General features: G+C 29.8%; 194 protein-coding genes and 7 tRNA genes (2 of these 201 running past the window's edge). 95 read left to right on the top strand and 106 right to left on the bottom strand.

Annotated features, from left to right (window positions below; all coding sequences use genetic code 11):
- The 17 genes from GOY08_RS13570 to GOY08_RS13490 form a co-directional block, all read right to left on the bottom strand.
- Positions 1-938, bottom strand: partial view of a HEAT repeat domain-containing protein gene (locus tag GOY08_RS13570; RefSeq protein ID WP_158999457.1) — the 5' portion only. The gene continues 841 nt to the left of window position 1, outside the view; 938 of the gene's 1779 nt are visible here — the first part of the coding sequence; its start codon is at positions 936-938; its stop codon lies off the left edge, out of view.
- A 22-nt stretch (positions 939-960) separates the two neighbouring features.
- Complete coding sequence (locus GOY08_RS13565) at positions 961-2601, bottom strand: hypothetical protein (protein WP_158999456.1); 1641 nt, start codon at positions 2599-2601, stop codon at positions 961-963.
- On the bottom strand, positions 2598-3737 hold the full coding sequence (locus GOY08_RS13560) for a hypothetical protein (protein WP_158999455.1): 1140 nt from the start codon (positions 3735-3737) through the stop codon (positions 2598-2600). Before GOY08_RS13560 ends, GOY08_RS13565 begins: the two co-directional genes overlap by 4 nt.
- On the bottom strand, positions 3737-4540 hold the full coding sequence (locus GOY08_RS13555) for a hypothetical protein (protein ID WP_158999454.1): 804 nt from the start codon (positions 4538-4540) through the stop codon (positions 3737-3739). The genes GOY08_RS13560 and GOY08_RS13555 overlap by 1 nt, the downstream gene beginning before the upstream one ends.
- Positions 4541-4546: 6 nt before the next feature.
- Positions 4547-5122, bottom strand: coding sequence for a hypothetical protein (locus GOY08_RS13550; protein WP_158999453.1), 576 nt, complete (start codon positions 5120-5122; stop codon positions 4547-4549).
- 225 nt (positions 5123-5347) lie between these two features.
- Complete coding sequence (locus GOY08_RS13545; protein WP_158999452.1) at positions 5348-6757, bottom strand: hypothetical protein; 1410 nt, start codon at positions 6755-6757, stop codon at positions 5348-5350.
- A gap of 201 nt (positions 6758-6958) precedes the next feature.
- On the bottom strand, positions 6959-7408 hold the full coding sequence (locus tag GOY08_RS13540) for an NUDIX domain-containing protein (protein ID WP_158999451.1): 450 nt from the start codon (positions 7406-7408) through the stop codon (positions 6959-6961).
- A 1-nt stretch (position 7409) separates the two neighbouring features.
- Positions 7410-8621 (bottom strand): tetraacyldisaccharide 4'-kinase, encoded by a 1212-nt coding sequence (locus GOY08_RS13535; protein WP_158999450.1) that lies wholly within the window; start codon positions 8619-8621, stop codon positions 7410-7412.
- Entirely contained in the window at positions 8614-10353 is a 1740-nt protein-coding gene (locus tag GOY08_RS13530) for an ATP-binding cassette domain-containing protein (protein WP_158999449.1), read from the bottom strand. Before GOY08_RS13530 ends, GOY08_RS13535 begins: the two co-directional genes overlap by 8 nt.
- Positions 10353-11582, bottom strand: a complete 1230-nt coding sequence (gene lpxB / locus GOY08_RS13525) for a lipid-A-disaccharide synthase (RefSeq protein WP_158999448.1) — start codon at positions 11580-11582, stop codon at positions 10353-10355. The genes GOY08_RS13530 and lpxB overlap by 1 nt, the downstream gene beginning before the upstream one ends.
- A gap of 3 nt (positions 11583-11585) precedes the next feature.
- A complete protein-coding gene (lpxA, locus tag GOY08_RS13520; RefSeq protein ID WP_158999447.1) occupies positions 11586-12407 on the bottom strand; it encodes an acyl-ACP--UDP-N-acetylglucosamine O-acyltransferase in 822 nt (273 codons plus the stop codon).
- An 11-nt stretch (positions 12408-12418) separates the two neighbouring features.
- On the bottom strand, positions 12419-12886 hold the full coding sequence (fabZ, locus tag GOY08_RS13515; protein WP_158999446.1) for a 3-hydroxyacyl-ACP dehydratase FabZ: 468 nt from the start codon (positions 12884-12886) through the stop codon (positions 12419-12421).
- 25 nt (positions 12887-12911) lie between these two features.
- On the bottom strand, positions 12912-13916 hold the full coding sequence (gene lpxD / locus GOY08_RS13510; protein ID WP_158999445.1) for a UDP-3-O-(3-hydroxymyristoyl)glucosamine N-acyltransferase: 1005 nt from the start codon (positions 13914-13916) through the stop codon (positions 12912-12914).
- Positions 13913-14518 (bottom strand): OmpH family outer membrane protein, encoded by a 606-nt coding sequence (locus GOY08_RS13505; RefSeq protein ID WP_158999444.1) that lies wholly within the window; start codon positions 14516-14518, stop codon positions 13913-13915. The genes lpxD and GOY08_RS13505 overlap by 4 nt, the downstream gene beginning before the upstream one ends.
- Before the next feature lie 36 nt (positions 14519-14554).
- Positions 14555-16966, bottom strand: coding sequence for an outer membrane protein assembly factor BamA (gene bamA / locus GOY08_RS13500; RefSeq protein ID WP_158999443.1), 2412 nt, complete (start codon positions 16964-16966; stop codon positions 14555-14557).
- Positions 16967-17079: 113 nt separating this feature from the next.
- A complete protein-coding gene (locus GOY08_RS13495; RefSeq protein WP_158999442.1) occupies positions 17080-17769 on the bottom strand; it encodes an ABC transporter ATP-binding protein in 690 nt (229 codons plus the stop codon).
- Between the two features lie 12 nt (positions 17770-17781).
- Positions 17782-19071: an ABC transporter permease gene (locus GOY08_RS13490; protein WP_158999441.1), complete on the bottom strand. Its 1290-nt coding sequence runs from the start codon at positions 19069-19071 to the stop codon at positions 17782-17784.
- 201 nt (positions 19072-19272) lie between these two features.
- Here GOY08_RS13490 and GOY08_RS13485 point away from each other — a divergent pair, with 201 nt between their 5' ends.
- The 7 genes from GOY08_RS13485 to GOY08_RS13455 all read left to right on the top strand — a co-directional run bounded on the left by GOY08_RS13485 (position 19273) and on the right by GOY08_RS13455 (position 26754).
- Positions 19273-20487, top strand: a complete 1215-nt coding sequence (locus tag GOY08_RS13485; RefSeq protein ID WP_158999440.1) for a KamA family radical SAM protein — start codon at positions 19273-19275, stop codon at positions 20485-20487.
- Between the two features lie 133 nt (positions 20488-20620).
- Positions 20621-22231 carry an aldehyde dehydrogenase family protein gene (locus tag GOY08_RS13480; RefSeq protein WP_158999439.1) on the top strand — a complete coding sequence of 537 codons (1611 nt, stop codon included), beginning with the start codon at positions 20621-20623 and terminating at the stop codon, positions 22229-22231.
- A gap of 214 nt (positions 22232-22445) precedes the next feature.
- Positions 22446-24488: a hypothetical protein gene (locus GOY08_RS13475; protein WP_158999438.1), complete on the top strand. Its 2043-nt coding sequence runs from the start codon at positions 22446-22448 to the stop codon at positions 24486-24488.
- 124 nt (positions 24489-24612) lie between these two features.
- The gene (locus GOY08_RS13470) at positions 24613-24774 is read left to right on the top strand and encodes a hypothetical protein (RefSeq protein WP_158999437.1); all 162 of its coding nucleotides are present in this window, start codon (positions 24613-24615) and stop codon (positions 24772-24774) included.
- A gap of 27 nt (positions 24775-24801) precedes the next feature.
- Entirely contained in the window at positions 24802-24900 is a 99-nt protein-coding gene (locus GOY08_RS15765) for an SH3 domain-containing protein (protein WP_158999493.1), read from the top strand.
- Between the two features lie 12 nt (positions 24901-24912).
- The gene (locus GOY08_RS13460) at positions 24913-25125 is read left to right on the top strand and encodes a hypothetical protein (protein WP_158999436.1); all 213 of its coding nucleotides are present in this window, start codon (positions 24913-24915) and stop codon (positions 25123-25125) included.
- A gap of 498 nt (positions 25126-25623) precedes the next feature.
- Positions 25624-26754, top strand: a complete 1131-nt coding sequence (locus GOY08_RS13455) for an outer membrane protein assembly factor BamB family protein (protein ID WP_158999435.1) — start codon at positions 25624-25626, stop codon at positions 26752-26754.
- Here GOY08_RS13455 and GOY08_RS13450 read toward each other — a convergent pair.
- Both GOY08_RS13450 and GOY08_RS13445 read right to left on the bottom strand, forming a co-directional pair.
- On the bottom strand, positions 26737-27480 hold the full coding sequence (locus GOY08_RS13450) for an RNA methyltransferase (RefSeq protein WP_158999434.1): 744 nt from the start codon (positions 27478-27480) through the stop codon (positions 26737-26739). The genes GOY08_RS13455 and GOY08_RS13450 overlap by 18 nt on opposite strands.
- A gap of 3 nt (positions 27481-27483) precedes the next feature.
- The gene (locus tag GOY08_RS13445; protein WP_158999433.1) at positions 27484-28851 is read right to left on the bottom strand and encodes a CCA tRNA nucleotidyltransferase; all 1368 of its coding nucleotides are present in this window, start codon (positions 28849-28851) and stop codon (positions 27484-27486) included.
- Between the two features lie 138 nt (positions 28852-28989).
- Here GOY08_RS13445 and der point away from each other — a divergent pair, with 138 nt between their 5' ends.
- The 4 genes from der to GOY08_RS13425 all read left to right on the top strand — a co-directional run bounded on the left by der (position 28990) and on the right by GOY08_RS13425 (position 32914).
- Entirely contained in the window at positions 28990-30495 is a 1506-nt protein-coding gene (gene der / locus GOY08_RS13440) for a ribosome biogenesis GTPase Der (RefSeq protein WP_158999432.1), read from the top strand.
- Between the two features lie 2 nt (positions 30496-30497).
- Positions 30498-31883 carry an RsmB/NOP family class I SAM-dependent RNA methyltransferase gene (locus tag GOY08_RS13435; protein ID WP_158999431.1) on the top strand — a complete coding sequence of 462 codons (1386 nt, stop codon included), beginning with the start codon at positions 30498-30500 and terminating at the stop codon, positions 31881-31883.
- Positions 31884-31973: 90 nt separating this feature from the next.
- Entirely contained in the window at positions 31974-32465 is a 492-nt protein-coding gene (locus GOY08_RS13430; RefSeq protein WP_158999430.1) for a Panacea domain-containing protein, read from the top strand.
- Positions 32462-32914: a hypothetical protein gene (locus GOY08_RS13425; protein WP_158999429.1), complete on the top strand. Its 453-nt coding sequence runs from the start codon at positions 32462-32464 to the stop codon at positions 32912-32914. The genes GOY08_RS13430 and GOY08_RS13425 overlap by 4 nt, the downstream gene beginning before the upstream one ends.
- 46 nt (positions 32915-32960) lie before the next feature.
- Here GOY08_RS13425 and fabG read toward each other — a convergent pair whose 3' ends face one another.
- The gene (fabG, locus tag GOY08_RS13420) at positions 32961-33779 is read right to left on the bottom strand and encodes a 3-oxoacyl-[acyl-carrier-protein] reductase (protein ID WP_158999428.1); all 819 of its coding nucleotides are present in this window, start codon (positions 33777-33779) and stop codon (positions 32961-32963) included.
- Positions 33780-33908: 129 nt separating this feature from the next.
- Here fabG and GOY08_RS13415 point away from each other — a divergent pair.
- From GOY08_RS13415 to GOY08_RS13400, 4 genes are all read left to right on the top strand, one after another.
- Positions 33909-33995, top strand: a tRNA-Leu gene (locus tag GOY08_RS13415).
- A 105-nt stretch (positions 33996-34100) separates the two neighbouring features.
- Positions 34101-34562 carry a hypothetical protein gene (locus GOY08_RS13410; RefSeq protein WP_158999427.1) on the top strand — a complete coding sequence of 154 codons (462 nt, stop codon included), beginning with the start codon at positions 34101-34103 and terminating at the stop codon, positions 34560-34562.
- A gap of 624 nt (positions 34563-35186) precedes the next feature.
- Positions 35187-36257 (top strand): phosphatase domain-containing protein, encoded by a 1071-nt coding sequence (locus GOY08_RS13405; RefSeq protein WP_158999426.1) that lies wholly within the window; start codon positions 35187-35189, stop codon positions 36255-36257.
- Between the two features lie 177 nt (positions 36258-36434).
- Positions 36435-37199, top strand: a complete 765-nt coding sequence (locus GOY08_RS13400; protein ID WP_158999425.1) for a tyrosine-protein phosphatase — start codon at positions 36435-36437, stop codon at positions 37197-37199.
- Here the strand turns inward: GOY08_RS13400 and GOY08_RS13395 are convergent.
- Positions 37194-37973, bottom strand: coding sequence for an SDR family oxidoreductase (locus tag GOY08_RS13395; RefSeq protein ID WP_158999424.1), 780 nt, complete (start codon positions 37971-37973; stop codon positions 37194-37196). The genes GOY08_RS13400 and GOY08_RS13395 overlap by 6 nt on opposite strands.
- 260 nt (positions 37974-38233) lie before the next feature.
- Here GOY08_RS13395 and trxB point away from each other — a divergent pair, with 260 nt between their 5' ends.
- On the top strand, positions 38234-39157 hold the full coding sequence (trxB, locus tag GOY08_RS13390; protein WP_158999423.1) for a thioredoxin-disulfide reductase: 924 nt from the start codon (positions 38234-38236) through the stop codon (positions 39155-39157).
- A gap of 1 nt (position 39158) precedes the next feature.
- On the opposite strand, the gene GOY08_RS13385 is transcribed toward trxB, so the two are convergent.
- From GOY08_RS13385 to GOY08_RS13375, 3 genes are all read right to left on the bottom strand, one after another.
- The gene (locus GOY08_RS13385) at positions 39159-41051 is read right to left on the bottom strand and encodes a S8 family serine peptidase (RefSeq protein ID WP_158999422.1); all 1893 of its coding nucleotides are present in this window, start codon (positions 41049-41051) and stop codon (positions 39159-39161) included.
- 14 nt (positions 41052-41065) lie between these two features.
- A complete protein-coding gene (locus GOY08_RS13380) occupies positions 41066-41776 on the bottom strand; it encodes a hypothetical protein (protein ID WP_158999421.1) in 711 nt (236 codons plus the stop codon).
- 73 nt (positions 41777-41849) lie between these two features.
- The gene (locus tag GOY08_RS13375; RefSeq protein ID WP_158999420.1) at positions 41850-42338 is read right to left on the bottom strand and encodes a hypothetical protein; all 489 of its coding nucleotides are present in this window, start codon (positions 42336-42338) and stop codon (positions 41850-41852) included.
- A gap of 213 nt (positions 42339-42551) precedes the next feature.
- Here GOY08_RS13375 and GOY08_RS13370 point away from each other — a divergent pair, with 213 nt between their 5' ends.
- From GOY08_RS13370 to GOY08_RS13320, 11 genes are all read left to right on the top strand, one after another.
- Positions 42552-43223, top strand: a complete 672-nt coding sequence (locus GOY08_RS13370) for a ribosome maturation factor RimP (RefSeq protein ID WP_158999419.1) — start codon at positions 42552-42554, stop codon at positions 43221-43223.
- Positions 43224-43281: 58 nt separating this feature from the next.
- Positions 43282-44904, top strand: coding sequence for a transcription termination factor NusA (nusA, locus tag GOY08_RS13365; RefSeq protein WP_158999418.1), 1623 nt, complete (start codon positions 43282-43284; stop codon positions 44902-44904).
- The gene (locus tag GOY08_RS13360) at positions 44873-45379 is read left to right on the top strand and encodes a hypothetical protein (protein WP_158999417.1); all 507 of its coding nucleotides are present in this window, start codon (positions 44873-44875) and stop codon (positions 45377-45379) included. The genes nusA and GOY08_RS13360 overlap by 32 nt, the downstream gene beginning before the upstream one ends.
- Before the next feature lie 74 nt (positions 45380-45453).
- On the top strand, positions 45454-48768 hold the full coding sequence (gene infB, locus GOY08_RS13355; protein ID WP_158999416.1) for a translation initiation factor IF-2: 3315 nt from the start codon (positions 45454-45456) through the stop codon (positions 48766-48768).
- Positions 48769-48788: 20 nt separating this feature from the next.
- Positions 48789-49205 carry a 30S ribosome-binding factor RbfA gene (rbfA, locus tag GOY08_RS13350; RefSeq protein ID WP_158999415.1) on the top strand — a complete coding sequence of 139 codons (417 nt, stop codon included), beginning with the start codon at positions 48789-48791 and terminating at the stop codon, positions 49203-49205.
- Between the two features lie 20 nt (positions 49206-49225).
- Positions 49226-50200: a tRNA pseudouridine(55) synthase TruB gene (truB, locus tag GOY08_RS13345; RefSeq protein ID WP_158999414.1), complete on the top strand. Its 975-nt coding sequence runs from the start codon at positions 49226-49228 to the stop codon at positions 50198-50200.
- A 127-nt stretch (positions 50201-50327) separates the two neighbouring features.
- Positions 50328-50897 (top strand): hypothetical protein, encoded by a 570-nt coding sequence (locus GOY08_RS13340; RefSeq protein ID WP_158999413.1) that lies wholly within the window; start codon positions 50328-50330, stop codon positions 50895-50897.
- A gap of 207 nt (positions 50898-51104) precedes the next feature.
- Positions 51105-51635 (top strand): metal-dependent hydrolase, encoded by a 531-nt coding sequence (locus GOY08_RS13335; protein ID WP_158999412.1) that lies wholly within the window; start codon positions 51105-51107, stop codon positions 51633-51635.
- 55 nt (positions 51636-51690) lie between these two features.
- Complete coding sequence (locus tag GOY08_RS13330; protein WP_158999411.1) at positions 51691-53205, top strand: serine hydrolase domain-containing protein; 1515 nt, start codon at positions 51691-51693, stop codon at positions 53203-53205.
- Positions 53206-54389: 1184 nt separating this feature from the next.
- Complete coding sequence (locus GOY08_RS13325; protein WP_158999410.1) at positions 54390-55631, top strand: YcaO-like family protein; 1242 nt, start codon at positions 54390-54392, stop codon at positions 55629-55631.
- Positions 55632-55806: 175 nt separating this feature from the next.
- Positions 55807-56001, top strand: coding sequence for a hypothetical protein (locus GOY08_RS13320; RefSeq protein ID WP_158999409.1), 195 nt, complete (start codon positions 55807-55809; stop codon positions 55999-56001).
- A 150-nt stretch (positions 56002-56151) separates the two neighbouring features.
- On the opposite strand, the gene GOY08_RS13315 is transcribed toward GOY08_RS13320, so the two are convergent.
- The 3 genes from GOY08_RS13315 to GOY08_RS13305 all read right to left on the bottom strand — a co-directional run bounded on the left by GOY08_RS13315 (position 56152) and on the right by GOY08_RS13305 (position 58952).
- The gene (locus GOY08_RS13315) at positions 56152-57015 is read right to left on the bottom strand and encodes a leucine-rich repeat domain-containing protein (protein WP_158999408.1); all 864 of its coding nucleotides are present in this window, start codon (positions 57013-57015) and stop codon (positions 56152-56154) included.
- 261 nt (positions 57016-57276) lie between these two features.
- A complete protein-coding gene (locus tag GOY08_RS13310) occupies positions 57277-58071 on the bottom strand; it encodes a hypothetical protein (protein ID WP_158999407.1) in 795 nt (264 codons plus the stop codon).
- 314 nt (positions 58072-58385) lie between these two features.
- Entirely contained in the window at positions 58386-58952 is a 567-nt protein-coding gene (locus GOY08_RS13305; RefSeq protein WP_158999406.1) for a GIN domain-containing protein, read from the bottom strand.
- 278 nt (positions 58953-59230) lie between these two features.
- On the opposite strand from GOY08_RS13305, the gene rpmE reads away from it, so the two are divergent.
- The 3 genes from rpmE (at position 59231) to prmC (ending at position 61625) form a co-directional block, all read left to right on the top strand.
- Positions 59231-59452, top strand: a complete 222-nt coding sequence (gene rpmE, locus GOY08_RS13300; RefSeq protein WP_158999405.1) for a 50S ribosomal protein L31 — start codon at positions 59231-59233, stop codon at positions 59450-59452.
- A 138-nt stretch (positions 59453-59590) separates the two neighbouring features.
- Complete coding sequence (gene prfA, locus GOY08_RS13295; protein ID WP_158999404.1) at positions 59591-60664, top strand: peptide chain release factor 1; 1074 nt, start codon at positions 59591-59593, stop codon at positions 60662-60664.
- Positions 60665-60668: 4 nt separating this feature from the next.
- Positions 60669-61625, top strand: a complete 957-nt coding sequence (gene prmC, locus GOY08_RS13290; protein ID WP_158999403.1) for a peptide chain release factor N(5)-glutamine methyltransferase — start codon at positions 60669-60671, stop codon at positions 61623-61625.
- 6 nt (positions 61626-61631) lie between these two features.
- Here the strand turns inward: prmC and GOY08_RS13285 are convergent, their stop codons facing one another.
- The 4 genes from GOY08_RS13285 to GOY08_RS13270 form a co-directional block, all read right to left on the bottom strand.
- A complete protein-coding gene (locus GOY08_RS13285; protein ID WP_158999402.1) occupies positions 61632-62063 on the bottom strand; it encodes a hypothetical protein in 432 nt (143 codons plus the stop codon).
- 88 nt (positions 62064-62151) lie between these two features.
- Positions 62152-63279, bottom strand: coding sequence for a histidine decarboxylase (locus GOY08_RS13280; protein WP_158999401.1), 1128 nt, complete (start codon positions 63277-63279; stop codon positions 62152-62154).
- A gap of 146 nt (positions 63280-63425) precedes the next feature.
- A complete protein-coding gene (locus GOY08_RS13275) occupies positions 63426-64088 on the bottom strand; it encodes a lipoate--protein ligase family protein (RefSeq protein WP_158999400.1) in 663 nt (220 codons plus the stop codon).
- Between the two features lie 7 nt (positions 64089-64095).
- Positions 64096-64767 carry an HAD family hydrolase gene (locus GOY08_RS13270; protein WP_158999399.1) on the bottom strand — a complete coding sequence of 224 codons (672 nt, stop codon included), beginning with the start codon at positions 64765-64767 and terminating at the stop codon, positions 64096-64098.
- A 331-nt stretch (positions 64768-65098) separates the two neighbouring features.
- Between GOY08_RS13270 and fabF the strand changes: the two genes are divergently transcribed.
- Positions 65099-66340: a beta-ketoacyl-ACP synthase II gene (fabF, locus tag GOY08_RS13265; RefSeq protein ID WP_158999398.1), complete on the top strand. Its 1242-nt coding sequence runs from the start codon at positions 65099-65101 to the stop codon at positions 66338-66340.
- Between the two features lie 127 nt (positions 66341-66467).
- Positions 66468-67235, top strand: coding sequence for a substrate-binding periplasmic protein (locus GOY08_RS13260; RefSeq protein ID WP_158999397.1), 768 nt, complete (start codon positions 66468-66470; stop codon positions 67233-67235).
- On the opposite strand, the gene GOY08_RS13255 is transcribed toward GOY08_RS13260, so the two are convergent.
- Positions 67216-67929 (bottom strand): YjjG family noncanonical pyrimidine nucleotidase, encoded by a 714-nt coding sequence (locus GOY08_RS13255; protein ID WP_158999396.1) that lies wholly within the window; start codon positions 67927-67929, stop codon positions 67216-67218. The two genes, GOY08_RS13260 and GOY08_RS13255, sit on opposite strands and share 20 nt — an antisense overlap.
- Positions 67930-68009: 80 nt before the next feature.
- Here GOY08_RS13255 and GOY08_RS13250 point away from each other — a divergent pair, with 80 nt between their 5' ends.
- A complete protein-coding gene (locus GOY08_RS13250) occupies positions 68010-69338 on the top strand; it encodes a putative Na+/H+ antiporter (RefSeq protein ID WP_202914065.1) in 1329 nt (442 codons plus the stop codon).
- Positions 69339-69429: 91 nt separating this feature from the next.
- Here GOY08_RS13250 and GOY08_RS13245 read toward each other — a convergent pair whose 3' ends face one another.
- The 16 genes from GOY08_RS13245 to GOY08_RS13170 form a co-directional block, all read right to left on the bottom strand.
- Positions 69430-70806: a fused response regulator/phosphatase gene (locus tag GOY08_RS13245; protein ID WP_158999395.1), complete on the bottom strand. Its 1377-nt coding sequence runs from the start codon at positions 70804-70806 to the stop codon at positions 69430-69432.
- Positions 70803-71837, bottom strand: coding sequence for a chemotaxis-specific protein-glutamate methyltransferase CheB (cheB, locus tag GOY08_RS13240; protein WP_158999394.1), 1035 nt, complete (start codon positions 71835-71837; stop codon positions 70803-70805). Before cheB ends, GOY08_RS13245 begins: the two co-directional genes overlap by 4 nt.
- The gene (locus GOY08_RS13235; protein ID WP_158999393.1) at positions 71830-74241 is read right to left on the bottom strand and encodes a hybrid sensor histidine kinase/response regulator; all 2412 of its coding nucleotides are present in this window, start codon (positions 74239-74241) and stop codon (positions 71830-71832) included. Before GOY08_RS13235 ends, cheB begins: the two co-directional genes overlap by 8 nt.
- A gap of 2 nt (positions 74242-74243) precedes the next feature.
- Entirely contained in the window at positions 74244-76088 is a 1845-nt protein-coding gene (locus tag GOY08_RS13230) for a methyl-accepting chemotaxis protein (protein WP_158999392.1), read from the bottom strand.
- A gap of 16 nt (positions 76089-76104) precedes the next feature.
- Positions 76105-76611, bottom strand: a complete 507-nt coding sequence (locus GOY08_RS13225; RefSeq protein WP_158999391.1) for a chemotaxis protein CheW — start codon at positions 76609-76611, stop codon at positions 76105-76107.
- Complete coding sequence (locus GOY08_RS13220; protein ID WP_158999390.1) at positions 76604-77974, bottom strand: CheR family methyltransferase; 1371 nt, start codon at positions 77972-77974, stop codon at positions 76604-76606. The genes GOY08_RS13225 and GOY08_RS13220 overlap by 8 nt, the downstream gene beginning before the upstream one ends.
- Before the next feature lie 23 nt (positions 77975-77997).
- Positions 77998-78411 (bottom strand): chemotaxis protein CheW, encoded by a 414-nt coding sequence (locus GOY08_RS13215; protein WP_158999389.1) that lies wholly within the window; start codon positions 78409-78411, stop codon positions 77998-78000.
- A 186-nt stretch (positions 78412-78597) separates the two neighbouring features.
- Positions 78598-79029, bottom strand: a complete 432-nt coding sequence (locus tag GOY08_RS13210) for a hypothetical protein (RefSeq protein WP_158999388.1) — start codon at positions 79027-79029, stop codon at positions 78598-78600.
- 361 nt (positions 79030-79390) lie between these two features.
- A complete protein-coding gene (betA, locus tag GOY08_RS13205; RefSeq protein ID WP_158999387.1) occupies positions 79391-81094 on the bottom strand; it encodes a choline dehydrogenase in 1704 nt (567 codons plus the stop codon).
- Positions 81075-82148 carry an aromatic ring-hydroxylating oxygenase subunit alpha gene (locus GOY08_RS13200; RefSeq protein WP_158999386.1) on the bottom strand — a complete coding sequence of 358 codons (1074 nt, stop codon included), beginning with the start codon at positions 82146-82148 and terminating at the stop codon, positions 81075-81077. The genes betA and GOY08_RS13200 overlap by 20 nt, the downstream gene beginning before the upstream one ends.
- Positions 82149-82157: 9 nt before the next feature.
- Positions 82158-83018 carry an ATP-binding cassette domain-containing protein gene (locus GOY08_RS13195; RefSeq protein WP_158999385.1) on the bottom strand — a complete coding sequence of 287 codons (861 nt, stop codon included), beginning with the start codon at positions 83016-83018 and terminating at the stop codon, positions 82158-82160.
- A complete protein-coding gene (locus tag GOY08_RS13190) occupies positions 83015-83854 on the bottom strand; it encodes an ABC transporter permease (protein WP_158999384.1) in 840 nt (279 codons plus the stop codon). The genes GOY08_RS13195 and GOY08_RS13190 overlap by 4 nt, the downstream gene beginning before the upstream one ends.
- A gap of 19 nt (positions 83855-83873) precedes the next feature.
- Positions 83874-84818, bottom strand: coding sequence for a choline ABC transporter substrate-binding protein (gene choX, locus GOY08_RS13185; RefSeq protein ID WP_158999383.1), 945 nt, complete (start codon positions 84816-84818; stop codon positions 83874-83876).
- A gap of 295 nt (positions 84819-85113) precedes the next feature.
- Entirely contained in the window at positions 85114-85968 is an 855-nt protein-coding gene (locus GOY08_RS13180) for an ABC transporter permease (protein WP_158999382.1), read from the bottom strand.
- Positions 85965-86885 (bottom strand): ABC transporter permease, encoded by a 921-nt coding sequence (locus tag GOY08_RS13175; protein ID WP_158999381.1) that lies wholly within the window; start codon positions 86883-86885, stop codon positions 85965-85967. Before GOY08_RS13175 ends, GOY08_RS13180 begins: the two co-directional genes overlap by 4 nt.
- 9 nt (positions 86886-86894) lie before the next feature.
- Positions 86895-88466 (bottom strand): ABC transporter substrate-binding protein, encoded by a 1572-nt coding sequence (locus GOY08_RS13170; protein WP_158999380.1) that lies wholly within the window; start codon positions 88464-88466, stop codon positions 86895-86897.
- Between the two features lie 200 nt (positions 88467-88666).
- On the opposite strand from GOY08_RS13170, the gene rpoZ reads away from it, so the two are divergent.
- The 5 genes from rpoZ (at position 88667) to GOY08_RS13145 (ending at position 94578) form a co-directional block, all read left to right on the top strand.
- Positions 88667-88894: a DNA-directed RNA polymerase subunit omega gene (gene rpoZ / locus GOY08_RS13165; protein WP_158999379.1), complete on the top strand. Its 228-nt coding sequence runs from the start codon at positions 88667-88669 to the stop codon at positions 88892-88894.
- A gap of 109 nt (positions 88895-89003) precedes the next feature.
- Complete coding sequence (gene metG / locus GOY08_RS13160) at positions 89004-91007, top strand: methionine--tRNA ligase (protein ID WP_158999378.1); 2004 nt, start codon at positions 89004-89006, stop codon at positions 91005-91007.
- A 32-nt stretch (positions 91008-91039) separates the two neighbouring features.
- A complete protein-coding gene (locus GOY08_RS13155) occupies positions 91040-91891 on the top strand; it encodes a Cof-type HAD-IIB family hydrolase (protein WP_158999377.1) in 852 nt (283 codons plus the stop codon).
- A 2-nt stretch (positions 91892-91893) separates the two neighbouring features.
- Entirely contained in the window at positions 91894-92793 is a 900-nt protein-coding gene (locus tag GOY08_RS13150; protein WP_158999376.1) for a class I SAM-dependent methyltransferase, read from the top strand.
- A 27-nt stretch (positions 92794-92820) separates the two neighbouring features.
- Positions 92821-94578, top strand: a complete 1758-nt coding sequence (locus tag GOY08_RS13145) for a proline--tRNA ligase (RefSeq protein ID WP_158999375.1) — start codon at positions 92821-92823, stop codon at positions 94576-94578.
- A gap of 93 nt (positions 94579-94671) precedes the next feature.
- On the opposite strand, the gene GOY08_RS13140 is transcribed toward GOY08_RS13145, so the two are convergent.
- Positions 94672-95034 (bottom strand): nuclear transport factor 2 family protein, encoded by a 363-nt coding sequence (locus tag GOY08_RS13140; RefSeq protein ID WP_158999374.1) that lies wholly within the window; start codon positions 95032-95034, stop codon positions 94672-94674.
- A gap of 217 nt (positions 95035-95251) precedes the next feature.
- Here GOY08_RS13140 and GOY08_RS13135 point away from each other — a divergent pair, with 217 nt between their 5' ends.
- Positions 95252-95530, top strand: a complete 279-nt coding sequence (locus tag GOY08_RS13135) for a hypothetical protein (protein WP_158999373.1) — start codon at positions 95252-95254, stop codon at positions 95528-95530.
- 91 nt (positions 95531-95621) lie between these two features.
- On the opposite strand, the gene GOY08_RS13130 is transcribed toward GOY08_RS13135, so the two are convergent.
- From GOY08_RS13130 to GOY08_RS13115, 4 genes are all read right to left on the bottom strand, one after another.
- A complete protein-coding gene (locus tag GOY08_RS13130) occupies positions 95622-96029 on the bottom strand; it encodes a lectin (RefSeq protein ID WP_158999372.1) in 408 nt (135 codons plus the stop codon).
- 113 nt (positions 96030-96142) lie between these two features.
- Positions 96143-96478, bottom strand: a complete 336-nt coding sequence (locus tag GOY08_RS13125) for a hypothetical protein (protein ID WP_158999371.1) — start codon at positions 96476-96478, stop codon at positions 96143-96145.
- Between the two features lie 85 nt (positions 96479-96563).
- Positions 96564-97424: an F-box protein gene (locus tag GOY08_RS13120; RefSeq protein ID WP_158999370.1), complete on the bottom strand. Its 861-nt coding sequence runs from the start codon at positions 97422-97424 to the stop codon at positions 96564-96566.
- Between the two features lie 15 nt (positions 97425-97439).
- Positions 97440-98270 carry an F-box protein gene (locus tag GOY08_RS13115; RefSeq protein ID WP_158999369.1) on the bottom strand — a complete coding sequence of 277 codons (831 nt, stop codon included), beginning with the start codon at positions 98268-98270 and terminating at the stop codon, positions 97440-97442.
- A 432-nt stretch (positions 98271-98702) separates the two neighbouring features.
- Here GOY08_RS13115 and GOY08_RS13110 point away from each other — a divergent pair, with 432 nt between their 5' ends.
- Entirely contained in the window at positions 98703-99197 is a 495-nt protein-coding gene (locus GOY08_RS13110) for a hypothetical protein (protein ID WP_158999368.1), read from the top strand.
- Here GOY08_RS13110 and GOY08_RS13105 read toward each other — a convergent pair.
- From GOY08_RS13105 to GOY08_RS13090, 4 genes are all read right to left on the bottom strand, one after another.
- Positions 99188-100279, bottom strand: a complete 1092-nt coding sequence (locus tag GOY08_RS13105) for an ABC transporter substrate-binding protein (RefSeq protein WP_158999367.1) — start codon at positions 100277-100279, stop codon at positions 99188-99190. The genes GOY08_RS13110 and GOY08_RS13105 overlap by 10 nt on opposite strands.
- Before the next feature lie 87 nt (positions 100280-100366).
- Positions 100367-100909: a tRNA (adenosine(37)-N6)-threonylcarbamoyltransferase complex ATPase subunit type 1 TsaE gene (gene tsaE, locus GOY08_RS13100; RefSeq protein ID WP_158999366.1), complete on the bottom strand. Its 543-nt coding sequence runs from the start codon at positions 100907-100909 to the stop codon at positions 100367-100369.
- A 6-nt stretch (positions 100910-100915) separates the two neighbouring features.
- A complete protein-coding gene (locus tag GOY08_RS13095) occupies positions 100916-102055 on the bottom strand; it encodes a UDP-N-acetylglucosamine--N-acetylmuramyl-(pentapeptide) pyrophosphoryl-undecaprenol N-acetylglucosamine transferase (protein WP_158999365.1) in 1140 nt (379 codons plus the stop codon).
- A 25-nt stretch (positions 102056-102080) separates the two neighbouring features.
- Positions 102081-103256, bottom strand: a complete 1176-nt coding sequence (locus GOY08_RS13090) for a homogentisate 1,2-dioxygenase (protein ID WP_158999364.1) — start codon at positions 103254-103256, stop codon at positions 102081-102083.
- 148 nt (positions 103257-103404) lie between these two features.
- Between GOY08_RS13090 and GOY08_RS13085 the strand changes: the two genes are divergently transcribed.
- Complete coding sequence (locus GOY08_RS13085; RefSeq protein ID WP_158999363.1) at positions 103405-104382, top strand: ATP-grasp domain-containing protein; 978 nt, start codon at positions 103405-103407, stop codon at positions 104380-104382.
- A gap of 62 nt (positions 104383-104444) precedes the next feature.
- A complete protein-coding gene (locus GOY08_RS13080; protein WP_158999362.1) occupies positions 104445-105185 on the top strand; it encodes a hypothetical protein in 741 nt (246 codons plus the stop codon).
- Here GOY08_RS13080 and GOY08_RS13075 read toward each other — a convergent pair.
- Entirely contained in the window at positions 105160-105471 is a 312-nt protein-coding gene (locus GOY08_RS13075) for a hypothetical protein (protein WP_158999361.1), read from the bottom strand. The genes GOY08_RS13080 and GOY08_RS13075 overlap by 26 nt on opposite strands.
- A 156-nt stretch (positions 105472-105627) precedes the next feature.
- Between GOY08_RS13075 and GOY08_RS13070 the strand changes: the two genes are divergently transcribed.
- Complete coding sequence (locus tag GOY08_RS13070; RefSeq protein ID WP_158999360.1) at positions 105628-106155, top strand: MgtC/SapB family protein; 528 nt, start codon at positions 105628-105630, stop codon at positions 106153-106155.
- Positions 106156-106192: 37 nt separating this feature from the next.
- On the opposite strand, the gene pdxY is transcribed toward GOY08_RS13070, so the two are convergent.
- The gene (pdxY, locus tag GOY08_RS13065) at positions 106193-107056 is read right to left on the bottom strand and encodes a pyridoxal kinase PdxY (protein ID WP_158999359.1); all 864 of its coding nucleotides are present in this window, start codon (positions 107054-107056) and stop codon (positions 106193-106195) included.
- Positions 107057-107217: 161 nt separating this feature from the next.
- Between pdxY and GOY08_RS13060 the strand changes: the two genes are divergently transcribed.
- The 5 genes from GOY08_RS13060 to aguB all read left to right on the top strand — a co-directional run bounded on the left by GOY08_RS13060 (position 107218) and on the right by aguB (position 111227).
- A complete protein-coding gene (locus tag GOY08_RS13060; RefSeq protein ID WP_202914064.1) occupies positions 107218-107547 on the top strand; it encodes an HU family DNA-binding protein in 330 nt (109 codons plus the stop codon).
- 223 nt (positions 107548-107770) lie between these two features.
- Entirely contained in the window at positions 107771-108787 is a 1017-nt protein-coding gene (locus GOY08_RS13055; protein ID WP_158999357.1) for a type 1 periplasmic-binding domain-containing protein, read from the top strand.
- 70 nt (positions 108788-108857) lie between these two features.
- On the top strand, positions 108858-109205 hold the full coding sequence (locus tag GOY08_RS13050; protein WP_158999356.1) for a hypothetical protein: 348 nt from the start codon (positions 108858-108860) through the stop codon (positions 109203-109205).
- Positions 109206-109313: 108 nt separating this feature from the next.
- Positions 109314-110360 (top strand): agmatine deiminase family protein, encoded by a 1047-nt coding sequence (locus GOY08_RS13045; RefSeq protein WP_202914063.1) that lies wholly within the window; start codon positions 109314-109316, stop codon positions 110358-110360.
- Between the two features lie 3 nt (positions 110361-110363).
- The gene (gene aguB / locus GOY08_RS13040; RefSeq protein ID WP_158999355.1) at positions 110364-111227 is read left to right on the top strand and encodes an N-carbamoylputrescine amidase; all 864 of its coding nucleotides are present in this window, start codon (positions 110364-110366) and stop codon (positions 111225-111227) included.
- Here the strand turns inward: aguB and GOY08_RS13035 are convergent.
- The 5 genes from GOY08_RS13035 to GOY08_RS13015 form a co-directional block, all read right to left on the bottom strand.
- Positions 111213-111995, bottom strand: a complete 783-nt coding sequence (locus GOY08_RS13035) for an RsmE family RNA methyltransferase (RefSeq protein ID WP_158999354.1) — start codon at positions 111993-111995, stop codon at positions 111213-111215. The two genes, aguB and GOY08_RS13035, sit on opposite strands and share 15 nt — an antisense overlap.
- A 16-nt stretch (positions 111996-112011) precedes the next feature.
- Positions 112012-112494, bottom strand: a complete 483-nt coding sequence (locus tag GOY08_RS13030) for a hypothetical protein (RefSeq protein WP_158999353.1) — start codon at positions 112492-112494, stop codon at positions 112012-112014.
- On the bottom strand, positions 112491-113261 hold the full coding sequence (locus GOY08_RS13025; RefSeq protein WP_158999352.1) for a hypothetical protein: 771 nt from the start codon (positions 113259-113261) through the stop codon (positions 112491-112493). Before GOY08_RS13025 ends, GOY08_RS13030 begins: the two co-directional genes overlap by 4 nt.
- Positions 113212-113898 (bottom strand): hypothetical protein, encoded by a 687-nt coding sequence (locus GOY08_RS13020; protein WP_158999351.1) that lies wholly within the window; start codon positions 113896-113898, stop codon positions 113212-113214. The genes GOY08_RS13025 and GOY08_RS13020 overlap by 50 nt, the downstream gene beginning before the upstream one ends.
- 121 nt (positions 113899-114019) lie before the next feature.
- The gene (locus GOY08_RS13015; RefSeq protein WP_158999350.1) at positions 114020-115420 is read right to left on the bottom strand and encodes a hypothetical protein; all 1401 of its coding nucleotides are present in this window, start codon (positions 115418-115420) and stop codon (positions 114020-114022) included.
- Positions 115421-115556: 136 nt separating this feature from the next.
- Between GOY08_RS13015 and GOY08_RS13010 the strand changes: the two genes are divergently transcribed.
- The 4 genes from GOY08_RS13010 to GOY08_RS12995 all read left to right on the top strand — a co-directional run bounded on the left by GOY08_RS13010 (position 115557) and on the right by GOY08_RS12995 (position 119339).
- The gene (locus tag GOY08_RS13010; protein WP_158999349.1) at positions 115557-117203 is read left to right on the top strand and encodes a peptide chain release factor 3; all 1647 of its coding nucleotides are present in this window, start codon (positions 115557-115559) and stop codon (positions 117201-117203) included.
- A 90-nt stretch (positions 117204-117293) separates the two neighbouring features.
- A complete protein-coding gene (locus GOY08_RS13005) occupies positions 117294-117638 on the top strand; it encodes a hypothetical protein (protein WP_158999348.1) in 345 nt (114 codons plus the stop codon).
- Between the two features lie 90 nt (positions 117639-117728).
- Positions 117729-117805: transfer RNA gene (locus GOY08_RS13000), tRNA-Asp, on the top strand.
- A 106-nt stretch (positions 117806-117911) separates the two neighbouring features.
- Positions 117912-119339: an FAD-binding oxidoreductase gene (locus GOY08_RS12995; protein WP_158999347.1), complete on the top strand. Its 1428-nt coding sequence runs from the start codon at positions 117912-117914 to the stop codon at positions 119337-119339.
- Between the two features lie 148 nt (positions 119340-119487).
- Here the strand turns inward: GOY08_RS12995 and GOY08_RS12990 are convergent, their stop codons facing one another.
- From GOY08_RS12990 to GOY08_RS12950, 9 genes are all read right to left on the bottom strand, one after another.
- The gene (locus tag GOY08_RS12990; RefSeq protein ID WP_158999346.1) at positions 119488-120660 is read right to left on the bottom strand and encodes a M13-type metalloendopeptidase; all 1173 of its coding nucleotides are present in this window, start codon (positions 120658-120660) and stop codon (positions 119488-119490) included.
- Positions 120661-120996: 336 nt separating this feature from the next.
- Positions 120997-122028 (bottom strand): hypothetical protein, encoded by a 1032-nt coding sequence (locus GOY08_RS12985; protein WP_158999345.1) that lies wholly within the window; start codon positions 122026-122028, stop codon positions 120997-120999.
- A 13-nt stretch (positions 122029-122041) separates the two neighbouring features.
- Positions 122042-123742 carry a hypothetical protein gene (locus GOY08_RS12980; RefSeq protein ID WP_158999344.1) on the bottom strand — a complete coding sequence of 567 codons (1701 nt, stop codon included), beginning with the start codon at positions 123740-123742 and terminating at the stop codon, positions 122042-122044.
- A gap of 165 nt (positions 123743-123907) precedes the next feature.
- On the bottom strand, positions 123908-124471 hold the full coding sequence (locus GOY08_RS12975) for a hypothetical protein (RefSeq protein ID WP_158999343.1): 564 nt from the start codon (positions 124469-124471) through the stop codon (positions 123908-123910).
- A gap of 49 nt (positions 124472-124520) precedes the next feature.
- Positions 124521-125114 (bottom strand): hypothetical protein, encoded by a 594-nt coding sequence (locus GOY08_RS12970; protein ID WP_158999342.1) that lies wholly within the window; start codon positions 125112-125114, stop codon positions 124521-124523.
- Positions 125115-125141: 27 nt separating this feature from the next.
- On the bottom strand, positions 125142-125687 hold the full coding sequence (locus tag GOY08_RS12965) for a pentapeptide repeat-containing protein (protein ID WP_158999341.1): 546 nt from the start codon (positions 125685-125687) through the stop codon (positions 125142-125144).
- A 135-nt stretch (positions 125688-125822) separates the two neighbouring features.
- Positions 125823-126830, bottom strand: a complete 1008-nt coding sequence (locus GOY08_RS12960) for a hypothetical protein (protein WP_158999340.1) — start codon at positions 126828-126830, stop codon at positions 125823-125825.
- Positions 126831-127178: 348 nt separating this feature from the next.
- Entirely contained in the window at positions 127179-128444 is a 1266-nt protein-coding gene (gene fahA / locus GOY08_RS12955) for a fumarylacetoacetase (protein WP_158999339.1), read from the bottom strand.
- Complete coding sequence (locus tag GOY08_RS12950; protein ID WP_158999338.1) at positions 128437-129417, bottom strand: hypothetical protein; 981 nt, start codon at positions 129415-129417, stop codon at positions 128437-128439. Before GOY08_RS12950 ends, fahA begins: the two co-directional genes overlap by 8 nt.
- Positions 129418-129517: 100 nt before the next feature.
- On the opposite strand from GOY08_RS12950, the gene GOY08_RS12945 reads away from it, so the two are divergent.
- Positions 129518-131389, top strand: a complete 1872-nt coding sequence (locus GOY08_RS12945) for a cation:proton antiporter domain-containing protein (protein WP_158999337.1) — start codon at positions 129518-129520, stop codon at positions 131387-131389.
- Here GOY08_RS12945 and GOY08_RS12940 read toward each other — a convergent pair.
- Both GOY08_RS12940 and GOY08_RS12935 read right to left on the bottom strand, forming a co-directional pair.
- A complete protein-coding gene (locus GOY08_RS12940; protein ID WP_158999336.1) occupies positions 131386-132864 on the bottom strand; it encodes a nicotinate phosphoribosyltransferase in 1479 nt (492 codons plus the stop codon). The two genes, GOY08_RS12945 and GOY08_RS12940, sit on opposite strands and share 4 nt — an antisense overlap.
- A gap of 50 nt (positions 132865-132914) precedes the next feature.
- Positions 132915-134318, bottom strand: coding sequence for a hypothetical protein (locus tag GOY08_RS12935; RefSeq protein WP_158999335.1), 1404 nt, complete (start codon positions 134316-134318; stop codon positions 132915-132917).
- Between the two features lie 564 nt (positions 134319-134882).
- Here GOY08_RS12935 and GOY08_RS12930 point away from each other — a divergent pair.
- The 5 genes from GOY08_RS12930 (at position 134883) to GOY08_RS12910 (ending at position 140136) form a co-directional block, all read left to right on the top strand.
- Positions 134883-136022, top strand: a complete 1140-nt coding sequence (locus GOY08_RS12930; protein WP_158999334.1) for an NUDIX hydrolase — start codon at positions 134883-134885, stop codon at positions 136020-136022.
- Positions 136023-136223: 201 nt separating this feature from the next.
- Complete coding sequence (locus tag GOY08_RS12925) at positions 136224-136859, top strand: hypothetical protein (protein ID WP_158999333.1); 636 nt, start codon at positions 136224-136226, stop codon at positions 136857-136859.
- A 111-nt stretch (positions 136860-136970) separates the two neighbouring features.
- A complete protein-coding gene (locus tag GOY08_RS12920; RefSeq protein WP_158999332.1) occupies positions 136971-137945 on the top strand; it encodes a 3'-5' exonuclease family protein in 975 nt (324 codons plus the stop codon).
- 151 nt (positions 137946-138096) lie between these two features.
- Positions 138097-139248 carry a citrate/2-methylcitrate synthase gene (locus GOY08_RS12915; protein ID WP_158999331.1) on the top strand — a complete coding sequence of 384 codons (1152 nt, stop codon included), beginning with the start codon at positions 138097-138099 and terminating at the stop codon, positions 139246-139248.
- Positions 139249-139323: 75 nt separating this feature from the next.
- Positions 139324-140136 (top strand): ATP-binding cassette domain-containing protein, encoded by an 813-nt coding sequence (locus GOY08_RS12910; protein ID WP_158999330.1) that lies wholly within the window; start codon positions 139324-139326, stop codon positions 140134-140136.
- 39 nt (positions 140137-140175) lie between these two features.
- Here GOY08_RS12910 and GOY08_RS12905 read toward each other — a convergent pair whose 3' ends face one another.
- Both GOY08_RS12905 and GOY08_RS12900 read right to left on the bottom strand, forming a co-directional pair.
- A complete protein-coding gene (locus tag GOY08_RS12905) occupies positions 140176-141309 on the bottom strand; it encodes an ABC transporter substrate-binding protein (RefSeq protein WP_158999329.1) in 1134 nt (377 codons plus the stop codon).
- Positions 141310-141459: 150 nt separating this feature from the next.
- Positions 141460-143403: a hypothetical protein gene (locus tag GOY08_RS12900; protein ID WP_158999328.1), complete on the bottom strand. Its 1944-nt coding sequence runs from the start codon at positions 143401-143403 to the stop codon at positions 141460-141462.
- 498 nt (positions 143404-143901) lie between these two features.
- Between GOY08_RS12900 and GOY08_RS12895 the strand changes: the two genes are divergently transcribed.
- On the top strand, positions 143902-145071 hold the full coding sequence (locus GOY08_RS12895) for a hypothetical protein (protein ID WP_158999327.1): 1170 nt from the start codon (positions 143902-143904) through the stop codon (positions 145069-145071).
- Positions 145072-145104: 33 nt separating this feature from the next.
- Here GOY08_RS12895 and GOY08_RS12890 read toward each other — a convergent pair whose 3' ends face one another.
- The 6 genes from GOY08_RS12890 to GOY08_RS12865 form a co-directional block, all read right to left on the bottom strand.
- On the bottom strand, positions 145105-147720 hold the full coding sequence (locus GOY08_RS12890) for a hypothetical protein (protein ID WP_158999326.1): 2616 nt from the start codon (positions 147718-147720) through the stop codon (positions 145105-145107).
- A gap of 276 nt (positions 147721-147996) precedes the next feature.
- On the bottom strand, positions 147997-149094 hold the full coding sequence (gene serC, locus GOY08_RS12885) for a 3-phosphoserine/phosphohydroxythreonine transaminase (RefSeq protein WP_158999325.1): 1098 nt from the start codon (positions 149092-149094) through the stop codon (positions 147997-147999).
- 141 nt (positions 149095-149235) lie between these two features.
- Positions 149236-150009 (bottom strand): ABC-2 family transporter protein, encoded by a 774-nt coding sequence (locus tag GOY08_RS12880; RefSeq protein ID WP_158999324.1) that lies wholly within the window; start codon positions 150007-150009, stop codon positions 149236-149238.
- Positions 150010-150810: an ABC-2 family transporter protein gene (locus GOY08_RS12875; protein ID WP_158999323.1), complete on the bottom strand. Its 801-nt coding sequence runs from the start codon at positions 150808-150810 to the stop codon at positions 150010-150012.
- A complete protein-coding gene (locus GOY08_RS12870) occupies positions 150788-151825 on the bottom strand; it encodes an ATP-binding cassette domain-containing protein (RefSeq protein ID WP_158999322.1) in 1038 nt (345 codons plus the stop codon). Before GOY08_RS12870 ends, GOY08_RS12875 begins: the two co-directional genes overlap by 23 nt.
- Before the next feature lie 178 nt (positions 151826-152003).
- Positions 152004-152576, bottom strand: coding sequence for a hypothetical protein (locus tag GOY08_RS12865; protein WP_158999321.1), 573 nt, complete (start codon positions 152574-152576; stop codon positions 152004-152006).
- A 216-nt stretch (positions 152577-152792) separates the two neighbouring features.
- On the opposite strand from GOY08_RS12865, the gene GOY08_RS12860 reads away from it, so the two are divergent.
- The 5 genes from GOY08_RS12860 to hflX all read left to right on the top strand — a co-directional run bounded on the left by GOY08_RS12860 (position 152793) and on the right by hflX (position 154587).
- A tRNA-Thr gene (locus GOY08_RS12860) sits at positions 152793-152868 on the top strand.
- A 7-nt stretch (positions 152869-152875) separates the two neighbouring features.
- A tRNA-Tyr gene (locus GOY08_RS12855) sits at positions 152876-152961 on the top strand.
- 21 nt (positions 152962-152982) lie between these two features.
- Positions 152983-153059 (top strand) — tRNA-Gly (locus GOY08_RS12850).
- A gap of 51 nt (positions 153060-153110) precedes the next feature.
- Positions 153111-153185: transfer RNA gene (locus GOY08_RS12845), tRNA-Thr, on the top strand.
- A 19-nt stretch (positions 153186-153204) separates the two neighbouring features.
- On the top strand, positions 153205-154587 hold the full coding sequence (gene hflX / locus GOY08_RS12840) for a GTPase HflX (RefSeq protein WP_158999320.1): 1383 nt from the start codon (positions 153205-153207) through the stop codon (positions 154585-154587).
- 773 nt (positions 154588-155360) lie between these two features.
- Here the strand turns inward: hflX and GOY08_RS12835 are convergent.
- Positions 155361-155993 carry a glutathione S-transferase family protein gene (locus GOY08_RS12835; RefSeq protein WP_158999319.1) on the bottom strand — a complete coding sequence of 211 codons (633 nt, stop codon included), beginning with the start codon at positions 155991-155993 and terminating at the stop codon, positions 155361-155363.
- 65 nt (positions 155994-156058) lie between these two features.
- Here GOY08_RS12835 and rsmA point away from each other — a divergent pair, with 65 nt between their 5' ends.
- Complete coding sequence (gene rsmA, locus GOY08_RS12830) at positions 156059-156946, top strand: 16S rRNA (adenine(1518)-N(6)/adenine(1519)-N(6))-dimethyltransferase RsmA (RefSeq protein ID WP_158999318.1); 888 nt, start codon at positions 156059-156061, stop codon at positions 156944-156946.
- Positions 156947-156963: 17 nt separating this feature from the next.
- On the opposite strand, the gene GOY08_RS12825 is transcribed toward rsmA, so the two are convergent.
- Positions 156964-157263 (bottom strand): CBS domain-containing protein, encoded by a 300-nt coding sequence (locus GOY08_RS12825; RefSeq protein ID WP_158999317.1) that lies wholly within the window; start codon positions 157261-157263, stop codon positions 156964-156966.
- Between the two features lie 467 nt (positions 157264-157730).
- Here GOY08_RS12825 and GOY08_RS12820 point away from each other — a divergent pair, with 467 nt between their 5' ends.
- From GOY08_RS12820 to GOY08_RS12775, 10 genes are all read left to right on the top strand, one after another.
- Positions 157731-158396 carry a succinate dehydrogenase cytochrome b subunit gene (locus GOY08_RS12820; RefSeq protein ID WP_158999316.1) on the top strand — a complete coding sequence of 222 codons (666 nt, stop codon included), beginning with the start codon at positions 157731-157733 and terminating at the stop codon, positions 158394-158396.
- A 6-nt stretch (positions 158397-158402) separates the two neighbouring features.
- The gene (locus tag GOY08_RS12815; RefSeq protein WP_158999315.1) at positions 158403-160322 is read left to right on the top strand and encodes a fumarate reductase/succinate dehydrogenase flavoprotein subunit; all 1920 of its coding nucleotides are present in this window, start codon (positions 158403-158405) and stop codon (positions 160320-160322) included.
- Between the two features lie 20 nt (positions 160323-160342).
- Positions 160343-161164, top strand: a complete 822-nt coding sequence (locus GOY08_RS12810) for a succinate dehydrogenase/fumarate reductase iron-sulfur subunit (protein WP_202914062.1) — start codon at positions 160343-160345, stop codon at positions 161162-161164.
- Positions 161165-161326: 162 nt separating this feature from the next.
- On the top strand, positions 161327-162751 hold the full coding sequence (locus tag GOY08_RS12805; RefSeq protein ID WP_158999314.1) for a S41 family peptidase: 1425 nt from the start codon (positions 161327-161329) through the stop codon (positions 162749-162751).
- A 73-nt stretch (positions 162752-162824) separates the two neighbouring features.
- The gene (locus GOY08_RS12800; protein ID WP_158999313.1) at positions 162825-163913 is read left to right on the top strand and encodes an FAD-dependent oxidoreductase; all 1089 of its coding nucleotides are present in this window, start codon (positions 162825-162827) and stop codon (positions 163911-163913) included.
- A 51-nt stretch (positions 163914-163964) separates the two neighbouring features.
- Positions 163965-164738, top strand: coding sequence for a hypothetical protein (locus tag GOY08_RS12795; RefSeq protein ID WP_158999312.1), 774 nt, complete (start codon positions 163965-163967; stop codon positions 164736-164738).
- A gap of 135 nt (positions 164739-164873) precedes the next feature.
- Entirely contained in the window at positions 164874-166040 is a 1167-nt protein-coding gene (locus tag GOY08_RS12790; protein ID WP_158999311.1) for an MFS transporter, read from the top strand.
- Positions 166037-166504, top strand: a complete 468-nt coding sequence (locus GOY08_RS12785; RefSeq protein WP_158999310.1) for an NUDIX domain-containing protein — start codon at positions 166037-166039, stop codon at positions 166502-166504. The genes GOY08_RS12790 and GOY08_RS12785 overlap by 4 nt, the downstream gene beginning before the upstream one ends.
- A 41-nt stretch (positions 166505-166545) precedes the next feature.
- Positions 166546-166896 carry a hypothetical protein gene (locus GOY08_RS12780; protein ID WP_158999309.1) on the top strand — a complete coding sequence of 117 codons (351 nt, stop codon included), beginning with the start codon at positions 166546-166548 and terminating at the stop codon, positions 166894-166896.
- A 21-nt stretch (positions 166897-166917) separates the two neighbouring features.
- Complete coding sequence (locus GOY08_RS12775) at positions 166918-167463, top strand: hypothetical protein (protein ID WP_158999308.1); 546 nt, start codon at positions 166918-166920, stop codon at positions 167461-167463.
- Between the two features lies 1 nt (position 167464).
- Here GOY08_RS12775 and GOY08_RS12770 read toward each other — a convergent pair whose 3' ends face one another.
- The 5 genes from GOY08_RS12770 to udk all read right to left on the bottom strand — a co-directional run bounded on the left by GOY08_RS12770 (position 167465) and on the right by udk (position 174199).
- Positions 167465-169246 carry an ATP-binding protein gene (locus tag GOY08_RS12770; RefSeq protein ID WP_158999307.1) on the bottom strand — a complete coding sequence of 594 codons (1782 nt, stop codon included), beginning with the start codon at positions 169244-169246 and terminating at the stop codon, positions 167465-167467.
- A complete protein-coding gene (locus tag GOY08_RS12765; RefSeq protein WP_158999306.1) occupies positions 169222-170910 on the bottom strand; it encodes an ABC transporter substrate-binding protein in 1689 nt (562 codons plus the stop codon). The genes GOY08_RS12770 and GOY08_RS12765 overlap by 25 nt, the downstream gene beginning before the upstream one ends.
- 160 nt (positions 170911-171070) lie before the next feature.
- Entirely contained in the window at positions 171071-172681 is a 1611-nt protein-coding gene (locus GOY08_RS12760) for an ABC transporter substrate-binding protein (protein WP_158999305.1), read from the bottom strand.
- Between the two features lie 286 nt (positions 172682-172967).
- Positions 172968-173207: a hypothetical protein gene (locus GOY08_RS12755; RefSeq protein WP_158999304.1), complete on the bottom strand. Its 240-nt coding sequence runs from the start codon at positions 173205-173207 to the stop codon at positions 172968-172970.
- Between the two features lie 281 nt (positions 173208-173488).
- Positions 173489-174199, bottom strand: coding sequence for a uridine kinase (udk, locus tag GOY08_RS12750; protein WP_158999303.1), 711 nt, complete (start codon positions 174197-174199; stop codon positions 173489-173491).
- 162 nt (positions 174200-174361) lie between these two features.
- Between udk and GOY08_RS12745 the strand changes: the two genes are divergently transcribed.
- Genes GOY08_RS12745 through GOY08_RS12695 form a run of 11 tightly spaced genes read left to right on the top strand, consistent with a single transcriptional unit; the run spans position 174362 to position 187451 of the window.
- Positions 174362-174853: a cobalamin B12-binding domain-containing protein gene (locus GOY08_RS12745; RefSeq protein WP_158999302.1), complete on the top strand. Its 492-nt coding sequence runs from the start codon at positions 174362-174364 to the stop codon at positions 174851-174853.
- 5 nt (positions 174854-174858) lie between these two features.
- Positions 174859-176415: an acyl-CoA carboxylase subunit beta gene (locus tag GOY08_RS12740; protein WP_235899679.1), complete on the top strand. Its 1557-nt coding sequence runs from the start codon at positions 174859-174861 to the stop codon at positions 176413-176415.
- A 31-nt stretch (positions 176416-176446) separates the two neighbouring features.
- Entirely contained in the window at positions 176447-177991 is a 1545-nt protein-coding gene (gene accC / locus GOY08_RS12735) for an acetyl-CoA carboxylase biotin carboxylase subunit (RefSeq protein WP_158999301.1), read from the top strand.
- Between the two features lie 18 nt (positions 177992-178009).
- The gene (locus tag GOY08_RS12730) at positions 178010-178573 is read left to right on the top strand and encodes an acetyl-CoA carboxylase biotin carboxyl carrier protein subunit (RefSeq protein WP_158999300.1); all 564 of its coding nucleotides are present in this window, start codon (positions 178010-178012) and stop codon (positions 178571-178573) included.
- Positions 178574-178577: 4 nt separating this feature from the next.
- A complete protein-coding gene (meaB, locus tag GOY08_RS12725) occupies positions 178578-179576 on the top strand; it encodes a methylmalonyl Co-A mutase-associated GTPase MeaB (RefSeq protein WP_158999299.1) in 999 nt (332 codons plus the stop codon).
- A gap of 9 nt (positions 179577-179585) precedes the next feature.
- Complete coding sequence (gene mce, locus GOY08_RS12720; protein ID WP_158999298.1) at positions 179586-179999, top strand: methylmalonyl-CoA epimerase; 414 nt, start codon at positions 179586-179588, stop codon at positions 179997-179999.
- Positions 180000-180033: 34 nt separating this feature from the next.
- Positions 180034-180792, top strand: coding sequence for an outer membrane protein assembly factor BamD (gene bamD / locus GOY08_RS12715; protein ID WP_158999297.1), 759 nt, complete (start codon positions 180034-180036; stop codon positions 180790-180792).
- A 31-nt stretch (positions 180793-180823) separates the two neighbouring features.
- Entirely contained in the window at positions 180824-182047 is a 1224-nt protein-coding gene (sbcD, locus tag GOY08_RS12710; RefSeq protein WP_158999296.1) for an exonuclease subunit SbcD, read from the top strand.
- Positions 182048-182070: 23 nt separating this feature from the next.
- A complete protein-coding gene (locus GOY08_RS12705; RefSeq protein WP_158999295.1) occupies positions 182071-185616 on the top strand; it encodes an AAA family ATPase in 3546 nt (1181 codons plus the stop codon).
- A 12-nt stretch (positions 185617-185628) separates the two neighbouring features.
- On the top strand, positions 185629-186450 hold the full coding sequence (locus tag GOY08_RS12700) for an ABC transporter permease (RefSeq protein ID WP_158999294.1): 822 nt from the start codon (positions 185629-185631) through the stop codon (positions 186448-186450).
- 2 nt (positions 186451-186452) lie between these two features.
- Positions 186453-187451, top strand: coding sequence for an ABC transporter ATP-binding protein (locus tag GOY08_RS12695; RefSeq protein WP_158999293.1), 999 nt, complete (start codon positions 186453-186455; stop codon positions 187449-187451).
- Positions 187452-187455: 4 nt separating this feature from the next.
- On the opposite strand, the gene GOY08_RS12690 is transcribed toward GOY08_RS12695, so the two are convergent.
- From GOY08_RS12690 to tmpT, 4 genes are all read right to left on the bottom strand, one after another.
- A complete protein-coding gene (locus GOY08_RS12690) occupies positions 187456-188934 on the bottom strand; it encodes a hypothetical protein (RefSeq protein ID WP_158999292.1) in 1479 nt (492 codons plus the stop codon).
- Positions 188935-188938: 4 nt separating this feature from the next.
- Complete coding sequence (locus GOY08_RS12685; RefSeq protein ID WP_158999291.1) at positions 188939-190351, bottom strand: M16 family metallopeptidase; 1413 nt, start codon at positions 190349-190351, stop codon at positions 188939-188941.
- Positions 190352-190556: 205 nt separating this feature from the next.
- The gene (locus GOY08_RS12680) at positions 190557-191576 is read right to left on the bottom strand and encodes a hypothetical protein (RefSeq protein ID WP_158999290.1); all 1020 of its coding nucleotides are present in this window, start codon (positions 191574-191576) and stop codon (positions 190557-190559) included.
- Between the two features lie 323 nt (positions 191577-191899).
- Positions 191900-192541, bottom strand: a complete 642-nt coding sequence (tmpT, locus tag GOY08_RS12675; protein WP_158999289.1) for a thiopurine S-methyltransferase — start codon at positions 192539-192541, stop codon at positions 191900-191902.
- Positions 192542-192861: 320 nt separating this feature from the next.
- Between tmpT and GOY08_RS12670 the strand changes: the two genes are divergently transcribed.
- The 3 genes from GOY08_RS12670 to GOY08_RS12660 all read left to right on the top strand — a co-directional run bounded on the left by GOY08_RS12670 (position 192862) and on the right by GOY08_RS12660 (position 194762).
- Positions 192862-194019: a catalase family protein gene (locus GOY08_RS12670; RefSeq protein ID WP_158999288.1), complete on the top strand. Its 1158-nt coding sequence runs from the start codon at positions 192862-192864 to the stop codon at positions 194017-194019.
- Between the two features lie 105 nt (positions 194020-194124).
- A complete protein-coding gene (locus GOY08_RS12665) occupies positions 194125-194616 on the top strand; it encodes a hypothetical protein (RefSeq protein WP_158999287.1) in 492 nt (163 codons plus the stop codon).
- 69 nt (positions 194617-194685) lie between these two features.
- A tRNA-Asp gene (locus GOY08_RS12660) sits at positions 194686-194762 on the top strand.
- Between the two features lie 58 nt (positions 194763-194820).
- On the opposite strand, the gene GOY08_RS12655 is transcribed toward GOY08_RS12660, so the two are convergent.
- From GOY08_RS12655 to GOY08_RS12645, 3 genes are all read right to left on the bottom strand, one after another.
- Positions 194821-196548, bottom strand: a complete 1728-nt coding sequence (locus GOY08_RS12655) for a hypothetical protein (RefSeq protein ID WP_158999286.1) — start codon at positions 196546-196548, stop codon at positions 194821-194823.
- Positions 196549-196991: 443 nt separating this feature from the next.
- Positions 196992-197405, bottom strand: coding sequence for a hypothetical protein (locus tag GOY08_RS12650; protein ID WP_158999285.1), 414 nt, complete (start codon positions 197403-197405; stop codon positions 196992-196994).
- Positions 197406-197601: 196 nt separating this feature from the next.
- Positions 197602-198804: a 3-oxoacyl-[acyl-carrier-protein] synthase III C-terminal domain-containing protein gene (locus tag GOY08_RS12645; protein ID WP_158999284.1), complete on the bottom strand. Its 1203-nt coding sequence runs from the start codon at positions 198802-198804 to the stop codon at positions 197602-197604.
- 175 nt (positions 198805-198979) lie between these two features.
- Between GOY08_RS12645 and GOY08_RS12640 the strand changes: the two genes are divergently transcribed.
- The 4 genes from GOY08_RS12640 (at position 198980) to GOY08_RS12625 (ending at position 203495) form a co-directional block, all read left to right on the top strand.
- The gene (locus GOY08_RS12640) at positions 198980-199240 is read left to right on the top strand and encodes a heavy-metal-associated domain-containing protein (protein WP_158999283.1); all 261 of its coding nucleotides are present in this window, start codon (positions 198980-198982) and stop codon (positions 199238-199240) included.
- A 22-nt stretch (positions 199241-199262) separates the two neighbouring features.
- Positions 199263-201479 (top strand): heavy metal translocating P-type ATPase, encoded by a 2217-nt coding sequence (locus GOY08_RS12635; protein ID WP_158999282.1) that lies wholly within the window; start codon positions 199263-199265, stop codon positions 201477-201479.
- 29 nt (positions 201480-201508) lie between these two features.
- Positions 201509-201910, top strand: coding sequence for a Cu(I)-responsive transcriptional regulator (gene cueR / locus GOY08_RS12630; RefSeq protein WP_158999281.1), 402 nt, complete (start codon positions 201509-201511; stop codon positions 201908-201910).
- A gap of 511 nt (positions 201911-202421) precedes the next feature.
- A complete protein-coding gene (locus tag GOY08_RS12625; protein WP_158999280.1) occupies positions 202422-203495 on the top strand; it encodes a SagB/ThcOx family dehydrogenase in 1074 nt (357 codons plus the stop codon).
- Positions 203496-203591: 96 nt separating this feature from the next.
- Here GOY08_RS12625 and GOY08_RS12620 read toward each other — a convergent pair whose 3' ends face one another.
- Genes GOY08_RS12620 through GOY08_RS12610 form a run of 3 tightly spaced genes read right to left on the bottom strand, consistent with a single transcriptional unit; the run spans position 203592 to position 206637 of the window.
- On the bottom strand, positions 203592-203987 hold the full coding sequence (locus GOY08_RS12620) for a hypothetical protein (protein ID WP_158999279.1): 396 nt from the start codon (positions 203985-203987) through the stop codon (positions 203592-203594).
- Entirely contained in the window at positions 203962-204990 is a 1029-nt protein-coding gene (locus GOY08_RS12615) for a hypothetical protein (protein ID WP_158999278.1), read from the bottom strand. Before GOY08_RS12615 ends, GOY08_RS12620 begins: the two co-directional genes overlap by 26 nt.
- 24 nt (positions 204991-205014) lie before the next feature.
- Positions 205015-206637 carry a Do family serine endopeptidase gene (locus tag GOY08_RS12610; RefSeq protein WP_158999277.1) on the bottom strand — a complete coding sequence of 541 codons (1623 nt, stop codon included), beginning with the start codon at positions 206635-206637 and terminating at the stop codon, positions 205015-205017.
- A gap of 411 nt (positions 206638-207048) precedes the next feature.
- Between GOY08_RS12610 and GOY08_RS12605 the strand changes: the two genes are divergently transcribed.
- The gene (locus GOY08_RS12605; RefSeq protein ID WP_158999276.1) at positions 207049-207423 is read left to right on the top strand and encodes a hypothetical protein; all 375 of its coding nucleotides are present in this window, start codon (positions 207049-207051) and stop codon (positions 207421-207423) included.
- 9 nt (positions 207424-207432) lie between these two features.
- Here GOY08_RS12605 and GOY08_RS12600 read toward each other — a convergent pair whose 3' ends face one another.
- The 5 genes from GOY08_RS12600 to GOY08_RS12580 all read right to left on the bottom strand — a co-directional run bounded on the left by GOY08_RS12600 (position 207433) and on the right by GOY08_RS12580 (position 223818).
- On the bottom strand, positions 207433-208710 hold the full coding sequence (locus GOY08_RS12600; RefSeq protein WP_158999275.1) for an MFS transporter: 1278 nt from the start codon (positions 208708-208710) through the stop codon (positions 207433-207435).
- An 81-nt stretch (positions 208711-208791) separates the two neighbouring features.
- On the bottom strand, positions 208792-214155 hold the full coding sequence (locus GOY08_RS12595) for a DEAD/DEAH box helicase (RefSeq protein ID WP_158999274.1): 5364 nt from the start codon (positions 214153-214155) through the stop codon (positions 208792-208794).
- Entirely contained in the window at positions 214155-216401 is a 2247-nt protein-coding gene (locus GOY08_RS12590; protein ID WP_158999273.1) for a UvrD-helicase domain-containing protein, read from the bottom strand. The genes GOY08_RS12595 and GOY08_RS12590 overlap by 1 nt, the downstream gene beginning before the upstream one ends.
- Entirely contained in the window at positions 216398-220654 is a 4257-nt protein-coding gene (locus GOY08_RS12585; protein ID WP_158999272.1) for a DNA methyltransferase, read from the bottom strand. The genes GOY08_RS12590 and GOY08_RS12585 overlap by 4 nt, the downstream gene beginning before the upstream one ends.
- Positions 220654-223818, bottom strand: a complete 3165-nt coding sequence (locus tag GOY08_RS12580) for a helicase-related protein (RefSeq protein ID WP_158999271.1) — start codon at positions 223816-223818, stop codon at positions 220654-220656. Before GOY08_RS12580 ends, GOY08_RS12585 begins: the two co-directional genes overlap by 1 nt.
- 515 nt (positions 223819-224333) lie before the next feature.
- Here GOY08_RS12580 and GOY08_RS12575 point away from each other — a divergent pair.
- Entirely contained in the window at positions 224334-230456 is a 6123-nt protein-coding gene (locus tag GOY08_RS12575; protein ID WP_158999270.1) for a TcdA/TcdB pore-forming domain-containing protein, read from the top strand.
- Here GOY08_RS12575 and GOY08_RS12570 read toward each other — a convergent pair.
- Positions 230453-230686, bottom strand: the 3' end of a protein-coding gene (locus GOY08_RS12570) for an NAD(P)-dependent alcohol dehydrogenase (protein WP_158999269.1). 711 nt of this gene lie beyond the right edge of the window; only the last 234 of its 945 coding nucleotides appear in the window; its start codon lies off the right edge, out of view — the gene reads right to left on this strand; the stop codon is at positions 230453-230455. The genes GOY08_RS12575 and GOY08_RS12570 overlap by 4 nt on opposite strands.

Below are 230686 nucleotides of genomic sequence, written 5' to 3'. Positions count from 1 at the left end.
TATTCAGTCTCATTTTCTTTTTTAATTTCATTATAGCTTTTTATAAATGAAGAAAAATCTTTATATTTAAAATTTTCAAATAATACTTTCTTTTTCAATCTTTCATTAATTTCATTTCCTTTTAAATCATTTGTAACAAATTCTTTTAAAATACTCTCTTCAATTTTTGAGTTTGACATTTTATGAAGGAGTTTTTTTTCAAAAGTAGTTTTTTCTTCAGCAATAATTTTATTATTTAAATAAGTTTTTGCTTTTTTAAGCATGAAGATTTTTGTGCTTAAATTTCTTTTATTTAAAGTAAAGTATGTTATAGAATCAGATGAATATTTTTTTTCAACATTTTTATTGTTTTCTATGACAAAAGAATTTTTACCAGGTAAATCATCTATAAATTTTCTTTCTAATACCCCTGAATGGAGAAAGTTATAAGAATATTTACTTTTTCCTTCAAATCCATCAAGATCGTTTTCCCATTTTTTTCCTGAATTTATATAATTTTTGAAATTTGGAAAAGAATTTTTTATAAATTCTTTATATAAATTTAAGACTAATGGATCAATTTTTTTGTTACTTTTAATTTCTAATAATTCACCCATATTAGAAATTATAATATTTACTATTGCGGTGTTTACTGGCATTAATTCTGACTTTATGATTGCAGAATTTGAATTAATTTTAATTTTTGAGAAATCTAATACAATATTTAATTTATCATCTGAATTAATACATAATTCAGAGATTTCTCCGGATATTTCAATATTTATATTTTCTTGATTTTTATTAAATTGAGAAAAATTGGTTTCATTTAAACTTTTATAATTTACAAAATATGTTGTTCTTTCATTTGGTATACAGCTAATTAATTTTTTATCTTCAGAAAAAAAAGATATTTTGTTATAAATTGCTATTCCTAAAAAAAAACTACAGTCAGTAAGCAAAGATAAACTATTTTTTTCATTTTTAATCCTTTTCTATCCATTTTGCTAAAATATTGTAGTAATCATGAAATGATTGGTTTATAATATCATTATTTTTTTGAATTAACGATTCTGATTTTATTAAATTTAAATTATTTTCACTGTGTAAGTCATTTGCGATTGAGTTCATAGTCTCTGAAATTCTATTTAGAACTTGGAATTCAAGATTATTAATTTTTTCTTCACGCTTTAATTTTGCATCTATTGCAAGTTGTTCTTGGACATCCTCAACACTCAAATCTCCTTTTGCAGAAAATCCAGTGGGAGTAAGTTTTGCTGAATAATCAAAAATTGTTGCATTTACTTGGTAGCCATTATAGCTCCAAAGACTTGTTGACCATTCTTTGCGTTCAACAAATCCTTTCCAGAACTTCCAAGAAGGTAAATAGGCGTATACAAAGAGTCTAATATCGCCTTGTAATGCATTTAATTGAGTTGTGCCTTGTAATTCCAGTTTTAAAGCTGGCACATCATTAAACTCTACAAAACCTCCTGCAGTAACACGAGTGTCTATTCCTACAAGTAACAAACGGCCAACAACTCCTGCTCCAGCAACATAAATATCTACAGCTGCAGAAGCGTATGCATCAATTCCAGCGTAGTGTTGAAGATAGGATTGTACTTGCAAAGGTACTAATTCTACTCCCCAACGCATAATATTTTGTCCGCGAATTCCTGCTGCTAGTCTGACAGGAATTGGGCCAACTGTAAATCGTGTACTAACTTCATGCTGAATTGGTGTATCAAAAAGTGTTTTTTCTTCTTTATAACCTAATTTACCAATATCTTGATCAATAGCAAAAAGTGTTTTCCCAAATATGTTAGCTGTAACCTTAAGCTTTCCATTTTGATTTCCTGGAGAGTTAGTAGCTGCTTTGGCACTTGCTATGTTTCCTTCCCAAACTCCAAGAACTGCTGCATTTAATCCAGCATTTGCTTCACTACTTACTTCTATTTTACTTGCAGCCACTTTATATCCTGCAAAACCATTTACAAAAAATTTAGATTTTTGACCTTTTTCAAAGGACCAAGTTTTTTCTTTTTTAAAACTTTTTAACTCTACTGGTTTGAAAGTTGGAGGACGTGGTACATCAAAAGGTGGAATTTGTGTAAGATAATCGTCTATTTTTCTATCATTCGCAATTCTTATTAAGTCTTGCATTGATGGTGTAAAAGCTTGATAGTTTTTTAAGGCTATTGTTACTTTTTTTAACCAATCTGAATAACTAGGCATTGAATTTTCTGGAGAAAAATTCATACTTTTATCAATTGCTTCTTTTTGTTTCTCTAAAAGACTAAGACAAATATCTAATTGGCTTAAATTATACTTACCATCTGCATCTCGCAAGGAATATCCCCACTGATTCAAAGAATATTCCATGCCATTTATTTGATTAAAAAATTCAATTGCTTTAATTTTTGAAATGTTTCCATTTCTATCTGACACTTGAACTTCATCATTAGGGGCAAGTACTTTTCCAGTATCAGGATCTAGCAGTGGAAAAGGTTTATAAGCTAGAGGTGCTTTTTTGTTTTCAATTAGATTTTCGTTACAAGGAAATGAAAAAATTTTATTTTGCAAAAAAAGATTTAAAAACAGTATAAATAAAAGTATATTTTTCATTTTTTGTAATCCTCATAAACTTGTTCTAATAAATCTTCAATGTATTCAAGTTTATTTTCTGGTAATTCTGCTAAGGTATTTAAATCTATTGAGTTAATAATATTAAGCTTTTGGCAAGCAATAGTATTATTTTTATTTTTGCAATCTATATTTATATTAGAACTGACTAATTCATAGTAATTTTTTATAAATTCATAATTTTTAATATTTAATTGAGTTAAATTTTTAAAATGATTTTCAATTGCATTGCATAAATTAATTGTTCTTTCTCTAATAGGATTAAGATATTTTTTATCAATAGGGCTTTTTTCAAGTGATGATATTTGACTTGAACATTCTTCTCTACTCTTATTCAGCAAGTTTTTAGCTTTAAAATACTGCATATTTAAAACTAAACTATCCATTTTTTGTTCTAGTTGTAAAATATGTGACAAAGTTTGATCCGAAAGTTTTGAAGCCTCAAGCATAGTTTGAAATTCTGAAATAGCACTTTGTAATGGAATTTTAATATTAGCAATTAGTTCAGTTTTTAGTTTAGCTAAAGATGCTCTTCTTGTTAAATCAATTATTTCATTTATTTTTGGAATTTTATCATTATGAATTAAAGAATATTTTTCTAGAATTTGAATAGTTCTGAATTTTACTTTTTCTACTTCTTCTAAAATTTGTTTATATTCACTAAGTTTAGTTGAATTAAACTCTGGCATTTTTTTTATAATTAGTCTAACTTCGTTAGCTTTATTGTCGATAATTGAACAACTTAGTTTTAATGATTCACCTTGATCTATCTGTTTTTGTAAAAAAATTTTTACACTATTTTGGACAATATTAGTATTTTCTTTATCATGTAAATCAATGCTTGATAGCAAAGTTGACCAATCATTAATCCAATTTCCTAATTGTTGAGTACAGTTTTTAAATTGGTAATCTAAACCTTTACTTCCAAAAATTAAATTATCTCTAATATAAATTATTCGCCCGTAGTATTCTGATAGATTATCAATTTCAGAGAGTTTATTAAGAGCTTCTTTTTCTCTCCTATCTAATTGAATATTATCTGGTTCTGATTCGGGGAAAATAGTTGAAGTTGTAGTGAATGAAATTATTGATAAAAGTATTAAGTTTATTTTTTTCATCATTTCTCCAAAGACTGTGGTAACTTCATTTTTATTTCATTTATTATTTTTATTAAATCTGCATCTATTTTTATCTTCCAATATGAACTTAATTCAATAAGTTTATTTCCTTCATTAATTAAATCTAAAATTTTATTTTGATAATAGATAATTAAACTATCTTTTGTGGACTGCTCTATTTGTATTAAGGTGGGTCTGTTTTGTAAAGAATTTTCTATAGATGTTAACAATAATTTTAATTGCAAATTTTGTGGATAAAGATTTGAAATTTTTTTCACTTGGTCATAAAATAAAGTAAGCTTGTTTTTATCCCAAGTATTAATTTCTATTAAATTTTTTGCAAGTTGATAAGACTCAGAATATATCCTTAATATTTGAATTATATTTTTTGCTTCTTGATTCCAGTTAGAAATTGTTTGAATTGAAGGTGTTTGTTCTGATTGCAGAATACTTAACTCGCAATTTTTATTTAATATTTTTGCGTATAATTTTTCAGGATTTAAAACTTTCAAAGATGCTCTAGCTTGAAATGTTGAAACTAGTTTTTGAACATTTTGACTTCTCTGCATGGGATAGAAGCCATTTTCAGTAATAATACCTACTTGAAAATCATGTCCTTCACAATCAAACTTATAACTCGTAGAGAAATCCATTTGAAATTTTAAATTTTCACCAATAATAAAATCATCTATGTGGCAACCTGTTTTATAAAGTTCATCATATTCACAAATCAGTAAATTTTTTGCTAATGCATGAGAAATTATATTAAAATTTATTAGGAAAATTATTACTAATTTTTTCATAAAAATTTACATCCTTGCTTCAATTGTTATCGTTCTAATTCCTAATTCTAATTTTGGAATAACACTTGAAATACAGAATTTCATTTTTCCAGAAACAGTGTCTCTTGAATTAAAAATGAAAGGAAATTGAATGAAATCATTTGCAACTGTTTTTGCTTCAATATATGAGTTCATGTCTCTATAATAAAGAACTCGCATATCACTAAGTGCTGAAAGAAATATGTTGCTTTCTTGGAGAATAATATTATTGTTTGAGGAAATGTTTTTTAACGTAAAAATATTTGTATTGTAGTAATCACTCAGTTTTTCAATCCATATTAAAGCTTTTGCTTTAAATTCAATTTGTCCTGTTAATTGTGCGTTAGTAGGGATAAATATCGGTAAAGTACTCAAGATGCAATTGTTTGAGCCTGCTCCACTTGGATAATACCAATAGTCGCCTTGAATTGATCCTGTAGTATAATTAAAATCTGATTTATCAAAAATAAACCTTGTAAAGTTATCAAATGTATTAATTGTTATTGCATTTGATTTAGAGAGAAGTAAAAATCCAGCAAAAAATATAATAATAATTTTTTTCATAATTTCTCCAAGTTAATTTTTATTAATAATAAATTATTTTCCTCCTAACTTTTGTTTAAATTAATTTATTAAAAATTAAGTATTCTGATTGAAAATTGAACTTACTAAAGAATTATTGAATGATAAATAGTCATTAATTTGACTTTATTCTTTATAAATTTAGGTATTAATTATGCTTAATTTTAAAAAAATATAAATTAAAATTTCTGTTTTTTTTATAATATTTTAATTTAAAAATCCTAATTTATAAATAGAAAATTGTTTATGGAGAGCTGGGTCTAAAACCAAGTAATTTTTGATATCAGATGGAATTTTTTCTCCTCTAAGCTTTTTGAAATGTTCAAACATATCATCAGCTGTTTTTATATTTAAATTTTTTAGCTTTTCATTTAAAAAGAAAGATACTGCAATTGGTGTGGAAAATGAACTTGCGACATCGGCTCCAACTGGTTTTGATGTGCCTACATTAAATGTTGAAAATTCGACTACACCAGGAGCATATAGAAAGGGTCTTATTGTTTCAACAGCAATGTTAATATAAACGTCTGTACATTGTTCCGAATTTTTATTTTTGCCTGAGACAATATTACTATTTCTTTCATTAAGTCCATAATCTGGTATGCTGGCATTCAATGAATTCACTACACCAACACGAATTCTGTTTTGTAATAGTTTGCAATCAGAATAATATCTTTCATCAATCCGATTAATATATTCATTAGCATTAACATTTGCTTGGAAAAGAATTACATCATTACTATGAACAATGTTTACCAGAAAATCTTCATAATAGATTTTATTAATTTCTTTCATAAAATCATCAGATAAATTGCAATTTAATTTACTTAAAGAATCATGAGATATTCCTTCAGATAAAGAAATAAAATTTATATGAAAGTCTTTGGCTATTTCTATTATTTTACCACTTTTTTTTATAAAGTAATTATTTAGATTTGATTTTTTTTCTTCATCACTCGCTTTATTATCACAAACTATTTTTTCAAAATTGCTTGGTTTTTTATGAATCAAAACAAATTGTGCTTGGGGTGAATTATTGGCTATGAAGTTAAAAATGCTTGTTGAATGACCCGAAGACTCATCAATAAATTGTTTTTGAGAAAGTTCACTAGCAAAACTATTATTAAATTCATCTTGATTAGTATTTAACTTTTCTGCAGGTATGAACCCATATTTTTCATTGTTGAGAATATCTGTAAGAATTTGATTAGCAGCTAAGGGAATTTCAATTTTCCTATTGTCTTCAATTATTTTCCCTCTAAAATCTTCTATATAATTGGCTAAAACTCTACTACGGTATCTAGTGTAAGCAGCTAAAGCCATGGCACTATCATCGATAATTAAAACTCGATACCCTTCACTACTAGCATTTTCTTTTGCTTTTCCAGCAGAAATTATCACCTTTTGTTTACAATATTCGCCATCTGATTTGCAGCTCTCTTGAAATTTACTTATAATATTATGTATATCTCGATTTACAGGTTTTTGATTATTTATGCTTATAGGTAAAATGATATCATTGCTTTGCTCATCACTTGATTTTAAGCTACAAGAAATAACAATTAAATTAATTATAAAAATGCGCTGAAAATTTAGAAAAATTATTTTAACTTTCATAAGCTCACCTTTTCTTATAATTTTAAATATTAAACTATAAAATTATTTATTTTACAATGATAAATTGCGGTTTTTCTAATTTATCATTGTAAGATTTATTTTACTTTTAGAAAAAGTGATTAATCTTTGATTGAATTTTAATACAGGATATTTTAACTAAATTTTCATCATTTTAAAGGAATTCAGACAAACTAAAATAAATTAACTCACTATACCGATTTCACGACAAAAGTCATAGAAACTTGGTTTTTTCCATTCTGAGTAATTACTTAAAAATTGTTCAATTGTGAATAAATCAACTTTTTGAAATTCACCAACTGATTTTTCTAAATGTATACATTTTACATCTTTAATTTCTATTAAAAACCAAAGCTGTTCTTGACCAATATTGCCTTCAAAACGTGCTTTTTTTAAGATATGTTTTGGAAAAAAATATCTTCTCCAAAATTTTGACCTGTAAATAATTTTAAAATCTTTTTCTTCTATGCCTAATTCTTCTTTAGTTTCCCGAATTATTGCTGCAATTGGGGAATGGTCAGAATTTTCAATACCACCTTGAACATTTTGCCATTTATTATGATCTGAACGAAAACAAGCTAAATATTTATCATGGCATTTAATTAGAGCGGCTACATTTTTTCTGAACATCATGTTACCTTTTAAATTTAATTAGTTTAGTTAATATGTCTTCTTTTTCAAAATTAAGATTATAAAAAGAAACATCAATCGAACATAATATCGTCATTTTATTTTTAATTGCAAAGACAAAATCAAGATGTTGACACCAGCGAAAATAATCTTTCAAAGTTAAAACTAGAACTTCTGAGTTATTAATAAAATCAATAGCCTTTTTTGACAAACTTCCATGATCCCCTAATGAATAATGGTGAAAATTTTTATGAGGAAAAAATTGCTTTATTTCTTGAACAAAGCGTTCTGGATTAGCAATACCAGTGACAATTGAGATATTATTAGAAGAACTATTTATATTTTTTAAATCAATTTGATTCAATGAATTATTTCCAATAATTTCATAAAAAATAGTTTCAGAACAAGTAATAATATCTGATCTATTATTATTTAAATTAAAAGTATGAATACAATTTTTTACTATTCTAGTATATTCATTTAAATTACCAAAAGAAGTTCGTGACCACAATCTAAAATCAAAACTTGCTAGTAAATTTTCAAAATTTCTTTTTCCAAAACCTTCCCTATAAGGACCAATAGGAATTGTAAAAAGAGGACTTTGTAATAAGAGATTTGGATCCCATGCGCAAATATTAATATCTCTTGGACATTTAAAGTGTTGAAGACCATCATCAAGAAGTAAAACATAATTTGTAGTTTTATCATCCAAATTATGTTTTTGTTGGCAAAAATATTTTAAAGATTCGAGGCGATTAGGATTTTGTAAGATATAAAATTTTTGGTTACTTTTACAATGTAAAAGTAACTTTTCAAAATGCTCTCTATTCTCATCAGAAAGATAATTTTTATTAAGGTGTTGTTTATTATCAACGTAAACAGTTTTGATATTATCTCCAATACCTCTTGAAGCAATTGCCACTACATAATTTCTATTCATAAATAATTCGGCTATTTTTTGCACTATAGGAGATTTTCCAGTTCCTCCAAGTAAGATATTTCCAATACAAATGATTTGAATATCATTTTTTTTTGAATGTATATCAATATCATTTATTTTAAGATATCCATTTCTTCTTCGTCTTTTAGCTTCTAAATAAATTATAAAAGAAATGAAAAATAGTATTGGCAAAAACAACTTAACAATAATATTTTTTTGATTTAGAGGTTGATTTAATTGTCTCCTTAATTTTTGAGTAAAGGAGTCATTAAACATTGGTGAGAATCTCCATTGGATGTCCATGTCGAGCAATACTACCGTTTTCAAATATATAACAGTAATCAAAATCTTTAACTTCATGTACAGCATGGGAAACAGCAACAACTGTGTTTTCAGAATCCTTCTTTTTCCAGTTTTGAATTGCTTTCCAAAATAATTCAGCTGATTTTGCATCTAGATTAGCAGTTGGCTCATCAAGTAGAACGAGTTTGGGATTAGGAAAAAGGGTTCTAGCTAAAGCGACTCTTGCTTTTTCACCTCCTGATAGGCCATCACCAAGGTAACCTAAGTTTTTATCTAAAAATAATTTTGCTCCTGAATCAGAATAAGAAAGCATAAGAGCTATGATTAAATCTTTTGCTTTTTCATCAGCTATATGCTCAGGAAAAGAGGTTTCAGCATAAATAATATTTTCTTTAATTGTCCCACGAAAAATATATGGTGATTGTGAAGTCAGAAGAAAATCTGGAGTAATTTTAATATCACCACTAGTTGGTACTATTAGACCTGCTAGCGTTCTTAAGAATGTTGTCTTTCCAGCCCCACTTTCACCAATAAATGCTACTTTTTTTCCTTTTGGAATAGTTAAAGAGCAATTTTTTAAAATTACTTTGCCTGATTCCGTTGTATAAGAAATATTACTTGCAATTATTGCATCAGTTGAAGAAGTTGGAAGAGGTAAAGGTTTTGTTAATTTAGAATTAGAAAAATTACCTAAAAATGATTTCACTCTTTGTAAAACTACCCTTATTTCACTGAAAAAAGTGATAGATGCAGTTATATTTTTAATATATTTAAACGAAAATGCTAAAAGAATTAGCATAGATGAGTAAGTACTTGCTTGAAAATCACCTGTGTAATTTACTCTCCAGGCAAAAATAATACCAAGTAAAAATGTAGCAAAAAACTCCATAGCGGGAGTAAAAAATGTTCTTACAAATAAACTTTTTTTCATTATGAGATAATTTTTTAGATTTGTTACTTCAAAATCTTCTTTTTCTCTTTTATGGCTTCTTAAAGCATTTATAGTTAGCAAACCATTTTGACTAGAAAGAATTCTGGTTGAAATGGCAATTTGATGTTTTTGGCTTTCACGTGTGTAAAAATTTATTTTTTTAGCGACACTTTTAAGAAGAAGTCCTAGGGGAATAAAAATGCAGCAGCCAATAATAAACGTTTGCCATGAAATCATAAGCATTGTTACTATGATTCCTAAAAGTACAAAACAATCACGAAATGAACTAATTGTACCTTTACTAATTGCAGCCTGAAGTAAAGTTGTATCTTGCATAAGTTGATTAGCAATAAAATCGGGATCTTTTTGATCTAACTTATTTCCAGGTGATGATAAAAAACCTTTTAACATTTCTTCACGTAAAGAATGTGCTACTTTATGTCCTGCCCTTTCAGTCAAATAATTACTCATAAAACCACTAATTAATTTAATTAATGATAAAAAAACAATAAGAATAGGAATGATAAAAATTAAATCTTTTTTATCTAGAGTCTGACTAAATTGGAAGTAGTTTTTAAGTTGTCCCGGTATTAAATTTATAACGGGAATTCTTGGAGTTGTATAAAAAACAAGTTGCAAAAGAATTGCTACAGAAAGAGCTAGTGTTACTTCAGATAAAGAATAAATTGGCAACCAAGGAGATCCCAATAAGATATCTTTTTTACCGGAGTTCCAAACAATTTTTACAAATGAACCTTGATGATCTTTTTTCATTATCTTATCCGATGTTCATGATGCAACTTAAATTTGAGTTCACTGTTAACATTATATTTTTCTATGCAATCAAGTATTGCAATGGCGGCGTTTTGTGCAGCATTTGGTGGAAAAGTTTTTCGCACTTTTTCCAGTCCTTGTAAAATATTTTTAGCATATTGCTCATCATTAAAAACTTTTAAAGCATGACTTACTAAGTTTTCTGTTGTTGCGTTCTCTTGCAGGTATTCAGGAATAATTTCTTTATTTTCTGATAAGTTAACAAGAGAAACATATTTAACCTTTATTACTTTTTTAGCAACATAAGCTGTTAAAGGTGCAAGCTTATAAAAAACGCTCATAGGTGTGTTAAAAAAAGCAGTTTCTAAGGTAGCAGTCCCAGAACAAACCCATGCATAACTTGATCTAGCCATGACATCATAAGCATTGCCTACACCAAATGTAATATTATCATTAATCCATTGTTGATTAAAACCAAATTTTTGTGCAGTATTATAAACAATACTTTTTACAAAATTAGGATTTAGGGTCGGAGCAATTGGAAGATCTCCAGTTACTTTAGGTTCGATTTTTTTGAGTTCAATAAATGATTCTACTAGCAATGGCAATAAAGTTTTAATTTCACTTTTTCTACTACCAGGCAATATTCCTATCCGAAAGGGTATTTTTTTAACCTGATGTTCCTTTAAATAATGATCAACATTATCCTTTAATGGATTGCCAACAAAAACGGTATTTACTTTATTGTCATTAAAAAAGTTTGTTTCAAAAGGTAATATACTTGTTACTAAATGTGTATATTCTCTGAGTATTTCAGTTCGCTTTTTTCCATGCGACCATGCTTTAGGTGGAATATGATAAATAACAGTTATACCTAATGCATAAATATCTTGGAGAAGTTTTAAATTAAATCCAGGATAATCAATTAAAATTACAGCAATAGGTTTTCTGACAATAATTTCTTTTAGTATTTTTTTATATGCATTCGAAATTAGAGAATAATGTGAAATGATTTCTGTTAGACCAAATACAGCTAAATCTTCAACCTTAACGATATCTTCAACGCCAAGGTTGCGCATATGTGGTCCAGCGGATCCCCAGAAGTGAAAACGGGTTAAATTTTTTTTTGCAGATTCTGCATTTAGAGCTTCAATTAAAAGTGAAGCTTGAATGTCACCGCTTGCTTCACCAGCAACGACACAAATTCCACCTTTTTGGATATAACTCATTTTTTACTCTTCGTTATTTAGTTCATTTGCATTTTGACTTGGATGGGAGATTCCTCTTTTTGCATTTTTAATAAAGGTAATAAATTTTTCCACTTCAGGGAATTTAATTAAATCACCTATATCCATATAAGCAGCTTCAAGAGTTGGGTGACCTTTCAAAAACATTATTTTATAAGCATTTTTTACAGCTGTTCTAGCTTCGGGTGAGATATTGCGTCTTTTCATTCCTTCAACATTTAAGCCTCTTAAAATAGCTCTATTGCCTTCAGATACACAATAAGGCGGAATATCTTTTACTGTAGCTGAACCTCCGCCAAGCATTGCCATATCCCCAATATGAACAAATTGGTGAATTGCGCACAGTCCTCCAATGATTGCCATATTATCAATAGTAACGTGTCCAGCAATTTGTACTGCATTTGCAATTACATTTAGGTCACCAATAATGCAGTCATGTGCGACGTGCGAATAAGCCATAAATAAGTTTTGACTACCAATTGTAGTTTTTCCACCACCTTGAACTGTTCCTGGCTGTAAAGTAACACATTCACGAATGATATTTCTACTACCAACTATGAGTTCTGTTGGTTCTCCCTTGTATTTTAAATCTTGAGGGCGATTTCCTACAGAAGCAAAACTAAAGACTTCATTTTCTTCACCAAGAAATGTGTGTCCTGTAACAACAGCATGTCCATGAATTTTTGAATTTCTACCAATTTTTACATGCGGACCGATTAAAGCATAGGGACCTATAGTAACACCTGAATCAATTTCCGCACCTTGTTCAATAATTGCTGTTGGATGAATTTGTACTGAAGTTGTCATTTTTATAAGTCCTATTTATGTGGAGAAATTGCCATTGATAAAGAGCATTCAGCAGCTACTTCATCATTAATATAAGCTTTTCCTTTGAGCCATAAAAACGAACCGCGCATTTTGTCTACAAAGACTTCATATTTTACGCGATTACCTGGTGTTCCTGGTTTACGGAATCTAACATCATCTATGGAAGATAGAAATCCAATATTACTTTCAACAATGCCCATTTCTTTGCGAGTGATAAGTCCAAGAACCGCTCCTGATTGAGCTATTGCCTCTAAATAATAAACTCCAGGATAAATAGGATTCTCGGGAAAATGTCCTCTAAATACAGGTTCATCTTTTGTTAATATCTTACTTGTTATTATGTTTTTACCTAAATTTATTTCATGCACACAATCAATTAGAAGCAATGGATCTCTGTGAGGAATTACTTTTTTAATGTCGTCCATACTCATAGCAATTTTATCAAATATATTATCCATTATTTTTACTTCTCCTATAATCAGTCTATTTTTTGCTTGCTTGTTTAACAAGTCTATTCACAAATGCTATGGTTGTTGCATGTTCTTTGTAAGTTCTTGCAGGTGATCCTCCCCAGATTTCTCCACTAGGAACATTTTTTGAAACTCCTGCTTGAGCGGTTAAGGTTGCTTTGTCACCAATCTTTAAATGCCCAGCAACTCCAACTTGTCCAGCCATGACAACTCTATTTCCAACTTCAGTTGAGCCTGCTATACCAGTTTGAGCTGCAATGAAACAAAACTCTCCTACCACTACGTTATGCGCAATCATGACTAAATTATCAATTTTTGTTTGGCGACCTATTTTAGTGTCTGCCATAGCGCCTCTATCTATAGCGGCATTTGCTCCAATTTCAACATCATCAGCAATTTGAACCCCGCCAATTTGTGGGATTTTTATATTTTCTTTTTCTGTTGGGGCAAAACCAAAACCATCTCCACCTATAACGCAGCCTGGATTTAAAATACATCTATCTCCCAAATGACAACCTTCTCTAACAACTGAATTTGGGTAAAGGATACAATCCTTTCCAATTGAGCTAGCAGCGCCTACAAAACAACCAGAATAAATAACGGTGTTTTCGCCAATTTGAGCATTAGGCCCGATAAATGCAAAAGGAAAAATAGTTGCTGTTGGATGTATTTCAGCAGTTTCATCAATACAAGCTTGATTGGATTTTCCTGCAAAAGGATGGATAGGTTTAAAAAAATGTTGAGAAATTTTTGCAAGAGTTGCATGTGGATTGCTACTAACAATAAGAACACTTTTTGTTTTATTTAATAAATTTTCAGCGTCTTTTTTGGAACAAATAATAGCTCCAGCTTTTGTAGTTAAAGCCTCATCAAAATATTTTTCATTGATTAAGAAAGAAATATGTTCTGGTGATGCCAAATTGAGTGGAGCAACTCCAATAAACTTTTGCTCTTTATGTAAGGGATTTATTTCGCAATTTGTTTTTTCTATAATTTCTTCAATTGAGAGGAAACTCATTTTTTAGCCTCTTTCTTGTCTTTTGCCTCTTTAGTTTTGTGAACAGCATTGTACTTTTCAATCGTTTTTTGAGTGATGTCTTTTACTTCATCAGCATCTAGAAGGACACCAGCTCCACTATCAAAAGCAAGCGTACAGTTTTCAGCTTTTCTTGTATCTCTCACAATATTTATTAATTTTTGATAGATTTCTTGAGTTGCTGCTATTTCTTTTTGTCTTGCATTTTGTTCAAAATTCATTTGTGCTTTTTGATATTCTTGAAGTTTTCCTTGGAATTGTTTTTGAAGTTTATCTTTATCTTCTGCGCCAAGAACAGCTTCTTGAGCTTTATATTTTTCTTCAAGACCTTTTAATTCATTTTGTTTTACTCTCAAAGCCTCACGATCTTTGTCAATATCTACTTGAATTTTTTGTCTTGCAGCTTCACCTTCATTGGTTTTCAAAATAGCTGCTTGTACATTTACGACACAAATTTTTAACTTTCCAGCTGCTGAAGAAGCTGCTGCTTTGGATTCGTTAGCCATAGAAGCTTGCGAAGAAAGACTTTGCATTAAAAGAGTCGTTGTTACCAATACTAATATATTTTTAAATTTTATAACCATTTTTAAAATCCTCCATTTTTTTCTTGAAACATATTATTACATATTATTAAAGCTGTCAGACCCAATTGAGAAAATAAAGTGTGCTTGCCCTAATTTTCCATTTTGTTCTACTGGGAAAGCCCATTCAAACCTAAATGGGGCAATAGGTGTAGTCCAACGGAAACCGAAACCTACGTCATACTTTATTTTGTCTGCCGAGAAACTATCATAATCATCTAATACAGTTCCCGCTTCTGCAAAAGCCACAAACCTGAGCCCTGCTTGCGGAATAACAGGAATAAAATACTCGACTGTTGAGTAGAAGCTTCTGTTACCACCTGAATCTAAATTAACAGTTTGACCTGTTAAATTTGAGAGTGTTATTGATTCTGTAGGAGATATGGTTTCTCCAGCATTTGAATAGCCTTTCATATAATATGCGTTACCCAGTTTTAATCTTTCCCATAATGGAACTGGTTCATCTTCATAAATTTGATAAACAAAACGCGGTTGAAAAGCTAGTCTAAAATTTGTCCTGAAATTATCTGAGAAATTTACAGGAATATATCCTGATAATAGAGCTGAACTCGTACCAAAAGAATATTGACCAAAGTAGCCCTTAAATGCGATAGCATTCGTACCAGACAAAAAGATTCCTGAAGTTGGATTGAGATAGTTATCTGTTGCATCATAAGTAAGATTTTGAATTACTTTTTCAGTTGATCCTGAAGCATTAAATTTCCCAGTTAATGGGGAAGTAGGGTCTGTTGTAGTATTGGCTAAAGAATAGCCTAGGTTAAATCTAAGATTTTCAATTATTTCTCGTCCAACAGTTAATGTTCCTGAAATAACATTTTGTGTTATATAGATTTTATTTATTGCTGAGCTGGAAGTTAATGAAGAAACATTGTGGGAGTAATTTCCACCAATATTATAACTCCAGGGACTATCATAAATACTTGGGTTTCCAAAGTTTAGTCCTATAGCATAATTGAATTGACTGCTATCTTGTTGATTAGGGCTAATTTGTCCATTAACACCTATATTATAAGCCTTTCCAAGTAAGTTGGGCTCTTGGTATTGAAGCTGGCCAAAAAAAGAAATTCCTGAACCCGACATATCTGGTGATGCACCTAGTGATGCTGAGATTTTTCCAGTGGGTTTTTCCTTGATTATAATTTTTAAGTCCATAGCATGATTTTGTTCATCAGGCTCTTGAACTATTTGAACAGTCTCAAAAAATCCTAATCGTTCAATATTTTGTTTACTTTTTTCTAATTTAGTTGCACCAAATAATTCGCCTTCAGTTACTTTTAAAGCTCTTCTGATGACGTTATCTCTTGTTTTTACATTTCCTTCAACATTAAATTTTCTAAAATAGGCTTTTTCACCTTTAGTAATGTTGTAAGTAATATCGTAAATTCTTTTCACACGGTCTATATTAAAAGTAGGATAAACATAGGCAAAAGCGTAACCTTTGTCACCATAAATTACTTTTAGATTTTTCATGTCATTATTAAATTTAGATATTCTGTATATTTTACCTTCTTTTAAAGATAATTGTTCTTTTATTTCTTCTTCGGTTAAAATTAAATCACCAGTAATTGTTATTTTACCAATGTTAAAACGTTCACCTTCTTCAATAAAAAAAGATACTGCAATATCTTTTCTATTTCTGTCTAATTTAGAAATAGGAGAAGCAACTGTTGCTTCAGCATAACCGTTGTCTCTGTAATAATATGTTAAGTTTTGTTGATCAGCTGCAATAAATTCATCTTTATAAAGACCAGCTCCTGTAATAATTGATAACCAAGAGTATGGTCTTGTTGCCATAAATCCTTGTAACTCTGAATCATTAAAATATTCATTTCCTAGGATATCAACTTTTCTAACTTGAATTGGTCTATTTTCTTTTACCTGAAACACAACATTGACAGAACCTTGTTCTGTAAGTTCTAAGCTGTATGTAGGTTTTGATAAATAGTAGCCTTTTTCAGTATAAGCTTGTTCAATTGTGCGTAAGTCTTGTGATAATTTTTTTTCATCAACTATAGTATATTTTTTTGTAAGAATTTTTTCTTTCAAAGATGATGCAGAAACTACATCAAAACCTTCATAAATAATATCATTTACAGTTGGCTTTTCGACTACAGATACAATTAATTCGTTATTTGTTCCCTTATCAAATTTTACATCTTGAAAATAACTGCTGCCAAAAATATTTTTTATATCTGTAGCAACAATAGTAGGTGATAATTTTGTTCCCTCTTTTATTGCCATTAAATTTAAAATGGCTTCATTAGTAACTGTCTTATTCCCTTTAATGACTATTTTTGTAACCGTTTGGCTCCATTGAGCTGAAACGGGAGCCGCTGGTTGAGCATGAGAATTCATGGCAAGAAGACTAGCCATGCTAAATAAGCTGTAAACTGCTTTATTCTTTGAAAAGTGTATTTTAAAACCTGGCATTTTGGAATTACTCACATAAGCATAGCTGAAAAAGTTATCAACAAATTTGCACTATTCACCATTTGAAGGATTTTGGCAAATATCTGTTCCCATGAGATGATTTAAGATATCTTTTAAGATTGACTTTTATCATCAGAAAGAACGATACCGTCTCTAAGCCTGATTCTTCTTGGCAAAGAATCAGCGAACTCGTTATTATGTGTTACCACTAAAATTGTAGAGTGATATTTTTTGTTGATTTCTTTGAATAAATCATGAATTAAATAGGCATTTTTAGAATCCAAATTTCCTGAGGGTTCATCAGCTAACACAAGAACGGGATCGTTAATTAATGCTCTGGCTATAGCAACTCTTTGTTGTTCTCCACCACTTAGTTGACTGGGATAATGTTTTATTCTTTTTGTTAAACCTACAGTTTCTAATAAGTTTTCAGCCTTCTCTTTTACAATTTTATTTTTATATCCAGCAATAAGTCCTGGCATCATAACATTTTCTAAAGAATTAAACTCAGGTAGAAGATTGTTATGTTGAAATATAAATCCAATGTGTAAATTTCGAAATGAGCTAACAAGTTTATCATTCTTATTAAAAGGGTTTTTGTTATCAACAAATATTTCACCGCTGGAAGGAGAATCTAGGGTTCCTAATATATGAAGGAGTGTGCTTTTACCAGATCCACTTTCCCCAGTGACAGCTACAATTTCGCCTTTATTTATTGTAAAATTAACACCGTTTAAAGCATTAATTTCTTGTTCACCAAGTTGATATACTTTCTTTAATTGTTTTACTTCTACTGCTAGCACATTTTCTCCAATTTAATTTCTAACTGATAATATTTCAATTATATCTAGATTTTTAACCTCAATTGCTGGCCATACTGCAGCTAACATTGCTAAAAAAATACTTCCTAGAGAGATAAAAATAAGATCAAAATAATTCACTAGAATAGGTAAAGGTTTAGATGAATATGAATGTGTTATAAATGGAATTTGATAATTGTGAATAAGATATAAACATATTCCACCGAAAATAAGTCCTATTATAACACCAGTAAGACCAATAATAAATCCTTGCCACAAAAGTAGTTTACTAAGATCTAGTTGTTCAAAACCCATACTTCTAAGAATTGCAAATTCGCTTGATTTTCTTCGCACTGAAAGCAATAAAGAAATGGAAATACTGAAGCACCCTACTAAAATAATCATGCTCATTACAAAGCTCATTCCCCATTTTTCTAAGGTTAGAACCTTTAAAAAAGCACTATTTGATTCTGTCCAAGGAATAGCATGTAATCCTAACGAATTTAATTTTTCATCTAATTTTACGGCGAATTTTTCAGCATCTAATGGGTTTTTTATTTTTATTTGAATCCCTTTCCAAGTATTTGGAGTCTGGAAAAAAATATTTGCAACATCAATTGATGAAAAAATAATTTTCTGATTTAAAGCTAAATTCTTAAGATTTATATTTGCTCCTACAACAACAGGGAATTGTACTGGTGAAAGACCTCCAGGGCCATCATCTGGTTGAGTTGAGACAAGTGTTAAACTATCACCGACATTAAGACCTAATTGATTCATCAAATCATAGCTTAAAATGACAGTGGGAAAATCAGCAGATTTATAAATATTTTGTGCTTTAAGCTTTTTGTTAAGAATATCTAGACTACTATTTTTTGATAAGTATTTTTCAATACCAAGAGTAAGAGGTGCTTTTTCAGGGGATATTCCTTCTAATCTTGCCATTTGTCCCTTATTGCCCGCCTGGATAATTACATCACCACTTTGATAGGGCGCAGTAGAAAGAATATCAGTAGAAAAAGATTCTATCTTAGAAAGCAGCAGAGGATCTATTGGAATGAGATCATTTTTGTTTTTTGAAACAATTTCTATATGTGCATTTAAATTGAAAAGATTGCTTTTAATATCTTTGACAAATCCTCCCATCACGCTTAAAACTACTGTAAAAGCAAAAACTCCAATTGCAACACCAGTAACAGGTAATAATACGCCTATCGAAGAAGCATTTTTCTTAGTTCTGCTAGCCCAAGAAGAAAAAAGGTAGCGATATAAAAGAAATCGAATTGCTTTAGCTTTTGTTTGCATTTATGAGTCCCAATTCAAAACTTGAGTCATGGCTCTGAGAGTTTCACTAAATAAAAAAGTCACAATAATTGTTTACAAGGATAAGTAATTGTGTACAAGAAGGTGGGGATAAAAATAGAAAATATTTTATTTACTGTTTATTGCCTAACGATATTATTAAATTTGTAAGTAATTGTAAATAGAAATAAAGAAAGAATCAATATGTCGTTTGTTTATCCAAATCAGTTGCATATAAGAACTGCATTTAATAAAAAATTAGTAACACAATCGGGTGCAAAATTATTTGGTGTACCTGAAGAAACGTTCTCTAATTGGCGTTGGCAAATGAAATATCAAATTCAATCTGGCGAAGATTTCCCTGGGATTATTCATTTTTCTTCTGAAGAAAAAAAAGCATTTTTGGAATTAAAAAATGTTTTTCATGCTGGAATTAGCCCTTATTCAATATCGTTGATTGATTTTGTGAATCAAAATGATCCCGTTCGATTGCAATTAGTTCCCAAATTAGAAGAATTAAAAGATAATTATGGAGTGTTGGATCCTCTTAAAGAGGTCAATAATTCTCCTGTAAAAGAAGTCGTCCATGTTTATAAGGACAGAATAGCATGGTGTGTTGCCCAGCTTTGTCCCGTTTACTGTCGTTACTGCTTTCGAAAACGTCGAGATGGCGAAGAAGGATTGCATTTTAATCCAAAAATAATTGAAAAAGGTTTAGATTATATTTCTGGCAATAAGAATATTCGTGATGTGTTAATTACGGGTGGAGATCCATTTATAGCACATGATGGAACCATAGAAAATTTATTAAAAAAGCTTAGAGAAATTCCTCATGTTGAAATTATTCGGTTTGGTACTAGAACACCAGTTTCGTTACCTTATAGAATAACTCAAGAGTTTGCCGAGATGCTAGCAAAATATCATCCAATTTGGATAAATACACATTTTAATAGTGCACAAGAATTAACTCCAGAAGCAGCCTCTGCAATAGATACTTTGCTAAAAAATGGTATCCCTGTTGGAAATCAATCTGTCTTTTTAAAAAATATTAATGATGATGTCATAAAAATGCGTGAGCTAGTAAATGGTTTGGTCAATATGCGAGTTCGGCCTTACTATATTTATCATCCACAAATAGTTGGTGGGACAGAGCATTTAAGAATACCTATTGAAAAAGGTTTAGATATCATGCGTCAATTAAGGGGAAGTACAACTGGCTTTGCAAATCCTCAATATGTGCTCGATACTCCAAGTGGAAAAATACCTTTATCTCCAAACCATCTCATTGCGCGCGATGGTGATTATGTAATATTAAAGCAGTTAAACAATGAGCCATGGGCTGAACCAAGTCCGTTGGAAGAATATGTTCCGCAAATTCGGTTAGAAGAAAAACCTTTTCCTCACGCCCAAAGAATTTAAATTACATAAAAAAAGTTTAATAAGTTTTTGATTTTCTTTTATAAATTTCTTCAATCTTGTAGAAAATAGAATCCTGTATTATGAACAGCATTTGATAGCGATACAAGGAGTTTTATTTTCAAGGGAGAAATGTATGTATAAACTTTCTTTAAAAATGCCCAATAATGAGATGATAATTAATCCAAGAGAAATTGATTCAGAATGGGAAAAATATTCAATTGCGTTAAATAAAGTACCGAAACAATTTGATGTTCCAATGATTATTAATGGCAAAAAAGTTTATGCACAGAATAAATTAAAAAATTTCAATCCATCAAGTGGAGAGCAAATTGGAACCTTACAACAAGCAGATTCTCAACATGCTAAATTAGCTATTGAAGCTGCATTAAATGCAAAAGAAGCCTGGGCGAAATTGTCACCAGCATCAAGAATTCAAAAATTTAGAGATCTCGAAAATGTTTTGTTAAAATGGAAATATGAACTTTGCGCAACATCCACCGTTGAATGTGGTTACAATAGTTATGAAACATATGTTGAATGGGCAGAATTAATGGATTTTGTCCGTTTTAATAATTACTTTTACTCAGAGCTTTTAGCTGAAGAATTAGGTGACGGTTGGGGAGAAACAAACCAACTTCAATTACGACCTTTAAAAGGATTTACTTGCGCAGTGACTCCTTTTAATTTCCCACAAGCAATAGGATATCATCTTCCTTTAGTAATGGCTCTTACTGGAAATACTGTTATTTGGAAACCTTCCGATGATGCTGTATTTAGTGGATATCTTTTAATGCTTGCTTTAGATGAAGCTGGTTTTCCTCCGGGTGTGATAAACATGATCACTGGTGATGGAAAACCATGTTTGCCAAGCATTTTAACTCACCCAGAATTAAGTGCTGTAAATTTCACAGGTAGCTTTGCAACGGCAAGAATTTTTGGAAATTATTTATTTAATACTGAATATTCACGTATGAATTTTCCAAGATTTGTTGCTGAAACTGGTGGAAAAGATTTTCTTGTAGCAGATAAAAATATTGATGTGGTTGATACAGCACGGTGTATTATTCAAGGTGCATTTGGAAGAACAGGACAAAAATGTTCAGCAAACAGTGTAGCTTTAATTGATGAAAAAATTTGGCCAGAACTAAAAAATGTGTTGTTGGTTGAAACTAAAGCTTTAAAAGTTTGTAATCCAATTGAAAGATCCTGTGATGTTGGACCTGTTATTAACGAAAGACAGTTTGATAAAATTACTGCATTTATTGATCGTGCAAAAAAAGATTCAAACTGCAAAATTATTGCTGGTGGTAATTATAACAAAGAAAAAGGATTTTATATTGATCCAACAATAATTGAAGTATATGTTGATAAACATGAATTATTAAGTGAAGAAATATTTGGACCTGTTATTGCAATTAAAACTTTTAAACAATTTTCTGAAGTAGAACCAATTATTTCACAGCATAATTATCGATTAACTGGCAGTGTAATTAGTTTAGATGAAACATTTTTAGAAAAAGCAATTCCAGTTTTAAGTCAACTTGCTGGTAATTTTTATGTAAATAGAAAAACAACTGGCGCTATTGTTAACATGCAACCGTTTGGTGGTGATGGTGCAAGCGGTACAAATGGCAAAGCTGGTGGCAAATGGTATCTATTAAATTTTGTTTCACAAGGAACTATTACGAGAAGAAATGTACGTACTACAACACAATCAGCATTAGACAAATTCACGAAATTTTAAGCTATACCAAAATATTCTTAATTAAATGTAAATTGCTATAATCAATAAAATAAAATATAGATATTGTAATTATAACAAATTGACATATTATTTTTTTGATATTACAAAAATATTACAAAACTAGTTTTGTTTGTTGTAATTAATTAAAAATATAATAAATCTTATTTAACTAATTAAAATTATAAATATAAATCATGTTTTAAGGAACATCATAATGAAGAAAAATCTTATTTATGTATTTACATTTATTTTGTCTTATACTCAACAAAGTTATTCAAAATTAGAAAAAAATACTAGTGATGAAAATGCTCAATCTATTTTAGGTGAAGAAGATATTCCTAATCTAAGTCTATCAAGAAGATTTATACCAAATTTAGTATACAGAGCTTCTATAACAACTCCTGCACAAATTGCAATAAATGGTGGAATACCTTCAAATCCATTGGGGAATGCTGATTTATCTGATTACATTGGGCGTCATTATCAATTTTTAACTAATTTAGTTCCACCATTAAATTATTCATATTCAGAGTATGCTTTTCCTGTTGGAAGTAATACAAGTGAGCGTTTAATAAGCGAGTTTCAGATTGATCCAAATTATTTACAATCAATTCCAAATTTTTCATATCCTGCTGTTGATTACTTCAATTACTATAATGCAATTAATTTTTCTTCGAGAAATCTTGCACATCATGCTTTTACGGCAACTTATTCAAATCCAGCCTTAGCATTAAGAGATGCATTTTATTTTATTACTGCTTATAGTAATAATTATTTATATCGTCCTGCGATTATGACAATATACTTATATGCAATTATACCTGATCGAAATTTTGTTAGCGTAACTGAAACATATCGTAATGAAGTTGAAAGATTAAGAAATGACCCAGAAAGAAGGAACGAGTTTGAACATTTAATTCATTTAAATGACTTATATACCCAAGAGGATCAATATTTAGCATTTGGCAGAATTCCAACCAATCAAATTGCATTTGTAGATTCTTACTATTTTGATCACATGAACAGAACATATAGATATCGTTACTTAGATGGCTCAGGTCATATTAATCGTGAGCGTTTTGAGGCATTTAGTAGTAGAGAGGCCAGTTTGTATGAAGGTAACTATCCAATTGGTACTATTCCAAGATTAATACCGAGGCAAGTAGTTAGTGAAGCAGCTTCAGTTTGTTATATAAATAATCCAATTCACCCTGCTAATGAAACAGCTGAACGCCAACGTAGAGATGCTAACTTTACTATGGCAAAGAAAAATTTTGTGACTAATACTTTATGTAGAAATGATCAATTGATAGATTTTCAAAAAGAGTTCAATGAAAAAGCAACTAAAATTTTACTAAAAGATGATAAAGGAAAAAAATATTGTTTAGATTTACATAATTATTATTTATCATTTAATGAAAATTGTAAAGATTCTACTAAATGGCTATATTCATCAGCTGGGCAATTAATTACAGGAGTATTTGATGGTAAAAATCAACAAATATATTGCTTAAGTAATCCAGAATCAAACGATTATTATCCTAAAAGTCCACGTATGAAAATTTGTGATTTAAATAAAAAAGAACAGCAATGGAATATGAATCAAAATGATGAAAATAGATATTTTTTCAATTCTGCTTTAGGAGAAAATTTAAACTTAAATTTTAGTGATAATTATATTTATATATCTAAAAATTCTGCAAATTATAATATTATAAATTATAAAGAAATTTCTGAAAAAATAAGTCCCGTTTATAATCAGTTTAGTTTTTCAATAAATTTAATAGATGAACCTAATAAAGGAATTTATCCTTCTTTTTATGGAAAACTAAAATTGTATGATACGGATTATCTTTCAAGTAATAATTATTTGACTTACTATAATGCGCATAATAAAGCCATATTTTCTAACAACGGATATTCTAATAAAGTTGGTCCACAAGTATGTTATACTTCACTTTTAATTCAAAATGGAGGAAGTAGTTGGGACTATGCTGAAAATCAATATTGTTCGACAATTTCCAATTTAGAGGATAAATTTAAGTGGGATTTTAAAATGAAAGAAAATGAATTATATATTTATGATTTTGGCGATAATACTTTACGTTATTCGAAAAATAGAAATTATTTTTATGTAGGTGGAAAAAATTGGTATGATAGCTCCTTAAATTATACTGCCCCAAAATATGATAGTTTTCATAAAAAAAGTAATTTAAGTCAGATTTTTTCTATTCCAGAATTAAATTTAAAAAAATAAATGATAAAATTTAAGATAATTATAAGGAAAATTTATTTGGAGAATTGTCTCCTTGGTCTGAATCATATGTCAGAAGTATATTAGAACAAAGGAACGAAAAAAATTAAAAGATATAGAAGTAGAAATGTTCGAAAAATTTCGAATGAACTGCGGTGAAGATGAGGATGTTATCCAAGGCAATAAATCAGCTCCAAAATGTTACACTGAAAACTTCCGTCCCTACAGTTGTAATTGGTTTGCTCAAAATATTTTACCACATTTAAATTTGAATCAATTTGACATTTAGCTCAAATATAACTCATCACATAGAGTTATAACAGTTGATAATTTACAAGAATCAGCTATTTGGGCTGGAACTCCTTTATATTTTGTTAAGTATTCAAAAGATAAAACTTGCTCATTCGTTTTATAAGGAAGTTAGTTTATGGCTTGTGTAACTACTGCTAAATTAGAAAGTTTTGATGATAAAATTATTGAAATGTATAGAAAAAGTGCGAAAGAATATAAACTAAGTGTTATAACTAAAACAGAATCATCTATTTACTCACTTTTTTTAATACCATATAGAAAATATAATGGAAAAGCAATTTTAATAAATTCCAAATATCTTATAATAATTCAGAAAAATTTCCTATGAAACCTATTCAAAAACAAATTTTTTTAAAGTATTTGGCATTTAGTTACTCTAGTTTATATCAAAGGATATATTATGCTTTATATTGGAAAATTAAATTTTGATAATATTCAATATTTTTCATTCATATATCATAATATTTGGAGATTGCGACCAAGCAATAATAGCTATCGTTTGGTTATATAATATTCAATTAATAATTCATATAAAACAAGTAATTTTAGGAGTTTAATTTTTTAAACTAGTAGATTTGTATAAATATTAAAAATATTTTTATTGAATTTTTATGGTGTAAATATATTTAGGTACTTTATTTAATAATAAAGTACTATTATTTTTAATATAAGTTACTAAAAATTAATATTCATCGAAAAATTATAGAATTGATTTTTAATAACTTACCAATAATTATCTTATTATATTTTTCTCTTCCTTCTGTAAATACTGTTGATTTTATGATATTCAAATAAGATTGTTGATTATAATAGAAGAGGTGTTTCAATGTATAAATTCAGTTTAACTAAAATTTTATTATTTTCTGTGGCTATAAATTCAGTATTTATTAAGAAATCTGTTGCGGCATATAATACAAATAACTTTGAAAGATTTCTAAGAACAAAAAATAGAAATGTTCCTTTTAAAATGATTTATGATTGGAATATAATTACTGGATCAATTTTATATTCAAGTATTGCCAAGTCATTCAATGGAAACATGTATGTAGGATCTTTTGATCAAAAGCTTTATGCATTTGACAATAAAGGTAGCATTTTATGGAATTTTTATACTGAAGGAGCTATATACTCTTCTCCTTTTGTCGATAAAAATGGTATTATTTATTTTGGTTCAACGGATAAAAAATTATATGCTATTTATCCTAACGGTAAAAAGAAATGGGAATTTTTAACAAATGGCGATATATACTCCAGTCCAATAGTTGATCAATATGGTACCGTTTATGTTGGTTCTAATGATGGAAACCTTTATGCAGTTAGTGATAATGGTATTAAAAAATGGGAATTTAAAACAAATGCACCCATTTATTCAGCTAGTCCAAGTATAGATAAATTGGGAAATATTTATATTGGCTCTAATGATAATAAGTTATATTCAATTAACAAAAATGGGGTTAAGAATTGGGAATTTGAGACAGAAGGATTTGTTTATTCATCACCTGACTTTGCAAAAGATGGAACAATTTATTTTGGATCATATGATTCTAATATTTATGCTTTAAATCCTAATGGAACAAAAAAATGGCAATATAAAACTGGAAGAATGATTTATTCTAGCCCTAAAGTTGACCAAAATGGAACAATTTATATTGGTTCATATGATCATAAGTTATATGCTATGAATCCAGATGGAACAAAAAAATGGGATTTTGAGTGTGGTGGAACAGTTTATTCAAAACCTCAGATAAATAGATTTGGGAACATTTTAATAGGATCTTTTGATTACAAAGTTTATGAAATTTCCCCTGAAGGGAAATTAATCTGGAATTATAAAATAGGAGGGCCAATCTATTCAAATATTTTAACCGGAGAAAATGATGCTTTTTATGTAAGTGGTTTTGATCATAAAATATATGCTTTTAAGAAAAAATATGATCTTTTACCCTCTATTGATTAAAGAGTCTATTTTAATTTCAGCTTTATGAATAATTCCTTGAATAATATTTACTTCTTTAGTTGTTAATTTTTTTTCAGCTACTAATTTAGAAAAAACGCTTTTTCTTTTTTTATCATTTCCATTTTTAATATAGTTTATTTTTTGTAAAAAATTCATTATATTATCTTTTAATATTTCAACATGTTCTGACTTTGCTAATGTTTTATATCTCAAATTTGATGGATTACTATTTCCATCTGAATAAAGAAACTTACTCACTTCATAAAGTATAATCATAACGGCCTGAGCCAGATTTAAAGACTGTGAAGATCCAAAAGTTGGAATGGTAAGAATATGATTGCATAAGTCAATTTCAGAATTTGTTAAACCCGAAGATTCTCTACCGAAAACAAAAGTGTAATCATTACTAGTTTCTAAAAGATTTTTTAATGTCCAGGCAGAGTGAAGATATTTATGATGTCCCCTAATTCTATTTGTAGTTCCAATAATAAAATTTTTATCAGAAACGGCTTCTTGAAGGGATTTATATACTTTTGCATTTAAAAGTATTTCATGAGAATGCATTGCAAGAGACATGGCGCTATCATGACCATGCTGTAAATATTCACAGGGATTGACTAATCTTAATTCTGATACCCCCATATTATTCATTGCTCTAGCCACAGCACCAATATTTCTGGGATGTTCTGGACAAACTAAAATGATACAAATGCTTTTCTGACTCATGCTTTACTTTTTATTTAGAAGGGTTGAAATTTCAAAATATTCCATAAAAAATTGACTTTTAAATTGTAATATACTTTGAATTTTTGGCATAATTCCTTTTTTTAAATATATATACTGTAAATACTTAATAACAGCGGATATATATTTTTTTTCAAAAGAAAAATTTTTCACTTGTTTAACAACTTCCGTAGAATTAATACTTGGTGTTTTATTTTGACTAGTATATTCGATCATTTTGTAAAGAGTTTCTTTTAATAAAGGATCTTTAATAAAAACTGATAAATTGATAAATATACCATAAGCTAAACATTGTGAAATATTATGTAAGCTAACTAAAATTTCAAAAAATATAAAATCTGTTATTTCAATTTCTGTTTCGCTTGGAATGTGATCTTTTAAATGGATTGCTTTCAGAAATAAGGAACAAATCTTTTTATCTTCTGTTTTTAATGGCCATTGGTCAAAATGGTGGAGCATTAATTCATAATTTTTTATATTAATTTCATTAATATAAAGGAAAGTTTTTAAAAAATTAAAAAAAGGATATGGAGTATCAATTTTTATTTTACCTGTATTAATTATGTTTTTTATTATGCTTTTATTTGAATTTGAAGAGTCCTTTATATACTTGGGGAAAAATACTAAGCTAATATCCAATATTTTGTTTATATTTTCAAAGAAAAAGAAAAAACGACCAAGTTTTATTTTTTCAAACTCAAGTAATATTCTTTCTTTACTCAGTAAATAGATTCCATCTGACTTTCGTTTCCCAGCAAGAACGCATTCATCAGATATTTCAAAGTGTAAATTTGCTGCAAATCTACACATTCTAATAATTCTTAATGCATCTTCATGCAGACGACTATCGGCATCACCAACACATTTAATTACTTTCTGCTTTATATCATGCAATCCATGATGAGGATCAATAATTTTATTTTTTATGGGATCAAAGTACAAACAATTAATTGTAAAATCTCTTCTGTTTGCGTCCTCTTCAAATGTCCCTTTTGTTACATTTGAGGGTCTTCTCCTATCTAAATATTCACCTTCCTTTCGAAAGGTAGTTACTTCAAAGGAAATATCGTTATGTTGGACAAGACAAACTCCAAAGGATTCGCCAACAAACCTGCTATTCTCAAAAAGTTGTTTAATTTCTGCTGGAAGTGCTGAAGTAGCAATATCAAGATCTTTGGGGATTGAATTTGGTTTAATGACGAGGTCTCTAACAGCTCCTCCAACAATATAAGCCTCATACCCGTTTTTTTGGAGAATAGAACAAATCTGTTTAGCAGATACAAATATTCTTGATTTGCGGACATTTGAGTATGGAGAAAACTCCTTATTTTTAAAAAGCACTTTATGTTTCACAAATTTTCCGTTATGCAGGTTGATTGGCTATGATGCCTCATAGATTAGCCCTTTTTAGCCTCAACGATTATTTAAGGATCACGGCATCTAGAATAGCATTTAGCATATTTTAAAAGATAGAAACAGGACCATTCAAAAATGACTTTAAGAACATATACCCGTCTTGTAGCTTTGGTAGGACGCCCTAATGTAGGAAAAAGTTCCTTATTTAACCGTATTATACGTGAGCGGAAAAGCTTAGTGCACAATGAGCCAGGGGTTACCCGTGATCGCATTTTTGGCAGAGCCGAACACAATGGAGAGCTTTTTTATCTTTGTGATACGGGTGGTTTTGAACCAACATCAAAAGATAACATTAAAATACAATTGGTTGAACAAGCAGAACTGGCTATCGAAGAAGCTGAAACAGTTATTTTTGTTGTTGATGGACGTGAAGGAATTCATCCCGTTGACTCTGAACTTATCAGAAGACTGCGAAAATCAGAAAAAAACTTTATTGTTTGTGTAAACAAATGTGATTTACCTAAGGACGATATTTTTATTGAAGAATTTAGAAAATTAGGTGTTTCTAAAATTTTTCCTGTAAGTGCGGAACATAATAGAGGAATGGGGCAATTACTAGATGCTGCTACAGAAATCTTTGCAAATTCTAGTAAAATTAAAGAAAATGACTCTGAGAATCCTCCTATAAAACTGTCTATTATAGGCCGCCCAAATGTGGGTAAATCTTCAATTTTAAACAGACTTGTTGGTGAAACTCGTTCTATTGTTGATGATAGGCCTGGTACCACGCGGGATACGGTAGATGCTTTTTTAAAGTACCATGGCAGAGAATTACAAGTTATTGATACAGCAGGTATTCGCCGCAAAAGTCGAATGGCAGATAAATTGGAACGTTTTTCGGCTTTTAGAAGTGTTTCTTGTTTGGAAGAATCTGATGTTTCTGTCTTAGTGATTAATGCAGAAGATGGAGCGACTGATGGTGACGCTCGAGTTGCGGGTTATGCTTTTGAATTGCGTAAACCAATTTTAATTGTTGTAAATAAATGGGATCTTATTAAAGATAAAAATTCAAAGACTGTAAATGATTTTACTGAAAAATTGCACTTAGATTTAAGATATTTAAGGTATGCACCAGTAGTATTTGTTAGTGCTCTCGAAAATTTAAGAGTTAGTAAATTAATACCACTATGTTTAGATTTATATGATCAAAGTAATAAAAGAAATTCAACTTCCCAAGTTAATAACGTACTAAAAGAAGTTTTATTAAAACACACACCACCTATGGTAAAAAATAAATCAAAAAGAATTAAATTCTTTTATGCAACTCAAGTTGGTACTTTACCACCGAGATTTATTATTTTCTGTTCACACCCACAAGATTTACATTTTAGTTATAAGAGATACTTTGAAAATGCTTTTAGAGAAGCATTTGGCTATAAAAATATTCCAATATCAATAATATTTAGGGAAAGATCTCGTTCTCCACTAGATGAAAAAGGGGAACGTGTTAAAACAAATAAAGGAGCTCGTTTCTTAAAAGATCGTAACTATGATGATGATATAAGATCTTTAACAAATGATGATATGAAATCTTTAGATGGTTCTGAAATAGAATTTTTTGATGATGATTTAGAGGAATAAGAATGAGTTCTGAAATGTCTAGCACTAAAAATTTTGAAGGGCGTTGGGGACATTTATATAAATTATGGAATAACATTGTCAATCAAGACTCTTTACCACAAATTGATAGATGGTTGTCACAAGAATTTGCAAAGAATTCAAAGTATGGAAGTAAAGATAGGCGTTGGTATAGTGAAGGAATATTTGCCGCTATTCGTTATGGTTATTTTGCATTATTTGCAGAAGAATATTCTAAAAATATAAAAAAAAATAGTTCTTTAGAAATGAAAGATTTTCTTTCATATTTTAAAGAAAGGTATTCGCAAGATGTTAATATAATAAAAGCTTTTTCCACTATTAATACTGAAAGTTTTTTCTTGTGGATAAGGTTTCGTTATTTTTCAGCCAAAGAAGTTCCTGATAATACTAGTTTTAAAATTCCAGAAGATTTATATACTGAAGAAAAAAAAATTTATAATTCCTTAATCAACAGTCTTGAAAATAATAATAATTTAGAATCTAAAATGATTTTTTATAGTGTTCCCTTATATTATTATGAACATTTTAATAATAGATTTAATTATTCAAATTGGAATGCTGAAAAACAAAATATTTTATTTCAATCTTTAGAATCAAGACCTCCTATGTGGATTAGATTAAATAATCCTTCTGAAACAGAAAATGTTTTAAATGAATTACGACAAGAAGGTTACAAAGCATCAATCCATCAGCCAGGTATTATTATGCTTCAGGAAGTTAAAGGTGGAGTGTTTGCATTAAAGTCTTTTAGAAATGGATTATTTGAAATTCAAGATCTTGCAAGCCAGCAAATTGGCCAAAATATTCAAGTTAAAAATGGACAATTTGTTTGGGATTCTTGTGCTGGTGGTGGAGGTAAAACACAACAAATTGCTAGTTATTTAAACAATAAAGGTGTGATATATGCCTCTGATATTAGAGAATATAAGTTAGAAGAGTTAAAAAAGAGAGCAAAAAAAAGCGGTTTTTTTAATATTCGTTGTATCAAGTGGGAAGGTAACACACTTCCTAAATTTGCAAAAGAAATTGAAAATAAAAATGGATTTGACTGGGTATTAGTCGATGCCCCTTGTTCCTCTTCTGGAACTTGGCGAAGAAATCCTGATTCTAAATATAGGATAACACAAAATAGTATTGAAGAACTAAGTAAACTACAGTTGAATATTTTACAAAATGCAAGTTTAGGAGTAAGAGAAACTGGTTACCTTGTATATTCCACTTGTAGTTGGATTTATGAAGAGAATGAAAAAATAATTGAAAAATTTCTAAAACAAAATACTAATTTTATTTTTAAAGATCAAAAAATGTTAGGTTCTCCTTTCGAAAACTCTGATACTATGTTTGTAGGAATACTTCAGCGGACATATTAAATTTTCAAATCAAAATTACAAAATTTATTTTTTAGATATCTTGAATGAATTTGTAGTTTTATGGTATATAAACCATAAGAGGGTTTGATTATGCTTCATAACTTTAGGGCAGTTGCCAATTTTTTTATTGACAAAGCAAAAAGTGAAAACAAATTACTTTCACATATGCAAATACAAAAGTTACTCTATTTCGCCCATGGTATTTATCTAGCTATTTATAAATCTCCACTTATTGATAAAACCTTTCAAGCATGGAAACATGGCCCGGTTATTCCCGAACTATATTTTGATCTATCTCCCTTTGGGTCTCATGGCATTAAAAAAAAGTTAACAGAAGTAAAAAACTCCACCGGAAAATCTAAAATTTGTGAACCTTCTGTCAATTCGAAGGATCAAAATCTATTAGAACTTTTAAATTTTATATGGGAACAATTTGGAGGGTATGATGGATTAAAACTCTCCTATTTAACCCATGTAAAAGATTCGCCATGGGATAAGAACTATGATCCAAATTACAGAAATAAAATGATACCAAATGAAGAAATTTTCGAATATTTTAAAGATAAGGTAAAAAGAACTTGATAGGTATCCGTTTAGAGCCCAGTATTTTTGGTGAGACCCATTCTCTTTCTGATAAAATTGATTCTACTGAACTAAAAGATATTGAATTAGATCCTACAAAGGCAGATTTTGTAACTCCGGAGTGTCAGGATATCTTTAATAGTGCACAGAGTGTTATAACTCGACAAAGTTTAGAGCGAGAACAGGATGTACTGGCCTTAAAAAAGAAAAAACTAGAGTTAAATGCGCGTTTAAGATTAGAAAAGAAAATTACCACAATTATTATTTTTTATTACCTTGTTGTGGCCTTAATTTTAATAAGTCATATCATATTAACTGCATTAAAATTTATTGTAGTGAGTGACAGTGTTATTATTACTCTACTTACCGTCACTTTTGTAAATACAATAGGATTGTTGCTGATTATCGTTAAATACTATTTTCCTAATATCAACCAACCTGAAAAATAATGGAAAAAGTTTAAGTCGAAAAACAGGTTTTAACCGTTAGGAAATTCTAGTGCATGGTCATTCCGCCATCTACAGCAAGCGTTTGGCCAGTTATATAGCTTGATGCTTGACTAGCTAGAAAAATGACTGCTTTTGCAACTTCAATAGGATCACCCACCTTTTCTGATGGAATTTTTTCCTCTATTTTCTTTATTACATCTGAGCCTAGGGTACTTGTCATATCGGTAGTAAAGTATCCTGGTGCTAATGCATTTATCTGGATATTTCTTCCAGCGAGTTCTAAAGCAAGAGCTTTTGTTAGCCCTATTACACCTGCTTTGCTAGCGGCATATGCTGTTTGCCCTGCATTTCCAGTAAGGCCTACAACTGAAGAGATATTAATGATTTTTCCTGATCTTTTGCGCATCATTCCCATAGCAACAGCTCGTGCACAATTGAATGAGCCTTTTAGATTTGTATTCAAAGTAGCATCCCAATCATCTTCTTTAAATTTAACAAAGAGGTTATCTTTAGAAATACCAGCATTATTGATTAGTATGTCTATTCCACCGTGTTCTTTTTCAAGAACTTTTATGCTTTCCAGCACTAAATTAAAATCAGCAACATCAAACTTCGCACAAGTTGCTACTCCATTACATTCCTTTATTTCAGAAACAACAGATTCAGCAGCTGCCGCATTGCCAGCGTAATTTACGATTACTTTTGCACCTAACGTTCCCAAAGCAATAGAGATAGCTCTGCCTATTCCCCTTGATGCTCCGGTAACTAAGGCAACTTTGCCGTTAAAAAGGTTTTTTGCATAAATACTGCTAATTATTTGAGCGATTTCTGCTGCAGTTGCCTGTTTTTTTTCAGTATTTTCCATATATTCCTCTATTAGATAAGCAAATAATTGAACAAAATAGCCGCCTTGACGCTAGCATGAAAAAAAAATTGCGTAAATATCCTTCCAAGCCTTGTCAATCTTAAATTCTTGCTATATGTAATCATTCGTGCTCATGTGGCGGAATAGGTAGACGCACAGGACTTAAAATCCTGTATCCGCAAGGGTGTACCAGTTCGATTCTGGTCATGAGCACCAACTACTTCTTATTACCTTTCTTGTTATTATTTCAAAGCCTATAAAAAAATTAAAAGTGCGACTAATGAAACCGATCCTTTGTTTGGATATACGGAGAATTTTTTTATGCACAAATTTAGGCTATGCCATAGGTATTTTATTGCTATATTGCTATTAACTATTTTTTTGCAAACAAAAGCTGAAGAAGTTTTTATAGAACCCTATGAATTGGAGCCGCAAAGTATAATAGCAAGCATTAGAATATTAGATGATTCCACTTTTAATTTAACAAAAGAGCAAAAACAGAAAATCAAAAAAGTTTTTGATGAGCAAGTTACTTTAATTAAATCTATATCAAATGATTTACATATTAAACTAACAAAAATAAATGAAGCTATACTGGATGAAACAAAATCTGATACAGATTTAAAAAAAATGTATCTTGAATATTTAGATTTGAAAAAAAGAATATTAGATTTACATTTTCAAAATATTATTAGAATAAGAAAATTATTAAATAATACCCAGAAAAAGTATTTATTAGAACATTTAGAAGGCCATAAGGATATGAAAGCTAAATATGAATAATATAAATTTTGATATCACCAGATAAAATAAGTCAACTTTTTATTCACTTAAATTTTAAAATGATGATATTAAAAGGGTTAATATCTAAAGAAAATTTATTACTATTTTGCATTACAAATGAACTACTTTAAAATCTTTTAATAAATTAATTTTTTTGAAAATTTAATTTCAGAATTTAATTTAATGAAATTATTTTACTTAATGAAGTATTTACTAAAAATAAATAAGTGCTATTTTTGTAGTTCCATATTTCATATTTTAAACTCTCTGTGCCTGTACCAGAAATAATTGAAAACGCATTTTTATCTTATATTATTTGACCTTGTATAAAAATATTTGCTAAATGCAGTTATATCATTTATTGAAGTTGATGTAAAATTTATCGAGTATTTAATATCTTGACCAATTAAATCAAGTCTATAAGTAGCTTTTATTCCAAATTAATATTTTTTTACTGATTAAATTTTGATTAAAATAATATGAATAAAATGTCATAAAATATAAATTATAATATAATAAATAATATATTGTGTTACTCTTTAATTGTTTCTTTAGTACACTTGACGGAATATAGTCTAAGAATTACATATAGTTAAATAAAACCTATAACTATTGGAAGCTTATATGAAAATTACAAATTTTTTTATATTTACTATTCTTACTATAAATATCAAGTTTGCAGCCTTTGCTGAAAAATACGTTATTATATCTGACGTAGATGATACTATAAAAATTACGGCTGTTATGGCAGGTACTAAATTATTTGCTGAAAATTCAATGCAATCAAATGCTTTTTTTGCAATGCCCACATTATTTAAGAACTTTTCAGAGAATAATACTTCATCTGTAAGAGAAATATTTTATGTTACTGGTGCAAAGGGCCCTCTTGCTTATCCTGCAAATCATTTTTTGCAAGTAAATCATTTCCCAGCACAAACTACTTTAGCATCCCAGGCTAGTTCAAATAAATTTAATATTCAAAATGGGTTTCATGATATTGTAGGAATCATTGAAAAAATACCTAGTGTAATTCATCATAACAACCAAAATCAACCGCATGAAGAAATTGATCCTTATTTTCCTATTGGAACAGGATCTAGTTACTTCAATCAAAAAATAAACGACATGATTTTAAATGGTAAAGTTACTGCTATAAAACAAATTATGGATAGCGACCCAAATATTTATGCAATTTTAATGGGAGATAATGGTCAATTGGATCCAGATGTATATTTAAAAATCTCTGCAATGTATCCAAATAGAACTGTCACATTTATCCATCATATTTATGCTGGTCCTGATAAGAATATTATTAATTATTCACCAGGAGAAACAAGGAAAAGATACGAAATATATAAAGATCAAATTCCTTTTTTTACTACCGCTGATTTGGCAATCCAGTTTTATAAAATGGGTTTTATTTCAAGAGAAAATGTGACAAATATTTTAGATCAATCAATAAATGCTCTAGATTCTAGTGCAATATCAAGTTCAAAAACATCTGAACAGGTAGAGCATAATCAAAAATTATTCTACGCTCCTTGGATGAGTGGTTGTAATGGGTTTTTAAATACAGCTGAATGGGATAGAGTCGTTTTTAATCAAGTAAATGATGATAATGAGTTGCTAGATAAAATATCCAAAATACGCTTTGATATTTCTAATATTTCTGGCTGCAGACCTCAAGGAAACTAAACAAATTCCTAGTTTAAAAATTCTCACAGAAAAGTCGAGTTTTATTAACATAGAGCTCGATTTTTTTTATTTTTCCTATTTTTTTTTATATAATTGATTTAAAACAATCTGAAGAAGTCGAGTAGTATTCAAAGAATGCTATTTATCTGTTTACTAGTTTATAGGTGCGGATGTTTGATGAACAGAAAAAAATTGCTACTTTTTACATTAATACCTTTCTTCCTCATTCTATTAATTGTTGCTGTTATAGGGTTTGTTTATAAAAAAGATAAAAGTAAATATGAACCAAAACTATGGATAGGTTTTTTTGATTATAGATTAAACTTTAGAGATGTAGGGCAAAGTTTAAATAAATGTCTAAAAAAAGAAGTATTTAATACTGGTCTCGTTTATCGCTCAAATAAGTATTTTTCTGGTTGGAGTTGTGATAAAATTAACAATCCTAATAAAATATATTCATTCAACTTTAGCCCATGGAATCCACATTCTTATTACTGTGAAATGGAGCATGGTATAAGAAAATATGGCTTTCATCCTAATACAACATTTGAAATTAATGACATAGAAAATTTTGAAAATTGGAAAAAATTAGAGTTTAAAGAAACAATGTGCACTTTTTTTGAAAAAACTATACTTGATTTGACAAATAAAAGCAGTTTTTTATTTCATTGTGATGTTGGACGAGATCGCACAGGAGCGTTTGCAGCTATGCTTTCAGCTATGGCATTAGAGCAAAAAAAATTATTAAATGAATCAACAATAGATGCAATTGAATGTGATTATGAAAAAACAAGTGCTTTAGAAAAACATAAAATTGGAAAAATGAAAAATTTTATTTCTGAACAGCAAAAAAATGGCGGAATTTCTCATTTTTTACAAAAAGAATGTGGAATAAATAAGGATTTAATGGAAAAGGCTGCAAATAGTTTTATTAAATTATAAATATGATTTAGTTGAGCATCCATCTACTAAAATTGTTTGTCCATTGATGTAAGAAGCATCTTTTGAAAATAAAAAAGTTACCACTTTAGCAATTTCTGCTGGTTCTCCCATTCTATTAAGAGCTGAGCGGCTTTCAAAATTCTTTCTAATTATTTCTTTGTCTGTATTACTCATTTTTGCAGAGTTTTCAATTAAATTCTCTATATGTTCGGTCGCAGTTGAACCGGGTCCTACATTGTTAATACGAATTCCTGTATGACCAATCTCATGCGCTAAATTTTTTAGAAATATAACTAAACCAGATCTATATATTGCTGACATATGCAATAAACCAACTGGTTCTTTTATAGAAGTACTTGTTATAGCTACTATACTAGAGTTATTGTGTTCACAATGTGGCAAAATATTAAGAACAAATTGCGCAGGTCCAGCAAGCATATTTTTGTTACTTTGGAGAAAATCTTGATAGTTATGCTCAACTAATTTTTTACCTGTATAACCCCCACCATTCACTAAAACGCCAGATAATTTTCTTCCTTTTAATGTATTAATAATAATGTTTTTGGAATTATCTTCTGAAATATCTAAATCAATTAATTCTACGTTACTTGCCCCCAAACTTTTTAAAAAGCTTACTTTATCAGATATTTTATTAGCATTTCTTGACGAAATTATTAGACTTACTTTTTTCTTTGCCAATTCTTCTGCTACTGCATACCCAATTCCGCTCGAAGCACCGCTTAACCAGAAGAGTTCTGTATTATTTGATTTCATTGAAATATCCTTTGCATGAATTTCATAGATTTATAAAAGAAGACAATCAAGGTTTATAATATTTTCGATAACCTGTATATTTAGGTTGGTTGATTTTGTAAAAGCTGTTGAATTATTATGCAAATATTTAATATTACTGTATAATTTATTGGTTTAGAAAGAATTGAATTCAAGAAGTCTTGACATGTCTTAGACTCAGTCTAAATTACTCTTAGCGGCTGTTGCTGCATTGAGTTTCGTTAAAAAATTGGAGCAAAAAAATGGAAAATGTTGTCATTATTGGTTCTGGTCCTTCAGGCTTAACAGCAGCAATTTATACTGCCAGAGCAGCTTTAAACCCAGTTGTTATTAGTGGAATGCAACCAGGGGGGCAATTAACTACAACTAGCGTCATAGAAAACTGGCCTGGTTTTGTAGAAGGCATTGATGGAAATAAATTAATGCGTGATATGCGGGAGCAAGCTGAAAAAGTAGGAGCTAGAATGCTTAATGGCTCAGTTACTAAAGTAGAAAAAAGTAGTAAGGGAACGTTCATAATTAAGCGTGACTATGAACCAGATATTGAAGCAAAAGTTGTCATTGTAGCTACAGGTGCGTCCGCTATAACGTTACCTCTTCCCAATAAAGATAAACTAATGGGGTACGGCTTATCTACATGTGCAGTCTGCGATGGCTTTTTTTATAAGAATAAAAAAGTTGCTGTGGTTGGCGGAGGAGATAGTGCTATGGAAGAAGCAATGTATCTTTCAAAGCTTGCTTCAGAAGTAATTTTAATTCATAGAAGTGATAAATTTAGAGCAAGTAAAGCAATGCAAGAAAGAGTAATTGCAAATCCTAAAATAAAAATAATTTATAATACAGAAATAGTTGATACCCTTTCTGATGATAAAGGTTTAACAGGAGTAGTTGCAAAAAATAAAAATGGAACAAAAGATAATATTTCTGTTGACGGACTTTTTATGGCGATAGGTCATCACCCAAATACAGATTTTGTGAAGGGTTTAGTTGAAATGGATGAAAAAGGTTACATTTTAACAAAAAATGGAACTTATACTAACATAGAGGGAATTTTTGCGGCAGGCGATGTTGAAGACAAATTATATCGTCAAGCAATTACAGCTGCTGGTCGGGGCTGTCAAGCTGCACTACAAGCAGAAAAATATATAGAAGGATTTGCACATTAATTTAATTTTTTGAAAATCCAAGTATTTCAAACTTAACTCCTTTAAAAAGAACTTGATTATTTTGATCAAGTTCTTTTTTATTTGCATTGATTACTTTAACTCTCCAGGTTCCTTTTGCATCTTCTTCGTAAAAAGCATTTGATAAAAAACCAATATTTTCATCGGCAAGTTTGCTATTATTTCCTGGATATTTTAGTTTATTATTGTAATCATCAGTATTCGAAGAAATTAAAGAGTTTGCTGGATATAATACTACACTTTTTGTATGTTGAGGGGATTCAATTTCTATTCCTATTCCATCAGACTTGTTAGTTTCTATTACGGGATATATATTTATAGCCTGGATTTTAATATTTTTATCAATTTTTATTTCAATAGGATAGTCAAAGGAGCCTTCATTTATTATCTTTTGGATATTATAGTTTTTAATTACATAATTAGAAAGTAATTTACCTTGATAAGGATAATCATAATTAAGGGCATAATTTACAGCTTCATTTGTATTTACAACTCCAAAACCATAAAAATTACTGAAGTGATATCCAGCAGCATTTGTGATCCAATTATTTTTCCATACTGACCAAAGGCTGTTTGAAGTATCAAATAAATTTAAATTTTCTATGACTTTAATGCAATATGGTTTAGGATTTGGTTCAATTTTTTTATTACTAGCAGTTTTAGCTAAAATATGTTTTATATCCCAAAAAGATAGCTTAGGGTTTGAACTAAGTATCAAAGCAATTACACCTGAAATAGTAGGAGCTGCCGCAGATGTGCCAGTAAAAGTGGAGGAATAATATAAATTTTTATTTTCAGTTAAAAATCCGTTATCAAATAAATTTCCAAATCCAATTCTCCCTGGAATAGTTGTAGTAATAATTTTAGGTCTTTCAATAGAATCAGAATTAAAATTATTGTCTTCAGTTTTGCGACTTAACTCCCCTCCTCCAAATCCTGTAATCCATAAATTTGAGCCTATACTTGAATATTCTGCAATAATTCCATTTGCGGATAATGCTCCTACTACAATAGTATAAGGTGTAGATTTTTTCCAATCAAATAATGAAAAATGAGGTCTTATTCTTGATAAATATTTTTTTTCATAGTCTTTTAAGTTTTTTAAATTATCATATTTTATATTTGTAGTTGTCTCATAACTAGACTTTTTCCCATTCATTTCTGTGTATTTATCAGCATATTTAAATTCACAGGTATAATTTCCCGAACTTGTTACAATTATAAAACCCTTTGCTGTGTTTTTTCTGTAATTATTTTTTATTAATTCGTTAATTACTTGAGAATTTGAAGATGATAGAGAAGAATAAACAAAGGGATTTTCTCCGTAACTTTGATTTATGATATCAAAATTTTGATTATAGGCAAAGTCATACATAAGCATTTGCAAAGTTGTATAAGAGAAAATTGAGTTTGCTTTTTCAAATAAATTTGCACTTCCTATTTTAGCTGAATAAGCAATTCCTCTAAATTTATTATTTTTATTTTTAGCTGCAGCAATTACTCCAGCTACTTTAGTCCCGTGAGTTTCAGTGTTTTGAGTAATAGGAATATATGAAGTTGGGTTTAAGGGATCATTGTAAAGATCGATAGATCCATTGATTAATGCATTTGGAATGAGATCTGGATGTTTTAAATCAACTGCATCATCAGCAATTAAAATTTTAATATTTTTCCCATTATATTTATCGCTTGGTAAATTTAAATCAATTCCTGATACAGCTTCAGACTTGGCATAAGATTTTTGCCCAGTATTTTTTAAATGCCACATTTCTTTGAATAAATCTTTTTTATCAATTTCTTCAGAAGGAACTATAATATCACAAGATGTTATAATAATTATTGGAAAAGCTGATATTATAAGAAAAAAAATTTTCATTCTAATTATCCTTTTTAATCTTTTACAAGAATATTATCTAAGATTTCTAATGATGCACTGATTAAGTTTTTATCAGTTAAAAATGATTCATATATTTTAACTAAATTTCTATTATTTTTTGCTCTTACAATAGAAATTTCATCTTTAATATCAATAATTTTATCTACATTGTTTTTATCATACATGCCTGAAAAATTTATTGGATCTTTCTTATGTTTGAGTATAAAAAAACCGTTTGTGGTGTAAATATTATTTGAATTTTTGTCGAACAATGCTAAATATTCTTGATTCGAAAAATTATCATACTTATTGTTTGATTTATAATATAAAAATTGGCTGTCTTGCCAAAGATATTCTCTATTAATTAACTCATCAGAGTTTTTATATACCGCTGAAATATTATCAATAAAATATAGATTTTCATAATTTGGGATCTTTCTATTTATTTTATCTTTTATGTACTTTTTAAAATCTTCCTCATTATATTTAGTCTTGACTATGCGATTTAATTTTTTTACTTCAGCCTCATTTTTTTGTTTATTTAATTCTTCTAATCCTTTATCAATTTCCTTTTTTTCATCTTCTGAATTATTAGGTTCATTTTTTGTCATAGTATTATTTTTTTGTTTTAACTCAGAACTTTTTTGATAATTTTCAAGAAAAATTATGCCGATGATTGCTACAAAAATAATTATAAACATTAAAAATATATTTTTTAACCGCATATCAATCACCTACCTGGGAATTCTCTTTTTATCGAAATTTAAATATTTAAATTTATTAAAATTATTAAAGATTTTATTTTTCCCAAATTTCTAAATCAGATTTTCCTTTCAAATTTGTTGTAAATTCAGGAATTATTGAGATAATAGCAAAATTTTTTTCAAAACAACAAATTTTTATGTTCTGGCACAAATGTACTTTGTCGATATAAAAATTTTTTTTACCAAATATAAGTACTAAAAAAATTCTTATGAAAACTCGATTTTCTTTATTTTTTAGAAAAAAATCACTAAATCTTAACAGATTCAGCAATTGTTGTTTCTTAATAAATTTTTTCATGAAATTTGCAGAAAATAAATATTCGGAAGAAATAGTTTTATTTAAATACAAAGTCTTAACTTCTGCAAGACAGTAATAGTTTTTTATGTATTTATAAATTCTGTCAACTTCACCTTTTTTTATTTTCTTGTTTTTTAAAATGGGTACCCAATTATTTTTTCTCATCCAGAGGTCTAGAGTTTGCTCCCCCCATATTCCAAGTCTTTTTCTGTAAAGTCCTTTCAATTTTATCTCCTTTCAAATATATAAGAGAAGAAATTTGTATAGTTGTGGAATCTCAATTCATCCATGGATATAAATTTTTGTGCAATTCATGAAAAATTTGATTTGATTTTATAGGAATTACGTTATACCCAATTTGTTTAAAGTTTGCCCCTTCTGTTGGGGATTTATTAAAGGGTTATCATTCCTTAAACTTTTTAAAATCTCGGAGCTCTCTTGTATCTAGAAAACGATGCGAATAAAATAAGTCACCCAAAACAGTTAACTAGGCTAAATCATAGCGAAATTCTTCAAAATCTAAGAAGAGAACTTTCAAACTTGCAGAAACAAAAGGTCACAGAACCAGGTGTTTTAAAAATGCGAGTAAGAAACTGGCTTTTTTTTATTGAAGAGGGTGAGCCGATTGTTGATATCATTTTAGATAAAGGCTACTCTTTGTCCGATATTGAGGCAAATAAGTCCCCGCGTTTGGCTGATACAAATTTGTCATTTGATGAATGTACAGAAGTCCACAAACATTTTATGGAATCTACTGTTTTTGATCCATTTGCAGATGCTGTGAGTATTCGAGTTGGTTCTCCTGGGTCTGAGCCTACTCTTTATGATCTTGAAGACTTTCAAGCTTCCATAGGTGATGTTATAACCGTAGAAACTTGGCAGAAAATTTCAGGTCGAAGTAAGTTCACTATGGTATTAAATGAAATTTGTGTTAATAAAGATTCTAAAGTCATAGTGCTTGTGGAAGGTTCGCATAGATTTGAGGTTCCCATTGAGGAAATTAAGATGGCTTTTGTGTTACCATTCCATCCAGCATCGAAGTCGGTAAAGCTAGCTAAAGATGCTGCTCGACAAAAAGCTCGGCAAGGGGCATTAAAAAAAATAAAATAGTCGAATTCTAACTAATGGGATTCATTGAATTTTTGGCTTGTTTTCAGAGGTGCATTTAATGCAAATAGATTTGAAGCGTGTAATTGAAACTGTAGGTAAAGAAAAAAATATTGATCGCCAGCTGCTAATAGGCGCATTAAGAGAAGCGGTTCTTACAGCTGCACGTAAACATTTTGGTGATTGCGTCTTTGAAACACGTTTTAACGAAGAAACAGAAGAAATTGAATTAATTCGCTATCGTATAGTTGTCGCAGACAATGAACTGACAAATCTAAGCAAACAAATTCCAGCTACGGAAGCTATTGCAATGGATGATTCCTTGCAAATTGGTGATGAAATTGGTGAACCTCTTCCAACTGACCAATTAGGCCGTATTGCTGCGCAAGCTGCTAAACAAGCCATTGTGCAGAAAGTAATGGAAGCAGAGAAAGAAAAAGTTGTTAGAGAATTTAAAGATAAAAAACATCAAACTGTAGTCGGTCAAGTTCGTCGTTTTGACAAAGCGGATATCATTGTTGATCTCGGCCCAACTGAAGGTGTATTGCCTGTTCGTGAGCAAATTCCTGGCGAAAAATATAAAATACGTGATAAAGTGATTGCTTTCGTTGTGGATGTTAAAAAATCAACTCGTGGTCCACAAGTCATGTTAAGTCGTGCCCATCCTGAGTTGTTAATTCGCTTATTTGAGCAAGAAGTAACTGAAATATCTGAGGGTATTGTCGTTATTCAAAGTGCTGCTCGTGATCCTGGTAGTCGTTCAAAAATAGCAGTTTATAGTACTGAGCCTTCAATTGACCCAGTAGGGGCATGTGTTGGTATTAAAGGTGCGCGTGTACAAGCTATTGTTCAAGAATTACGCGGTGAAAAGATTGATATCATTCCATATGATAGAGACCCTGCACGCTTTGTTTGTAATGCTTTGGCTCCTTCAGAGCCGTCAAAGGTTATTGTAAATGAACGTCTCCATATTATGGAAGTTGTTGTGCCAGATGAGCATTTATCTCTTGCAATTGGTAAAAGAGGTCAAAATGTGCGTCTTGCAGCTCAATTGACAGGTTGGAAAGTTGATATTCGTTCTGAATCAAAAATGCGTGAACTTGTTCAAGAGTATAAAAATGTAATTGCTCAAATTCCAGCTTTAGGCGAAATGCGCGCTGAAATTCTAGTAAATGAAGGATATAAAGATCCTGCAGATATCTCTAGAATGGATCAACGCACACTGATCAAGTTGTTAAGATTGACTCCTGAAGAAGCTGAACAAGTAATGCAGGGTGCTGCTGAATTAGCTGCTTCTTTAGAAGAACAAAAGGCTGAGCTTAGTACAGATGAAGATTTAGAAGATTTTCATTTAGGTGAACCTATTCTTGATGATGAAGAAGAAATGACTGAATCAGAAGAAGCTGAAGCGGCTATTGATGATATTGTTGCAAAAACACGTCCTCAGCCTTTGTTAGATCCTGAAAAAGTCGATATAAAAAATGTACCAACTGAACGCTTGCGTTATTGGATGCAATTAAAAGGCGTTGCTGAACAGATAGCTGCTGTTATTCATACTGCTGGTTATTCTGATTTTAAATCTGTCGCCAGTTCGAATGCAGATGAAATTGCATACAAAACTGGATTACCTATAAAATTGTCTGGAAAGTTACATGCTGAAACTGCCAAGATCTCTGGAAACTGATACTGAACTTCAATTGTTGTTCCATAACTTGCAAAAGTCTTTCCAGGTGTTTTCCCCTGATGGTACGATAAAAGTTCCAAGTGTTGAATTAAGTGATAATTTGATTCACGCTCTTGCCTTTGCACGCCGCTGCGGTAGTCTTCGAGGTGGATTGGAAAGCATTGAAACATTGCTACAGACAGAAGAAGCAGGACTAGCTGCTATTCGTGCGAAACAAAAACAAAAGGATCCAAATCGCATTTCAAGAGTGTTCCTTTTTTCTAATGATGGTAGTGAAAGATTTTACCGTCATTGTGAAGCCCTGCTCGTGCGTTACAAGAGTAGAGTGTTAGGAATAAAAATTAATGCATCCTCAACCCTGCTGGGTGAAAGATTCTTTGGCAAGGAAAAGGCAGTAAAAGCAATGCTTGTTACTAGAAAAGATGCTGTTATTAAAGTTTTGTCTGTTATTATGGCCAAGGATTTTGAGGCATAATAAAAAGTTTTTTTATTTATTTTTATTTTACCGTGCTAGCTTTGTTGGCATGATTTTATTGGGAGCTGCATTTGATGAGTCGTATTAGAGTACTTGATTTGGCGAAAGAGTTGGGGATTGAGACCAAGGCTGCCATTATTAAGCTTCAAGAACTCGGGATTCAAGTAAAAAATCACTTTAATGCGATCTCTGAAACAGAGGCTGCTAAATTGCGTGCTTTTCATCGATCTGGAAAAAATCCTGAAAAAGAAGCGGCTCAAAAAGCTGCTGCAAGTAAATTAATCATTAGAAGAAAAATTGAGGTTTCTCCCGAGTCAGGTGAAGAATCACAATTAAAATCAGTTCAAGATACCAATGAAAATGCAGAGCACACACCTAAAAAAGCTCCGATTATAAGAAAATCTGCGGCAGGTGTTGTTGAGGTATCTGAAAAAATTTCTCACGATGTTGCTTCAAAAAACACATCTGAAGACGTTCATAAACGTAACAAAGCAGTTCAAAGTGAAGAAGATACTGCTAGTGAAAATATGAAATCTGCATTAGCTAACAATCAAACTGTTTCTAATTCTTCTACACGTGTAGGAGAAAAAACTACAACCCCAGATTACAGAGAGACAACAGCTGCTTCCGCTCAAACTCAAGAGGCAATTTCCAGTAGAACTGATACAGAATCAAGGTCTAAGGGCTCCGAAGTAGGCGCAACATCAGCTATACGCTCTCAAAAGAGTGATGAGATTAATAACGTGCAAACTACTAATTCCCCAAGTTCTAATTCTTCAGGTTCTGCTCAAGTCATACGTTCTGCTTCTAGTACAACTTCCCCAGCACAAAATTCAAAATCTGTTGCAAATACAAAAGCAGATACAGGTGCTGTTATTGTGAGGAAAGCTGAGGCAACTCCTTCTTCTCCTCCAACCAAACCACAAAGCTATACAACTGCAAGTTTTAATTCACAAAATGCTTATCGCAGAGACGACAATGGCGCTCCAAGATCAAGCAATCCACGTGATAACTATGGTCGTTCAAATCAATCACAAAATGGAATGATGGGCGGGCAACGCTCAGACAATAGAGATTCTCGTGACAATAGAGGAAATAGGGATTTTCAACCACGGAACGGTGCTCAACAGGCAGGACGTCCAGGTCAATCTGGGGGTTTTGGCAACAGAGATGCGCGTGAAAATGGTGGACAAGCTGGTTTTAGAACTGGTTCTGGCGGACAACAAGGTAGACCTGGCTCCGCTGGAGGATATAATTCTGAAAGACCTGGAGGTTTTGGAACTCGCCCTGCTGCTCCTGTAGCGAGTAGACCATTTGTAATGGGAGGTGAAGCACCAGCAGCAACCCCAACGAAAGATGTTCCATCTAGGCTTAAAGATCGTGAGAAAGATAAAGATAGAGAAAAACGTAGAATTACAGATGAGGAAGATGCTCGTCGTATTCGCAATAAAAACGCTCGTCGTTTAGAAGAAGATGAAGATCTCGATTTCTATGGAGATTTAGAAGGCGCTGAAGATCAAGCAATTGTTGTTAGAACAATGATACCGAATAGGAAAAAAGCTTCACAGGCCTTTAAGAAAAAAGAAATTAAAAAAACTGAAGTTGCAAACCCAACTAAAGCTTCTAAGAAAATCATCCGCATTGATGAAACCATAACTGTAAATGACTTGGCTGGTGAACTCAGTCAAAAAGCTAGTGCAGTAATCAAAGTTTTGATGAAATTAGGGATGTCTGCAAGTATTAATCAACAACTTGATTTTGATACTGCTACATTTGTTTCACAAGAATTTGGGTATGAAACACAAAGTTCAAGTGTCACAATAGGTGATATTTTAGCGCGGAAAACAACCCAAAATAATGAGTTAAACTCCTTCCCACGTCCTCCAATTATTACAATTATGGGACACGTGGATCATGGAAAAACTTCATTACTAGACGCGATTCGTTCCGCAAATGTAGCTGCGAAAGAAGCTGGAGGAATTACTCAGCATATTGGTGCATATCAAATTGACTATAAAGGTCAAAAACTTACATTTTTAGATACTCCTGGTCACGAAGCATTCACAGCAATGCGGGCCAGAGGAGCTCAAGTTACTGATATTGTTGTTTTGGTGGTAGCTGCGGATGATGGTGTAATGCCTCAAACTATTGAAGCTATCTCTCATGCTAAAGCAGCAAATGTTCCAATTATTGTTGCAGTAAATAAAATTGATAAGCCTGGTTCAAATTTAGATCGTATCAACAGAGAATTATCTGAACAAGGTGTTATGCCTGAGGAATGGGGTGGAGATTCCATCTTTGTTCAAGTTTCTGCTAAAACACATCAAGGTTTAAATGAATTAATTGAATCAATTCTTCTACAAGCAGAAGTATTAGATTTAAAAGCAGCAAAAGATACTTTAGCAGAAGGTATCGTCATTGAAGCAAAACTAGATAAAGCTAGAGGTCCTGTAGCAACTGTTATAGTAACAAAAGGAACCTTGAAAAACCAAGACTTTATCGTTGTTGGAACTTCAATGGGTAGAATTAGAGCAATGAATGACGCTAATGGCGAAAAAATTATCAAAGCAGAACCTTCAACACCTGTAGAAATTATAGGCTTAAGCGATGTCCCTGCTGCTGGTGATCAATTTAACTGTGTTGTGAGTGATGCTATTGCAAAAGAAGCAGTTGCCTACAGAATTGAAAAGCAGCGCCAAAAAGATTTAGCAAGTCAACGTGGCTCATCCATGGATGAATTATTAGCTTTAATGGCAAAAGCTGAAGATAAAGCAAAAGAAGTTTCTATCATTGTAAAAGCAGATACTCATGGTTCTGCTGAAGCTATTCGTGCTTCACTAGCAAAATTGGATACAGCAAAAGTTAAAACTAAAATCTTACACTCAGCAGTTGGTGGTATCACTGAAACTGATGTTATTTTAGCAAAAGCTTCAAATGCATTGATTCTTGGATTTAATGTTCGCCCTGATAGAGTTGCTGCCCAAGTAGCTGAACAGGCTGGTATTAAAATTCAATGCTACAGCATCATTTATGAACTAATAGAAGCTGTTCAAGCTGCCATGGTTGGAACACTCGCTCCAATTAAACAAGATAAAATTATTGGGCATGCAGAAGTGCGCAATACTTTCTCAGTACCAAAGGTCGGTGTTATTGCTGGTAGTATGATTTCAGATGGAAAAGTTGTGCGAAATTCTCATGTCAGAATTGTGCGTGATGGTGTTGTAATTTACACCGGAAAAATTGGCTCTCTAAAACGCTTTAAAGACGATGCAAAAGAAGTTTTACAAGGTTTTGAGTGTGGTATCGGTGTTGAAAACTATAATGATATTAAAGTTGGGGATATTTTGGAAGCATTTATTGTGGAAGAAATAGCAGCAACTCTTCATTAATTAAAGGATGTTTTGTTTAAATGGCTACAAAAAGAATGCTACAACTTGGCGAACAAATCCGCGAACACATAGCAATGATGCTTGTGCGCGGAGAAATATCTGATCCTAGAGTGCGTGGCATTACCTTGAATTCAGTAAAAATGTCTCCTGATTTGCAAATTGCTAAAGTTTATTTTTCTGTGTTAGGCGAACCTGAGCAAAGGAAATTGGCTGAAAAAGGTTTGAAACAAGCTTCTGGCTTCATCAGACGTGAATTAGGAAAATCACTATTAATACGCTACACTCCAGAAATAGTTTTTTATTATGATGATAGTGTAGAGTATTCAGTAAAAATGGGTGCCTTATTAACTAAAGTAAGTGATGAATTAAAAGAAAATGAAAAAAACTCATCTTTACAAGATGAATCTTTAAGTCAAGAGCATCAACCTAAAAAATAATAAAAGAACAAAATAAAATTATGAATATTAAGGAAAGTGAAGTTAATAATTACTGTGGTTTAATTCTTGTTGATAAACCAGCTGGTATGACAAGTCATAAAATTGTTTCCCTTGTTCGGAAAGCATTAAATATAGATAAAGTTGGGCATTTAGGAACTTTAGATCCTTTTGCTACTGGTTTGTTACCTGTGTTAATTGGTGGAGCAACTAGATTATCAGACGAAATAATGGATGGAAAAAAACAATATTTGTTTACAATTAAGTTTGGTAAAGAAACAGACACATTAGATGCAACAGGACGAGTAGTAGATGAAAAAGATGTTCCAAGAAATTATACTGAATTAATTAAAGATAAACTCAATTCTTTTCATGGAGAAATTGAGCAAATACCTCCCGTTTATAGTGCATTAAAAATGAATGGTAAGCCTTTATATGAATATATGCGGGCAAGCGGCAGTATTCCAAATCCTATTGAAACAAAAAAAAGAAAGATATTTATCCAAAACATAGAAATAGTAGACTCAAATAATTCCGAAGAAACTATTTCGTTAAGAGTGTTATGTGGAAAAGGTACATATGTTCGTTCATTAGCCAGGGATTTAGCAAAAGCCATTAATACTGTAGGATATTGTTCTCAATTGAGAAGAGAATTTGTTGAACCTTGGCATGTAGAAAATGCTATTTCTGTTCCTGCTGATATTGATAAAGAAGAATTAAAAAATGAAATAAAAGCAAATTTAATACCAGTTACAGAAATATTAAATAGTATTCCAATAATTGAATTAGATGAATGTTATTCAAAGCAAATATCTTCAGGAAATATTGTGCTTCTTGAAAGAAATAATTCTTTCATATCAGAACATTTATTTCAAAGAAATAATTTTTTTTCAGCTTTTGTTAAAGTAAAAAACTTTGAAGTAATGTTTTATTCAGAGATCAAATTTCTAATTGAATTCAATCAAATTAAAATAATGCCGAAGAAAAAGATGTATTAGTAATAGTCAATTTATCCATTTTAAGCAAAAGTTGTAAAAAAAACTATATTCTGATAGTAAATACTCTGTTTGGTATATATTTCAAACACTATTTATACCTTAATATTTATATAAGAATTAGTAATTTATGAAAAAAAATATTATTATAATTTTTGTAGCATTGTTTTTTAAACTTAATATATATTCTAAAGAAATAAATTCATTAGATAATTTCTTGCCAAAGAGTTTTCAGGACTACCGTAATTTTGTAAAAGTAAAGAATAATAAAGAGCATAATAATGATAATATTAAAGAAAGATATCATGTTATCAAAGGTGATTTAAATATTTTTCCAACACAAGATCTTAAGCAATTAAAGAAATTTTTTAAATTTGGGTATAATATAAATAATCATTGTCAATTGCCAACCTATTATAATGATTATTACGAAAAAACTTATATTTTAAAGGAAACAAGTTACTCCGAAAAAACTTATATTTTAAAGGAAACAAATTACTCCGAAAATTCTTATCAGCTGAAAAGAAATAATAATTTGGATGATAATGTCAATAGCACGATACAACAAATTAAATTAATTAATGATAGATACTTTCAAGTCGTTGATCGAAATAAAAGTAATTATAACTATAATCCTGATAACGATATTGAAATTTGTTTGCCTTCAAACCCTTATCAGCTTAAAAGTATGCAAAATTAATATAAAATAACAAATATTAATTGCAGTAGTATATTTTTGAGAATTGATTTTGGAATTTACTTATGGCAATAAATTTTTATTATAATTTTTTATTGTTTCAATAATCAGACATATTATTGAAAATTAGATACTGTATGACTATTTATGATGCTTTTGGAAAGTTAAAAAAAGTTATATGCACACTCTCGTGAAAAAGGATTAAATGAAATGGCATCGGCTTTTTCGCATATTGCAATTCCCATATCGCTAACTATGGCGTTTGGATTTAAAAATATTCCTAAACGACTTTTTGTTTTAGGAATATGTTTATCTTTAGTCCCTGATTTAGATGTTATTGGATTTCAGTATGGAATAAAGTATGAGTCGCAATGGGGACATAGGGGGTTTACCCATTCTCTGTTTTTTGCTTTTCTAATTTCTTTAAGTACCACATTTTTTTCTAATTTTTTAAAAGCAAAACATTTGTATGTTTTTTTATTTGCATTTGTATCAATGCTTTCACACGGAATTCTTGATGCTTGTACATCAGGAGGTCTAGGTGTTGAATTTTGGTGGCCATTTGATGAAACAAGATATTTCTTTCCATTTCGAGAAATTAGAGTTTCACCTATTGGGGTAAAAAATTTCTTTTCCGAAAGAGGTTTTATTGTTTTAAAGTCTGAATTTATTTATATTTGGTTACCATGTTTATTTGTTGGAATTTCTGCATTACTGATAAGAAAAAATTTAAAAACTTAAAATTTTGGGCGTAATCCATCTGTAATTATTTGTTTCCTTAAAGTTAGGTTTATACATGAAAATAAATATTTTTTTATTATTACTTTTACAAGTAGAAAGTGCCTTTTCAAGTGAAAAAATTCCAACACATTTGTCTTATATAGATGAGCATGAAATAAATAACTTAACAAGAGTTGAAAATAGTTTGCGAGATCAATATGTTTTAGAAGGTAAAAAGCCAATAAAAACTTCTATTTTCAATGCGATGAAGATGTATAATATTCCAGGAGTAAGTCTAGCCGCAATTCATAATGGAAAAATTGTTTGGATAAAGACATATGGATTTAAAGATGCCGAAACGAAAGAAAAATTACTTCCAGAGCATTTATTGCAAGCGGCATCTATAAGTAAACCATTTACAGTATTAGGAGTACTAAGTTTAGTCAACGAAAACAAACTTGAATTAGATAAAAATATTAATGACTACTTAAAAGGATGGTCTGTTCCTTTAAACAATTTTACGAAAGAGAAACCAGTTACGGCAAGATATTTAATGGCTCATACTGCGGGAGTAAATGTCGGAGGTTTTCCAGGGATAGACCGATCAACTAAATATTTTCCAAATATTATAGATGTATTAAATGGGAAAAAACCAGAAATTTTTACAAATGCAATTGAAATTATTAATACTCCAGGAACAAAATATTCTTATTCTGGCGGTGGTACAAGCATTTTACAATTAGCAATTGAAAGTATTGTGGAAAAGGATTTTTCAAGTTGGATGGACACAAATATTTTAAGAAAATTAGGCATGCTGAATAGTACTTTTGTACAACCTTTACCAGAAAAAATCCTATCTTTAGCGAGTAGTGCACATGATGTTGAAGGGAAAGTTTATCAAGGTAAATTTCATGATTATCCCGAACAAGCGGCAGCTGGTTTATGGACTAACCCAACAGATCTTGCAACTGCTACGTTGCGTTTTCTAAATGCATACTATAACGAAACAAATTTTTTAAATATTAAGCAAGAAATTACCAACCAGATTTTTATTCAACAATTACCATCCAAATTTGGTCTTGGTTTTGAAATAGCAAAAAATAAAAATGTCTTATCATTTGGACATGGAGGGAGTAATGAAGGTTTTAAATCTATTATGATAGCATATGTAAATTCTCATAAAAACAGGGATAAAATTAAATTAAAAGATGCCTTAATAGTTATGACTAATTCTGATAATGGTGATTATTTAAATGATATGCTTGTTGCAAGTTTTAACGATGTTTATAAATTAGGTCTAAATGATGCTAAAAAAATTAGACAAGTAAAAACTAGTAAGAATTTAAAAGATTATGCTTTAAATTTTACTTTATATGATGAAGATGAAATAAATAATGTATTTTATAAAAATGGTAGCATTTATTTAAAACTAAGTGATGATAAATTTCCTGAAAAGTTATATGCAATTGATAAAAATGATTTTATCACCTTGAAGGGCTTTAAAATTAAATATTTTTGGAATAATAATAAAGCAAGAATAAAGACAATACTAAATGATAATGTTGAATTAGATTCAAGAATTATTGAATAAAAACTTTTTAAATATTGTAAATTAAATTTATCAATGAATAATTAGAGAATTATCTATAAATTTAATTGGAAAACTAATATCATAATCTAAAATTACTTCTAGCTCTTCTGTATCATTAGATTTCTCACCCCACCATCCAGCATTATAAAATTTTAATACAAATATATTTGAAGGATTTTTACTAATTCAATATTAGTGTGAACTTTATAGTCTATAGAAGAATATTTGGTCGCGCATATTTTTCCCATTTCTTGATCATTTACATACAATATTAAGAAATAACCATGGATTTTTTTAATAATATTTAATATATGAATCCAATAGCATTCTGAGCCTGAATCTTCAATTTTTACTTTTACATTTTTATTAAAAAGATAAAATTCTTCGTTTTTCAAAATCAATTTGAATAACATCACTTTGATTATTTATAAGTTAAATTTCTCCATTAGAGTAAGCATAAAAGGTATATGTTAACAAAAAAAAATGTAGTTTTTTTTGAGCATAAATTTCCATTCATTTAAAAAATATTTTTAATTTGCGATGGCAATAAATTTATTTACATCATTCACAATTTAAGATTCTAACTATTTAAATACAATAAATTTATTATAATACAAAATTACATTAAATTAAAGTAAATTTTGAGAATTGTATGCATGTCTATTTTTTATTTTTTTGTTATAATAAAAGCAACTCAAGGTAAATATTATTACCTCAATGTTTCTTAATTAGTCTTGAAGCATGTTTTTACTTATTAGTGATTATATTTTGAGCATATATTCAATCTAATCATTTTATTTTTTTTCTTATTCAATTTTTTAGAGCAAAGACATTAGTGATGAAACGCTATCGAAAAAATCTTGTCTCCATTTGAAAGCATTCTTTATACCTTTATTTTGCATCATGTGTAAAAATAAAATTTTTTGATTTCCTAAATTAGTATATTGACAATAGAATTGATTTTTTGTAACTTTAATCCATCAAAGTTCAAATAAAGGAGAAAATTTATGGGTCTTGGTTCCTGCAATTCATGTGTAGTTATTCATAAACCAAATGTTAAAGCTCCAACTTCAAGGACTAAAAATAAGGTTCAAAAATAACAATACGAATTTAAAAAACTATAAGTGAAGACATGTGAGCAAAAACTCATGTGTCTTATTATTTTGTTGGCAAAGAAAATAATCATGCTTTTTGAAAGGGAATTTTCAGAAAAATCTGCTCATTTGTTTTGGGAAGAATGCATTCAGGCACTGAATCTAACTTATAAGCTTGAGCATATAGGGAAGAATATTGTTACTACTGTCTGCAATTTAATCCCAGAAAAGGAATTACCCAATCAGTTAATTAATTCTTTAATTGGGATAGGTAAAGGAAGAAGTTTTGCGCAGTCTAATCTCAGTGCTAAGTATGAAGCAATTCAGCACTATTTAGAAACAATTTACAATAACAAAGAAATTGTTCTTTACTATTACACTCTAGAAGAAGTAAAATTAAATAATATTTTTATTTTACCAGGAGAACCTGAAGAAGACTTCTACGAAAGTATTTTGCCAGATAAAAAAATAGCTTGGCTTAAAATGCGTTCACTTCTACATTACAATTCTGTGATTCATTTTCCAATTGCTTGTTTTGATCCTTATAGTGTTTATTTAAGTCCCGATGAAGTTGACTATAAAGATAAATACTTTTTATCGAATGACAATGGTTGTGCAATTGGCTGTAGTCAAAATGAAGCATTGATACATGGTATTTCAGAAATTATAGAGAGAGATTCAATATCTCTATTTTTAATTAAAGTATTTTTATGTAAGCAAAAAATAAAGATTTTGAATATAAAATCTTTGCCTACACATTTACAAGAGTTATGTGCGCAAGTTGAATTTGAAATTCAATCTGAAATTGTGATTGTTGATTTGGAAAGTTCTTTTAAAATACAAGCATTTGCTGTTTTTGCGAAGAATCCCGGTAGTGATACTCCCTACAAAGGGTATGGGGCATCTTTATCGCATGATTATGCAATTGAAAGAGCATTATTGGAATGTGTGCAATATTATCACCTGTGTAATAAGTATCATTGGAATGAAGAAGCCTCAGATTTATTTGTAGATATTGAAGATGAAAATTATCTACAAGCAGCTAAACTTAATATTTTTAATTTACTTGAAAAAAAGTTTTTTGATGTTATTGACTATCAGTGCCAAGAAAGTGTGATTCATTTATCTAGTAAAAATTATTTAAATGAAATTTTATTAGATATAAAAGAAAATGGGTTTGATGTTTTTTTCACTCAACTTTATCCTTTTAATAATAGTGTTTCATTAGTTAAGTGTTTTATGCCAGAAATTGAAAATTTCTACGCTATTTGTTATGGCTATATTCCTCTTATAAAAAAAAGAGGAAAAAAATTAATAGAGTTATATTCCTAAATTTTATGCTATTTTATATTTATGATTAAAGAACTATTTACTATAGAATGTTATAACAGAATTACTTTTAGATCTAAATACATCCGATATTATTAAATTGAAAAATTTTGAAAATCATGGAAAAGGAGTTGCTGCAAAAAAAATATACTAAATGGAACTTTTTTAGGTAATGGTTTTGTTTCAAAAAAAATTAGAAGAAAAATATGCACATTATCTTGGTGACGAATTTAATAAAGAAATTGTTTTGAACTATAAACAAACTACAGCTATGCGTTATATAAATCACAGTTATGAACCAAATTTGAAATTGCAAAAAAAGAAATTAAATAAAGATTTTTTTTATGCATATTACTGTAAGGATATAAATTGATGTGGGTAGCTTTCGATAATGTATTATATAAGGATTTATTTTTAGATGAAACAACTGTTAATTATTTTCCAAAATTTTTAATGTATCAAAATTGCAATTTTTGGAAAAAGTAGAGTAAATATACAATAACATATAAATATCTATTTATTTTTATTCATATGTTATGCAAGTATCTATATCCTTAAAATTTCCACCTATAATTAGGTTGTTTTTAAAAGATTTAATGTAATTTATAGTATGTTCAAGAGGAGTATTTTTAATATAAATTAAATGTGTTTTAGAATTAATCTCGGAAGCTGTACTATGACTTGGAATGAATTTTCCTTTTATATCTTTAATTTTATATAATGTAGAAACATGTATTCTTTTAACTTCTGTACTACTGAAGTCAAGAATATTTAATGTATTTAAAAGTGAATTAAACACTTCCGGTTCAGTTAAATTTTTTGAAAGATAGTTATAACTTAAATTAAGTACTTTAAGATTTTTTAATTTTATCATTGATTTTGGAACTGTTTTTATATGCCCCTGTTTGATACCAAAGAAATCAAAACATCCATTTATTAAAGAGCATTTATTTCTGCCACTTATTTGTAGTTCTTCTAAGTTAATAAGATTTCCAATGTCTTCAGGTATTTTTTCTAATTTATTGAAATTTAAATTTAGAACTTTTAAAGATTCTAATTGCATTAAAGAATTAGCGTCTTTTATAAAATTGTGCTCAAGATTAAGATTTGTCAAATTTGGGTAGTGCTCTTTTAATCTTAAAACATCATCATATGAAATATTTTTTATAATATTATTACTTAAGTCTATGGTAGTAATTTTATTATTAATTTCTCCATTAAATAATGAGTTAATATCTGATAATTGATTATTTGAATTATCAATTACTGAATCAGTATTTATCATTTTTTCATTTTGAAAGGATAAACCGTATTCACTGGCAGTAACATTTAAACAAGTTAAGAAACTAAAGGTTGCAACTGTTAAAATTAATCTTTTTAAAAGCATAAAGATCCTTTTTTAATTCAAATAAAATAACTCATGAACACTTTTCATGAGTAAAAGATAAAGTATCTATTACTTAAATTTAATTTTCGTCAAGTGACCTCAGAATAGTTTAAAATATTGATTTATAAATTAAATTTAAAAAAAATTTTTTAATAGTGTTGGAAAAAATTTATATATAATATTTTTTTAAAATAAAAAAAAGTATTATAAATTTATTTTAGAAGATTAAATATAACACGAGACATTTATCATGAAATAAAGTTAAGGCTTACTCTCACATTTCACATTTTTATCTAAAACTTTAGAATTTTCCGAGAAATAAATATCTGGAATTTCAATATAAATAAAAAATTGATTTCCAGAAGTATTATTTAAATAAGAAATATCAGAATTTTCATTTTTTAATGCAGTAATTCTTTGATTAATAGATTTAACACAATTGTTAAAGTTTAAATCATTTGGCAATTTATTTGCAATCCTAATTTGCTCAAGACATGTCCTATCGTTTATAGAGCAATCATTTTCTACCTTTAAACTTTTCCAGTAACGAATACCTAGGCTATGCTTTGAATTTCTTAAGTACTCATATTTTTGGTTGGAGTGTCTTAAATCCTCAAATACTTTTATTAGTTTGTCACTTTTAATGACAAAGATTTGAAATAAAAATTCAGCACCAAATACATCGTTACCATCATTGATTATAAATTGATTAATTTTCCCACCATAGTAACCTTCTGCTATCATTTTAATTTTAAAGCTTTGATATTTTTTTTTGCATATTTCCAGAAAATTCGAGCTTTTTTTAGTAGGTTCTATTCCTATTTGGGCAGCACCTTTTAGTCCATTATCAACTTCTTCTACTATGACATAATCAGAGTATTTATAACAATTTCTTCTAATAATAGAATTTGAAAACTTACTTTTTCCTACTGAAAGTTCCTTTTTTTTAATAGGCAAGTCATAATTTACATTTAATTCAGAAGCGTGGATATTTATAAGAATAATATTTGAAATTACAATATTAGAAAGATATTTGATTGTTTTTTTGAATTTCACTTTATCAGTACCAATTTAAGAAAGTTAAAATTTATAGTTACTTTGGAAATTTAAATATACTTAACACAGAAAATTTTTTTTCAAGAGATCCTTTGTTTTGATATTCAGTAGATAAGAATACCATTTGCAGATATACTAAAATACCTAAATATATAAATCAAATTTTATAACGCTTAAAATATGCTTATATTTTAAGCGTCATTCTCATTTTTGAAATAAACTAGTTTTATTGTTACATTTTTAATATGATTTCATTAATTTATTAAAGAATTTTTTTAGCAATATAAATTTTTGCAATTTATAGTTAAAATTTTTTACAATGCTGATATAAAAGACTGTCCTGCATTAAAAATTGCTAACTCAGGATTTCCTTTATAATGCAAATACGATTTACCATAGGCGGAACCTGCTATTGTATTATGTGCAAATAAACGAATTTGTGAAGTATGATTACAAGAAACTGAAATATTTTTAGCTTCTAATTCAACGGCATTTAGTTTTGCTGAGCCAAACATATTTATTTTGAAGTTTTCTACATACCCTATTAAATTAGATTGGCTAGTATCCGTTCCTTCAAAACTAAAATGTTCACCTCTAATGTCTAATACACTTGCACATACTGTGTCTCTTATATACAGAGAATTTAATACATGAGTATGAATTATAATTTGTGGGCGTAGAATAGGACTGAAGTCTTCCTCCATTCGAATATATAATTTACCAAAGGAGTTCACTTCGGTGAGAACTTTAGCGAAAAGGCCTTCCTTGCTTCTGATTTCTAGTCCTTGTGGTTTTCCAACAAAAATTTCGACATCAAAATCGTTTGCAATAGCAATGGATGAGAAATAGCCCAATACTCTATTTTGGTAATATGAATTCATACGAACACCCTTTTTACATTTCTATGTGAATGATTTAATCCAAAGAATTTAGGATGAGTTTAAATATATCAACGACATGCAGACTGCAATAGTAAAGTAACAAAAAAACGAGTTATGTCAATAGTCTAGAAAAGAATTCTTCTAAACTATGCAATTAGACGTTGACTCAAACCTTGTCATTTGCTACTAGTTGCCATCTTCAGTTGCCGTCATTCGCGGCAAGAGGTATTTGACGCAAGACGAAATAAGCGTAAGCTATTAATAATTCTGAGGTTTTTATGAGAGAGAACATACATCCTAAATTTGGCCCATGCGAAGTACACTGCGCTTGCGGTAACACATTTGAAACTCGTGGTACAAAAAATGTGCTAAAAGTAGAAACTTGTAGTGTATGCCACCCATTCTGGACAGGAAACCATAAAGTTCTTGATACTGCTGGGCGTATTGAACGTTTTAACCGTAAATACGCTGCTGCAAAAGCAAATCAAACAAACAAGTAACTGTTTAAAATTAAAAGCAAAAGTAGGGAGCATAACCATCTGGATGCTCCCTTTTTTGCATGTTAAAAGGGTTATTTAAACCTTTCACTGAATTTGATCCTTAATCTATTATATGCCTTTTAAAATTGGAAAAATCTTATGATACAACAGTTAGCTAAAATTGAACGTAGATTTTTAGAGTTAGAGAGTCTTCTAGCAAGACCAGAAGTGATTTCTAATAATTCAGAGTTTCGGAAATTAAGCAAAGAACGTGCAGATCTGGAAGAAACTGTTCGGCTGTATCGTGAATTTAAAAAAATAGAAGAAGAAACAGTATCTACTGAGGAGCTTATTGCAGAAAGCACTGGTGAAATGCGGGATATGGCTTATGAAGAACTCAGGACATTGAAAGAGCGCTATTCTGAGTTGGAAAAAGAACTTTCTATTCATTTGTTACCTAAAGATCCAAATGATGGAAAAAATATTTTCTTAGAAATTCGTGCCGGTGCTGGTGGTGATGAGGCAAGTCTTTTTGCTGGGCAATTATTCAGGGCTTATGCTCGTTATGCTGAGCGTAGGAAATGGAAAATGGAAATTATGTCCCTCAATGAGAATGAATTAGGTGGGACAAAAGAAGTAATTGCTATGATTGAAGGCGAAGGGGTTTACAGCGTTCTGAAGTATGAAAGTGGAGTGCATAGAGTGCAACGCGTTCCTCAAACAGAAGCGCAAGGCCGGGTGCATACGTCTACTATCACGGTAGCTGTCCTGCCTGAAGCTGATGATGTTGAAATCTCTATTAACGAAAATGACTTGCGGATAGATACCTATCGTGCTGGTGGTGCTGGAGGCCAGCATGTAAATAGAACTGATTCTGCTGTGCGTATTACTCACATACCAAGTGGTATTGTTGTTGCATGCCAAGATGAACGTTCACAAATAAAGAACCGTGCAAAAGCCATGAAAATTCTGCAAGCAAAACTTTTTGAAGCTGCAGAAATTGAAAAAGAAAAAGCTTTTTCTGAAGAAAGAAAATCGCAAGTTGGAAGAGGCGATAGAAGTGAACGGATTCGTACTTACAATTTTCCTCAATCCCGTGTAACTGATCACAGAATAAATTATACTATCCATTCAATAGATGCTTTTATGGAAGGTGACATTCAAGATATGCTTGATATGTTAAGGCAATATTATCAAGCAGAAGCGTTAAAGTTACAAGCTGAAGGTAAATAAAGTAATGATGCAAAGCGTTGAGCAAAATAAAAGAGAAACTGTTTGGACTATTCGAGAAATTTTGAATTGGACAACAAAACGGTTTGCAAATAGTGGGATAGATACCCCGCTTTTAGATGCACAATTGTTACTAAGTCATGTTTTAAATTTACCTAAAGTACAGCTTTATATTCAGATAGATAAGCCATTAAATGAAATAGAACGTAAAAAATATCGTGATCTTGTAACAAAAAGATTACAAGGCGTACCTGTAGCTTATTTATTGCAAAAGAAATATTGGCATGAATTAGAATTATTTGTTGATGAAAGAGTTCTAATTCCTCGTCCTGAGACAGAGACTATGCTCGATATAGTTTTGCAATTTTTAAAATTAAAAAATATTTTTCCAACTCTAATCTATGATTTTTGTACAGGATCAGGTTGCTTAGCAATAGCGTTAGCAAGAAAATACCCAAATGCAAAAGTTATTGCTATAGATATTTCTGAAGATGCTTTGAAAGTAGCAAAGATAAATGCAGAACAAAATAAGGTAAGTAATGTTAAGTTTTTGCAACTCGATTTGAATATTGAAGAAAATTATTTATATTTACAGAAAGAATTTGGCTGTGCAGAAGTTATAATAAGTAATCCTCCATATGTAACATTTGAGGAATGGGAAAATTTGGATATCTCTGTAAAAAATTATGAACCCAAATTAGCTTTAGTCAGTGAAGATATGGGGCTAAAAATTGGCAAAAATATTACTAATTTTACTAAGAAATATAATTTACTAAAATCTTCTGAGTATATTTTTACTATGGAATTAGCTCATGATCAGCCTGAAAAAGTTTTAGAGAAAAATATTAAAAGTTATTCGAGCAATCATTCACCTTGGAGTTTTCCTAAAGAGCAGTATTTTTCCTTGTGTGATTTAGAAGATAAAAATCGTTTTTTAGTTTCTTTAAATTATACTGAAAATTAAATGCTATTATCTATCAAAAAAATACTCTCCAACATTAGAACGCACTTGGGGAGCGATAGCGCCTTCTTCTTGTCTATATATGTATTTTCCTGAAACATTATTAGTACAATGTAACCAAACCTCATACTTTGTTATTTTATTTTCAAATTCCTCTTCAGCGGAATAAAATGCAACTGATTCAGTTACTTTTTTATAAATATATTTACCGGAGTATTTTTTTTCACTAGTAAGATAATTATTTATATACGTTCCATCTTTATTAAAGCTAAGTTTCATTAATTCGCCAGCTAAGGGATTTTCTTTAGTAAAAAGTTGAGAAACTCTTGATATAATACTTTTATTTGCAAGTGTGTCAGGTAGTTTGCAATTGGCATAGGAACTAAAAGGTAACATAATAAAAAAAGAACATGAAAATAGATATTTTCCTAAATTTTTCATTTATTCTCCAAATATAAATTTATTATTGCAATAAAAATAAGGTATAATTTTAATTATTGCGTTAATAGATTTATATATTTTTTTTGAACTAGTCAACTGATTTTTCTTTGTATAAAACTAAATCATCGATTAATTTATCAATTGTTGCATACGATAGATTAGGAGTTGTAATAATATGAGCAATATTTTCATATGGAGCTATACTCCATTTTTTTATCATTTCACTAGAAGGTTTTTTAAATAATACTATTGGTGAATACTGATTTGTCCAAGCATGAATTCCATTTTGGAGCATTTTATCTCTAGCATACTCTGCTTTAATTATACATTCTTGAACAATATATTTAAATTCATCATATGTTTTTTGGTGTATAGCACACCAAAGAATTAAAGGAGTGATACCATTTCTTGAGCCAGAAATTGTACAATCACCACTTTTAATATATTCAATATAGTGTTTAATTTTATCAACTACAATCTGGTGTGTAATAAATACACCACATGGAATTGGGGAGCCAATTAATTTATGTCCACTTACAGAAATACTATGAAAATCATTTAAATTTAGTGGTGTAGGTAAATTGCAAAAAGGTAGAATTAGTCCATGAAATGCGGCATCACAATGAATATAGTAATTACATATTTTTTGCTTAATTAATATTTCTTTAATTTTTTGAATGTTATCTATAGCACCTGTCATTGTTGTTCCAATATTAGCTAAGATTATAACAGGCTCGTTGTTATTTTCAGATATTTTTTGCTCTAATTCATTATAATCAATTTCTCCATTTGATAAGACAGGAATACACTTTGATTTGCTTCTTGTTAATTCAATTGCTTTTGCAACACTATAATGACTATGTGAACTGAAATATATTATACCAGTTGGATAATGTGAACGTCCAATATGAATTCCTGTTAAATTTCCTTCTGTGCCACCATTTGTTATATAGCCCCATACATCACTTTCTTTTTTATATAAATTTGCAATAAATTTGATAACATCTCTTTCAAATTCATGTGTATTTAATGTGAAGTTACATTGTATTAAAGGATCACCAATATTATTTAAAGCAAATTCAAAAAATTTACTTAGAACAGAATAATCAAAATTTTGATTTCCAGGATAGCCTGTTATAAATTCTTTATTTTTTTTTAATTCTGAGTATTTTTCTTCTAAAGTATTTCTATAATTTGTAAAGTCTAAGTTTTCCATATAATACCTCAAGGTAAATTTTAATTTTGAGTATAGTATCTGATAAAAATTTTAGATTCAAATTAGATAGTTAATTGGTGTTAAGTTACAAAAAAATAAACTAAAATTAAATTTTTTTATTTTAAAACGAATATATTTAAATACTTTTATTCTCTTATCAAAACATCATTTTCAAAGAAATTACAGATATGTTTATTAAAATATTCTTGACAGTGTAATGCTAATTTTTCGGTAGATAAATTACAGCCTAATAAATTTAGAGTCGTTAAAAACTCTTCATGATTTCTTCCCTGACGATAATCAGGTTCTTTGGAAGGATGGGCTAGTAATTCAGAAATTAAATTCAGGTTTGGTTGAACAAGTAAACTTCCTTGATACACAAGCAAATGTTTTTTTCTAAAAATACTTGTCCCTGCTATTTTTTTGTCTAGGTAACAAATATCACTTATTCCATTTTGTGTTAATTCAGGACAGCCAATATCTTTTAAGGCATTTATCCAAAGTTGATTTATTAATTTGAAATAATTGTGGTTATTAAATACATCTTTTGCATAAAATGCAAAAGTTAAAATTAAGCAACCTTCACCTAGTACCACTGTTCCACCACCCCCCTTTCTGCGGAGGATTGGAACATTTTGTTTAGCACAATTCTGAGTAATGACCTCAGTATCAGCTTTATTTGAACTTGAAAGGACAACTACATTAGCTTTAGTTTCAAAAAAACGAAACAAAAATGGATGTTCTAGTCCATTTTTGAATGCAATTTTTGGCCATAAAGTATTGGGTAAATTTAATACCCAGTTGTCCATCCACATATTAATGAGTTAATATTTCTAAGAGTTCTTGATGAGTCATGCGAGAGATGTAAGGTGCATCTGTAGTGAACCTATCATTTAATTCCGTTTTTATCCATATTGCTTCACAACCAGCTTCTTTTGCTGCAATGAGGCCTCTCTCGGAATCTTCAAATACGATGACTTCTTTAGGTGATAAATTTAAATCTTTTAAGGCTTTTAAATATAAGTCAGGAGCTGGTTTTTTCTTCATACCTGTTTCAAGCCCTATTATTTTATCGATAGGAAGATTTCCATCTGTATATTGAGAGATTATGAGTTCAATTTCTTTTGCTGGGCTGTTGCTAGCTATTGCATTTATCACTTTATTTTGAGTGGCTATTTGTAAGATTTTTGGAATTTCTTTATAAAATTGTGCCTTTTTATCTAAAATAAGCTCCCAATATATTTTTGCTTTTTCTTTGCGAATGGCTTCTGGGTCACAAGTTAAGTGATACATTTCAATTTCTTTAGCCACTCCACCACCAGTATGTGTGAAAGTTTCAAAGTAATCGTTTTCGTTAAGTTGATGATTGCATATTTGAAAAGCTTTTGCATAAGCTAAGTAGTGTACTTTTTCAGAATCACAAAGGCATCCGTCGAAATCCCAAAGTATTGCTTTTTTGCTAAGTATTGTATTTCTTAGAAAATTCAACTTCGCACTCCTTACTTAATGAAATGAGCAAAGGTATAAGCTCATAATAATTGAGCTTCACATAGCTATTTTAACTGCTCTGTGAAATTGCATAGGTAGCATGAAACTTTTTTTTGGGCTAGTTTGAGAATTAAAGAAAAAGATAAATTTCTAAACTTGTAGTTGCGAGCTATAACAAACGTGTATTACTTACGGAAAGATTTGTGCTATTTTTTTATAGCCCATATGAAAGTATTTTCAATGCCTTTTAATTTGGCATATGTAGACATAGATTCTGTTACAGGTTAAATACTTTTTGTTGAATTTTGTTTACGAGGAGAGGATGAACTAAATGAAACGAGTTGTTGTTACAGGCCTTGGTATAGTCTGTCCTGTTGGAAATAATCTAGAGGAATGTTGGGATAATATTATAGCGGGCAAAAGCGGTATTGGGAAATTGACTATGTTCGAACCCCCTGAAAACTGCGTGACTATTGCTGGACAAGTTAAAAATTTTGAGCCAACAAAGTATATGAATGAAAAAGAAGTCAAGAGAAATCAAAGATTTGTTCAATTGGCTGTTGCGGCTGCAAAAATGGCACTTGAAAACGCTAAGTTTGAAATTACTCCCGAAAATCAAAATCATATTGGTGTTTCTATTGGAGTCGGTATTGGTGCGTTAGGATATTTAGAGGATCAATCTTTTATTGCAAGAACAAAAGGTATTAGAAGAGTTTCTCCATTCACCATTCCAGGTTTTATAGGAAATATGGCTGCTGGTGTCGTTTCATCTGAAACAGGTGCCAAAGGGCCAAATGTTTGTATGGCAACTGCTTGCTCAAGCGGAGCTCATTCAATTGCAGATGCATTAATGTATATTCAAACAGGAAGAGCAAAAGCTATGATCTGTGGGGGTGCTGAATCTGCTTTAAGCTTGATTGCTTACGCAGGCTTTGGGCAGATGAAAGCGCTTTGTAGTGCGCATTCAGATGAGCCTGTTAAAGCTTCAAGGCCTTTTGATAAGGAAAGAAGTGGCTTTGTAATGGGTGAAGGATCGGGAATTTTAATTCTTGAAGATTATGATTCCGCTAAAGCTAGAGGTGCAAATATAATTTGTGAATTTGCGGGTTTTGGTGCATCTGGTGATGCTTTTCATTTTACTTCACCAGCTCCAGAGGGAGAAGGTGGTGCGAGAGCAATGCAGCAAGCTTTGCATACTGCAGGATTGAAACCTGAAGAAATTGGATATATTAATGCGCATGGGACATCTACTGAATTAAATGATTTATGTGAAACTCAAGCAATTAAAACTGTATTTAAAGAACATGCTTATAAACTAAATGTTAGTTCAACAAAAAGTATGACTGGACACTTGCTAGGAGCTGCTGGTGGAATTGAAGCAGTATTTTCTGTAATGGCTTTAAAAACTGGAATGATTCCTCCTACTATAAATTATGAAAATCCAGACGAACAATGCGATTTAAATTACACTCCAAATAAATCTGAGCAACGTCAATTAAATGCTGTTTTATCTAATTCATTTGGGTTTGGTGGAACAAATGTTTCTTTAGCTTTCAAGAAATTTATTCCATAAATTTTTTAATTTAAGAGAAAAATGGGCTTATCAATACTTTGATAGGTCTTTTTTTATTTTAAAATTGGTTTAAAATTAAAAGAGTTGGCAAAAATAAATATAACGTACTTTATTTTAAGGATTGGCAATGTCTTTTAAATATTTAATAAATTTTTTTCTGACAATTTCCTTTTTAATAAATGGGTATGGATTTGCAAAAGAAAAGAAAATTATAACAATTGGTTACTTTGTTGCTCCTACTTTTATATATGAAAATGATCGCCAGCAATTAGTTGGTCCTCTGTATGATTTTATTCGAACAATTGAAAGTATAAGTGACTACCAATTTGTGTTTGAAAAATTTAATCATACAAGAATGAGCCATGAAATAAAACTAGGCCATATTCAAATGATGGCCATGTCTGCTAAGCAATTAGAAAATGAGTATGTTATTAATAGTGAAATTCCTTTCATGAAAGATAAGCCTTACTTAATTGCAAGAAGTGATTTTAAATTAAATAAAATAACATCTGTGAAACAACTTGAAAATTTAACAATTGGAATAAAACAAGATGCTGCTATTAGTAATTTTTTATTGGAAAATAAAAGTAAATTAAAATTTGAAACTTCTGCTTCTACTGAATCTATATATTTGTTAATATTAAAACTTTTGGGGAAAAGAGTTGATTTAATTCATGGATATAGTTCTCATGTTTTTATTTATTTAGCAAGAAAAAATAAAATTAGTGATAAAATAAAGCTAGTTGAAATACCAGGGGAATACTCCGCAATTTATTTTGGATTTTCTAAGAAGTTAGATATATCAGATAGAGATAAGTTGAATAAATTAATTAAATATTTATTGCTTGAAAAGAAAATTAATTTAACTGAGCAAATTAAAAATTGGGACGATTAAGGTTTATTTCTAAAATTTTTATCAATTGCTTTAGCTCAGTTATAATATAATTTGTATTAGCATTTTGTTTAGTTTTGAGACCGGTTCTATGCAACCAACAAGTGTCGAGCCCTGCATTTTTTGCACCATGGATATCAGCCTCTAAATTATCCCCAACCATTAACACTTTTTCTTTAGGTATATGTGAATGCTTAGTTAAAGCTAAATGAAATATTTCAGCTTGTGGTTTTCTTACCCCCACTTCTTCAGAGATAGTAACAGATTTAAAATATTTGCTTAAACTCGATGCCTGTAGACGCGGCTTTTGGGTATCTGTAAAACCATTCGTGATAATTCCTATTTCAATATTATTTGCATGAATGATATGGCATAACTGCTCCGCATAAGGGATGGTATGTGTACTTTTGGAAATTTTTTCGATATAAAAATCTGCAAAGATTTTTGGATCTTGTTGAATTTGATGAGTTTCAAATAATTTTTGAAACCGTAGAATTTTCAAGTCATTGGCATTGATGTCGCCTTTTTCCAATAACGTCCATAATTCTTTGTTCAATTTTTGATACTCAAAATATAAAAGATCCTGATGGTAATTTATATTAAAATGAGTAATTGCCTCTTTAAAAGCAATTTTCTGAGACTTGTTAAAGTCAAAAAGAGTATCATCAGCGTCAAAAAATATTAAAGAGTATTTCATTTTTAGGCCTTTCATACCAATAACACAATGAAAGCTAGAATATTGCAAAGCTCTTGTTAAGAAGCAAGGAAAGTTTTCTAATGGCTACAAATTGTTCAGATAATTTAGTATTTATGAACGACTTATTACAAAATAAAACGATAACATATACAGCCACTTTCATTTTCACAGCGGCGGTTATTCATACATTTTGCACAAGTAAAATTAATGCGTTATCGCATAAATTTAAAAAAGGTTCTATGCCTGAAAAATTGCTACACTTTTTAGGTGAAGTAGAGGTTGTTTTTGGATTTTGGGCTTTTATCTTTATTGCATTTCTTTCCATTGTCTTAGGAATGTCTTCAACAATCAGTTTTTTAAACCAACTGGATTTTAAAGAAACAGTTTTTGTTTTTACAATCATGTGTATGTCAGCAACAAAACCTGTAATGAATTTAGCGGATAGGGGTATTACTTACTTATCTATTTTTTTTGGAAAGATATTTTTCATAAATCAAAAAATAGCTTTTTTTTGTTGTATTTTAATTTTTGGTTCTTTATCAGGCTCTTTTATTACAGAGCCAGTAGCAATGACTGTTTGTGCTATGTTGCTATATGAGCACTTTTTTTCTAAATCGGACAATTTGAAGTTTAAGTATTCAATGCTTGGATTACTATTTGTAAATATATCAATAGGCGGTACTTTAACTCATTTCGCCGCCCCCCCTGTTTTGATAGTAGCTAGTACTTGGAAATGGGATGCGGCCTTTATGTTTACTAATTTTGGTTGGAAGTCCATGTTTGCTGTAGTTATAAGTACAATAGTTACAGCATTTATTTATCGAAACGAAATTAAAGCATTGGATAAAAAGCAAGTTCAACTAGAAGAAAAAGAAAAGTCTCCTTATTGGATTATTTTAGTAAATATCTTTTTCTTAGTCTTATGCATTATTTATCATAAATATATCTCTTTCTTGGTTCCTTTATTTTTACTATATATTGGTTGGTATGAGGTAACAAAAGAATATCAAGAGCCTTTAAAAATTAGAGAGAGTTTGTTGGTTGGATTCTTTTTAGGTGGATTAGTTACTTTAGGAGCTTTACAGCAGTGGTGGTTGGTTCCTATTGTAAATATGCTTGAGCCAGTTTCTATGTTTATTGGAGCCACTGCTTTAACGGCAGTGACTGATAATGCTGCGTTAACTTATTTAGGGACACTTGTTCCTAATTTGTCCGATGCAATGAAGTTTTCCCTAGTAGCTGGAGCTGTAGCTGGAGGTGGTTTGACAGTTATTGCAAATGCTCCTAACCCAATTGGGTATGGTATTTTGAATAAAACACTTGGAGAAGATGGTATAAGTCCATTAAAACTTTTTTTAGGCTCTCTTCCCTACACAATATTTGCAATAATGTGTTTATATTTCTTATAATAAATAAAGTTAAGATATATTTTGAAAATTTTTACAACGCATTTTGAATGCTAAAATTGGAAAAAGTTTATTTCCTGTTAAAAATTAATTTTTAATTTTCTTCTTCAATAATACTTTTTGCACCTTTTTTAATAAGAATTAATGTAATGTCATCTTGGATAGGGTAACCATCGTAAAAATTATATATTTCATCTATTACTTTATTTATAATAACCAATGGATTTGTAAATTTAAAATTATTTTTTTGAAAGAATTTCTTTAAGCGATTTTCGTCGTATTGTTCACCTAATTTATTAGCATTTTCAGTCAAACCATCTGTATATAATATCAGCATTGAATCATTTTTGAATTCAAATTTATTAATTTGAATTTCATCTTGATTTTTTGAATTTTCATCAGGAACATGCCCTAGGATATGTCCACTTAGTAATGCTTTTTTAATTTCTATGTTATTTGTATCTTTATAAGAAACGATAAATGGATGATTGTGTCCCGCATTTAAGTAATAGTAATTATTCATGTCTTCATCAAATAATAGCATAGCCATTGTCATACAAAATTCATCATTACCAATTTTTTTTATAAATTGGCTCAGATTTTTATATAGGGTAATTAAATCTATTTCTTCTGATAGTTTACTATTGGCTAAAGATTCAAAATATCCTGAAACAGAAGCAGCAACGACTGCACTACCTGCACCATGGCCAGTTACATCCCCAATTAAGACTAATTTATATTTTCCAATATTGTAAAATCCACACCAATCCCCACCAACTTCACTCGCACTTTGATTAAATAAAGCAATTTTTATGGGATGAGTTATAAAGTTTTCGACATATTCTACTTTAGGAAATAAACCACGCAATGCTTGTTGCGCTGCTTTCATTTCTACTTCTAATCTTAAATTTATTTTTTCTATTTCTCTATTTTTATATTCTAATTCAGCTTTATTTTCTTGCAATTCATTATTTGTTCTTACAATATCTTCAAATGTGGAAAGCAAAAGACCTAATATTTGTCCTTTATTAATAGGAATCATAATTTCTTTATCTAAAAATCTAGCTAATTCAAAATTTTCATTAGTACTATTTAATTTAGATTCTTTTGAAAGTAAAACATCCTTAATTCTTTTTATAAGTAATTCATCTTGATAAGGTTTGGTAATAAAATTATCAGCCCCACATTCTAAAGCATGAATAACTTCCATAGGGTCGCTTAAAGTTGTAAGAAGAATAACAGGTGTTTTTGACTTTTTAGTATCCATTTTAATTTGTTTACATACTTCATATCCTGTTAAGTTAGGCATAATAATATCGCTAATAACGACATCAAAATCTTTTGAAGCAAATAGTGCTAAGCCTTGTTTTCCATTGGTAGCAACTTCAACTTCAAAACCAGCATCTTCAAGGATAAATTGAATTTTTAAAGCTTGAGTTTGGCTATCTTCAATAACTAAGATTCTACTCATGATTTTCCTTCAGTATTACTTACAATACATAATATAGTTTCAACAATTTTTTCCGGAGGTAACACATAAGTAACCCCACCTGTTTTTATTGCTTCATTAGGCATTCCAAATACAAGACTACTTTGCTCATCTTGAGCTATAGTTATAGCACCCTTCTCAAACATTAATTTTAGCCCATCTGCTCCATCTCGACCCATACCTGTTAACAAAACTCCAACAGCTTCGTTTCCAAATAATTTAGCAACAGATTGGAATAAATGTTCTACTGAAGGTTTTAAGTTATGATCAGGAGGGTCATTATTTAACTCAATGCAACCATTTTTTCCGATGACCAGATGATAATGATCGGGAGCTAAATAAACATTTCCTGCTAAAGGGAAAGTTCCATTTGTTGCAATATGGATTGGCATTTCAATAGAAGTTGATAGCCATTTTGCAAGTCCATCTATAAAACCTTCAGTAATGTGTTGGACAATCAAAATTGGAGCTGGAAAATTTTTTGGTAAGCCTTTTAAGATAGTTTCTAATATTGGCGGCCCCCCCGTTGAAGCCCCGATGGCAAGAACTTTAATGTTTTTTTTCACAGGGTTTTCTGAGGTATTTGAAGTTTTATTTGACATCCTATGTCTAACAACAGGAACTTCAGACATTAATTTTACTGTATCAATAAGTTCTTTTTTCTTTTTTTCAGAGTTTTCATTTCCAAATGCAGGTGGTTTTTCTATCAAGGCAACGGCACCTGCAGACATAGCTTTAAAGGTAAGATCTAATAGTTTTGCTTCAAGAGCTGTTACGATAATAACTCTTGTTGGCCAAGCCTGCATTATTGCTTTTGTGGCTTCAAAGCCATTCATTTTGGGAAGTTCTATGTCCATTGTAACAACGTGTGGATGATATTTTTTTACTTTTTCAATGGCTTCTTCGCCTGATTTAGCTGTACCCACAATTCTAATTAAAGGATCACTACTTAATATTTGAATAAGATATTCTTGTGCAACTAATGAATCTTCAACAATAAGAATATCAATCATGTAGTAACCCCCAAACAACTTCTAAAAGATTACTTTGATCGAAACTGCTTTTTACAATATATGCATTTGCTCCAACTTCTAAACCTTTTTCTTTACTTTCTTTAGTGTCTCTTGAGGTCACCAAAATAACAGGCGTTTTTGCAAGTTTTTCGTCGGATTTTATTTGCCTAGTCATTTCAAAACCGTCTAAATTTGGCATATCTACATCAGAAATAATAAGATCAAAATATTCAGCTTTTGCTAAAGATAATCCTTCACTGCCATCTACGGCTGTTATTACCTCGTAACTAGCAGCTTGCAGAACATTTTTTAGCAATGTTCTAGAGGTAATAGAATCATCAACAACTAATATTATTTTTTTCTTTTTCTTTGTAATTACAGCATTTGTTTTTTCAGGATTTAAAATACTCGATCTTGAATTTAAAGAAATTGCAGATTTCATTAAGTCAAACATATTTAAAATAGGAATTACTTTCCCGTTACCTAATATTGTTACTCCAGATATATTTGGAACTTTCCCTAATTTTTTACCCACACTCTTAACAATAACGTCTTGTTCCCCTAGTATTTCATCTACTTGGAAAGCTATATTTTGTCCTGAAAGTTCTGCAACAACAAATAAAACTTTGTCAGGAATTTTTATTGCAGAGTCTTGCTTTAACTCCATATTAAGAACATGTGCTAAAGAAACAGCTGAGACTGATTGATTATTAAATTGAATAACTTCTCTATTTTCAATCGTTTTAATTTGATTAAAAGCTAATCTAATTGCCCTTTCAACATGCACAGTTGGGAACACAAGCAGTTGATTCCAAACACGCACTAAAATTCCACGAAAAGTTGCTAAAGTTGTTGGTACTCTTATTGTAAAATTGGTGCTTTTTCCTTGAACCATTTCTACATGTATGGAGCCTCCTAATTTTTCTATTTTTTCTCTTACTATGGCCATTCCTAAGCCTCTTCCAGATAGATCTGTGATCATATCACTAGTACTAATTCCAGATTCAAAAATAAGATGTATTTGTTCTTGCTCTGTCATTTTAAGTGAATGTTCATAAGAAATGAGACCAGCTTGGATTGCTTTATTTTTTAATTTTTCAAGATTAATACCATTTCCATTGTCAGAAATTGATATTTCAATTTTATTGCCAAGTGTGGCTGATACCGAAATATTAATTGTTCCTTTAGCTGGTTTTTTTCTAGCAATTCTTACTGATGGTTTTTCAATTCCGTGATCTACACAATTGCGAATAATATGAATTAGTGGGTCTTTTATTTCTTCTAGTATGCGTCTATCTAAAACTATTTCGCCATTTTGAATATTTAATTCTACTTCTTTTTCTAAAGAATGCGCTAAATCCCTTACGATTTTAGGGAATAAATCTAAAACACTTGAACAAGGTAACATCAATAGTTTCCGCATGTCTCCTAAAATAGAATCAAGCATGCTATGAAAAGATCGCTGATCTCTATCTAGAAATCCAGTTAAATTAGAAACTTTAATTCCAAGTGATGAAAGAGTATCATTTGATATATGCTCGTTTTTATTGCTTTCTCTCTTATATAAGTCTATTATATTTCCAAGCTCTTTGACAAATACAAGGTGATCTCTTGAATTTATTGCCAGACCTCTTAGTTCTTCAATTTGCAATAGAACATTGTTCAATCTATCAGTTGAAATCCTTATATTACTTTTAGCTATTTCTAATTTAGGTAATTTCTCTTCATCACTAGTTCTTTTTAAATTACTTTCATCTTGTGTATTATTCTTTTTTAATTCGTTTCTTGATTTTTCTTCTTCAACTAATTTGCTTTTTACTTCTTTTTGAAAATTTTCTTCTTCAGTTTTTTTATTGTTAAATACCTCTTGTGCTTTTTTTTCTGGTTCGATTTGTTTGCTAATATTTTTATTATTAGATGAATTTATTTCAGGATTTATTTTCTCATTACTATTTAATTGACTAGCTTTATTTTCTGTCTGTATTTGATTTTGTGCATTAGATAGTTTACTTAATTTTTGGAGTAAGTCTCTACTTAAAGATTTATCTTTATCAGAAATTTCATTATCATTTATAATAACTACTTTTCCAAGAAGATCTAAAAGAGCATGAAATTGATTAAATAGTTCAGCAGATAATTTAAGTTGATTGTTTTTTAGTAGGAAAAAAACATTTTCACATGCATGGCATATTTTTTCTGCTTCTAAACGATTTACTGTTCTTGAAGCTCCCTTTAAGCTATGAAATTCACGAAAAATATTTTCTATAAGAGTTTTTTTTGAATTTTCATCTGTTTCTTTTTCTAGCTCTACTAGAAAAGTTGTCATGTTATTTAAATGTTCTTCTGCTTCAAGCTTAAATGTTTGGAGAAGCTTATTGAGCAGTAATTGCTGTTTTTGATCCATTGTTATACTCTAAATTCATCAACAATTTCTTTTAATAAATTACCTAATCTATTTAATTCTCCAGCGGAAGCTTCTACTTGTTTTGTTGCTGTTACGTTTTGATTAGTAGCTTGGTTTATATTTTGAATAGCAATGACAACTTGATCTACGCCAATAAGTTGTTGCTGACTCGATGCTGCAATTTGATTTGAAACTTGTGCTGCTTCTGAAATGCTTTCAGATAATGTTTTAATTGATTCGCCTGACTGCAATACCTGTTTCATCCCAAGTTCAACAGCTTTCCCACCCTGTTCTGCTGTTAATACTGCTTTTGCTGTCGCTTTCTGCACATCATTTAAAATTGTACGAATTTGTGTTGTGGCCTGTTTAGATTGCTCTGCTAATGCTTTGACTTCTTGCGCAACCACAGCGAAACCTCTACCCAGTTCGCCTGCTTTAGCAGCTTCTATAGAGGCATTAACAGACAGAAGATTTGATTGTTCAGCTAAGTCATTTACAGCAGAAGTAATATCCCCAATAGCTAAACTTTGTTCGCTGAGTTTCATAATACTCTCGGCGATAGTTTCCATTTGTTTTTTTATTTCAGTCATACCTAAAATCGAATCATCAACTGATTTTGCACCAAGTAAAGAAACATCGGAGGCACGTTTTGCTGTATCAGAGACATTTTTTGCTTTTTGCGTAGAGAGTTGCGCAGTTTGTTTTACTTCTTCAATAGTAACAATAGTTTCTCTTACAGCTCCAGATGTTTCGGTTGCTGCAGCTGCGACTTGGCTTGTTACAGACATAATTTCTGTAGCTGATTTTGATAAGACCTGTGAACCTTCTTTCAAACGATTGATGATGATATTTAATTTTTCTACCATCGCGATTAAAGTATGGCCAAGAATATCTTCTTTTGATTCTGGATCAATCTTATAGCGCAAGTTCTGTTTAGCAACTTCATCTAATGCTTTCACAATTTTATGTAAGTAAGCCACCATTCTTGTAAATGTAAGACGTAAGACATCTTTGTCTGAGAGTGCATTTAATCTGATATTTAAGTTACCTTTTGAAATTTCTTCGAGCATGTCTGAGGTTTCACGAATATATTGATTCATTTGAGCAAATGCTCTGAATAAATCTCCAATTTCATCTTGTCTATTGCTGACCTGTGTTGTTTTTGGTAATTCTCCGATTGATATTTTTGCAGCTAAATCCGTAATGTATATAAGAGGATCAGAAACCGAATATTTAATAAATACAAAACCAGTAATTAAACTCGCAATACTTACTATAATTATTGCAACAAACAAATTTCGGGAGGACTCAACAGCAGCTATATTATTTTTTTGCTCAATTTGTAGTTTTTGTTTTGTATCGATTACTATTTCGTCGAGAGTATTATTAATTTTATCCATATATTTTCTATTATTTACACTAATTAAATAATCTTTAGCGGCATCAAAACCTCTTGTTCTTCTTAGTTCTATGGCTTTAGTGTGTTCGTTCATTTTTTCAGCAATAAAGGGTTTAATTGAATTTATTTTTTGCGTCTGTACTTTGTTATCAGTTATTAAATTCATAATATTTTCTATGTCTTTATCTAAAGAATTAGAAGCTTTAGTGAAAGGCCCTAAATAATCATCAAAAGCTGTTATAACAAAACCTCTTTTCCCATCTTCTGCTAGATAAAGTGTAGTTCTTAATTTTTCTATATCATTGAGTAGTTCATTTGATCTTGAAATTTCAGTATAAGAATCCATTAATTGGTTAGTATTTTTAAAGATAATTACTGACATTAAGATAAAAATACTAACCATTAAAAGTATGAGCCCAGTAATTTTATAGCCAATAGTCCATTTCATATCAATCTCCAGTAATTTAACTTAATTTAATATCATTAATAAATTTTATGGCATCAATAATAACTAATTGATCTTTAGTAACTCCAAGTAAAAATTCTGATCGAATATCAGTTAAAGTGGGGACTCCTTGTTTAATTTCGCTCTTATTCAATAAGTAAACTCCAACTATATTATCTACCAGAATTCCTAACACTAAATTATTTTGTTCAATAACAATTACTTTCTGTAAAGTTTGTAATTCTTTTTTTGGAATTTCAAAAAGATTTTTAAGATCAACAACCGTAATTACTTCTCCTCGGATATTCATTACTCCTAATATATATTTTGGTATTGACGGAAGTTGGGTAAATTCCTTTAAAGAATAAACCTCTCTTACAGAAGTTGATTCAATTGCGTATCTTTCATCAGAGAGTTGAAATTCTACAATTTCAACTGTTTCAAAATTGGTTTTTTCTTCATCCAATGAAATTGCAAGCTCAACAGCTCTTTTTTTCAGAATTTCTTGTTCTTTTTCTTTATTCATCAAAATTATTTTCCTTAAAAATTAAGCAAATATTTTCTATTAAATATTCAGCATTGATATTTGATGAGCCTGGTAATATATTATTTTTATTTTCCGTTTCTAATAATAGTAATGCATTTTCAAAATGTCTGCGTGATTTTTTAGTTTCATTTATACTTAAATATATATTTCCCAAATCAAAATGCGCTAAAATATATTTGCTATCAAGGTATAAAGTCTTTTCATATTCTATAAGAGCTTCATCAATTCTATTAGTTAAATTTAATATTTTTGCTTTTAAGTAATGATAACTTGGATTTAATTTATCTGTGTTAATTGCTTTGTCACATTCTCTTAGAATATTATTAATATCTTTCTTGTCTTCTTCTATTAATTTAATTAATGTTTCATAATAGTTAAATTCTTTTTTTGCTTCTTTTATTTTTTCATTTTTTTCTATTTTTGAATCTTCTTCAGAATAATCAAAGTTATTTAAATTTTTTTGAAAGTCAAAAGAATGATTATCTAAAGAATTTTTTAATAAATTAATTTCATTTTTTGCGTAAATAATTACATCTGGATAAGAAATATATTTAAATTGCGGAAAGTATTCGGGTGCTGTTTCTGTTGCACCTACTAGGAGAATTCCATTTTTATTTAAGCAATTATAGAACTTAGAAATAGTATTTTTAATTTGAGTAGAGTCAAAATAAATTAAAACATTTCTGCATAAAATTAAATCTAAATTTTGTAATGCTAAAGGATAATGTGTATCTATAAGATTAAGATTATAAAATTTAACCATAGTTTGAACTTCAGAATTTATTCTATATTTTCCATTAGATTCTTTGGTAAAGTAACTTTTTAACCATGCTGGAGATTGTCTAAAAGACCATTCGGAATAAATCCCATTTTGTGCACGTTCAAGATAATTTTTATTAAGATCGGTTCCAATAATTGAAATATTCCAATCAAATAAATTAATATGTAATCTTTTTAACAAAATTGCTATAGAATAAACTTCTTCACCAGTGCAGCAACCAGCAGACCAAATATTGATTTCTTTTTTTCCGAAATTTTTATTTTCTATTATTTTTAAAATAATTTCTTCAAGGACTTCAAAACTTCTTATGTCACGAAAAAAATAAGTCTCTCCAATTGTAATATGTGCAACTAATTGTTGGAATTTTTCTTCTGAAACTGGATTTTTAAGGAAGTCATTTACAAGTTCTTCTACTGAAATACAATTTCTTTCTTTTGCTAAATTTGCTAAATTACGTTCAAGATCGACTAGGCGTTCTGTAGGGAAAAAAATACCTAACTGACGTGAAATGTAATTTCCCATTTCAACGAGAAGTTCTCGTGGTAGTTGTTTTTTTTCCATCTAAACCGCCAATTTCCTTGTTTTTATTGAAAAAAACAATTTGGTTCAATAAAAAAAATGACTCCTTGTTTGAAATTCATCATACCATTTAGGATATCTTTTTCTGAGGTAATAATTTCCGACTCTGATATTTGTACTTTTGTTCTTTGAATCACGTCATGCACGGTATCAACCCATAAGCAGATTGGTTTTTTCCCTTTTCCTAAAATAAATTGATCATAAATTGAGAGATCTTTTTCTGGGAGGTTGAGAAGTTTTCTGATATTAAAAACTTGGACGACTTTACCATGAATATTTATTACACCTTTTATATGTTTAGCTGCCAAAGGTTGTTCTGTTATTTCAACAGATCTAAAAACTCTTTCAACAAAATTAAGAGGTACTGCAAAAATTAAATTATGTAGTGAAAATGTGAGAAAGTGATTTACTTCTTCCATGTGTCCCTTTTATAATGAATTTATTTAATTTTACTTTATTCAATTTTTTTTAAATATATACTGAATTGTCAATGTAGGAAGAAATTTCCCAAAAAAATAAATACTTTTAAAATTTATATTAAAAGTATTTATTTTTTGTAATTTCTGAATTTTTTTACTAACTAATATTAGTTAAGAAAAGATTTTTTACTTAGGGATATAAGTTTTGGTAAAATTTATATAAGCCTTTGACACATATGCACTTGGAAACATCTCATTTTGATTTTTAGCAAAAGGATACCAGTCAGAAAAAGAGTAATCAGCTGGTTGAGGATATTTAAATTTTTCACCAAATTTACTAATACATTTATTTTGTAGTTCATTATATTTTCCTGCACCTTCGCTAAGGAAAAAATAATGAAAAGCATATCCTGCATGATAGTCGGTATGTACACCCCAGTAACCCGTAGCTGATTCATTTTCCAACCAGTGATAGCTTTTTTTATTTTCTGCACAAATAACAGAAGTACTTGAGCTTTGTAACCAGCCTCTAAAGTCTTCAATAAATAAAGCAGAAGCGCTAAATTGTAAAAATATAATTGATATTAGAAGGCCTGTCTTTATTAGCATATTTTTCATTTTATTTTCCTTTAGAAGTTGATTAATAAGACCCACTTATTTGGGAATAATATTTTTTATATTTTGTGATATACTTAGTCAATAAATATATTAATTAATTTTATTATTTAATATGATAATATTATATCTATTTGTATTCCTATACATTAATGTCTTTTTTTTAATTTAGATATATTTTAAGTTATTTAACATTAGTCATTTCTATAATTATATAAATATGTAATTTAATTTTTCCAAACATACTTTTCTGAATAAAAAATTATTTATTTTTGATTTATTAAATATATAGTTAAAATATTTTAAATTAAATCAATCTAAACAAATAGAAAGGATTGGATATTACGTAGCTTTAAATAAAAAATTACATGTTTTCTAATAACTGTTCAGTTGAACTTTCGGGGTTTTTAGTTTGTTCCTGCATTTTGTGCTGATAATATGGCAAGTAATTTGGTAATAGTGCTGAATTTCCTAAAATAATATCAGCTGATTTTTCTGCTATCATCATTACTGGTGCATAAATATTACCATTGGTAACAAAGGGCATAACAGAGGCATCGACAACTCTAAGATTCTTAACTCCATGAACTTCCATTGTTTTAGGATTCACAACAGACATATAATCTTCACCCATTTTGCAGGTACATGAAGGATGCAAAGCTGTTTCAGCGTCTTTAGCAACCCAATCTAGAATTTCGGAATCACTTTGAATGTTCATGCCTGGAGACGTTTCTCCTCCATTAAATTCTGCAAAAGCTGGCTGATTTAAAATATTTCGCGCACAGCGAATAGCCTCAACCCATTCTCTTCTATCTTGGTCTGTAGAGAGATAATTAAAAACAATACTTGGGTGTTGTCTTGGATTATTAGATTTTAGCTTAATTCTTCCTTTAGCGTCTGAATTCATAGGGCCAATATGGACTTGATAGCCATGCCCTCCTGACGGCGAAGAGCCGTCATAGCGAACAGCTAAAGGTAGAAAATGAAATTGAATATTAGGATAAGTTACAGAATTATTGCTTCTGATAAAACCACCTGCTTCAAAATGGTTAGTAGCAGCTGCTCCTTTACGTTGAAATAACCATTGAAAACCTATTTTAGGTTTATTCCACCATTTTAGAGCGGGATACATACTAACAGGTTGCTTACATGCATATTGAATATAAACTTCTAAATGATCTTGCAGATTTTCCCCTACACCAGGCAAGTCTTCTACAACTTTTATGTTGTGTGAGGTTAAATCTTTTGCATTACCAACCCCAGAAAGTTGAAGTAACTGTGGGCTATTTATCGCCCCTCCGCTGCAAATAATTTCTCCAGCATAAACCCTTTTGGTCATTCCATATTGTTGGTATTCAACACCAATTGCTCTTTTGCCTTCAAAGATAATTTTATTAGTAAATGCTCTTGTTTTGACTGTTAAGTTACTTCTTTGTCTTCTAATTGGATGAAGATACGCCCTTGCTGCAGAAAGTCTTCTGCCTCGATAAATATTGCGGTCAAATTTTCCAAATCCTTCTTGACAGTAACCATTTACATCTTCGGTGAGTGGATATCCTGCTTGCTGAACTGCGGAGAAAAAAGCTTGAAATAGTGGATTTGTGCAAGGTCCAGTTTCAAGCAGAAGTGGACCAGTAAATCCATGAAAATGATCTGCTCCAAACATGCGGGTTTCAGCGCGGTTAAAATAAGGTAAACAATGCGGAAAATCCCAATGCTCTAAGCCTTTTTGGGTGGCCCATTTTTGATAATCTAATGGATTCCCGCGAATATAAATCATTCCATTAATTGAACTACAACCACCTAAAACTTTACCTCGTCCATGGAAAACTTTTCTTCCATTCATAAATGGCTCAGGATCTGTTTCATAACACCAATCATACATTTTGTTGCCAAGTGGATACATTAGGCCAGCAGGCATATGGATAAAGATATCCCAAATGTAATCTGGTCTTCCTGCTTCTAAAACAAGAACTTTCTGCTCAGGATTTGTACTTAATCTATTTGCTAATACACAACCTGCTGATCCGCCGCCAATTATTATAAAATCATATTGTTTTATCGCCATAAGCAAAATCCTTTGCATTCATCACTGCCGTTTTAACTAAGGAGTGAAAGTAAGCTACTCCATTTTCTTTTTCTGGATTCAAAATTCCTTTTTGATAAATACCTACTTCAAGATTTTTTTGCACTAATTCACAAATAGAGATGTCTTCAATTGTTATTTTTTCTACAAATTTTATAAATTCAACTCTTTCATTTTCTGTAACATTATTTTTAAATCTAAATTTATATGTAAGCTTTGTTTGATTAACACTTAATGGATTAATTTGAATTGTATAATATGCATTTTCATAACAAGGTAAACCTAGATTAGGAAAATGCCATAACCAAAGACCTTGCTGTTCACCTGATTCAGAAGAATGTTTTCTTTCACAAGAATGGACGGAATAGTTTTCTTTATTTTCAACCTTATATTTTTTTAAATAAAAGTCTCTATTGAATATAGGATGAATTGTTGTGCAGTGATAACATTCTTGATACCCATCTAACCATGTTTTCCAATTGCAATTAGCTATTTTTTCCATTTGCCCAAACAGATTATATTGACTCATGTCATAATTTGCAGTTTCAAATTCATTTTTTACAGGCGCAATAAAGTTTTCAAATGAAATAGAATTTTCTGCATTTAAGTTTACAAAAATTAATTTTTTTAATTTTCCAATTGTTACTTCATGAAGTTTTTCAGAGCAATTTTGTTTAACAGTATTAATATCAAACATAGGAGTTGCTATTAGTTCTCCTGATAGATTATAAGTCCAACCATGATAGCGACAAGTTAAAGATGAATTTTTAATATTTCCTTTTTTTTCGCTTAGAAGTGGAGCTGCTCTATGCAAACAAAAATTATGAAAAGCAAAATAATCTGTTTCTGATTTCTTTACTATGACAAAAGGAAATCCTGCAATTTCAAGATTAATATAATCACCAATGTTTTTAAATTCAGATTCATCTGCAGCATAAATCCACTGTTTTTTAAAAATTTCTTGTCGTTCTAATTGAAAAATATTATTTTTTGTAAACCAATCAACAGTTAAAGTGTGTATTACTTCATTGCTCATAATTAAACCTCACGAATATATTTGGTGATGCCCAACTTCAGTGGTAAATTTTTTAACAATTTCGCAACTAGGGTTTTCAATTAAATCTTTTGCTGTCCCAATTTGGAGGATACGTCCTGAGTCCATAATTGCTATTCTTGATCCAATTCGAACTGCTTCTGAAAAATCATGTGTGACAAAAATAACTGTTTTTTTTAAATTATATTGCAACTGAATGATTTCTTCTTGTAAATGTTTTCTGTGCAACGGATCTAGTGCGGAAAAAGGTTCGTCCATCAAAAGTACATCAGCATTTGTTACAAAAGCTCTAGCTAGTCCAACTCTTTGCTGCATTCCTCCTGATAATTCGTGTGGATATTTATTTTTCCAATCAGATAATCCAACAAGTCTTAGTTTTTCTTCGACTTGTTCTTTTATTTCATTGGTTTTTCTTTTTTGTATTTCTAATGGATAAGCTACATTTTCAGCAACAGTTTTCCATGGCATTAAGCCAAATTGCTGAAACACCATTGAAATTTTATGTTTTCTGATTTCTAACAGTTCTTTTTTTGAGCAATGCAAAATATCAAAAATTTGATTTGATGTAGGAGATTTAAATTGAATAGACCCTCTTACGTGTCCATGATCTCTCCCATTCATTCCATTAAAACAACGCAGAAGTGAGGATTTTCCGGAACCTGAAAAACCCATTATAACTAATATCTCACCATGATATACTGTTAAATCTACTTTCCTCACAGCAACAATTTGATTAAATTCTTTATGAATTTGATCACGATTTTTTCCAATATCTAAAGCACTAAATGCGCGATATGTATTTTTACCAAAAACGAGATCTAAATGATTTACATTAAAACATTCATTTGTCATGTTGCTTCACCAGTTTTCTTGTTTTTTGACACTGAAAGTATTCTATCTAATAAAATTGCAATAATAACGATAGATATTCCAGCTTCAAAACCTTGAACAATATTTACAGTGTTTAATGCTTGTACAACAGGTTTTCCAAGCCCTTCAGCCCCTACTAATGCAGCAATAACAACCATTGATAATGAAAGCATAACGCATTGTGAAATTCCGGTTAAAATAGAACTTTTAGCTGAGGGAAATTCAACTGAGATTAATTTTTTCCATTTACTTGCTCCAAATGCGTCTGCAACTTCAAGTAAAGAAGGAGGTACTTTACTTATTCCTAAATAAGTTAACCGAATTGTAGCAGGCATTGCAAAGATAATTGTTGAAAACAATCCTGGAGCCATTCCTAGTCCAAAAAGCATTAATGTTGGAATTAAGTAAACAAATGTTGGAATAGTTTGCATTAAATCTAAAATTGGACGTAAAATGTAATAAATGAAGGGATGATGAGCACATAATATTCCCAGAGGAATTCCGATTAAAGCTGATATCGTTGTAGAAAAAATAACGAGAGTTAATGTTTCTAAAGATTCTCTCCAGTATCCTAAGTTAAAAATAAATAATGCTCCAATAATTATTAAGACTATAGTTTTTAAATTCCTTTTAAAGATAAAGGTAATAATTAGTAAAATAGAAACCAAAAGAATGGGATTAGAAATTTCAAGAAAATCTATGATTTTTCCGAGAAAATTATTAAAAACATCAGAAATATTACGAAAGTGATATTCAGATAAATTAACAATTTTATTTACTATGTCTTGTACAAAAAGACCAATTGGTATTTTATCCATTTTGGAACTCCAATATTAATTAAGGATTCATAGACGCATATTTTTTTTGAAATTCTGCGAAGCTCAAAACATTTTTATCTACCGTTTTAATTTCATGGATCCAGGGTTTCAGTTTTTCGAAGTTATTTTTTATCCAGTATTTTGCAGCATTATTTGGAAGCATTTTTTTATCTAGAATTAGTGACATAATTTCTTGTTCTTCATCAATTGTTAATTGATATTGACGAAAAAATTTTGCGAGTTCAGGACATTCTTTTGAAAAATTTTTCCTACTATTAATGTAAACTACAGATTCCCCTTCATGTGGACCAAAGTACTTATCTCCCCCATCAAGGTAACGCATTTTTATCATTTTATTCATGGTATGCGGTTCCCAACCAAGAAATACAATCCATTTATTTCTTTTTACAGCTTGAATTACTTCCATCAACATTGCTTGTTCGCTGGATTCAATAAGTTTCCAACTTTGTAAATTAAAAGCATTACTTTTAATCATTTCTTGAATATTTCTATTGCCGTCATTTCCTGGTTCTATGCCGTAAATCTTTCCTTGAAACTGTTCTTTATGTTGAGCAAGATCATTGAAGTTTTTTACTCCAGCATCATAAACGTATGCAGGAACCGCAAGAGTATATTTTGCTCCTTTTAAAACTGTTCCTATTGTTTCAACTGATCCTTGTGCAAGATATGGTTTTATGTCCGCTTTCATTGACGGCATCCAGTTACCTAAAAAAATATCAATATCTTTATTTTTCATTCCAGCGAAGGTCATTGGTATAGAAAGAATTGTTGATTTTGTTTCGTAACCATAAACAGAAAGTATTTCTGTGGCTACAGCAGTAGAAGCTGAAATATCAGTCCATCCAATATTTGAAAATCGTACTTTTTTGCATTCAGCAAAAATATTTTGTTGAAATGAAATTGCTCCAAAAAATAATAATGTACAATTAATTAAATTACGCATGCAGATATACCTCAATAAATGAACAAGAGCTTTTTATTTCAACGTTATTTTATTCATTACAGGATATTTAAATTTTTGTCTATTATCTCATATTTTTGATTAATTGAATTAAATTTATATGAATGGTAGTCTAGTTATTTATATGTACTTTATTTTTTTGTATTTTAAAATTAGTTTATTTAACTAATGTGTGTTTTTATTTATTTTTAAAATTAATAAAATTTTGTTTTTAGAAAGTATACTATAGATTTCCAAAGAATAAAATAATGCTTCAATATTATTTCAATTAAAGTAACTAAGCTCTACCCGCTCCAATACTTTTTGGGTCGAATGTTAAACGTAAAGCTTCTCCAATAAAATTTAAACTGGCAACAATTGAGAATAAGGCAAATGCAGGAAAAAAAGCTAGAAATGGATTTGTTGTTAAATAATCACGCGCTGAATTTAGCAAACCTCCCCAACTAACATGTGCTTGACTTACACCTAAGCCAAGAAAACTTAAACCCGCTTCAGCAATTATAACGCTTGCTAAAGAAAATGTAGCTTGTACTGCTAAAGGTGAAATTGTATTAGGAAAAATATGTTTAAACATAATTCTATTATTAGATGCTCCTAAAGACTTTGCGGCAACAACAAATTCTCTTTCTTTAAAAGAAAGAAATTGCCCTCTAACTACGCGAGCATAGCTGACCCAGCCAGTAATGCTTAAAGCAACAACTACATTAAGTAATCCACCGCCAAAAAAAGCCATTATAGCTATCGGGAGAACCATAGGTGGGAAAGCTAAAAGTATGTCAATAAATCTAGAAATTAATATATCTATTTTGCCACCAAAAAATCCAGCAATTGCTCCTAATGGAATTCCAACAAGTAAACTCATAGTAACGGTAAATATACTCACTATGAGTGAAGTTGATGCACCATTCATAATTAATAAACTTACACTTTGACCATTTCCATCAACTCCAAGCCAATATTTAATCGAAGGATCTTGTAATCTATCCTGTAAACTAATTGGAATATTTGCAAAAGTGGGAATTAAAATTGGAACAAGCGCAATTAAAATCCAAAAGAGAAGAATACAACCAGAAAAAATTGTAGTTTTATCTTTAGCAGCTATTTTAAAAAAGCGGAGTGTAATTTTTTTCATGTTAATCTTACCCTTGGATCAAAGACGCGATATAAGATATCTACCAAAAGGTTACAGGCAACATAAATAGTTGCCATAATAATTACACACCCAGAAACAATATTATATTCGCGTTGCTGAACAGCTTCAACGACTAAACTACCTAAACCAGGCCAGTTAAAAATTTGTTCCGTTATTACTGCTCCACTAAGTAAAACTCCAAGTTGCATTCCAAGAACTGTTAAAGTTGGTAAAAAAGCATTTCTTAAAGCATGTTTTGTAAGAACAATAAACTGAGATAATCCTTTACTTTTTGCAGTTCTGATATAGTCTTCCTGAAGTACATCAACAATACCGCTGCGAATCATTCTACTCGAAAAAGCTGCGAGCGAAGCGCCTAAAGTAACGGATGGCAGAACAAATGAACTTGGCCCTTCATTACCCATTAAAGGAAAGACATCAAATTTCACAGCAAAAATCCACATTAAAACGGGTCCAATAATAAAACTAGGAGCTGAAATTGCGAGCAGCGATAGGACAGCTGATGCTTTATCTGTAAACTTACCAGCGTTTGCTGCACTGATAATTCCAATTATAGTTGCTAAAAGTATAGAAAAAAGAAAAGCAACAGTAGCTAATTGAATAGTCTCCCAAAGACGAGGAAGGATAATTTCACTTACAGATGAATAATTAGCATAACTTTTTCCTAAATCTCCCTGACATAAGTTCACTAAGAAATTAAAATATTGTTTCCAAATTGGCTCATTAAAACCATATCGGGTGAGCCATTCCAATTTATCAACTTCAGACGCGTCAACTCCTAAAATGCTGTCGGCGGGGCTTCCGGGAATCATTCTTTGCAGAAAAAAAACGATAGTGGAAACTCCCCACAGAACGGCGAGTAATTGGAAAAAACGTTGAACTAATACTTTAGCCATTTTGTTCCTTTACTTTTTGGTAACATTCACTAAAGACCAGTATCTACCATCTGCATAAAGTCTAAATCCCTCAATATTTTTTGAAACAACAGCTACATTAAGACTATGCCATAAATAAATATAAGGAAGCTCTCCAGCTAATAAATTTTGTGCTTGATCATAAATAACTTTTCTTTTTTGATTGTTAACTTCTTCTTTGCCTTCTTGAAGGAGTTCATCAACTTGTGGATTAGAATAGGCTCCTCTATTTCCTCCTGCAGGCGGTACCATATTTGTAGCAAAAACAAAACGTAAGTGATCAGGATCTTTAAAACCAACCCATGGAGAAATCCAAACCTTGGCAATGCCTTTTTTTACTTGTTCAGCAAAAACACTATTTTCAAGCATTTCAACAGTAGGAGCAAATCCTACATCTTTCAAATTCGCTGCGATTGCTTTTGCAACTTCAACGATGGATTTATTGCTATTTGAAACTTTAATTGGAAACGCAAGTGGCTCTTGGATACTTGTTTCTTTTAATAATGTTTTGGCTCTTTGAGGGTTAAATGGAATTTCAGGAATAGAGTTATCGTAAAAATAGTTTGTTGGAGGAAACATACTATTTGCAAGTATCCCTTGCCCTTGCATTCTGAATTGTAAAATACTTTTTCTGTCAATTGCATATGCGATTGCTTGGCGTACTTTTAAATTACTAAAGATTGGATCTTTAAAGTTAAATGCTAAATAAGTTGTGGATAATTTGGGTGCACTAAGTACATTAAATGTGTCTTTTTTTGTATTTTCAATTAAAGTTATTTTGTCAGGATCTATTGCATTTTGTGCAATGTCTATATCTCCTCGAATTAAAGCTGCGTAACGAGTTCCACTGTCAGTAATAATTTTGAACACAACTTCTTTTATTTTAGGTTTGTCACCCAAATTGTAATGGTCGTTTTTTTCTAAAATCCATTCGGAACTAGAAGTTGACTTTAAAATAAAAGGGCCACTTTCATAACCTTTATTATCTACTTCGTTGGGAGCTGCATTCAAGGCTGCATCTTTTGGTAAAATTCCTACCACTAAATTATTTAGAAAAGAGACATCTGGAGAGTCTAATTCAATATGAATTTGATGTTCGGAAATGGCTTTGAATGAAGTCACACTGCTAAAAGCTGCTTTTCTTGGGCTTGGAGGAAAATTTCCTTGGGGAGCGATAATTTGATTATATGTTGCTTCAACATCATAAGCGGTGATTTCTTTTCCATTAGAAAATTTAATGCCCTTTTTTAGGTAAATATTCCATGATTTATTTGATAATGTTTTAATTTCATTGACTAATATGTATAATATTTGTCCTTGTTCATCAAAGCTAATTAATGGTAAAAATCTTATATTTTCAATATATTGACTATTCGCGTCAGATCCAATAATTCTTGGATCACCCGAAGTGATTTTTGAATCTAGTGCTACTGTCACAATGTCTTTAGGGTTTTTTGCTGATTGTGAGTTTTTACGGATGGTTGAGTAATAAACTATGAAAGCCACCAAGCATGCTGAAATAATTGTTATTATTATTCTTTTTGGTGTGTAGGTAAGAGTCATTTCAATCTTCTCCAAAAGCAAGCGTTCTAAAACCTTATCAATTAACACATTTTAAGATGGTAGGAAAAACGATGCAAACTTCAGACGATCAGTTTAAAAACGTGTTGACGCATGCTTAAGCTATTGCTACAAGCATGTGTTATGCTGTATTTTTAAAGGCAGTGTTTTTATTTTCCTTTTGCTCTTTTAAAGGATGCATTATGGCTCGTATTTCAGTTCAAGATTGTCTAGATCAAATTCCTAATCGCTTTGCAGTGGTTATGCTAGCTGCTCGTCGCATGCGCCAACTTCAAAAAGGTAGCGATCCCTTAGTTGAATGTAAAAATAAAGAAGCAGTTACTGCTTTGCGTGAAATAGCTGCAGGAAAAGTAGGAATTAAAAATGCTGAGATTGTTCCTGGTTTGCAATTACCAAACAAGGTTAAATAGCTCATCTCCTTATTTTATTTATGAGTTTATATTTCCCACTTTTTAGACTGGATTCTGTCATTTATACAGTTTCCAGTTTTTTATTTTGAGATAAAAGGAATTATAATTTATGGCTAAAGCGTGTCGATATTTTACCACTCCTATATATTATGCTAATGGAAACCCACATGCTGGCCATGTTTATGCAACTATACTCGCAAGTGTGTTGAAGGCTCATTATCAGCAAAGAGGTGAGCAAGTAAAATTTTTAACTGGTCTTGATGAGCATGGTGAAGCTGTACAAGATAAAGCAAAAGAGCTTGGAGTATCTCCACAAAAATTAGTAGATAATATGGCTCAGCTTTGGCAAGATGAGTTTAAAAAATTTGGCTTAAACAATGATATTTTTATTAGAACAACTGATAAAAACCATGTAAAAAATGTGAGTGATATATTAACTTATTGTTATAAAAAAGGTGACATATATTTTGGTGAACATGAGGGGTATTATTGTATTAAATGTGAAGGTTTTTTAAATAGCAATGAAAGAGACGAAAATAATAACTGTCTTGTTCATAAAAGACCTACAGAATTAAGAAAAGAAAAAAATTATTTTTTTAAGACATCAAAATATAAACAAAGTTTAAGAGAATTAATTTCACAAGGAAAAATAACTCAGCAAGAAAGATATATTAATGAATTACTTTCTATGCTTGATAGTTTAGAAGGTGATCTCAGTATATCTCGTCCAAAAACAAGATTAACTTGGGGTGTAGAATTACCTTTTGATAAGGAACATGTCGCCTATGTTTGGTTCGATGCTCTACCTAATTATGTTACAGGTATAGGTGGTTTAGAAGAATCAAGAACAAGTCCTTTTTGGAATAATGCTTATCATATATTAGGCAAAGATATTTTAAAATTTCATGGTATTTTTTGGCCAGCTATGTGCTTGTCTTTAGATATCCCGCTACCAAAATTACTTGTTACTGGTTGGTTGCTAAAAGATGGTCATAAAATGTCTAAAAGTCTAGGAAATGTTGTTACAGTGGAACAAATTTTACATTATGGTAGAGATATGTTTGTAAACTTTGTTTATCGTGCAACAAATCCTGGGGAAGATATTGATATATCATGGAAGTCATATTTTGAAAGATATAATTCTGATCTTGCCAATGGAATTGGTAATTTATTATCTCGTACTTTAACGATGATTGAAAAATATTTTTCTAAAGAAATTCCTAAATACTATGAAAGTAAATTGCTTTCCGAACAAAACGAAATAGTAGAAGCTTGTAAAAATGCTATCAATATAGTAACAAAAGCTTTTGATGAATTCAAATTATCAGATGCTTTAAATGAAATTTCTTTGCTTGTTTCTTTGGCGGATAAACATATAGCACAACAAAAACCTTGGGAAATAGCTAAAATTATTGATGATAATTCAAAAGTACAGTTGGCAAATATTTTAGCTACATGTGTTACTGTATTAAAAACTGTTGGATATTTAGCTTACAGCTTTTATCCTGAAAAAATGAAAGAATTGCTTGAAAGTGTGGGAGAAATTAATGTCCCAGTTTCAGAACACTTTAATAGAGCTAGCAATTGTTTGAATATTAAAGCAGGATTTATCTGTGAATCCATTCCTAAATTATTTAATAGGATAGATATTCAAGCTGAGTTAGCAATACTAGAGCCTAAAAGTAGTAATGAAAAAAATAAAGTAAAAAATTCTGAGACTAAAGTTATTGGAAAAGAAAAAATGAAAGAAGAAAAAGTAACACAGACAAATACTCAAGTTACGGAAACAATCCAAATTCAAGATTTTTCTAAAGTCCAAATGCGTGTTGGAACTGTTATAAGTGCTGAATGTGTTGAAGGTTCTGATAAATTATTAAAACTTTCTGTTTCATTAGGAGAATTGGGAGAACGCGTTATTTTTTCTGGAATACGTGAATGGATTAAGCCAGAAGAAGTAGTAAATCATAAAGTAATCATTGTCTGTAATCTAGCGCCGAGAAAAATGCGTTTTGGAACAAGCGAAGGAATGATGTTATCAACAGATACTTTAGATGGTAAAGTAAATCCTGTATTTCTACCTGAATATTTAAAAGAAGGTGCAATTTTAAGCTAAGAAATCAACAAGAATTTTTACATGGAGTGAATATGAGCTTTAATTATAAAGCAATTTTTGTAGATCTAGATGGTACTTTGTTGAATTCGCAAAAGAAAATTTCATCTAGAAATTTAAAATGTTTGAATGAGTTAATTTCCCAAGGTGTAAAAGTTATTGTTTCAACAGGAAGAACAATTAAGTCAGTAAAAGCAGTAACTGAAGGATTAAATTTATGTGAGCCAGTTATTACTTTAAATGGGAATGATATCAGGAAAAATATAGCTGATGATTATTCAATGTTACTTTCTTTTATAGATAATCATTTACGAGATGCGATTTTTAATATGCTACGGCAATATTTGAATCAAGGTGCGAATAATCCTATTCAAAATATCTTAGTTGATACTTCAAAAGGCTTTTATTGTTTGCATCCAAATTTATTAGATAGTAATGAATTTGCTTCACATTATGACACTGATGTTATGCAACTTGATTTAGATAATCCTCCAATGGATTCTGTTGTTAGTTTTTTAATTTTATTATCTCCTGATAGTGATAGAGAACTTTTTTTAGCTACACAAAGTAACTTTTTTCAAGAAAAATATAATGCAAAATTCTGTACTTTTAATGGTTGGCCATGGATAGAAATAGGCTCTCCTACCGTTAATAAAGGTACTGCTATGCATATTGTCTGCAATTATTTAGGAATAGATATTAAAGACGTGATCGCCTTTGGTGATGGTGAAAACGATGTTGAAATGTTACAACAAGCTGGACTCGGTGTTGCGATGGCAAATGCTGATAGTCATGCTTTAAAAATAGCGAAGGCGAAAGCGCTATCTAACGATGAAGATGGGGTTTCTGTTTTCTTAGAACGTCTTAAATTGGCTGGAAATATTTAAATATGGAATTATACAAAAAGCCTCCAACTATTATGGAGTTAGCTGATAAGTGGTGGACTGAAGAGCGACTTAAAAAAATACTAGGAGACAAAAAATATACGATTACTCCTAAATCTGCACCTCAATTGCTAAGGTTACTTGGTTTATTAAATGCAGATGCCTCTCTGTCTCCTGATAATCTCAAAAAATTTATTCAAATTAATCATATGTTTAATTTGTTAGAAACACATTTTACTGATCTTGTCAGTCGGCACAAAACTGTTCATATTCTTGATGTTGGCTGTGGAAAATCTTATTTAACATTTTTATTAGCTTGGTGTTTTAAAGAAAAATGGAAAGTACCAGCAAAAATTGTTGGAGTTGATACAAATCAAAAAATAATTAAAAGCTGTATAGAAAAGGCTGAAAAACTCGGATATAATGACTTTTTAAGTTTTGAATGCGCTTCAATGAATACTTATAATTGGCCTTATGAAAATAGACCAAATGCAGTTGTGGCATTACACGCTTGTGATACAGCTACTGATATGGCACTTGCATTTGCAATTAAAGAAAAGACAGATTTTATTGCTGTTGCGCCATGTTGCCAGGCTGAATTAGCCAGAAAGTGGAAAGAAATTGAAGGAGAGCATCCGTTAAACCCTGTTTTTCATACACCGCAAATTAGGCGCGAAACCGCAGCTCATTTAACGGATTCTTTACGCATGATCTTGACTAGAGCATCTGGCTATGAAGTAACGGCTACTGAATTTGTGCCTTCAACTCATACGCCTAAAAATCGTCTTTTAACATGCGTTCGGCGTGGTAATTATCTAGAGTCAGCAAAAAAAGAATACCTTTCTATGAAAGATTATCTTGGTGGAAAGTCCATCATGTTAGAAGATCTATTAAATAAAAATTAATTAGTTATTATTCTCGGAGAAATTTTTATGCGTATGTCTAAGTTAGTGGGAAGAACTATTAAAGAAACACCACGTGATAGTGAATTGCCTAGTCATAAATTTATGTTGCGTGGTGGTTTTATGCGTCAGTATTCTGCTGGAGTTTACGGAATACTTCCGCTTGGTATGCGCTCAATTGCAAAAATTGAAAAAATTTGTCGCGAAGAAATGAATGCTGTTGAAGGACAAGAAATAAGAATGCCTTGTTCAGCAACAAAAGAACTTTGGGAAGAAACTGGTCGATATCAAACTTTTGGTAAAGATATGATGAAATTTCATGATAGAAATGAAAAACCAATGGTTTTAAATCCTACGCATGAAGAGCCTGTTGTTTATTTAACTCGCACAGAAGTAACAAGTTATAGACAATTGCCAGTAATGTTATATCAAATTCAAACTAAATTCCGTGATGAGCCTCGTCCAAGAGGCGGACTTATCCGTTTACGTGAATTTACTATGAAAGATGCTTATAGTTTCCATACTTCTGAAGAAGATTTAAAAGAATATTATGATCAAGTATTTGCTGCCTATAATCGTTTTTTTAAACGAACAGGATGCAAAAATTTTGTGAGTGTTATGTCCGATAATGGACTTTTTGGTGGCCGCTATTCGCATGAATTTCAAATGCTAGTTCCTACAGGCGAAGATAAACTAATAACTTGTCCACATTGTAAGTATAGTGCAAACGAAGAAATATCTACTTCACCATTTGTCATTCGCTCAGAAGCTGAAAAAAGTCTTGAAAAAGTCCACACACCAAATGCAAAAACAATAGAATTATTAATCAAGCAATTAAATTGTTCAGCTGAGCAAACAGCTAAAGCTGTTATGTTTCAAACTTTAAAAGGCATTCCTGTTATTACTTTTGTTCGTGGTGATTTAGAAGTTATTGATAAAAAAGTGCGAACATTAGTTCAATCAGAAGTTATTCCTGCAACACCAGAAGCAATTGTAAAGGCTGGAGCTGTTGCTGGTAGTACGGGGCCAGTTGGATTAAATCTGCAGACTTGTTACGTTATAATAGATCATACTGTAGCAAAAGGAAACAATTTTGCCACTGGGGCAAACGAAAAAGATTTTCACTTTGTTAACTTTAATGTACAACGCGATTTTCTAGATAAATTAACTGATTCAGAAAAGAAAAAGGTTATTATTGGGGATATTGCAGCAGCACGTGAAGGCGATCCTTGTCCAGAATGCGGGAAAGAACTAAAAGAAACTCGCGGAATAGAAATTGGAAATATATTTCATCTTGGAACAAAGTATTCAAAAGATATGGAATGTACTTATCTAGATCATCAGGGGAAAAAGCAATACCCAATTATGGGTTGTTACGGTATAGGTATTACACGACTTCTTCCAGCTATAATTGAAGAAAGCCATGATGATAGAGGACCTATTTTACCGTTACCTATTGCTCCTTTTGAAGTGCATTTTTGTGTTCTAAATAAAAAGGAACAGGCTGTACAAGATATATCTGAAGAACTTTATAAAAAAATGATGGCGGCAAAAATTGATGTTTTAATTGATGATCGAGATGAAAAACCTGGATCTCAATTTGCTGATGCAGATCTATTTGGTATTCCATTTCGTGTTATTCTTTCTCCAAAAACATTGGCGGAAGGCTGTGTTGAATTAAAATATCGGGACAATAGAATGGAAGCTCGTAAAATTAAAACCGATGAAATAGTAAAAGTTTTAATGGATGAAATTAAAACTGAATATGCAAAGTATAATTCTGTTTAATTTATTAAATAGAATTATACTTATTTTTCTTTTTTAAACAAACCGAGACTTCATTCTCGCTCCTTTAGAAGCGAGTAATTTATATTTATCAAATTAACTATGATAAACTCTAGAAAATATTATAACATCATTCTTTATTTCAAGAACTTCGCACACCATTAATTTTTCTTCATTCTCAACATGTCGAATATATTCCATAAAAACTGTATTTTCATCCGCAACAATTTTTTTGGGCTCATATTTTAAAGTGGACAGTCTTTCAAATGCATCTTTCCACCACTCTCTTAATGAATTTTTTCCTTTTATAAGTCCATTTGTTTCAGGCATCCTGATTTTTAATTTTGGGCTATAATGTTCAGCATTTTCTGCGTAAAGTGAAAGAAGATTCTCTAGATTATGTTGATTAAAAGCTGCAAGCCATTTGAGCGCAATATTTTTATTTTTTTCAGAGCTCATGTTTTTACTCTTCCCCTAGTAATTAAGTTACATTTGATATTATTAATAAAAGATATTTTAGTAAAGGAAAAATTAAGTTTGGTAAATTTATATTACTAAATGTTAGAATGTTATTTGGTAAATGATGTTTCTTAAATTCAAAATCATTGCTTTTTTTAGCACATTAATATAATAATAGCCTGTTTTAGGTTTTTTATAAAATCTTTGGAGGTGGTTCATGAGTATAATGCCAGAAGATATTTTACCTAATGATATAAATGAATTAGAAATTGATGGGATTAAAGCAAGAAAAGGAACTGTTGCTGCGGTATTAGCAAATGCAAAAATACTTTCTTCTACTGCATCATCTGAAAGCGCTAAGGTAGGTGCAAAAGAAACTATTAAAAAATTAGCACCAATGTTGATTGCATTAGAGTTACATGAGCATTTAACTTGGAAAAACCCAGAAATTCAGCAGATTATCGATGAAATGTTGGAAGCTAACAATAAATTATAAATTTAATACAAGCACTGTATTTCCAGAAGTGAAGACGAAGTTGCTCAGAGAATAATTTTACTAGCAAATTGTGGTCAATAAAAAATGCATCTTATCCACAAGGAGCGTCATAGCTTCCTGTATACCATAAAGGTTTAAATGCGTCGCTATAAATTACTAAGTTCCCATCATTTTGCAATCTCAAAAAGCCAAAAGCCCCAGAAGTATTAGTTTGCCAATTAATTGGAGCACCAGTTGAGTTTAAAAGTTTCAAATTACTACCATAATCTATATAGAGCTGCGTTGCATAAGTGTTGTATGTATTTGAACTCCATATTACTTTTCCTGATCTATTTGTAATTACTAAATTTCCTTGATCTCTAAAACCTAAAGTAAAGCAAAGATTTGGTGATTGAAGAACTCTTCCAACAACAAGAGTTTCGCCTGGTTCTAAAATAGATTTTGCAGAAGCAACAAAAGGTAATGAAATTATCAAAGAAAACAACACTTTTTTTAGCATATATTATTCTTCCTTTTTTAGTTTATTCCTATAAATAATTGTATGAAAAAAAAAATTAGAACTCAACTTTTATAAATAAAAAAATTCTGACTAAATTTAGGATTAATAATCTGTTACTTAGTGTTACAACTGCTATCTTGGCATTTTTCAAAACATTTGCAGCCTAAAATAAATGTGACATAATTGTTTATAAAGTATGTTCCATCGCGCAAAAATTCATGACTATTTAAAATGCTCAAGTCTCTTTGTGCAAGTGCATTGTTATAATCCTTAATTATATACAATTTTCCATCTTTAAGAAAATTAACAACCTCTTCAGGGGTTAAAGAATTATATTTTTGCTTCCCCAAGCAGCCTTGATAGCACTTGTAGCAAAGGTTTTCTTTCATTCTTTTTGCAAAAGCTGGAAAAATATAAATTGATAAAAGAATAACGATAATTTTCTTCAAAAGCTGTTCCTTTTCTTTTTTTTTCGGAACTATAAAATTAAAAATTACCGTTTTTTATTAGGAAAAATTTTGCTATTTCAACATTTTAATTATTAAAATAGTATTTATCTTCTGTTCCATTTCTTAAAATCATAAACATAGGATTAATTGTTGATACGCCTAAAGATTTTTTTATGTTTATAATATTTAAAAGTATTTCTTCACGGGAGAAAAAATAAGATTTTTCAAAATAGTAATTATCAATGTCATTTACAATAATAGTATCAAGTTCTAACAATTGCAAACTAATAGTAGAAGTTAAATCTAACGAATGAATGCTACTCATTACTCTACTTGAGTTTTTTAGAAGGTCAAATTGGACTGTTTTTATGTTGCTATATGTTTTAAACATTGAAAAGTTAATAATTAACCAATCTATACTTGAAACGGTACCTTTGTAATATAGTTTATCAGGATAAGCTTTAAATTCAGAATACTCAACACGACTTTGAAAATTATAGATAAATTTTTCAATTATCAAATGTCCAATATTTGGAAACTTAATTGAAATTTTCTGTAACAAGTCATTAAAAATTTCAGAATTATTCCAATACCAGTTTAAATTTTCAAATTTACTGTCGTTAATCTTTAAAACTAATTTTTTAACATGATTTGTTTCATTTGCTAAAGAAATATCTAATATTTTTAGCCATTTTTTTAAATCTGCAATATTTCCCTTTATTGTTAATTCATCTTTGCTATTTAGATAGGTTAAATATGCTTCTACTTGAGTTTTTAAAGTCTTATTTGTACTTTTCAAGTTTATGATAGATTGAGGATCTAAATTTTTAGTTATCTCAGAAACAAGTTCTTGCGGGAGCTCACTTAAAAAATCTTTCTCATTTTCAGCAAATGCGTTAGGAGCTAGAAGTGATAAAATAATTAATAGAATGTGTGGTAATAGCATGGTCTTAAATCTTTCTTAATTTTTGCTGTATTTTTTTACTTCGCCATTTTGTAGAACAAACAGTGCATTGCTTTTAAAATTATCATTATTTAAAAAATATTTTTTAACATTTTCTTCAGTGTAGAAATGTATATTTTTTATATATTCTTCGTTACTATCATCAATTTGAATTATTTTAAGATTTGGCAAGAGTTTAATCATGTAGTGCGATAAGAAATCAATTTCACTATAATAATAGCCAGCGTTTTTATTTCGATTGAGCGTCATATTAACTTTATAAGTATTTTCATTATTTTTGATTGCAAAAAAATGCTTAAAGAAACTAGATATTCTTTCAAAACTTCCTACCAAGTATATTTCATTTCCTTTTGTTTCAATAGAGATAGATTCAAAAATATTATTATTAGTAGAATCATGAAATATCATAGTAAATTTATTTAAATTAGGAAAAGTATTAATGGCCAATAATAAAATACCCAAGGCTCTATTATCATAAAATCTTAAATCATCATATGAATCAAAGTAATCGATAATTAAATTATTTGTCTTTGTTAATTTTTCGGTCAAATTGTTATTAAGAAGAATTAAATATTCAAAAATTTCATTTTTTGTTCCGTTTATTTTAATTGTGCTTAATTTTTTGCTATATTCAATATATTCACTTATGCTTTCATGAAAAGAAGTACTTGTTTGTGATAAATTAATTAAAGAATTTGTATCTAAGTTTGAATATATATTTTCTTTTAAAGTTTGCGAAATGTTTTCAAGATTTTCATTATTTCTTGTAGCATAAGCATCATTTATATAAATTAAAAGTAGAAATATTATTTTAAAAAAATGTTTCATTGAAAATCCTTTTGCTTAAAAAGTTACTTCACTATAAAAGTAAACAGTATTTATATTTTTTTAATAAGTCAAATAAATTATAAATTACCTGATAAAATTTGTATTTAATTATTTTTATGCATGAATTTGTTTCGTTAATTTAATATTAGTTGTATTTTAAAAATATAATCTTAATTAACAAAAAAAATACAGATTACATTGGAATAACATCATTTTGATAAAAATATTCACTTAGTCTAGCCCATTATGAGTAATCCATATCTTTATGCAGATGGCGAAAATGAAAATCTTTGGTAGTAGACAAATGGATAAAAAAAAGGTAAATATTTTAAAAATGTTCTGCAAAGTATTCAATTCAAAATAAATATTATAATTTGTAATCTTTAGAAAAAATAGAGCATAAAAAATTTATTTAATATCAAAGGAGGAGTTATGAACTTTTTTAAAAAATTATTAATACTCAGTATCTTTCTTCAATGTCATTATTCATTTGCTGAAACTGTTAATGTTTATTGCTCAAACATAAGCTACAATTGGAAGTGGTTAAAAAATGGGAATAAAAAAGTAACTGTTGATGGTAGTTGGAAAGAAATGGTTTTTTTTCCTGCAGTTTTTATTGAATTTTTCGATATCAGAGGAGGTATCAATAAAATTGAAGAATTAACTCGAGAGTGTACCAGACAATATGGCGAAGCATACTATATTGCGCAACCAGCTAATAATTTTATGTCTGAATGGTATACTTTTGGGAGTAATGGATATCTGTTAAATGGTTTATTTATAATTCAATCACATAATGTAAGTTATGGCTATTCATTATATATGTTTAATACTGAGCTGCTGCAAAATTTTTATTCTAAATATTTATCATACGAGGAGATTGCAGAGAAAATTCAAAAATTGAGAATAGATCAATCTTACTTATAATCTCTCAATATATCTTTGGGGTTGAATTTATATTCTTTTAAACTTTTGTTATAAAATTTTGTATATTTTTTAAAATTAATTTTACTCCAATTATTTTTATCTAAATATTTATAATATTCATCAACCTCTTTTTTTCCAATCGGAGAAAAGAAATTGATTTTCATTTCATAATTAGGACTATTTATGTCAATTCCTTTAAGATAATCGTAGATAACCGCTAACGCACATGCACCATTGATAAAATGCCCACCCAATGAAGTAGAAATTGTTCCTTTTTTTATTTCTTGCAATGATTCCTTTGACCAGTTAAGTCCACCTATATATATATTTTTTCCGGGTAACTTTTGTTGATTATACACAGCTTTTAAAGCTCCTAATGCTATAGGATCGTTTGCTGCCCAAATAAAATCAATATCTTTATATCTCTCAAACATGTAATTCGTCTTTTGATAGGCAATATCTCTATCCCATTCAGCAGCTATTAGTTGAAGAAGTTGAATACTTTTGTTTTCATTTAAAAATTTATATAAACCTTTTTCTCTTTCAAGAGAGGTTTTTGTTTCTTTATCTCCATTAATAGCAAGAAGTTTAAGAACTTTTTTTGCTTTTAATTCTTCAGGAATGCTTTTATACATTTCATTCATGATTTGATAACCAGCAGGAACGTTATCTGCTACAATTGTTCCAATCCAATTTTTATATAAACTTCTTGGATGCTTTATTACCTTTTTTTGATCATCTGTTAAATCAACATGGACTAAAAAAACTTTTATATTGCTATTACTTAATATTTTAAGCATTTGTGGAGCTGAATTTTTCTCATTTACAATTAAAACAAAATCTGGTTTATTTTCTTCATTAGAAATTTTATAAGCAAGATCTACCATGTTTTCTCTATCTCGTTCTGCATAAAGAACTTCGTATTCAAATCCAAGGTCTAGAGCTGCGGCTCTGGTAAATTCTGCCGCTGTTACCCAAAAATCTTCATTAGATTTACCAGGCACTAAAAATGTGATTTTAATAGCAAATGCTGAACAAAAGAAGAATATACCAGTGAGATATGCTAAATATTTAATATTCATATATTTTCCTTTAATTAAGGAACAAAATAAATTGTAAATTATTTTTTTACATTAATAAAATTAAATATTTGACATATGTATCTGCTATTATAGTGATATTTTTTTTATACTATAGAATCTAGAATTTTTGACGGAATTTAATTCAAGCGATATTTCAAAAATTCTATTTGGGCGTTGGCAGCCAGTGACATTAAAAAATGAATTATATTCGTCTACTTCAACATTATAAGGCCATTCAAAAATACAAATTGAATTATTTTGTGAAAATTCATTTTCTAGCCCTAGAAAAATTAATTCTTTTCCAGTTTTTATTCGATATAGATCCAAATGAATAACTTTTTTTATTTTATTTTTTGAATTATCTAGCTGAAAAACATTTAATATTGAAAAAGTTGGGCTAGATCCTTTTTCATTAGAATTCCAGAATTCTAATAGTTTTTTTACGAAAGTAGTTTTACCAGTGCCAAGATCTCCATCAAGAAAAATCCAGTCTCCTGCTTGGAGAAATTGATTTATTTCTTTGGCTATAAAATCTAAATTTTCTAAATTTACTAAAAAGTTAAATGCTTCATTTTTATTTGACATATTATCAAAAAAATTTTTTAAATCTTTTTTGAAATTTTGTTCCATTATTTTTTAAAGTTCCCCATATTTTATCATGATTTCCCAGATGATTTGCCCTGTTTTAAAAGCTGAATCTTTGGCTGGAGAAGTTTCTAACGCTGCTTTGCGTTCTTCTAATGAATTAAAAGTGGAATCAATTAGTTGAATAGCAGATTCGTTTTGGAAGGTATTTTCGTCAATTGATTGAGCCCAGCCTTTATTCATAAAAATTCTTGCATTTATAATTTGATCCCCTCTACTAGCATGCAAGCCTAAGGGAATTAAAATCATAGGGACTTTTGCAGCAGCTAATTCAAAAATACTACTTGCCCCAGCTCTACAAATAGCGAGATCGGCTGCACTATATGCAAACTTCATTCCATCAGTGAGAAACTCAAGTTGGCGATAATACTCTAGACCAGGTAATTCTTGTCTGTTACCTTTACCTACAATATGTATAATATTATAATTCTTGTGTAAATCTGGAATAATTGCAAACATTTTTTGATTCAAACTTTGTGCACCTAAACTACCACCAAAAATTAATATGGTTTTTCTATTATTTGGTAGTGAAAAAAAGTTTAGCCCTTCTTCTTTTGTAGCAGAAAATAAAGATTCACGAATAGGTAAACCTATTTCTAATACTTTACTTTGAAAAAATGGATGAAATTTTTTAATTGTTTCTGGAAACGAGACAAGTGCTTTATTACAAAAAGGAATGGTTAATTTTGTAGCTAGTGCAGGTGTCGCATCACTTTCATGAATAATTATTGGAATCCCTCTTAACCACGCAGCCCAAACCACAGGAGCGGAAACAAAGCCCCCCTTTGAAAAAACTATAGAAGCTTTTACTTTTCCAAGAAAGAAAAAGGCTTGTAAAATTCCAAGAAGTATTAAAAATGGGTCTGAGAAGTTTTTAAGACTGAAATATCTTCTAAGTTTACCAGTTGAAATAGAGTAATATTGCCAATTTGGTTTATTTGTAGTGACTAGATCTTTTTCCATTCCTGTTTGTGAACCAATATAATAAACATTTATTTTTTTATCATTGGTCGCTTTATATAAGGGAGAGTTTACAGCTTCAAATAATGCAAAATGAGGCCAAACATGTCCTGCTGTACCACCGCCAGTTAAAACTATATTATAAGTTTTATCAGATTCTTTGTGAGCCATTCTTAAAGCCATTTCTGTTTAATGATTATAAATGATTAGGACTATCCCATGTAAAGTGATACTTTTTATCTTCAAGTATCCCCGCAGCTTCAGTTACAAATAAAGGTTCAAATGTGTCAACCATTATTGCAAGTTCTTGCGTATATTTTGCGCCAATGCTTTGTTCATATCGTTCAGGGTGAGGACCATGTGGAATTCCAGAGGGATGAAAACTAATAGAATAATTAGAAATTCCTTTTCTACTGGTAAAATCACCACTGACATAAAAAATAACTTCATCGCAATCTAAGCTAGAGTGCGGCCATGGACAAGGTATTGCTTTAGGATGATAATCAAGCATTCTAGGGACAAAATTCATAACATAAAATTTATTTGCACTAAAAACAGTATGTACTGTTGGAGGTAAATGGACAGAACTTGTTTTTGGTTGATAATTATAAACAGAGAATGAAAATGGCCAATACCATCCATCCCAACCAACAACTTTATATGGAAAATCTGTATAATCATGACGAGTAAGACTATTATCCTTTTTAATAATAAATGAATAATTTTCATTTTCTTTTAAAGATAGAAGCCTTATTGGTGCATTAAAATCTCGATGGTTGTATGGTGAATCAAGTTTTATCTGTCCATTTGGAAGTTTGAATTCTTGTGGAACTCCAAATTTATTTTTTCCTTCAATTATAAGTGCGTTTGTTTTTACTAATGGTAAAAATCGAAAAGGTATTGCTTTAGGGATAAATAAGTAATCACCTTTTTTATAATCAAATTCTCCCATTATGGTTTGTAAAACGCCCTCACCCTCTGAAATAAAATACAATTCATCAGCGTCAGCATTTGAAAAGAAATGCTCATCATTTTTTGATAGAGTTGCAATTCCAACTGAACAACTTTCATTAATAAGTAAAGTAGCTCTTGCTTCTAACAAGTTTCCTTCTTTTTTTAGAAGAGGAGTTTGAAAATGTCTTCTTTTTAATTCAGAAGAGTTTAATTTATTGCAATTAGGAAAAAAAGGATTCTCTGTTTTATAAATTTCAGATTTAACTTCGTGCGTTGGAGCTCTTTTTTGATATAATATAGAATAATGATCGCTAAATCCTTCACGGGTAATGACATGTTCTATGAGCATATTGCCGTCAAGTTCACAGATAGTATGTTGTTTTGCTGAAACAAAACCAAGCTTTCTATAATCAATCATTGATTCTCTCCTTTTATAAGGTGACAAATTTATTCAAGGTAATTTATAACATCTTATTGGAATATGGGGCAAGCTTTTGTTTGCCTTTTGGAAACACTTATTATACCTTTGTATTGTTTTGTGTCTTAATTTTAGAAAGTTGGCTTTTATGAAAAAAAAATTGCTAATTATTGCTGATAAATTGGAAAAAGTAAATTTAAAATCGGATTCTAGTATTGCTTTAGCAGAAGCCGCCATTACTAAAAATTGGGAAGTTTTTTGGTGTGAAGATAAAAATATTCATTTTTTAAATGAAGAAATTTATTTAAATCAATTAAATGAAATTAAGGAAATAAATGTAAATAAAGTAAATTATGAACAAAGGAAACAATCATTAGTTTCTTTTTCATTTTTTGATTATTGTTTTATAAGAAAAGATCCTCCATTTAATGAAGAATACAAAGATCTCTGCTGGATTTTAGCAACTCAAACTAAAGTTAAAATTATTAATCCAGCTGAAGCTCTTCTTGCTTATCATGAAAAAGCTTTGCATTGGAAGGCTTTAAGTAGTGGGGTTATAAATAAAAATAACGTAATTTCAACATGTTTATCAGAAGATATTTTTATTATTGAAAATTATATAAAAGAAAATGAAAATTTATTTATTGAAGGAATAGTTTGTAAACCCTGGCTAGGACATGGGGGAGAAGATGTTCAATTATTTTCTAATTTAGATCATCTCATTAACTTTTTAGCAAAGCATTCAACTCATAATATTTTAAAACAAAAATATCTTGTACAGCCCTATTTAAAAGAAATCCATTCAGAAGGAGACAGGAGAGTAATCATTGCCGATGGAGTTATTATTGGTGATTTTGTTAGAATTCCAGAGAAGGGTAAAATTGCGTCAAACCTTGCACAGGGTGGTACTGCTATTCTTCGAGATATGTCAAATGAACAAATAAAGATATGTGAATCAATTGCTTTATTTTTAAAAAAGATGAATATAGTTTTTGCTGGATTAGATTTAATAGGCAATAAAATTGGGGAAATTAATATAACTTCTCCAACAGGTTTAAGAACAGTTGAAAGTTTAACAGGAAAAAAAATAAATAATATTGCATTTGATTTAATGGTGAGAAATTAATGAGTAAACTAAATATTAGTATAATTTTTTCTCTATTTATAGTCTTATCTTCATGTGTTTCAATGAAAAAAAAACATGAACTTGTACCAGTTTTAAATGATGATCAAATATTAAAAGTATCACAAATTATTCAAAATCGATGTTTTGTTGGAAAAAATCCACAATTCTTAGCAGATTTTAATACAGAGAGTCTTCGCCTTCCACCAATTGAAATTGAAGGAATATGGGAAAAGAATTTTTCGTTATTAAAATCCAGTGTGATTGGTCCATTAGGCACTGAATTTTTTTCATTTCAATTAGATGGAACTGATATTTCTTATTCAGCGGATAAAAACATTTCTATCTCTAATGACTATTTTGAACAATTTTCGTTGCTCTTTTCTAAGCTAGGTGCCGAAGGGATTAGAAGTTTTATGTGTGGAGAATATGCATTTAAAACACAAAGAAAAAATGATGGTTTATATATTGTAAAAGAAAAAGTTAGAAAAGAATATAGCGAAAATATTCAAACTAATATTGATAAAGAAGTAAATAACTTTGAACAAAACAAGTATTTTTCTATTTCAAATATAGATGTTTCTGGAAAAAATATAGAAGTTCAAAGTTATGTTTCAGTAACAGCTAAAGATAATGGTTATGCTGTGGCAATTGATAGTAAATTTTATTATGGATTTTTCTCCCATGATACCCAAATTGAAGTAAAATGGGTTGGTTATGTAGCACAAAATATATTGAAACCTACTTCTGTGGTGTTTAGATCAAAAAATCAAACATTTTCTATTTATTTTTCTGAGTTTCAATAACTGTTTTTTTATTAGTAAGTATTTCTATTGATTTTTCTTTTTGTTTATCTTGTTTATTTTCTTTCTCTATTTCTTTTTTCTTATTATTAAAATTTTCTAGCATTGATTCTAAAGTACTAAATGCTATATCAAATTCTTTATCAGAAAGTGAGTAAACTTTTGTAACAAGTTTTTGAAAATTGGAAAATTTTTTTTGGGCAATTCCTGCACTCTCAGCTCTTGCGGCTTGATCATTCATGTGTCTTTCTAAATCAGTTTCATTTATTACATTTTTTTTGTCTGCCATAGAAACTCCGAAAGTAAGTATTTGCTATTTCGGATGGACTTCTTAAAAATGAAATTGGTCATATCTTTGGCTTGTGATGAAAAATTTACAAACAAGAATTGTTTTTTATAAGCAATAATAATTGTGATTAGGTTGAGTATAAATAAGGTTTTTTTGATGAATATACAATTTGATTTACCAATCCATTATATTCCCGAAATAGATATTCTTTTTTACTTATTACCAAAAGTTGGTGTTGCACTTGTTATTGGAACTTTAGTTGGCGCTGAAAGAGAATATAGAGGTAAATTAGCCGGTATAAAAACAAATGCATTAATTTGTGCAGCATCAGCAATATTTACTGCTGTTTCTTTAATGATGTCTGATTATGGTTCGCCCAATTCTATTCCTTCAGCAGATGTTACAAGAATAGTTGCTCAAATTGTATCCGGTATTGGATTTATAGGAGCAGGTGCTATATTTAAGTCTTCTAGCAAGGTTCAGGGTTTAACAACTGCAGCGGTTATCTGGACAGTTTCAGCTTTAGGTATATTAGTTGGATATGGCATATTTCTATCAACAATAGTGATAACAATATCATTAATTCTATTTTTGTCTTTTATCGCATATGTAGAAAAAAAATTTTTTAGAAACAGAGGATCGCATCATTCTGATCACCACCCAGGCAATAGTACTATGGATTAATTTAAGTTTTTATTTTATAATTTTTTAAAAATAATATTTATTTTTGAAATAAATGAGCTTTAAATTTATGTTTTGGATTAATTAAATATTCTTGAGCTTTAATTAAAACTAGTTCTTTTGATTTTTCTTCAAAAGTCTTTTCAATAATACTGTAAACTCTTGAAACTGTATCTTCTAATGCCTTTGTAATATCTTTCTGATGATTGATATAAAAGTATGTAAATAAAGCCGCTGTAATGTCACCTGTTCCATTTAAACTAATATTAATATATGGTGTTGTAACTATACTGACTGATTTTTTGTTTACAGCAACCATATTAATCTTTTTATTTTCTTCTCCTTCTAAGACAAGACTTGTAATTAATACGACTTCTGGCCCTTTTTGCATGATATCCTTTGCAGCTTTAACAGCTTCTTCTAAAGAAGTTATTTTTTGACCGCTCAAAAATTCTAATTCAAAATGATTAGGTGTAATTATTGTAGCATATTTAATCATTGTTTCTTTAAAAAACTCAGGTATTCCTTCTTTTACAAAAAAACCTCTGCCTATATCGCCCATTACAGGATCGCAACAGTATATGGAATCAGGATTTAAACTTCTTAGTTCTTCGATAGCTTCAATCATGACATTACCAAGTTCTTTTGAGCCCATATAACCACTTAATAAAGCTTTACATCTATGTAGGATTCCTCTTTCTTTAATCCCTAAAAACACATCTCTAACGGCTGCAATGTCAAAAACTCTACCTCCCCATTGCCCATATCCAGTGTGATTGGAAAAAAGCACAGTATGTATAGGCCAGACATCGACACCTAAGCGTTGTAATGGGAAGGTAACAGCGCTGTTTCCAACATGGCCATAGCTTACACAGGATTGGATTGATAAAATTGATTGTATCATGGTTAAATAACTCCGAAGAAAATTTCCTTTGAACATTTTGGTTTCAAAGTTTTCCCATGGTACAATGGGAAATAAAAAATTATACTTTGCCTCTTGATATATATGTCATTTCAGGCAACTATAACAACAGTTTTATTTAACCTTCATTTGAGAGGATGTTTATGTCAAAAAGAAAAGTTGCAACAGTTTCTACATCTGCTTTAACTGTTGAGGTTTCTTCAAGATTCGATCAGTTACCAAAAAAATTAACTAAAGAAGTTATAGCAGCTTTTCTTGATGCCATAGAAGATCATGTTGCTGCAGGCAAAAAAGTACGTATAGATAAATTAGGAATTCTTCAAGTTAAGGATAGAGCTGCTAGGAAAGGTCGGAATCCTCAAACTGGTGAAGAAATTAAAATTCCAGCATCAAAGAAAGTAAGCTTCAGAGTTGCATCTTCTCTTAAAGAAAAAGTTGGTGTGAAAAGAAAATCAGCTAAGAAAAAAAGATAGTAATTCAAAATTTTCTTGTATTTCCTACCATTGCTGATTAGATAGAACTTATTTTTCCCTTCCTAAAAAATGCTTTTCCAGTGGCTATTTTAGGAAGGAAGTATTTTGCATGCAAAGTAATATGTTTTTTGCAAGTAGCTTTTTAAAATAGATTGTTTTATCCTTTATATAGCATAATTATTTAAAATTAATAAACGGTTTTAAATATTGAGGAAGACAATTTATGCGATTAAATTTTCTAAAAAATATAATATTTTTATTTCTTTGCCTTGTGCTTGGATTATCTTCACAAGTAGAAGCTCAAATTCCAGAAAATAAAAGTACAAAAAATGTTTTATTTATTGGATATGATTTTAAAAATGGAGGAATATCAAAAGTTTTTCGCTCTTTTGAAGAAGCTGTTGATTTATTAAAATGGAATGTAAAAAAGAAAGATGCTGATGGTGATGTAAAACAATTTTTGAACTTATTTCGAGAAGGTATTTTAGAAAAGCCCAATGCTATAGTAATAGCGGGACATCAAATTGATAGTGAAGAGAAATTACTTATTGAAGCAAAAAAAAACAATATTAAATTAATTGGATGGCATGCGAATGAAGTAATTGGGTTTGATAAAAATAAACTGATTTATAATATAACAACTGATCCAAAAGATGTTATTAATTTAGCTATTGAGCAAGTTTATAAAACAAAATTAAAAAATGTAGGAATTGTAGTTTTTACTGATAATCAATTTAAAATAGCACGATATAAAACAGAACTTATCCAGCATGAAATAAAAAAATGTAAATTCTGTCATATTTTAAAAATTGTGGATTTACCAATAGCAAGTGTAGAGAATTTAATGCGTACAGAAATTAATAAATTAAACGATGAATTTAAGAACAAATGGACGCATTCGATTGCAATAAATGATATTTATTTTGATATAGAGAATCCTAGAAACGATATTATTTCTATAGCTGCTGGAGATGGTTCTTTAAAAGCAATCAGAAGAATAAAGAAAGGTTCTACTCAACAATATGCCACTATTGCAGAGCCTATTTATGCGCAAGGTTGGCAAATCGCGAATGAGTTATATCTTCAATTTAAATTACAAAAAGATGTAAAAGTTATTTTAGAACCTATTCTTTTGGATCGTTTCTTTTTGAAAAACATTCAAGAGACCCAGATAGAACCGGCTGCATCTATCCGAGAAAAGTACAAACAAGTATGGGGTATAACCCAGAGTCAAAAGTAACAAACTAGTATATCATTGCATAGAGATATTCTTTTTCTAAATTCTGCCGAAATGGAAAAAGAGGTGTTTTATGTCAAAAACCAAATTTAAAGCGAAAAATAGCGTGCATCGTGCTCGTGGGGTGCAGTCTTCGTATGTTGAAGATACTGTGCATAGAGCACTTAATTTTGCACAAGTTTGTTTTGAAGACGAAGGAATGGACAGTGAAACAGCTTATAGAGAAGCAAATAAGGTCGTTTTTGGTTTTGCCAATGATTTTATAAATGGAAATACTATAGCACAATGGTTAGCGCATGGCGGTGATGAAAGAAAAGCATACGATGCTATTAAGGATTACATAGTTGAAGCCAAGAAAATTGTTGTTATTCAACAAGAAATCAAAACTGTCACTGCCAGAGTTTTTAAAGGTGGAGGCTAAGAGTCTTGAGTAGCAATATTGCCTAGACTTAATAAACTCCTTCATGTAAAAGGCTCAAGTTGTTGAGTCTTTTTTTATTTCTAAAACAATAGTGATAAGGAACATGAAATGTCAAATTCTGTCAAAGGTGTGCCTATAGAACATGAGTTTGTAATGCCTGCTGAGTGGAGTTTACATGCTGCTACTTGGACTTGTTGGCCTTTCGATGATGAAATGTGGTTTGGATTTTTAAATAATGTTCGAGATGAATTTGCTGAACTTATTAAAACAATTTCAAAATTTGAACCTGTGCATTTAATAGTCAGGGATAAAGAAGCAAAAGAAAGCGCAATACGCAAAATTAATAATTTAAGTAACATAACAATGCATGAAATTCCTCTAGATGACGTTTGGTTTAGAGATAATGGCCCAATTTTTATTAAAAATTCTAATTTTGTTTCTTTTGTAAATTGGGAATTTAATTCTTGGGGACAAAAATTCAATTGGCAATTAGATAATTTAGTACCTTTGCAGTTAGCTAATTTTCTAAATTTAAACTTCTTTCAAACAGAAATTGTAATGGAAGGAGGTTCTTTGGATGTTAATGGTAAGGGAACTGCATTAACAACTAGGCAGTGTTTATTAAGTAAAATGCGGAATCCAAATCTAACAGAAAAAGATATCGAAACTTATTTAAAGAATTATTTAGGTATTGATAAATTAATTTGGCTAGAAAATGGTTTAGAGGGTGATCATACAGATGGACACATTGATACCATAGTGCGTTTTGTAGATGAAAATACCATAGTATATTCTATTACAGATGATAAATCTGATCCAAATTATGATACAATGATGCATAATTTTGAAATTTTGCAGAAATCAACAGATAAAAATGGGAATCATTTTAATTTAATTCCTTTAGTTTTGCCAAAAAACAGAATGGAAATAGATGGAAAACGGTTACCTTGTACCTATGCTAATTTTTATATTGGAAATGAATTTGTTGTAGTGCCAACATACCAGGATCCAAATGATTCAATTGCATTAAAAACATTAGAAAAATTATTTCCAAATAGAAAAGTAATTGGCCTAAGTTCAAAAAATATTATTAAAGGTGGCGGTTCATTTCATTGTGTAACACAACAACAGCCTTCAGGAAAACTTTGGAGATAATAAATGTCTAGTAAAGCTGTTAAATTAGCTATTGTACAAATGAAAATGTCAAATAATTTAGAAGAAAATCTTAATAAAGTAACAAAGTTTATAAAGGAAGCAGTAAAAAATAATGCAAAAATAATTTTGTTACCTGAGTTATTTGAAAACCTTTATTTTTGTCAAGAACAATATGATCATTTATTTTCTTTAGCTTCTCCTGTTGAAAAACATCCTTTTCTCAGTCATTTTCAGTCTATTGCAAAAGAATACAATGTTGTTTTACCAATCAGTTTTTTTGAAAAAGCAGGTCAGGCTTACTTTAATAGCCTTGCAATGATCGATGCCGACGGAGAAATATTAGGAATATATCGCAAGACTCATATTCCTGACGGACCTTGCTATCAAGAAAAATATTATTTTAATCCAGGCGATACTGGCTTTAAAGTTTGGGATACGCAGTATGGAAAAATAGGTGTAGGAATTTGTTGGGATCAGTGGTTTCCTGAATCAGCTCGAATTATGACTCTGATGGGAGCGGATCTTCTTCTTTATCCTACTGCAATTGGCAGTGAACCACCTGAAGCGCATGCCATAGATACGAAAGATATGTGGCAGAGAGCAATGATAGGGCATGCTGTTTGTAATTCAGTTTACTTAGCAGCACCAAATAGAGTTGGGACAGAAAAAAATATGACTTTTTATGGTAGCTCGTTTATCTGCGATTACATGGGAAATAAATTAACTGAAGCTGATAGAAATTCTGAAACTATTCTTTATGCAGAGTTAAACTTTGGGGAAGCATCTACTTTTAGAGCAGGAATGGGGTTTTTTAGAGATAGAAGACCAGATAAATACAATGCTATTTTAAGCTTAGATGGTTTTTAAATCGTTTTTATAATTTAAAACTACCCCTAACGCACTAAGTACTGCATTAGGTACTCTTAAAATATTATTACCAAGAGAAACAGGAATGGCTTGCACTTTGTTTGTTAATATACTTCTTTCACTATCTGAAAAACTAGCTTCTGGACCAATTATTATATAAATATTGTGCATATTATTCTGAAAATTTTCATTTAATTTAGATAATATTGAATTTGTTATTTTACCTTCATACACATGGGATTCATCGCAGAATAAAATTAAGTTTTCTTTGTTCTTTTTAAGTTCTAATTTTTCTACAACAGAGGTTAAATTTTCATATGCAAATAGTTCTGCTGAATAACTACTTTTACTAATTCTTACTGCCTCATCACTTACAATTTTAAGTTTTTCTAATTTAATTGGTGCTTTAGTGGCAGATTTGTCTGCTTTGAAAATATGAATTTCATTTACACCCAATTCAGAAGCACTTGAAACAACTTCTTCTAAAGTTGCAGGTTTGGGATATGCTAATATTAATGCAACTTTTGGTTTTGAAATTTCTTCTACTATTATCTCAACTATTTTAATAACAACTTCTTTTTTAGAGGATTTTTCAACAACTCCTTTTGCTTTAATGCCTTTACAATTTGTAACTTCTACTGCATCTGCTTCAGCTATTCGCAACACATGAAAAGCATAATGATGTTCATTTTCCTTTAATGATATAGTTTTTGAATTCAAATTTAATTCATGACTAATAAATGTCCATAACTGTTTTTGAATGCTCATGGTTTACCTGTATTTATTAAAATTGATTGAAGGATATTAATGGAGACTCTTTTAATAATGTTTGTTGTATAGCTTTGTCAGCATTGTAAAATTCAATATTCTCACACCATTCATGAAAGGTAACATACATACCTATAAATATTCGCCAATTTTCAAAAATTAAATTATCAAAATTATATTTTACAAATAAACTATTTTCAATGATTTTTTGAAATAAATCTTTAACTATTTGATTGTGTTTTTCACGATCATTTTTTGATTCTTCAGGTAAAAAAGTGAGAGCTTCAAAATCACATAGAACTTTTGCATTCTGTAAAAGTTCATCAGTAAATATGTCACTTAAATTTGGCAAAATAAAATCAATTTTTTCATTAAATAATTCAGTTACAAAATTAGTATAAAATTCTTGTTCATTTTGAAATTTATTGTTTTTTTTGTTTTCTATAAATAATTTATATGCGATTAGTGTGAAGTAAAAAGTATAATTAATATTCTTCATTTGACTCTTGTAATTTCAATAATGTCAGAAGTTCCTTTGGGAGCTTGTGCAGATAAATTAGGAACAAACTGATTTATTTGTTTTATAGTTCGCATTTTGTAGTTAATATCTATATCACTTCTATATCGAACCCCCTCTGAAGTGACTTGATAGGGAATAATTATAGAATTTTTATCAGCTGTAAAGTTTTTTATTACTTTTTCTAACTCCTTTACACTTTCTCCAGATATTTCTTTGCTAATAAAGAAGCGGATTCCATCCCTTTTATTTAAGTTTGGTTCAGAAGTATTTAACGAAATTAGAATATCGTTAATATTTTCAGCAATATAGACACGCTCTCGATAAAATAAAATATAATTTAGATAAATTGGCTTACTTTTTCCGCTTAATCCTTGATAGTTTTGAAAGATTAGCATTCCTTTTTTATTTTTTAATGGGGAAAGGGAATGCGGTAGTTTGGGAGGCCAAGATTTGCTACCAAAGATTTGATATTCTGTGTCTTGTTGTTTTTTAAGTATTAATTGAGAGTCTTGGAACCATTCCTTTGAAAAAACATATCTAAACCTATCGAGTTCGGGAATATTTTGGAGATTAGTTTGCAAAGAAATTTTTTCTTTTTTTAACCCACAATACTCGCATAAAAAAACAACTGTAGGTAATTCTTCTTTAGTAGTAATATTCTGTGGAACAATTGTTTTTTTTGATTGTTGAGCAAAACTATTGTCCTGGAACGATAACAGTAACAGGAATAACACTGGCAGGTACATAGGCTTCCTTTGCAAGTGTTGTATTTTGTAAAATAGCCGCATCTTCAGGAGTAGCAGCTTTTAATTCAGATTTTCCATCATAAGCCAATTTTACAACGGTTAAACCAATTGCCGAAGAAACAACTTTAGATGGTGTCACTAATACTTTTTTATTATTTCCAACATCTAAAATAATAGCACCACATTGGACAATACTCCCTGGGATGGTGAATAACATTGAAAATGCAATCTTTTTTCCATCTTCTGTAGCAACTGGTTTTTTCTTCGAATTATTGGGAGTCTTTATGATATCACGATATGGAGCGGCAAGAGATACCTTTACAATTCCGTTTGAAAATATTTCGCTACCTTGTGAATGGAAATACTTTTCCCATTCTGGTTTTGTGCCTAATTGGCCTTTTTCTATTTTGTTACAAGTATTTTTAAAATAAGTTTCAATATTTTGGATTGCATTTTTTCTTGCATTCACTTCGGCCTTTAAGCTTCCATTTTGTTCTTCTTGATTTGTTGTAGAAACTCCAAAAGTTGATATGGACATTTTTGCAAAATCAAATGATATTTTATTTTCTTCACCTTCAGCATGAGCAATTGAGCTAAATAAAGAAAAAATAACTAAACAAAGATAATGATATTTCATACTTCAGCCTTGTATTTAGTAAGCTACAATTATAGACCAATTATACTAATTATTCTTTTGTTATGAAATTTATTTTGAGTTTCTATTTTTATTTATGTCAAATATATGGCTTATTTTTAAATTAACTATTTGCTTGAGCTTTATTTTTTTCAAGCATTGTTTCTTCAAAGTTATCTAATTGTCCAATCTCAGCGTCTAAAACACATAATGACATAGTATTTGAAAAACCTTGGATTTTTAATTTTAAATTATTCCAATATTGTGGATCAATTGGATGACTGCGACTTACAAAGAATAAAACTTCTCTAATTTGCGATAAAACAGGTGGTATTTTAATACATAATTCAGCAAAGAAATCTTTATTATCATCTGTAAATGGAAATTGCATGGTATTAAAAATAACTAATTCTAGTTTTTTTATACTATTTATTAAAATTTCAGGGGAATAGCCTTTTGTAAGTTGTTTTTGTTGATTTATAACTTCATCTTTTCTAATTTCTAATTGATTTATATTGACTTCCATATTTTGATATTTAGATACAAAATCTGCTAGCCATTTAAATGTTTTAATTGGGTTTTCTGGGATATTACCAAAAAGCTCTTCTAATTTTATTTTATGCAAATCAATAAAGCTTAATAGAATAGCTGTAGAACTAGTCGTTCTTTCTGGGCCTTGAAATTCAGCGCGTAAATCTCGTACTTCAGCAAGAGTGTCACGAATTTGCTCCAGTGAAATTTCTCCTAAAATAGAGCGTATATCTTGAGCAACAACAGAGCCTTCTTCGGCTGAAATTAATCTTTTATTTTCTCTTCTTAATATTTCTTCAGCATTGACAATTTGATTTTCAATGTCTTTCTTTCTTTTCCATAAACTTAATGCAAATAAAGAACAAATGGGTATTGTAATAATAAAAATGCAAAATATAATAGCCAACCAGAAGCCTCTATTTACAGTCTTCAATCTTTCAGTTGCAGCTATTTTTTTCTTTTCAACTTTATCAATATTTAATTCATATTTTTCTCTGTTTTCAAAATGGAAAACAGCTTCACAAAGATAATTGGCATTATCCGCATAAGGTGAGAGATCTTTTAAAGCCGAAAAACGGTTATAGCGATGGATAATATGAGCTTCCGTTTTCTCCAAATTATTGCTAATGAAGTCCTGTGCTCGTTTAGCATTTTGGATGATCTTTTGGCGTTCGGTTTCTTCTAAAGCAATCCAAGGTTGAATGTTTTTTGTTAAACTTGCAATTCTAGCTTGAAGTTCTTCAATTTCATTTTGTTTTTCTTCAACAGATTGCAATTTTTTTCTAAGAATTGTTAAACCTTCTATGGATTCTTTCCATTGTTTTGCTTCTGAAGCCAAGTCTTGTGAAAAGAAAGCATCGACTGCGACTAACGATTTATCGGCTTGCCTAATTTGCTTAGCTCGAAGATAGTGGGGTTTGATTTGGAATGTGCCAGACAAAAGTATTAATTGGTCTGCTATTTCTCTAAGTTGTAGTAAACTTACCTGATTCATGAAAGACGCCTCTTGGTGCTTGTAGTGATTCACCTGTTCTCAAGTATCCTCGCAATCTTGTACCTCTGAAATTCCCATAGTGTCAAAATTGTGCTAGCAAAAAGCAGTCATTTTAGTATCCCCATAGGAGAAACATATGTCTTCCATTGATAAACAATTACTCAGAAATGAAGTGAACAGACGGAGAACGTTTGCTATCATCTCACATCCTGACGCCGGAAAAACCACAATGACAGAAAAATTATTACTTCTTGGTGGTGCTATACGTTTGGCCGGTTCTGTAAAGGCAAAAAAATCAAAGAAATTTGCTACTTCAGATTGGATGGAGCTAGAAAAACAACGTGGAATTTCTGTTTCTACGAGTGTGATGAATTTTGAATATCGTAACTACATTTGTAATTTACTTGATACACCTGGACACCAAGATTTCTCTGAAGATACCTACAGAACTCTTGCTGCTGCAGATGCTGCAATTATGTTAATCGACGCCGCAAAAGGTGTTGAACCTCAAACAATTAAATTATTTGAAGTCTGTAAATTAAGAGGAATTCCTATCTTTACGTTTGTAAATAAATTGGATAGAGAGTCCCGTGATCCTCTAGAGCTTATGCATGAAATTGAAAGTGTTTTAGGCATTGCGACTTATCCAATGAGTTGGCCTGTTTCCTCAGGGGAAAGATTTAAGGGAATTATTGAAAGAGAAACAAAAACTCTCCATTACTTTGAGGGTAGAAATACAACTACAGAAACAGCAGCAAGAATTATTCCTCTTGCAGATAAAGAAACTATCTCTCAGCTTGTACCACAAGATTTATTAACTGAATCCTTGGATGGATTAGAAATGCTTGAAATGGCTGGCGATGAATTTTCGACTGATAGATTTTTAAAGGGTGAGCTTTCTCCAGTCTTTTTTGGTGCCGCTATGACCAATTTTGGTGTTCGTCTATTCCTGGAAAAGTTTCTTTCCATGTCTCCCCCACCATCTGCAAAAGGAAGTAGCCAAGGGAAAATAGACCCTTTTTCAACAGATTTTAGTGGGTTTATTTTCAAAATACAAGCTAATATGGATCCAAAACATCGTGATAGAATCGCATTTTTACGAATTGTAAGCGGTTGCTATGAAACAGGATTAAACGTAACAATACCGCGTTTAAATCGTGAAATACGTTTGACAACTCCACAACAATTTTTTGCGCAAGATAGGACAACTTTGGAAAAAGCTTACGCTGGAGATGTTGTTGGAATTTATGATCCAGGGATATTTTCTATTGGCGATTCCTTAATCGAAGCTGGTAGTTTTGAGTTTGAAGGGATACCATCGTTTGCACCTGAGAATTTTGCGGTCGTTAGAACGACAAGTGCTTTAAAAAGAAAACAGTTGCTGAAGGGTTTAGTTCAGTTGTGCCAAGAAGGTACGGTTCAGATGTTTATTGATGAAAGTCGCTCTGCGAGTGACCCTATTTTGGCCGCGGTTGGGGTTTTGCAATTTGATGTGCTTCTCTTTCGCTTGAAAAATGAATATAATGTCGATTGTTCACTAGATGCCTTACCATTCAAGCATGCGCGTTGGACAAATGCCTCAAATGAGGAAATATCCGAAGCAAAAGCTGCTACCGATGTCGTTTGTGTTCGAGACATGCAAGGGTATCCGTTATTTTTATTTAAAAATGACTTTTCTTTGACTTATTTCCAAGAAAAATGCGGTAAAATTCAGTTGTATAGGAGCAATTCTAGTATGCATGGAAATATGATGAAGATGTCAACAAACATATTTGAGGAATAATTTTTTTACTGTATATTGAATACAATGCAATAAAAATACAATTATTGGCTAATTTTCTGAGAATACTTCTCTTTTGAGGAGCTCATAAAAATGAAGAGTTTGTTTTCTGTAAAAATGTTTAAATTACATTCAAGTGAGCCAAATTCTGGGGGAAAAATCATCCAGATGAGCGATCACAAGAATAAGTCAGAGCACAAAAAACATAAAAATGGAAACTCAGGGCGAAACCAGCACGACACTTTGGCCAGAAATATGAAAAGTGGACATTCTGGAAGATCGCACCAGTCCAGTCAGTACAAACCTTTTCAAAAGGCAAATAAAAAGAACAAAAAAAAATTCTCAATATTTACAATATTTTACTATGTTGTTGCAGGCCTCGCAATCCTTTTTGGGTTATATATTTTGTTTGGAGGCCTTTTCTCTTCACATAAGTGACTGAAAATAATGCCTTATTATAATTTTAAAAAAAAATGATTTAACCACTTGCAATCATAATTTGACTCTGGCATACAGATTCACACGAGTGGGGTGGTAGTAGAGTTGGTTACAACGCTGGCCTGTCACGCCGGAGGTCGCGGGTTCAAGTCCCGTCCATCCCGCCATTATAAAAAAGCAGTAAGATGTTCTCTTACTGCTTTTTTTGTTGGTGAAAAAAGTTATCTTATCTCTTCTTTAACTGCACATTCGTTCCTAGCTAGGAAGATAGTTATGTTTTTTTTTAATAAATTTATAGCTAAAATAATTTTTTTTAACTTAATTTTTCCCTCAATTTTTAGCTTTGCAAGTGTAACTGTAAATGACATTAGTCGTCTCAATCCTATTGAGGTTGATTCCGTTTTTGTACCTACTCAAATTATCGAAATTCAGGATAAAATTAAGAAAACATCAAGTATAATCTCAATTGGTGGCGGACGCTACAGTATGGGTGGGCAAACTGCTACAGAGCATGCTCTCCAAATTGATATGCGAAAAATGAATAATATTATTTTTCTTGATGAAAAAGCTAAAAAAATAACTGTCCAAGCTGGAATACGTTGGCGAGATATTCAAACCGCAATTGATCAAAAAAATTTATCTCTCAAAATTATGCAAACTTATTCAAATTTCACTGTTGGAGGCTCGCTTAGTGTAAATGCGCATGGTCGGTATGTGAATCAAGGTCCAATTATTCACTCAGTTGACTCTATTAAAATGGTGTTAGCAGACGGAAGTTTGGTAATTTGCTCTCCAACGCAAAACAAAGAATTATTTTATGGAGCAATTGGAGGCTATGGCGCTTTGGGTGTGATAGTTGAAGCTACATTACACCTTACTGAAAATTCGAAAGTTGAAAGATTTGTTCAAGAAATAAGCGTAGAAAAATATAAGGACTACTTTTTTTCTGCAGTGAAGTCTGATGCAAATGCTGTCTTTCACAACGGAGACTTCATTTTTCCTGAATTTAAAAAAATTAGGGCAATTACTTGGAGTAATACAACCAAGCCATTAACAATTAAGGATCGCCTTATTCCAAAAGATCTCAAATATTTGTTGCAACCTATAACTATTTCATCAATTTCTTCTATCCCAAAGGGATCTCAGGTAAGAAATATGCTTGAGCCTAAGCTGTATTCTAAACCAAAAGTAGTGTGGAGAAATTATGAAGCAAGTTATGATGTTGCTGAATTAGAACCTTTGTTTCGTTATCCCAATACTTATGTCTTGCAAGAATATTTTATTCCTGTGAAAAATTTTGAAAAATTTGTACCCCTGATGAAAAAAACATTTGATGACTTTCAAGTAAATGTTATTAATGTTTCAGTTCGGCACGCTTTACCTGATACTGGTTCGTTAATGAGCTGGGCAAGAGAAGAAGTTTTTTCATTTGTCGTTTATTATAAACAAGGTCTGAAAAAGCAAGAAAAAGAAAAGGTTGGTAGGTGGACAAGAAAATTAATAGATCATGCTTTATCTCTTAATGGTACTTACTACCTTCCCTATCAAATTCATGCTACCAATGCGCAATTTATGATGGCTTACCCAAGTTACAAAGAATTTTTTTCATTAAAGGAGAAAGTAGATCCACATAATCGATTTCGAAATAAACTTTTAGATCGTTATTATCTACCTGCTAAAATATTAGAAAAAAATCCTTAATATATCTAAATATTTCAATTAATTGCGTTTTGATTATGCGGCTTTTTAATTTTATTATTAGATTTATTTTACAAAAGAGAATTTGAATACATAGCTATGAAAGAATAAAGGATAATGAACGAGCAACTTTTATCTTATAAAATTTGGATTACCAAAAATAAAATTGACTTTCATCTTTAAAATACAATGGATCTTCAATTTTACAATTAAATGTATCAGTAAATTTCTGAATTTTTTTGACATTCATATTAACTCTATCAATTGGTTTTGCATGAAGATCCATATTAACTGTTTTTTTATTATTTAAAAGAATAAAAAATGGTCTATTTTCTTTTAATTTGCTTACGCACATAGATTTCGCAAATGAAGAGAAAAACATCTTATAATCACTTATTTTATTTTCTAAAAAATACTGCATTGAAAGTTGAATTCCTAAAAGATCACAAATGTTTTCATTATTTGTGTAGTTACTATATTCTTCTAAATCAGTTTGCGAAATATCTAATTTCCATGACCTCTTGCTAGGATTTTTAAAATCATTTTGTAATGAAACAGCAATGTTATACAAAGGTGATCCATTTAAGTTATTTACAATAATATGCCCGATTTCATGCGACAATATTTGTAGAAATATAAATTGATTTGCATATTCTTCATTTTTAGTGAACAAAAATAAGGAATTCATTGGAAGTATAATGTCGTTATTGGTTGAGGACAAATATGGTGAACCATATAAGAAAAACATTTCTTTAGCTAATTGTTGTGTACTCAATTGATCTATATTTTTTTTGCTTAGTAATTTTGGCTCCATAAATACTAATTTTGAATTGGCTAAAGCATTTTCGATATTTTTTTTGTTTTCATTGTCAATTAAAGAACTTTTTTTAATTTTTGCGATTGCTACTGATTTTAAATTGAAAAATAATTTATTAGCATTAATTTTTACTTTATTTCCATTTGCAATAATTTTTTTCTTATTTTTGACAAAATAGGGCATCAGAAATTTAGCTTCTGCGGCACGGTCACAAATTTTTTCGGCTATATTTTGTTTATAACAATCTTGTTTAAAATTCGTGATTTTTGATGTTAATATTTCAGTTAATAAAATGGATTTTTTTATTTTTTCAATATGTTTATTGAATTTTTCTGTAAAAATAATGTATTCTTTATCTTCTGATTTTTTAGTAGCTACTCCGCAAGAAAATTCATAGAAATTATGACAAGCGGTTATTTTCTCAATACTATACGCTTTTATAGGGTTTATGAAAAATACGTTAAGAATAATGATAATAAGTATCAGCTTTTTGCTATATAGAGTCATTTTTACACCTAATTTTTTATACATTCAAATGAAACAATTTAATAATTAAAAGAAATTAATGAAAAATAAGAAAAATATTGGAAAGTATCTGTTTGAGTAATTAAAACCAAAACTATTTTCACATTTTGATTTTGAGTTATCATTAGTCTCAAACCTTCAATAAAATCCAAATAACACAAAAAAGAATTTAATCCAAGATAATTTATTTTATAATAATATTAATCTATTAAAAAGATTGAAAAATAAATTTTTTTAGAACTTAGAACACTTTTATATAATAAGAAATAACTTTTTAAGTAACTGATATAATATAAATAATATTATTTCTTATTGTTTTTATTGAGTCTGTTTTAAATTAGTCTTTTGTACATCAAGTTTTAGAGTTCCTACATATTTTGTAGGATAATTATCTACCGAACCTATTTTGATAGCAAGAAGATTTGTTGTTAGACTGCTATGTACTTTACCATCTTCTGAGTTTGTTATCTGATCCAATAAAAGAAAATAGTTGTTAATATCTAAATTAGCTCGATTGATGTTTTGTAGTCCCTCTTTTAGCAGTATTGAAGAAAGAATTAAATTTTTTTCTTTTGAATTTAAAATATTATTTTCAAAATATTTTATTCTATTATTATTTATATAGAGAATTAATTGTTCTATTTCTGTATTATTAAGAATATAATTTGTTTCTTTATTTAATCCATATTTTCCTTGATAAATTAATTTAATTTTTGCTTTACCTGAGTATAAATCACAAATAAAGTCGGATGAGTTTATTTCAACTGAAATTGCTCCTTTTTTAAGTAAGTTGATATCATTTATTTTTAGTAATTGTTTGTTTATTTCTTCTTTTTGGTCAATTATATTTGTAATAGCATTTCTATCATATTCAACAACAAAAGATACTTCATCTATTTGAAAATTGTCTTTAAAATCATAAGATAAAAAATGATTTAATTTCTCAGAAATATTATCAACTATTTTTCTTTTTAAAGCTTTAGAATAAAAACTATCTGAAGTAGAAAGCTTTAATTTTACTGAACCATATTTCCTAACTAAATTTCTTTGCTCTAATCTCACGGAATTGGGAAAAAGGGAATTTATAGAATTTCTTGCTCTTGATTCCACTAATTCACAATTATTATCATTAATTCCATTAGGATAAAAAGTTCCAATAGTATTTATTTGGAAATTTAAGTGACCTACTAAATTTTTAGGAAGAGATGAGTAATATATTGTATTACCCTCAACATAGACAGAAATTGGTTCACTTAATGAATTTAATTTCACATCTATTTGTTCAGATGAATAGCTATAAATAGGCAAAAAATTAGCTAGAATTAAAGAATTCCTAAGGAAAAAATTCATAAATTCTCCTTTTTTATAATTTACTTGAAAAAGTTAACGATCCTGATCGATCTATAATTTGATAACCATCTATTTGATCTATTGCCCAAACATTTGTTTTATTTTTAAACTCAGAAACCGCAGTAGAACTGCCAAATATGGATGACAATGTTCCCAATACAAATGAACCAACCTGACAATAAAAATGAGGACAATACCTTAACTGCTTTGATGCATACATAAATCCACTTTCAGGTGGAGTAACTAATGCGGGAGCGGGCTGAGGAGTTCCCGAATTTATTGCGGCGAATTGTTTTAAAGCCCTATCCACAAGCAATGCTTTTTCTTGTTTAGTTATTTCATCTTGCTCTTGCGGAGTATATTGAAAAGCAGATGAATCACCATCAAATTTTATATGAAACCAATCACCTGAATTTTTATCTTCAACTACAGAGTGCAGTGAAGATGTTTTTATCCAACCTCCTTTAGTTGATTGTTTTTCAATTCTAGACAACATATTATACAAATTATATTTTGCAGTGAATGAACGGCGTACTTTTACCTGATATGTATAATTAACGTTTAAACTTAAATTTGCTGTTATATTATTTACATCAGTTCCTGCAACAGATTTATTTAAATTATCAAAATAAACACATGCTCCATTTAAATTTAAACGTATTTTTCCAGAGACACTCCCAAACGGATAAGGAGCTGTTACTTGTCCTTCATTTAGTGAGGGTGTGATTTGATTTGAATCTAAATCTTTCAAACTTTGTGATTTAATACCTGGAATGACACTATCGATTAAAGCTGTTGCAGTAGAATCAGCAGAATTGTCGGCTAATTTTACTGAGGCGCTAAAAAAAGCATCTTTCATAGGCATTACTTGCCAAGTCAAATTTAAATTTTTATTTAGAGATTTGTATCCTTTAAGAATATTTGTAGAGTCAACGTTAAATAATATTTGTGCAGTTAATCCCTCTAATGAAACATACTTTTTGTAACTTTCCAAGGAAGTTCTTTCTAAATCGTCAACCATCTTTTGAAGATCTAGGAGCGGTTTAATGCTTTCGGCATATTTTGAATCAAAATAACTATAATCTTCATTATATCGTAAATACTCTTTTTTAACAAAGTAATAATCATTTTCAGATTTAAAGAGATCTCCTGTTATGAAGGTTTTGTATTCAACTAATGATTTTTCATAAGAATCTCTAGCTAAATTAATTTCTGAATTTGCTGCAGAGATTGTTACAAGCCTGTCATATGAAGTTTTTGTTTCTGTAATTCTATCAAGTAATTTCTTTTCTTTTGCTTTATTGTTATTTAATTTTTCTGATGCAGAATCAAACAAGGCTTTATTTTTTGAGACAACTGCGTATAATTTATCACGTTGAATTTGAAGAGGTTTATATTCTTCTAGCATTTTATTAATCTTCTTTAGTAATATAAGTCTTGTTTTAGTACTTTCACTTAAAGAAACTAAATTTGTTTTTAATGCTGGACATAACCCTAAATTTTGCGACTGTTGAACTGCTGTAACTTTGGCTATTCCAATATTAGGTGGTAAAACATATGCATTTAAACATTCTTCATCAAAAGCTACTGCTGAAGAGTTTTTAGGATGACTGATATTTCCAAAAGAGCATTTATTATATAAAGAAGGAGAACCTGCATAGGCATTATAGCTTACTAAACAAAATAAGCTATAATAAATAAACCGTGAAAACATTTTGAGTCCTTTCGGGTTTTTATTATTTAATATGATATAATATTAATTTATAATTATTATTTTGATGATTTTTAAGAATTATAATTGAATTAAAATAAATTTCAACTTAAAAACAAATTTATATTTTGCAAGTTAGATTGGCAATTGAAATTTTAATTTTATGAATTAGAGAATAATTCCATTTACCATGAAATGTGCTATTTGCTCCGAAGATAAATTCATTTTATGAGCGTTTAATAAAATATTTTTTTCTACTGGATATCCGTTGGTATTTGCCCACCAGCCAGCATTGCGGATTATTAAGACATCTGAAATAAACAGAGGGTTTGAATTATTTGCAAAAATTAGTTCAATATTTTTGGCATATGTTAAGTAATGTTTTTTAGTTGAGCAAATTGAAGATAATTTGTTGTTGTTAATATACAATTCAATTTTTGTTCCGTTAGAATATCGAATATTAAAAGCATTTAAATAGCTACATTCTTCACCAGTATCGACAAGTTGGATTGCGTAATTATTATTAATAATTAGACGTTGACCTTGAGTTATAAAAGAACTCTGTATTGATATTTGGGACACAATAGTAGGATTTAATGTATGATTTGAGTTTGTATCTATGCTTGCCAGTTCAATAGCATGAAGACTTTTATTTACAAATTTAACATTCATTAATGCAAAAGATTGAATTGGTAATAAAATTAAAATAAATGCCCATAAATATTTTTTCATAGCATTCTCCAAATTAAATTATTTCAGAAAGAGTCATTTGTTATAAAATTTAGTAATCTGAATATTTCCTTTCCCTAGGAATTGAAGAGTTTTCTATTTTATCTCCATTATAAAGAAACATATTAATCAAATATGGGGTATATTCTTTTTTAACAGAATTAAGAATGATTTCTTTTTCATTAGGAAATTTATCTTTTTGAACCCACCAACCAATATTTCTAATAATAATTTTTTCAATCCCATTTTCATTTTTATAGTATTCAAGTGAAGCATGATTTTTATTATCAAATACATTATATTTATTAGCACAAATTGTAATTATTTCATTATAATTTATATTTAACTGAATACCCCAGCCATTAGGATGGCGTATTCCAAGTGTATGAAGCCAGCTACAATCAATATGTGTATCTATAAGTTCAATTAAGTAATTATTATTTATTACATATCTTCTTGTTTCCCCAACATAAGTTTGGTTGGGACTTAGTAGGGTATGATTTTCGCTTAAATAAGTATTATTTTTTAGATAATTATATGTAAGTTTTATAGTGTCTGTTGTTCTGTTAGAAATAAATATTTCGGGGATTGCAAAGCATTGGGTTGAGAACAGCAGACAAGGGAAAGCAAGAAATTTAAATTCCATTTTAATATTTCTTTCTTTATTTATTTTTTATCTGTTTACTTTTGTACCTTCATTTATAGAACGTAAAATTTCTTCTCTAGGAATAAGGTCTGTGGGTAGTGTTGCCCTTCTTACATTTGCCCGATAAAGAATAGCCCCTCTTAATTTTGTGTAGTCTAAGTCAGCATCTTCTAAATTTGCGCGTGTTAAATTTGCACCTTCTAAATTTGCATTCCATAAGCTGGCATTCGTAAAATTACAGCCCTCTAAATTTGAGTCTTTAAAGTTTACGTAAGAAAGGTTAGATGTTTCAAAGTTGCAATTAGAAAAATCGAGTTTTGCTAAATTTGCTTTCCTAAAATCCAACTTAGAAAAATCACGCGTAGTTTGCAGAATATCAATTGCTTCTTTGCGTGTTAAAGTTTTGGGTTTAGTTTCATCAGAATCTATTTCACTACGGATTTCAGGAATGCCGTCATCATCATCATCTTCTTCTTCATCTAAAAAGTCATCATCATCGTCTTCATCAATCACTTTTCGTGCCATTAAGCTGACTTTAGTTGGTTTCGATTTTTTGTCCAATATAGTAACCATTATGAGTAAACCTCCTTAGCTCGACTTGAAACTAAACATTGCCTCAAAAAGCAAAAAAATCAAGAATAAAAAAAAGAGAGCTTTTCAAAAAGCTCTCTTTCTAATTTGATTTATCCAAAATTGTGACAGATTGATTTAGTGTACAGAATTTGGAGCGGACACTGCGGGTGCAGGACGACCTTGTTTTTTAGCGAAAGAAACTGAATTTGAATCTTCACTAAACTCTTCATCTAAGAACTCTTCATCAACCATTTCTGATCTATCTTGAACAGAAATTCTTGCTTCAAGAGCTGCAGCTTCAAATACGCTATTTGATGCTGTTTCAAAAAGAATAGAAGAAAGTCTAGAACGGATAACAGATTTAGGTGCCCAAAATAAATCAGCTAGCGCTTTTACCATGTTTACACGAGTTGAAATTTTTTGAATTTCCACAGCAAGTGCTTCTCTTGGAACAAGAAGGGCATTTGCAAAATCAACGATTTCAGCCTGTGATAAGGTTTCGCAACGGCTTGTGAATTTAAATTTCTCTCTTTCAGAAAGAAGAACAATTCTTGCAATTTCTCTTGCAATAGCTGTACGAGTGTGTGCTCTAATGTCACCTTTACGGAAACGAATAGCGTAGTGACCAGGTCTAACTCTGGAGCTCCGAGCCAACTTATCAGATACATCTCCAGGCATTAACTGGATGAAAGGGAATGCAGAAATAAGTTCTGGAATGTGAACCGGAACTGAAGTTACATTAGCTTTTGCTAGAATTTCTTGTGCTACTTTTTCAATTTCTAAGCTTCTATCACGTCTTTCAATGCGGACACCAGGTTCTTCTAAAGATAAGCGGCGTTCTTCTTCAGCATCACAGAAATCGCACCAAGCTTCATCAAGGTCTACATGGCCATCAGCCAAGTCTTGAATGATTTCGAGGTCGACATCTAGAGCTTTAGCAAGATTCTCAAGTGATTGCACATTACGAATAGCTTTTTTACCGCGTTTCCAATGGCTTGTATCACTTGGATTATAATTTAGGATAGATCCTAAATCTTGATCGTGCACCTTATCGTTTGGTTGTCTTAGCTCTAGAACGCGAAAGCAAAAACGAAAGAGTTGAACAGACTGAGGAAATCTAACTGCTTCTTGTAACTTACGCATAAAACTTTCCTTTCTAAAGAAATATTTGAGAAATTCATAATTATTTAAATCATCTTATTTAAAAGAGGTCTTCTTAGATAACTGGATTAGCAAAATTGCTTTATTAAGAATCCCATACATATTGATTACTATTGAAGATCCAAAAGCACTAGACGCTAAGTGTTTCGTCAAAATTTAAGACATTTTTTTAAAGTGTATAAAGTACTAATTTTATAGGTAAAAGTATTTAATCTAGGAAAATATGTCATATTTATAAGGAATTAAAAATATTCTTAGACGTCTGAAAAAATTAACTGTCTTTGAAAAAGACATCGAAAACCTTCTAATCATAACTTGTAGTTTAAAAATTTAGGTAGAAATGACGGTGTTAAATAGACTACCAAAACCTACACGAAAGGTGGAATTTTCTGCATAGCCTTTAAAGATAATTGAATCGCCATCTTGCAAAAAAGTTCGTGCCGTTCCATCTGGTAAGCTTAATGGTTTCGAGCCTTTCCAGCATATTTCTAACATGGAGCCATAAGAATCAGGTGTAGGTCCGCTAATCGTTCCACTTGCATACAAATCCCCCACTCTAATAGGGGAGCCATTAGAACTCATATGTGCCAGTTGCTGGTACAATGTCCAATACATATATTTATAATTAGATTTTGAAATCAAAATTTCATCCTGCATTAATGCACTTTTTAAATAAACTTCAAGGGTTATGTCATAACGGCCATTTATTGAGGCTTTTAAATAATCTAACTCCTCGACATCCTTATCTATATTGGGGAGTGAGAAAGGAGCTAAAGCTTCTAAAGACACTAGCCAAGGAGACATAGAACTGGCAAAGCTCTTACCAAGAAAAGGACCTAAAGGAACATATTCCCAACGTTGGATATCACGGGCAGACCAATCATTAAATAGGGCTAATCCATAGATATATTGAGCAGCTGTGTCTGGAGATAGAACTGAACCCATTTCAGTGTCTTGATTTGTGACAAATGCCATTTCAAGTTCAAAATCTAGCTGTTTTGAAGGGGCAAATGTGGGTTGGTTTGATTCTGGAGGGCATAGTTGTCCTTTAGGGCGAATAATATTAGTTTTAGTTGTTACAATTGAACTGCTTCTGCCGTGATAACCTATTGGAATGTGCTTCCAATTAGGAAGAAGAGGATTTTTTTCGTCTCGAAACATTTTACCTACGTTTGTAGCATGATCTAAACTGGAATAGAAATCGACATAGTCACCGACTTTTATTGGCATTAACATTTCTGCAGATTGCATTGGAATTAATATCTTCTCTAAATGGTCTGAATTTTTTTTTAAAATCTGATTCTGAACTGAAAATAATTCTTGCACAATAGTTCTTACAGCATTGCAGGTTTTGTTACCTAAACTTAAAAAATCATTTAATTTATCTGTTTTAAAATGCTTTAATTGTAAATTTTTTAGATGATTTAAATAACCTAGTTCAAATAATGCACCTAGATCAATGATATAATCACCTAAAGCGGCACCGCAACGCGCATTTTTAGGGTTTTGATTGGTATAAAAAATTCCAAAGGGAATGTTATAAATGGAAAAATCATGTTTTGGGTTTACATCTAACCAAGTATTCAGTTCAAGCATGCTTCTTTCCCTCCAAAAAATTATTTTCATGCAAATGTTCAATTGGTTCTAAAAAACTACAAGTACCAAAACTCTTTATAAAAGAATTTCTAAGTTGGGTCATTTCAACATTAGCTAGAAATTTATTTCCAATTGTCAGCCCTTCTTCAGTAAATTTGAAATCACTATAAGAGTAATTAGTCAGAATATTTTCCATTTCAGAAATTGTTAAAAGTTTTTTATAACAAAGTAAAAGACAAGAAAAAATATTAAAAAATCCGTGGAGTCTGGCGCCAACTTCTGGATTGTCATTGGGAACTGGGACATGTAAACCAGCTGTTGTTTTTATGGGAATTTGTTTTTCAGCGCTTAAACGAATAGCTTGTGCTATATGAAAAGCACTAGGAATTTGGTTGGGAGTTACTCCACCAGTCCGCAGTTTTATGCAAAAATTAGTATCTTTGTGTTGAGTATTAAATTCACTAATAAACTCTATATATTCGTTAATATTTTCTGAAAAAGGAATTTCTAAAAACTTAAATTTTAATTTATTTACATTAAGTAACTTATCATTTACTAAAAAAAGCATATTTTTAAATAACGAAAGATTGCTTGGCTGAAAGACTTCTTTTGGTGGAAGAAATTCTATTGAATCAATGTGAATATTATTTTTGAAAGTACTTTCAAAGTTTTTTAAAGATTTTAAATCACTATCAATTATTTTATTGAAATCATTAAATTTTTCACAGGAATTTAGTATTATTGAAAAATTTAAGTTGGTATCGTTTGATTTAAAAAATTTCTGGTTTAACATTATTTCTATACAATCCTCTATTTTGTTACTTGGCAAAATAAATTTTCCTAACCAGTTTTTTTGTTTATGCTTAGTATATGAAGAATAATTTAAAAGTGATTCTTGTAAGGTTAACTTAGCAGGTGGAAATAAACCTGCATAATCGAGGAGTTCGTGCATAAAAATGTTTAAGCTTTGCATAATGATTCTCCTTAGGTTACTTGCTTAAGATGTACCTTGTTCTTCATAGAAATTTTAAAGGTAGATTGAATTTATTTTGAAATTAAAGGAGTAAATATAAATGCACAATATATTTATCCAAGATCTATCAGCAATACTTCTTTCTGGTGGAATATTTGGTTGGATATTTAAAAAGTTTTTCAAACTACCTCTGTTACTCGGATACATTTTTGGCGGTGTCCTTTTATCTTTACCTATTGCATATACACCTTACGTTGTTAGTAAAGAATCTGCTAGTACTTTAGCTGAATTAGGTGTTTTGTTGTTAATGTTTTCGATGGGATTGCATTTTGGGGTGAGGAAAATTGCATCCATTGGATTTGCTCCCATTTTAGTCAGTATTATTCAAATTATTTTAATGTGGTTTACTGCAACTCAAATTTGCCAATTTGTTGGGATAACGGGTTTTGAAGCAATATTTATTGGCTCTGTTTTATCTGTAGCCTCTACAGCTGTAATCATAAAAATTCTTGAAGATAGGCATTTAAAAAGTGCACGTTTTGCTGATAAATTAATGGCTGTTTTGTTGGTTGAAGATTCTTTAGCAATTTTTATGATTATTTGGTTATCAACTTCTGTAACAGGAAGTGACATAGCTTTATTAGAACTAATACCCATATTTATCAGTAGTATTTTACTTTGGTGGTTATTGGGTACTTTATTGCTTCCAAGAATAATAAATTCTGCTTTTCATACAGGTAAAGAAGAGCTTCTAGTCATTTTAAGTACTGGTTTGGCTTTGGGTTTGGCATTTTTATCTGCATCCTGGAATTTTTCTTCTGCATTAGGTGCATTTATAATGGGCTCTATTTTATCTGAATGCAGAGAGTTGAGAATTATTGAGAATATTATAGAGCCAGTGAAAAATATTTTTGCTTTAGTTTTTTTTGTTTCCATTGGATTTCTTTTCTCGCCAAGTATCATTTTAGAAAAATGGCAAGTTATTTTAAGTTTTGTATCTTTAATTATAATTGGAAAATTTTCATTTAATTTGATTTTAAATCTTTGTGCAGGTTCTGGGGTGAAAGATTCTATTAGAACTAGTGCTTTTATGGGACAAATTGGAGAGCTCTCATTTGTAATTGCACAAATGGGGGTAGGATTAGGAGTAATAGATAATGATAATTTTTCAGCAATTGTTGCAACTGCAATAATAACAATATTAGTAACACCCTTCACAGTTAAATCTATGTTAGCTTTGGCTGATAAAGCTGAAAATCTTCTCCCAAGTAAATTTTGTAAATTTATGGAATCTTATTCTCAAGCTGTAATAAATTTTTCTATAGAAAACAAAATGCTTCCATTTTATCAAAAATATTCTTTGTTCAGAGGTATTAATTATTTAATAGATAATACTAAATCTAGGCTTAAAAAAAATTACATGCTAATGACAGCAAAAAATGTTACTTCAACTTTAGATCGTTTAGCTCCTTGGGATGAATATCTTGTACCAGTTCATATCGCTGCTAATGCAAATATATCAGGAAAAACTTTGATAGAATTAAATTTAAGAGAAAAATTTACTGTAAATGTTGTTGCAATAAGTAGAGATAAACGAACAATTATTGCACCAAAAGCGACAGAAATATTACAATCTAATGATACTTTATTGGTATATGGTAATGAAAAATCTATTACAGAACTTGAACAGTTTTGCAGTATAGAACGAATTGATGAAAATATGATATCTTTAGATCAATGTATTTTAGCTGGTATTCGATTAAATAAAGAACATCCTTTTGTAAATAAAACAATATTAGAAGCAGCTATTAGGCCAAATTATAATTGTATTGTATTAGCTATTAATAGAAATAACGTAAGGATTAAAAATCCAATATCTACTTTTGTATTTTATGAAAATGATGAATTATTTATTTTTGGTTCGAGAAGTTCTTTGGAAAAAATAAGGGAACTTCATAAAACTGTGAGCTAATCTAAATTATTTTTTATATTTCTAATAAGATCTAATTTAAAATTAAATAAATTTTTCTCCAAACCAGCCGGGTAGTGATGTGGATTTAAAAGTCTTTTGATACTTGGATGTAATTTTTTTAATGAATCAAAACATTTTTCTCTGATTTTAACTAAAGAAGGGCTTTGATAAACTAATTTTCCTTTTACAAAAATAGGTTTTAATAATTCTTCATATTCGCAGTTATTTGTAAGTTTATAAAAGCGATTAATATCGCTTGGATCAATAATATCTGTTTCTTTTCCTTTTTTATAAGTCAGTTCATCATAAATCATATCAGCAAAAAAATATTTATCTTTAAAATAACGGCGAACTTGTAAAATACCTGGAGTAGAGATTTTTATAGTTTGTTCTGAAAGTTTTATTGTATGTTTCCATTTTCTATTTTCATTTTGAATAGCCGATAATTTATAAACAGCACCTAATGCAGGATCATCAAAAGCAGTAACAAGTTGAGTTCCAACTCCCCAAGCAGAAATTTTAGCACCTTGTTCATTTAAGCTTGAAATCACATGCTCATTTAAATCATTGCTTGCAATAATAATTGTGTCTGGAAATCCTGCAGCATCCAACATTTTTCTAGCTTCTATACTAAGATAAGCTAAATCACCTGAATCCAAACGAATTCCAATAAGTTTTTTACCTCTTTCTTTTAACCAATAACCAACTTCTATGGCTTTTTTAACGCCTTTTAGAGTATCATAGGTATCAACTAAAAAGACGACATTATTTGGCATTCCTTTGGCAAGGGAATAAAATGATTCTAATTCACTGGAAAAAGCCATTACCCAACTGTGTGAGTGAGTTCCCTTAACTGGAATCCCGAAAATTTTTCCTGCTAAAGTATTGGATGTTCCCTCGCATCCTCCAATATAAGCAGCCCTACTTGCACTTAATCCTCCGTCAAGACCTTGCGCTCTGCGCAAGCCAAATTCTAAAACTGGTATATGATTTGAAACAGAAACAATTCTAGCCGCTTTCGTTGAGATAAGAGTATGAAAGTTTAAGATGTTAAGAAGAGGAGTTTCTAGTAGTTGGCACTGTAGTATAGGACCAGATATTCTCAACAGAGGTTCGTTGGGAAAGATGACATTTCCTTCTTCAATAGCAAAAACGTCACAAGAAATTTTTAAATTTTTTAAATAAACTAAAAATTCTTCAGCAAATAGGACTTGTCCATCATTTCCTGTTAAACTTTTTAGATATATAATATCATCATCAGTAAAAGAAAAATTATTTATATAATCAATTGCAAGTTCTAAACCAGAAGCTATTGAGTAACCATTTTTAAAAGGGTTTTTTCTAAAATAAACATTAAAAACACTTTTAGTTTCAGAAATTCCTTTTTTCCAATATGCATAAGCCATTGTAAGTTGATAAAAATCGGTTAATAGACTTAATGAGCTTTTATATAATGAAGAAAAATATTCTGACATTTCTGATACCTTGGTCTAAAATTTGGGGCAATAAAAAGTTTATTTACCTTTTATCTATTCAAAGAAAAATAAAATTCTTTGAATTCAGAAATATTTAATACTATAGGAAGGTTCTTTCTGGAATAAGTATGGAGATGATATCTGAAAATCGGGGTAATAGAGCATTCAGCATGACAGGTTTCTTCAAATTCATTCAATAAGTTAGATTTTAAAGGAAATGTTGAAGCAGAGTTTAAATTGATTTTCTTTAAGGCAGATAAAGTTCTGGGAAATTTTTCTAATTGTTGAATGAAGGAATGTGAATTAATAATATTTTGCACCCAAATTTGCCTATTCCCCTGAATACGCGCAATAACTATCTGTAAATCATAGTTGGTATCTGCATTTTCTTCATCTGATAAGTCTAACCATTTGATGTTTATAAATTTTTTTTCAGCCTCTGCTGCAAATTTCTTAAGTACCATATTTTTTGCTGAGGGGAATGGAATTGCAATTTTAATTTCTGTTAAATGTTCGGGAAAATCAAAATTATCTTCGTCCCATTTAATATTTTGACTATAGCCAGGTTCATTAGCCTCAAAATGTCCATTTGCTAAAATAATATTTTCCTCTTCTTGTGAATTTTTAGCAATGTTTCTTAAAATACTAGAAATTTTTTTGCGGGATTCAATTGAAGAAAATTGTTCACTTAGAGAATTAAAAATAGCAAAAAATGTATGCATATTTTGTTTTTTATTGATAAGATAATTCTCTTCTGAATCATTGATATTTTTGTATTGGTTAAAATCAAAAGTATTGAAGTAAAAGTCATAGTTGATTTTACTTTTTAAGGTAGAAAGTTCTACTAAATTACCGAGTACTGATAAAAAATATTTTCCACTTTCAAATTTTATTGGGTATTTACTAATTATATCAAAATAGCTTGGATCATAAATAGGGTGGGTAAACGAATTCAAACGTACCGGCCAAATTATATTTCGTAATGTTGTAAAGGATAAAATATCCTCAAGAACACCTTTAATATTTTCAACTAATCCTGTTAAGGTAAGTTTAAATTTGATTGGAGAAATTATTTCTACACCACTATAATGTTTTTTTTCCCAGCCAAAATGGGTGATTTCTTCTGTACCTTTTACTTGGATAGAACAAGAGGTCTTCCTATGTGCAAGACCTTTTGCTATCCCCATAGCGGCTTCAAAACTACTAATGGGTGTTCCATCTTGCCACGTGGCTTTTAAACATACAGTTGCTTCAAAGGTATTAGATTTCTCGCAAAAATGATAAGATTCTAGAATGCCATCTTGGCTATTTTCTCTATCTATGTAGGGCTTAAGTACAAGTAGCCAATAGCCTAAATTTTTCCAATTATTAATTTCTGTGAAGGGGTAAAAATCTAATTTAGAAACACCGGTACAGAATTTAAATAGATTGCCCATATCATTATTTTTTAACATTTGAGTATTTACTCCCGCAGAACATTAATTTGCTACGAAAACTAAGAGAAAGTCGAAGATTTAAAGGGAAACGTTTGAAATTATTAACAAATAACAGCAGTATTATATTTAAATTGAAATTAACTATCTGGCAAGTTTTTTTTAAAATAAATTTTTAAATAAACAAAATATGTTTAAAATTAGAATTTGATATCAAAAAAAACATAATTAATTAGTAATATTAAAATATTATATTTTTAGTATATTACTATTATTAATATTTAACGTTTTTTATAAATTTTATAAATTAAATTCAAACTTTCAGTGGTAGAAAATAGAAGTTCATTAGATAAAGAATATTTCTACATTTTTTATTCCTAAAACAATTAAAAAAGAGATTTAATTTAAATTTTATAGCATGTTAATGCTATATTAAGTAGATATATTTCCATATTATTAAAATAATATTGCATAAGATTTATTATACTGATACTAATTTCTCCTGTTAATTAAACTTATCTTTAATTAGATAAATGTCTATAATATTAAAGATTTTTTCGTGTATTATTCTAGAAAAGGGAAAAGATGAAAAATCTAAAAAAATTTGGTTCTTTATTACTTGTAATGTTGACGAGCTATTCTTGTAATTCAAGTATTTCAGAAGAATCTAAAAAAGATTCACAACAAATTGTAACATATAATGGAACAGATGATTTATATGAAATTGAAAGTCCAACTTCACCTTTTGCAAGACCAAAAAATGCAAAAATTGGCTTTGATGTTGATGGTGTTTTACATACTGAAGTAAAATATACTTTAAAAGATTATTACTTTCATAAAAGACCAGCTTTTGAAACAACTGGGAGAAATATCAGATTAAAAAAGGAAATTGATTTCCTTTTAAGTAATGGAAATACTTCATCCATTGTGACTCATAATCCATCAGTATGTAAACCTGAAAATATTTCAAATAGAGAAAACTTATTTAAAGAAAATGGCTTACCCTCAATTCCAAATCGCCAAGTTTTTTGTGTTGCATCAGGTACAAAAAAATCTGTGGAAATAAATAAACAAGGATTAACTTTATTTTATGATGATAGTCCTGCTGTTCTTGCAGAAGTATCAGCAAATAGCCCAACAACAAAACTGTTTATGCCGTTGCCTAAGCAACAAAAAGTTGCACATTATTTTTCTGATAAAAAGGAACCGACAAAATCTATTTCAAAGTGCGGAGTTTTAATTGTTGATGATTCAAAACCTGAAAAAAGATTTTTACTCCAATTAAGATCTCCTAGTTTGCAAGAATGGTGGAATTTTCCAGGTGGATCATGTGCATATCATGAGAATAAACATTTAAATTTTGATAAGCAAGAATTTGAAGATCCTATAACAGGTGCTATTCGAGAATTTGATGAAGAAGCTGGTAAATTTACATCTTTAAAATATGAACTTGATCAATCAAAACGTTTAATGGTTTTACAAGCTAATGATTATCTTTTATTTGTAGTTAAATTAGATAAAAATTATTTAGATATGCGGAAATTCGTTCCGCAAGATAAATTTGCTTGGGAAGTTAGTACTAAAGTTTTTAATATTCCTAATAGTCCTGGCTATCGTTGGTTTAAATTGAGTGAATGCAAAAAAGGTGCGAAAGTTGAAGGTCATAATTTAGGTGTGACAGGAGATACGTGCGATATGTTTAGAATTTATTTAGATGCCTTTTAATTTAAAAAGTATTTAAAATTATTGATTTATTTCTGTATATTTTTTATACAATTATTTTGTAGAAATGTATATAAATTAAGCATTACTCACCTTTTATTAATATTAATTCAAAATTAACAGAATGTTAATTATTGGCATACTTTTTGCTTTACGAAAAGTATGCTTTTTTATTCCGTTAAACCTTTTTTAAAATAAATCAATATGGTAACAAAAAATATTTTAATAAAATTGACTTTAATATTATCTATCTTTTGTTTTTTTGAAAAATCAATTTTTTCAAATGAGTTAATATATAACAATACTGAAAAGTATAATTTAGGTATTAATCAAAAAAATAATTCAGATTTAAAAGACTTTTATGCAGATAAATCAACAGAAGTAACTGGTACAAAATCCAACACAGATAGCGAATCAGGTTTTTTTCTCTGGGGAAAACCAGGTAAAGATGCTGTTTATTTAGGAATGTGGTCATTTCATTTAAGTCTACTAGTAAACCAAGGTGCAGAAGAAAATTGGCAACATGATTTACTTGCTGTTGCATATTCAGGATTTATTGCTGGTACATTTATTAATTCATTTCATGACCGTTGTTACGTTTTTGCTTTGCACAGAAGTTTATATAGAACTGGTGACAAGAATGGTTTCTCAACTGACTTAGGATATAATTTAGGTGTAGTGAAAGGATATGATGGTCGTTTGATTTCAATTGCAGATGAGCTAAAATACCTTCCTTTTTTCCAAGTGACATATGATATATCTTGGAAAATGCTCGGTCTTCAATTAAGCTATGTTGGTACAGTGCTAACAGCTGGGTTTTATATTGAATACGAAATTTAATAAATAGCCTTAACCCTTGTCAAATAACAAATTAATTAGTTATGTTCTAAAATTGTTAATTCTATACTTTGAAATAAAAGTGTTAATTTTAATAATTTGAGGAGCATGCGTATGTCAGTGAATCCCAATAATACTATTTTAAAAATGGAAAGGCCTCAAGCTCCTTTCTTAATTTTTGACATTGAAACTGTTCCAGATATTCCTCTTTTAGCAAAAAATTATTTAGAATATCAATTTAATGAAGAAGAATTATACTTAAAGTGGAACGATTATCAATTATTAAACCAAATAAAAGAAAAAGAAAATATTGAGTTTCCAAAAACTATTTATCATTCCATTATATCAATTTGTGCATTATATATTGATCCAGAAACATACTATATAATGGATGGATTTAAAAGAACTATTCCAAAAGTAAATTCTTATATTGAATTTTTAAACCATGAAAAAAAAATTATAGAAGAGTTTTGGCAATTTTCTTTGAAATATCAAGATTTTCATAAACATTGGTATGATCATACTTTTAATCGTAATCTAACAGAATATCAAAAAAGTAAACTAAAGAAATTACCTGTTACCTTTTGTGGATTTAACATAGCAAACTTTGACTTAATGGTTCTTGAACAAAGAAGTTTAATTCATTTTATAACATGCCCAATTGAAGATTATGTAAAAAACTTAGGAAATGATTCTTATCGATATAAATATGCAGCGGATAAAGTTTTTGATTTAATGAATTTTGTTTGTAATTATGACAACAGAAATGCGAGAGTAGGCTTAGACACTATTGCGAAAGCTATTGGCCTAGGAGGAAAAATGGCCGGTATGGATGGATCGCTTGTCGCCGAAGAATACTTTTGTAATCATGCTGCACAAAAAATTGAAGAATACTGCGCTATTGATGTTCTCATATCCTACGGAGTTTTTTTAGCAATACAGAAATTTCGTGGAATCCTTCCGGAGGATCAGTTTAAAGATTGTATTTTATGGTTTGAAAGATGGTTATTAAAAGAAGGAAAACCAGCTAATTATCAAGAATTAGTTAGGGAAAGCACAAAATTTTTTAATTATGCTAAAAATACTTAAGAGTTTCATCCCCGCGCCGATAGTTGTATGAGAAGACTTACAGGAGTATAGAAGTCTAAATACGCGATCTCATTTTTAACAAAGAGTTACGTATTTTTTAATTTATAATACTGATTTAATTAATGATTTTAATTATTTGAGGAGGCATATTATGTCAGAAGAACAAGGATTTTCAAAAGGTTTAGCAGGAGTTGTTGCTGATGCTACCTCAGTAAGCCAAGTTCAAGGAGAAGTTGGAAAATTAATTTATCGTGGTATCTCGATTGAAGAGCTTGCAGAAAAGTCTACTTACGAAGAATGCGTTTATTTTTCTTTGTATGGTAAGTTACCAACACAAAATCAGTTCAATAAATTTCTCACAGAAATGAAAATAAACAGAGTTTTGCCAAAAACTGTCGAAGCAGTTATTTCTGCTGCTCCAAGATCAGCTCACCCCATGTCTGTATTGCAAGCAGCAATTGCAGCAATTGGATTTGATGAACAACCTGTAAATTTAAAAAATGAAGAACATAATATTCATAGTGCAATTAAAATTATTAGCCAACTTTCTACTGCAGTTGCAAGAATTTCTCGTGAAAGACGTGGATTGCAACCAATTGCTCCAAATCCAGATCTTTCACATGCAGAAAATTTTCTTTATATGTTAAATGGTAACGTACCAAATAAAGAAGAAGCGAGAATGTTTGACGTTGCCTTAATACTTCATCTTGACCATGACTTTAATGCGTCTACTTTTGCTGCCAGAGTTGTCGCGTCCACAGAAGCAAAACTTTCACTTTCCATTTCAGCTGCAATTGGTGCTTTATCTGGTCCTTTGCATGGTGGTGCAAATGAAAAAGTTCTTGAAATGGCTGATGCTATTGGGGCTCCAGAAAATGCAAAAGCTTGGGTTGCAAATGCTTTAGCTACTAAAGCAAAAGTGATGGGCTTTGGTCACCGTGTATACAGAACTATGGATCCAAGAGCTAAAGTATTACGTGGAATGTTAGAAAAATTGGTAGCTACTAAAAAAGAAAAAGATACTTATGAAACTTTGAGAATTGTGCATGATTCTATGATTGAAGAATTAAGCAAGACTTCAAAAGATTATATCTGGCCCAATGTGGATTTCTGGTCAGGTGCTTTGTATCGTTTAATGGGTATTGAATCTATTGATTTTACTCCAATTTTCGCAGTTTCCAGAGTTGCTGGTTGGTCATCACACATTGTTGAAATGTGGAGAGACAACCGTATTTATCGCCCTGCTGCTAAATATGTAGGTCCAACAGATGATAAATATGTAGATATAAAAAATAGAAAATAATACACTTCAAAGCCATTTGTATTATAAAGTAATCTCATAGATTTTTTCTATGAGATTTTTTTTTGCGAGATAAAAATGGCTACAAATTCATTTAAAAATAAATCAACACCTGTTATTTCATTTGAAAATTATTCACTTTCTGTTGGTTTTATTTCACCTATTAGAGAACTTACTTTTACTATTTTCGAAGGAGAATCCGTAGCAATTATTGGACCAGCTGGTTCGGGAAAAAGTATGGTGTTATCTGTAATTGCACAGTTTATTTGGGAAATGGACAATAATTTACTTTTAAATTCCTTCAAACAAACAGGTGGAATTCGTATTTTGGGAATTCCTTTGTCAGGAAGAAAGCCAAATCAAGAAATTCTCAAAAAAATATCTTCCCAAATTGCTTTGGTATCTGAAAAAAGTGCTTGGCTCCCTGTTTCAATCGCAGAGAACTTTGCTCTTTCGCAAAATTTAGCTGGAATTCAAGATGTTTTGCCATTCCACCAATTAATAGATACTTTACCTATCTCTCAACATAATAAAGCATTAATAGATTCCCTTGCAGAACTGTTACCTAGTCAAGTTGAACTCCCCTTTTTGCAGCAATTAGCAATTATAAGAGCCTTGCTACGTAAGCCTAAAATATTTCTTCTTGATGATGCTTTTTTGCGCATGGATCCTGTTATGTTAAAGCAAACTGAAAATTTAATTTTAAATATGAGTGATAAAACAACATTAATATGGGCAACTAATGACTTATATCAAGCGAGTAGAGTTACTGATTGGACACTTTTCATGCGCCACGGAACAATTATAGAATACACTCAAACAGCACAATTTTTTACAAATCCTAGTACTCAAGAAGCAGAAAATTTTATTGCTGGTAGGGATGATGTTTAAAATACTGTATAAAAATAATAAAATTTAAATTCAAAATAATTAATTAGAAATAATTTTCTTTAAAACTAAATCAAAGTTAAAATCATATTTTTTTAAATTTTTATTTTTAACTTTTGAAAAATTTGAGAAATTAATTTTTTTGAAATTATCTGGTTTGAAATTTTTTAGATATAAATTAATATTTGAATTGGAAAGAACTGTCATTTTTGAAGTAAAAGAAGTTTTTTCTGACGCAAAATCTTTTTTATTTAGATAATCATAAACTAAAACAGAAGCCCAAGCTGTTTCAATAAAATGGCCGTTCAATGAAGTGAAAAGTTTTCCCGATTGCATTTGTTTTAGTGCCTCTGGAACCCAATCCATAGAACCTACTATAATATCTTTTCCAGGAATAATTTTAGTTTTACTCAAAGAATCAAGAGCTCCTAATCCCATGAGATCGTTTGCAGACCATACAACTTTTGCTTCTGGATATCTTAATATGAGCCAATTTAAAGATTTTTCCGCTTCCCTTCGATCCCAATTAGCTGATGTTATTTGGTCTAAAATAATTTTTTTTTCTTGTTGAGAAGCTAATTTTAATCCATTTTCTCTTTCAATAGAAGCTGTATCTGTTTTTGTACCAATAATACTTAAAAAATGAATATTCCCATTTTTATCCTTTAGACCAAGACGTTTTGCTTCATTAAATAGTTGGAGTGCTAAATCATATCCAGCTTTTTTATCATCGGGTAAAATTTGACCAATCCAGTATTTAAATTTTTCCCTAGGTTTTCCATACTGTTTTGCTTGATCTTCTGTTAAACCAGCATTAAAAATAAACGCTGGGATTTTATTTTCTTCTGCTATTTTCAGCATATTAACCGCATTAGATTTTAAATTTTGGAAAATAACAGCATCTGGTTTATTTAAATTAGTTGCTTTCTTTTTGAAATCATTTACCATAAATGCGGCGTCTCTATCTACATAAACGATATTAAGCTCCATTCCTAAATTTTGACAAGCTGCTTGCGCAAATTCTGAAGTAGTTCTCCACCAAAATCCTTCTTGATTTTCTGAATTATAGTACAAAATATGGAGTTTTTTTTCTTTTGCCTCATTACTGACTGAATATGCAAAAATATTAAAAACAATTAATATTAAGAGAGGTATTGAACGAAAAATATATTTCATATGCAAGTCCTTTTTTAAAATTATTCCTATTTTTAATATTAGCAAATATTTTTAATTTTGATTTTTAAACTGTGCAATTAATGACGAAATAAGTTTTGTTCTAAAAGAATGAAGATTTTTCTCAATGTTGGATTATAACGAATAAGATTTTTACTTTCTCGAGTACAAATGACTAAAATAATCATACAAAGAGAAAAAAGCAAATTTATTAAAAAAATCATTGTCATATATTTTTTGTTTATTCCCTATGCTTTTAGCTTTTGCATAATTTTCAGCATAGATCTTTGCTGGCTTACTTAAACTAAAATTTTGAAAATAATTTTTATTTAATAGAAATTTTTCATTTGCAACATATGCATGATAATTTATAAAATCTACTGAAAAAACCAATTTGTTATTTCTTTTGTCAATAATTTCGTATAAATTATTTTCTTTATTTTTATTAAAGTACCATTTAAAATGATCGTCTTTAATTTCTATATTAGAGCAATAAATATTGCTAATTTTATTCAAATTTAATGTATAACTACCATATTTTCCTACATATGAATAGTAGCATACTAATGAACTTGTTTTTTGTTCTCCATAGTTAGAAAAAAGCAGGTTTAAATTTGCATTATAGTAATTTTGATAGGCTTTTAATTCACTTACTAGATCAGCTTTTACTGAACTGTAAATACTTGGATAAAATGTATAATTGTTCTTTTTAGAAATTCCTTTAATATTGGCTTGAATAGAAAACTGTAGAATTGGTTTGGATATCTTTTCCTCAATTTCAGAAGAATTACTTATTGTAAAAATAGGGTAACCATCATTATTGTTTTTTTCAATTAAATATGAGGTACCAAGGTGATTGTAAAATCCTACCCTTGTCCCTTTATAAGTATATAAAGCTGAATTTGAATCAGTTAACTTTTTTAATTCCCATAATTGTTCAGTTTTATTTAAATCACAGATTTCCATTTTTAAGTAATCGTTCTCTCTTATACTTCTACTAAGACAAAGAAACTGAGAGTTTTCTGCACTATTAAATTTAGAAATAATTTGGCCAAATTCAGTATAAATAAATTCATTATAAATTGAATTTTCACAATTATCTACAAAAATGAAATTACCATCATGAACTAAACATCTTGCAATATTTGATGGGTCTTTAGTTTTAATTTTTATTTTACTTTTTTTAAATATTTTTTCTGGACTTTCTATAGTTTTTTCATCAATAAATTTAGGTTTTCTACAACTATATATTCTATCAATAGAACGCTTATCTCTTTGTGCTGAATTAATTTGCAAAGTTCGAATGTCAATTTCACAAAACATTTCATTTGTTGTTTGGTATGCATTAGAAATGTCACCAATTGGATAATTATTTGTGTGTATGGAAGGTTGGAGACTAGAGTCATAATGCGGGTTTTGAAGGGTAATTCCTTCCACAAAATCCATAGTTTCTAAATTAAATTCATAACGGGTAGCAGAAACAATATTGCGTGTACTTATATTACCAATTGCAGCATATTCATTAGTATTTGCATATAGTGAATACAGATTGTCTAATTGACGGAATCTAACAGGGTCATGAAATGCTAAATTTAATTCACGCTGGTAAGTATCAGTAACACTTACAAAATTATTGCTTGGAATAATTTCATAAATATAAAAATAGTTTCTTTGCCAGGGGCTTTCAGCATTAAAAATATCTAATAATGCTGATCTTCTAGCATTTTCAAGCGTATAATTTCTATCTGAAAACGTGCTTATAAAAGCACTAGGATTTTGAACTTGGCTTGTAGTTGTTTCTGTTACACTGAGATTTGGTTGATTTATATTTAAAAGGAGATGCTTAGTTAAATCTAAACAACGTTCTCTAGAATTAAATTCTCTTGCGCACATTTGCCTTTCAAAACCTACTAAGAAAATAAAGTCAGCTTCTGTTGGTGAAGCTCTATACACTCTATTAGGAACAATTAATTTATCTGATTGAGAAAAAGATGACTGACTATTTTCATCTTCAAATGTTTGAGAATAACTAAAATTGCAAATAATAAATATGCAATTACTTGCTAATAACTTCGATATTATGTTTAAATTTTTCATTTTACTTTCTTTTATTTTGTTATAGATTTATGTTAAAAGATAAAATAATTAATTAGGATCAATTATTCAAAAAACTGATTTTTCATTTTATTAATTTTTAAATTTATGTCAAATTTGATAAAAAAAATCTACCAATCTAAATAGTAAATATAGAATTAAAATCTACTAATTTATTTTATAGATATATAATTTATTAGAATTTCCTTACTTAAAAGAAATTATTTTTAATTTTAAGAAGAAAATATTTCATGTACCACAATTAGTCATTTGATTATTAGCTTGTATTAATATTGGTATTATGAGATAATCCACATTTTTATAACTAATATTTTGAAATAATAAGGAAAATTAAATTCAAAATTTATCAAATATTAATTTTATTAAAATCTTTTATTTTAATTGATCTGTAAAATGTAGTAACAATAAAATTAAAATAAGAAAATGCAACAAAAATTGGTTATGGAAGTATTTGTGGATTTATGAAAAAAGGAGCCGTAAATGTTTATTGGAAAGCAAAACAATTTATTACTAAATATATTTCTTAACATCTTAGGTCTGTCATTTTCATGTCATGCGACAGCGGAATCTTTTCCTTTACCAGGTATGAATAAAGAGGAAATAGAAAAATATGTTGCTCAGCATAGCAATTCTATGCCTGATTTGTGGGGTAGATCTTTTGTCACCTCTCAATCTTATAAAGATCTTCATTTAGAGAATATTGGTACTCAATTGACATGCAAAAAGTTTGATGGATGTTCCGGTTATATTTACTTTTATCGAAATAATAGAAATAATTTAAGAAATCATAATGAATTTTCTTTTATGGTTCATGATAATAAAAGTAATTCTGATAAAGGATTTACTATTGTAGAAGAAAGTAACACTTTAGTAACCCAATTATACTATAAATACACTGATGGTAAATTTTATCGGGAGGCATTTAACCCAATTTCTCCTTCTATAAATGGCGGAATAGCACTTGATGGAAGTTATTCAGATTGGCAATATTATAAAGCTAATTATGGTGAAGCATTTTTATACATTCCAGTTCTTGCGGCACCCCAAGAGGTCGCCGGATTTTATCTTGGGTTCAATAATCCTGAATTGTCTAAACATGATTTTCCTACTCAAATAATGAGCAATGATGGAAGTCAGGAAAGATTAAATTACTACACATTTTGGCGATTAAAAGGACAATATTTAGTACCAGCAAATTCAGAAAGTAATTTGACTTTTCAAGTAACTCAAGGAGTAACAACAACTGATTCAACTTCATTTGCATACCAATTAAATATACCTCCAAATGCTTTTACTGATATGCTTTTATCTGCTGGTCTTTCATATACTTCTACTCATTCAGTTGCTGTTCAAGATTCCTCAACAGTTACTGAATCTATCAAATTCCCACCTGTAAATTATAATTCTATAGATGCTGTATATTCTCTTGCGCTTGCTTCTAAAACTTTATCTCCAAATTTAGAGAAATTTATGGAAAATGGAAATAAACAATTGATTCAGGAAAATGCTTTTTTTAATTGGGAATTAGCAAAATCAGGGGTAATAAATGAATATGACAATGTGGTGGATGCAAAATCTCCAGATTCAAACTATATTAATTCTTATATATCAGTTAAATCATTCTTTCAGATACCAAGTATTAGACAGTAGATAAAGAAAATCTATCAGACTTACTTAAAAAACTTAAGATACAATTTCACTTTCGCTATCAAATATAATCTTCACATGTTTAAATTTTTCAAGCAATCTGTTTCCTTTTTTCTTTTTATAAAAATCTAGGAGAGGAGGAGGTGGTGGTGGTAATGACATGCCTCCATTGCTATTGGTATTTATTACTTGACTACCTGCAATTTCAGTTATTGAACTACTCATACTTGAGTTAGTGATACTGCTATTAAGCGATATTTGTGATCCATTGCTTAAATTATATTTTCTATACATTTCTTCCAACTTTGCAAGATAAAAATTTAAATTATTTTCTACTTGTAACTCAGATATAAAATCATCTTGCATAAGCTTTAAAAATTTTCTTTTAAAGATATCTTCGCAAATAATTTTTTGGTCTTTATTTATTTTAATTACTTTTTTAATTTTTTCGATCCAAGTAAAAGAAACCTTTAGTTCATTTAATATTAAAGTAATGCATTGATTTAAATTTTTCGGGATATTTAAATATCCATCATCTAGTAATATTCTGGCTAAGGTGTTAACTATATCATTAATAGAGATAATATTTATATAAGATACTTTTTTATCCCCTGGATTTGAAAGTTTAAATTCAAGGATGGGTAGAGAAATGTTCAATTCTTTCTTAATATAATAATAAAAACATGTTAAAAGAAGTATTTCTTGATCTTTTTTTGCAGGATCTTTAATTTGAATAAATAAAGCAACAAGAGCTTCTTTGCTCAAACCAAATAAAGATTCATTTAATTTATCTATATCATCTTTAATCATCGATTTATATATAAGTAAAGATCGAAAAAAATTAATGTCAATGAAGTAATTTTCATACCTTTCTCTATTTATATCATTTTCACCAACCCACCATTTTAAATTAGATTGAACACCGGTAGAAAAAACATAGCGATATTCTTTTGTATTTAATGATAAAATATTGAATAATAAACCAACATTTTGTGACCCATAAAAATTTATATTCCCATCAGGTCTAACTATAGTGGTTGCTAATTTTTTTGTAAATTTTTTATCTATTTTTGGTTTTTTACTTACGTCTTTAATTTCTAAAAGCCCTGTTTTTAAGTTATATATTTGATATGTACCATTACTTTTATCTACTTTATCTGGCTGATAAGATCCATAATTACTACTAGCAGGATCTTTAATATTCTTTACTTCAGCTTTTAAATTATTTAAACTTACCATTCTTCCAGTAGCTCTGCAAGAAGAAATAGTTTCTAACGCATATTCATATTTACGGTCTTTGTTGTAATTTTTTATAAAGATACAGTAGTCATTATAATGATCAATTGGTAGTTTTAATCCATTATTTTCCATAACTTCTCTAACTTTTTGCTTAAATTCTTCATTATTTGGTAAAATGTAATTAATTATGTTGGGGCCAGCTTGATAATTAAGGCCGTATGATAATGCTGAAAATAACATTTCATGCAGGCTATGATCATTAGCTTGTGTCATCCAAACGATATAAGCTAATTTAATGACGTGCAGATAATTAAAGTCTATTTTATTATTATCAATACCAAGTCCGACAATGCAAGCCATTGAAATGCTGTAGTCCATTGTTCCAGAAATTCCTGAAAGTCTTGGCATAAAGGTTTCATTTGATAAGGTTAAAAATTTTCTTGCCTCAATATTTTGTGTATCTTCAATGTAGTCATATGTAGTTGCACCTGATTGCGCATTTATAGCACTGTCAAGTATACTATCATCAGCTAATACACTCCTATAATTTCTTTTAGTCATTTCTTGAATTTCTTCTTGAGAGAAATTAACTTTATTGAACATAAAATCTTTTATATCAGAACTTTTTCTGTTTGTTGCTTCAGGATAAATGACTTGTCTATAAGTTGGAAATCTTAGTTTTACTAATTTATCTTTATAAACTTGACTATTTTCATCGCTATCACGCCTTAATTCTTTAGAATTAAGTTCATTCGCAGTTCCTGGGCAGTATAAAACAAACTTTGATTTTTTTTGGGAAGATCTTCTTTTTAATTCTTTAACGCACTCTTTGTTTATTTTCCAATTTGTTTCATTTCTTTTTATATAATGTCTGATAACATTATAAGGTGAGTTTAGAGTAAATATACTATATTTTTTTAAAATATACTTTTCAACAAAAGGCATCATTTTATAAACAAAAAATAGTCTATATCTAAACTCTGCAACGCCTTCACTAGTAGGGCTTTTATTGCTTATAATTCTAAAAAGTTTTTCCGAATCAGATAAATGCCCAAACCAGTAATCTTTTTGTTCACTTGCAAACCTAGTTCTTAAATGTTTTTTTACTTTCTCAATCACAGAATATTCATCTGTATTTTTATGTTCTTTTAGGAGTTCATAGTATGCAATACCTTTTAATACAATAAAGTAACGATAGCTTACATTTTGTGCAAAGTTTAAAATAATATTTTTTTCTGCTTGAGTGTTTTCAATATATAGTTTTTTTGCAGCATAAGTCACAGCCCCTTGTAGATACTTAATTGAATCAGTATAGCTTTTTTTTAATTGTTGCACTTCCTTTAAATTTTCTTTTTCAAATGTAATTTTCTCATAATTTAAATTGATTGGGTGATCTCTAAAATTTAAAAACATCGTTTCCCCCCTTTGAAAACTGTTCAAAGGTAGGAAAGCAAAAATAATTCCATTATTTATTTTAAAATAATTAGTTATTTATAAAATATTATTTATAATTATTAAAAAATAATTAAATTAATATTAAATTTTTAATATTTTATTAATATTAATATTGATTTATTAATTTTTTTTAAATCTGATTTTAGATATCTAGTCTTGAAAAAGAAGAATCATAATTTTATTTTTTAATTTAGAAAAATATTTGTTTTCTATAGAAGTCAAAGAATTTAAATTTCAGCCAAATTTCTTCCGATAATCTTTCATAAATTCAGCAAATGCACTAGCAGATTCAAGGCTGACCCCATTATACATTGAAGCTCGAATACCTCCTACTGAACGATATCCCTTAATTTCTAATAAATGATGTTTAGCAGCTTCAGCTATAAAGTGTTCATCTTGTTTTTCATTGGGAAGTCGGAAAACAAAATTATGTCTTGATCGATCATGTTTATCTGTTCTACCAATATAAAGTCCCGCATCAACTTCAGAGTAAATCATTTTAGCTTTTTCAAGCGACCACTTTTCCATCACTTTAATTCCACCTGATTGATCAATCCAGTGTAGCATTCTATTCATCGCATAAATTGGAAAAACTGGAGGGGTATTTAAAGCACTTTTTGTATCGAATATGGCATGATAAGAAAGAGCTTTTCCTAAGTAATTTGCTTTTGTAATCTCTCTACTTGCTTCTAATAAATCATTTCTAATAATAATTACTGAGACACCAGCAATTCCAAAATTCTTTTGCGCACTGGCGTAAACAATAGCTGTGGAATCCCATGGAATATCAGTGCGAGCTGCTAAAGAGCTCGTCATATCTAGCACTAACGGGATTTTTCCAAACGTAGGAATAGTTTTATATTCCGTTCCATAAACAGTATTATTTACAGTAATGTGCACATACTTAGAATGTTCGGGTATTTCCCAGTTTTTGGGATTTCCTAACGAAACATAGTCGCAAGTTCTTCCATCATATACAATATGCACTTTTCTAGGTTGTGCATGGACTTCTTCACATGCTAAATGGGCCCAAATGCCAGTATCGGTATATGCTAATTCCTCACCTGGTTTAGATAGATGTTGAGGAATTAAAGAAAAGTGTTGTTGCGCCCCACAGCATGAAAAAAGAACTGAGTGGGTGTTTGGAACATGAAAAACTTTTCTTGCAAGTTGAAGGGTTTCTTCATTTAAATGTTCATACTGTTTGGAACGGTGTGATATTTCCATTACGCTGACACCAATTCCAAAAGTATCTAACAATTCTTCTTTAATTTGTTTTTTTACTGCTTTCGGTAAGCTTGCAGGCCCTGGACTAAAATAATGAACATTCATAGAAACCTCTCTTTAGTTGCTAAAAGACGATGTTTTATCGGTATATTATAGTTAAAAATGTAACTTGCACAACTATTTTTGCTAAAAGAATAGTTGTTTAATACTTCCCAATAAATGAATAGCTTACAGTGAATACTTAGATTAACCGCCAAATGATTTCAAGAGAGTTTTATATTTTTTCCAAAATAAATATGCTATAAAAAATAGAATTAATAATGGAATGATTGAAAGGGTAATTAAATTATACTGTTTATACTTTAAAATGAGAACAGGTAAAGATGAAATAAACATATAAGGAACAGTAATAAATAATATTTTAAATAAATTTTGGCTAAATATTGTTGGTGGTAAATAACAAAGTTGTGAAAAATGGTGCATATGAAAACCGATATATAAATTTTTCTGTGAAAATAAATTTAAAGAAACCATAATAAAAGTAAAGAGAATGCCTATAGTTATTGAAATAAATGAAGAAACAAAAAATAAAATAATATCTGAAAAATTTGTTACTATATTATTATATAATATATAAAATATTAACATAAAATAGATTACTACAGCAATTATTAATTTTGTTACTCTGAAAAAATAAAACAACACAAAAAACAATAAATTTATTGGTTTACATAAATAACTATCAAATTTTCCCTCAAAGACAGTCTCAAAAAATTCAAACATATTATCATCTAAGCATTCAACAAAAAGGCGAAAAGACATATAAAATAGGGAAGCAAGAAAAAAATCATCAAAGCTCCAAAAACCAAAGTTTCTACTATAAGAAAATATAACTTTAAATAAACAGATAGTAAAAATATTAATAGAAATAGTGACGAATAATTCTCCTAAAAAATCTGCTTTAAAACTCATTTCACTGAGAAGCCTGTATTTAAAATTTTTAAAAATTAATTTTAGCATTTAACCACCATGTGAAGTGTATTTCTTTATTGTTATTTTTTCAATAAACTTAATTATAAAAATAAAGGTAATAATATAAAATATGGCAAGAAAAAAAATAGTTTTTAAGTTTGTTGGGGTTGGGTTTAAAATAATATCAGGAGTTGCAGAAATTAAAATTCTAAAAGGGTTATATCTTAATACTGTTTGATAAGGTTCTGGCCATAGATCTATTGGTATTAAAAACCCTCCAAATATCTGTAAAATTAAATAAAAAAGATAATTTATAAAAACACTATTTATAAACCAGTAACAAAATAACGAAAAAGTATAAGCAATTTGTATAGTTAATATTTGTGAGAGGATGTAGAGAATAAACACATGGATTGTTATTGATGAGTTAAATATAAAGGTAAAAAAAACAAGTATTATTGATGTTAATGTCATGAAAATGAAATTTCTTCCAATAGATATATGTAATATTAAACTAAAATTTGATATAGGTTTTGTCTTATAAACATCAATGCTGCCATTTTTTATTCTTTCGGACATTGTTCGTATAATTTCATCCGAATCGTTTGTCATCATAAAAAGCACTGTTATGCAGACATAAATAATAATTTGCGAGAAAGTATATTGTTTAATTTGTTCATTGCTTGCAAAGACAAAATTCCAAGTAATCAATTGGACTAAAATGGGCAGTATTAAACCCCCAATTGTTATGCTAATTACTGTAGATTTATTAGACAAAAATTCAGCAGTATAAATTTTTATAAAATTTTTAATTTTTACGATATTTTTAATTATCTCCATCTGATTCATAATTATCACTTTCATTGTTTTTAAATATCTGAAACTGTCCTGCTAAAATTTCTTCAAAGGACATTGATTTTAACTCAAAATCTGTAATTTTCATGGAGATAAATAAATTTATTAAGTTTATTTCATCTTCTTTATTTGTAATTACATTTAGGCAATCATTAATTAAATAAAATTCTGCTTGGGAAGACCAGGCTAATATATTTTCTTTTATTAATTCTTGATTTAACTCTTTATTTTTGAGAATTATTTTTACTTTTTGTTGGTATCTTTTCTTAAGATTTGAAGTGTCCTCTGCTAAAACAATTTCTCCTTTAGCAAGAATATTTATTTCATCGCAGCAATTTTCTATGTCTGTTGGATCGTGTGAGGTTAAAATAAATGTTCTATTATTTTTTTCTTTCTCGTAGTTGATAAATTCACGAATCATCATTTTTGATTCCATATCAACGCCAATAGTAGGTTCATCTAATAAAATAAGTTCTGGAGAATGCAGTAAATTCATAATTAAATCTGATTTTACTCTTTCGCCTAAGCTCATATTTTTTACTCTTCTTTCCAAACATTTTTCCATAGATAAAATGCTTGTTAAATGCTTTAATCTTCTTTCATAGCTTATATTATCAATACCATAAATAGTTTTATGTAAATCAAAACTATATTTAGCAGGTAAATCCCAAATTAATGAAGATTTATGTCCAAAAACAACACCTAATTTTTTTTGAAAAGATTTATTTCGCTCGTATGGAACATAATCTAATATTTTGATTGTTCCTTCAGATGGTTGCATAATTCCAGAGATTATTTTCATTAACGTAGATTTACCTGCTCCATTGGATCCAATGATGGCAAGAGATTTGCCTGCAGACAGATTTATTGAGCAGTTTTTAATAAGATATTTTTTCTTTTTTTTGGGGAAGAAATAGTTTTTTATCTTTCCCCTAACATCTTTTTTTTCATATGGAATATTTTCTTCAATACTTTTGCAAATTAAATGCATGTTAATAGCATTATTCATGGCTTTATTTTTCTTTCATATGGAATTTTAATTTTGGGGATTATTTTTTATGAATGCATGGCTCGACTTTAAGTTACTAAAGCAACGTTGTTGTTGCGTTTCGTTGAAAATAAAGACAAGTTACGTTTTTGTCAAATTTTACAAACCAATATTATAAAAAAGTGAATACATTTTTAATTTAAAATTTTATAGATGCTAGAACGATTCCTATTTCATGTTCTCCAACCCAAAAAACCGGGAATCCCAAATGAACATCACTACCTTCTCCAACAATTAAAGCCCCTATTTTTGGAATTTCTTTTTTCTTGGCAAGATTTTGTTCTGCTTTATCTTTTTTAGGAAGGACATTATTTCCTTGTCCAGGTATAATTGGTGGCATGCTATAGTAATAATTGTCTTCATTTTCTGGCGCATAATTAAAGTAGGAATTGGTTTGAGTTTTTGAAACATTATATAATCCAAAAGCACTACCCATCATAAAGCCGATGGAAGCTCCTCCTGCCACAACTCGAAGATTGCTCATTGGAGATCCCGATAGGAAGGGTAAAATAGCTGTCCCCATAGTTGCTCCAAATAAAGCTCCATAGCCCCCAGCAACAAATATATCTCGCATATCATCTTCGCTTGTAAAAGCCTGTTGGCTAAATGCTTGAGAAATCCAAGATCCGCCACTCACAAGAAGACAAAAAGTTAATAACCCTAATTTCTGACATGGTTTTAAAAATTTACTGAATCCTATATTAGTAGCCATATGCGCTCGATCTCCTAATCAAGATTTTACTCTTTTTTAGAAATGAATTGAAATGTCGCAGAAGTATGAGTCAAATCTGTTAGTGCAAAATATTCCTGAACTAAGTTTGAAATGCATGGTGTTACAAGCTCTCTAACAAATTGGATATTTTTTTTTTGCAAGATTGCTTGACAAGGTTGGCATACATACATTATTCACACTTTCACCGAGACGTACGCTGGCTTAGCTCAATTGGTAGAGCACCTGATTTGTAATCAGGCGGTTGGGGGTTCAATTCCCTTAGCCAGCTCCACGGTATCGGGGAGGTTCCAGAGTGGCTAAATGGGGCGGACTGTAAATCCGCTGTCTTACGACTTCGGCAGTTCGAATCTGCCCCTCCCCACCATATACGTTTCACCATTCTTAAGCGGGTGTAGCTCAATTGGCTAGAGCGTCAGCCTTCCAAGCTGAATGTTGAGGGATCGTGCCCCTTCACCCGCTCCAATTTCCCAGCCTTCGCTTTTTGCCTTGAATGAATTTATTATCTAAGCATACGCCCATGTAGCTCAGCGGTAGAGCACTTCCTTGGTAAGGAAGAGGTCTCCGGTTCAAGCCCGGATATGGGCTCCATTGTAGCAAAAGGTTTCTCATGCCTATCGAATTAAATCAAAATAAATTACCTAATGCTCTTTTAGTTGGTGTTCCAACTCCGGATATAACTGATAACGAGAATCAAGAGTCCCTAAAAGAACTTGAGCGTTTAGTAACAACTTTGGGCTTCTCTGTGATTGATACTATTTTTCAACGTCGCGCTTCAGCGGCTGGAGCAGTACCATTAGGTGAAGGTAAAATTAAAGAAATAGCTAAATTAACAGGCGGATCTGGAAAAATAAAAACAGGACCGCAAATTAAAAAAAACAAAGCAAAACAAAAAGCTGAGCAAGAAGATGAGGAAGAAATATCATCTGCAAATATAGAAATTGATCCAGCAAAAAAACCGCAGGCTATTGTTTTTGATTGTGAACTTACTCCTTCGCAAATATCTAATTTAAAAAGTGCTTTTGGTGTTGAAGTCCTTGATAGAACGGGTGTTATAGTTGAGATTTTCAGCAAGCACGCTAAAACTAGAGAATCTCGCTTACAAGTTGAAATAGCTCGCTTAAAATACTTGGCTCCTCGTATCCGAGAAAGTGGCGCGAGTGAACGCCAGGGAAGTGGTGCTGGAGCAAGGGGGGCTGGGGAAACAGATATTGAGCTAGATAAAAGAAGGATTCGTGACAGGATAGCAGAATTAAGAAGAGAAATTGAATCTATTCAAAAGGAACAAGGAACACGCAGAAAAAAAAGATCTGAACAGCCTTGCGTTGCCTTAGTCGGTTATACAAATGCAGGAAAATCTTCATTAATGCGGAAACTGACTGGAAGTGAAGTACTTGTAGAAGATAAACTGTTTGCAACCTTAGATACTACTGTAAGACCCCTTTATCCTGAGACGCATCCTAAAATTTTAATTTCTGATACTGTGGGATTTATTAGAAAACTTCCTCACGACTTGGTTGTCTCCTTTCGCTCAACCTTAGAAGAGGCTCTAAATGCCTCACTTTTACTCTATGTTATTGATATTTCTGATGATAGTTGGCGAACCCATTTGGAAGTCACTAAGTCTACTCTACAAGGTATTGGAGTTTTAGAAGATACAGCCTGTGTACATATTTTTAACAAGATAGATAAAGTAGAAGACAGTGTGATTCAAAGTGTTAAGTTGGAATATGCAAATTCGCTATTTATTTCTACCAAAAATACAACAGATGTAAAAACTGTATATCAATTCATCCAAGAATTTTTTGAGCAAGAAATGACTGACGAGTCTGTTTTTGTTCCTTATCAAACTATGGGTGCGGTAGGGGAAATTCGTGAAAATTTTAGGGTAATCAATGAGCGGTACGAAAATGAGGGAACATACTTTTTATTGCGTGGAAAAAAAGAATATTTTCAACGTCTAAAAGAGAGGTATCAACTAAAAAAAGAATAAATTGCTTATGATGTTAAGTTTTTTAGGAATATTTTTCGATTATAGAAATTACAAAAAAGAAAATAAAAGATTATTCAATTTAGGCTGAATCGTCACAAATAATTGATTTAAAAACAATAAAAAAATAAAAAAATGATTAAAATTAAAGCGTTTTAAAAAATTATCTTGTCTTTTGAAAACAATACAAAAAAGAAAAAGTTTTCTTAAAATAATGAGATGAGTTGAAAGTTTTTTAACGCTTTACAGTAAAAAAATACAACCCAGTTTTTGAGTATAATTGCATGAAATAAAAATGGGAGTCTTTTTTTTAGATACCTCAGTATAAAGCTTGCAATTTAAAATAAGTTGAGTTTATAACGTCCAAAGAAGCCATGAGACAAAATTGTTCGGAGGATTAAGGCTTCTTTACCAGCCCAAAAAATACCTTCCTTTGATCTCTCGCCATAGCATTGTCCTCACAAAATTATACATGCCACATTTCTTCCTCAGAAGAACGACGAAGGGATAGCACCGAACGGCTAGCCCTTTTTTATTTTAAATTTATTTTTACTTGTGAGTGTTGCTTTCTGCTTTGACCTCTTTTATTCTAATAAGGTAACGGAAAAATAACAAACAAAGGAGATTGCTATGCCTAGCAAAGACAGTAAGAAAAAGAAAAAGCAAGATAAATCAAAATCTGCTCCTGTTGCTAACCAAGCTAAGCCTCAAGAACAACAAGCTCCGCAAAAAGATTCAAAAAAGCGCTAATACAGCGCTTTTTTGATCCCACACTATTAAGATTTTATATCTTCTCTAACTTTCTGCATAGAGTTTAATTCCAAAACGTTTTCTATATATCTTTGAATGATGGGATACTTCATTACTTCTTCTTTAATGCAAAGTAATGTTGGTACTAATATAAAATCTGGTGTGCTTAACTTATCAGAAAGTAAATATTTATTTTTCTCCAGTTTTGCTAAAATAAACTCTATGCTTCGAGCAAATTTTTTCGAACTCTCCTCTGCTATGGAAGCAATACGTTTTTCAGGTGGGAATCTTTTAGTATGGAAGTATAAGTTAAAACAAATGGGATCGAGAGTAGAAGTTATAAAGTACATAGCTTCTTCATATATTGCTTGTTCTTTAAGATTAGTTTCTGAAGGAAAATAAATATTTTTCTTATATTTTTTGGCTAAGTAATGACAAATAGCGCCAGATTCTATTAATTTAACTTCTGCAGAGTTGTCTATCAAAAAAGGAACACATCCTGATGGATTTATCTGTAAATATTCTTTCGTTAAATGCTCGGACTTGCTTAAAATTAATGTTTTTTTCTCATAGGGTATTTGCATTTCTTCTAATAAAAATTTAACTCTATCGGAACGGGTAGCAGGACATTCATATAAAACGAGTGATTTGCTTGACATAGCACCATCCTTTTTGCCATGAATTTCATGTTGCTTACAAGAGCAATCAACTCTATAGGAATTTTATGAAAAATAAAACTAATCGGGAAAAAAACAATCAAGCATTTTATCTCCAAGCAAAAAAATCTTTGGGACAAAATTTTCTAAATAGTGAAGCAATTATAGATAAAATTTCTGAATCCATAGATGTTCTTTATAACATAGAAACTGAAAAATATTTACATGAAATAGGGCCTGGTTCTGGTGCGCTAACTAAAAAGCTTTTAGAAAAAAATATTAAAATCTTAGCAATTGAAAAAGATCAACGAGCTGTCGAAGGATTAATGAAGACGTTAGTGCTAGAATATCCCGATAAGTTAAATATTTTAAATCAAGATATTTTACAATGGAATCCAACGCAAGATAACAATCTTAGTAGTTCTCTTAAACCTATTTGTGTTGGAAATATTCCATACTATATTACAAGCGATATTTTGATGTGGTTTTGTAAATTTAAAAAATTTTATAGTAACGGTATTTTTATGGTACAAAAAGAAGTTGCTGATAGATTAAATGCAACTCCTGGAACAAAAGATTACGGTAGATTAACTGTGAAAGTCCAACTTTTTTTTAAAGTTGAAAAATTATTTGATGTGCCTGCTCATTTATTTGTCCCAAGACCCAAAGTGGATTCGGCAATAATTAAATTAACTCCTAATTTATTTAGTTTTAATGATGATGAAGAAGATACATCATTTGGTAAATTTACAGCAGTTTTATTTAGTGCTCGAAGAAAAATGTTACGCAGAGCTTTAGCATTGCAATTGCAAATTTTGCAACAAAAAAATCCTAAAAAAGTAGCTGATTTTTGGCAATTGGCGTCTGAGCATAATATAACTGAAGAGTCCAGACCGGATACCATATCACCAAACGTCATTTTAGCTTTTTTCAAATATTTTCAGGAAGCTGGATAAAATTTATAAAATTAATTTTATCCTAGTTTTTCATAAAGTATTTTTAATGCATCGATCATTGTAAATATTCCTATTAGGATATTTTTGTCATCAAAAATAAAAGCACAATCAAGTTTTTTATCTATCAGTTCATTAATTACATCTTTTAAAAAAGAATCTGCTTTTACTTGAATAAATTTTTGTGTCATAAAATCTTTTGCTAAAAATTCATGAGAAGAAGCAAAAGCTTTTACTATTTGGACATCATTTTCTGAAATAAGACCATAGTGATTTTCATCTAAGATAGGCATATGACGAATACCTAATTTTTTTATCATTTCTTCAATTTTTCATATTTCAGTTTTTCCTGAGACGGTTTTAGGAACAGGGGTCATGTAAGTAGAAACGTGCATTTTAATTCCTATCTTTTTAAAGTTTCTTAAAGATATTTTATTTGAAATTTGTTTCTTTAGTCAATCGTAAAAATTTAATAATAAAAATGATAATCATTATCATTAAGCGAAGTGTTTTTTGCATATTGGATTTTTGAATGGGAAAATTTTTCAGAGTAAATATTTGTTAAAATAAATTAATTATTTTTATAAATTTTTAAAATTTATTCTTGATAGTGACGAAAGTTAACTTTGATTTTGGTTATGATTTAGTCCTGTTTCGATCTGATAGTTGTATTACAGATTTGCTATAAAAGATTAATCGTTTTATATGTGGAAAAGGGAGAGTGTTTAGCTTAAATTATATGTTGCTTATTCACTGTTAATTTGACTTTATTTAGGAGAATTGCTCTATGTCAGCAAATTCTGGTTTTTTAACGAGTTCCATTGGTAAAAAATACTTTATGGCATTAACGGCAACTGTATGGTCGCTGTTTGTGATGGTGCACATGCTTGGTAATATTTTGATATTTGTCAGTGCTGAAGCATATAACAAATATTCACATGCATTAACTTCAAATCCAGTTATTTATTTAGCCGAATTATTTTTAGTGCTTGTTCTTTTGATACATGCCTTCACTGGTTTTACTTTATTCATTCGTAATAGATCAACAAAACCAAAATTTTATTCTGTTACTCCTGTAAGAGTGAAGTCTGCATCTATTTCATCTAGGACAATGATCTATACAGGAACAATTATTCTTGCATTTATTATCTGGCATTTAATTACATTCAAATGGGGTGAAATGTATTTTGTTACTTATGACGGTATCCAGATGCGAGATATATATAAATTAGTTGTAGAAAAATTTAAGGATCCTTTTTATGTTGCTTCTTATTCTGTAATTATGATTCTTATAGGCGTTCATTTATATCATGGTGTTCAATCTATTTTTCAATCGCTTGGAATAAGTCACCCAAGGTATAACAAATTTTTTAAATATTTTGGCTATACTTATGCTGTAGTTGTTGCTGCAGGTTTCTTTTCTCAACCAATTTACGTTTTTCTAGCAAGGTAACAAATTATGACATTCAACTTTGATTCAAAATGCCCTACAGGCCCAATTGAAGATAGATGGACAAATCACCGTTTTTCCTCAAAACTTGTAAACCCTGCCAATAGAAGAAAACATTCAATTATAATTGTGGGAAGTGGTCTAGCTGGAGCGTCAGCTGCCGCTTCGCTTGGGGAAATGGGATATCATGTAAAGTGTTTTTTTATTCATGATTCTCCACGTAGAGCGCACTCTATTGCAGCGCAAGGTGGAATAAATGCAGCGAAAAATTATAAAAATGATGGCGATTCAATATACCGCTTATTTTACGAAACAATAAAAGGCGGTGATTATCGTGCCCGTGAATCGAATGTGCATAGATTAGCGGAATGTTCTGTTCGAATTATTGACCATTGTGTTGCTTTAGGTGTTCCTTTTGCGCGGGAATATGGCGGTCTATTAGATACGCGTTCCTTTGGTGGGACACAAGTTTCTAGAACTTTTTATGCAAGAGGACAAACAGGACAACAACTTTTAATCGGCGCTTATCAAGCCATGATGCGGCAAGTTTCAGAAGGAAGTGTTGAAATGTATCCGCGCTCTGAAATGTTGGAACTTGTTGTAATTGATGGTCAGGCAAGAGGTATTATCGTTCGTAATTTGATAACAGGTGAACTTGGAGCGCATCATGCAGATGCTGTTGTTTTAGCAACTGGCGGATATGGGAATGTATTTTATTTATCCACCAATGCAAAAGCTTCTAATGCTACTGCTATTTGGCGTGCCCATAAAAAAGGTGCTTTATTTGCAAATCCTTGCTACACACAAATACATCCAACATGTATTCCAGTTTCAGGCGATCATCAATCTAAGTTAACACTCATGTCAGAATCACTTAGAAATGATGGGCGTTGCTGGGTTCCAAAAAATTTGAACGATACTCGTGCTCCAGTTCAAATTCCTGAGAATGAAAGAGATTATTATTTAGAAAGACGTTATCCAAGTTTTGGAAACTTAGTACCACGCGATGTGGCTTCAAGAGCAGCAAAATTAGAATGCGATAATGGACATGGTGTAGGCCCTTCTAAATTAGCTGTTTACTTAGATTTCCAAGATTCAATTAATCGTTTAGGCGAAGATAAAATTCGTGAAAAATACGGAAATTTATTTCAAATGTATGAAAAAATTACCGGTGAAAATCCTTATAAAACACCAATGCGTATTTATCCTGCAGTGCATTATACAATGGGAGGATTGTGGGTAGACTATAATTTACAATCTACAATTCCTGGTTTGCATGTTCTTGGTGAAGCTAACTTTTCAGATCATGGTGCTAACCGTTTAGGTGCATCTGCATTAATGCAAGGTCTAGCTGATGGATATTTCGTTATTCCGACAACATTAACTCATTATATTGGTGGTGCTAATTTACAAAAGATAACAACTGATAGGCCTGAGTTTAAAGAAGCAATGAATAATGTAAAAGAAAGAACTCAAAAACTTTTAGGAATAAAAGGAAGTAAAACAGTTGATCAATTCCATCGTCAACTAGGTCATATTATCTGGGATTACTGTGGAATGGCTAGAAATAAAGAAGGTCTTGAAAAAGCTTTAAAAGAAATTCCTAAAATTAAAGAAGAGTTTTGGCAAAATGTTTCCATTGTTGGCAATGGCGATCAATTAAACCAAGAACTTGAAAAAGCCGGACGAGTTGCCGATCTTATTGAACTTGGAGAAACTATGTGCCTCGATGCTCTTGCAAGAGAAGAATCTTGTGGAGGACATTTTAGAGAAGAGCATCAAACCCCAGATAATGAAGCAAAGAGAGATGATGTTAATTTTGCCCATGTAGCTGCTTGGGAATTTAAAGGTGAAGGGAAAAAACCTGAAAGACATGTTGAAGAACTAAAATTTGAATATTGTCACCCAACTCAACGTAGCTATAAGTAAACAAAAAGGATTAAGACCTTATGGATAAATCAAATGCACATAAAATGATGACTTTACATTTAAAGGTTTGGAGACAATCAGGTCCGCACGCCAATGGAAAGTTAGTTGATTATGAACTAAATAATGTAAATCCGGATATGTCGTTCTTAGAAATGCTCGATATATTAAATCAAAAATTAATTCAAAAGGGTGAAGAACCTGTAGCTTTTGATCATGACTGTCGTGAAGGAATTTGTGGTTCCTGCTCAATGGTAATAGATGGCAATCCGCATGGACCACAAACATCAACAACAGCTTGTCAATTGCACATGCGCCATTATCAAGATGGTCAAACTATAGTGATTGAACCATTCCTTGCAAAAGCATTCCCTATTATTAAAGATCTAGTTGTAGATAGAAGCGCACTAGATCGTATTATTCAAGCTGGTGGTTATATTTCTGTAAATACAGGAAGTGCTCCAGATGGAAATGCAATCCCAGTGCCGAAAGAAAATGCTGATCTCGCATTTGATGCAGCAACTTGTATTGGCTGTGGAGCTTGTGTTGCTGCTTGTCGTAATGGATCCGCAATGTTGTTTCTTTCTGCGAAAGTGTCACAACTTTCTTTGTTACCTCAAGGGCAAGCTGAAAGTTCCCAGCGAGTAGCAAAAATGGTCTATCAAATGGATTCTGAAGACTTTGGTTCTTGTACCAATATGGGGAGCTGTGCAGGTGCTTGTCCAAAAGATATTAGCTTAGAAAATATTGCACGACTCAATAGAGAATTTATGAAGTCTATGATTTCTGGAAGAAAAAGTTATCCAGGACGTAAATTAGGATCAAGCGAAGGTTCACCTGCCTAAGAAAATTTTTTGTTATTTAGATAAAAAATCCATAGGAAAATATTTTATGGATTTTTTACTAGGTAAAAAAGAGAGTCAAATTTTACCTGTTTTATATCCACGATCAATAAGATTAAAATAAATTTAATAAAAAAATGTACTATAAATTGCAAAGGTAAACGTATGTTAAAATCATGTGTTAAGTTGCTTGTAATTTTCACTGCTTTTCATACAACAGTATCATTTGCTCATCCTGAAGAACTTTTTTCAAATGTCATTCCACCAGAGAATACAAATGAAAAAGATTTAAAACTAAAAATTGAGATAGAAAATAAAAAATTTCAATCGCTAGAAGCTTTTGCTAAAGTATTAAACTTACTTGAAGCAAATTATGTTGATCCTAAAGCAGTAAATCCTGATGTTTTAATTGAAAAAGCCCTAAAAGGGATGACTGCAGATTTAGATCCTCACACAACATATTTAACAGCAAAGCAGTATTCGGATTTTAGTTCTGATACGAGTGGCAAATTTGGGGGAATTGGGGTTGTCATAAACCCAGCCGGTGGGAAATTAGAGATTGTAGAGATTGTAGAGAATTCTCCTGCACAACGCGCTGGATTAAAACCAGGAGATATTATTTATTCAGTTGGAAATATTATTGTAAATCAAAAAACTATAGAAGAAGCACTCAGTAAAATGCGCGGTGTAGTAGGAAGCAGTATAACAATAGAATATTTTACTCCAGATAAAAATGGAAAACAGAGTTTTATAAAAAAAACAACAATTGAAAGAGAAATTATTCGAAGTAACAGTGCTTCTATTGCGGAACTTTCCACAGGATATGCGTATACTAAATTAACTATTTTTCAAGAAGATGCTTCAGAACAATTAGGCAAGTACATTAAAAATTTTGAAACAAAAAATAATGGAAAAATTAAAGGATTAATTTTAGATTTGCGAAATAATCCAGGAGGGTTATTAGAACAGGCGGTTAAAGTAACTAATTTATTTATCGACTCTGGTATCATAGTTTCAACTGTAGGACGAGATATCAATAAACCTGATGATGTAGAATATGCAATTAAAAGAAATACATTATCAAGTTTTCCTATGATAGTCCTTGTTAATGAAGGTACGGCTAGTGCAAGTGAAATAGTTGCAGGTGCACTCCAAGATAGAGAGCGGGCAATTATCATGGGTAGTCAAACATTTGGTAAGGGGAGTGTACAAAATATTATTCCATTACCAAATGGTGGAGCTTTAAAAATGACTATTGCTAGGTATTTCACCCCAAAAGGGAGGAGTATTCAGGCTAAAGGCATTACACCAGATATTCCCCTAATATCGCAATCGGTACTTGGAAAAGTTCAGCAATTACAACAAAATGAGAGTCCCCAAATCCGTTATCCCAGAAGAGAAGCTGATTTAGAAAAACATATTGAAGCAAAAGATCAGGATACTATTTCTTTACAAAACAAACAAAATGAAAATGATATAGAAATCAGTAAATGGCCAGCTCAACTTCGGGAAGATTACCAAGTAAAAAGTGCATATCTTTATTTAAAAAGTATGGGGAAATACGCTTTTAATCAAGATAATTTAAAATAAACTTATCTTTTTTATACTTCTGTCATATATCAGTCCTGTAAGGATTATATCCTTAAATTATAAAGGCTTGAAAATGACACAATACATAATTGTTGGTTCTGGAATATTAGGTTTATCACTAGCTGAATATTTAACCAGACAAAGTATTCCTGCAAATGAATTAAAAATTATTTCAACAGAAAACGAAAAATCAGGTTCTTCTGCAGCTGCAGCAAATTTAGCGACAAAGGGTCAGTTATTTGCTAGAGATCCGCATTTTAAATTAAAATTAGATAGTAAAATGAATTATAAAAATTGGTTGCAGATGTTAATAAATGAACTTAATAATTCTGAATATAAAATAGATAGTATTTATAAAGAAGGAAAAGGAATTGAATATTTTGCAACTAATGATGAAATGTTAGAGCATTTTAAAAGAGTCAAACAAAGTGACACTGAACTTAAAAAAAGAAATTTACCCTTAGATAGTATTCAAAAAAATAATAATTCAATTATTTATGCAAATGAGGCTTGGGTAGATGCTAAAAAATTATTGCAATTATTACGCCATATTCTTTTAAAGAGAGATGTAATAATCGAAAAAAAAGAATTTAATTTAGACTACTATAATAATTTGATAAAAAATTATGATTGTAAAAATATTATATTCTGTGTTGGAGCCTGGACAAAATCATTATTACAAGAACTACAATTTACTTTGCCAAAAGAATTTGAGAAAGAAAGATTAACAATAGGCTCTACATTTATGGGAGAAAAATTATTTCATTTAAATGAATATGCATTAATTGAAAAAAACTCTTTAAAGACAAAAGAAAAAATTACGTTGAGTGGTACCAATAGTATAAATTACATTTCTTCTTCAACAGTAAAAATTGACAAATTAACAGATAATATTAATTTTGATAAACTATCAGAAAAAAATAAAAAATTATTAGATTTTTTACAAAACTTATCTATTGATTTTTCATTTAAAAATTTAGATTTAAGTGCTTTAAAACAAATTGATGGTTACCGAGTAGGATTTGGACATTCTGAAATTGTTATAACAGAATTGCAATCAAAAAGTTCGGGTATTAGATCATTTGTTTGTGCTGGAGCCCATAAAAGTGGTTTTTTATTTGCTCCAGTAATTGGTGAAAGAATGCAAAAAATGCTCTTTTAAAGATAAGTAAATAGGTTATTTTATAATTAAATCCTTTAATAAAGGTATATTATGAAATACATTTTTTTTAATTTTAAAAATATTGGTTTTTTATTAATTTATCTTGCTAGTGTTAGTGCATATGCGCAAGATCCTATACCAGATTTTAAATCAATTCCTCCTGAGTATAAGCAACCAGCACAATCGAGTATGCAAGAAACTCCTATGCAAGTAGCACCTTTACAAGGGAGTGGTGTGCAAAGAGTTGGAAGCGTACCAATTCCTATTACAAATCAGTCTTTAGAGCTTATGAATGCCCCTTCGGTAACCTTGCAAAGACCGCAAGGAGTTGCGGTTCAACCAGTTCCAATGAGTCCAAGGAAGTTACCTTATGAATCAACTTTAATGTCAGGAAGAATCATCTACTTGAATGGAGTAAATATAAACTCAATAAAGAATCAGGATTTAGAAAATGTAAATGTAAGAATTGATGGCAGTGGTAATATCTATATCGATGCTCCTCACTACGACATTTCTGTTGAGCAGAGCTATCATCCTTTAATGCCTGGTGAATTGCCTAAATTCCAAAAAACAGAATTTATTGATCCAAATTTGCCAAAAGGCACTTATTCAAAAGAAACTGGAAAATCAATTATGAAAGAGGAAAAACAATCTCCTTTATTGCCAAAAGGATTTTCATCGAAAGTTCCTATACAAGACCAAGCTCCAATCAAGGAAAAACCTTCCTCACAAGATATGGATGGTGAAGACATTAAAATTAATGGTAATGAAAATACTAATGCGAATAAAGATAATTCTAAAGAAAAAGTTGAAAAAAACGAATAATTATTTAGATATATTAATAAATTACAATTTTAATATGACTTAGTTTTTAGTTTGACATAATATTTTTTTTAAAATAATGTCTTAAATTTAATAACGTTTTTTGTTATTATCATACTAACAATAGGTATATTATTCGTGAAATTAATAAATATTCTTGAGAATAAAAATATAATAGGAATTGTTGCAGCTTTATGTTGTGTTGCTGCAACGGGAATTGGATTTGGGTTATCATTGCCATTATTGTCAATTTTAATGAAAAACATGGGATACTCTTCATCAGTAATTGGTCTAAATACGGCTATGCCAGCTTTAGCTGCGATGTTACTTTCTCCACTATTTGTGAAATATTTAGAAAAATATGGACTAAAATTTTTTATTTTCTTTTGTGTAGTAGTTTCTATTTTATCTTTCTTTAGTTTTTATTTTACTCAAGTTTTGTTGTTCTGGTTTTTACTAAGATTTATTTTTGGTGCTTGTTTAGACGCTATTTTTGTTGCAAGTGAAACATGGATTGCAGAATTATCTAATGATCAAATCCGTGGAAGAATAATGGGTATTTTTTCTTCTTGTTTGAGTATTGGTTATTTTACCGGTGCAGGTATTTTAACAATTACTGGGTCTCAAGGTTTGCTTCCGTTTATAGTAGGGTCTATTTTTCTTGCTCTCGTTTTAGTTCCATTATTTATCGCAAAAAATAAAATTCCCAACATAACTACTGAAGAAAAAACTCCTTTAATCCCAATTATATTATCAACCCCAATCGCTATGTTTGCTGCTGTTGTTTATGGATATTTAGAAACTTCAGCATTTAATTTACTCCCCATATTTGGAGAAAAAAATGGGTTAACTGAAAGAGTTTCTGTTTCGTTATTGATTTCAGTCGGGTTAGGCCAGGCCTGTTTGCAATATTTTATAGGTGCTGTAGCAGATAAATATGGTGCTCTAAAATCTTTATTCGTTTGTGTTTTATTAGGAATTTTAGGAGCAATTGGTATAAAATTATTTATTTTGCAGCCTATTGTATTATATGCTATCTTGTTTTTTTGGGGAGCTTGTATCTCAGGGTTTTATACTTTAGCCTTAATTATAGTCGGAAATAAATATCAAGGAAGCAGCTTAGCGGGAGGAAATTCAGCCATTGTTGCAATGTTTGGTTTGGGCTCATTAATTGGTCCGCCAATAGTTGGAGTGAGTATGCTTTATTCAGATACTAACGGATTCTTTTTAGCCATTTTATTTCCAGTTGCGGTTTATGGAGTTGAGCTAAGTAGAGTTATGCTCAAAGGCGAGAGGGTAAGTTGAAACTATCTATTTACTTTATTTTATTAAAGTTCTTTAAGCTCTATCAGAAATGTGTTGGAATTACAACTCATGGGGTAAGAGCAATTATTTTAAATAAAAAGAATGAAGTTTTACTAGTAAAACACACTTATACTTCGGGCTGGCATTTTCCTGGAGGCGGTGTTGATAAAGGAGAGTCTCCAAGACAAGCAATTATTCGTGAGATAAAAGAAGAGGTAGCTGTAACTCCTTTAAATTCACCTGAAATTATAGATTGTTATTTGAATTATTATTTAGGAGTAGATGATATTGTAACATTATATCTTATAAAAGAATTCCAAATAGAAGAATTTGAGAGTAATAAAGAAATTGCAGAAGCAAAATGGTTTTCTGTAACAGCTCTTCCTTTAGAAGTATCAAAAGCAACAAAAAAGCGAGTAGCTGAGATATTTTTAGGGCAAAAAAAGGTTGATGAGCGTTGGTAATAATTTTATTAGAATATTTGTTTATAAGAAGGATTTCAACAATGAAAAAAATTTTATTTTTAGTACCTTTTCTACTTGTTTCTTGTGAAAGTATCGATAAAAGACAATCGGATAAAGTTTCATTGAAACCATGGATTGGTAGAAATATTGCAGAAGTTTTAAAACATCCAAAATATGGAACTCCAGATTCAAAAGAAAAAGTAGGGAAGAATGATATCATTTCCTATCGCCAATTATTTTCAGCCGATAGAACTTCTGAAAATAAGGATTTACGTATGAATTTTCTTTGCAAAAGGTCTTTTTTATTCGATTCTCAAGACATTATAATAGATGTTATTGAAGAAGGAACTTGTGAAAATACTCCTGCAAATTTGCCTATATCTAGTAAATAGAGATTTTGAAATTGTTATAAAATGGAAACTACTATAGCCGATAATATTATTCATAAAATGAATAAAATGTTACTAATTATTTCAGCAAATTGTAATTCTCAGCTTAAGATTAAGCCATTAAAAGAAGATAGCACTCAAGTTGACTATTTTTTATCTTTTCCCTTGGAAGCAAGGGAGGAAATGGCTAATTTTTTGGAAATAAGCTTGAAAACTCTACATAGAATATATGAAAATCCAATTAAAATTTTGGATGATTATAAAGTTGTAAAGAAAATGGGAGAATTTTTTAATAAAAGTTACCCAGAAATTATTTGTACTTTTTTTAATGTTCAGCATTCTGATTTTAATGATGATCCTAATATATCTGTATTTTTAAAAGAAATTCAATTAATTGATAAAGAATTATCCATTGAAGCAAGAAGAGAACTAGTAAGATTGCTAGTTCTTATTAGGAAAATGAAGATATCAGTTCATGACTTTTCGATTATTGCAAGACAGATGATTTATAAAAAATGTTTTGTTGATGATAATTTGAATAGAATAAGAAATTTAATAGACAATTTTTAATTTAATAAGAAGATTTCTTTGCTTCAATCATTTCATTTATTTCAAAATATGACATAGGTCTTTTTTGAAAAAATAAATCTATTTTTACTTTCATAAATCCTGGAATTCCTTTTTGTATTTTTTCATTAAATCCTGTGCACAATATTATTTTTCCATTAAATTTTTCTTCTTCCTTTTCTATTCCTCCAACTAAATTAGAGTTGATAAAATTTACCCCATTTCCAAAATCAAAATCACTAATTATTGCATCAACTTTTGATAAAAAACAATTACCATTCATTCTTTCTTCATCAATATGACAGAAAAATTCATCAGGGTTTCGAAAAAATAAAACGTGAGCATCCGTCATTTTTAATTTCCAGCCATGCCAAATTAGTTCATTGTCTTCAATTAATATAACTAAAGGTTTTTCTATCTGTTCTTCAAATTTATTTCTAACATTTTCTTCAATAGTTTCATTTTTTAATAAAATTTTCTTTTGAATAGTCATTTTGTCTTCTGAAGACTTTATTTCAAAAGAAAAACATGTCTTAGATGTTGAAAGTAATTTCAAATAACTTCCATTTTTTTTCAATATTTCTTTTAAATTTTTGAGAGCAATTCCATGTCCATCAGTTTTATTTGTAAAACCATTTAAAATTTTTGTTCTCAACTCTTTAGGTATTGGTAGTCCATCATTTGAAATATCTATTAAAATTGTTTTTTTGAATTTATGATACCATTTTTGAACTATTGTCACTTCAATATTTTTAGCTTGAACAGAAGAATGAACAGCATTTTTTAATATTGTGTTAAATGCTAAAAATAATTTACTTCGATCAAATCTTGCTTTGTTTTTTATGTTAATATTACAAGTTAAAAAAATACTTGTATTGCCAATGTTTTTCCAAACTTCATCTAATACTTCTAATGGATTAATATTTTCAATTCGTACTTTTCTGAGTATTATTTGTGCAACATTATTATGGTGTAAAGCTGCAGATATCGAAGCTTTTAAATCTAGTGGAAATTTTAAAACATTTTCTTGATTAACTAACTCGTGTTCAATCATGTTTTTAATATTTTCAAGTGTACTTGATTCTATTTTCCTTGCTGTATTTACAGCAACTTTTCTTTTTAAAATTGATAAAGGTAAAATCACTATAAATAAAAGTAACATAAAAACTAACACATTTAAAATTGTAAAAACTTCAAAGAAAGAAGTGCTATCCTTAAATACTTTATAATCAAGAGCTTTTTTATAAAATTTTAAAGTATATTTTTTTTGTTGAAAAACTTTATCGTTTGATATTTTATATGAATAAATAGGAAACGAAACTCCAATTATCAGCCAATCATTATAAATAAATATAGAGTTTAGTTTTTTGAATAAATTATTCAAAAATAAAGAGTTTTTTGTTTTAATCTCAGCAATAGAAGAAGCATTTGTTTGCCAGATAGGAAAACGATTTCCTTCACATTTAACACAATCCCAAATTTCAGCAGCAAAAAAGTTATTTTTTTCTACTTTTTCATAAATATAAATAGAAGATGATACTTCTATTAGTCTTCTATATGCTTCCAAAGAGTAATTATTTTGCATTAAATATTCTGTATAACCAAATGTAGATAAATAGTAATCTTTTAGCTGGTGATTAATTACTGCTATATCTATAATCATTAAAATAAAAGAGATAATAAAAGAGATAATAATCCAATAAATAACATATATTTTTTTGTTTATATTTTTTAGTTTTTTTTTCCACATGCAGTTTAATTTTATTTGTTTAATTTCAATTCCCAAACTAAAACCTTAATAGGATTATATTGATTTCCAAATGATGAAATTCTTTTTTTCCTATATAAAAAAGAAATTCTAACTTGAAAGACTACTACCATAATTTGATTTTCAGTAAAGTACTGACTCAATTGTCTGGTAAAAATAGGGCTTTTACTCAAGTTTTTTGTGGCATCATCAAATAGCTTATCCAAGTAAGGATCGTCAGGATAGATATTATCAAAAAATGATCCTTTTTTAAAAAATGCAAAATTTGAGTTTGGATCTGTTTTAGATGTATCAAATCCGCTCCACCATAAAACGTTTTTATCATCTTTTTTAAATTTGGTATAATTCATATCTGTATTTATAAAATTAATTTGAATTCCAATTTCTTTTAGTTGTTCTTTTATCTCATGAATGTAAGGTTCTTGGTTTAAATCTCTACTTGTTGGCCAAAAAGTATGCACATTAAATACTTTATCTTTCCAAAGATTTTCAGGAATTGTGCTCAACAAACTTTTAGCTTTTTCAATATTTCTTTTTTGCACAGGAATTTCTGCTCTATAATTTTTTTGCCAGCCAGATGCAGGAAGTAATTGATCATCTGCAACAAATTCTCCATACGGAGATGATTTTGAGATACGTTGTCTATCTAAAGCTAAAGAAATAGCTTTTCTAAAATTTTTATTAGCCCCTAATTCTGTTTTAAAGTTAAATAAAAAACCTGCACTGGAATAAATATCTGGAAAAATAATATGTCCATCAAAATTAGGATTTTGTTTATTTAATCCTATATACCCTTTAATATCGCCTATATCTCTTTGATCAAAAATAAATCTGATAAATTTTGGTATATCCTCTTTATCACTAACTCTTTCAACAACAAATACATAATTATGTAAATCAATTTTGACTACTTTATATTTACCAAACCCTATAGGATAATGTTTCCAGTTTAAATACGTTTCATCAAATTCTTCTACAGGTACGATTGGTAAATAACCGGTTGATACTTTTTGGAAAAAATGACTATTTTCATTTTTTAAGTTAAAAATAATATTATATTTATCTTTAACTTTAATTCCAGAGATAAGACCACTTGGATAATTTAAATATTCATCTACTATTATTTTTTTTATATTTTCTTTTTTTAAATTGTCTATTCCTACAAGATCATCTAAAATTGTTTTTGCAAAGTTATCATTACTAAATGTCAGTAATTGTCTAATGAAAGAAAATTCAATATCATAAGCTGTAACTTCTCTTTCATTATGAAAATAGATACCCTTTTTTAAGTTAGCATAGCAAATTTTCCCATCACAAAAAAACTTTTCTAGAAGTGAATTGCTATCAGTTGATTCATTAAAAGTTCCATTAAACGAAACTAAATTACCATGGACAGCTGCTGAGAAAGACTCAACAACATATGTTGAAGTATCAACTTGTTTCCATGGAATTTGCGGTTGATCTGATAAATTTATAGTAATTGTCTGATCGTCAGGATAGACACCCGAATCTTCATAAATCTGGCTTTTTAATTTTTTATTAATAGCTAAAATTATTGCAATTAGAATAAGAAATATAAAAATTACTGATAATTTATTTTTGTCGCTAGGCATATGAGTTTCTTTTGTAATATTATGGTGAAAGAAGATTGATGATCTCGTCATAACCTTAGTACGAAGCATATCTAATGCATTTGTTTAGTTATGTCACGCAGGGAAATATCTAAAAAAATAATTTTATTCAAAAAATATCTAAAAAATATGTAATTTTAATGTCTGAGTTTTAACTTTTTTAGAGAAATATTCTTCTTTGTTACAGGAAGAAGTAATTAAAGAGAGTATCTTATTCCTCTTTGACTTTAATTTGCCATAGAGCTAATCGAATACCATTATGTTGATTACCAAAGCTAATAATTTTTCTATTATCATAAGATAAAGACATTCTTTGATTTAATATAATGGTCATATAATTTTTACTATGAAAATAAGTACTTAATTTTTTTGTATGATCAGGATTTGTATTTACTTCCCTAGATGCTATTTCATAAAGTGTTTTTAATTGAGGATCATTTGGCTGTTCATATGTGAAATAAGAACCTTTTAAAAAATGTCTAAAATTTCTATTTGGGTCACGATTTGCAAATCCGAAACCTGTAAAGAAAAGAACGTTTTTATCATCTTTCTTAAATTTATCATAATTCATATCAGTATTTAAGAATATAACATTAATTCCAACTTCTTTTAATTGTCTTTGGATTTCGGAGATGTAAGGTAAAGAATATATTTCTTTTGCATCTTCCCAATATGTTGGAACTTCAAATACTTTATTTTTCCAAAGATGAGCAGGAACTTTTTTTAATAATTTTTTTGCTTCAGCAATGTTTTGCTTTTGTATTGGGAAATCAGCTCTATATTCCTTTTGCCAACCACTATTTGGAAGCATTTGATCTTCAGCTTGCATTTCTCGAAATGTTGAATGTTCAGCGATTTTGTATCTATCTAAAGCTAAAGAAATAGCTTTTCTGAAGTTTTCATTTCTTCCTAGTGGCGTTTGAAAGTTATATAAAAATCCAGCATTTGAATATATATTTGAAAATATGATGACATGTTCATTTTCAGAAACTCCTCTTTCAGGACCTCCCAAAAGCATTTTTATATCACCTCCATTTTCGTTCCCAAAAATGAGTTTTATATAGCTTGGAATTTTTTCTTCTGCAGATGCTTTTTGAAGAAAATATTCATGTTTTTTAAAGTCTGCTTTAGTGACTTTATATTTTCCAAAACCTACTGGATAAAGTTTCCAATTAGTAAAGGTTTCATTAAACTCTTCAATGGGAACGATGGGCAATCTTCCGTCAGATATTCTTTCAAAAAATCTTTTATTATATCTTTTTAGTTCAAATTGAATATTATATTTATCGATTACTTTTAAACCTAATATACCTTTCGAAGGATAATTAATATTATCTATTTTTTCATATACAATATTCTCTTTTTTAGCATCATTAACTCCAACAATATCATCAAGAATAGTTTGAGCAAAATTGCTTCCTTCAAGGTAAATCAATGGTCTTGTAAAAGAAAATTCCACATCATATGCATTAACTTCTCTCCCATTATGAAAATATACGCCTTTTTTTAATTTAGCGATGCACTTAGTATCTTCGCATTGGGTGTTTTCAAATAAGATATTTTGATTTGTGTTATTTGTGCTACCTAAAAAAGCAACATCAACAAGGCTGCCATGAACCGCAGCTGAGAAAGTTTCTACTGTGTGGACCCCGGAAACATCATTATCCCATGGTATACTTGCTACGTCTGCCATGTTGATAGTTAAAATTGATTTATCAATCGAATTTTCTGCAAAGCCAGATTTAGGTTTTAAAAACCAAATTGTTGTTGTTACAATTCCTAGTAAACTTGGAATAACAAAATATTTTGTCATTTTTTTCATAATTTAGATACTTCCTTGTAGCTAATAAGGTTTCTTTTTAACTTACATAATGTATAAGTTAAATATTCAAGAAACAGATAAAATAACTAATTATTTAATATCATAAATGGAAAAAAAGTCATTAGATTTATAATTTTTTATAAAAAAATAAATTACTTAAATGTTTTAAAAAAAGGCAATATTGACTTTTGAAGTCTCTGGTGCTGTTTGCAAAAAATTTTACAATAAAAATTATAAATTGAATGTTAATTTATTTTTTTTTAGATAATTTTTAGAAAGAAATATTTTAGTGTAGTTGTCTATAGGGAATGCCAAGTTTAACTCGTTTCTTAATCTCTGTTTTAATATTTTTATAAATTAAATAAGCTATTTCTTTATCTTCATCAGCACATTCTTGACTGGTTGGATAATATTCGTCACGACATTCAAATTTAAAGTAATCAAGAAAGTAATTTAGTTGAAAAGTCGTTAAACTTTTAATTGAATATATTGGATCAGAATATATCTTACTCAATAAGTATTCCACTTATTTTCTCCTTAATAATAGATGTCAATTTTGTTTATAAATTATTATAACAAATGATCTTAAGAAACGAAATATAAAATATGAATAAAAAGAGTCTTATTAAATGAGACCTTCTTATCAAGTTACTGTGTCTAATAAATGGTAGTTAATTACATATCAAGAAAACTTAACTGTAAAAGTATCTTTGCAGACAAAACTGTCTGCTTTTTTAATGGGTATTTAATTGATTTTAATTTCGATTCAACTTGTTAAAAAGAATAAAGGGAATTTAGAGAGAAAATTTAATTAGCAAAGAGTTCTTTCATGATTTTTAGAGATAGGTCAACTATTACACTATCAAAAGATTGCTCACCAGAAACAACTTGATCTGCTTTTGTTTTTCCTGGTTCAACATAAATATTATGCATAGGGCTAACAGAATGATTGAATTGTTTATAAACAGATTCAGGAGTTCTTCCTCTTTCACGCACATCACGTTTGAGTCTGCGTTCAAATCTTACTTTTTCTGAAGCATCGATAAAAACCTTATGGTTTATTCTTTTTTCGATATCTGAATCAGAAAATAAAAGAACGCCCTCTAAAACAACAATAGGTTTTGGAGAAGCGTATTGATTTCCAAGTAATCTGCTATGTTTAGCAAAATCATACAAAGGTAAATTAACTTCTTTTCCTAGCATGAGATCATCTAAGTGCGCAGCAAGCAAAGGAAACTCAATAATATCTGGATGATCAAAATTAACTTCAGCTCTTTGTTCAAAAGGCAGATGACTTAAATCTTTGTAATAAGCATCTTGGCTTATATGCAAAACATTGTCATTGCCCAAATACTTAACAAGTTGTTTACAGAATGTGGTTTTTCCACTGCCAGAACCACCACAAACGCCAATGACATAAGGCTGATTCCATTGACGAGCAAATATGTTATTTTTTCCCTTTGCTTCTCGTACTTTATACTCAAGCGAGTGTAATTTATAAGCATGTTTCTGCCACATATTTTGACATCCTGATAGTAATTCTTTTCAAAACAGCAAAGCATTAGCTCTTATTTATTCGTATTGCAAGTATCTTTGTAAATTCTTGCAAAATCATACGTAATAAATACACTAACGCTTTGTAATCTGCTATCGAGCTCTTCATATACAGGATTTTAATCTATGATAAAGCCCTATTATTCTTTGAATAATCTTTCACCTATCCGTTATTCTAGTGATGAAGTGGGTGGAGGCTCCCATATCCTTGGAGGTGTTTCGTTTTCAAAAATTCCTCGAGTTTTAATTGCAAAATGTGGATTAGATGGACATGACAGAGGTGCAAAATACATTGCTAAAGCTCTCCGCGACTCAGGTATGGAAGTTATCTATACGGGTGTCCGCCAATCAACAGAAGATGTAGCACAAACGGCTATACAAGAAGATGTTGATATTGTTGGTTTATCTTTACTTTCCGGTGCCCATAAAACCCTATTTCCTAAATTAATAGAAGCTTTAAAAGAAAAGGGAGGGGGTGACATTCCAGTTTTTGGAGGAGGTGTAATCCCAGCCGAAGATATTCCTTTTTTAATATCAGTGGGTGTAAAGGCCATTTTTACTCCTGGAACAAAAGTACAAGATGTAATCCTTGAAATAAAAAAAATACTTGAAGGGTAACTAAAATGACAATGAGTACGGAAAAAGCAATTTTAAAATTGAAAGAGGAACGGAATAAGGCATTTATTGGTGGTGGGCAGAAAAGAATTGATGCTCAGCATGAAAAAGGAAAAATGACTGCACGCGAAAGAATTCAAGAGCTCCTTGATAGCAATTCCTTCGTTGAATTAGATGCTTTTGTTACTCATAATTGTGAACAGTTTGACATGCAAAAGCAAAAATTTCTTGGTGATGGAGTTGTCACTGGATATGGATTTATTGCTGGTCGTCCTGTATATGTTTTTGCTCAAGATTTCACTGTTTTTGGAGGCTCTTTAGGGGCTATGCATGCAAAAAAAATCTGTAAAGTTATGGATTTAGCTTTGCAAAATGGCGCTCCAATTATAGGTTTAAATGACAGTGGTGGGGCACGAATACAAGAAGGTGTTTCAAGTTTAGGTGGGTATGCAGATATTTTTTATCGCAACACAATAGCAAGTGGAGTTATTCCCCAAATTAGTGCAATTTTAGGCCCTTGTGCGGGCGGTGCCGTATACTCTCCAGCTATTACTGATTTTATCGTAATGACTCAAACTTCCTCACATATGTTCATTACTGGGCCTGATGTGATAAAAACGGTAACTGGAGAAGATGTTGACTTTGAATCGCTAGGTGGAGCTGATACCCATCATATAAAAAGCGGTGTGGCCGATGCAGCTTGTGCAGATGAGTATGAAACCATCGCATTTGTGAAAAAATTAATATCTTATCTTCCGCAAAATAATTTAGAAGCTCCTCCTTTGCATAGGTGTAGTGATGCAGCAGACAGAGCAGACATAGAACTCAATTCAATTATTCCAGATAATCCAAATCAACCTTACAATATGCGCGATATTATTAAGCGTGTTTGTGATTTGGACTCTTTTTTAGAGCTGCAACCTAATTATGCAAAAAATATGATAATAGGTTTTGCTCGTCTACAAGGCCAATCTGTAGGAATTGTTGCAAATGATCCTATGAATTTAGCAGGTGTCTTAGATATTAATGCAAGTATTAAAGCGGCACGTTTCGTTCGTTTTTGTGATGCATTCAATATTCCTTTAATAGTTTTTACTGATGTACCTGGTTTTCTTCCTGGAACTGAACAAGAATGGCGCGGAATAATTAAACATGGTGCTAAGTTACTTTATGCTTTTTGTGAAGCTACAGTTCCACGATTTACAGTCATTACTAGAAAAGCATACGGTGGTGCTTATGATGTAATGAATTCAAAACATATTGGTGCTGATTATAATATTGCATGGCCAAGTGCTGAAATTGCAGTTATGGGACCTGAAGGTGCGTGCAACATTATATTCAAAAATGATATTGCAAAATCAATAAATCCTGAGCAAAAAAGACAAGAATTAATTCAAAACTACCGTGATACTTTTGCAAATCCATACGTCACGGCTCAGCAAGGTTTTATAGATGACGTAATCGAACCTAAATTAACAAGAAAATTGCTAATTCAAGCTCTCATTTTAAATAAACAAAAGCGAAAAGAGTTACCAAAAAGAAAACACGGCAATATTCCTTTATAATTAAAATATTATTCAAGATGGGATTTTTAAAATGTTTAATGATCAATATTTACCATTAATACATAGGCCATTTAAAAGAGTACTTATCGCCAATAGAGGTGAAATTGGTGTGCGTATTATTCGTGCTTGTCGTGATTTAGGTTTGTCACCTTTAGCTGTTTATTCATCGGCGGATCTGCATTCTAGACATGTTGCTTTAGCTGATTCCGCATGTTGGATTGGCAATGCACCAAGTAATGAAAGTTATTTAAATATTCAAAATATTTTAAATGCCGCAAAAGAATTAGAAGCAGAAGCTGTTCATCCTGGTTTTGGTTTTTTATCTGAAAGTGCAGAATTTGCTAATGAAGTTTTAAAAGCAGGTTTAGTTTGGATTGGACCTTCCCCTGCATCTATTCATGCCATGGGAGATAAAACATTAGCAAAAAGAAAAGTAACAGAAGCGGGAGTTCCATGTAGTCCTGGAAAGAACGAACCCTTGAAAGATTTAAAAGATCTGCAAGATACTGTTCATCAAGTAGGGTATCCACTGATCTTAAAAGCTGCTGCTGGTGGGGGTGGCAAAGGAATGCGAGTTGTTCGGAAAGACGAAGAGCTTGCGCAAGCATTTGAAGCTTGTCAAAGAGAAGCTCTAAGTTATTTTGGCAATGCTGACGTTTTTTGTGAGCGGTATATAGAACATCCAAGACATGTTGAATTTCAAGTTTTAGCTGATTCGCATGGGAATATTGTCCATTTATTTGAACGTGACTGCACTATTCAAAGAAGGCATCAAAAGCTAATAGAAGAAGCACCATCAAGTTACATTAGTGCTGAAACAAGACATAAAATGGGTGAAATAGCTGTAAGAGCTGCACAAAGTGTGGGTTACGTTAATGCTGGTACTATAGAGTTTATCTTAGAATCGCCTACTAAATTTTATTTTATGGAAATGAACACTCGAATTCAGGTTGAACATCCAGTTACGGAAATCGTAACAGGCGTTGATTTATTACAAATGCAATTAAAAATAGCTATGGGTGAAAAACTCCCTTTTGCACAAAAAGATCTTTGTATGCGTGGTTGGGCAATCGAAGCAAGAATTAATTCAGAAGATCCATTTAATAATTTTCGTCCTGATCCTGGATGTATTAAGGAATTAGAGTTTCCGACTGGCCCTGGAGTTAGAGTAGACTCACATATTTATGCTGGTTATAAAATTCCTGAATTTTATGATTCTATGATTGCAAAGTTAATTGTTTATGGAACTAATCGAAATGATGCTTTAAATAAAATGGCAAGAGCACTAAGTGAATTCCAAATAGAAGGAATTCAAACAACAATACCATTTCATCAAGCGCTCATAGAATATCCAAGCTTTCGAGAAGGTAACTATACAACACGTTTTATTGAAGAAAATGATAAATTAATTGAAAATTCTGAACATATACATGCTATATTAACTAAAGAAGAAGCTGCTGTTGTTGCAATTAAAGTTACAGATCAAAAAGCAAAATTAGAAGCAAAAGTAAATGTACTACCAGAAGTTCCATCTGCCTGGGCAAATGCTTTTCGTTTAGAAAGTACAAGAAGATAAGGATAGGAGTATATTTTTATGAAAATTCATGTGCAAAAAGCTAAAGGAAAAGAAGAATTTATTATTAATGTGCCTGCTTCTATTGATTTTATGCATTTATCAAAAGGAGAGTTTTTTTCGCTCTATATTCAAAATGGTTTGGGAGAAATAATAGAAGAAAAATGCACTTTTTTAGCAGATGGAAGAAGTCTTTTAATCGGAAATAAAGTAATTCGTGTGAATAATACTTTTATTGAAAAAAAAGGTGAACACTACAGATTTGGTATAAAAAGTCATAATTACATTCAACAAAAAAATTATCTAGCTAATGTTGTTAAACCTGTTCAATCAAGAACAAATTTAGCAAATTTACTAGGAGGAGAATTAAAATCTCCAATGACAGGAAAGATTGTTTCTGTATTAGTTTCTGAGCAATCTGCTGTAAAAGAAGGAGATCCTTTAGTTATTATCGAAGCTATGAAAATGGAGAATAGAATTGTTGCTGAGTGCGATGGCATAATATCTAAAATAAAAATTAGTAAAGGCAGCAGCGTTGCTGTTGGTGATTTCCTTTTATATTTGTCTCCTACTAATCAAGGTTAATTGAATGAAGATAAAACAATCCATTGATATTAATTCTGTTGTAAATTCTTTAATTGGAAAAACTTGTCTTGAAAATGTTGATCAATGGAATTCACAAATAAGAGCCTTAAGCAAAGCGATAACATTTGTGGAAAATGATCCTTTACTCGCTCCCAAATTACTTTCGCACCCAAATCTCTCCACCAGTGCAATAATGCAAGCAAGAATCATTGGAATTACGGGTTTACCAGGGGCTGGAAAATCGACCCTTACAAATTTACTTGTAAAAGAGTTAAGGCAATTAGGAAAAAAAGTAGCGATTTTTGCTGTAGATCCATCTTCCTCTTTAACTGGCGGAGCTATTCTTGGTGATAGAGTCAGAATGCAAGACCATTTTCGTGATCCTAATGTCTTTATTCGTTCGATGGGATCTCGTGGTGCTTTAGGTGGAGTTGCACGAGCTACTCGCAGTGCAATACGTTTGGCTTCGGTTTTAAATTTTGATTACATCTTGGTTGAAACCGTCGGAATTGGGCAAAGTGAAAGTGAAATTACCAGTTTAGCAGATTCAACAGTTCTAGTTTTAATGCCTAATAGTGGTGATGAAATTCAATTAATGAAATCTGGTATTTTGCAATTAGCTAATATTTATATTATCAATAAATGTGATCTAGCAGATGCCTCAAGAATGATTCAGGAATTAAAAGAAAATATAACTCCTAATGCAGAAAATCTTTGGCATCCTCCAGTTCTAAAAACATCTGCTGCCAATCATGAAGGAATACAAGATGTAGTAAAATCTTTTCTCCAACATGAAGAATTTGAAAAAAATAGTTCAATTGGAAAAAAATTAAGATTTTTAAGACTCCGAAATGAAATTTTACAAAATATATTAATTCTTGCAGATGAAGTTTTTCAAGAAAAAGTCAAGCAAATTAGTATTGAAGAAATAGAACTATTATCTTTAGGCAAAACTACCGCAATGTCGATAGCTAATGCAATTTTTCAGAAAGAATTAAAATAGGATAATGATATGCATATTAAGAGAATTAACCATTTAGGAATTGTTCCCAAAGATCTCGCTCAGGCAAAAAAGTTTTTTAATGAAATTTTACACTTGAATCATGAAGGCAGTGAAGTTGTTGCAGAACAAAAAGTTGCTGTTGAATTTTTACGTTGCGAATTTTCTAGATTAGAGCTTCTTTCGCCTACTGCTGAAGATAGTCCGATAGCTAAATTTTTGGAAACTAGAGGTGCTGGTATTCAACATATTGCATTTGAAGTGCAAAATCTAGACAATTGGATAGATTATTTGAAAAAAAATAATATTCGGCTTATTGATGAAAAGCCAAGGTATGGTGCACATAATACACGTATTGTATTTGTTCATCCACATGCTACAGGTGGAGTGCTTGTCGAATTAGTCGAGGAGCAAACCGCAGTATAACTTTCGTCAAACATTTAAAGAAGAAATTTTATTTATGCCAATTCAAAAGTTTTATGTTCTTATTCTAAGTTTTTTCTTTCTTTTTTCGGTTGTATCTTGTCGCACAGTACCTATTTCCGAACAATCTCAGGAAGAAGGAATAACGCGTATACGTGATGAATTTGAAGATAAAAATTGGTCCGATGTCGTGTCCAATGTCGATGAATATAAAGCACGTTATCCTTATTCAAAAAACTTACCTGAAGCAGAGCTTATGCAAGCAAATGCTTACTACTTATCAGGAAAATATCCTGAAGCCATAGCTGCATATGAAGATTTTGCTCGTCGTAACCCGATCAATAAAAACGTTCCTTTTGTGCACTATAGAATAGCAAACTCAAATGATTTACAGGCTTCTGAAGAAATTGACAGAGAACAAGTTTCGGCAAGGAAAGCTATTATAAAATATAGTTTCTATATAAAAAATTACCCTAATGCTGAATTTATTCCTGAGGCAACCGAAAGAATAAAAGTCTTAACAAGGCGCTTGGCTGAACACGAAATGTTTATTGCTCGTTTTTATTGGCGCAAAGACTTATATTCTGCAGCATTAAATAGATATTTAGAAATATTAACAAAATATCCTCAATATGATGATCTTAAATTAGAAGCAAAGGAAAGAGCTGCTGTTTGTTATGAAGAAATGGCGGACTTCTTAGAAGAAAACCCTGATTCTGATCAATTTGCTGTCATTAAAAATGTTAAGCCTAATGATTTACGCCAAAAAGCAAAAGAAATATTATCTCTAAAGTGACATTACATTCAAAAAATAGAAGAAGGTAATTATGAAAATTCTTCATACTTCCGACTGGCATTTAGGAGCAACTTTTGAAGGCATTGGACGAGAAGAAGATCATAAATTTTTTTTAAATTGGTTGATTCCCTTTTTAAAGGAACAAGAAATTGTTGTCTTGATTATTGCTGGCGATCTTTTCGATCAAACTCAACCATCAGCAGAAGCGCAAAGAATTTACTATCAATTTCTTTTATCGGTTTCACAAAAAACTGATGTAAAAAAAGTAATCATTGTAGGAGGAAATCACGATTCTCCAACCAGACTCGATGCGCCTGCTGAGCTCTTAAAACTTCTTGATGTCTTTATTGTTGGAGGAATTTCAGTAGATGGGAAAGACTTTAGCCGATATCTTTGTTCACTTAAAAATGAACAAAATGCTGTTGAGTTGGTTGTAGCTGCTGTTCCTTTTATTCATGAATACAGGCTTGGAGTAAGGACTTCAATGCATAATGAAAGTGAAATTCATTCTCTCTTTAAAGAAAAAATTCAAAACTTTTATTTTGATCTTGCAGATGCTGCTGAACAAATAGCTCAAGATGCGCCTATTATTGCAACAGGGCATATGGCCTGTCGAGGAAGTGAGTTAGATGATGCACCACAGGAAATCCATATGATTGGAACAATGGGAGGACTTCCTTCTGCAATATTTGATTCTAGATACTCCTATATAGCTTTAGGACATATTCACAGAGCATATCGAGTTGATCAATCAAATGCATATTATAGTGGGTCACCCATACCTCTATCTATTAAGGAATCAAATTATCCAAGATATGTTCAACTTATATCCTATGAAAAAGGTTCAAAAGCAAAAACTGTCCAGAAAATTGAAGTGCCTGTACTAAGAAAAATTTTAGAAGTAAAATCTAATTTGGAACAAATACATTCGATATTACTCAATATTTCTTGGCAAACTCCAATGCCTCCAATTTTGGCTATTTCGGTGCAAGTAAATAGCTATCATTCTGGGCTGGATCTAGAACTAAAAAATATACTAAAAAATAAATTTCAAGATGCTTCACCTATTATTGCTTATATTAGACAAATTCCAGCTAAGTCTGACAATAATGTTTTAGCAAGTAAAGAAGCATTTTCTTTGAAAGAGCTCACTCCTGAACAAGTTTTTCTTAAAATGTGCGACACATATAATGAAATTGTAGATGAAAATTTATTGCAAGCATTTCGTAGTTTATTAAATGAAGAAAATATTTAATTTGTTTAATAAAGGAAATTAAATTGAAACTAATAAAAATACAACTAGAAAATTTAAATTCACTATATGGTTTTCACAGCATTGATTTTGAAAAAGATCTTTGTAATGCACCTCTTTTTTTAGTAATGGGAGCCACTGGAGCAGGAAAATCAACATTAATGGATGCTATGTGTCTGGCCTTATTTGGACAAACACCACGTTTAACAAAAGCAAAATCAGATAAAGATCCCGAAAATGATTGTAGACAAATTATGTCTAAAGGAACAACATTTGCATATTCTCAGTTAACTTTTTCAAAACAAGAAAATAATAAAACTGTTAAATATAGAGCAACTTGGCAATGTGAAAGAGCTTATAAAAAACCAGATGGAAACTTTAAAGATCCTAGAAGAGTATTAGAATGTTTTTCTGAAAAGTTAAATGACTGGGAGCAGATTGTTAGTGACTATCGACCAAAATTTTTTGAACCTCATTTTAATAAAGTATTGGAATATCTTACTGTAGAAGATTTTAAAAGGATGGTTTTACTCGCGCAAGGTGAATTTGCCGCTTTTTTAAAGGCAAATGAAGAGGAACGTGCTGCTATATTAGAAAGATTGACAAATACGGAAAAATATAAAGAAATTGGAAAAAAAGCGGCAGAAAAAAAGAAAGAATTAGAGGAAAAATTATCATTAGCATCACTAAAATATAGCGGAATTGAAGTATTAACAACTGAACAAGAAGATAATCTTTTTAATTGTTTAAATAAAAATCAAATCGAATTTGCATCTAATGATGATAATTTGCAGAAAATACAAAAAAATATTGATTGGATTGAAAAAAATATTTTATTACAAAATAAGTATATTGAGGCTCAGATTAAATTTAATGATATAGAAAAAAAATATCAAGAAAATATTGAAATAATTAACAAATATAAAAATTATAAGAAATTTGCAAATGTAATAGAGATAATTTTTAAACATGATAGTTTAAAAATTGATTTACAAAATTTATATGAACAGAAAGCAAAAAATAAAAATGAAGTCAATTTATACGAAAGTCATGTAGATTTTTTAAAATTGAATATTGAAAAATATCAATCAGTTTATGAAAATTTAAAAATTGAGAATGAGAAAAAAAGACCATTCCTTGCTAAAGCTAAAGAATTAAGAATTGAAAAAGAATTCCTATTAAATAAAATAACAGAATATAAGGAAAAGAAAAATTTTTATATGCAAGAAAAAGAAAAATTTATTGCGCAATATAAAGCAATAGATATTTCAATTTTAGAAGAAAATAAGAAAAAAAATAATTTGCATAAAGATATTCTTGTTTCATTAAATAATTTAATACAGGATGAATATTTTGCCGATAAAGAGTTTACAAAAATAAAAAATGATTTTGAAAATATTAAAAAAGATTTAATTCTTACTTGTTTACCTTTTGAAAAACCTCAAGATAAAATAAAAGATTTTCATCATCAAAGGGATATTTTGATTTTAAGTAAAAATGATATTTCAAAAGCCTCATTTCATTTTGAAAGTCTCCAAAGTATTGAAGAAAATATTGAAAAAATAAAAAGAAAGATTGAAGAAAATGAACTATTTATATTTCGTGAGAATGAGAAAGTATATACAGATAAAAATTTATATATAAATGAAATAAATAATATTAATGAATTAAAAAGTAACTTAACGAAACTTGCATGGCATTTAAATATTGCAGAAAAAAGACAATTATTAGTCAGCGGTGAAGAATGCCCTTTGTGTGGAAGCTCAAGTCATCCTTATTTTTCTGAAAAATCTTTTCGTACTGCTGATTTAGATATTCTAAGTCAATATGAATTTTTATCCGAACAGTTAAAACAAAAAGAAATTATTTTAGAAAATTCTAGGAAAGAATTAAGCACTATTGAAGTAAATATATTGGTATTTAAAGAGCAGGTAATTAACTTAAAAAAAGATATTGATGAGTTAAATAAAGAAAAAAAAGATAAATTAAATTTAATTGCAAAGCTTCTAAATTTATCAAATTCTATAAATGATTTAACAAGTGAGAAAATTTTCCAGCATATAAAAATAGAAGAAACTAAAAATGAACAAAAAATAGAAAATATTGAAAACTCTTTAAATAATCTTCAAGATAAACTCGATAAATATAATTTACTAAAAGAAAAATATATTAATCTAAAAGATATAAGTAGTAAAATAAATATAAGTATTAAAGATATTATAGATATTCTTCTGTATTTTGAAGAAAATTTTAATTTTGAAAACTATAAAAAAACAATAAAAATAAAATATCAAGATAATTATCAAATTCAATTAGTTGAGAATAATTATTTTTCTAAATTTCGTGAATTAGATATAAATTTGACTTCTTTAAATCATAAAAAAGTATCTATAGAAAAGGATATTATAATTAGAGAGAAAAATATTTCAGATATTTCTCAGAATTTAATTGAAGTAGAAAGAAAATTAGGAAATCTAGATAAAGAGATTTTAACCATTTTTTCAGGAGAAAATCCTGATGAAATTGAAAGAATTATGTTTAAAGAATTAGAAGATAAATATAAAACTTTAATGCAAGAGAAAGAACAGTTAAGTGAGAAAGAAAATAAAATTAAGTTAATCAAAAATTTGATTCAAGAAAATGAGTTGAGGGAAAAACAGTTACTAGATGCTTTATTTGTTTACTCGACAACAATAGATTTAGAATGTAAAAAAAATAAAGTAATAAAAGAAGAAATTTTGCAACACTTTCTTGATGAAAATACCAAAGAAAATTTTGAAACTATTACTAATGAATTAGAATTAGAAAAATCAACTGCTTTAGCTATAATGCATCAAAGAAATGAAGATTTAAATCAACATAGAACTTTAAAAATAAACGGATATATTGAAAACTTAGAAGAACTTTCAGAAATTAAAAATAATTTAGTAGTAAAAATTGAAGAATTAAATTCTCAAAAAGCTGGTATTCAATTACAAATAGAAAAAAATATTGTTAATAAAGAAATTTCCCAAAAATATTTTAATGAATTGAATGCTCTAAAAAATGAATATTCTGTTTGGTTAAAACTGCATCAAATAATAGGGATTAATAATGGTGAACAATTTAAAAAATTTGCGCAAATTTTAAATTTAGAAGAATTAATAGGAAAAGCTAATTATCATCTAACAAGATTTGAAAAACGTTATTCGTTGGCGCCCGCCTTAGATTCAGATAATAAACCACGACTCGCATTTGCCATTAAAGATGCATATCATGCAAATGAGTTAAGATCATTTAAAACTCTTTCAGGTGGAGAAACCTTTCTTGTTTCTTTAGCTCTCGCCTTAGCTTTAGCTGATTACAGAACAGTAAAAATGCCAATAGAAACCATCTTGCTTGATGAGGGTTTTGGAACATTGGATCCCTCAACCTTGCAAGTTGCGATGAGTGCCTTAGAATCATTATATTCAACTGGTACTCAAGTGGGTATCATTAGTCATGTTGAATTTTTAAAAGAAGCTATCGGTGCAAGGATAATTGTTGAAAAACTAGGTAATGGACATTCCGCATTGAAAGTTGAAAATATTTGATTTGAGGTTTTAATGAATATTCAAGAATACTTGAAAAAAGAAGCCGAAGGAAAATCTTGGCTTCCGGGTTTCGGCGTCTTTGAAAGAGAAGTTCGTCGATTTTTTGCAGTCCCAGCACAAACAATTTTAGCTCCCTTTGGAAGTGCTATTCTTTATTTTGGCTTGTTTGGTTTAGCATTAGGAAAATTAATTTCCAAAAATAATGATCATGTTCTGACACATGGTTATGATTATGTAGTTTTCTTAATCCCAGGAATTATTGCGATGGAAGTAGTAAATGCTGGGCTACAAAATCCAATGAGTAGTATTATGATTGCTAAATGGAGTGGAACAATTGTAGATGTTTTAATGGCACCTCTTTCTCCATTTGCAATGTGGTTTGCTTATATTAGTGGTGCAGTAATTCGCTCATTAATTGTTACTTTAGCAGTCCTTGCGGCTGGATTTTTATGTGCTTGGACTTTTATTCCATTTAACCCATTTTTATTAATTATAGCATTGTTTTTGGCTACAGGAATATTTGGAAGTATTGGTATAGCTGCTGGAGCTGTTTGTAAAAGTTGGGATCAAGTAGGTATTTTAATTTCTTTTATAGTTCAGCCATTAATCTTTTTTTCTGGAGTATTTTTTTCATTCAATACTTTTCCTGAATGGATTCAATTTATAAGATATTTTAATCCAATATTTTATATAGTGAGTATGTTTCGTTTCTCAATTTTAGGTATTTCAGATACATCTCCTTTAATTAGTTTTTCTGTATCAATACTTTTTTTTATTTTAACCTCAGTTTTTTCGGTTAAAGTTTTAAAATCAGGCTTTGGTTTGAGGGCATAATAATGAGCAATATTGCTATTGAATTTAAAAATGCAAGTAAGACATATAAATTGCCAAAAGGTGATTTGTTTACTGCCTTAAAACCGATTGATTTGCAAATTAAGAAAGGAGAATGCTTTGGCTTATTAGGGCATAATGGTGCAGGAAAAACAACGCTATTAAGTCTTTTAGCTGGAATAAATAAACCAACTACTGGCGATGTTTTTGTTGAGGGGTTAAGTGTTTCTAAAAATACATCTGAAACAAAAAGATTATTAGGGGTTGTTCAGCAAGAATTAATCGCCGATACATTCTTTAATTTACCTACTATGCTTAAAATTCAAAGTAAGCTATCTGGCTTTAAACCTGATACAGAATGGATCCATTTTTTGTTAGATAAACTAATGCTGCTTGATCATGAGAAAAAAACAACTCGTGAATTAAGTGGTGGAATGAAGCGAAGAATGATGATAGCCAGAGCATTAGTGCATAAACCAAAAATATTAGTTTTAGATGAACCCACAGCAGGTGTTGATATTCAACTTAGAAAAAGTATGTGGGAATTTATTGAGGATTTACACAAAGAGGGCTTAACAATTATTTTAACCACTCACTATTTGCAAGAAGCAGAAGAATTTTGCAGCAGAATTGCTATTATAAAACAAGGTGAAATAGTAACTTTAAAAGAAAATGCAGATTTGCTCGCGTTAGGTGGTATGCATAAAGTCTGTTGTTTTACTGAAGTCTCAAATGTAAAAACTTGGATTGAGGAAAATCAACCCTATTTAAAAGAAAAAAATGTTGGAGTAGAAGCAATTAAAACAGTGACACAAAGCACAGGGGCATTAAAATTATCTTTACCTTATATTCATGGTAGTATGAGTTCTTTCTTAGATTCAGTAAATATTCTCCATATTGTCACTGATAAGTTAAAACTTAAAATTAATGACATATGTACTGAATCACCTGGTTTAGAAGATGTTTTTGTAAAAATAAATGCTGGTGATATTCTTGTAAAATAAAATATTATTTTCTATTCTTATACTCTTTGACAAAATATTCTTTAGTAAAAAGATTGACTGATTGAATTTTTGGATGATTTTTAAGTTTATCGAGCTCTTCTATGCTTGGATCACCGATGATATAAATAATTGAATATTTTTCTCTCTTAAAAAATGTGTTTAATGTTCTATTTATTTTATTTAAATCGTTAATATTTTTTATATATAAAAGATAATCTGAAACATCAATATTAGGAATCGAGTTAGATGAAACTTTCCCAGTGATTAACTTTAGATAATCTGAATTTGTAAATTCTTTTTTTGCTTCTGAGTGAATAATGCTTTTTTTTGTATTAATTAAATTTTCTCTAGATATCCCAGTTTTTATGTAATTATCTAGTAGGTCAAGTGAAAGATTGATAGAATTAAATACATCATTTTTAGGGCTTTCATATACTAAGGAAAATTCTGTATCATTGAGTATAGTATAGGGGTTATAACTAATACCTGTTTCGGAACGAATTTTAGGGAAGAAAAAATTGTCTTTAAAATCAAAATAAATAATATCAAGGTGCATATTATCTGTTTTACTAAAATTATAATTGTCTGAGAAATTTTGACTAATTGTTATATAGTTGCGTTTAAAGTTCTTATTTTGCAGAATATAAATATCAAATTTTTCTGATTTTTTTTGCAATTCAATATTTTCATGGTAGAGTTCTGGATAAATGTTACCTTGCGGTAATTTATTTAAGAATTTCTTAATTACAGGTAATTGATCTTTTTCAGTAGTTGATATGTATACTAATTTTAAACCATTTGCATGCACTACTTTTTCGTGTATTTTTTCTATATCTCTTATTTTAACACTATCTAAGCTATTTGAATTATTTAGATTATAAAATTTGTTATAAGATAAAAAACTTATTTCTTCATTAATCAAATCTTGAGTTAATGAAGTATCATTTAAATTTATTTTATCTGATATTTTGTTTTTCCAATTTTTTATGTAATAAGATAAATTTTCTTCAAAATAAATTGGGGAATTAAATATACAATTTATATATTGCAGATGATAATCTAAATTTTTATTTAACCCTATAAACTGAAAATAGGCTTTATTTTCATTAGTATAAAAGTAATTAATTTCTAGATTATCGCTTCCATCATTTACACATATTGGGTGCGTCCTAGTTATTAAGTTTAAATTAAGTAATTGAAGGAAAATATGAAAGGCAGTCTTTTCTTTACCATTAAAAATATTTAAGCCATTGGCAAAAGAAATGGTTAAATAAAATAAAGGTGATTTATCTAAGCTATTGTGCCAATAAATTGAGCTTTTATTTGGCAATGATATTTTTTTGAAATCAATCTGATCCCTTTCAAATGCATGAATATTTTCATACAAATTGTTGTTTTTTTTCTTAAATAGATCTAGTGAGTAAGAAGGATTGCTTAATATTATTAGAAAAGGAAAAATCAGTTTAATATAATTAATATACATATTTCTATCTTTCATCAATTTTACAGAAATTAATTAATTTTTTATCCTGCAGAAATTTTTTTGTATAATATTTGTTTTTAATAAAATTTTCTTCAATCCAATTTGAAAAATTTGAGTTATTTAAATTAGAAATAATCTCAGATAATTTTACTTCTGGATTTGTAGTTTTAAAAGTAAAAAAATTAAAAGCAATATTTTCAGCAATATTAAAGCTTTTTTCATAATTTAAAGCAGAGTTTTTGATTAAATAATCTCTCATTTTATTTAATTCATAAAAGGTAAATTTAGTATTTTTTATTTCATTTAATTTATTAAAAAGAGCATTTTTGTGTGTTGAAAAATTTTTAGGATCACTTGTTTCAAAGTTGAATTCAGTCTCGTCATCAATAACGCCGCTTCCTGTATTATAATACAAATAAAAATCTGAAATATAATCTTTTTCGTAAAGTTCACTTACAAAAGAGTTTGATTTATTTGTCAGAATATAATTTAGTATATCAAAATAAATAATATCTTCTTCAGAAAATTTCTCTTTCTTAAAAACAAAAGTGAATCGATTTGTTGGTAAATTTTTATCAAAGCAAATGTAATTTGAAAAATTTAAATTGTGAGAATATTTTTTTTCAGGATTTTCTGATTTAGCTTTCCAGTTTTTAAATTCTTGGTATATTTTTTCCGCAATATTATCTGGATTAAATTTTCCCACAACTATAAAAATAGTATTTTTGGGAGAATAGTGTTGAGAATAAAAATCATATAATTGTTTAGCAGTAAATGATTTAATATTTTCTTCTGAACCAAGAATACTTTCTTCGTATGGTGTTTTATGGTAAAGAATTTTATTTAATGTCTCTGAAGTTTTAGAAAAAATATCGTCTTTATCTACAGATATAGATTTCTCATTTAGTACAATGTTTCTTTCATTTTCTAATGAAGTACTATTTATTTCTAAATTTTGGAACATATTTCCTTGTAATTTTAAAATTTCGTCAAAAGCAGGAGCAGGAAAATTGATATAAAATCTGACAAATCTTTTATACGTGTGAGCGTTGAATTCAGCACCCAATTTCAACAGTTCTTGTTCAAATTTCTTATTTTTCGAGCCTTTTGCGTCTAGGAAAAATAGATGTTCTAGAAAATGTGCTATTCCAGCATCTTTTTTTTCAATTTCTTTATTGCTACCAGCATTTACAACTGTAAAAAGCGTGGAAAATGAATTTTTTGTTTGTGGGACTACTATTAAAGTTAAGCCATTAGAATACTTGTACAAGAAAGTTGATAAAGATGATTCTGGTAAAACTTGACTAACTTTCTCTAAATAATAATTTTTTTTATTACTGTAATTATTAGCAAATACTGATTGTATAGATAGACATGTAAAAAATACTGTTTTAAAAACTCTAGAAAAAATAAGCATAATGAATCCTAGATAGAAAAGAAAACAAACAAGGGGCTTATCCTTTACTTGTTAAGTTTTTATTATACTTTTTTATATTTTTTGCAATATCTAGAAAATTAAATAAACATAAGTGATTATGTTTATTATAGATAAAAATAAAAATGGCGGATATCTAAATTATCCGCCATTTTTCGCTATTCCAAGGAACTAATAGCTCGTGCTGTTATTTTTTAACTTCTACTGCAAGTTCTAATTCAACTTTTTCAGCAAAGTCTACATGCCAGCCTTTAGCTAATATTTCAAATTTACCTGTGTACAGACCTTCTGCCAAATTTGGATTTTTTGTTGAGTCAAATTTTACATTTAACACAGATCCAAAATTGTTGTAGCAGATTGCTCCATCATTCATATTTAAAATTCCACAGTCTACACCACTTCCAACACTTCTGTAACCTGTAAGAGTTAATTGAACTAATTTGTCACCATGTTGAGCTAAAACTTTGAAATCTGTTCCTTTAGTTTTGTATTGATCAACTCCCCAAATTGGTTTTAAATCATTGATTAAAAAGTAAACAGAACTTTTTCTAGTTTCGTTAGCTGCTTTCAAAGAAAAATCTTTTGAAGCATAAGGTTTTGTAGCAGTAATTACATTTGCCAATTTATTATTAATTTTAAATTCTAAAGTAATGTCTTTTTCATAACTTGGTGTATGCCAACCTTTTGCTTGAATGTTGATTGTTCCTGTAAAAATTCCATTTTCTAATTTAGCATTATCTGCTGGATCATATTTAACTATTAAGCTTGAAAAATCAGGTTTTTCAGTTGGGCATGTAATACCATCATTCATTTGTCTTTCAAAACCACATGCATTATCTCTATAAGCAGTAAATTTAATTTTAGTTTTTTCTTTAGTTGCTTCATTGATAGCTTCTACATCAAATTTTGTAGACTTAACGTTATATTGTCCCCAAACGCCTTTCATGTCAGAATCTTTCAAAATAAAGTAAACAGAACCTGTAGTTTTGTCTTTTTCAGTTGAAGCTTCGATAGATAAATCTTCAGATATATATGATTTGTCTTCAGTAATTAAATTTTTAGTATCTTTTTCAGGAACAATAACTCCTGGAGTGATGTCTGCTGTTGTTTCTTGAGGAGAAGAGTTAGAGCTTTTCTTACAAGAATAGAGTCCTAATGCTGAAATTAAAGTTAATGAAACTAAAATTTTTTTAGAAGTGAATTTCATAAATATTCCTTTATAATAAAATGAAATAAAATAATGATTAATTAGCAACAAAATATAATTGTTACAAAGTTATTATTATTGATAAAAGCTTTGAAATTCAATTCATTTATCTATTAAAGTAACCAATTAAAATTAAAGATATTAATGTTTTTGTAATTTAAATATTTATTTAATATAATGAAAATATTGAATAAAATGGTAATTCTCATTCTGTATATTTTATGAATGCTAGATTAAGAAATCATTAAAAAGGGAACAAAAAAACAATGTATTTATGTAGTAGTAAAAGTGTTTTATTGTATGAAAAGTTTATATAAAAAATATTAAACATTCTTCTTAAGATACCATATTTCTTCGGTAGCTGGACAAATTCCTTTTAAACCATTTGGAATTATTAAAGTTTCCAAAATTTTAATGGAATAACGGTTTGAGTAGTGTGTTTCAATTTCATTATGCGACAGAGAAAAAGGAGGGCCGTCCATAAGAGTTTGATCATAGTTATACGTTATTAATAATTGATCAGCCGAATTTGTTATATTCATTAAATGTGAAGTATATTTTATTCTCACTTCTTTTGGCAAAGCAACTAAAGCAGCTCTATCATATATGTAGTCAATATTTCCTATTAATTCTTTAGTTAAACTAAAAATATTTCCTACATATATTGCGACATTCTTAGTAAAGTACAATTTCATATCCTGTAAGACACTAACTTTTGGATTCACTCCTAAATTTTCAAATAGTTCTATGACTGCTTTTTCGCTAAGTTCAACACCTATAATATTTTGATTTTGGGAAAGTAACCATTTAATATCTAATGTTTTCCCGCATAGCGGAAGGAATATGTTATTATTTGTTTTTGCAGTAAAAAAATGCTGATATTTAAGTAAACTTGGATTTGTTTGTTCAAGATGAAACGGAATATTATTTGTTTCCCATCTTTCTAGCCAAAAATTTTTATCCATTATAAAAATCCTTCAAGTTAAATAAGAAAAATTCAAATTTAAATTATTTTTTTTAGAAATCAATACCAAAAAATAATTTTTGCTTATAGAAAATTTTAAGAAAAACTTTTTTTAATAAAAGTAACTAAAATAATATTTTATTGGTAACTAACTTATTTACTTTTAAATTGAATTAATATTATTTTAATTGGTTTTCATTGAGTGCTTAAAAAAAATTGTAGAATTAAAAAGTTACCAAAGAAATTTTTCTAAAATATATGCTAATTGCCTAAATTTAAAAGTTAATTTATAAACTGTTTTTAACTTTAAGGGAGTAATTTATGCAAATTAAAAAAATAGTCTTCTTGCTTTTCCCTTTATATCTTTTTTCTCAAACTGTTTATTCGCAAGAAATTAAAAGAAAGAAAGTACTATCACTAGGAGAGGAAATACCCACAACTCCTGAGGAGGAACAATTTAATGAGCAATTAATAAAACTTCTAAAAGGTGTAGTGCAAAATGGTTACAACAATAGACAAGGGCAAGATCATCCTGCAAAAAGAGATGCTCATGCTAAACAGCATGGATGTGTTGCAGCTAAATTTAAAATTGAATCGAATATTCCATCTAAATTCAGAAAAGGGATTTTTTCAACAAAGGATGAATATAAAGCTATACTTCGTTTTTCAAATGGATCTAGTGAATTAAAATCTGATAAAGTTGGTGATGCGCATGGCATGGCTATAAAAATTCTTGATGTTAAAGCAAATTTACTAAGCTATGAAGAAGCTAATGGCGAATTAAACACTCAAGACTTCATTATGATTGATCATCCCGTTTTCTTTTTAAGAAATTCTAAAGATTACTTACCTTTCATGATGGCACGAAAAAGTGGTCCAGAAGGATTTAAAGAGTGGCTAAAAAATAATCCATATGAAGCAGATATTATTACAAAATCTATATCCAAGTCACCTACTAATCCATTAGCATCACAATATTGGAGTCAAACTCCATACAAAATTGGTGATAAATCAGCTATGAAATTTACTGCCAAGCCTTGTACTGGACAAAATTTTATTGATATTCCAAAAGAACAACGGCAAGATAATTATTTAAGAGATGCCTTAGCCATGAATTTAGCAAGAAGTGAATTTTGTTTTGACTTTTTTATTATCCCACAGAGAGATGCAAAACAACATCTCATAGAAGATTCTACTGTTGAGTGGCCAACAACTTGGAAGGGAAAAAATAATATTTTTAAAGTAGCAACAATTTATATTCCTAAAGAACAAGCTCCAAATTCATCTGAAGCTTTAAAAATATGTGAAGAATTATCTTTTACACCGTGGCATGGAAGTGAAGATTTCAGACCTTTAGGTGGAATAAATAGAACTAGAAAAAAAATATATTTAGAATTATCAAAATATAGAAATCAATTGAATTTAGTTAATCCAAGTATACCCTCCTCAGATACTTGGGAAATTTTGTTACCTAAGTAAAGTTTCCTAAGTTCTTTTCAAATTCCTTTTTGTTCTTGCTCAAAATAAAATATTCATATATCTAAAAAAAATTAATAATTTATATAATTTTTTTTAGAAGGGTTTATGTTAAAAAAATACATCATTACTATTATTTTGTTTTCCTTAAAAAATTTTGCTTCTGCTGATGAAACATATGTTAATTGCGTGAATAAAAATTTAGATTGGAAATGGTTACGTGATTCTCAAAATAATTATGTTAAAGTTGTGGGCTATTGGAAAACACAATGGCTTACCCCAGATCATATATTTTCATACTTTGAGTTAAGTGATGGACTAGAAGGTTACAAAAAATTAAAAGAAATGTGTATTAAAAAATTTGGTGAACAATTTTCTATTTTACAACCAGCAGATCATTTTTATTCCTTATGGCATCCTTTTTTTGTAGACAATCAATATTTTGTAAATGGCCGAATTTCTGTTTATCAATTCTCAAGCCAAGATAGTTTATTTTTAAATAATTATTCAACATTTTCAAATCCAAATTTTGAGTTTCTTTCTTTATTTCAATTAGGAAAAATGTGCGAAGGTGTGATTGATAACTGTATAACCGAATGAAAAAGCAAAGAATCAGATAGGGACTTGCATTAAGAAATTGTTTATGGCATACAGGTAATTCTTGTAAGCGGGGTGGTAGTAGAGTTGGTTACAACGCTGGCCTGTCACGCCGGAGGTCGCGGGTTCAAGTCCCGTCCATCCCGCCATTCATATTTTCAAAAAAAATCAGGAACTCTCAGTCAAATACTTTTGTCAGTATATTTTCTATTCTTTTACCTGCCATATTGATATCTTTTTGGTGTTTGATAGTGAGTGTGATATAAAGAATAGTTTTCCATGATTCCCGCAGTTATCTTTAATATAGTGGGTTGTCACATCAGAGTCTTTTCTATTCCAGATGACATCAAGGACAACAAATTCTTGCTTTACTGCCTTTTCAAGCAAAGTATATAGTGTAGGAAGTGATGAAATAAAACTAGAAAACCATACAATTGAATTTACCTTATTCAGCTTAGATCTGTAATCTAATTGGCAGACAAGTTCTATTGCATTATCATTTATTTCATCGTCATATTCATTAAGAAATATGTAGCTTAGATTTCCAGATTCTGGAAAAATATTTTTATCTATTTCTTTTTTATAAAACACGTTATTGTTAATTTCGAATGTATGAATTCCTGTATTGTATGATGCAATATAATTATTTACTTTTGCATTTCTAAGTTCTTGATCGATAGGTACATAATTTTGATCCAAATATTGTTGGTATTTTCTTATACAATCTTTAAATGATTCAGAAGAATTACACTCTGAAAAATATTCATCTACCATATTTATATTATTTTGAGCCGAATTTAAACTTTCTGATAAGTAATTTTTTTCGTCATTCGAAAAATGTTTGTAATATTCATGACTGAGAATCTTTTTTATATTTTTAAATGCTTCCGAATTAATTTCTTTAATATTAGATAATTTAGCTGAAAATTTAGCATAATTTAAACCATAATTAAACTGATCGCTAAAGTATTCAAGTTTGTCATCTAATATAATAAGTTTTGAATAAGGAGTAGATTTTATTTCAGAAACAATCCAAGAATTTTCATTTTTAGTGTCTAATTGATTCATAAATTCATTTGAAAAATAGTTGTTGATAGTATCAAACATTTGGCTACATTGCTCAACTTGGTTTAAATTACAAACATTTTTTTTCAAAATTGACTGAAGTTGTTTAAATTCTCCACCGAGTTGCAACCCAGCTACAGTTATTTTTATTGATTTTCTTGTATTTTCATCCAAATTACTAATTGAAGAGCTTGCATTTACTCCTATTTCTTCGAATATATTTTTTCCTCCTCCAACTTTTGCTTCAAATTTATCTTTTGTTGCTTTATTTTTAAAATCTATTCGAGCTGTAATTACAAGATAAGCTGAGAGTTTCTGTGAATCAATAATTTCATCCCCGCAAACCTTAATAAATTCAGCCTTACTTTTGTCAAAAATTGATTTATAAAAATCATTTAGTTTATAACCAGGCGAATGTTCATTAATTCTTTTCAATCTATTTTTTCCATTTGTAACGTTTGCAATAAGCGTAACTGTCGAGCTTGCTTCGTTAGTATTCAACATATTTAAAAAGTTTGAATCAATGGAAACTTCACCCTGAGGAGAATGTAATTTGCCATTGACATTTATATTTAACTTTTCGCTTAATTCTTCGGAGGATAAATTATTAAAAAAATTAACTTCTGATTTTCCGCTTTGAATAAATTCATGATAAGTATTATCTAAACAATTATTCTTTATTGTTTTATCTACAGAATTATAGCCTTTTCCAATAATACTGGTATGTGAGTCATGATGTTCTAAGAGGTTTGACAAGTATGTTTTCTGGATTGAAGAAGTATTAGAAGTTTCAGAGTTTTCTGAATTTTTTTTAGAACATGAGATTAGAGTAAGTGAAGCGATAATAACAATAGATAGATATAATTTCATATTTCTTCCCTTTTTTAATACTTAATTAAAATAATTTTTAAAGATTAATTTATTATTTTAAGTTAGTATTAAAACAATTTGTTTTTGTTGAAATTTTTAAAACTTAATTTATTTTTTATCGTTATTATAAATTATTTAAACAGTCAATAGTTCTTTTAGAAAAATTTAAAGGAAGCTATATAAAAATGAAAATATCTAAGTTATAAAACAATTAAATTTCAATAATTAAATTTAATTTTTAGTAATTAAATAAAATTTATGATTTTAAAAAAAAATATCAAAAATTATATATTTTTGATATTTTTAAGAATGACAAATTTCGATATGCATATTTAATAAAAAAAAATTGTTTATTTTCATAAAATTTAAAAATCAATCTATTATAGTTTTTCTTATATAGGAAATAATTTTTTTAGCAGTAAGATCAACTGTGTAAAGATCATTTAAGTAAATTTATTTTTAGAATTTCTATAATATACTCTCAATTGAAAATTATGGTCTGTATATGATATTATTCCAGGAAATAATATCTCATCACTTTCAGCAAATGGAATCCATTTATTTGAATATTTGTTTAGAGGTTGTGGATAGACATATTCAGTTTTAAATTCATCAAAGCATCTATTTTTCAAATTCTTATAGGTCTCTATACCGCCATTAAGAATGAAGTAATTAAAATATAGAGATTGTGTAAGATATTTTGTTTTTAAATTACCATCTATTTTTACATTCCCCTTGTTCAGCCATTTCCAGTCATTTTTTAAATTTGAACATATAACATATATTTCATTTGCAAATGAGTTGTTAAGAAATAAAATTGTAGAAAAAAATATAAATATGTTTATTTTAAAAGGCATAAAAATAAAAATCCTATTAAATTTTAAATTATTTTATTTTTATGATAAATATTTAATTTAAATTTGTCAAATAAATTTGCAAAAAATTTTATTTTCTGTATTGAATAATTATTTTAAATAAAATTTTATTTATCCAATTCTATATAATTTTAAAATTATAATAATAATTTAAAATATTTGTCATGAAGTTATTTCATCATATCTTTTCAAAAATAAGACCACTTGCTGTGATACCAGGACCAAAACCTATTGTAATAATTTTTTGTCCTTTAGGGATTGAATTGTCTTCAACTATATCTTTCCATGCAATTGGAATTGTTGAAGAGCTTACATTGCCGTGATTGAAAAATGTTTTGCGTGAGATTTGCATTTGTTCATCTGTTAATTCTAGCATTTCTTGGACATATTGAACAATTTTGGGACCACCAGGATGAACTGCATAGATGAAGTTGTTTTTATTCTCTAAAAAATTTATGCCAATTTGATCACATAAATTAATTACAAAATTAAGAATGTTTTTCTTAATCACATGTGGAACATTTTTTGAAAGATAAAAATAAAAATGATGTTTATCTGGTATCCAATATAAATTTTCACTTGAATTATGAAATACCTCTTCATAATTTGTCAAAATTTTTAGTCCACTAGTATTTAAATTATCAAATTCATTACTTATATAAGCAGAATATTTTACAAATCCATCTCCAAATAGAGTCATATTGATAATATTTTCTGGAGTTATTTCGTCCACATTAGTATGTAAAGAAAATACTTCAGTATGCACAATATCAATGTGTAATTTTTTCTTAGCGTGTTGAAAACCTTTCCAGGAAGAATATAAAAATCCGCTCGCCATACGTACAGCTGGAAATGCTCCATAACAACCCATTTGATAGGAGTGGGTAACGCAAGTATTGAACCATTGTTTTTGATCTACAAATGTTTGCACAGGACCTGGAGATAAGTAACCAGTATTAGTAACATGGATTATGTCATCAGGTTTTTTTAAATCATCCGGATAAAATTGATTTAATACATTTATGGCTATTTTATTAAATAATAACGATCTAGCATAAATATCAATTCCAAGTGGACTTTCAGCTAAATTTGGAAATAATTCTGGGTAATAATTGTCTTCTGAGATAAAGTTTTCAGGATTAGTATCTAACATAACATTTTGCATTTTTTGAATACGATCCTCTGAAATTGCATATTTTGAAAATTTTTCAAATACATCTTTGTAAACTTGTTCAATTTTTTGAGGGTCAGTTACTTTTTCTTTGTTACAACAATTTTTTGCAAATATTTTTGCCTTATAAAAATTCAATAATTTCTGCTCAATAGGAGTTTTTAAGTTTAATAAATCAAAATGACATAATATAACACTATGATAATTCATGACTATTATCCTTATAAAAGAAGTCTTTCCAACTCAATGAAATTTAAATTTAACTATTTAGAATAACACTAAATTTTCAAAAGATAAATAGATAAAAAAAAATATAAAAAAATCTTGACTCTCCTATAATGGGAGACTTTATACTTGTTAGGGTAGCTATGAATTAGGAGGTTTTATGTTTGAAAAATTAAAAGGCATATTTAAAAAAGATAGTATTGAAAATATTTCAGTTTTTAATTTAAATATTGAAGGTATGAATTGTAATTCTTGTGTTAATAAAATTTCTAAAGAGCTTAATTCTGTTAGTTTTATATCTAAATATTCTGTATTTTTAGATAAAAAACTTTTAGTGATTGAAATTAAAGATAAAAATAAAATTGATGAAGTTATTAATGTTATAAATAATTTAGGTTACAAAGTTAAATTATTGAATTAATATTCATTAAAAGGTGTTTAATATGAGCTTAATTGATAATAATGACTCAAAAATAATTACTTTAGAAGTGCAAGGTATGACTTGTGCTTCATGTGTTAATCATGTCGAAAAGGCTTTAGCTGCGGTAAATGGCGTAACTGAAACGAGCGTAAATTTAGCAACTGAAAAAGCTCAAGTGAAAATCTCTGCGGAGGTTAAAATTTCAGATCTCATCCGAGCAGTTGAAAAAAGTGGTTATAAGGCAAAAATATTTGATAACAATAAAGCAAATCAAAGTTTTGATTTAAGAAAGAAAATGCAGAAAGAAAAAATAATTCTTTTATTATCAGCACTCTTTACTTTTCCATTATTGTTACCTATGTTTTTCATGTTTTTTTCTATTCATATTGAGTTAAATATATGGTTACAAATTATTTTAGCTTCTATTGTGCAATTCATTTTTGGTTTTCGTTTTTATCGCTCAGCTTTTAAGGCTATTTTAGCTAAAAATGCAAACATGGATTTATTGGTTGCCATTGGAACATCTGCGGCATATTTATTAAGTATTATTGAAGTGTGCTATCAATACTATAGCAATAATTTAGCTGATATGCATTTATATTTTGAGAGCTCAGCAACTATTATTACCCTTATTTTATTTGGAAAATACTTAGAAAATAGAGCAAAATTTCAAACTTCTGAAGCAATAAGATCTTTGGAAAATCTTCGTCCGGATAATGCGACAATCTTTCAAGATGGAAATGAAATTAAAGTAAAAATAGAAGATGTAAAAACTGACGATATTGTATTAGTACGACCGGGTGAAATTATTCCTGTTGATGGCATTATTTTATCAGGGCATTCGCAAATTGATGAGTCTTTAATAACTGGAGAAAGTTTGCCAGTTGAAAAAAGTGAAGGTGATAGAATTACAGGTGGATCTTTAAATGGAAGTGGATTTTTAAAAGTAACGACCACTGCAATTGGGACAGAAACTCTTCTGGCAAAAATTATAAAAATGGTTGAAACAGCACAAGCAAAAAAAGCTCCTATTCAAAAATTAGTAGATAAAGTGAGTTCTATTTTTGTTCCAATAGTACTTCTCATCGCATTAATTACTTTTATAACTTGGGGAATAGTGAGCAACAATTGGTTAGATGCGGCATTGAAAGCTATTGCTGTACTGGTAATTGCTTGTCCCTGCGCTTTAGGATTAGCGACTCCAACAGCGATTATGGTAGGAACTGGAGTTGCTGCAAAGCACGGAATTTTAATTAAAGATGCTGAAGCTTTAGAACAAGTTCACGCTTTAAAAGTTGTTTCATTTGATAAGACTGGAACATTAACTATCGGGCAACCTAAATTAATAGATACTATAAATATAAATTCTTCAAAAAAAGAAATTCTTTCCTTATCTGCAGGATTGCAATCAGGAAGCGAACATCCACTTGCAAAAGCAGTTCTTACTTATGCGAAAGAAAATAAAATTGAAAGTTTTAAATTTAATTCATTAAATGCAATTATTGGTAAAGGTATAATAGGAAATTATCTTGGTAAATCATTTATTTTAGGTAGTGAGAAAATATTGCATGAACATAATTTATTTTTAAGTGAAGATCAAAATGCATTAGTTGCTAAAAATATAAATTTTGGCAGTACGATTTCTTACTTGATAGAAAGTAACAATGAAAGTAGTAAATTACTAGGTATCTTTATTTTTAGAGATATCATAAAAAGTAATGCGAGTGAGGCGATTGCAAAATTAAAAGCTTTGAATATTAAAACAGTAATGATATCTGGAGATAATTTAGGAAGTGCCAATTATGTTGCAAAATTGGTTGGTATTGATGAAGTTTATGCTAATGTATTACCTGATGAAAAATTAAATATTATTCAAAATTTAAAAGCTAAGTATGGTTTAGTTGCTATGGTTGGGGATGGAATTAATGATGCTCCTGCTCTTGCTGCAGCAAATGTAGGAATTTCTATGGGAGCTGGAACCGATGCTGCTATTCATGCTTCTGGTATTACTTTAATGAGTAACAATCCTTCTCTAGTTTTTGAAGCGATAGATATTTCACAAAAAACTTATAAAAAAATTAAACAAAATTTATTTTGGGCTTTTATTTATAATATCTTTGGTATTCCATTAGCCGCTATGGGATTTTTAAATCCTATGTTTGCTGGTTTTGCTATGGCGTTTAGTAGTTTTAGTGTTGTTACGAATTCGTTGTTTTTAAAAAAATGGAAGTTAAAGTAGAAATATTTTAAATTGAAAGAAAAGGTAATATGTCTTTTTTTAGCATTGGTGTTGCAGCAAAGAAAAGTGGGATCCATATAAAGATGATCCGCTATTATGAAGAGCAAGGATTGTTAACAAAACTAAAAAGATCTGAAGCCGGTTATCGTTTATATCAAGAAAATGATGTTCAAGTATTATTATTTATTAAAAGCGCTCGTGAGTTGGGTTTTTCAATAAATGAAATAAAAAAACTTTTAGATTTATGGAAAAATAAGAAAAGAAGCAATCAAGATGTAAAAAAAATAGCTCAGAAACATATTGAAAAATTACAGAATAAAATGGAACAGCTTAAAGCTATGTTAAGTACATTAGAAAATTTAGTTAAATGTTGTCAGGGAAATGATAGACCTGAGTGCCCAATTTTAGATAAGTTGAGCAGGAATTCTTAATTCCTAAATTGTAATTAAGAAATTCATTTTTTTTACATCTGAACCTTTTATAAAATTTCGACTTATTTATAAGATAAATATTATTAAACCATAAGCTTAGCTTATTTTTTTTCTTGTCCAGGGGTTAAAAGCTATAGAGTATTATTTATATTTAGAATAAATTAAGTAATTAATAGCAATTAAAAAATATTGTGATAGCCTCTCTTGTATATAAAAACGAGTTGGTTTATATTTTAACTTAGAAAGAAAATGATAATATTTTGGCGCAATTAATTTTTTTAATTGAAATAATTTTTTTCTTTGTTATTATTATTGAAGTTATATAACTAAAAAAATGTAATATTATATAAAAATATAGGAGATTATTATGAAAAAAGTTGAATTAGAGAAACAAACGTTTGCGAGATGGTTTTTTGCTTCTGTAATTGTAAAAAAATAATAAATTTTTATTTTTTTTAGCCTTTTGGAGTTGCTGAATAAGCACTCCTTTTTTTTTATTTAGGAAAAATAAATGCACTATAAAATAAGCGATAATATATTTTTTGAATTTAATAAAAAAAATTTGATTTTATGGGATTACAAAAATCATCAACAATTTGAATTAGAAAAAGAATATTTTGATTATTTACATGAATTGAATAAATCAAATATTTTTGAAATTAATGAATATAATCAAATAGAAATAGATCTTATAGAAAATAAAATTTTAGTACCCGTTAAAGAAAATACTAATAGTGAATGGAAAATAGGGACAATTGCTAAAATATTTCATTTAGGTACTAGTAGCATTCCTAATATTTATAATGGGTTATCAAAGCAGGAGTTTTCTGAAAAATATGTTTCATACTGCAATACAATAAATGAAAACTTGAATTTATCTTTCGAGTATGAAAGAGAAACAGTAAAAAGATTTGAATTACCAAAACCTAAATTAGAATTATTAGACCATACTAAAATAGTAGAAATTTTATTTGAAAGAAAAACAGTTCGTGAATTCATTGAAGAAAAATTAAGTTTAGAAAAGTTATCAGTACTTCTTTATTTAACATTTGGGTATGTGCATCTTAAGAACGAAACTTTAGGTGAAATATCAATACAAGGAAAAAGAAAAACAAGCCCATCTGGAGGAAATTTACATCCCACACAAGCTTATATTATGATCAATAATGTAGAAAATGTCGAATCTGGAATATATCATTATAACGCAGTTAAGCATTCTCTGGATTTTATTCATAAAGGCATAGATGATAAAGAATTAGCAAACATTCTTGATGGCCAATATTATTTTGAAAATTCAAGTATAAATATTATTCTAACAACTAGGTTTGAATTAAGTGCGTGGAAATATCCAACTTCAAGAACATATCGTGTTTCATTAATAGATATTGGGCATTTATCTCAAACATTTAATTTACTTTGTATTGCACTTGATATTAATTGTTGGATAACAGGAGCTTTTAATGAAGACAAAATTCATGAAATTCTTGAATTAGATCCGAATAAAGAAGCTGCATTATTTTTTCTTTCTGCAGGAAAAAGCACCGGAAAGTCAATTCCAAGAGAATTTATCAAGGAAAATATTTAACTTGATATTTTAATTAAATAAGTTATTTATCTAATTAAATTTTAAATATTTTAAAAATCAATATTATATAACTTAGTTTTGTATAATTAACTAGCTTCAATCAAATAAAATATTTGGATTTTTTAGTTTCATTATACGTGCGATACGAATATGTTTGATCAAGCCATTACTTCCTAATAAGCCAATTTCATCATCAGGATCACATAATGAAAGTAAATTTTGTAACGTGACAAGTTGAGTGGTTGTTAATTTAATTCCATCAATCTGACTGCGTGAAATTTTAATAAAACCTAAATTTGCAAGATGATCACGAATATTAGATTCATCACCAGAGTCTAATATTTCTTTTGTTTCTTTACTTTGTAAACTTGGGAAGCCTTGTTCTTTTAAATCATAAATAGAACTGATATGCCACCATTCTTCAGTAGGATACCAAGTGCCGTCTGTTAATATCCAACCACTAATTTTATTCAGATATTTTTGATCTTGCATGCGAAATAATTCCTTTAGGAATACAGGGCCAGCCTCTAAATGGGGAAGAGGCATTTAGAGTTAAAAACTCTGGGTTGATTACTACCAGACCAGTCAATAATCCCCAAGCACTTTGCGCTGAAATAGCTGCAAGAAAAACTTCTAAATGGTAATGAATTTCATTAAGTAATAATTCGTGTATTCCAGCACTTCTGACAGCTATGCGAAATGTCTCTAAATTTTGCAGAATTTGCGCACGTTGTTTCGCTCCCTGGGTAGGGCTTCTATATAAATTATATCGCACATTATTTTCACCGCATATTAATGCCCAGCCAATGGTACTTGCATGTGAATTAGTTTCTAAAATAAGCGCATGTGGGTATCTGGATTGAATTTCTCTTGCAAGTCGAATGCCTCTAGCAGTAAGTGGAGCTCTACTACTCGACATAACAGCTTCAAATTCAAGTCCTGTTGGAATAATATCTTTTTCAAAATGATTTCTTGCAAATACTTCAAAATATCTATCGATATAGGGTTGTGGTAAGCGCATTTTTTTGAATATTTTTTTACTAAATTCCCATTCTTTACGCATATGCGAAACAGTATTCGTTGGGCATTCCATTGTGCCAGGGCAAATTAAATTGCAATTAAGGCATGGCGGTAATGATAAAGGAGTGTCAATACAAAAAATGTGTGCACCACCAAGATCATTTAATGCTTCAAGAAGCCTATTATCGGAGTCTTGATAGGAGGTTGCACCTAAATCTGGAGTAAACGCTTCCCAAAATAAGGGAGAAATACAATTTCGCCATTGATGTCCAGTTTCTATTGGTTCAACTGGCAGTTGTGGAAAATAGGCTGCAAAGGCATCTTTTAAAACTTGAAATTCATATTGATTTGGTAATCCAGAAAGAATCCGCGATAGTTGAACCGAAGTTCTAACAATGGCGGACTTTTTTGTATTGGTTCCTGCAAGGTGAATGCCAATTATTTTAATTTGTTGTTCATATCTTCCAGCAACCAAACATTTTCCTTCAAAGCTTTTAACTTAACTGTTTGGTGGCAAGATGACTGCTAAACTCGATCCGTCATCTCTAGCAACAAGTAAGAAGATAGGAGAATTTTCACCTGATTTTTTTGCTTTTTTCAGGATGTCTTCAAACTCTTTAACTGAAGATACAGGCTGTTTATTTACTTTGAGGATAAGATCTCCTTGCTTTAATCCAGCTTGAGCTGCAGGGCTGCCATTTTGCACACCAGTGATCAAGACACCTTTATCAGATCCTGAAGATTTATTCGAGAGCATTAACCCATAAGCTGAGGCCATGGATCTTTCTTGCTTGGAATCACCTGAATTATCATCAGCATTTGCTTCATTGATGTCTTGTTTATTTGGAAGTTCTGCTACTTTAGCAGTTAAAACAATATTTTTCCCTTCTCTTAAAATACCTAGTTTTACTTCAGAACCAGGTTTTAAGAAGATAATTTGTCTTTGAATTTCAATACTAGACTTCACTGGTTTGCCATTTACACTTTGAATGATGTCATATGGTTTTAAACCAGCTTGGGCTGCAGGACTTTTTGGAACGGCGCGGATAACTAATGCCCCTTCGGTATTTGGATCAACTTTCATGTCTTTCATGGCAGCTGTACCAAAGCGATTGAGGTCATACATTTCAACACCTAAGTAAACTTGTTTAAATTTACCATTATTAATAATCGATTCTGCAACTAAACGAATAGTATTTGAAGGAATTGCAAAACCAATACCCACACTAGTTCCATTTTTTGAATAAATAGCAGTGTTCATCCCAATGACTTGTCCATCTAAGTTAACAAGTGGACCTCCTGAATTTCCAGGATTGATAGCAGCATCTGTTTGGATAAAACTATTTGCCCCAGTAATTCCTAGAGTATCACTTGATCTTTGAACGGCACTGACAACACCCATAGTTAGAGTTTGTGGTAATTCAAAAGGCGCTCCTAACGCTATAGCCCAGTCACCCACTTCCACTTCGTCTGAATTTGCTAAACTAACTTGTTTTAATTCATTTGATGGTTTGAAATCTTCAAGTTTTAGAACAGAAATATCTAAATTTTTGGCTGTTCCAACAACTTTAGCTTTGTATTTTCTATTGTCATAAGTTGTTACTGTAATTTTATCAGCCCCTTCAATTACGTGGTTATTTGTTATAATGTAACCATTTTTTAAATCGACGATAAATCCAGAACCACCATCTGTTTCAACAGATTGTCTTTTATCTTTTTGGCCTTTTGGTCCTTTAAATTGAGGTGGCATAAAAGGAAAAAAGAAGTCATCAGGAAATGGAAATTCATTTTGTTGTACTGTTACTTTTTTTTCAGCAATGATGAACACCAAAGCTGGTCTGCTATCTTTTGCAATACCTGAAAATACCTTTTTAAAAGATTTCAAAAAAGCCGTATCAGGATTTGCAGTCTGAGCAGTAGCTTGTGGTAATGCATATCCATTTGAGGCTTGGGCTGTTAAACTTTTAGTAATATTATTAACAGCTTCTGGTTTAAATACCAGGACTCCTGCGCAAGTGACACCAAATAAGGCTGCAACAGAAACCCCTGCAACAACTAAATTTTTTGCTCTAGCTTTCATAAAACGTGTTACCTTTTTGTCTTCTTGGTTAACTACCGACATTATAACCTCCTAATATTATAACTTTTACTCTGTAAAAATGACGATGAATAAAAGTTCATCCAGATTTATAGCAGAAAAGTATAGGTGAAGTCGATAGGAAAAATAATTGAAATTTTATAAAAAATGTTATATTTTTTAATAAAATTAAATATTTAAAAAACTTTATTACTTCTATAGAAATATATATAAGTCCATAAGCTGAGATGAAGTTGGGGGGAAATAAGTGTGCCCAAAAGGGACAGGTGGAAGAGTTGATTGCTGTTAATGAGTTGCAGTGGATTTTATTTCAATTTCTCTTAAAAAGATTATTTATTGTATTTTAAAAATAATTGACCAATTTAAAAACTTAAATTAATCTAGAAAAATAAAAATAAAAATAAAAATAAAAATAAAATATAAGGATTTATCACAATGAAATATTTAATAATACTGTTTTTTATGTTTCTGTTTTCCTTGCAAAGTATAGCTGCAATTCAATATAAAAAATTAGATTGCTTGACATATAAAAGTTATCGCACAATATATTTACCTAGTTTTGATTTCTATGTAAATTATAGTTCTAAAGAATCAAATACTGTAGATTCTATTAGCATAAATTTAATTGAGATAAATAATAGTAAAGTGACAGAAATTAAAACTTTAAATCAAAATACAATTTTTGCATATTTTGATTTAGATGGTATAAATATATTATATAATAAGGTAAATTATAATGCATTTTTTACTATAACAAGAAATGGTACTAAGCAGCTAATTGCATTTTGTCAAAAAGTTCAGGAAAATTAAAGAATTATTCTAAAGAAATTTTGAATTTGGTTGCATATTGCGAATAAATAAAAAAGCGATAAGAGCAAAAAGGCTTACGATAAAACCTGGAATCAAAGTGTTTTGCGAAAATTTAATAGAAAAATCAAAAATGAGTGGAGCCGGTCCCGCAAAAAATGCAGTGGCAAGATTTAACGAACCTGAAATTCCAGAAAAACGGATATTGGTAGGAAACAGCTCTGCTAATAAAGAAGCAATGCACCCTACAATACAGCCTGAAATAATACCCAGAAAAATACTTGTACTCCACAAAATTGTTCCATTATTAGTGCCTAATAAATAAAAGAGAAATGGTGTTAAAAAGAAAAATAAAATAGTAGCAATTGTCGCCATTGTTTTTCTTGTGGTGTAGTCGCTTAATTTTCCCATAACAACAATGGAAAAACATTGGATAATAACAGAAAGAGTATTCATAAATAAAACTTGTGATTCATTGTAACCATAATATGCATGTAAGTAACTTGGGATATAAAATGCTAATGATGTAACAATTGCGGAAAATGCGGTAATAAAAACTCCAGAAAGCAAATTCATTTTGTAGTTTTTAAATAGTTCCCATACCGGATATTTTAATGTTTTTTTTGCCAAAAATATATTAACAAAAATAGGAGATTCAACTAAATTTTTCCGTAAAATTAATCCAATAACCCCTAATATTCCACCAAATATAAATGGAATTCTCCATCCCCAATCTAATATAGTTTCCCTTGGGAAAAAATGAAAAGTTAAAGTAGATGTTATGGAAGCTAATACAATTCCACCAATCACTCCAAAATAAAGAAGTCCACAAGCAAAACCTCTTTTTTGTTCTGGAACATGTTCAAATACATAAGTTATTGAAGCAGGAAGCTCGCCTCCAACTGCAAAGCCTTGGATAAAACGAAGAGCTACTAGTAAAATAGGCGCAAGTATTCCAATTTGTGAGTAAGTAGGGAGAAAACCGATAAAGAAAGTTGAACAAGCCATAAGAAATATAGTGAAAAGAAAAGATTTTTTTCTGCTATGCGTATCTCCTATGTGACTAAAAATAAAGCCACCAATGGGGCGAGCAATGTAACCTAATGCAAATATACTAAATCCTTGCAATTGATTCACTAAAAGAGATGAAGAGTTAAAAAAAACTTCACCAATAATATGTGCATAAAAACCATAAATGACAAAATCAAAGTATTCTAACATTCCACCAAATGAGGATAAACTTATTACTTTAATTTGTTCTTTCGATAAATATTGATGTTCTGTTGACATAAAAAATACCTGTATAAAATGATTCATAAAAGTATTTTCTTTTTAGCATGAAATATGTCTGAAAAGAAAATTTCACCTAATTTAACTTCCCACCCCAAAAATATCTGGATTATCTTGAATTATTTTTTCCCATTGATCTTTTTCATTATAACGGAAACGTAACGATGTCATACCATAATCAAGACAATTTTCATCTATTGTTAAATCTTGCTTTTTTATTTCTGGGGCATCATGATGTGGACCATCAATAAATATACAGGCTTTGCTATTTGTTATTGTCAAATATAAGAAATCAGGACGCGCATTGATTTCTTGAATAAATACCTGTGATTTTTGAGGAAGATAATAGCCTTTATTTTTCAAAAATGTAAGAAATTCTTTTTCTAAATTACTTTCACAAGTGGGAAGTAATTCATTCAATTGGTCTTCAGAATTTTTTCCTGCAGTAGATAGTTTTTCACTAGTAGAATTAATAACATCTAATAAATAATCTCGCAGCAGAGTTCTATCAAGATATGAATGATCTTTTTGATTAGAGTAATTCATTAAACAGCGATAACAAGCTTTTGCACAATAATCTTTGTGATCTTTGGTATATTCTTCTGCACCCGTTTCAGGATCGTAATGACATAATTTTAAGGCTTTTTTTGCAACTTGCACAATGTATTTATGTTGGGAAGTTATTTTTCTTAATGCGCCTGCACCCCCTTCAGCGGACTCATAAAATAAAATTCCACTTGGATTTAAATGGCTTGGTAAAATTTCAGCCGAAAGCTCTCCATCAGATAGCTGGCATATAATTTGGATAGCGGTTTTAAATGCAGATTGTAAACTTGCCAGAAATTCAATATTTCTATTAGGAAAACGTTCCAGATGTAAGATATTTTTATGATCTTCAACATAAGGGACAATAAGTTCGCGGCGTAAAAAATCTTCATTTCTATTTTCTTCATTACTATCTGATTCAGTAGGTGCTGATTCCCACCGCCCAGTTATAGTATCAATATAAAAACCTCGGCTTTTGACATCACTTTTATTTTTCTTAATCCAACCTTCATTTAACCGCCAAAGTGTTGCAACCGGAGCGTAAGATAAGCTAAATAATATATGATTATTTTTATTTTTGATATTTAATTTTTCTACGCTTTTTTCTCCACTTTTTGTTGTATAACGAAACATGGTTCTTATTTTATAACCATATTTTGTTCTCTCTTCTTCATCAGAAGTAATTCTATCTTTTTTCCAAGTTGAAACATTTTGCATATGGAAACAATCTAAAATAATTTCTAACTCATGTGACAAACAATTTTCACAAACATCATATGTTAATTTATCATCTCTTGTGGACATATAGCCGCAATTTTTACAACAATACACAGCTTTTTTTAATATACTGCCATCTTTATCCCGTTGTGGTAAAATTACTTTATTAATTTGATAACGAGATCCATTGTGATAAATAAACGCTTGTGGTCCAAATTCAGAAATTGCAATAAAACGTGGGCGTGCTAAAAATTCTGGTTTTTCATCATCAAAACGTCTGCGAAAAGAAGTATAAGTATTTCTAACACCGGGAATAAAAGCAGATAAAGGCAACCTTGGAAAGTTATAACCAGGTAAAAAACCTTCGCAAGCAAGGTAACGATAAGGATAAAAATCTCCTGTAAATTTATCTTTTCCATCGCCGCGCAAATATTCTAATTGCATTTCAGCTTCATTGCTTTCACGCTTTGCTCTATCCCGTTGTTCCTTTGAAGCTGAGTGTGATTTTAACAGTTTATGCGCTTCAGTTTGTTGATTATAGGCAGAACGAAACAAAGTTCGCCATCTATTAAAGGCTTCATCAAAATTTTTAGCAGCATTTTTTAAAACATTTTCTAGCCAAAATTCGTTTTTAGTAAACCACTCAGCTTCTTTTATTTCTGGTACTTCAGTTAAAATTCTTTTTGCTTTAGCAAAAGCTTTAGAAAAAAGAGTTTCGTCTTCAGTTAATGATTTAATCTCTGGTTTTAATTGAGTATCAAAGGGTCTCTCATCATTTAAATCTATGACATCAACCATGGCTGAGCCTAATTTTAAGTTTGCACAAGCAAGCCAAATGGCATGGACATGGGAACGAATTAAATCTTCATTACTTAAATCGAGTGGAGGTGGTTTAACACTTCCTGCTACCATTTCTTGCGCATTGCGAAAAAAATATTGATCGTGACTATTTCCTGAAGAACAATAAGTATACACAAGTGCCGCTTGTCCTCCCCGTCCTGCACGTCCACTGCGTTGCGCATAATTAGCAGGAGTGGGTGGGACATTGCGCATATTTACAACATATAAAGAGCTGATATCTACTCCTAATTCCATTGTGGGAGAACAACAAAGTAACTGAATTTCTCCATTACGAAATTTATTTTCCCGTTCTTCCCGTTCGGTGTCCCGAATTTGAGCGGTATGTTCTGCAGCTAAAATTTCAAAGGGCAATTGAATTTCTTCTTTATAGAGATCACGAAAATATTGAAAACTTATTTTGCTAGTTTCATTTAATTGTTCACTCTTTATTTTCCAAACGATATGATTAATTTTTAAAGCAATGGCATTTTTTACCGAAACTCCTTTATTTTCTGAAGTTACTGCAACCCCTGTTGTAATTAATGTTGAAAATAAATAAGCAATAAAATATTCAATTTGTTTTGGTGAATATTCTTTTAATAAATTAGTTTTAATTTTTCTGCCAAAATTTGAGCGAGTTGAGTAAGTTTTTATTTCAACAGGTCTATCAGAAACAGAAAAAGGAACTGCATACTGAATTTTTGAATGGGAAGAGTCATTTGGATCTTCAATATGCCAATATTCTGAAAGGTCTTTTTTAATTTTACTAGCTAATTGAGTAACACCTTCTTTCGTTAAATATTCTTTGCAATCTATGCATAAATTTTTTATAAAATCTTGACATAAGTCCGTTGTGTATTTTTCTAATTGCTCCTTTGAAAGACTATCAATAAACTTTTCTATTTCTTCTTTGGTATTTTGATCTAATTTTTGAATACATTCAGGGTAGTATTTTGTTAAATTTAAAAAAGCCTCGCGTTTTATTTGTAGATAAACATATTGTTCAGCAAAGCAATGTTTTAAATCTGGAATTTCGTAACAAATAACACCTGCCCGTTCTAAATTGGGTAAGGAAAAACGCCAATCATCAGAGGAAAGATCTAAGACACAACGGTATGCAAATAATTCTTTTAGGACACCAGTTGCTTGTTTTACACCGGGAGCATACGGGCTTAAATCTTTATTAATAACATAGTCTCGATAATTTAATTTATTTTTTGTAAAGACAGAAAAAATTTGTTCTTTTAGATCTTCATATTTTAATTCATTAAATGGAGCTTGATTTAAGGCTTGCCATAATGCACGCCGCATTTGAACTGTTTCTATAAAGTCATTAAAATGTCCAACTTGGAGAGATGCATCTTGTCTGTTGTCGGTAAAGCTCATCAGCTTTTTTTCAGGTGTGTCAAGGGAATCAGCTTTTTTTAGTGATTGAATGACGGACAATGCTAGAACACTGGTAGAAGTGCTTCTGCCCTCTGTTCCTAATGTCGCCAAACGTTGAAAGTCTTTTGAACGGGTATTGGTATAATACTCGCCACATTCTAGGCAAAAGCGAAATGGTCTTTTAAAAAAGAATGCTGGAAGCGTATTTCCATTTTGATTTGAAAAAATGTTTCCTTCTAAAGACACAAAACAAAGTTTGGGCAAAAATTCATAATATTTTTTTGCAAATTTGTCTTCATTTTCTTCTGTTTCATCATTGATCCATTCTTCTGGTACTTTATTAAATACTTCTTGTTTTAATACTTCTATAGATTTATTTATTTCACTAGGGATATATAAAAAACCAGTAGTTTTATTTTTTTCATCCTCATCATCAGCAATAGATAGGTCTTCTCTTGGTTCAAAATGAGGATCAGGGTTTTTTAACGATTGAGATAGTTTTGTCACGGAAAAGTAATCTGCTCCACATTTTCGACAAAAGGCAGTGGGTAAAAAAAGTTTGGTATTTTCATTGCTTTCCATATAACGTTTAGGTTCTAACGTAAAATGATTTTTATCTAAAGTAGCATATAAGTTTCCACCTCTACTGATAAATTGGTGTAACTTAAAGGGAAATAATGCCTTATTCCCATCTTTATTTTGTGCGACATTAAATAAACAGTTTTTTAATGCTTGCATACAAACTTCAACGGGCATTTTTACAAGTTCTGTTAATTGATGCACAATACCAAATTCGCCTTCTAGTGGTCTAGGTTTCGCGCGGGATAATATTTTTGAATAAGGATCTTTTATTAATCCAATTGTACTTTCGATCCACGCACAAAGAGGATCATTTTTTAAATCAATTGGGTATGAATCGCTTTCAATGTGCCACTGGTTTATACTTGATTTTAATATTTCCAATTCGGAAGGTAATTCAAACGCATATTCTTTGGTATTTCGGATTAATGTTTCGCCAATTATTGAATCTTCTGAAAACTCTGCACCAAATATTTTTGCGGCACAGTTTGCTACATCTGCTTTTGGATTGGTACTATCTTCTGCTGCAATCGTAGCTGAAGTACCAATACATAATATTTGTTTTGATTGACTGCGTTCTTTTAAACGGCGGATTAATAAAGAAACATCGCTCCCTTGTCTACCACGATAAATATGCAATTCATCAAATACTAAGTAGCGTAAATTTTTACATTTATCTAATAATCGTTGATCGTCACTGCGAGTAAGCATCAGTTCGAGCATGACGTAATTTGTCAATAAAATATCTGGTACATTAGCTTTAATTTTATTTCTTTCTTCGTCTTTTTCTTGTCCCGTATATCTTGCTACTCGAATGGGAATTTCTGCTTGTTGATAGCCGTATTCGACATATTTATGCAGTTCTTCGAGTTGGGAATTGGCAAGGGCATTCATGGGATAAACAATAATAGCTTGAATTCCATTTTCATCAGTAGTGTTTTTATTTTCTTTATTTTTTAAAATATCATTCACAATGGGAATAATAAAACTAAGGCTTTTACCCGAACCTGTGCCTGTGGTAACAACATAATGTTTGCGTTTTTGTGCAAGTAACAAGGCTTCTACTTGGTGAGTATACAATTCAAGTTCTTTTGTAGCAGAAAGATCTAACTTGTTTTTTTCTTTGTCACGGCGAAATATTTTTTTGCATTCAGGATGCAAAACACCTTTTTCTACTAAGGCACTGATGTTACTTTCTAGTTTAAAGGCTGGGTTTAATTGTACCAATGGAGAGGGCCAAAATGCCCCCTTTTCTAATTCTGTTTCCACATATTGTTGCATTAGTTTATTTTTGATACCAAAAAAACTCATTACAAGTTTTTTGTAGTCGGAAATAAGATTGTCACGTAAATTAAATATGTGGAATTTATTGTTCATTATAAAAGCTCCATGCTATCTAAACTAAAAATATCCTCTAATTCTTCTGCATTAATTTCGATTGGAATAAAATTTTTCTTGTGGAAATGTTCTTTTAATTCCGCCCAAAATTCTTTATTTTTTATGCAAGTTAATAAAGGAGATCCTTCTCCTTCACACAATGCAATAAAATGTTCTTGCGCCCGACTGACTGCCACATACATTTGGCAGCGAACTTCTGGAGTGTCATTCCATGGTTTTGCCCCAGCATCGGCGATAATGACCGAGTCAAACTCTAACCCTTTTATTTGATGAATGTTACTAATACTTACTCCTGCTTGAAATCTAAATTCATGCTCATCATTCCCTTGCAAAACTTTTCGCACTGAAATTTTTTTAGAACGTAGCAGTTCATTTAATTTATGATGAAACTCTTCAATTTTATCTTTCTTTTTTAAGACCACACAGATATGCGCACTAGGAACTTGTTCCATTCTTTCCAGTACAAATTTATATATGTGTTGAATAATTTGGTCGTTACTTAGATTTTCAATAAGTTGGGGATAAGCACCTTCTCTGCCCGTAAATGATTTTTCATTTTTTGCAATACTATCTGCTAGCCACATAATGGGAAGAGTTGAACGGTGGCCAACCTCTAATTTTGTTACTTTGGCACTGCTCATACCAAGTAAGCTAGCCAAAGCTTCCCAACCCATGAATTCTTTTTCAGGAGCTATTTTTTGATTGACGTCGCCAACTATCGTAACACCCGTGCGGGAATTAACTGAATCAAGCATGACAAGCAGTTGCATGGCTCCAAAGTCTTGTGCTTCATCGATTACCAAATGATCAAATTTAAAACATTCTTCACCATTGGCACCATAGGGAAGACCACCGCGTTTTAATTGAATTAACCGTAAGAGAAGGGCGAAGTCATCAAATTCAATATATTTCCCTACTTTTGCACTGTCTGCCTTTTTATGAGTTTGAACAATTTTTTGCCTTAAGGTGACAAACTCAGCATCGTTGTCAGTAAGGGTGGGAATAAATTTTTTTAAATTTTCTTTGCTACTCAATAAATTTAATAATTCTTCTTTATATAAAATAGCTTTTTCATACAGAGTTTGAACTACTTTTAAAATTTCAATTTGTTTATTTTTCTTTAACTCGTTTGTTTCCGTTTCTATTTTATTTTTTAATTTTTGTTTTAAATAAATAAACTCTTGCACATAGGCAAGGCTTTCTTTATTGCAAGTAGCTAAAATATGATCATCATCATACTTTGCAGTTACTTTTTCTAAAAAATTCCAAGCATTTTGTGCTTGTTTGCGGACAAATTCTTCCATATAAGTGGATAAACCAATATGCGATTTCACTAACTTTAAAGCATCGCTTTCAAAAATTTGATATTCCTTAAACAAATAAAACCTATCTGTTTTATCTATGACTTCAATTTGTCCTTTGTATACTTTTTCGAGCGCTGTTTTTGCCCAAGCGTGAAAGGTATTTAGCTCAACTTGTCCCTCTAAATTTAATGCTTGAATACTTAAGTTTACAAAATTTTTCAATGACCGATTGAACATGACAATCAGGACACGATTATTTTGTAAGCGTTTTGTATGATTGTCAGGGTCTTCCCATAACAACCAAGAAACACGGTGCAAGGCAACAGAAGTTTTTCCTGATCCCGCTTTTCCTTGAATAATGATGGCTTCATTATTTTTTTGCGAAATAAGATCGTATTGCTCTTTTGTTAATAAAGAAATCAATTCACCTAAGCCATGCTCACTAGCCTTCATTTTTTGTTTTTGCAGTATAGCTTGTTGCTTTTGTTCTTTTTCAGTACCCACATTTTGTTGCACACTATTTAACGAAACAAAAGATCCATTTTCAAGACGAATGATATTATCGTTACCTTGTATGCCGCGCCAAGTGAGTTCAATTAAATTTCCATTGTATCCTTTTGCATTGGCACTAGCTGAAATAGCCCCTTGAATTTCATGATATGGAGCTTCTAATTCAAAGTGATCACCAATTTCTAACGAGTAAAATGAGACTCCAATGGGGTGCCGCCAATCGATAATTCTTTCGGCTTTGTTTGCCTGCGCCCCAATTCGAAATTCATAGGGTTGTTTTTTTTTGGGATCAGTTATTGCAATATAACCGCCCCATGGCGTATCCAGTGCCAGCTTAGGTGCCAACTCATGAAACTCTGAATCAATTTTTTCTGCAATTTTTATCACATCTTTTTCTTCACACAGGCTCATACTAACAATTCCTCACTTTTTCCTTTTTTAATTGGAGTTTTTTTCATATTATTTTTTAAGTTATTTCTAATTTCTGGCTGCTTGTCAATTTCAAAGTAACTAAATGATTTTGGAATTGGTTTTCCTAGTGAGAGAAGTTCTTCTTCTTCCTGTTTGCGAACATTATTTAATTCAGCTAATTTGGTTAAAATAATATCTTGCGCTGCAGGTGATGGGCAATAGCGAAATTGCCCTTTGTCTAAATATTTACCCGCATCTTTTCCTTCATAAAATGCCATTTCTAAATTTATTTCCCAACCATAGGCAGTGCAAACTGCTTCATTAATTTCTTTGTGCAAAGCCCGAAGTTGCAAAATATCGTCAAATGGCGCAGCTTGTTTTTGATAGATTGGTACTTTATGCAAGTCTGGATAGTGAAATAAATTATACACGTTCGTTAAACCAATTTGTCTGGTTTTACATATTGATTTACGGAGTGCTAAATACTGTTCCCCTAATGTTTGTAACTTTATATTTTGTTCCCTTGTGGGACGAGGAAAGGGGAACGTGTCGAAGCAGTCGGAGGGGGTGTATCTTCTACGCTTTTCCAGAGAACTACAGTTGTTATCTAGCCAAATTTCGTGAAAATGACTCTGAAGAATTGAGTAAATAGTTTTGTTTTCAGTTGGAATTACTCCTATGGCATGTGAAAAAATATTTCTCGTTGGTAGGAAAGTTGGTGCCCAATGAGCAGAGACAAATGTTAAAACTATTGTTTCTTTAATTTTGGCTAGTTTTGCTGATAAAGTTGGTCTAACTTCAGCAAATTGCCACCATATTTTTTGTAATCTCTCTCGATTCACTTTTTCTCTTTCTGGCTTAATTAATTTTTCTATTCTATGTAAAGCTGATGGGAAATCAGTTGCTACAGGTTCTTTATATGATGGGTGAGTTACACCTTTCTGTCGCATTTTTTTTATTAATTTTTCTTCATTTGGTTCTTTAATTAAAAACTTTTGCCACTCTTGTTTAGAGGCACGACGTAGAGGCCAATCAAAAAAATTAATTACATACCGGCTAGCCTGTTGTTCTGGATGGGTATTTAAATCATCGCCATTAATGTAAGGAAAAATGATTTCTTCTGGGTTACATTCTTCTTGTGATAAATGATGCAACATTTTTGGGTAATCTGTTTGAGGATCTAAGGTGAAATCATTTCCTAGTATAACAACTCCTTGGAAAGATTGTTTGTTATTTTCAGTCAAGTTGAATTTTATAAATACTTGCTTTTCACTTAATTCTGCATTGATTAAATTAACTTTATCGCCATTTAAATATTTTTCTTTTTGAAATTTTCCATTTTGAATATGGACACAACTTACTTGTATGTTGGCCACTCCTTCCCAAGGAATACTATCAAAGGCGTTTGCAATTTCACCGTTGTAATCATTAATAATTGGTTGTAATGAAGCTTCTTTGCTATCACCTTGAGATATTGTATTAGTCGCAATAAAACCTAAATGCCCATTTTGTTTTAAACATAAAAAGTATTTATAAAAAAAATAGGCGCATAAATCAGTTGCTGAATCAGAAAATCTATTTATATTTTTTAAATATAGCAAAAATTTATTACCTAAATTTGAACTAATTGTTTTACCCCCCAAAAACGGCGGGTTGCCGATAATGCAATGAAAACCACCGGCACTAAATATTTCAGGCCATTCTAATTCTAAGTGAAAAAAGTGATATAAATTGGCCAAACGTTGGGTTTCGGCTTTTACTTTCGCTGGTACTTTTTCTGGATTTTTAAAATATTTATGCCCAATACTTTCTACCCCGTTTTTTTCATAGCGCCAAAAAAAGGCAGCACACCACAAATCTGCTTGTAACTTTTGTGTTTGGTACTTTACTTCATTTTGGAGTTTTAAATATTTTTGTTCAAATTCTTTCCGTTGGCTCAGGGTTTCAACATCTTGCTCTAATAATTCAGCAAAATTTTCTGCACTCTGTTCCTGAATGGGAGCATCGAATAAAGTAGCAGGTTTATCTTTTTCATCTTTATATTTTTGCAAAGCCTTTTTCACAATCTCTTTATCGTCGGCAGAATAATGCAAGCCTCGGCCTGCGGGATCGGGAAATGCCGGATGGGCACTAAAAGCAGCTAGGGGAATATGATCGCTCCAGCCTTCGTATTCCCACTCTTTCATTTTTATTTTGTTTTCTTGCAAAGCTTTTTTCTTTGCTGTGACTTCGGCATCGTCCAAATCTTTTGCATTACTATTTAGGCGTGTAAGTATAGCGTTATTTTTCTGCGTTAATTCATCTATGTTTTTCTTTGCTAAATCTTTAAATTTTTCCACCATTTTACTCGTTGGAACACCAATTAAGGCATCGCCTACTTTAATATGGGGCTCTAAAAAGCTTAAGGGCTTTCCTGCTTCCATGGATTCCATCCACAAGGCAACCCGACACAGGTCAATGGCCATGGGGTTTACATCTAGACCATAAATATTTTTCCGAATGACTTCCCTTAGGGCGATACGGTAATCTTCCGGTGAAGGCGATTCATCCCCAGTTCTCAGCTTTGCCAATTCCAACGCAATGCGGTGCGCTGCGGCCACTAAAAAATGACCACTTCCACAGGCGGGGTCTAAAACTTTTACTTTCAGTAATTGTTTTATTTTTTCTGCTTTGCTTGTTCCTTTTTCTAAGGCATCTTCAATGGCATTTTTTAAGGCAAAATCTAACACGGTATTTAAAATGTTACTTGGTGTGTAATGTGCGCCTGTGGCTTTGCGTTCATTGCTATTTTCAGTATTGTCTTCAAATAATGTAACAATTTTATTTATTAAATTTACCTTCGGAACAATAGGTAACAAACTTTCATACACACCACCGAGTTCTTCTGCACCTAAGTGCCCCCAATTTACTTTTTGTCTATTTCCATTGGCATCATAGGTGTAACACAAGGAACGTAACGCACTTAAAAAATAAAAGTTACTAACATAGGTAGCATTTAAATTTGCAGTTGCATTTTCTTGAAAGAGAAATCCGCCTAAGCCTGGTAACCCTAATTGTGGCAAACCGTTGTCTTGACCCAGAGCATTATTTACAATTAAAAAACCTTGCCACAGATCGGTATGTTCTCCACCTGTAACACCAGTTAAAGCCATATTTCTTAAGCGTTGAGTTGAATAATATTCTAAATAAAGTTTGCGGGTTTTATCTGAAACTTTATTGCCATGTAGTAAATTACGTTCTTCAGCAACAAAAATAAAAACCAACCGATAAACCCAACGTAACGTCTGGCGATAAAATTCTTGGGTAGAAAGTTCTCCATTTTCTAATTGGGCACGCAATGTTTCCCCTGCAGCAGAATAAGAGCTTAAAAAACCTGTCGCCAAATATTCAATGGCCTTGCTCACACCATCTTTAAGTTTGTCTAAAGCGCGCACACCTCGTTTAATGGCTTCGGTGTGAAAGTATTCCAATTTACATTCGCTTTTTTTGCCAACTTTATAGGGAAGAAACATGTTACTGTGGCAAAGTAAAAATAATTTTTCAAAACTAGCGAGATCGTTTTCTGCAAAAATAACATCGAGATGAAATTCAATATAAGATTGGCGAATTAAACTCGCACTATCCCGCAATAAGCGAATACTAGTGCCATTAAATAACATGCCCCATAAATATTCACTGGTACTGTTTAATAATTCTTGCAAAAATGAATGGGGTGAAACTTTTCGTTGTTGCAAATGTTCATCAAGAGAATTTACTTTTGTAATAATAAGTTTTTTAGTACTTTCAAAATTTTCCCACGGACAAAGAACTTGCACGGGCGCACAATTTTTATGGATAAAGGAAATTTCATAACTATTGTCATTGCTTTGAAAAATAGTTCCCAGTAAATCTGGAGTTTGAAAGCCAAGAATATTAGCTAAAAAAAGTTGATAAAAATCGTTGTAACAAACAAATCTATCATGCTTATAATTATTGTAAGTAATATTTGTTTGTGCATTTAATTCTTTTTCTTTATATTCTTGCGATTGTAAAACAATTTGCCATTCTTTCCAAAGTTCAAGCGAATGATTCCATGCTTGATGTATTTTTTCACTTAAGCTACTCAGTTTTGTAACTTTTGTTTCATTATTTTTATCTGTAACATAGTCTTCATATTTTAATGAAAATTCTTTGCTTTTTGCTGTTAAACTTTCAATAAAATCACGATTAAATAAAGTACCTTCAATTTGGATGGACATTTTTTTGTTTTGCATTACACACCACTTCCAATATTTACAGGGAGAAAGACATACATGCCAAGAATATCTGGTAAACCTACGGCATCAATTTGAATGCGCCGCACTGTGCGTTGGGCGCGAATATTTTTATGAATTTGAATGAGTTCTTGTGTTCTTACATTTTGTTGCCATAATTGCAGTTCATTACAGATCAGTTTTGAAGATTCAAGCAAAGGTTTTAAAAATCGTTCCCTTTCAGCCGTGCTGATGTTTCCTTGTGGAAGTGTATTATTTAAAAAAGTTTCAACTTCTTCACCAAATTTACAAACTTCTGGCGAAAATTGAGTTGGAGAACCTTCAAATAGTAAAGGAATAATTTCTTCAACAAGCGACCTTTCAGAATCTTTTTCTTCGCGCAATAAGTAACGAAGTCTGGCAAGAATTACGGTTGTTCTTTTGCTTACACTACTAGTTCGCATCACTCCTGCGCGTGAAGCGCATTTTAAGGGATGTTTTGTTAGCAGGGGATCAAGTGCGGCTTCTAAAACGGAACGTGCTAAGTCTTCTACTTCTGGAGACGTGCGTAAAATAACTTTGTCACTTTGCTCTTTTAATCCCAGAGCAAAAGCTAATTTGTAACTTTGATTTTCTTTTACTTGTGGGAAAATGCGTTGCGCTAAAGTTTTTTCAGGAATTTCTAAATCATAAATACCTGACTTAAGTTTCTTAAATTGTCCCTTAGTGCGTTCCAAAACATTTATGAAAAAGCGTTCGACATCGGTATCGCTTCCAAGTGCTTGACGCATTAGTTTTAGTTGCGTTTCTACTTGATCTATCTTTACACCTTCATGGCTATAGTAGGTTTGTGATTTTTTTTGTTCTTCAATTTTTTGCGGAATAGTTAATATACTTTGTTTCTTAAAGCGAAAGGCATTTTCAACAAAAAGTTGTTGAGATTGGGAATCATCAAATAACGTTACTTGTGATTGTTCTTTTTTAGTTTTTTTATTTTCTTCAAATTGTAATTCAGAAAAAATATCTGACATTTGAAAACGGACACCAAGGGAACGCTCAATATTTTCTTGTTTCTTTTCATTAATTTCAATAAAAAGTTTTTCTATCGGATGCCCATCAGCATGCATATAGTAACAATAAACTTCTTCAGATTTTTGCAAAAGTCTATCAATTCGTCCTTCACGTTGTTCATGTCTATTTGGGTTCCACGAATAATCGTAATGCACAACAGTATCAAACAATTCTTGCAGGTTTACCCCTTCACTAAGACAATCCGTACACACCAATATTTTTAAACCATTGTGTTCTTTTAATTGATCTAAAATATAGTCCCGTTCTTCTGGTGATACTTTTCCTGTCAGGGTACGAATTTCACAATTTAATTTTTGTTTTATATTTGCATTATTTAACGCTTCATCTTGTGATAATTCATGATATAAATATTGGGCTGTATCAATAAATCGGCAAAATATAACGACATTGCGTTTTGCTTTAAAACAATCAGTTAATAAAACATTTTGAATAAGGGCTTGTAATTTTGCATCAGCTTTTGCGGTATGGGCAATAAAATTTTGGGCGAGTAATTTTTCTTTGCCGGTTAAATTTGTTAACATATCAGTGATTGAATTGTTTAAATTAAACTCGGCTGTTTCAGTATTAGAGTTTTCGTTTACTTCTGTTTTTTTCTTTCTCCCCTTTTTTCCTTTTTCAGGTATAGCAATTTCTTTTTTCTGCTCTTTAAGAAGAGTATCTTTAGGCTTATTATTTTCTTTTATATTCCCTAAATTTAAATAACTTATAATATCATTTTCTTCAGTTTCTCCCCTACTTCCAGGGGTAAATTCATCATACAGTAAATCTTCTTCGCTATCATTATCAGCGTAATCTTCATCATAAGGACTATCTTTTACACCAAAAATATTTTGTTCACCTTGCTTATTTAAATCAGAAATATTTTTTGCAGCTAGTAAACGGGAACGCCGACATAAAGAAGTTAATGCAGCATAAGGACTAGAGCAAAGAGCTAATGCTAAAGTAAAGCATGACCACCAAAGTGTTTGCTTATTAAATTGTTTACTCCCTGGCATTGGTTCATCAATAGAAAAAAATTCTTTTGCTTGTTCCAGTAATTTTTGAGTTAATATTTTATTGCTTTCAACAAACGGATATTTTACCGTGAGTGGAATTCTTTTTGGGAAAATACTACAACCTAAGTAATCTTTAATATCGGCTCTTCGGCGTTGGACAAAATATTTTGCTAATTCTTCGCGTAAAACTCTGTTTTTTTCGCCAGAAAAATCATCTGGTAATTTACTGGCAAAGTCTGCATTTAAGATTGAGATCAAAGAACGAAACGCATGCATTTTCCCACTGTGAGGAGTCGCTGTTAGCAATAAAATATTTTTAGTTGGATTTTTAGAAATTTCTTTCAATAATTTATGTCTTTGCTGCTGTTGTCTGCCTTCTTTTGTTCCAGCATCAGCACATTCGTGAGCTTCATCTACCACTATAAGATCGGGGCATTTGGCTAGAAATTCATTTTTATTTCTTTCAGATTTAATGAAATCAATACTAATAATTGTATAAGGATATTCGTCAAATATTCCTTTTCCAGGGCTACAATTTTTTTCTAAAATATCTGCTTTTCTTGCTGTTACTTCAACTGCATTGATATGAAATTTGTTTTTTAATTCAGAAGCCCACTGCGAAACTAAATGTGCAGGGCAAAGAACAGCGAAATTTTTAATTTCATGTCTGTCTAAAAGTTCACGAACTATTAACATTCCTTCAACAGTTTTACCTACCCCGACGTCATCAGCAATGAGTAAACGGATAGCTTCTGTTTCTTGGCGCAAAGCAAGCATTAAAGGAACAAGTTGATATGGACGGGGCTCTACAGAAATTCTGCTAAAGGAACGAAATGGGCCCACTCCAGAGCGTATCGAAAGTCTTGCTGCATCTCGTAAAATTCGTGCGGATACAGCATCGCTAGCATCTTCTAAACGTGGGAATAAAAATTCTGCTGGTTCAATTTCTTCTAATTCACTCAGTATTCCTGTTGCTAATTTTTCATTGCCACCAGCTAAAGGACGTAATAAATAAAGATCTTTCGTGCTTCCTGGAAGAACTGTCCATTCTCTTCCACGTGCCTTTACTAGTGAACCAGGAGAAAATTCGATTTCCATATTTTTATCCTTCTAGTAGCAAAAAAACATTCTGTTTCGTTAAAGGATATTTACAAATATCAAAGAAAAAATGCAATCATTATAATATTTTAAAAGTATTTTTGTTACGGAAAAGAGTACCAATTTAGTCTTGGATCTAAAAATATTATTTAGAAATATAAATTATTTTTCTAAATAGTCGCTTGCTTAATAAATAAAAATAATTACCAAAAGTAAAAATTGAAGAAAAAAACAAGTAACATATTAAATTTGTGAAAATAATATAAATAAATTTTTGAGGAAAAAATTATTTTATATGAAATAAAAAAATATATTAGTTCTTAATGAGTTATAACACTGTTAATTTAATTAAAGAAAAATTGTTGATTTTTAATATTTTTTAGATATTTATAAATAAACAAATTTTAGATGTATTAAGGTTTGTTAATTCAATTATAATAAGTAGTTAATGAATAAAGTGAAACATCTAGAGCAACTTACTATCTTATTCAAATATTTTGAAATACAGGAATGTTATGCGCACTAAAAATAAAATTCATAAATTTCTCATTTTTATTTTTCAGATTATTGTTCTAAATGCTTGTGAAAATAAATCGGACAAATTATTAAATGAAAATGACAATATTACTTATTTAAATAAAAATTATACTGATGCAAAAGATGTAAATCATTCTTTTATTTCAGAATTTAAAGAATCAATGAAAGATGAAATTAGCGTACCAACAAATTTTGACCCAAGTATAGTTGATAGATTGAAAACACTTGAAGGCAAAACAGCTGAAGAAAAGTATAAAATTTTGGTTGAATTTATAAATGTTTTGCCAAAACCATACTATGACACTCCTTACTATAAAAATTATAAAATTTTATTAGGTTACTTGGATAAAATTTATATTGAGACAGCAAAACCAATTCCAAACACATTGAATTTTATTTGGTTAGGAGGCCCTTTAGGCGATGCTCAGATAGACTATCTTAAAATTTGGGCAAAAGTGAATCCCGACTACCAAATTCAATTGTGGTATGATCCTGATAATTTATTCTCCTATGAAACACAAAAAAGTTTAAAGGAAAATGTAGATATTTCAATCTCGAAATACAAAGGAGAAATGAAGTATGAAGACATTTTTGCTGAAAAAGTAATAGGAAAACAAAATGAATTGTTTGAATATACTGCGAATGAATTAGCAAAGAATAAGAATGCAAAAAAAGACTTAATTCGTGCAGAATTTTTAGATAAAATAATATATAAAAAGCCATTCGAAAAAATTGCAGAAAAGAAATATTATGAAAATTTGAAAAAAATGAATAGTGACATTGAAATTTTAGAAAACAGTTTCACAAATCTTAAATTTAAAAATATTCGCAATGAAATCTCTGATTGGAATATGCTCCAAATTTATGAACATGAATTGGATTTACGTTTTAATTTTGCTGCAGCGTCTGATGTCTTGCGTTTGTTCATTCAAAAGCGAGGTGGTGTTTATGGAGATATGGACTTGCTTCCAACAATGATTCCGATATATGAATTGATAAGCAAAAATAATGTTTTAAAAAATTATTTTGATTTACCATTGGCAAAAGAATTATCATTAAGTCTAGTAACTCATGCGTTTTTTAACGAAATTATTTTGAATAATAAAAACTTAATACCATCATTTCAAGTTACAAAAAACTATGCTTTAATGGATTTAAAAAATAAAATAAATTATATTATCAGACTTACTAAAGCTAATAGTAGTTTTAAAGATGCAATTCAAAATCTTCCAGAAGAAATAGTTTCACTTGCAAAAGATCCAAAATATAGTGAATTGAACAATTTATTTTATAAATTAGATAAATTGTATGTCCGTGAAGGTGAGTTTAAAATAATTGGTGGAAATAATTCATTTATTCTAAATCAACCAGTTAAAACACAAGAACATTGGTTGCAACAACTTATTGATAGAATTGAAAGCAATTATTTGCAAATATTTACAATAGAAAAAAATAATCCAGGTTTAAAATTACCTTATAGAAAAACTGATACAATAAATGAAGGAACTGTTAAATATTTCAGGTATGATGGGTTATTATCAAATATGGATACAACTATTTCAATTTCAGGACCTGTTGTTTATAATAAGATATTAGATAAAGTTGCGAATAATAATCCAGCAGCTACAATTAATTATTTAAATAAAATATTTAATTCTTATACTCCAGAAGCATCTGTCTCCAGTTGGTTTAAAAGAGGAAATAGTACATCAACAAGTAGACAAAGTTTAGTACTCCAATTAGGAAGTGAAGAAAATACTCAAATTGCAGCTAGTAATATTTTTAATAAATTAAAGAAAAATGCAGAAAAGTATATTGTTGAAAATGATAAATTTGAAAAAATTATTTCTGAAAAAGAAAAATTAAAATTAGAAAAATTAAAAGAAATGTCAGAATCCGATGCTGAATATGAAAGAGAGAACGAAATAATTAATGACAGAGAATTAAATAAAGATATTAGAAATAAAATTGAAATTCATTTAGTCGGTCATTCAGAAGAAAATAATAATACTTTACTGATAGGTGGTATATCTGCTGAGGACATGGCAAAAAAAATTAAAAGTAATTTATTTCAAACAACAAATTCGAGACGACTAGACTATATTAGTATAGTAAGTTGCAATCCAGCAAAAAATTCTAATGATACTGTATTGCTAGAAAATTATTCCAAAAGTTTAATAACTTCTCTAAATGAAATGGATATCCCAATTCAAATAGTTAGTGTGAGAACAACAGATGTCAGAGTGGATAAAAATGGCGATAAATTTTACTTACATGATAATAAATATACAGAGCACAGAGAGGGGGATAAACTTTATATTTATCGGAAAAATAAAGAAACATTTTTAACTATTAAAGCTTTGTATTTAAATACTGAAATGGAAATTGAAAAGTTAGAAGAAGTAAAAGACAATTTAAGAAGTGTAACTTTAGAGTTAAATGAAATGATAGAAGATGGAGCTTCTGGACCATTAGGAGAACTCCCTAGTATTTTACGATCAATGCAAAATATTTATAAAGTAAAAGGAGAAGCTAGTAATTTAGCAAACTCAATAAAAGAAATTACTGACTCTATAAGAACTAAAAATAAATTCAATACAAATTATGCACCATTATTTTCTACAATCAGTGAAGAAGATAATTCTATTTCTTTTATTCATACTAAAACAGGTGAAGTAATAAGAAATGTCGAGCTTACTAATGAAGAAACTTCTAAATTTAGTTCTATTTGGAATAAATTAAATAGTGAAATGAAACAACTTAAAACAGTCCAAATGACAACTGATAAAAATGGGGTGATTAAAAATTTAGGTGAAGGTGATGGGCTTGGCATTACGCCATTAATACTAGCACAGACATTGTATGGAATGTTTAAAACGAATAATTCTAATAAAGATGAAACAAATGTTTATGATCCTGCATTAGGAAAACTTATTAAAGCACAAAATTATTTACTCTATTCACAAATTGGGATTGATATTTATCAAAAAGCAAGACAAACAGAATACATGATTTATGCTCTTCTTAAGACAAATGCTATAACTGATGATGAAAGTATTATCCCAGGAGTTAGTCAGGTTGTAAATAAGTTAACTGCTGCAAGATATCTAACACCCGGATTTTCACTAGCCGCAGCAGCTCTTGATGCATTTGAATTTTCTTATGCAGTAGGGTCACAAAAAGGAATTTTTGCTACTCAATTTTCGTTTGATATTATTAATGCTTCTATGTCATTAGGCAGTCTTGCTTTAGGTGAAGGTGTCGCTTCATCGGTTCTGGGATATTTGGGAACTCCATTTGCAGGTCTAGCAATAGGTTTTACTGGATTTGCAGGTGCTGCAATTGAAGCCCAAGAAGAATCTATTCAAATTGGAAAATTTTTTAATGAATATTTAAATGATCATAGCCGGTATGGAAAAATGGCAGACTGTTCTGCAAATGTAAAAATAATTTCCTTAGCGCACAGTGGTTATTTTAAAGGCAATGATAATAATTGTTCTGGTAATTTAAGTTCTGCTGTAATTAAAAAAATTGATTTTACAACAAGTAATGAATTAAAAGTAACATATGGCTCACATTACGTGTATAAAACAAAAAACTGGCATAAAGGTATTTTTAATAGCTACTTTTCAAATTTTCAAGGGAGTGATAAGTTTCCTGTAGCTGATTCAACAAATAAATTTAATCTTCGTGATGCTTTAGGATTGCAAACAACAACAAATATTTCAATAGATGAAGATACGGCAGTTGTACTTCCATTTTTAATGGAAAAGAGCATATCATATGGATATTCATATACACCAGGTATAATGACAAGAAGTAACTCAGAATTAGATGCTGTTAATAAATTGTCGAAAGATAGGAATGCACAATTTGTTTTCCGTTATTTTGTTGATTTATTCGAATATGCCATTCGAAATCTGCATTTTGAAACTAATTCTACAGATATAAAGATTGTTTTAGATAATAAAGATAGAACACTATTGACTCCTATAATTCCAGATGAATATAGTAATAAAATTAAATATAATATTTATGGTGAAAATGGAAATTATACAATTGAAGTTGGGAAAAATGCAACGTATAATTTGTTTCCAAAAGAAAATGATGCTTGGATAATTGATGCAAAATCTTTAAAATTTCCAATTAAATATGTCAGAAACAATGCATTTAGGGTAGGTGATAGTACTTATATTTATATTTCAGGTCGTACTAGAAAAAATTTAACAATTAAAGAATATAACAAAACTTATCAAATTAATCCTAATACAGGAAAAATTACGAATATAATTGAAACAGAAGTAAACAGTTCTGATCAAGAAAAATTTATCAAAGAGTTAAAAAACCTTGCAGCAACTTTTCCTGAACATGATGGTATCATTAAGGTAAATCATTTCAAAAGAAATGCTGTTGATAAATCTGCTTGGTATGATATTGGCAAAAATGAAATTTATTCGCCTTCCATAAAAAGTGAAAAATATTTTAATTTTAATAAAATGAATTTTCTTGGAAAAAAAGATAATTTAATTTATTATTATGATAGTTTAAGTGGAATTGTTTTTCAACAAAATTTACTTATGACGAGTAATGAAAATACAATACCACTGATTCAAGTTTCTAAAAACTCAGATCCTTATTTTGATAAGCAGCATAATACTCTTATTTATAAAAATTCAGAATCTTCCATTCCTGGAATTAATGGCGATTGGGAATTTAGTATTGCTAGAATTGGGAATACACGGCATCTTTTAAAAATAGATATAAAAGAAAACAGCAAATCAAGATATCGGCCAAGACTAATAGAATCTTTGCTGAAAGTACAAAGATCGTTTCATATTAGTCAACCTGTAAAAATCACTGATAAGAAAAATGGAATTTTGGCTTGGTTTATAAAATTTAGGAATGACAACTCAAATGGAAAATTAATTACTCTTTCATCGGAAGAGCAAAAAGAAATATTTTCTGCTGAATATGCAGGTTATACGAAAAAGAAGGATGGTAAGTTTATTTACTACTTTACAAGCAGAGATCCTAGTACCTTAAAGCTTTCATTATTCCAACGCGAAGAACATGCAGTAAAAGCAAAAAAATTAAATTTGACTGAAGTATTTAATGGAAATCAATTTATTATTTCTGTTTCGATAGTGAACAATAAACCAGTCATTTTGACTTCAAATTCTTATTTATATTCTCCTAATTTAGATGGTGATTTTATGCTTACTGGAATTAATTTTTCTCTTGCGAAAGATAAATCTGATAATCTAAGTAGTGTAATTAAAAATATTTTAAATTCTCATCTCAAACATTTTGAAGTAATTACATTGACTGATTCTTTTGGTTCGCTAGCTTGGTATGACTTTAAGAAAGATGTTTTACTTCTTTTTGATCCAATGAAAAAATTTATTGGCACTGATAATTTTGATAAATACTATTTTTTAGATGAATATTTAAATAAACTATATTTCAGAAAATTAGTGAAAGGAAATTTAAAGAATTATTCTTTAGAATATCAAAAGAATAAATTAAAAATAAATTTAAAAAATAATGAAGATGAATTGCAACTGCAAACAAATGCGCTTGCCTCTATCAATTTAAATTTTGATAGATATGAAAAGAATGATACTGATGCAAGTATATTTAATAGTAATGAAGTTTTAGAGCAATCTTTTAATAATTTTGAGAAGCGTGAAAGAGAAAAAGCATTAGAATCATACAATGATATTTTGAGTGAAGTAGCTTACAAAATAGATCAAGATAAATTAGATGCGCAAGTTCCTGCAGGTGGAACAAAAAGAAGAAGTATTATTTTTGTCAATGATGGATGGTATAACTCTTCAATTGAAATTGTATTGAAAGATAGAAATGGTTCAACGCAAAATTTTCATAGCTGGTGGGGACAAAAGAGTAATTTTACTGTAACGCCATTAGTACCAATTTCAACGCAAAAAATAACAATAAGTATAAAGTCTTATTTATTTGGTTGGAGTAAGCCATTTTTTGAAAGAGATTTTACTCTTGCAGAATTGCCATTGTGTATAAACTCAATGGGTACTTTATTTAACAGAAGCGCAATAGTAAAAAATTGTAATGAAAAATATTAGTCAAATTTAATAATATTTTTCCCAATAGGACTTTTCGCTTCCGTTTCTTGATAAGCTTTAATGGTATCTGAAAATGGATATATTTTATTTATTTTAATTTTTAAATTTTTGTTCATTAATTCTGTTAATAAAATTAACTTTTCCTGAGAGTATTTGGTCATTAACAATTTAATTTTCTTTCCAGATATTAAATTGTTAAAAATTGAAAATATAATACTTCCTAAGTCAGG

Source organism: Pigmentibacter ruber, assembly GCF_009792895.1.
GTDB lineage: Bacteria > Bdellovibrionota_B > Oligoflexia > Silvanigrellales > Silvanigrellaceae > Silvanigrella > Silvanigrella rubra.
Note: the sequence above shows the minus strand (reverse complement) of the source record. Positions and strands in the feature narration are given on the sequence as shown.

Bases quoted from the DNA above. Each gene is read 5' to 3' on its own strand.
- GOY08_RS12900 (WP_158999328.1), bottom strand. From the start codon at position 143,403: ATGAAAAATTTAAACATAATATCGAAGTTATTAGCAAGTAATTGCATA.
- infB (WP_158999416.1), top strand. From the start codon at position 45,454: ATGAGTCGTATTAGAGTACTTGATTTGGCGAAAGAGTTGGGGATTGAG.
- GOY08_RS13050 (WP_158999356.1), top strand. From the start codon at position 108,858: ATGTCAAAAACCAAATTTAAAGCGAAAAATAGCGTGCATCGTGCTCGT.
- GOY08_RS13035 (WP_158999354.1), bottom strand. From the start codon at position 111,995: ATGAGCATTCAAAAACAGTTATGGACATTTATTAGTCATGAATTAAAT.
- GOY08_RS12910 (WP_158999330.1), top strand. From the start codon at position 139,324: ATGGCTACAAATTCATTTAAAAATAAATCAACACCTGTTATTTCATTT.
- GOY08_RS13175 (WP_158999381.1), bottom strand. From the start codon at position 86,885: ATGGCTAAAGTATTAGTTCAACGTTTTTTCCAATTACTCGCCGTTCTG.
- GOY08_RS13490 (WP_158999441.1), bottom strand. From the start codon at position 19,071: ATGCAAACAAAAGCTAAAGCAATTCGATTTCTTTTATATCGCTACCTT.
- GOY08_RS13235 (WP_158999393.1), bottom strand. From the start codon at position 74,241: ATGGATCAAAAACAGCAATTACTGCTCAATAAGCTTCTCCAAACATTT.
- GOY08_RS13405 (WP_158999426.1), top strand. From the start codon at position 35,187: ATGAAAATTACAAATTTTTTTATATTTACTATTCTTACTATAAATATC.
- GOY08_RS13080 (WP_158999362.1), top strand. From the start codon at position 104,445: ATGAAAAAAAAACATGAACTTGTACCAGTTTTAAATGATGATCAAATA.
- GOY08_RS12745 (WP_158999302.1), top strand. From the start codon at position 174,362: ATGATAAAGCCCTATTATTCTTTGAATAATCTTTCACCTATCCGTTAT.
- lpxB (WP_158999448.1), bottom strand. From the start codon at position 11,582: ATGAGTTATATCCAAAAAGGTGGAATTTGTGTCGTTGCTGGTGAAGCA.
- GOY08_RS13115 (WP_158999369.1), bottom strand. From the start codon at position 98,270: ATGAAACATTTTTTTAAAATAATATTTCTACTTTTAATTTATATAAAT.
- GOY08_RS12765 (WP_158999306.1), bottom strand. From the start codon at position 170,910: ATGCTTCGTACTAAGGTTATGACGAGATCATCAATCTTCTTTCACCAT.
- GOY08_RS13195 (WP_158999385.1), bottom strand. From the start codon at position 83,018: ATGACAAATGAATGTTTTAATGTAAATCATTTAGATCTCGTTTTTGGT.
- GOY08_RS12985 (WP_158999345.1), bottom strand. From the start codon at position 122,028: ATGAATTTTTTCCTTAGGAATTCTTTAATTCTAGCTAATTTTTTGCCT.
- fabZ (WP_158999446.1), bottom strand. From the start codon at position 12,886: ATGGATAATATATTTGATAAAATTGCTATGAGTATGGACGACATTAAA.
- GOY08_RS13155 (WP_158999377.1), top strand. From the start codon at position 91,040: ATGAGCTTTAATTATAAAGCAATTTTTGTAGATCTAGATGGTACTTTG.
- GOY08_RS13120 (WP_158999370.1), bottom strand. From the start codon at position 97,424: ATGCTATTACCACACATTCTATTAATTATTTTATCACTTCTAGCTCCT.
- der (WP_158999432.1), top strand. From the start codon at position 28,990: ATGACTTTAAGAACATATACCCGTCTTGTAGCTTTGGTAGGACGCCCT.
- GOY08_RS13025 (WP_158999352.1), bottom strand. From the start codon at position 113,261: ATGTACCTGCCAGTGTTATTCCTGTTACTGTTATCGTTCCAGGACAAT.
- GOY08_RS13225 (WP_158999391.1), bottom strand. From the start codon at position 76,611: ATGAATAAAGAAAAAGAACAAGAAATTCTGAAAAAAAGAGCTGTTGAG.
- GOY08_RS13220 (WP_158999390.1), bottom strand. From the start codon at position 77,974: ATGGAAAAAAAACAACTACCACGAGAACTTCTCGTTGAAATGGGAAAT.
- GOY08_RS12605 (WP_158999276.1), top strand. From the start codon at position 207,049: ATGAAATATTTAATAATACTGTTTTTTATGTTTCTGTTTTCCTTGCAA.
- GOY08_RS12780 (WP_158999309.1), top strand. From the start codon at position 166,546: ATGAAAAAAATTTTATTTTTAGTACCTTTTCTACTTGTTTCTTGTGAA.
- GOY08_RS13535 (WP_158999450.1), bottom strand. From the start codon at position 8,621: ATGTTTAATGACTCCTTTACTCAAAAATTAAGGAGACAATTAAATCAA.
- GOY08_RS12820 (WP_158999316.1), top strand. From the start codon at position 157,731: ATGTCAGCAAATTCTGGTTTTTTAACGAGTTCCATTGGTAAAAAATAC.
- GOY08_RS13230 (WP_158999392.1), bottom strand. From the start codon at position 76,088: ATGAAATGGACTATTGGCTATAAAATTACTGGGCTCATACTTTTAATG.
- GOY08_RS13305 (WP_158999406.1), bottom strand. From the start codon at position 58,952: ATGAATTCATATTACCAAAATAGAGTATTGGGCTATTTCTCATCCATT.
- GOY08_RS13105 (WP_158999367.1), bottom strand. From the start codon at position 100,279: ATGAATATTAAATATTTAGCATATCTCACTGGTATATTCTTCTTTTGT.
- GOY08_RS13130 (WP_158999372.1), bottom strand. From the start codon at position 96,029: ATGCTAAAAAAAGTGTTGTTTTCTTTGATAATTTCATTACCTTTTGTT.
- cheB (WP_158999394.1), bottom strand. From the start codon at position 71,837: ATGATTGATATTCTTATTGTTGAAGATTCATTAGTTGCACAAGAATAT.
- GOY08_RS12945 (WP_158999337.1), top strand. From the start codon at position 129,518: ATGCACAATATATTTATCCAAGATCTATCAGCAATACTTCTTTCTGGT.
- GOY08_RS13475 (WP_158999438.1), top strand. From the start codon at position 22,446: ATGAAGAAAAATCTTATTTATGTATTTACATTTATTTTGTCTTATACT.
- GOY08_RS12690 (WP_158999292.1), bottom strand. From the start codon at position 188,934: ATGTATATTAATTATATTAAACTGATTTTTCCTTTTCTAATAATATTA.
- GOY08_RS12700 (WP_158999294.1), top strand. From the start codon at position 185,629: ATGAATATTCAAGAATACTTGAAAAAAGAAGCCGAAGGAAAATCTTGG.
- GOY08_RS13070 (WP_158999360.1), top strand. From the start codon at position 105,628: ATGAATATACAATTTGATTTACCAATCCATTATATTCCCGAAATAGAT.
- fabF (WP_158999398.1), top strand. From the start codon at position 65,099: ATGAAACGAGTTGTTGTTACAGGCCTTGGTATAGTCTGTCCTGTTGGA.
- GOY08_RS12875 (WP_158999323.1), bottom strand. From the start codon at position 150,810: ATGAATCAGATGGAGATAATTAAAAATATCGTAAAAATTAAAAATTTT.
- lpxA (WP_158999447.1), bottom strand. From the start codon at position 12,407: ATGACAACTTCAGTACAAATTCATCCAACAGCAATTATTGAACAAGGT.
- GOY08_RS13315 (WP_158999408.1), bottom strand. From the start codon at position 57,015: ATGCTTTTAAAAAGATTAATTTTAACAGTTGCAACCTTTAGTTTCTTA.
- GOY08_RS12810 (WP_202914062.1), top strand. From the start codon at position 160,343: ATGGATAAATCAAATGCACATAAAATGATGACTTTACATTTAAAGGTT.
- GOY08_RS12965 (WP_158999341.1), bottom strand. From the start codon at position 125,687: ATGGTTACTATATTGGACAAAAAATCGAAACCAACTAAAGTCAGCTTA.
- GOY08_RS13380 (WP_158999421.1), bottom strand. From the start codon at position 41,776: ATGCGGTTAAAAAATATATTTTTAATGTTTATAATTATTTTTGTAGCA.
- GOY08_RS13540 (WP_158999451.1), bottom strand. From the start codon at position 7,408: ATGATGTTCAGAAAAAATGTAGCCGCTCTAATTAAATGCCATGATAAA.
- GOY08_RS12825 (WP_158999317.1), bottom strand. From the start codon at position 157,263: ATGATAAAAAAATTAGGTATTCGTCATATGCCTATCTTAGATGAAAAT.
- GOY08_RS12835 (WP_158999319.1), bottom strand. From the start codon at position 155,993: ATGTCAAGCAAATCACTCGTTTTATATGAATGTCCTGCTACCCGTTCC.
- GOY08_RS13560 (WP_158999455.1), bottom strand. From the start codon at position 3,737: ATGAAAAAAATAAACTTAATACTTTTATCAATAATTTCATTCACTACA.
- GOY08_RS13200 (WP_158999386.1), bottom strand. From the start codon at position 82,148: ATGAGCAATGAAGTAATACACACTTTAACTGTTGATTGGTTTACAAAA.
- GOY08_RS12925 (WP_158999333.1), top strand. From the start codon at position 136,224: ATGGTAACAAAAAATATTTTAATAAAATTGACTTTAATATTATCTATC.
- GOY08_RS13055 (WP_158999357.1), top strand. From the start codon at position 107,771: ATGCGATTAAATTTTCTAAAAAATATAATATTTTTATTTCTTTGCCTT.
- choX (WP_158999383.1), bottom strand. From the start codon at position 84,818: ATGCGTAATTTAATTAATTGTACATTATTATTTTTTGGAGCAATTTCA.
- GOY08_RS12645 (WP_158999284.1), bottom strand. From the start codon at position 198,804: ATGAATTATCATAGTGTTATATTATGTCATTTTGATTTATTAAACTTA.
- GOY08_RS12805 (WP_158999314.1), top strand. From the start codon at position 161,327: ATGTTAAAATCATGTGTTAAGTTGCTTGTAATTTTCACTGCTTTTCAT.
- GOY08_RS12655 (WP_158999286.1), bottom strand. From the start codon at position 196,548: ATGAAATTATATCTATCTATTGTTATTATCGCTTCACTTACTCTAATC.
- GOY08_RS13110 (WP_158999368.1), top strand. From the start codon at position 98,703: ATGAACTTTTTTAAAAAATTATTAATACTCAGTATCTTTCTTCAATGT.
- GOY08_RS13505 (WP_158999444.1), bottom strand. From the start codon at position 14,518: ATGGTTATAAAATTTAAAAATATATTAGTATTGGTAACAACGACTCTT.
- GOY08_RS12730 (WP_158999300.1), top strand. From the start codon at position 178,010: ATGAAAATTCATGTGCAAAAAGCTAAAGGAAAAGAAGAATTTATTATT.
- bamA (WP_158999443.1), bottom strand. From the start codon at position 16,966: ATGCCAGGTTTTAAAATACACTTTTCAAAGAATAAAGCAGTTTACAGC.
- GOY08_RS12920 (WP_158999332.1), top strand. From the start codon at position 136,971: ATGTCAGTGAATCCCAATAATACTATTTTAAAAATGGAAAGGCCTCAA.
- GOY08_RS12895 (WP_158999327.1), top strand. From the start codon at position 143,902: ATGTTTATTGGAAAGCAAAACAATTTATTACTAAATATATTTCTTAAC.
- GOY08_RS12795 (WP_158999312.1), top strand. From the start codon at position 163,965: ATGAAATACATTTTTTTTAATTTTAAAAATATTGGTTTTTTATTAATT.
- tmpT (WP_158999289.1), bottom strand. From the start codon at position 192,541: ATGGATAAAAATTTTTGGCTAGAAAGATGGGAAACAAATAATATTCCG.
- rpoZ (WP_158999379.1), top strand. From the start codon at position 88,667: ATGGCTCGTATTTCAGTTCAAGATTGTCTAGATCAAATTCCTAATCGC.
- tsaE (WP_158999366.1), bottom strand. From the start codon at position 100,909: ATGGAACAAAATTTCAAAAAAGATTTAAAAAATTTTTTTGATAATATG.
- GOY08_RS13335 (WP_158999412.1), top strand. From the start codon at position 51,105: ATGGCATCGGCTTTTTCGCATATTGCAATTCCCATATCGCTAACTATG.
- GOY08_RS13485 (WP_158999440.1), top strand. From the start codon at position 19,273: ATGTCGTTTGTTTATCCAAATCAGTTGCATATAAGAACTGCATTTAAT.
- bamD (WP_158999297.1), top strand. From the start codon at position 180,034: ATGCCAATTCAAAAGTTTTATGTTCTTATTCTAAGTTTTTTCTTTCTT.
- GOY08_RS13280 (WP_158999401.1), bottom strand. From the start codon at position 63,279: ATGGAAAACTTAGACTTTACAAATTATAGAAATACTTTAGAAGAAAAA.
- meaB (WP_158999299.1), top strand. From the start codon at position 178,578: ATGAAGATAAAACAATCCATTGATATTAATTCTGTTGTAAATTCTTTA.
- GOY08_RS13210 (WP_158999388.1), bottom strand. From the start codon at position 79,029: ATGAAAAATATGCTAATAAAGACAGGCCTTCTAATATCAATTATATTT.
- GOY08_RS13480 (WP_158999439.1), top strand. From the start codon at position 20,621: ATGTATAAACTTTCTTTAAAAATGCCCAATAATGAGATGATAATTAAT.
- GOY08_RS13190 (WP_158999384.1), bottom strand. From the start codon at position 83,854: ATGGATAAAATACCAATTGGTCTTTTTGTACAAGACATAGTAAATAAA.
- cueR (WP_158999281.1), top strand. From the start codon at position 201,509: ATGTCTTTTTTTAGCATTGGTGTTGCAGCAAAGAAAAGTGGGATCCAT.
- GOY08_RS13435 (WP_158999431.1), top strand. From the start codon at position 30,498: ATGAGTTCTGAAATGTCTAGCACTAAAAATTTTGAAGGGCGTTGGGGA.
- GOY08_RS12990 (WP_158999346.1), bottom strand. From the start codon at position 120,660: ATGACTCTATATAGCAAAAAGCTGATACTTATTATCATTATTCTTAAC.
- GOY08_RS12620 (WP_158999279.1), bottom strand. From the start codon at position 203,987: ATGCAAGATCAAAAATATCTGAATAAAATTAGTGGTTGGATATTAACA.
- GOY08_RS13260 (WP_158999397.1), top strand. From the start codon at position 66,468: ATGTCTTTTAAATATTTAATAAATTTTTTTCTGACAATTTCCTTTTTA.
- GOY08_RS13020 (WP_158999351.1), bottom strand. From the start codon at position 113,898: ATGAAATATCATTATCTTTGTTTAGTTATTTTTTCTTTATTTAGCTCA.
- GOY08_RS13030 (WP_158999353.1), bottom strand. From the start codon at position 112,494: ATGAAGAATATTAATTATACTTTTTACTTCACACTAATCGCATATAAA.
- GOY08_RS12665 (WP_158999287.1), top strand. From the start codon at position 194,125: ATGTTAAAAAAATACATCATTACTATTATTTTGTTTTCCTTAAAAAAT.
- GOY08_RS13275 (WP_158999400.1), bottom strand. From the start codon at position 64,088: ATGGACAACTGGGTATTAAATTTACCCAATACTTTATGGCCAAAAATT.
- prmC (WP_158999403.1), top strand. From the start codon at position 60,669: ATGATGCAAAGCGTTGAGCAAAATAAAAGAGAAACTGTTTGGACTATT.
- GOY08_RS12880 (WP_158999324.1), bottom strand. From the start codon at position 150,009: ATGCTAAAATTAATTTTTAAAAATTTTAAATACAGGCTTCTCAGTGAA.
- GOY08_RS12940 (WP_158999336.1), bottom strand. From the start codon at position 132,864: ATGTCAGAATATTTTTCTTCATTATATAAAAGCTCATTAAGTCTATTA.
- GOY08_RS13140 (WP_158999374.1), bottom strand. From the start codon at position 95,034: ATGAGCTCTGAAAAAAATAAAAATATTGCGCTCAAATGGCTTGCAGCT.
- fabG (WP_158999428.1), bottom strand. From the start codon at position 33,779: ATGGAAAATACTGAAAAAAAACAGGCAACTGCAGCAGAAATCGCTCAA.
- GOY08_RS13410 (WP_158999427.1), top strand. From the start codon at position 34,101: ATGCACAAATTTAGGCTATGCCATAGGTATTTTATTGCTATATTGCTA.
- GOY08_RS12760 (WP_158999305.1), bottom strand. From the start codon at position 172,681: ATGAAAAAAATGACAAAATATTTTGTTATTCCAAGTTTACTAGGAATT.
- GOY08_RS12980 (WP_158999344.1), bottom strand. From the start codon at position 123,742: ATGTTTTCACGGTTTATTTATTATAGCTTATTTTGTTTAGTAAGCTAT.
- GOY08_RS13430 (WP_158999430.1), top strand. From the start codon at position 31,974: ATGCTTCATAACTTTAGGGCAGTTGCCAATTTTTTTATTGACAAAGCA.
- GOY08_RS13470 (WP_158999437.1), top strand. From the start codon at position 24,613: ATGTTCGAAAAATTTCGAATGAACTGCGGTGAAGATGAGGATGTTATC.
- betA (WP_158999387.1), bottom strand. From the start codon at position 81,094: ATGGCGATAAAACAATATGATTTTATAATAATTGGCGGCGGATCAGCA.
- GOY08_RS12680 (WP_158999290.1), bottom strand. From the start codon at position 191,576: ATGAAATTCACTTCTAAAAAAATTTTAGTTTCATTAACTTTAATTTCA.
- GOY08_RS12905 (WP_158999329.1), bottom strand. From the start codon at position 141,309: ATGAAATATATTTTTCGTTCAATACCTCTCTTAATATTAATTGTTTTT.
- udk (WP_158999303.1), bottom strand. From the start codon at position 174,199: ATGTGGCAGAAACATGCTTATAAATTACACTCGCTTGAGTATAAAGTA.
- GOY08_RS13075 (WP_158999361.1), bottom strand. From the start codon at position 105,471: ATGGCAGACAAAAAAAATGTAATAAATGAAACTGATTTAGAAAGACAC.
- GOY08_RS13005 (WP_158999348.1), top strand. From the start codon at position 117,294: ATGAAGAGTTTGTTTTCTGTAAAAATGTTTAAATTACATTCAAGTGAG.
- GOY08_RS13015 (WP_158999350.1), bottom strand. From the start codon at position 115,420: ATGAATCAGGTAAGTTTACTACAACTTAGAGAAATAGCAGACCAATTA.
- GOY08_RS13325 (WP_158999410.1), top strand. From the start codon at position 54,390: ATGCTTTTTGAAAGGGAATTTTCAGAAAAATCTGCTCATTTGTTTTGG.
- GOY08_RS12960 (WP_158999340.1), bottom strand. From the start codon at position 126,830: ATGCGTAAGTTACAAGAAGCAGTTAGATTTCCTCAGTCTGTTCAACTC.
- truB (WP_158999414.1), top strand. From the start codon at position 49,226: ATGAATATTAAGGAAAGTGAAGTTAATAATTACTGTGGTTTAATTCTT.
- GOY08_RS12595 (WP_158999274.1), bottom strand. From the start codon at position 214,155: ATGAACAATAAATTCCACATATTTAATTTACGTGACAATCTTATTTCC.
- accC (WP_158999301.1), top strand. From the start codon at position 176,447: ATGTTTAATGATCAATATTTACCATTAATACATAGGCCATTTAAAAGA.
- lpxD (WP_158999445.1), bottom strand. From the start codon at position 13,916: ATGAGTTTCCTCTCAATTGAAGAAATTATAGAAAAAACAAATTGCGAA.
- GOY08_RS13010 (WP_158999349.1), top strand. From the start codon at position 115,557: ATGTCTTCCATTGATAAACAATTACTCAGAAATGAAGTGAACAGACGG.
- GOY08_RS13550 (WP_158999453.1), bottom strand. From the start codon at position 5,122: ATGAAAAAAATTATTATTATATTTTTTGCTGGATTTTTACTTCTCTCT.
- GOY08_RS13395 (WP_158999424.1), bottom strand. From the start codon at position 37,973: ATGAAATCAAATAATACAGAACTCTTCTGGTTAAGCGGTGCTTCGAGC.
- sbcD (WP_158999296.1), top strand. From the start codon at position 180,824: ATGAAAATTCTTCATACTTCCGACTGGCATTTAGGAGCAACTTTTGAA.
- GOY08_RS13545 (WP_158999452.1), bottom strand. From the start codon at position 6,757: ATGAAAGTTAAAATAATTTTTCTAAATTTTCAGCGCATTTTTATAATT.
- GOY08_RS13455 (WP_158999435.1), top strand. From the start codon at position 25,624: ATGTATAAATTCAGTTTAACTAAAATTTTATTATTTTCTGTGGCTATA.
- GOY08_RS12800 (WP_158999313.1), top strand. From the start codon at position 162,825: ATGACACAATACATAATTGTTGGTTCTGGAATATTAGGTTTATCACTA.
- GOY08_RS12585 (WP_158999272.1), bottom strand. From the start codon at position 220,654: ATGCAAAACAAAAAAATGTCCATCCAAATTGAAGGTACTTTATTTAAT.
- pdxY (WP_158999359.1), bottom strand. From the start codon at position 107,056: ATGATACAATCAATTTTATCAATCCAATCCTGTGTAAGCTATGGCCAT.
- trxB (WP_158999423.1), top strand. From the start codon at position 38,234: ATGGAAAATGTTGTCATTATTGGTTCTGGTCCTTCAGGCTTAACAGCA.
- GOY08_RS13450 (WP_158999434.1), bottom strand. From the start codon at position 27,480: ATGAGTCAGAAAAGCATTTGTATCATTTTAGTTTGTCCAGAACATCCC.
- GOY08_RS13555 (WP_158999454.1), bottom strand. From the start codon at position 4,540: ATGAAAAAATTAGTAATAATTTTCCTAATAAATTTTAATATAATTTCT.
- GOY08_RS12950 (WP_158999338.1), bottom strand. From the start codon at position 129,417: ATGCAAAGCTTAAACATTTTTATGCACGAACTCCTCGATTATGCAGGT.
- GOY08_RS13250 (WP_202914065.1), top strand. From the start codon at position 68,010: ATGGCTACAAATTGTTCAGATAATTTAGTATTTATGAACGACTTATTA.
- GOY08_RS12610 (WP_158999277.1), bottom strand. From the start codon at position 206,637: ATGTCGGTAGTTAACCAAGAAGACAAAAAGGTAACACGTTTTATGAAA.
- GOY08_RS13085 (WP_158999363.1), top strand. From the start codon at position 103,405: ATGAAAAAAAAATTGCTAATTATTGCTGATAAATTGGAAAAAGTAAAT.
- GOY08_RS13530 (WP_158999449.1), bottom strand. From the start codon at position 10,353: ATGAAAAAAGATCATCAAGGTTCATTTGTAAAAATTGTTTGGAACTCC.
- aguB (WP_158999355.1), top strand. From the start codon at position 110,364: ATGTCTAGTAAAGCTGTTAAATTAGCTATTGTACAAATGAAAATGTCA.
- GOY08_RS13180 (WP_158999382.1), bottom strand. From the start codon at position 85,968: ATGAAAAAAATTACACTCCGCTTTTTTAAAATAGCTGCTAAAGATAAA.
- GOY08_RS12650 (WP_158999285.1), bottom strand. From the start codon at position 197,405: ATGCCTTTTAAAATAAACATATTTATATTTTTTTCTACAATTTTATTT.
- GOY08_RS13135 (WP_158999373.1), top strand. From the start codon at position 95,252: ATGAGTATAATGCCAGAAGATATTTTACCTAATGATATAAATGAATTA.
- GOY08_RS12815 (WP_158999315.1), top strand. From the start codon at position 158,403: ATGACATTCAACTTTGATTCAAAATGCCCTACAGGCCCAATTGAAGAT.
- GOY08_RS12590 (WP_158999273.1), bottom strand. From the start codon at position 216,401: ATGAGCCTGTGTGAAGAAAAAGATGTGATAAAAATTGCAGAAAAAATT.
- GOY08_RS13385 (WP_158999422.1), bottom strand. From the start codon at position 41,051: ATGAAAATTTTTTTTCTTATAATATCAGCTTTTCCAATAATTATTATA.
- GOY08_RS12915 (WP_158999331.1), top strand. From the start codon at position 138,097: ATGTCAGAAGAACAAGGATTTTCAAAAGGTTTAGCAGGAGTTGTTGCT.
- GOY08_RS13090 (WP_158999364.1), bottom strand. From the start codon at position 103,256: ATGATTGATTATAGAAAGCTTGGTTTTGTTTCAGCAAAACAACATACT.
- GOY08_RS13170 (WP_158999380.1), bottom strand. From the start codon at position 88,466: ATGACTCTTACCTACACACCAAAAAGAATAATAATAACAATTATTTCA.
- rsmA (WP_158999318.1), top strand. From the start codon at position 156,059: ATGAAAAATAAAACTAATCGGGAAAAAAACAATCAAGCATTTTATCTC.
- GOY08_RS13245 (WP_158999395.1), bottom strand. From the start codon at position 70,806: ATGAGTAGAATCTTAGTTATTGAAGATAGCCAAACTCAAGCTTTAAAA.
- GOY08_RS12670 (WP_158999288.1), top strand. From the start codon at position 192,862: ATGCAAATTAAAAAAATAGTCTTCTTGCTTTTCCCTTTATATCTTTTT.
- serC (WP_158999325.1), bottom strand. From the start codon at position 149,094: ATGAATGTTCATTATTTTAGTCCAGGGCCTGCAAGCTTACCGAAAGCA.
- rbfA (WP_158999415.1), top strand. From the start codon at position 48,789: ATGGCTACAAAAAGAATGCTACAACTTGGCGAACAAATCCGCGAACAC.
- fahA (WP_158999339.1), bottom strand. From the start codon at position 128,444: ATGCTTGAACTGAATACTTGGTTAGATGTAAACCCAAAACATGATTTT.
- GOY08_RS12625 (WP_158999280.1), top strand. From the start codon at position 202,422: ATGCACTATAAAATAAGCGATAATATATTTTTTGAATTTAATAAAAAA.
- GOY08_RS13255 (WP_158999396.1), bottom strand. From the start codon at position 67,929: ATGAAATACTCTTTAATATTTTTTGACGCTGATGATACTCTTTTTGAC.
- GOY08_RS12695 (WP_158999293.1), top strand. From the start codon at position 186,453: ATGAGCAATATTGCTATTGAATTTAAAAATGCAAGTAAGACATATAAA.
- GOY08_RS12870 (WP_158999322.1), bottom strand. From the start codon at position 151,825: ATGAATAATGCTATTAACATGCATTTAATTTGCAAAAGTATTGAAGAA.
- GOY08_RS13145 (WP_158999375.1), top strand. From the start codon at position 92,821: ATGCGTATGTCTAAGTTAGTGGGAAGAACTATTAAAGAAACACCACGT.
- GOY08_RS12575 (WP_158999270.1), top strand. From the start codon at position 224,334: ATGCGCACTAAAAATAAAATTCATAAATTTCTCATTTTTATTTTTCAG.
- GOY08_RS12970 (WP_158999342.1), bottom strand. From the start codon at position 125,114: ATGGAATTTAAATTTCTTGCTTTCCCTTGTCTGCTGTTCTCAACCCAA.
- prfA (WP_158999404.1), top strand. From the start codon at position 59,591: ATGATACAACAGTTAGCTAAAATTGAACGTAGATTTTTAGAGTTAGAG.
- GOY08_RS12740 (WP_235899679.1), top strand. From the start codon at position 174,859: ATGACAATGAGTACGGAAAAAGCAATTTTAAAATTGAAAGAGGAACGG.
- mce (WP_158999298.1), top strand. From the start codon at position 179,586: ATGCATATTAAGAGAATTAACCATTTAGGAATTGTTCCCAAAGATCTC.
- GOY08_RS12995 (WP_158999347.1), top strand. From the start codon at position 117,912: ATGTTTTTTTTTAATAAATTTATAGCTAAAATAATTTTTTTTAACTTA.
- rpmE (WP_158999405.1), top strand. From the start codon at position 59,231: ATGAGAGAGAACATACATCCTAAATTTGGCCCATGCGAAGTACACTGC.
- GOY08_RS12640 (WP_158999283.1), top strand. From the start codon at position 198,980: ATGTTTGAAAAATTAAAAGGCATATTTAAAAAAGATAGTATTGAAAAT.
- GOY08_RS13330 (WP_158999411.1), top strand. From the start codon at position 51,691: ATGAAAATAAATATTTTTTTATTATTACTTTTACAAGTAGAAAGTGCC.
- GOY08_RS13045 (WP_202914063.1), top strand. From the start codon at position 109,314: ATGTCAAATTCTGTCAAAGGTGTGCCTATAGAACATGAGTTTGTAATG.
- GOY08_RS13150 (WP_158999376.1), top strand. From the start codon at position 91,894: ATGGAATTATACAAAAAGCCTCCAACTATTATGGAGTTAGCTGATAAG.
- GOY08_RS12975 (WP_158999343.1), bottom strand. From the start codon at position 124,471: ATGAAAAAATATTTATGGGCATTTATTTTAATTTTATTACCAATTCAA.
- GOY08_RS12635 (WP_158999282.1), top strand. From the start codon at position 199,263: ATGAGCTTAATTGATAATAATGACTCAAAAATAATTACTTTAGAAGTG.
- GOY08_RS13340 (WP_158999413.1), top strand. From the start codon at position 50,328: ATGAAAAAAAATATTATTATAATTTTTGTAGCATTGTTTTTTAAACTT.
- GOY08_RS12935 (WP_158999335.1), bottom strand. From the start codon at position 134,318: ATGTTAAAAAATAATGATATGGGCAATCTATTTAAATTCTGTACCGGT.
- GOY08_RS12775 (WP_158999308.1), top strand. From the start codon at position 166,918: ATGGAAACTACTATAGCCGATAATATTATTCATAAAATGAATAAAATG.
- GOY08_RS12930 (WP_158999334.1), top strand. From the start codon at position 134,883: ATGAAAAATCTAAAAAAATTTGGTTCTTTATTACTTGTAATGTTGACG.
- nusA (WP_158999418.1), top strand. From the start codon at position 43,282: ATGCAAATAGATTTGAAGCGTGTAATTGAAACTGTAGGTAAAGAAAAA.
- GOY08_RS13565 (WP_158999456.1), bottom strand. From the start codon at position 2,601: ATGAAAAATATACTTTTATTTATACTGTTTTTAAATCTTTTTTTGCAA.
- GOY08_RS13460 (WP_158999436.1), top strand. From the start codon at position 24,913: ATGGCTTGTGTAACTACTGCTAAATTAGAAAGTTTTGATGATAAAATT.
- GOY08_RS13215 (WP_158999389.1), bottom strand. From the start codon at position 78,411: ATGGAAGAAGTAAATCACTTTCTCACATTTTCACTACATAATTTAATT.
- GOY08_RS12890 (WP_158999326.1), bottom strand. From the start codon at position 147,720: ATGTTTTTAAATTTTAGAGATCACCCAATCAATTTAAATTATGAGAAA.
- GOY08_RS13095 (WP_158999365.1), bottom strand. From the start codon at position 102,055: ATGGCTCACAAAGAATCTGATAAAACTTATAATATAGTTTTAACTGGC.
- GOY08_RS12600 (WP_158999275.1), bottom strand. From the start codon at position 208,710: ATGTCAACAGAACATCAATATTTATCGAAAGAACAAATTAAAGTAATA.
- GOY08_RS12685 (WP_158999291.1), bottom strand. From the start codon at position 190,351: ATGCTTATTTTTTCTAGAGTTTTTAAAACAGTATTTTTTACATGTCTA.
- GOY08_RS13360 (WP_158999417.1), top strand. From the start codon at position 44,873: ATGCTGAAACTGCCAAGATCTCTGGAAACTGATACTGAACTTCAATTG.
- GOY08_RS12865 (WP_158999321.1), bottom strand. From the start codon at position 152,576: ATGGCTACTAATATAGGATTCAGTAAATTTTTAAAACCATGTCAGAAA.
- metG (WP_158999378.1), top strand. From the start codon at position 89,004: ATGGCTAAAGCGTGTCGATATTTTACCACTCCTATATATTATGCTAAT.
- GOY08_RS12580 (WP_158999271.1), bottom strand. From the start codon at position 223,818: ATGGAAATCGAATTTTCTCCTGGTTCACTAGTAAAGGCACGTGGAAGA.
- GOY08_RS13060 (WP_202914064.1), top strand. From the start codon at position 107,218: ATGTCAAAAAGAAAAGTTGCAACAGTTTCTACATCTGCTTTAACTGTT.
- GOY08_RS13285 (WP_158999402.1), bottom strand. From the start codon at position 62,063: ATGAAAAATTTAGGAAAATATCTATTTTCATGTTCTTTTTTTATTATG.
- GOY08_RS13400 (WP_158999425.1), top strand. From the start codon at position 36,435: ATGAACAGAAAAAAATTGCTACTTTTTACATTAATACCTTTCTTCCTC.
- hflX (WP_158999320.1), top strand. From the start codon at position 153,205: ATGCCTATCGAATTAAATCAAAATAAATTACCTAATGCTCTTTTAGTT.